The following is a 228419-nucleotide window of genomic DNA, read 5'->3' as shown; positions in this document are numbered from 1 at the left end:
AGCGCAGAGAAAGGCGTCTGCGGATCGGCATGGTGCACGACCGTGCAGCCCGCAGCGAGCGCCGCACCTACTCGCCGCGCGACCATCGACAAAGGGAAAGTCCAAGAGGTGATCGCGCCGCATACGCCGACGGGCTGATGCAGCACGCGAATACGTTGATTACGGCGTGGAGCGGCGATGTTGTCGCCGTAGATGCGGCGTGCTTCCTCGGCAAACCATTAAAGGTAATTCGCCGCCTGGGTGACTTCCCCCCGCGCTTCATGCAGCGGCTTGCCTTGCTCGCTGCACAGCAGGATGGCGAGGTCTTCGCGGTGGCTTTCGACAAGACGCGCCCACTCGCGTAACACCGATGCCCGCTCGCGGCTGCTCCAGCCGCGCCAGTCAGACAGCGCCCCGTGAGCGCAGTCGATCGCTTCGCTCACCTGTTGCGCCGTCACCTGCGGCACGGAGCCGATGATCTCCCCCGTCGACGGATTGGTCACCGGCACGCGTGGTAGCGATGTGCTGTCGACCCAGTTGCCGCCGATATACGCCGCCTGTTCAAAAAGACCCGGGCAGTGCAGTTGCATGACCCACCTCACTCTTTGTCGACGCATCGAGCGTGCGCCCTATAAATCAGTCGCCCTAGATTTGCGCAGTGTTCTCGTTTAAGGCTTCCGCGGTGACGGCCAAGCACCGCGCGCCGTGTCGTCTACTCCATCATGACCAGCTCAAAACTGTCTGACGTTGACGCCAGCGACACACGTCTGCTGCATATGCCCCTTGCCTTTCGCTTTCGATCAAGGGCTACAGCGCTGCGCGTAGAACGTCCGCCTGATTGGACGGCGTTACCACCTACCCTAATTCTTCAGAGAAGTAGGGTCGTGGTTTGATTACGCGCTAGCGCTTGCGGCGTCGACAATGCTCTGCGCGCGCAACACGACCGGGCGATCCACCATTTTGCCGTCTACGGACACGGCTGCGCCGACAGCCTCACGAGACGCCTCCAGTACCCGGTGCGCCCACTCGATGTCTTGCGCAGACGGTGCGTAAGACTGGTTCACCGTTGCCACTTGCTTCGGATGAATACAGAGCTTGCCGGAAAAGCCCCAGCGCTTGCCATTCAAGGTATCGCGCGCCAGTTGGCCAACGTCTTCAATGTTGGTGGTCACACCATCGATGGGCGGGCGGATACCCGCTACCCGCGACACCATGGCCAACTTCGCACGGTGGATGTTCAGGTCATCGTTGTCCAGTTCCATGTTCAGATCGACCATGAAATCCAGCGTCCCGAACATGAGTTGCTTCACGAACGGCGCCTTGGCAATTTGCAACGCGTTCCACATACCCTGAGCGCTCTCGATCAACGGGAACACGGGAATTCTCCGTTTGACCAGTGCCACAAGCGCAGTCACATCTTCGGCGCACTCCGCTTTAGGCAGAACGATGCCCGCCACGCCCGGCAATTTGCCAAGCAGCGCGTCCTGCTCGAACCACGGCGTGTATCTGGCGTTGATGCGAACCAGCACTTGGCGGTCGGCACGTGCCCACTCGGCAATTGAGCGACGCGCCTCACCCTTATGATCCAGCGCGACCGCGTCTTCCAGATCGATGATCACGGCATCCGCGCCGCTCGTGAGTGCTTTGTCGAATCGCTCCGGCTTGCTGCCCGGTACAAACAGAAAAGTACGGTGTGACGACATGGTAGTTCCTCGTCGAGTCTCGGTCATCGGGTTTCCAGACGGGCGCTCGCCTGCATGGCGAGCGCCCCGTGCGCATCGATCACGCGCATGCTTAAACGGGTTTTGGTCGCATCGGTCCATGCTTGCAACTCGAACGTTTCATCGACGAAGACCGGACTTACGCCTTTGAATTCAAACTCGATCAAGTGCCGCTCGGGCGAGCACGCGCGAGCGAAGTTCTGCAGTAAGGTGGCATTCAACGGACCATGCACAACGAGATTGCGATAGCCCTCAACATCGCACGCGTAAGGCTTGTCATAGTGAATGCGATGCCCGTTGAAGGTCAGTGCCGAATAGCGAAACAGCAAGGTGCTATCGGCGGTTACCCGTTTGCTGTATTCGACGGGCGCATCCGGCGCGGACGGGCTCGGCGACGCAGACGACGAACTCGCCTCGCGATACACGATGTCCTGCTCCTCGATGATGCAAACTTCACCGCTGACTTCGGTGCGATGCTCGACCGTCACGAAGCAGAGCTTGCCCGCGCGCCCTTTCTTGTTCGCAAGCTTCGCGATGTGGCTCGTGCGTGACGCTTCCTCACCGATGGGCACATCGCGCAAATACTGAATTCGACTGCCCGCCCACATGCGCCGGGGCAACGGCACAGGTGGCAGGAAACTGTCCGGCGTGTCGCGACGCGGATGTCCATCGGCCGCGAGCTGGGCGCGCGGCGCGACCGGATTGAAGAACAGCCATTGCCAGCCGGCGGGCAGCGATGTGCCGTCGGTGAATTCCGTCGGCAGATCGAGGGCTGCAGCGAGCGCTTGCACGCGCTGTCCATCGATGCGTTCTCGAAGCACTTCCGTGCGCCTGGTCCAGCCTGGGTAGAGACTGAGGTTGTCGATATCCATTGCTTTCTCGGGTCTGTTTTCAGTCGGCGCGTCGCTCATTTCTCGCCTGCCAATTCAGCGGCGGCCGACGAGTGCTTTTTTTGCTTGGCTCCCGAACGGGCGGCGAGCAGTAGCACCCCACCCAACATGCCCGCAACCCCCAGCGCGACGAAGGAAGGTCCGAAGCTCGGCGACAGCGACTTCGCATAACCCACGAGCAGGGGTCCAAGGAATTGCCCGAGGAAGCTACCGCCTCCAATCACGACACCCACTGCAGGCACTGCCTTCCGAAGCGGAAGAATTTCTGTCAGATACGACGAGATGAGCGGCGTGGGCATCTTGAGCATGAAACCCACCGCGAGAATCAGCGCAATCTGCAGATAGAGCAAATGCGTTGAAACACCCGCGAGCACACACAAGGACGCACCGGAGATGATCATCGGCACAGCGGCATGCCAGCGACGTTCCTGACCGTGCTTGTCGGAGCGGTTCGTGATGTAGTAGATGCCGAGCATCGACATCACAAACGGTGCGCCCGACAACACCCCGACCATCATCCCGCTGATGCGGTCATCGGACTTGAAAATGGTCGGGAGCCAAAGCGTCAAGCCGTAAAGAATGATCTGGCTGCACGCAAAGCCGACCAAAAGCATCCACACCGAAGGCTCTTTGAAGATGGTCAGCCACGAATCGACGTCCTTATCCTTGTGCGTCGCCTGTTCCTCGGCGAGATGCTGCTCAATCGTTGCGCGGTCAGGCGCAGACAACCAGCGCGCGGCTTCGAGATTGCGCGGGATCGCGAAGAACCAGACAGCGCAGAAGAGAATGGCAGGCAAACCTTCGACAATCATCATCACGCGCCAGTTGTAATGCGCGAGCACGGCCGCAGAGATCGGTCCAGCCAGAAAGCCACCGGCGGCAACGCTCAGATTCCACACGCCAAATGCACGGCCGCGCTCAGGCTTCAGGAACCACTGCGCAAGCAGCATCGAGGTAGCCGCGTAGATCGGCCCTTCAGCGAGGCCCAGCACAAAGCGGATAGCGAGCAACTCTTCGAAGGTCCGGGCGAAGCCGGTCGTCATTGCGATGGCGCCAAAAAGCACGAGACACACGCCGATCAGCTTACGCGGCCCGAACCGCAGAGCGAGCAAGCCGGCCAGCAGCTGCGTGATGATGTAGCCCCATGCAAAGGCGCCGCCAATCCACCCGCCTTGCACGGGCGTCAGATGCATTTCCTTAGTGATGTACGGTAGCGCCATGCCCACGTTGACGCGGTCGAAAAACGAAATCATGTACATGATGAAGGCCGCGGGCATAATAATTAGCCAGCGCTTCTTCAGTGTGTCTGGTACGGACATTCCGAGGTTCGCATTCATTTGCGTGTCTCCTGCCTTATCTCGTGGTAATGGTTTAGCCGATCGTCGGATCGCGGTCGGGCCCGGCGACAACGCCCGCGTCGTGCAGACGTCCGATTGCGCCGCTGTCGAGCCCGAGCAATTCGTGCAGTACTTCGTCCGTATGCGTGCCGAGGTAAGGCGCAGCTTTCATCGCTTCTCGCTGCAATGCTGGTGCCCGCACGGTGGCGCCCGCGCTCAGGTGTTCGCCGATGCCCGGTGTGTTCACACGTTCAAACACAGGGTTCGCGAGCGATGCACGGCGATCATTCGCCAGCAATTCCGTCACCGTCTGATATTGTCCCCAGCAGACCTTGTTTTCTTCGAGCGTGGCCTTCGCTTCATGCAACTTGCGCTGCGCAAACCACGGTTCGATCAGGGCCGCGATCTCATCGCGCGCTTCAAAACGCTGCGCTTCGTCGGCGAAGTCGAGGCCGAGGCGCGATTGCAGCGCGGATACTGCGTCAGCGATGCCGCAGCATTGGACAAGTGATTTCCACTGGCCCGCGGAAATCGCTACCACCATCACGCGTTGCCCGTCCTGTGTCGCAAAATCGCGGCCGAACGCGCCGTAGAGATGGTTGCCAATGGACGGCCGGTCTTGCTGCAACAATTCAGCTTCGCTCATTACACCCAGATGCGACAGCGCGCTAAACGCCACATCGGAAAGCGCGAGCTTCAGTTCGCTGCCCGAGCCAGTCGCGCGTCGATGATTCAGCGCCGCCAGCACTGCGAAGGAGGCCTGATAGGCGCACGCAATATCCCATGCCGGCAACACGTGATTCACCGGATGCTGTACCGAGCCACCGCCCGTCACCGCAGGGTAACCAGTCGCGCAATTGACGGTGTAATCGACGGCGGTGCTGCCATCGCCGTTGCCCTGGATCGTGCAGGTGATGACATCCTGACGACGCTTCTCGAGCACCTCATGCGCGAGCCACGGCGTACCGATGTTGGTGAGGAGCACGCCGGCATCTTCACCGGGCGCGGTCACGAGCGCCTGGATGAGCTCGCGGCCCTCGGGCTTGCGCAGATCGATTGCGATTGACCGTTTGCCCTTGTTGAGCGACGTCCAGTAAAGGCTGCGCCCACGACCATCGGGATGCGGCATGCGCGGCATGCGCCCGTAGTCGATGCCGCCACCGATCATGTCGATGCGAATTACGTCCGCGCCGTATTGAGCGAGTGTGAGTCCCGCGAGCGGCGCCGCGATGAACGCCGAACTCTCGATCACGCGCAGCTTGTTGATGAAGGGGTAAGTCATGGCGTTATCCGAAGTTGGGCGTGCGTTTGTCGAGGAACGCACTGACACCTTCTCTCGCATCGTCCGAGCAGAAGATGTGATCGCTTTCCATCAGCGATTGCGCGACGAGCGCGGCTTCTGGGGCATCGAAGCAGGCATTGATGAGGCGTTTCGCGGCGCGCATGGCGTGAGTCGGCTGCTTCGCAATCGTCGCCGCAAGCGCTTCGGCTTGCTGCAACGCCTCGCCGCTAGGCACAACCTCGTTGACGAGGCCCCAGTCAAGCGCGGTGCGCGCGTCGATCGGCTCGCCCGTGAGAACCATCCGCTTGGCGCGTGCCTCGCCGATCTTGCGCGCGATGCGATACGTTCCGCCGCTGCTTGGGAAGAGACCGAGCTTGATCTCCGGCAAGCACAGCCGCACCTGCTCTTCCGCGACAATCATGTCGCAACACGCGGCGATTTCCAGACCACCGCCGTAGGTGTAGCCGTTGAGTGCGGCGATCGTCGGCTTCGGAAAACTGCGTAGCAGTTCGAAGACCTTGTTCTGGAAAATGAGCTTTTTCTCGAGCACGGCGCCCGGCGTGAGCATCTCTTTGATTTCGGTGATGTCGGAGCCCGCGCAGAAGGCACGCTCACCCGCGCCGGTCAGCACGATGGCGCGCACTTCATTGTCACGTTCGAGTTCGCGCAACGCCGCGTACAGTTCACGCGTGAGGGGCGCCGAGACAACGTTCATCGGCGGGTTATCGAGTGTCACCACCGCGTAACGGCCGCTGCGTTGCACTCGGATCTTTGAAGACGTCGTCATCTTGCCTCTCCTACGCTAACGTCGAAATGGGTTAAACGTGAGTGAATATGGGTCGCTTGCATTGCGCGGTCGCGGCGAAGCCCACTCGCGCACGGCGACAACGCAATGTTTGGGTGTTGATCGGAGCTCATCGGGGGACGCCTTCAGACGGTGATGCCGTACTGTTTCAGCTCGGCCTCGGTGTAGCCCAGCTGCTCGATCAGGACTTCGCGGTTGTGCGCGCCAAGCGCCGGTCCCGCCGATTCGATACGACCCGGCGTTTCCGTCAGACGCCCAACCACGTTCTGCATCCCGATCGGGGCGCCAAGTTCCGCGTCGGGTATGTGGCAGATGTTCTCGCGTGCCTTGATCTGTTCATCTTCGAAGATCATCGACACGTCGTTCACGGGTGCAGCCGTCGCACCCAGTTCCTCAGAGCGGTGCATGACCGTGTCGAGGTCCATGCGACCGATGGAGAGCTGGATCTGCTCATCGAGCGCTTTGTCGTTATCGAGCCGCGCGCGGTTGGTGGCGAAGCGTGGATCTTCAATCAGGTCCGTCCGGTCAATCATTTCGCAAATGCGCTCGAACGCTGCCTGAGAGCTACCCGCAATCGCGAGCCACTTGCCGTCTTCCGTCTGGTAGGTGTTGCGGGGCGCGGTGAACGGCAAGCGACTGCCGTTGCGCTCCTGAATCATGCCAAGCTGGTCGTAGTTGACGACGTGCGGTCCGAGCAACGTCAGCAAGGTTTCATAGATCGCCAGGTCGACCACCTGACCGCGTCCCGTGCGGCGCTTTTCATTCAGCGCGACCATCGCCAGGAAGGCCGCCATCATGCCGGTGCTGGCGTCGCCCAGCGCGAAGCCAGGCAGAAGCGGCGGCTGATCCGGATTGCCGCTGATAAAGGCATAACCCGCATAGGCTTCGGCGAGCGTGCCAAAGCCGGGGCGGAAGCGATACGGTCCGGTTTGGCCAAAGCCGGTGATACGCACCATGATTAGACCCGGATTGATTTCCTTGAGCACGTCATAGCCGAGACCCCACTTCTCCAGCGTTCCGGTCCGGTAGTTCTCAATGACGATGTCCACGTCCTTCACCAGACGCTTGACCGCCTCGACACCGATCTGCGTCTTCAGATCCAACGTCACCGACCGCTTGCCACGGTTGAGCACCTTATAAAACAGGCCAACGCCGTCTTTCGTTTCGCCCCAGCGGCGAATTTCGTCACCCACTTGGGGACGTTCAACCTTGAGGACGTCCGCGCCATGATCGGCGAGGAACATGCCGCACATCGGCGCGGCGAGGAAATTGGAGATGTCGAGCACGCGCACGCCTTCGAGGGCGCGGGAGGGTTTGACGGTGAAATCAGCAGTGGTCATGGAAGTTGTCCGGTTGTTCCAATGTACGTACATTCTGACAGGCGTACCGATGCCCTGAAAGTCGGGGAAACCCGCGGCCAACCTTACCGTTTACTTCTGATTTTTGAGCAAGAGCAGCTCGGCGGCGAAACGCCTTGGCCGACGGGCCGATTTGGTAGGCTGTTTGGCGGTCATCCCTTATGCAAATCGCCGTTTAGCGAAATGTCCGCGCCGGCCGAGAATCCGGATTCTTCTGAGGCCAGCCAGGCGACCATCAAGCCGATCTCGCCGGGCATGCCCGGCGGCGCATCATCGGTCCGATGCGCCGATTGGATGCACGATCGCGATGACGCCGCCGTTCACGCTGATATTCGACCGATCCCAGCTCATCTGCTTGTGCACCGCCAGCGCCTGCGCCGCGAACGCACGTTGATTTCCATCAGGTCCAGAGTTCACGCGCCAGCCCGCGCGCTCCACCGACACGCAATGATTTTCTCAGCGTTATCATAAGTAATACGAACAATTTAGCGCGCTACTCTGCGGATTTCACAGAGTCATTTAACTATATGTAGCGTCGCTCAAGCACATGCAGCCAGGAACGAGGACCAGGCGTGATCGGCGCTGGTACCAACGTTCATTCGGCTAAGCGAGGTTTGACGAGCGGATGAGAGCCGCTGTGTGCATGCAGATCTTTGAAGACGTCGACATCTCATATCCCGTTCGATTAAGCCTGGTCGTCCGCTACTCTAAAGCGAGCCGACTGCGTGTAGCGGCTTCGAGGATAAAAGCTCACGGTAACCTGGATCAAAGACTGGTTTCCATCGTAGTAGAACCGTGTCATCTGCAATGCTGCCTCGCCTGGCGTCGCCTGCAGTACGGAGGCGAGCTCCCCGTCCAGGACGGTCGCAGTGACGTCCTGACGAATCTCCCGTACCCGTACGTTGAACATCTTCTCGATGTTCTGGTATACAGGGGTGTTCGAAACTGGCGGTTTGACTTGTGCGGCCGCATAACGGGGATGAACGTACACCCGAACATAGCTCATGGGTACATCGGAACCTGGCGTCTTCCGTAAAAATGTCGCCTCCGACATCAGAAGCCCTGGCTTACACTCAATTTGCTCGGCCAACGTCGCATCGACGACCACCTCGCGGATCGACAACGCGTGCATTTCCGTATTCCCGACGAACTGCAGCAGATCTTCTGTGGAATTAACGGCATTAAATTGTTGCTGCTTCTGCGCCGGACCGCGAACAATGGTTCCGATGCCCGGATGCGACGAGATTAATCCTTGGTCGCGCAACATTCGCAGCGCGAATCGCACAGTTTGCCGGCTTACCCCGTAGCGCTCTGTCAGTTCCTTCTCGGAAGGCAGAATGCTCGACGGGACGTACTTGCCGTCGTGGATTTCGCGCGAAAGAATTTCTGCGAGCGCAGCGTACATGGGTTGTTGGCCTGCACTGCGCGTGAGCCGCTCCTGAGCCGCAGTTTCTGTATTGATCGCCATGGCGTCCTTCTGTGAGGCGCGGCACCAGCCTGACCGACGGCCGATGAGCTTGGTGCGCGCCATATGAACGTATATTCGCTCATTTTCGGCGCACGGTGACGACAACGCAATGCTTGATTGATGATCGGAGCTCATCGGCGGGCGCTTTCAGACGGTGATGCCGTACTGTCTCAACTCGGCCTCGGTGTAGCCCAGCTGCTCAATCGGGGATACCCGCGGCGTTTAAATGGGCGGCACGCCCGAGCGACTCCCAACCCGCGGGCCGCGCGGGATCCGTTGGCGCGGTGTGGAAATAACGAGGCTGACCGTGTTGTTTGACGGCACGTTCGAAGCTGTTTTAAACGATCGACTTCAGCAGACGCGCCATTTCCGACGGGTTCTTCGTGACCTTGATGCCGCACGCGTCCATGATTTCCAGCTTCGCGTCCGCCGTGTCCGCGCCGCCCGAGATCAGCGCGCCGGCGTGGCCCATGCGCTTGCCCGGAGGCGCCGTCACGCCCGCGATGAAGCCGACGACCGGCTTCTTCATGTTGTCCTTGATCCAGTAGGCGGCGTTCGCTTCGTCCGGGCCGCCGATCTCGCCGATCATGATGACGGCGTCCGTTTCCGGATCGTCGTTGAACATCTTCATCACGTCGATGTGCTTGAGACCGTTGATCGGATCGCCGCCGATACCCGCCGCCGACGACTGGCCGAGGCCGAGCGCCGTCAACTGGCCGACTGCTTCGTACGTCAGCGTGCCCGAACGCGACACGACGCCGATGCGGCCCTTCTTGTGGATGTGGCCCGGCATGATGCCGATCTTCAGCTCGTCCGGCGTGATCGTGCCGGGGCAGTTCGGTCCGAGCAGCAGCGTCTTGCGGTTTTCGCGGCGCATGCGGTCCTTGATTTCGAGCATGTCGCGAACCGGAATGCCTTCCGTGATGCAGATCGCGAGATCGAGATCGGCCTCGACGGCTTCCCAGATCGCGGCGGCCGCGCCCGCGGGCGGCACGTAGATCACCGACACGGTCGCGCCGGTTTCAGCCTTCGCTTCCTTCACGGATGCGTAGATGGGGATGCCTTCGAAATCTTCGCCGGCCTTCTTCGGGTTCACGCCCGCGACGTACGCTTCACGGCCGTTCGCGTATTCGCGGCACGCGCGCGTGTGAAACTGGCCGGTCTTGCCGGTGATGCCCTGCGTGATGACCTTCGTGTCTTTGTTGATCAGAATCGACATGTAGTGACCTCTGTTCGTTTGGCGTCGCTATATGAGTACAGCGGCGCCATTCGTATCTGGTGGAACGCTCTCTTAAGGCAACAAGCGCACGCGCTTACTTGCCTTGGGCAGCCGAAACGACCTTCTGCGCGGCTTCTTCCATGCTGTCCGCCGAGATGATCGGCAGGCCCGAGTCCGCCAGCATCTTCTTGCCGAGGTCTTCGTTCGTGCCCTTCATGCGCACGACGAGCGGCACCTTCAGGTCCACCGCCTTCGACGCCGCGATCACGCCTTCCGCGATCACGTCGCAGCGCATGATGCCGCCGAAGATGTTCACCAGAATCGCCTTCAGGTTCGGATTCTTCAGCATCAGCTTGAACGCTTCCGTGACCTTCTCGGTCGTGGCTCCGCCGCCGACGTCGAGGAAGTTGGCCGGTTCGCCGCCGAACAGCTTGATGGTGTCCATCGTCGCCATCGCGAGACCCGCGCCGTTCACGAGACAGCCGATGTTGCCGTCGAGCGAGATGTACGCGAGGTCGAACTTCGAGGCTTCCACTTCAGCCGGATCTTCTTCGTCCAGATCGCGATACGCGACGATTTCCGGATGACGGAAGAGCGCGTTCGAATCGAAGTTGAACTTGGCGTCGAGCGCGATGACCTTGCCGTCGCCGGTCACGATCAGCGGGTTGATTTCCGCGAGCGATGCGTCGGTCTCGAAGAACGCCTTGTACAGACCTTGCAGGATCGCGCGCGCTTGCGGGATCGATGCGTCCGGAATGCCGATCTTGCGTGCGAGGTCATCGGCGTCCGCGTCCTGCAGACCCGTCGACGGCTCGACGGCGAACTTGTGCAGCAGTTCCGGCGTCTTTTCCGCGACCTCTTCGATGTCCATGCCGCCTTCGCTCGACGCCATCACGACGATCTTCTGCGAAACGCGATCGAGCACGAGGCCGACGTACAGTTCCTTCTTGATGTCCGCGCCTTCTTCGATCAGCAGGCGATTCACCTTCTGGCCTTCCGGGCCGGTCTGGTGCGTGACGAGCTGCATGCCGAGGATCTGGTTCGCGTACTCGCGAACCTGTTCGATCGACTTCGCGACCTTCACGCCGCCGCCCTTACCACGGCCGCCGGCATGAATTTGCGCCTTGACGACCCAGACCGGGCCGCCCAGCTCTTCCGCGGCCTTGACCGCATCGTCCACCGAGAACACGGATTTGCCGTGCGGGACCGCGACGCCGAACTTCCGCAGGATTTCTTTACCCTGGTATTCATGAATTTTCATATGTTTCCCTGTGCGAAGGAGTGCCCCTGGTTTCGCGAATGAAAAAATCGGAACACCACAGCATGTACGGCTATACGAATGTCCGTACCTTTAGATCAAATTATGGGTTGGTTTGCACCGTCTGAAAAACTGGGACAAACCCGAAAGGTGAAGCCCTGATCAACACGGCATTCCGGACGGTCGAGATTTGCAAACTTCCATGCGTGGCTTTGCTCCACGCTTCCCTTCAGACGCCGCCTAACGACGACCCCGGAAGCGTTTAGGCCAGGTGGGCGTCAGTGAGCGAGACATTGATGGGTGCCAGCGGTTCGTTCTGGTCGATCGGCAACTGGAAGCGGCGTATGGGAAGGCGCCCGATGCAGCGGTACTACCCGACACTGATCCGTGCCGGCGCTGTTTGGCGACAAGATGGAAAGTCGGTCTGCTTTTAATGACCTATGCCGGGCAGCCAGACATCGAGGCCACCAAAACAAAGCCCGCCATCGCAGGCGGGCAAATGAGAGGGCGGGCGCGATCCAAGCACCCGAAAGAAGTTTCCACCGCCGCGCGGCTCGCTACAAGCGCCGTGGTGAAACGGTGAATTTCACCTCGAGATCGGATGTCAAACTGCCGACGCGGCACTTCGGCCATAGCCGACGCTCGCCGTTAATCCTGTTTGCGGCTACAGCGCGCCGATTCGCTGTCACTCGCGATGCGCGCCGCCGACCAGCTGCCCCCAATCTTCAACACCGGATTAGTGAAGATCACCGACGCGTCGACAGCGAACGCATGACTCTGCGTATCGAGCAAGGCAAGGGCCGCCGCGACCGCTACGCGATGCTATCGCCGGTGTTGCTCAAGCGCCCGCGTGCGTGAGTGGCGCGTGGCCCGTGCGCAGGGCCAGATGCTCGATGGCGGGTGTGCATTTTACCTAGCGCAGCGGGACGAATGTGGGGGTCAGGGAGTGGTAGCGTCGCCGCGCGCCTGGCCCGGTGCCGGTCCTTGCAGGTCCACGTGACCGGGCCGACGGGTGATGCGACGCGCGACACGGAGGCGTTATGACAAAATATCGCCACCCATGACTGTCACGCGAGGAACGTGTTACTATTAATCGTGGAAATCTCATCAATTGAGTTCGCGATGAAAACCCTCGACGTGTCACAGGCCACCGCCGCCGCCCAGGCCGGTGGCGTCCTCAACGCCATCCTGCGAGCCGACGGCGGTCAGTTCTTTATTGAGCTGGAAACTCGCACCGCCGGCACGGTTGTGCTGGTCACCTCCAACAATCGCCGGCCGCGCGCCTTCCGCAATCCGATCAAGGCACTCGAAGTGATTCGGGATCTCGGTGTGGAAAACGGACGCTTCTCGCTTGAAGGGTGGCGCCCCGCCGAGGCTGAACGCGAGCGAGCAAGCCGACCCGACCGTGCGGAGGCGATGAAGCAGACGCACTCGAACGCGGCTGCCTACGAAAAGTGGTTCCGCGAGCAGGTCAAGGAATCGCTGGACGATCCGCGACCGAACGTGCCGCATGCCCAGGTCCAACAGGAAATGGCGGAGAAGAAGGCCGCTCTGCGCAAGCGACTCGCCGCGAGCGGGGCTGAGTCTTGATCGTCGAGTGGCGCGCTCGAGCGCATGAGGATCGCAGCAAGCACTTTGACTACATCGCCGAGGACAACCCTACGGCCGCTCTCGAGTTTGACGACAACATCGAAGCGAAGACCGACTCTCTGCCCGAACACCCCGAACTCTACCGCATCGGCCGAATGCGCGGAACGCGTGAGATGGTATTGGCGGCGAATTACATCCTGGTGTATCGAATACTCAAGCGTAAAGGCATCATCGAAATCGTGCGTATCGTCGGCGCGCGGCAGAATTATCGAAAACGCGTAAAAAATGATAAACCGCGTTGAGGCCATCGGCCAAGCGGCAAACAAGATCATCTCCGACATCAAAACGATCCGTAGGCCGCTCCTGGTGTCGCCGGGGCCGCCTTCGCGTCTCATACGGACTGCTTCTCAAATGCTCAACGATCGGCGCATTCCCGGTTTGGTGCACCGCCGTTGTATTGGACACTCCAGTTTTGAGCCTCTAACAACCGCACTTGCTTAGGTGCCGCTTGAACCCGCCGACGACGCGGGTTTGACGATCGACAGCGTAGAGGAATGGGCGGGAAGGGCAGCGGCGTGACCAGGGATAACATAAAGCCCCTTTAACATATGCTCGAGCACCTCGAATCCCGCAATCAATTGTGCCTCCGTATGAGCCGTCCTTTCATGTGCGGCACTGTTGCCCATTCGACGAATGCGATGGAGGATGTCGGCGCCATCCTGCGTAACGTGGCCATGATCTCTTAGTGCGTCGATCTGTTGAATCAACTTGCCGCTCAGCTCTTTTTCTGCGCAGACGGCTTCAACTACAGCTCGAATACCGAGAGCAGCGAGGATGTTGAGCCCAGCACCGAACGCTTTGTGGGCCTCCTCGTAGATTTGCATCACATCCTCGGGCAATTCATCGCTTTCGCGCAGCATGGTGCGCGCTGCAGAACGCTCCGGATAGATCATCTCGACTTCAGGATGAAATGGGTTACCCGCGCGATCATGATCCACATCCTCCGAGCAACTTTCGCCCTTACGAAAGCTGATGATGCCGCATCCGCCGCATTGAACAGTTTGGTGGCGCGTCCAAACGGACACACGGTGTTCGCCGTCGTCATCGGAGTACAACGATGCAACTTGCGTCAGTACGGTATGCCGAGTTTTGCTGGAGCAGATTGAACACGGAAGAAAGTGGAAGGCCCCGTTCGGCTGGGAAATGTTGATCGTATCAGGAAAGGACATAGCGGAGCGTCGATTGGTAGCTAAGCGGGATTTAGGAACGGTCAATAGGCCGAAAAACGCCCGTCGCAGAAAGGGCTTCGTTTTCAGCGACACAAAGGAATTTGCGCCCCTTTTCGCAGGCTATGGACTCACATTCGGCAGCGAAATCGATTAGGGTATCTTTCTGTTCTAGGACGCGACATTCGCCCGCGCGGAGCGGAACTGCGCGAGCGAGACGACACATTCCGCGTTAGCGCTAGCGTGAGCCTGTGCGGTCAGGGGCGCAATCTCCATTAGAAGCTCGGGTGTGATCTGCGCGATTGCAGCTATCTCGCTGACCTTACAGCCAAGCTTTTCACGAAGAACGTCCAGCGCATTCGTCAGCAACTCCGGCCTTTCATGCATGATCGATGCGTCCTCCACCTCGGTGTGCCGCTCACCTTTTGCATAAAGGTGACCGATCAACGCTCGCTTGTAGTGTTGCTCGCTGAGAATGCCAAGTTGCCGCGCACGGTAGAGCATCGCCGCCTTGCTCACGCGCCAGCGATACTTCAGCTCGGATAGCGCGATCCAATTAATTTGCGTGCCACCGCGCAGAGCTGGAAATTCCTTGACGAAAGAACTTCGGGGCATGAGGAAGGCACCAGCGAATCTGTTGGCGTCTGCCTCGGTAGCCTTATCGCCCGTTTTTTTCCCGACATGCCCAACGAAATGCCCGAGTTCATGCGCGTGCCCGAATCGGACACGGCATGCAGAAGTGTCACTCCGGCTGCTGACGACGATAGGGCGCGAAGAGGCGATGGAGAGAGCATCGATTTCGCGCGCGGTATTCTCAAACGTGGTGACAACCGCCCCGGCATTCTCCAGCACCCGCACCATATTGCCGATCGGACCTAGTCCCAATCCCCAATGGCTGCGACAACGCTCCGCAGCACGCTCAGCCGCCTCAGGCGAATCAATCGGATATTCGGGAAAGTCGAGCTTGGGCAGCTTCAACTTTGCATCGATCACGGCGACGAAACGTCGAAAGATCTCCCCTTTGGCGATGACCGTCGCCTTATCCGTTGCCTTTGCTCCGAGCAGTCCGCGAAAGTGAAACGCCTCCTCGTTCAGAGCCTGCGGTGCACCTGGATAGAAAAACTTACGATGAACCCGCAGGGCGAAGGCGAGCGCATCCACGAGTTCATCCGTCGGATTGGCCATGCCCGACTCAATGCGCTGAATAAATTGCTTCGACTTGCCAACGGCGACGCCGACGTCGGCAAGCGATAAACTTTGGGCACATCGAACGAGGCGCAGATTGGCCGCGTCAAATCCGGCTGTCATTTCGTACCAGTGTCGGATACGCCCGCATCGTCCGCTTCGCCCGCCGGCAATTCCACACGAGCAGCATCTTGATGAACCTCGGGCGCGAGTTCTTCGTCGGTTGACCGGAGCACACGCACATCGCCGTAGCGCCATTCACATACTGCTTCTTGCTGGGCGTTGAATCCAATGAAGTAGATTTCCAATTCATCGGTATCGCTCACCGGCCGCTCGACGATGAACCGGAAAATCACGGGCTCCATGTCATTCGAAGCAAACAAGCGATCCGTGTCGTTACGGCGCCAGAAGCCTTTCTTAGCAGGCTTATCGTGCTCATCACGGAAGACTCGGAAAGGAATGCCACCTATCTCAAGTGTGAAGTCCATAGCAGAATTCACGAGCTTCAGCCAAGGCAGCTCATCGGACATTCCTAGCCGGATAAAGCGCTGACGGGCACGACCGAAGAATAGTGAGCCTCGACCGTAGCTGCAGTCGTCCTCAGTTATCAACATCGACTCGACCCCGTAGAAGATCTCCTTTAGGTGGCTCGCAAGCAGGTTCAGCCGCTCCTCAGAGAGGTTTGAGTTGGACTTCCACGGCAGGATCATCGACATTGGCGTATTTTCGTTTTATGACAAAATCGTCAACCGGAATTTTGTCGGAAAATGGCGACTTCGTCAACTAAGGTCTTGCGAGTTCCGTCAGCAGTGCGGACGGGCCGATTGGGAGACTGCGCTGGATGGACCCGCGGTCCTTCAATGCTGAATGATGAGACGAACGCAGAGCGCCGTTATAAATAATTTGTTCGGCGACCACGCGGCAGACAACGAATATGGAATATTGACTGAAGTTCATCAGCTGCTACCTTCTAGCCATCGTAGTTGAACCTATAGCGCTCCAAGACGTGGGTCGGCCGATAATCGCCAAAATTCCCGCGCCGTCTGCCTACTTCAGAGATCAGATGGAGATGCAGCCTTGCGCGCGACGCCGTGACGTACAACAATTTTCGGGCACCGCTTTCGCCTTCAGGATCACTGAAATGCGGCACCATGCCTTCCAGAAGTCCACATGCGATCACAACATCAAACTCTCCACCTTTCACCCCATGGATTGTCGAAACAGTGATACCCGATCTTTGCGCAAATACCCGCTTGAAGAAAGCGAGATCCCGGCTGTCGCGGACGCCTGCCCTTTCAAGTTTTTCGACCTGCGCATGAGAACTCGAAAAAAACGCGTCATGATCGTTCGATAGTTGCGAATAGACGTGAAAATCTACACCAATCCGCTCGAATAACAATTCAAAGAACGCACGCAGGTAATCAAGTCCGTCTCGCTGCAACAATCGTATCGAATTGCAGTGCTTCAGCACGGCCTTATGATCAACCTGATTGAGACCGGCTCCCGCATCGTCCAGTGCAGAGAGGAATTCCTTTGCCCATCGCACGCGACGCACATACATTGAAGGGGTCGGTTCAGTCAGCGCGAGGCACGTCAATGGGTACCAGAAATTCTCGATATTTCTTGAGAAGGGGGCCATTCCCGGCCCATCAAATGCGATTTCCGGAACTTCCGTGACAAGTCTCCGCGTAAGCGCGGCGAGATGCACCCACTGCGGCGCGAGAACACAGATTTCACTCGGGGGCACCGCAAGATCATGAGCAGCATGTCTGATCAATCGAGCAATCTCAACGACAAGGTCGGTCCGAGTCACTTCAGCGTTGTACGTAATTCGACTCTCGAAATCCCGATCGCGGCCGAACGCTTCAATCTGCGTGCCATGTAGATTGAAATGCTCGAAGTACTCGATGATCCGCCTTGAAGACCGGTAGTTTCTTGAAAGTTCACTCTGCGCAATGGGAATCCCTGTCAGGGCACGGAGCTCTTCGATCGCAATGGCATGGCCGCCTAAAGAACCGTAAATTGCCTGGTTAGGATCACCGACCATGAATAAGCGACATCGCCCGCTTCCTGCCCTCAAGATCGCGCCGATGATCTCGTACTGAACTTGCTTGGTGTCCTGGTATTCGTCAACCAGGATCATCGAGAACACGTGGGATAGCGTTCGAGCAATAGCCGGATGCGCGCGCATCAGTCGATCGGCGATCCCCAGTATCATCTCGAAGTCAATCTGCCGATTGTCGCGAAGTGCCTGGAAGTACTGTCGATGCACTGCCTGAATACCATCACGCTTCGCGGCCTCCCGACAGCACAGCCGGATTCCAGCGGGCGTGACGAAGTATTCACAGTCATAGTGGCTGATTCGAGGACGATCGTGCACAGCGCAAAGACGCTCCAGTAGTCGCTCCCTGTCGTATGGATCGATGACGGTGAAGCCATTTGCTAGGCGAGGATGATAGATTGAATAAGGCTTCAGAATCCATTCAAGGCAGAACGCGTGGATGGTTCCTATCCACAATTGCTGTGTGTCGACGCCTAGAGCCTCGATGCGCGCAACGATTTCATCTGCGGCGCGATTCGTATAGGTAATCGCAACGACATATTGCCGTGAGGATATCAACAGCGACAATTCGCGCGCAATCTTGTACGTGAGCGTTCGCGTCTTTCCGCTTCCCGGGCACGCAACCAGGAAAACACTGCCCGGCTGGACAACAGCCGCACTCTGTTCATCGTTGAGTTCACGCTCGGTCCAGGCAAACATCAGGCGTGCACCGGAAAGAAATCGTGAATAGCGTCACCCGGCATCGCAGTCCTCATCTCGCCGCTTACGGTAGGAAGATCGAGCTCCCCGACGCGATAGCGTTGAAGAACCGCTTTTCCTGCTTCCACTTGCGCATCGGCGCCGGCATGGGTTCGAGCAAACATATCGAGTCGATAGCTGAAGATGTTGAAACAAAGCTCCGTCGACAGACGAGGCTGCGCGAAAAGCACAGCTTCTCGAATGTACCGCGGGATGACTGTCGTATGGCTGAGCGTATCAGCGAGCATGATCGCGAACCAACCCTTGCCATCTTTCGCGGCCATCGTGAGCATGCGTTTCCCATAGAGCGCTTTGTCACCTGATCGCAGCTCTTGCTCGGCCAACGTTCTTGTCGGCGGATCCACGTACACGCTGGAAATCACCGCGCATGCCGGCTCCACGTTCCCGGCGAGCACGAAATCCACCTCGAATGTATGAGTGGCGTAGTGTGCAGATAGCCAATCGTTCCCCTCAACAAAGCCGTCGAGCTCGACCTTGCGCCTCGCCCCCGCGTCATGGGAACCCTGGCATTTCCTCTTGTAGCTTTTCACTTCATCGGCGTCGCCGGGATTCACAGCGGCATCGATAAAGAGCCTGTCCAGATCCGTCACGACGCTGCAACGCTTCCGAATCCGCTCATTGTGAAAGAGCATGGCGACATTTTTGAACCCGGTGCTTCTAACATTGATTAAGCTGATGCCAAGCTCATCTAGACTGAGGCCTAACACTTTCTTGAACATCACCGGAATCAGGATCTCTTCGGCATCGCCCTCCACCAGGACGACACTCTTCGCAAACAGAAGATTGCTACGAACAGCATCCAGGTTACCGTTGGACATGGATAACCTCTGTCGGTGACAGACCTGTCGCAGGTTGAAACGCCTCACACGTCCCGCCATTCTTTCCCAGGATGTTGACGCTGCCGATCTTGCTGACCTCGGAGATGTGCGTGGAATGTGTCGAATAGATGATCTGCGTATCGGCGTAGGAGATGCGATCGAAAAGCGTCTTTTGGATATGGGTGTGAATGTGCGCCTCCGGTTCCTCGATCAAGAGGAAGTTCGCGACCGGTTCGCGGGCAGACTGATACTGAAACTCAAGCAGCTTGAGTGTCAGATAGATGAGGTTTGCGCCACCGAGACTCAGCTCGTGTATCGGGCCCTCGTAGGCGCCTTCGGATTCACCAACGAACAGACGAAGGGATTGAAATAGTTTCTCCGCCTCGTCGGGGAGGTCCGACTTGATCGACATTGCCGCGGGAGAATACGTCTCGCCTGCCGCGTCCTTCATGGTGTTTCGAATATCCGATCGCACCGTCTGAACGTCCTCGAGCGCCTCAATCGACTCGTTAAGCTCTTTGACTTTTTCGACAATCGGTTCCATGGTTGCTGGTGCGATCTCTCCACTCTTGTTCTTCAGCAACGTGAGCAACGGGTTCGTGCGATTGTTGTGAAATTCTGCCACGACATCGCGTAACGCCTGGATGAAGGTGAACGACACCTCTTTGGTTAGAGACAGCACTTGAGGGATTCGAGCGCCAATCGCGGGATCGTCGACCTCAACAGGCATGAGCGCTTGCTGGAAGTCTCCAACGATCCTCTTATAGATGGCGGGATCAGCAAAGTTCGCATCGCTCCTGCCGGTGAACACGGTTTCGTAATCAGCGAGCGAAATGCCATCCCGAACGAGCCGCAGCGATTCATGATCAAAGGCACCGACTGCCGACAGCTTCAGACGAACGTCCTTTTTCGGCCTGAAGATTAGGTTGTAGGTTGCACGACCGATCGGCTCTGCAGGTTCTCCTGCTGCCGCTGGAACGACACCCGTACCGTGGAGAAACAGCGCTTGCACCGCTTCGTCCGCACCGATATCGCTGAACTCGACACTAATGATGATCCAGTGGCCTTGCCACTGATCGAGTCCGCGATGGAAATCGGATTCGTCGAGCCGATAGGCCGCCCGAACCATGTTGTCGTCCAGCAAGAGGCGAATGGCGCGAAAGAGGTTAGATTTGCCCGATCCGTTCTCGCCGATGATCGTGTTCACGCCTTTCTTAAATTTCAGCGTTGTGCTCGCGAAGTTTCGATAGTTGACCAGCGTCAGTTTTGAGATATGCATTTTGTTTGTGATGCGGCCATCAAACGGCCGGCGTTATCCGTATTTGCGTCGCTGCCAAAGCGTCGTGGTCGACTGCGCGTCTTGATCGTCGAAACATCGCACGGCGTCCACGTCGTCTCTTACGCAACCGCATAGCGTCATACCGACTACGCGATGGTAATTACTTTTGCCTGCGTCCGGTCCGTCTAGGAATCGATCGCCAGCATCGGTTGGACTGCCTTTCGATATAGAACGGCTAGCCGCCGGAAGAGGGTCCGCCTTCCGTGCGGAAGAGCGGCAGTTGGGCTGACTCCGATGCTTGTTCATCAACCGACGTCACGGCCTCAAAATTAAGCGAAGCGAGACATCCGAGCGCGGCGGAGTGTTTAAGCTGTAAGTCTGCCGACTGCTTCGCGCATCGATCAATGTTGTTGATCGCGTAGTTTCTACCTTTGAGTCCCTTGATGTTGAGATTCACGATGAATAGCCCGGAGGTCACGGCGGCAATCGCCCCGCTAATTGCCGCGCCGGAGTCACCCCGCACCGCTTTCCATCCGTGTTCAAACACGGTTACACCGTGATTGACCAGCGGCAAGCAAAGGTCAATGATCTCAAAGGTATTGTCGGTCGCGGTCTCCAGTAATTCATTCGCACGACGCGCAAGGACACTGCGCTCGTCCGGGTTCTTCGCGGCATCGCGCTCCATTCGAAGTTGGACAATGTCGTGGAACTCACGCGCGTCCTTTTCGAAGAGGCTAACCAAGGCGGGCTCAGTGGCTTCCAACTGCTTCAGGATGTGACCAAGGCTGGCGACGATTTCACGATCGGTTATCTTTTCTAGGCTTTTCAAACACACCGTCCGAATGAGCTTGACCGCGAGAAGCCCATACATGGCTGCAGCACTCCCGGAACCCGGAGAGGCCTGCCCCGCGCCAAAGGCATCGAGCAGTTGGTTCGCCGGTTGGGCGAGCAATGCTGTGTCAGGCGGCAACAAATCATCCATCATTGCGTTCCTCGTTACCCATACTGGGTCAGTCTCTCTTCGTTATTGGGTGCACCGCAGGCAGGACCGTGTCTCATGGCCTGTCCTGCCCTCGCACATGAATACAGGCCGTTAGTTCGCCTCGCCTACCCGTCGCGCGTAGTAGCTCGCGACTTCTTCAAGCACTCGCTGTTTCTCAGCCTGGACATAGATCGTCGTCGTCTGCAGCGAGGCATGGCCCAAGACCTTCTGCACGACATCTACCGGAACGTCGTCCGCAACTGAACGAGTACCGAAAGTGTGCCGAAAGGCGTGCGCGTTCGCCCGACCGAGTCGCATTCGGTCATCCAGATCGAACGCATCCGCTGTTTCAACCAGTTCGGTCAGCATCCGCCCGATCAACCGATTCAATCCATCGGCGGTGTACCCGGCCTCGTTCCTCCGCGCCGTATCGATGTTCGCACCCGCGCGATGCCGTCGGCGCGACGCGTCGGTCCACGGAATGACGACAGGCGCGACGAGCGGTCCGCTGGGCGTTTCACTGGCCTCGGCCGCATCGAAGGCTTGCCGTCGATCTGCCCAATGCGCGCGAAGGGCGTCGAGCGTCGCCGCGCTGACCGGAACGGTCCGTTCCCATTGTCTCTTCCCGACAACCGTCAATTCCCAAACAGGGCGATCGAGGGTCCCGTAGAGCGACGGTCGCAGATTTTCACGGCAGGCGTTCGCGGCTTCTTCGCGACGGAGCCCCGAGTCCCCCATCAACAAGATCGCGGCGCGCACAGCCCGCCACTGCCGTGCGTCGCCGGGTGCCGAACGGACATCGAGCTCGTCACGCAGCTTGCGCCACAACTCGGCCGGCAACGCGCGCTCGACTTTCATCGCGCTCGCGCGCTTGACGACGACCGGATCGTTGACGGCTTTCCACGGGTTGCCGGCCAAATAACGCACGTCGACCCACCAGGCGAACGCCGTACGCAGTGCCCGAACGGTATAACGCTGCGATTCAGGTGAAAGCGTCGCAGACAGTGATGCCTGACCGTCGGCGGCCACAGTGGAGTTGGACAAGGCGAAGGGTCGCCAGCGCGGCGAGTGCCGCGGGAAGCGTTCACCCACAAACCGCGGATCCGGGCTTTTCAGGAAATCCTTGTAGGCCTCGCAGTCGTCCACGCGCAGATCGCTCAACGCCTTGCCGCGCAACACCACCGCCCACAGTAAAAACCGCTCGAGTTCCTTGGTGTAGGCGCGGAGAGTTTTCGGCTGGTCGCGAAAGCGGTTCAGATACGCGCGCACCGCATCGAGATCGTGGGTCGCCTGGATGTAGCAGAAGGCAGTAGACCGGTTTTCGCCGGCGGCGCCGGACAGTGCCTGTGGCACCGACAACCGTTCCAGCGGCGCGAGCCTCAGGCGCGGCAATGTTCCGCGTGCCCCTCGATCCGCGTAATACTCGGGGAGGACTTCGACGAGTTCGTCGGCCACCAGCGGCACGCCGTCTTTCTCATCCGAGTCGACGTCGATATCGACGGTGAGCTGAAGCGTCGCCTGCCGCTTCCGGAGCCAGCTGACGATCGCGCGCGCGCGTCCACGACCAATCCGCGGAATCGAGCGCCACCAGCTCGGCCCTCGCCGGTTGCAGAATGCGACGAGCTCGCCGAGCGTGGCGATCCCCTCCCCTTTCAACCGACGCGCGAGGCGCGGACGCAGCCACGCACCGATCGGATGGTCCGGGTGGGGCACGGCCGCGGCTAGTTGCGCCGCCTCGGTGACCATGCGGAACGTCACGGCCGTCAGCTTCGGCTGCCCATGCTGCCGAATCGACGCGCGCAGGTGTTCGGCCAGTGCGGTCGAGCCATGCGCGAGCGCGAGCTGCACCAGCGTGTCGAGCATGCCGGTCAGGTACCGCTCCATCGCGCCGGGCGTCGCGGCATGTGGATCCTCGTCCGGGTCGTAATAGGTGCGCGCGATGATCGCCGGTTGAATTCGCTGGACGTAGGCGCGCAGCGCCGTGAAATCCTTGGTCGTGAAGCCGCGCGGGATGTCGACCGTTTCGCCCGCGTACAATGGGGCGGCCTTGCTTGAAGCGGATCCGCGCTCAGCCATGACTGCCCTCCTCGTCTTCGTCGCGTTCGTCGTCATCGCGACCGTGTTGGTCGTCTTCGTCTCGACCGTTCGAAGCGGGCGGCGTCGGCTCCGGATCCGTGGGCCGCACCTGCACGCCGAGTCCGGCGAGCAGCGCGTGCGTTTCGGCGAGGAACACCTCGGGCCAGGTCGCGCACAGAAACTCGAAGGCCACGCGCGCCTCGCGCAGCACCTCCGCCAGACGCGTGTTTTCCGCGGTGCGGGCGGTGACGTCGAAATCGGCGCGGTTGTCCGATTCGGCGCGCGCGCCATACATCACCCGCTGCACCAGGGCGACCGCGCCGTCATCGGCGATGAAGTCGAGCACCGGCACGAAGCGCGCGTCTTGATATAGAGCGGCGCCGTAGGTCTCGGCGAGCGCGATCACCACCGCGAGCTCCATGCGCGTCGGCCTTATTGGCAAACGCGGCGGCAAGGCCGGCGTGGCGTGGTGATGCGCGGTGAGCCACGCGGCGGCCTCGGCCCGCTTCAGGGTGATCGACCCGTCGACTTTCAGGACCACGCGCGCGACCTCGACGCTCGGCGCCTCGGCCGGCCAACGATGGGAGTCGTCGTGATCGTGATGGTGAGGACGAGCGGGACCCCGGGCGTCGCGCCGGTCGCGCTCGCCACGCTCGTCGAACTTCCCGTCATCCCCCTGACTGCCTTGTGCCACGGGCGCCTGCCCTCTCGCGTAAATTGAATTTGGCCAATTCTACCCCTGAAACGCTATCCCGATAATAGACATTATCAGGATTGCCAATTAAAACTAGGGCGTCCGTGTTTAGATTGTCACCGCGACGAATGAATACTTAAAAGCAGCACCGTTGACCGCTGTCTCGGACGACTCATTCCCACAGTAGGCCGGTGCTCAACGACTGCAGAAGGAGGTGTAAGGCAGCGCCGCCTGACGGCGTGCGCCTTACGCGTCGCGCTTACGAGGTTCTTCTACAGCGCTTCTTTCGCCGAGCAGAGAGTCGAGGGCATCGCGAGCCGCTTGCAGTTCGTTCATTGCCGCGGTGAGACGCGCCAGTTGTAGCGTCGGCGCCGCTGCGTGGGTTGACTCTTTGAAGCGCTCCTCAAGGGCCATCGATGCGGCCTGTACTTCTCGAGCGGCGTCGGCGACGCGGGCGACGGCGGTGGCCTCTTTATCCTTCCGTTCGAGGTTTGCCATGGATTCCATTTGCAAGTGAGCGCGTACACGGAGTCGCTCGTTCTGATGTCGGGTACATCAACGCGCCCTGCCGCGAGTTGGGCAAGGCGCCGCTCCGCTCAAAAACGAGGTCATCCGCGTCAAACACGACGGGCGACGTGCTCTGCACCGAGCGCCCAGTATAGGCGCGCGCTCATAAGGAGGTCTTCTCTTTACAGGAGGGCTCACATGACCACCACACCTGAGCAGCGGTTCCCGAATGCAACGTGATGGCTGGGCCGGACGGCTCTTTGCCAGCTGAATGCGAGACCCAGGTTGGCCGACTTCCGCGGCTCACTCCGCCGAGAACGTGGAAGACGACGTTTCGCCGGACAAACCCCGAGGTGACGGAGCGCCGAAGAACCGAACAACGACCGGTCGTGGCGCGCAAAACAAAAAGCCCGCGATAGAGGCGGGCTGAATCCACATCGGTCGAGACGTGGAGGAGACAAAGCCTAGTATAAACCCTTAGTCGTTGTTTGCAAGTCTTATTTCCGGTCGCGCGCCCTTCGCGTCGCTCTGGACCGGAGGGCGTCAACATGAGAACGGCTGCATTCCTCAAACAAGCGGAGCACGAAGCTCAATTCGTCGATGCATTGCTGCGGGCGCGGTATGCGCTCACGGTTCACCACGGCATGACTGTGCTCAGCGACGACGAATGTTCGCCGCCGTGTGCGCTGGATTTGAGTTCGGCCTTGAAGCGCATCGACGCTCCACACCAGATGGCGGGCATCGACCGGTTGAATACGCCACACCATGCTGCCGCTGCGTCCGCCCATCGAAGGTTCGCAGGGCGACGATCGGCATAGGGGACGGTCATAAGACCGTACCCCTGCCACACCACCCGGCATGCGGGTCCGCACCGGGCGGTTCGAGCAGTTGAGGTTATGAGAGGCGAGGCACGCCAAGTCGGTCGAAGTACGCGATGGGCAGTGCTCGGTTCAGCCGCATGGCGCTATTGCGCCACCAGCGACGATTATTCACCGCCACCTTTGCCGCGTCTGCTTCCGAGGCGCCCAGCGCCCGCAACTCCCGGTACATGGTCGTTCCCCGCCGCCAGTGCTTTAGCTGCAGCGCGCGCAACCGGTGTCTGATCCACTCGTCAAGGTCACGGAACACCCTCGGCGTCTGCGCCAGTTGGAAGTACGCCTTCCAGCCTCGTACATACACCCGCAGCCGTTCCACAACCTCCGGTAGACTGCGCCCGCACGAACGGCGCGTCAGTTTCCGGATACGTTGCTTGAAGCTCGCCAATGCCTTCCTGGCTACCGCGCATTTGATCCGATCGCCCTGACTGCGCCACAGTTCGTAGCCCAGGAATTTGCGACCAGTCGCCGGCGCGACCGCCGTCTTGGCCTCGTTGACCTTCAGATGTAATCGCTCATAGAGCTTTCGCAAGCCTGCCAGCACCCGTTCGCCCGAGCTCCGACTGCGCACATACACGTTGCAGTCGTCGGCATAGCGTACGAAGCGGTGGCCCCGTTTCTCTAACGCCCGATCCACCTCGTCTAGCAGCACATTGGCCAGCAGCGGCGACAGCGGGCCGCCTTGCGGCGTGCCTTCGTACCGCTCTGTGACCACCCCGCCATCCATGATTCCGGCCACAAGGTAATGGCGCACCAGCCGCAGTACGGCCTTGTCCGCGATCCGCCTCGATAGCCTTTCCATCAGAATGTCGTGATTGACCCGGTCGAAGAACTTCTCCAGGTCCACATCGACCACCACCCGGTAGCCGTCCTGCACGTAATGCTGTGCCCTCAGCACCGCGTCACGCGCACGCCGTCCAGGCCGGAAGCCGTAGCTGTGTTCGGAGAAGCTCGGATCAATGATGGGCTGCAAGACTTGCAGCAGGGCTTGCTGGATTAGCCGATCCGTCACCGTCGGAATCCCCAGTTCACGCATCCCGCCTCCGGATTTCGGAATCTGGACGCGCCTTACCGGCTCAGGCCGGTAGCGACCTTCCAGTAACGCTTCCCGTATCCGGGGCCAGTGCGTTTTGAGTTCGTCCGCCGTCTCGGCAATCGACTTCCCATCCACCCCGGCACTGCCACGATTGGCTTTGACGCGTTTCCACGCCATCACCATATTCGCTTTCGCGAGAACCTGCGCTAGCAGGCCGTCTCGCCCCAGGCTTGCGGTTGCGTCGTGCGCCGTTCGTGCTTCATCACGTGACGCTTCCGGCTTGGCTTCACCTCGCCTGCTTTCGTCACGCTCCGCTCTCGCGAACTTCTGATGCGTTACACGTCCGAGCACCACGGCCTTCGGCCCTCCTACTCGTTCGGCCCTTCGCCCTCAACCGGCAGCTACTACGGCCTCTGCTGACTTCTCGCTCCGGCTCAGCACCGTCGCCCTTTCAGGCACGAGGCGAGATCTCCCCAGGTAAGAACGCACTCCTTCATCGCACAACCGCCGCATCTACGCCGCTTCGCCTTGGTCACGAGAGCTTTGCGGTTACATGCCCGCTCGCCCTGCTCGGCAGCGCCTTCTATGCGGTTCTTGTTCATCGGCTCACGATGTATGCTCCGCGCTTCCTCCCCACGATCAGTCGCCCTTTCGCAGTTGCGCTTCACTTCATTCGCTGTGACCAGCTTATGGCGGGACTTCCACCCGCAGGAGTGCGCCCATGCTGGGCGCACATGAGAAGGACGCGCCGCGGCCGGCGCGACCGGGCGGGTGAGATGGGTCGCTGGCGTGATGCACGAACCACGCGGGTTCAGACGCCAAAGACGGTGCCCTGCGGGTCAATGCGCCGTACCGCTCAGGGCGATCGACGATTGGATAAAAGCTCAAGTGGAACTTGCGACGCGAGTTCGTCGGCAGCTTCTCGCACCTCAACGGCGCGAAGTCTGGCGTTCCTTCGCTTCTCCCCGGCGTCTATGAAAAGCGAGTGTTCCATTGGCTGGCGCCCGACATCGTGGCCGAGATCTCGTTCCTCGAGTGGACACCTCCGGGTGAGGTGCGGTATCCGGCGTTCCAAGCGCTCCGCGAAGATAAAGCAGCGAGCGCGGTCACGGAGAAGAAGGTTGTCGACGCCCCGACTTCTGGCGTTCTCGGTTCTACCGCGAACGGCCGGCCCGCCTGCGCCCTCCCCGCTTCCGGCCGCATCTCACGACTCATTGCAGGACGGATAGCCGTGCGCGTCGAGCACTTTCTGCATCGTCGAAGCCTCCCAAGAGCCCGGTCGACTCTGCATCATCGCGGCGTCTTCCGCCAATAGGGTCAGCAGCTTCTTCACGTTCAGTTCGCCGTGCGTGTTCGCCCCGCCGCTGCTTTTTTGCGCCGCGTTGCAGCGCGCGACCACCGAGCGCAGGGCGGCATGCACGCTATCGTCCAGTTCCAACTCAATCCTGACCATCATGTCCTCAGGGTTTCACTTCGCAGCAAGCTACAGTCGAAGGCGCTCGAAAACGCTGCGCCAAGACGAGCCCCGTCTTTTTACGCACATCGAATAGGGCACGCGCCGCGACCATGATCCCCGACTGCATCTCGAATAGGAATCCGGCGGCCCCGTCTCCCGAGCGCCACAGTTCACACCCGGATTGGGGCTCGCCAAACAGGAATGACGGAATCCATTTCAAACCGAGGTCGTCGCCTGCCGGCGCGGGGAGAGCCACAGACGTCGCCTTGAAGCACTGTTAGGATTCGCAGAACTCCGCATCTCGCCGAACGCTCCTCATTTTTTGCCGCATGCCTTTTCGTCGCCCGCATTCTCAACCTTCCCGTACTTCCTCGCGCAAGCCCCTCACCAAAGCCATGTTGCTGCCGATGCCGGAGAACGCGGCGCGAGAAATCTCCCTGGTGAACCATCTGACCTTTGCCGCGTGTCGAAGTGGCGCCGGCTCTGCGTATCTGTTCAATGAACTGATCCGGATGATCTATCTCGCCTACTATGTTCAGGACGCGGGCTTTGGCGACGCCGACTTGATCATCTACGCGCGCGCCGAGGCGGCCATGGAACGCGTTCTGCAACGCGCCGAACGCTCGCGGGCTTGGACACTCGACGCCAACGACATCCCGCTTTTCGAGGCAGTGCTGCGCGAGTCGGATCGTCAGTTCGCAAACGCGCCCAGGCATGTTCATCTTGGCGCGCGCTACCGGCTCGACTGTTTCGTGACCAGCCAGCGAGCCTCCCCGCTGCGCGCGGCGGCAGCCGGCCACTGAACCGGCCGTCGGACGGTGCCTACCACGATGGGAGAACAATTTTTGCCGAACGTATCAATGGGCACATAATTCGTCTTGTTTGATACGCGCTCACGTCCGACACGCATAATGAGCCAGTACGGGCCGCAAAATGGTGGTGTGAGGTGCGTACCGACAGGTGGCAGCGTGAAACAACGCGCGATTTCGCCGCGTTCTCGCCTCAAATCTATTTTAAAACAATCGCTTAGGTTGGAGCGCCATTTCCGCGGCAATGTTTCACACCGAGTCATCCCCTTAGGAACGCGTGAAGCCGCAAGAAATGCAGGACTCCGTAGGATTGATCCACGGGCATCGAACTGTCGGTGGGGTAAAGCTTCTGGTTGCATCGGGCATACTGTCTCGCCGCGCGGCTCGACCGGTGAGGAACGCACGCGAACGAGAGCGCGATGTGCGGGTCCGGAGACGGCGCGATGGGCGGACATCGTCGGCGCCTGGCGGACGATGACTGCCCATATTTCCGTCGGTGCTTACGCCGGCTTGATATTCGCTGCCTGCTTGCCCTTCGGACCCATCTTCTCGTCGAAGGTCACCTTCTGCCCTTCCTTGAGCGTTTTGAAACCCTCGGTGCGGATTTCCGAGAAATGGGCGAACAAATCGTCACCCCCGCCGTCGGGCGTAATGAAGCCAAAACCCTTGTCGTCCTTGAACCACTTGACCGTACCAGTTGCCATTTTTGTTGACCTAAAAAGTTGAAGACAGCGCCGCCCTCGCGAGCGCCGGACACTATCTTGACGCGCTGCCACGCACTAGGCAACCGGGAAGATCAAGACGCGACCCCTTCCGAACAATCAGTCTGAATGCCTTTGCGTGCGCCTTTGGCGAACTCGCTCGGCGCGCCCCTACTTCGCCCCGTGGCGCGCGAAAAAGGTATGGACGGCTGCCGTGCGCGGTCTTCGCTCGACCACTCGATGCGCGCCCGGATCTTTTGGACCCACCGCGAGGCGCAGGCGACCTCCCCCGCCGGTCGGCGCGAATGAACCGAGCACGGAGCGCGCTGCTCGCGTGATCCGATCGGTCACTGGCCACGCCGTCGAGCATGGGCGCTTATCGTCAGCTCAGCAGATGTGCACCGCCGGCAGACATCAGCGGACGGACCCACTGCACATTCCACCGGGCCCAGTCTCGCGATTTCTGGCTCAGGCCGGCAAGGCTTCCGGATCGCCGCACCGGCACGCCCGCGCTTTGTCTGGAAGCGCGGATTCTCCGCACACGCGGCAGGCGATGTTGCATGGCGCGATCGCCGTAATGATTCTTCGACAGTGTGGCTTCTTGTGCGGCGCGTTGCACCGCTGTTGGTCGGCTGGGACGGCTGCAGAGGTCATGCGCATGTCGCCGCCATAGGAGTGAACATCGCGAAAAATTCGCGTAGTCGCTCTGGCCTGGACGAGGATCCACGTCGGGTTCGCTCGGCATTTCGCTCGTGCGACGCTAGGCAATTCACCGTCCGCCTGCCGACTCTAGCGTATGAGCACGCGGCGCGAATGATCGGCGCGGGGACGGCGGACATCTTGAGACCAACATGCGTACTCGCTCAGCGGTCATCGATGAGCATCGGCTTCTGGTCCTTAGCGTCGTTCGCCGCCCGACCTGGTGCTCCGCGTCGGCGACTTGCTTCGCCTCTCTTGCGCATGCGCTCGACGTTGGGGCCCCGTTCGGCTCACACCGACGTCTCGCTCAGATCGTTCCGTCCCGGCGCCTCGATCGCCATCTTGGGAGTGGGTTTTCGAGCACCCGTCGCACCTGCGCATGCCGGCAATGTGCGGAGTTTTGTGGACACGATCGGTAGTTGCATTTCGATTGGGGCAACGAGTCGGTTTGGTCCACGTGTCGTGCTCGTCCCAGCGTTCGTTGCTGTCGCGCGACCCCGGGGCGATTCATGCGGACCCCCTCAGAGGGCGGCCGCATGCGCCACCTCACGCGCCCGCTGCCCGCACTTTCAGGAGCTGACGCAGGCCGGCGATGTGCTCCCGCACGGCACCCGTCACCGGAGGCTTCGCGTGCGCCAACGGTGTGGCGCAAGGCTGGGATTTGCCCAACGCTTCCCGTTGCGCATGGGCGAAGCGTTCGAGATCCAGTGCAGTGGCGGGACGAAGTTTCCCGGACGCGAGCGCCGTCGCAAACGACGGCATCCATCCGGCGGCCTGGCGGCCAATGCGCTCCGTGAGGCTGAAGATCGTCAACGAGTCACCCCCGGCCCCGATCACGAACTGGCGTGCATCGTCCGCGTCGATGAACGTGCGGCCGGCATGCTGGAGGGCAAGGGCCTGGGCGTCCGCGCGCTGCTGCGCGCCCGCTTGCTCGGCATGGTGGTCGGCGGTCCGACGGCGCACCAGGAGGGCGAAATCCACCGGATTGCGGAGCAGGGCGCGCAGGTAGTTGATGGGCGCCTTGGCAAGCTTCAGGTGATCCCAGGTGGCTTCCACGACATCGGAGAGGCGCTTGCCGTGCTCACGCGCCTCGCGCATGAGTTTGAAAATCAAGAAATCAAAAAACCCCAGGGTGCGCAGGCGCTGAAGATCCGCAGGCAGTTGGCCCGGTTGTCTCTTTTGAAAAACAGACGGGCTTAGATCCTTATATATTCCACCGTCTGCCACATTGGCAGACGGTACAGACAAAGAAGGCTGGGCCGAGGCGGATGCGGCTGATGAGGGCGTCTGGGCGGGTTTGGTCTCGTGCGTGCGCGAAGGCTCAATGAGGCCGAGGAGGCTCGCGGCATGTTCAGTGAGGTGAAGGTAGGCGCGACCAAACAAGCCGGCTTCGACATAGCGGCCCTGCGGGCGACGCTCGATGAGTCCAGCGACCTCGAGATCGTCGAGACTGCGATAGAACGTGCGCATGGACTGCAGGGCGCGGCCCGTGAGCAGCTCACGGCGCGCAAAGATGGCACCGAACGGTTTGGCCGCGTCGACGGTCCGCGCGAGGGCAGCAAGGACGGCGCGAGCGCGAGGGGAAATCTGTTCGATGTGCGCGGCACGAAACGCGGCCCGGAAGATGATCCAGGGCAGGTTGGTCGAGTCGCAGCGAAAAGCGGTGAGGGCGGCCGAATCTTCGGGGTGTGCTTCACCCTCGCCAGCAACGAAGCGTTGCGCGATAGACATGTCTAGCGGTCCATTTCAGTGAATGGATGGGTTTCGCTTGACTGTCGATCTTGTTGCGCTACACTCCGGGTTGAGCGTTGTACCCTTTCCGGTTTCCAGCCGGGGAGTGTGGTGCTAGGATTTCCAGCCAAGCCCACTTACGCAAAGGCCCTCAGTTTCCAGCTGGGGGCCTTTGTCTTTCAGGCTTTAGGTTTGCATCGGTCTTAGTTTCGTCACGAAAGGTCAATAAAAACAGAGGCTTAGAAAATTGGGTTGCATCTAGAAAAACATAGCGGAAACTCTAAGTAACTGATTGCACACGAGTTTCGTGCCGAAAGTCATTTACTTCAATTTCGACTCGATTAGGGCTTGAATTTCCTTGGCCCATTCGTTTGCACGCTCTGCCTCCACCTTCAGTCGCACACCAATCACGCCGCCGCGGGTGGTGATCTCACAGTAGTTCTTCTTGCCTTGCTTAACGATTAGCGTCTCGGCGGGAGGGGGCCTCTTTGCAGGTTTAGCCTGCACACTCAAAACTGCCTCCTTCTGCGTGTAACGCTCTTCCTTAACCAAGCGCTCAACAGCCTCGACGACTTCGCTCGTTCGCCCCTCTGAGTGCGCGCGCGAAAGCTGGGCGGCGGCGTCTGCGCCCAGTCTTTCAGGACGCTCTTCGAGGGCGGCTTTTGCCTCGGCCGGCAATCCGTCAAACGCGAAGATCTTGCTGACGTGGGATTCCGACAATCCAACCGCAGTGGCCAGCTCCTGCTGGGTTAGGGCGTCTGCAGCTTCTTGAAGGCGCTGAAAGTGCCAGTATTTCTCGTAGTCGGAAAGCGAGGGAGCGAAGAGATTGGAAAAGAAGGCCAGCCGTTCGGCCTGATCGGGCTCCATTTCGGAGACGATTGAGTCGATCTCCTCGATACCCAAGTCTCGATAAATCGCAACGCGGTTGTTGCCAGCGTTGATATTCCATTCGCCGTCTTCGCGTGCCTCCAAGATTACGGGGTGCACAAGCGGATGCTTGGCCAAGTTTGCTTTAAGTTCGGCGTATTGCTCGGCGGTAAGCTTACGGCGGCGCCCAGGAACCTCGTGGAGCTTCGAGATAGGGCGCTTAGCTCGTGCACCCTTGTCCAACTGCATCTTGAGAGTGGCGATCTCTTTGCGTTGCCGTTCAGCGGTCGCTTGCAACTGCATCAATTGGCCCGGCGCTGTGCGAGCAGGTACGGGTTGGACGTCCAAGGCTTTTTCCTTGTCCTCGTCCGTCACCTGAATGTTCTTGGCCCGAGCAGCCTGTTCCTTCATCCATGAAGCCATTGTTACTCCTCCTGTGCCCAGATGGCGCACACCTTGTCATCTACGCGATCGACCAACTGATCTACTGGAGTGCGAATTCGGCGAAGCGTTTCGGCTCCGACATCATTTGGCCCGAGATCGTAGAAGGTCGAGAAGCGCATATTTGTATTGCGCGCCAAGTCCGATTCAGGAATCTCAATAGGCACGACGCGCGAACCATAGATCTGGGTAATCCAGCCTTGGAGGATCTGGGCGGCGGGCTTTGACGTCATGCGGGTAACAAGGACGTCGACGAAGTCAAATTCCTTGGCCCGACCATCGTCGAACGCTTGCATCCCGTTGATCAGATCGCCGAACAGGTGCCAAAACTGCACCATCGAGGCAAAGCTCAACATATCTGGCACGACCGGCACAATAACTCCGTCGGCCGCGAAGATCGCGTTGATCGTGAGGTAGCTAAGGGTCGGCGCGGTATCGACGATGATGTAGTCGTAGGTATCCTTCAGTTGCGCCAATCCGTCATGCAAGACCTGTTCAAAGCGAACCTCTCCGTCGCTGGCTGCTCGTGCGGGCAACATAAATTCCGCATTGAACAGCTCGGTAGAGGACGGGATAATGTCTACGTTGGGCCAGTAAGTCGGGACGGGGAGGGTGGTCATGTCGAACGGCCTGCCCTCGAGATAAGCCTCGATCAAGGGCATGACGGTTTGAGATGAATCGACCTCAGCATGCGGATTGATGCCATACAGCGTGCTTGCGCTTCCCTGTGGGTCAAGATCGATATGCAAGACGCGGCGACCTCGACGCATCGAAAGACCTTGGGCGAGAAGGGTCGAGGTCGTGGTTTTTGTCACGCCACCCTTAAAGTTCGCCACAACGATAACCTTCGCCGGACCGTTGCGGGGGAGGGGATTGCGCTCAGAGCGGATCCATGCAATCGTCTCTTCGACCGTGAACTGGCGCGGGGAGCCGGGCTTGGCTTGCGTGCCTGCGGGAAGCTCGCCTTTCTTGAGCACGTAGCCCATGCGCTGCTTATCGATACCACACATCTCCTGCAGTCGAGCAGACGAGATGATGGGCGGCACTTTACGAGGGAAGGGCTCGAGCATCTCATCGCGGATTTTCTGCAGCATGCCGTCCGACAGTTTCGCCAGGTGCATGAGATCAGCGCCCGTCGTTTTCCCCGCCTTGAGCTTTTTGATGGTGTCCATCGTTCTACCTGTAGCGTCCAGTGGACCGATTCAGAATGTTTCGACCTAACCGGTCGAATCGTTCGAAGATTAGTCGTTGTGAAAAGTAAACGCAAGTTAAACTTTGCAGGTTCTGACGCGTCGCAGCGTCCTAACTGCGGAGCTTTTGCGGGAATATCTCGAAAGAAGTTGAAGTTGTGGGTCGGCTTCCATGCGGAAGCCCAAGAAGGGTAGGTGAGGCGCCGCTAGACGGGCTGAAGCCCGCTGCATGCCATTCGATCTTGGCGGGTAACTTATCAAGCCTTTGCGATAGCTTGAAGTTGCGTTTTGGCACCCATGGATTTCTCAAGATCGGGGCAGTCCAGTGCCTCACGTCCCGGGGCCTTGCCGCTCGCCGCGTTCAACTAAAGCCAAAGAGTTGAGGGATCTGCTGATGGCGAGATTGGACACCACCTTAAGGTCGTCGTAATGTTCACGATGTCCACCGTAGTGCCTGCCGAAATCAGCGTGCCCATGCGAATGTTTGCCAGTTCGCCGTTTTCAGTTACAGGCATGAAAACCGATTACGCAACTAACCGTCTAGCGCCGATCACACCGTAGGCCGCTTACCTCCCGGCAATGGGCGAATCCGCGCACGCGGACCGGGCTCTACTCGCTTCGCTCCCCGGGCCTGTAGTCCCGGCCATTCGGTAACGATCCCTTTCGCAACACCCACTTAAAAGACTCATCCAGAACAACCCGCTAAGGGGCTCTGCCCCTAGCGCACTGCAAGGGAGATGGCTTCGCCCTGGCCGCGGGGTATCCCCAAAATTTTTTCGGTAACGCGCTGAAAAAATCCCGGGTGATCCCCCTCCCCGCGTCCAGCCCTTGCAGCTTGCCTCCCCGGTCGTCGCCCGACGGTCGTCGGGTGCATGTGCGCAACCCCAGCACATCCACCCCGAGACCTAAAGGAAAGACCATGAAAGCCCAAACGAAGACCCCGCTCCCCGACGTCTACGGCCGCGTGACGGACAAGATCATTGCCGACCTCGAGCAAGGCGTCAGGCCATGGGTCAAGCCCTGGAAAGGCGGCAACGCCGGCGGCCGGATCACGCTTCCCGTGCGTCACAACGGCCTCCCGTATCAAGGCATCAACATTCTGCTTCTCTGGGGCGAGCAGCTCGAGAAAGGCTTCCAATCCAACCGTTGGATGACGTTCAAGCAAGCACAGGCGCTCGGCGCGAACGTCCGTAAAGGCGAGCATGGCACCCTCGTGGTCTACGCCAACAAAGTCACCAAGACCGACACCGACGACAATGGCGACGAGATCGAACGCGAGATCCCTTTTATGAAGGGCTACACCGTGTTCAACGTCGACCAGATCGAGAACCTGACCGCGGAATACCGCACGGAACCGGTGCCCGCCGACAGCGAGCCCCTCGAGCTGATCGAACATGCAGAAGCCTTCTTCGCCAAGACCGGCGCTGTCATCCGTCACGGCGGCGACAAGGCTTACTACGCGCCCGCACAGGACATCGTGCAACTGCCCATCCCCGAGTCATTCGACACGGCGCAAAGCTACGCCGCCACCAAGGCGCACGAGATCACCCACTGGACCAGCCACAAGAACCGCCTCGACCGCCAGCTCGGCAAGCGTTTCGGCGACGACGCGTACAGCGCCGAAGAACTGATCGCCGAGATGGGCGCCGCTTTTCTATGTGCGCAACTGGGCCTCACCCCGGCAGTCCGTGAAGATCACGCCGCGTACCTCGACCACTGGCTCAAGGTCCTAAAGGCCGACAAAAAGGCGATTTTCACGGCGGCCAGCCAAGCGCAAAAAGCCTGCGAGTTCCTGTTCTCCCTGCAAGACGAGAACGAACAACAAGCAGCGTGAGGGCATCGCCGAGAGGCCTGGGCGCACCGGTCCAGGCCGAGGACCGCTTTCTCTAAATAAGGAGATGGACTCGTGAGCAACTTCACCGTTGTTTATGCCGTCAATGTTCCGCACTACGGCAGGACCCAGATCGAAGCGCCGACGGCAGCCGAAGCGATCGCCGTAGCTAAGCATCGAGACCCGGCGGAAATCTGCACCGAGCGCGACCGCAGCAGCGCCGCTTGCGCGCGCATCGTCTCAATCACTGACGATGACGGCCGGAGCATTGCCGAGGGTGTCACCCTCGACGGGGCTTTTATGCGTTACGGCGGACGCCCCGCCTGGCTCCTCTGCGAAGCCTCACCCGCAATGCTCGAAAGTCTGCAGAGAATGGTTTCGCGCACCGACGATCTCGTACGCGCGTTGGCCTGCCCGAACGGCCGGAACGAACATCTCGTGGAGCGGCTTTGCGCCGCGTGTCATGTCGCGAAAGCCGTAATTACCTCGGCGAACGGCGAGAACTGAACCTAACGGACGCTCGACATATGACGATAGGATGTTGCCGCCTGCGGTTCAGCCAAACGATTGAGCAGCGATCAATGCGTATAGACCGATAACGCAGCCGGAGCTTGACGAACAACGCCGCCGGATAAACTCTCGGACGCGGTCTCAACGCAAGGCAGTACCTGCAAATTCCGGCGGCGATTTAGAGAGGGCACAAGACGGAGCGTCCCTGTCCCTCACACGCCGGCCGCGAGCTTACCGCCGATGAAGCCACCCACGATGCCAGCAATGAATGCGAACACGGCCAGCAGAACGACGAACCGATGAGCCTTGCGTTCAAGCGCGGCATTCGCGGCGACAAGTTGCGCGGCGCCGCCGTTGAGCTGATTTCCGATCTGCGCGGCCGCTAAGCGGCCGGCCTCAATCAGCTTGTTACCGTTCTGCTCGATGACTGACTCGAAATTGAGCTTCGCGGCCAGGAACGCTTTGCCGGCCGCGTCGGTGGTCGCCCGCTCGATCTTGCCAGATAACGCTTCGTCGACCTGCTCAAAACGCCGCACGAGCGCGTCGGCATCTTGCAGTAGCTCCGCCATCAGCGCTTCGCGCGCGGTGGATACATTGCCGCTCATGACCTTCTCCGTTACTTGAACAGAACCTTGTACACGTCATCCAGATTCTTGTGCGCCGACTTCGCCAGTCGTTGCGCCGAGATCATGCTGACTGCGCGAGCCTTGGTGTCGTCGTCGGTCGCTTCGCGGAGCATGGCCCGATAGTCCGTCTTATCCGCGACGACATCAGAGACGGTCCTTTTGAGGACACGCAGCCGCTCGAAAATTTCGTTTCTGAAAACCGCTGCTTCCGGTTTTAGCGTAAAGCATCTGCGTTCCGCGTGAAGGCCAAAAACCGCGCTGAACAGGCGCGGCACATCATTCGCATCTTCAAGCTCGACCTTGTTGAACACCACGCGGATTTTCTTGGCCGGGACACCGAGGCCCGCCAGTGTCTCAATGGTGTTGACCGTGTCGATCTGCTGTTTCTTCTCACTCACCGCTGGCACGACAAAATAGTCGAACTCTTCATGCGAGCCGTCGAACTGGCTCATCTGCTTGATGAACTCTTCGACGTTTGATGCGCCGACATCGACGATGGCCGAATCGAGCGTCATCAAATCCTCTTGGAGCCCTCCGTAGTCCTTGCCCTTGAGGCGCTCTGCGCCAGTGCCGGACGATCCCGCATTAATCGTTTCGACCTCAAACTTCGGCGCGTTCATGCGCGGCGCGAGGAGATTATCGACCAGCGTCGTTTTGCCCGGATTTCCACTGAAGTTGATGACGGCGACTTTCATTTGCGGCTCCTTCGTTGCTGTTTGGCCAGGCGTTCGTAACGTGCCAACTTTTCGGCTTGTTCAGTCGGGTCGGGCTTCATCAGACGGTCAAGCTCTTGCATCGACATCGGCTCGTGTGGGGTTCCGTGTGAGGTCGCGTCCGTCGATAAATCTGAATGGCTTATCGAGGATGAGTCAGAGTAGTGCCGTTGTGACACTGGTTCGGTGGCGCTGGGTTGCTGGACATTAGCCGAAAGTTTTTGTCCCACAGTCTCTCGCTCGACGTGCTGCTTCTGCCTGTACCGGTAGAGGTAACTTTTCAATGTGGCTTCGGTCAGATCGAGTCCGCTCGCTCTCAGGGCTTTGAGAACATCCACGATCCGCACGCCCGCTGAGAGTCTCTGTTCTATCAGTGGCATCACTTCACGTACTTTCGCCGCCTTGGTTTTCGGCTCCAGCGCCGTCAAAGCCTGCACCACGTCACGTTGCGGCATTCAAGCATCCTCCAAGCTATTGATACGCACTCCTTCTGCATCTCTCACGCATTCTTCATACTACCAACTTGCATCTGTTTTGCAACCTCTGTGCTGCTTCATTGCATCCACTTCGCCTACGCCCTACGGGCTAGATGATTTTCACGCCCTTAACACTGAGAGATCCCTGTCCTTAACAGGCCAGAAATCTCGATACACATCACGCACCCCCTTCGGGAGTGCAAACCCTTGATATGACCGGACTCGTATAGAAAGTGACACTACTTTGGCTCTATAGCGTTGCTATAGGAATTCACAGGAGAGCTATGTGTTTGCTCATCTGATACCTATAGACAATACTCTAGGTTAGAAGATTGAGTTACTCTAAATTTAACAACAGGGGATGGCGACGCATGAGCACAGGCAAATCGATCCCAGTCTGGTTTTCTGAGGAGGATCGCCGCAGGGTCGAAGAAGCTGCGGCACTGGCAGGCTATAAGCATCTGTCGAAATATATTCGCGACAAAGCGATGAGTCGTGATAGTCAGCGCGAAGCGGCCCGCGACAGCATGGAAACGTGGGCTGAGCGGCAAGAGCTCATCGGCCGACTAGCGGAAATTGAACGTAGCCAAAAATCCGCGCATACGCTTTTGGCCGCGCTGCTTTTTTTGATGCGCAAGAAGGCGACGTCGGGCGATTTCAACGATCTCGTGCTTGCATGCGAGAACGCCGTGTCAGGTGCCGGGATGCCCAGAGAATTACTTGCCGCCTCCTCTCCAGAATTGGCCTCGCTGGTAACCCGATTGACGGAGGATTCGTGATGTCAGAACCGATTGAGCAGATCGACTCGGACATTCAGGCTGCGCTTGACGCGCCGAGCATGAGCGACTGGCTGCACGATGCACTGCTGAGCGCCTTGCAGCGCGACTGCACTGATGCGGCGTGTGATGCTCAAATACTGGCTGCGTGGCTCGCCCGGCGCCGTGACGCGGTGGTCGGGTCCAGCGCGGGTTAGGCCGATGCAGAAACATGAAGCGGAAAACGCGACCCTGCTCTTTGGCGTGAGCTTACCCATTGCCGGCTGGCTTGCCGGAACCTACGCCGCGAACGTACCGCTGCGCCCGTTCCCGGAAGCGCTCACGGCAGCCCTCCATACGACACCGCACAATCCGCTCGTCGCAAGTGGGGTCGTGCTCGGTCTTGGCCTTGCGGCGACCACCGCGTATCTACTGCACGAATACGGCGACGACGGATTCCGTGGTGCCCGGTACCACCGCTGGCTGCGCGGTGCGCGCATGGCCAACTGGCACGGCGTCAAACAACAGGTGAACGCCGCGAATCGTCGAGAGAACCGCCGTCTTCGCGCCGAACTGAAGCGCGCAGCAGACACCGGGGCCTCGAGTCTCGCAAGAGCAGACTTGCCTCCCATCATGATCGGCCGGATGCCGATGCCGTTGCACCTTGAAAACCGGAACACGCTGATTTGCGCGACCATCGGCGCTGGTAAGTCGGTCGCAATGGAAAGCATGATCGCGTCGGCCGTGAAGCGCCGCGACAAGATGGCGGTCGTTGATCCGAACGGCACGTTCTATTCGAAGTTCAGCTTTCCCGGCGACACCATTCTCAATCCGTTTGATCAACGTTCAGCGGGATGGACCATCTTCAACGAGATCCGGGGCATTCACGACTTCGACCGGATGGCGCGAAGCATCATTCCGCCGCAGATCGATCCGACCGACGAGCAATGGTGCGCGTACACGCGCGACGTACTCGCCGACACCATGCGCAAGTTGGTCGAGACCAATAACCCCGACCAGGATGCGCTGGTCAATCTCCTCGTGCGCGAGGATGGCGAGGTGATTCAGGCATTCCTGGCCAACACCGATTCTCAGGGCTATTTTCGCGAGAATGCGGAGAAGGCAGTCGCCTCCATTCAGTTCATGATGAACAAGTACGTGCGGCCGCTTCGGTTCATGTCCAAAGGCGAATTCTCGCTTTATAAATGGGTGCACGATCCGAACGCAGGCAACCTGTTCATCACGTGGCGCGAGGACATGCGCACGACGCAGCGCCCACTCGTGGCGACGTGGATCGACACGATCTGCGCCACCATCATGAGCATCCCCGATAGCTCGGCGCCGCTGGCGCGCCGGCTTTGGCTCTTCCTTGACGAGCTGGAATCGCTCGGCAAGCTAGAATCCTTCGTGCCGGCAGCAACGAAGGGTCGCAAGCACGGTCTGCGCATGGCCGCGTCCATTCAGGACTGGGCGCAGCTCGACGAAACCTATGGCAAGGACGCCGCGCGGACCTTGCTTGGATGTTTTCGCAATTACCTTATTTTTGGCGGCTCGAACGCGCTCAATACCGATAAGGCGAGCGAGATTCTGGGCAAGCATCAGGTTGAACGCATCCAGATCACTACAAACGCAGGCGGTGGAGCGGGTGGTGGGGGAGGGCGCAGCCGCAACATGGTGACGGGTCCGCCGGAACCGGTTGTGATGGATTCGGAGATCTCGTTCTTGAAAGACCTGGAGGGCTACGTCATGTTTGGCGAAGACTTCCCCATCGCGAAAATCAAACTGCCGTACGTCAAGTATCCGCATCGGGCGACTGCAATCGAGATCAAGTGAGGGAGGCACGGCCATGCTCAATGTGACGCCGATTCGCGGCAACAACCAGTATGCGGCCGCCCATTACTTCTCGTCGACCGATGACTACTACGCCAAGGAGAATCCCGGCGAGTGGCAGGGCGAAGGGGCGCGGCACCTCGGGCTCACAGGGCCAATCGAGCAGGCACAGCTCTCGCGCCTTTTGGACGGCCAGCTTCCTAACGGCGAGCGTATCCAGACGACGTTCGACCCCATCGACAGCAAAAAGCGCATGGGGCTCGACCTCACGTTCTCGGCGCCGAAGTCAGTGTCGATGCAAGCGCTCGTTGCCGGTGACCGCGAAGTGACCGCTGCGCACGATCGCGCCGTGACCCGCGCGCTCGAACAAGTCGAGCAACTGGCTGAGGCCCGCAAGAAGGTCAAGGGCAAGAGCTACCGTGAGCGCACGGGCAACATGACCATCGCCAAGTTCCGGCACGAGATGAGCCGGGCGAAAGATCCTCAGTTGCACACGCACTCGGTCGTGATGAACATGACGCGGCGCGCCGATGGTGCATGGCGCGCGCTCGCGAACGAGGATATTTTCCGCGTCCAGCATGAGGTCGATGCGATTTATAAGGCCGAGCTGGCAAAAGGCCTGCAGGCGGTCGGCTACTCGATCCGCCTGGTTGATGACAAAGGCAATTTTGAGTTAGCCCACATCAGCCGCGACCAGATCGAAGCGTTTTCAGCACGGAGCCGCGTGATTGAAGAGGCGTTGGCCAATGAGGGTAAGACGCGCGCGAGTGCGACCACGCTCGAAAAGCAGGTGATTGCACTCGCCACGCGCCCGCGCAAGGACGAGTCCGACCGTGAGATCGTGAAGCAATACTGGGTTGAGAAAAGCCGCGACCTCGGCATTGACTACGGTCCGAAATCACGGCTCGATGGACGCAGTTATGACGTGAACGGCGGGCGAGAGCACGCAGTACCTGGAGAGCCCAGCCATACGCGCGATGCAAAAGGCGACGGGGTGACCGGCAAGGTGAATGGGGAGGTGGCGAACTGGGCGAGCAGCGGGGCGAACGACGGCGTCGACGGTCACAGAGGACAGGTTTCTAAGGCCGGTGAGCGCGATCGTGTCGCCGCAACGAGTTTGCCGGCGAGCCTCACGCCTGCACAAGCGGTCGTGCAGTACGCTATCCACCATCTGACTGAACGTGAAGCCGTCGTGCGTGAGAGCGCGCTCATGGCGACTGCGCTGCGCCGAGCTGTCGGATTGGCAGGCCCCACCGACGTTCGCGCCGAAATCAAGCGATTGGTCCGACAGGGCGCGCTGATCGAGGCGGTGCCGGCCTATCGGATGGCCGAGCGCAAGGAGGGTCTCGCGCTCTCGGTTGCAGGCTGGAAGCGCTATCTGCAGGAGCTCAAGGGTTGGTCGAACAAGCAGGCGCAGCAGTATATTGCCAATGCGATCAAACTGGGCTCACTCGTGCCGGCCGAGAAGCGATACACGACGCAACAAGCGCTTGCTCGCGAAAAAGCTATTCTCGCGATCGAACGGACCGGACGTGGGGCCGTCGCACCGATTCTGGAAATTGCCGCCGTCAGATCGGCGCTTGAACATTCCACGCTGAATGCAGGGCAGCGTTCCGCTGTAGAAACGATCGTTGCCACGGGTAATCGCTTTGTGGGCATCCAGGGCGACGCCGGCACAGGGAAGACCTACACCATCAACCAGGCCGTTTCCCTCATCAAACAGGCGTCGGCCCAGACGATGCAACAAGGCTACCGTACCGTCGCGCTCGCGCCATATGGCAATCAGGTCAAGGCGCTTAAGAACGAAGGACTCGAAGCGCATACGCTCGCGAGTTTTCTTCGGTCGAAGGATAAGCCCGTTGACGGCAAGACGATCATCGTGTTGGACGAATCTGGCGTCGTCGGCGCTCGCCAAATGGAGCAGCTCATGCGATCGGTCGAGAGGGCCGGTGCGCGCATGGTGTTGATCGGAGACACTAAACAGACCGAGGCCATTGAGGCTGGCAAACCGTTTGCCCAGCTTCAACTCGATGGAATGCAGACCGCACGGATCAGTGAAATACAGCGACAGAAAGATCACGAGCTGAAGGTGGCGGTCGAGCACGCAGCAGAACAGCGTGTCGCCCAATCGCTCGCGCATCTCAAACACGTTGAGGAGCTGAAAGAGCCGACGGAGCGACACCGGGCGATTGTGAATGACTACATTGCCCTCACCGAAGCTGAGCGCCGCGACACACTGATTGTCGCCGGCACCAATGAAGCTCGACGCGAGATCAACAAGATGGTACGCGAGTCGCTGGCGCTCGCCGGCAACGGGCGGGAGTTTGAGACGCTGACTCGCGTAGACATGACGCAGGCGCAGCGTCGCTTTGCACCGAGCTATCAGCCCGGTATGGTGATTCAGCCCGAGAAGGACTACGTGAAAGCGAGGTTGGTGCGCGGCGAAACGTACCGCGTGACCGAAGCATTGCCCGGCAACGCATTGATTTTGTCTCGGCAAGATGGCACGACGGCGACGATCAATCCTCGTAAGGTGACGCAGCTGAGCGTCTATCGCCTTGAGCGGGCTGAGCTGTCGGTCGACGACACCGTGCGGATCAATCGGAACGATGCAGGTCGAGACCTCACCAATGGCGATCGCATGCGTGTGGCCGGCGTGATCGGCGGTGTGGTGACCCTCGAATCGGTCGAGCATCGAGACGGCCGCCCCGTGCGATCCATTGAGCTGCCGACCGGTCGACCGCTCCATCTTGAGCATGCGTATGCATCGACCGTCCATAGTTCACAGGGCTTGACCAACGACCGGACCTTGATCGCGCTCGACACCAAGAGCCGCACGACGTCCATGAATTTGTATTACGTCGCCATTAGTCGGGCGCGATACGAGGCGCGGGTCTACACGGACTCGGTCAAATCGCTGCCGGCGGCGATCGCACGTCGATTTGACAAGACGACGGCCTTGGCGATTCAGCGAGAGCGCGAACTGCAACGCCGCGGTGTGGGTACGCCGCCGGGAGGCGCGGCAGAGGGTAAGCAAGGGCTGCAACGTCAACTGCCCGAGGACCATCGCAGGCAGCCGACAAACGGTCGCAAGCCCTTGGATTACGGTCGATTCAGATAGGTCGCTTCGGTAACGAATGCGCGAAATGCGCGCTTATTTGTCGGTGTTGTCAGCGCTTTGGCGGCTACTCGTCACGCATCAGCCAGCATCCGCTAGCTTCAGCGGCTAGCCCTACGATCGGTCTGATGGCGTCCGTCCCAAATCGACCAACGCCCGCGAAATTGGCCCTATCATTCTCGCGCAGGCGATCGACATGGCGAAGATCACGAAAAACCCGATCCAACGTCCAGGGTCCGGCCAAGTGGCCAAGACAAGCACCAGGTTCGTTGCATACCACAGGAGAAAAAAGGCGACCGCCAAGTAGGCAATCAGATCAGCAAGACGGACAAGGGGTGGTCGGGTCATCGATCGTGCTCCGTTTGTAGATTGACGGTGCAACGGGAAGTTGAAGCAGCCCGGACTATTCTCGAACCAGCATCGCGCGCGGCACAGGCGGGCACACCGATGGGGCTCACCGACATGCGGGCTTACCGATATCCGAGCGGACACTGCTACCAACGCACGCGCTGTTGGTAGGTGTTGTCGATATAGACGTCGATGGCGCGCGGATTCTGCGGTGGTTGCCAGAGCACCTTGTCGAACACGTACACGGTGTAGATGTTGTCATAGCTGCCGGTCGTGTACGAGCCGATCGACTGACCGACACAGGCTCGCGCGCCCGCGGCATAGCCGTTACCGACCGATGACTCCGATAGTTCCGGTGGGGCACTCAGCGAGTATGTCCCGTCGCCGCCGAACCATCCTCCCTTGTTACCGCTCGATCTTCTTTGGCCCTCGACGACATAGGAGCCACGCTCGGCCGGCAGCAGCGGCGCCGGGCAAGGATCGTAGGGATCATTGACCTGACGGGCGTAGCTCGATCCGTCATTTCCATCAGCTTGATCGCATCTCGGAAACAGTCTTCCCTTGCTGAGGTCGTGGTAGAGCTGATTGATAGGAGGGACGCATTCGCCTACGCCTTTGGGGCCACCGTTCGATGCAGGATTGGCCAAGCACAGCAGCACCTTGCAACCGTACTCCGAGGCATGGGCCGGCACTGATGCGCCGAGGACGAGCAAGATAATCACGGCTCTTTTCATCGGTTTTCCTCCCGAAAGCGCTTCTCCCTTATGCGAGAGAAGCGTTAATTCACAAACTGCACGAACGGCGCAGCCTGCTGCGTAGTTGATGTCGCTGTACTAGTCGATGCCGATGTCGGTGATCGCTGGACGGAGACGGGCTGCGTCGCACGCGAAGCTGATGTAGTAGAGGGACGCGTCTGGCTGACTTTGTCCGCCGAGCCGTTGGCCGGCGTTGCCAACCGCACTCTGACCGCCGACTCGCTGTTGGCATTCTCGGCCGGTGAATCAGGGGGCTGGTCACGCTGCGACTGTCCGTCTGCAAACATCACCCATTGCGGCGTCACGGCCGTCCGCTTCGTTGGTTTCTGGGCTGCCGCGTGTTGCGGCGTAACGCGCGCATCGGCGCTGTCCGGCTTCACGGCCGGCACAACGGGAATGGGCTCGACTGTGTCTGTCGCGTTCGCCACCACCTTCTGCACGTAGCTGCGCTGACCCGCGCGATCTGGCCGAAAACCGCGCGTGAAGTTGCCGGAGTAATAGCAGCTGAAAGCAGCGCGCAGGGCTTGTTGTTCGTCTGGAACCCTTGCCCTCGCGCGCTGATAGCAATCTCGTAGAATCGCGCTGCCGGCCTTGAGATTGCGGCACGGCTCGAATATCGTCTCGTATCGCTCACCATATTTCGCGAGGTTGTAGCGATTGACCTGTCCGAGTCCCATCGAAAAATTGAAGCCCTGCCGCTCAAGCTCTCGCGCCGTCGCGACTGCTTCCGCCAGGTTGCGCGGCTGACGCTCAAGTCGGCCATCTACGACACCAATCACGAAGGGATTGCCAGCCGACTCGGTGCGCACCACACCCCTGAGTGTTGTCGGGTGAACACCCGGCGCGCATTCGGCTGCCAGCTTGTCGAACGGTAGAGAAGGGGCCGCTGTTTGGGCGCAGGCGAACCGGGCAAAAGCGAGCAACACCCCGGCCGCGGCGAGTACGGGTAGAGCGTCACGCGCCTGCATAAAGAATCTCCGATATATAGCGGCCGTTGCGCTCGGTGTATTTCCACTGCACGACGACGTCAATACGCCTTCTGACGCGCTCGATGATTTGCTCGCGGGTCATCGAGGTGTGCCCGTCCATCAGCTCGCCAAAGCGGTCATACATCTCGGCGGGTGAATCCGTGTGAATGGTCGTGAGCGAACCTTTGTGTCCCGTGTTGAGCATGTTCACGAATTCGACCGCCTCTTGTCCGCGGATCTCACCCATGATCACCCGATCAGGTGTGAGCCGCATGCACGAACGAAGCAGCGTGGTCGGCGTCACAGCCGCCTGCCCCGAGACTTGATGACGGGCATAGGACAGTCGCACGCAGTTCGGTTGGGCCGGCTCGATCTCGCGGGAGTCTTCAATGGTGACGATGCGTTCGTGCGCGGGTATCTCCTGTACCAGCGCGTTCAGGCATGTCGTCTTGCCGCAATACGTACCCGCGGAAATGACGATGTTTTTGTGGGCCAGCACCGCGCCGCGCAAGAACGCGTCCCACTGCCTCGCCCGATACATCTCCTGCAACCGTGCATCGGAATAGGGTTCATCGATCACATCGCCGTTCACGAATCGGAATGCACCCTGTTCCAGGTACTTCGGCAGACTCATCCGAACGAGCGACTGCTTGCGAATCGTCATCGCGATGGTCCCCTCCGGCACGACGGGCGGCAGGATCATTTCGGCCCGGTAGGTTCCTCGCTCGAAATCCGGAATCCCATCATCGAGATTAACCGGGATTTCGGCGGAGAGTATCGGGCTCTCTCGGTCGACTTCGAGGCTCTTGAAGGAAGCGGTGACATCGGCCAATGACGAAAGCAACTGATACGAGAGTCCCGGCACTTCGATCTTCTCGGCGTAGTAGGAGTCTTTCTTTCTCAGCCATAGCTCGCCCGGCTTGTTGACCTGAATCTCGGTGACTTCCTTGTCATCAAGATAGTCCGCCAGCAAAGAGAGCTTGGCCCGGAAGGAGGCAATCTGCGACATGTCTCCTCCTCACTGAATGAACGTCACGCCGTCAACGTGCTTCGCCGCGTCGATCTGGTCCTTGTAGATCGATGTGAAATCCAGATCCTTGTTCACATAGATACGTACGCGCGAGCCCGCTGGCACCGTGACGGTAGGTTGGATATTGATGTACGGAGAAAGCACTTGTTGCGATGACTGGGCTGCGGCTTGCTGCACCGACTGTCGGTATTGCGAGGCAGAGTTGTACTGATCGCCCGAACTCACACCGACATTCGACGCGCCGGCGCCGATGATCGACAGGAGCGCCGACATACCAAAAATCTCGGCAAAATGGGTGTCGACGATCCCGCCCATGCCGGCCGTACCGAGCTGATCGCTGCCCGCGCTGTCGATGGCAACCTGCACGCCGTCCGGCCGACGCAGCGTGTTCCACACGACGAAGAGACGATCCTGGCCCTTGCGCAGCTCGGCGTTATACGTGCCGCAAACTCGCGAGCCCCATGGAATCAGTTTGAGCCGACCCTGTGCGCCATACACATCGCGTTGCACAAGCGCGCACAGCTGACCCGGAAGATCGGAGATCGCCCGAGGTTCCAGGACCGCTTCGATAAACTCGCCCTGCAAAACCTTGTAGGGAAGATTGTCGATTTGGCTTGCCATGCTAACCGGCACAGCATTGCCGGTCACTGCACGGGCGAAGCGCGAATTGGCATCTTGCGGGCCTTGGTCGCCCGAGCCACCGCCGAGCATCCCGGCGCTTTGCCGCGCCTGACCGCCCGAATCGGGGCCAGCCTGTGTTTGAACGTCGGCAGGCTGATTCCCGCTGTTTGGGGGAATGATGGCCGACTTCATGCGAGCTTCGAGCAACCGTCGCGCTTGTTCGCGACGCTGCATCTCCATTTGCTCGCGCTGCGCCTTCATTGGATCGTCGGCCTGCACGGTGCTGGCCGGGGTTGCCGCGGGTGCGGCGGTGACGGCAGAGGCGCTGGCCGCCTCTTGATCCTTGAGCTTCGGGACAGGCTTCCGGTCCGGGATGGAAAGTTCGCTATTGGCTGCCGTCTTGGCCGAGTCATTGCCGCTATGCTTGACCAGCCACACCGCCACGATCGCGGCGGTCGCTATCGCTGCGATGGCAACACCGCCAAGTCGCTTCTTGCGGTTGTCGGCAACCATCGATGTGTTGGCCTGCTTTTCCCACTCCCGAACGGCTGCTTCGCGGTCCTCGGCGGGGTTAATGTTCGGATCCACCATATCAGTGCCCCTCGGCATTGAACGCTGAAGCGGTGCTCACGTCAGCACGGCGATAAGGATTCGCGTTGTTTTGTACGCAAAGATGGGCATTGCCGTTGCGGAGGGTAAAGAGGCTCGCTGTGCGCTTGACGACCATGTACGGGCCTTCCCGACGCAGACTCACTGCAGATTCGGTGCCGTCCGGACCCACCGTGTAGAACGACGGGATCTCAGCATTCTGGTCGAACAGGAAATAAGTGAACTGTCCATCGTCAAAAGCGCGTCTGAGGGGAATTGCAATCTTGTCTCCCGAAACACCATAGTCAATATTGAGCCGTGCAGGATCAATTCCATTGCTCGCACTACCGTCGGATCGAGCGGCGCCGGCAGAGCCGCCCATGCTCGCGTTCATGTTTGAGGTTGAATTCGGGTAAATGAAGCGCACGAGAAACGTCTGCGTCCTTCGCGCGTTTGAGCTCGTAAGCTTGAAGTAGTAGGTCCGCTTGTCGGTAACGACGGTCAGGTTGGTTGCCGCATTCGGCTCGACCGGCTTGATGAACAACCGATTTTGGTAAGGGACCGTTTGCCATGCGATCGAATCGCCCAGAGAGACCACCTTGACTACCTCGTCGTTGGCAAACTCAATGGAAGTCTGATATCCATACGTGCCCACCATCTCATAGACCTGATTTGGGTCATAGGGGACTTGCTTGACACGATCATCGGTCACAAGTGCGTGAGGCAACTTGGCTGCGAGTGACGGAACGGAGAACATCGGAGTCGTTGCGCTGATAAGGACTGCTACAGCGATAGGATCGAATTTGCGATTCATGGTCTGATTCCTTGCTCGAAGCGTGTTACTGGCGGCTCAACTCTTGATCTTTCCGATAACCCGTCGTGGCATAGCCAAGCGCGTTTTCCCAGCGGTCGCCCAATGCGAGCGGTTTGTACGTGAAGGTGTAGCGCACAAGCGCCGTGTAGTACTCGGTCTTCGTCGGGCTGCCGGGCTTTTCGATAATCGATTGGAACGAGACCTGATACGCATCCTTCCCGAGCGACGTGATGCCGGTGATCTTCGGATAGCGACGCCCGCCTTGGCCTAATTGGTAGTAGGGATTGTTTGCGTTGTCGGCGCTGGTCTCCGCGTCATATTGGGCGGCGACAGATTGTGTCGAATGCAGCCGACACAAATCGGCGAAGCGCTGCCGCCAGTCGGGGTCAAACGTATTGCAGTACATGATGAAGTCATATACCTGACTCTGGACGAAGCTCTCTTGCCCGGTGATCGTCTCCTTGTTGACCACCTGCTGTTTCACCACATGTCCGTTGGCGTCGAGCACCGATACGACAGGAACGACCGTGTGAATATTAGCGAGCACTGTGATCGCGCTCGCCATGCCGCCGACCACGAACAGAAGCAAGGCGATGAAAAGGTAAGCACGATTGCGCTCTTGTTTAAGCTTGTTTGAGCCACCAAGCTGCATACGTCGCGTTGACTCGTCGCCCGTGAAGGTCCCCTTTCCGAAGGGTTTCATTTCCCTACTCCTTTTGCAAGCGCCATTCGGGCTATCATCACCAAGGTGCCAGTAGATGAAGAGGCTCCTCCCGCTAGCGCTGACGCCCAGCTCCTAACCCCCAGCATGAACAGAATCAACACGCCCTCGACGATGACGAGCTGAGCAGTTTGCTCACTGGTTGCCAATCCATCTGATTGCGCCACCTTTCCCGCCGTGTCGATAGCGTCACCGAACGCGAGAAAGCCGAACCGAACTATCGCAATCACCAAGATGTACATCAAGCAGAACGTCAGCATCTTGCTCACCCAATTGATGAACCACTGCCGTGTCTCAGGAAACATCAGAAAGCCAATGAAAAGAGGGCATAGCACCATCGTGATCGCAAGTCCGAACTTGGCTATCGTCATGTAGACGAGAGCCAGCACGAACAGAACGCAATTCAACACGAATAAGAGAATGCCGTCGCATATCATCGCGAATTGATAGAAGTCCACGGAGCGAAGACGCTCCGACACTGCTTCCACGTTATTCCAAAGTGCGTCCAGCATTTGGGCTGTTGGTTTGCCGGCCATGACCGTAGCAGCAGCGCCCTCCATGAACGAAACAAACGCGGAATAGAGGGTCTGCGCAAATCCTCCCCAATTTAGCGTTCCGAACACAGCAACCGTCATCACGGCTTTTGCTAGGACGTCTTTCCACTGCATGGGCGCGTACCCTGCGTACACCTTGTAGCCAAACAGCGCCCAGTACAGCACGGCAGCGAAGTAGATCGGCGTTGATATGGCCGCCGAGATGGCTGGATACGTCTGCGCCAGGAATGACTCGGTAACGCCGTCCGCAGCACCAACCAAGCCTTGCAGAGACATGTCGGCCATGCTATTTAGCTCCCTTCACTTCGTGCCAGTGTGTCGCGACGCGCGAGTCGATGACTTCATCGCGACTCAATTGGTACCCTGTTGCCGTGGTAACACGCTTTCGTATCTCCGCGACGCAAAACGAAAAGTTGGATGCTTTAGGGTTAGCCTTCTCGAAGATAATTTCGCCACATCGAATTGGGTACGAAGGCACCCATCTTCCGAACTGATTTGAGTCGGCGGTCAGCAACGGATTGCCGGCTGGAACCACAAGCATGCGACCTTCTTTCGACGGTGGTGCAACTTCATTCGACATGCTCGCAGCTTGATCGGTTGGTTGCTTCGGAAAAAAGTAATAAACGGCTCCTCCGATGGCGATAACCAAGGTGGCCCCAGAAATCAGCATCCAGTGAAGATTGCGCATCAGTGTTACTCCTTCAGCTCCGCGTGTTGATCGACTCGAATTTGCACGCGCACGGTGACTTGTCGAGCTTGTTCGATGAGTTTGCGCATCCGTTCACGAAGGATATGGCGAGCAGTACGACGAACAAGCGCCATCCCCTCTTCGCAAGTTTCATCATTGGCCAGAAAAGAAGTAAAGCGGGAAGGAAAGCGAGGATTTTCATGACATTTCTCTCAGGGCTCTTGTCCTCTTGCGCGCGAGGACTGACTATTGGCCTGCGCGATGGAAATACTTCTGTGTCGCGGCTGTCGCTTGATTCTGCTGATTCACGAGGTTCGCTTGGAGATTCATGTTCATCGCGTTGAGCTTCGCCATAGCACTCGACAACATGCCGTTCTCGCTTGATATACGGTTCTGCAAATCTTGTGCGTCTTTGACGTTCGTTGTCGTATCGACCTGCTGACTCATCACGGATAGGTTGTTCAGGTGCGTCTGAACCTCTGAATACAACGAATCGCCGCCGGCCAACGCAGCACGGACGGAATCCGTGCTCATCTTGTACGACGTCGCATTTTGCGCATTGGGATTGGCAAATACGTCTTGCGGCATTGTGTTGATGAGCTTCTCGTAATAACTTTGCCTCGCGCCGAAGGTGCCACTCTGCTGTTGCGAGACGACCTCTTGCCAGGATCCCGGCACGACCGATGCTGCGTTGATCGACTGATTCAGGCCAATCGCACCACGACCGTAGCTTCCGGTCACCGCCGCGTATTGATCTTTGAGCGTTCTGTACTGGTCCTGCAGTTGCGAGAGCTGCTGCTCCAATTGCAGAAAGGTGGCAGCGTCAAACGTTGGAATACCCGTGGCGTAGATTGGCACCGAAACGCTGAGTGAGAAGCCTACAGCAATGGCAACAAGCGTAGTTTTCACGTTCACGCTCCTTCTTTCTTGAGGTTGTGCGTGTTTTCGGAGATCGCACGCTGCATAAAGACCGGCAACCACTTCTCCGGGTCGTCGGTTTCGAGCTCACTGATGATTTGCTCCATCAGCGCAACCCCCTTGTCGTTCGAGGAGAGCACCGGGATAAACTCGGGCATATCTGAGAGATCGAACTTGACTCGGATCGACTCATTACCACGTCGAATCAAAAACTTGAAGCTCTCGGGTGGTGTGTTGTGAACGAAATCGAACTCGCCGTCCGTGAGGCCAAGACGATCCACGAGATCGGTCTTGCTCGCCTCTCCGTTCGGGAGGTAGATCTTCGTTGCAGTCTGCTTCTGGATCGAATCGGTCTCGCTGTAAAGATATTTGGCGTCGGGCGTGACGAAGATGAGCAGCCCATTTTTGCGGCGGATCTGCATGATGTAGCTGTCAATCTTCTCTCGCCAATACGCGTGTTTGACGAGGTTCTGGCCTTCCTCCAGTACAAGGATGAACGGCTCGCCATTCATTGACTGTTCGATACGGTGAAACGGATAGCTCAAGACGACGGGCAGTTCGGGTCGAGCCACTCCGTCCTTGATGAGCTGCCGCATTTCGAAGCAGTAGTGCCGGCACTGCGTGACGTCGATGCTGTCGTGCTCGTTATCGAACACGCCCCAATTGGCGCCCGCTGAACCATTTGCGCCGTGCCAAATCCTCATGTCCTTCGCCAGTTCTCCCTGGCCGAAGCACCACGCCACATTACGCAAACGGCGATCTTGGAAAGGCAAGACGTCGTAGTTCTCACAGACAGCTCGTTTGAATCGCTCGATGTCGTCGGGCGTGAGCTTGCCGCCGTAGCACGTGCGCATCAGCGTCATCAGTTCAACGAGGTACGAACGGTTTTCGGGCGAGTCGGGTAGCTTGAAGGGGTTCCAGCCTGTGTTTCCCTGCACCGACAACGTGGTGTGAGGAGCGCCCATTGCGCGCATGAAAACCTTCGCGCCCTCGCGGTTGTCAAACCAGAAAACGCGCGGACGCGCCTTGTCAGCCATGGCGATCAGAGCCGACAGAAGGGTTGTTTTGCCTGCTCCGGTGTCCGCGGTCAAGGCCATGTGCCCCGCGACCATCCCTTCCATTTCTCGGTGGAAGTTGAAGTAATAGGCGGTACCACTCTCCGTCTCAAAGGGCATAATCGCCGGGCCCCACAGGTTGCCGTCGATCTTTCCAATCGCGTAGTTATGCAGTGATGCAAATCCCGCAAAGTTGCTGGACTTGATCTTGCCTCGCCGGCCGATGAAGTGCTGAGCTTGGCCTGGAAGCTGGGACCAGAAGAATGTCTCGACGGCGAACCATTCACGCACGGCCTTGACGCCAAGGTTCACGAACGATTTCTTCAGCAACGCGACCGCTTTATCGAGATCCGCAATCGTTTGCTTTTTGTTCTCAACAGGATCGGCGTGCTCTGTTGCGGCAGGCACATGGGCGAGAATCGTCAAGTGATGGAGGCCATTGACAGCTCGGCCGCTGGTTAGGTCGCGCAAGCCATCCGTGATTTCCTTCTTATCCTCCTCCGCACCACCTTCCCGGTCGTTGACCACGAGACGTCGTCGCTCCTGCTTCATATCGTGCTCGGCAGTGATACGGTCGCAGAAGAAAAACGACTGGGTGACGATGTATTCGACGGGTTGCTGCAAGAACTCGTCAAGCATGTGCGACGGCGTGCGTGCCGGCCATTCGGCCATGCTCAGCATTGCACCAGCGCGTGTTCCACTCAAGTTCTGCACGGACATCATGTTGCCGACCATCTTGAAATCGAGCCATGACACGGCAAGCGTACGGTCAAGCTGGATGTCTGTGACGGGTACGCGCTCGTCTTCCAGATTGATCAGGTAGTGGAAGAAGCCGGCAATCTCCGAATAGTCCTCACCGAGATGATCGTCGATGCGCTCGCGGTCGTAGACTTCACCCACGCCATATTGAGTCTGAAACGCTCCCCAGCTCAAATCGAATTGCTGGATGGCTGCTCGGGCGTCTGCCGCACTTATCTTCTCTGTCGTGAACGTTGGCCGACGCCGGATACGCAGTTTTCGCGCGCCATAGGCCGACAGGGTCTGCACAACAAGATTGGTGGCCTCGTTCAGAGCCTTTGCCTGTTCATCGAATGACTCGAGGTTTTCGGATGATAGCTTCGTACCAGACGCGAAGGAGAAGACTCGGTCGAGAATGCCCGGCGCGCCTTGTCGAAAGCGATTCTGAACGATGGTGATATAAATCTCGTTCACGTAGAAGGAACGCTTCTCATAGCGCTCGCGCCACGCGGCGTTAAAGCGCCGTGCGAACCACGTACCGCCATCTCCCGCCGGGTACTGATTGACCTTGCGGCGAATCAAGTGAACATAAATCCCGCGATCGCTGCTCGCGACCGAGCGCAGCACGGTATGGCGTACGCGCTCGTACTGCTTCTTCTGCGCCGCGTTGAGCGAGTCGTGGAACAGGCCGCCAAGCTTAATGACCTGCATAACCCCGCCATCTTTCGTGAGGACGCTGTAGTCGTCATAGTGCACAGTGATCGGGATCATGTCACTTGCCGCCATTTCTTTGGCGTCGACGGCTGCCCCGTTGGGCAACGGCATCGACAGCGACATGTCGAACATCTCTTTCAGAATGTCAGCGGGGCGCATAGCGTCGGCATCTCCAGAAGCGCTTGTTCGGACATACCTTTAGATGCGTTGCGGCAGCCAAAATGTCGAACAAGTAAACGTCTTTGAGGCAGATTAGATAACTAGCGAGCAGCAAGAAGGGGATGGCCATGGCCGGAAGCACTGACCGCACGATCATCGCGGCCATGCCAGGAATGTAGAAGCTCAACGCCAGACTCGCGAGCGTCAACCCGCCGACCATCGTTGGGCGGGTCATGGCTACAACCAGCGTTTCCCCCTCGTCGTCGTGGAGCCTTTCGCTCACACTCATACGATCGTTCCGGCCGAGCGCGCCTTGAGATCAGAGACGATGTTCGGCGCAAAGAAGACAAGTCCAATTCCGAGCCCCCAGCCGCCGAGCGTCATGAGGTCGATGCGTCCCGTCTTCCAGCGGTATCCTTGGATCGCCAAGGTGATGATGCCGATGTAGTAGCCCCACTCATAGATGAGCAGTTGTGTGACGGATCGTAAAAAGGCAGTGATCCCGCCAAATGTTCCGGATGCGTCTTGCGCGTGTGCGAGCTGCGGAAGGAGGAGGAGGGCGATGACGCAAGCGTTAGCCGTCAAGTCGAGAATCATGTCCAGTCGATCTGCCTTCTGGATACGAGATGATTGGTCGGAGTTCTGAACTTGCATCTTTCGCCCTCTCATGAGTTGAACCTTAGGGTTCGTTGGTTTTTAGGCACTCTCAGTCGCTGATATGCAGTACTAATATTAAAAATTTGATATTTCTATATCGGAAAATATGGTTAGTCGGGTTTTGTTAGATCGAGCGCGAGCTTTTCGTCGAGCTGCGAGTGAGATGTTTCCCGCATGCGGATTTTGAGCTCAACGACCAGTTGGGCGTTTCGAGACCGCTCTTCGGCTTTCGCGCGCGAACTGAGCCATTCGTTAAGCTCCTTGGGAATTCGATACTGCGATCGAATAGATTCGCCCATTCTTTCTCCTCTCAGTTTGTCACTATCAAGTGACTTGTAGTCACTATACGTTAGTGTCTGGGTAGTGTCAAATTTAACTATGGAAGATACCCATCGCTCTCAATATCGCTTGCCTTGGCCGCTGTACGAAGAGCTCAAGGCCGCGGCGGAAAAAAACCGCCGCCCGTTGAATGCCGAGCTCATCGCTCGGCTGGAATCAACGTTCCCGCAGTTGACGGTGAATGCTGGCGCAGATCTAACGGCCCTGCACCTCACTATTTCTCGAATGTCTCTGGCGGAACTCATGACGCCAGCCGAGATCACGATGTTTGCGCAACGGATGTTGGAAATTGCGCAGCAAAGAGGTGGCATCGATGAAGCACCTCAATAGTGCCTATAATCAGACAAAAGCTCGAAATTGTTCGTAATGTAGTGCCACTTTCTTTGTAAGAATTTGTGTCATTGGGATGTGTAGGGACCGTAGGCGCGCATCCGGCCGCTAGAGGGATGAGTGGAAGGATCTCAGAAGCGTGCTGAGCGTGCATAGCAGGGCACCTATGGACGCGTTGATGGTTACATGGGAACGCCGATGTCAGAGTTGTACCCGGTGGTTGCTAGCATGTTCAAGAGCTTGACTCTGCGCACGAAAACCACTAGGGGAACGGGCTGATGCAGTGGGAGCGATCTGCGACACTGCCTGCTAAATCTGTGATACGCCGCAATTGCAATGGACGGTACCGATGCCGTGGGTCTGATGCTAAACAGCGAGCAGAAATCTCTGACCAAAGTTGCGATGCCTACGTGTTTGCGTGAAGCAGCGTCATGCCGAACCTGCCATCGACTGTCACGGACGGCTGCCAGGTTTCGTGGCGCGCAGCGGGGATGCGCGCCCGCTGCGCGCGAAGCGTTCGAGTCTTTCGCGTGCGCCAATATGAATATGCCGCGGCGCGTGCACGAGTTGACGATCAGACTCACGCAGCACCGCCTCGAAAAGTGGAAGGTCCTCGGCATCCAGCATCCAGGCACGCCCGCTCTCGGCGCGTTCGAGACTGCGTTCAATGGCGGCCTCGACCCGCGCGTAAATCAACCATCCGTGTCGCCAAAGCCAGCGTCCTGAACGTAGAAGCTGAGGTAGACGAGCCGAATCAGTTCGTTGAAAAGGTACGCGGAGCCGGCGCCGCTTCTGCAGGCGACGAAGCCCAAATGGTTCGCCAGGGAGATTTCCCGCGCCGCGCACTCGGGCATCGGAAGCAGCATGGCTTTCGTGAGTGGCTTTCGCGACGGCGCGGGAGAACCGGAGGAGGGGCGGCGGCGAGACGGCATGCGGCGAAGGACATCGAGAGGGTTTCCGCGTCATGCGGTGGTCAAAGCATCGTATCGGTTGCTCAAGGGCAGGTCTGTGGCCCTTGCCGCGCTGGCGCCGGAGGATAAGACGGACAGGCTCGTTTGCTGCATCGCAGCAATTCATGCTATGATTTTAGGCAGCGCTCCCATTGCACCGTCTCTTGATTGCGCCATTTCATCCGGCCTGCTCGCGTAAGCGGGCCGCGTCCCCGCTCGTTGCGATACCCCAAAGTCGCGTCCGCCTTCAGCCCTTGAACGTTCGTGACGCGCCGGCCGTGATCCGTCAGCCGCCGGTCTCGCCATCGCCGAGCACACCTGCCAAGGAGAATGCATGACAAGTCTTGATCGTGAGGTTTCCGGGTCTGCTACAACTTCACTCGTGCCGAAGGCCCCAGGTCGGCGTGGGCCGAAGGCCAAGGCGGCTGCATTGCTGCTGCCGATGGACACGGTGTCCTCAGCGGTACAGGACGAAGAGCGGCAGCGCCAGATGCGCGCGTTGATCCAGTTGGGCAAGACGCGCGGCTACCTGACTCACGCGGAAATCAACGATCACTTGCCGGACAACTTCGCGCAGACCGCTGCGATTGAAACCATTGTCAGCACCTTCAACGATATGGGGGTGACGGTTTATGAGCAGACACCGGATGCCGAGACGCTGCTCCTGAACGACGCGACACCGGCCGCGATGTCGGACGATCAGACTGACGAGGAAGCAGAAGTCACGCTCGCCACGGTGGATTCTGAGTTCGGCCGCACCACCGATCCCGTGCGGATGTACATGCGGGAAATGGGCGGGACGGAGTTGCTAACGCGCGCGGGTGAAGTTGAGATTGCGAAACGCATCGAAGACGGCCTTCACGAGATGATTCACGCGATTGCCGCCTGTCCGGCGACCATCTCCACGATTCTTTCAAGTGTGGAGCAAATTGAGGCGGGTGAACTGCGCATCGACGAATTGGTTGACGGTCTCAATGAAGGCGCGGCCACGGCCCAAGCGCTGGTCTCCGACTCATCTGATTCGGCTGAGCTCGACGCGGACGACGCCGACAGCGACGATGGCAACGACGTCGAGGAGGGGGCCGGCGACGAGGAGGGCGGCGACGGTGAGGGCGGTGATACGGACGACGAACGCGGCGCGAAGGAGCAAGGGGATTCTGCCAAGGCAAACGAAGCACGTCTGAAAAAGTTGATGAGTGAGAGCCTTGCCATCTTTGCGCGCGTGCGCGAGTTGTTCGCTCAGCTTCCGCGCGCCGATGCGACGCAAGACTCGGACGGGGTGGTCTTCGCACAGGTATGTGAGGCGATGCAGCGCGAACTGGCGCCGATTCGCTTCACGGCGCGAACCATCGATCGGCTATGCGCGCAGGTGCAGCAGCAGGTCGCGCAGGTGCGCGCGATCGAGCGCCGTGTTTTGCAGATTGCCGTAGGCCGATGTGGGATGCCGCGCGAGAAGTTTGTCGAGTCCTTTCCGGGGCATGAAACCGACCTTGGCTGGACCGAACGCATGGCCACGGCATCGAACAAGTATGGCGCTGCGCTTGAGCGCAGTCTGCCGGCAATTCAGGCGGAGCAGGAAAAACTGATCGAGATCGAAGCGGCCGCCGCTCTGCCGTTGCAGCAGTTGAAGAGAATCAACCGGCAGATGATGGCGGCTGAATCGAAAATGCGGCAGGCAAAGGGCGAGATGATCGAAGCCAACCTGCGCCTGGTGATCTCCATCGCGAAGAAGTACGTGAACCGCGGCATGCATTTCCTGGATCTGATTCAGGAAGGCAATATTGGCCTGATGAAAGCCGTCGACAAATTCGAATATCGACGCGGCTGGAAGTTTTCCACCTACGCGACCTGGTGGGTGCGGCAAGCGGTGACGCGCTCGCTTGCGGACCAGGCGCGCACGATTCGTGTGCCGGTGCACATGATCGAATCGATCAACAAGCTCAATCGGATTTCGCGCGAGATTCTGCAGCACACGGGGCAGGAGGCGCATCCTGCAGTGCTAGCGGAGCGTATGGAACTGACCGAAGAGAAGGTTCGCGGCATGTTGAAGGTGGCCAAGCAACCGGTGTCACTCGAGATGCCGGTGGGCGAGGACGCGGACGCGACGCTTGGCGACATGATCGAAGATCCGATGGCGGCTTCCCCCGCTGATGCGGCCGTGCATGCGAACCTGCGCGCCGCGATCGACGAGGCGCTCGATGGGTTGTCGCCGCGTGAAGCGAAGGTACTACGGATGCGTTTTGGAATCGATACGCCGTCCGACTTCACGCTTGACGAGCTGGGCAAACAATTCGACGTGACGCGCGAACGAATCCGGCAGATCGAAAGCAAGGCGATGCGAAAGCTGATGCAGCCGAATCGCGCAGACAAGCTCCGACAGTTTCTTGACCATTGAGTCACGGGCTGGCGTGTCGATACCCAATCGATACGGCAGCTTGAACCGCGAGTCAGCGCGATGCGGCCAGCGGCGCGGGTCGGATGGGACAAGCACGCGCTCTTGCTGAATCGTCGCTCAAAAAACGCGGACGGGTCGCTGGGGGAAGGCCGCGCGCCAGGCGCGCCGCGTCTCCGCCCGATAGGGTTGGCAACGGGCCCCGGCGTTACAGCAGAATCGCTTGCTGCAAAAGCTCCAGCGCTTTCAACTCGTCCAATCGACCGGTGCGTGCTTTCCCTGCAAGCGTCTTGAGCAAGGCTTCCGCGATGGGTTCAATACCGTCAAGATTGTTCAGACTGGTCGAGGAAGCGGACGAGAGCGACACGGCTTTTACCTGGGTGAGGGTGGAGGCGGACGGCGGCTCAATCGTTGTCGGTGAGGCGGGTGGCAAATGCCGCTCGCTTCCGTCAAGTGAGTGGCCACCCAACTCGCTAGGAGCAGCACTGTCCTGATCCGGCCGCCCGACGGCGATGGTCTCTTCCTCTCGCGGAACATTTGCCAACGCAGTTAAGCTTTGCGTATCGCCCAAGTCGTTCAGATGAGGGCCTCCCGGGCGCGCCTTCGCTGCGGCGCGCTTTCTGGGTTCGTTGCTCTGAGCTGCGAGCGCAGGCGGCTCATCGTGTTGAACGGATGCGCGGCCACGCGCAGCAGGGGTGAGCAAACGTGACACCGACTCCGGAATCTCGACTTCCGAGCGCGGCGTGTCGAGCCAGCCGGCCGGCAAGCCAAGGCGCTCTGTAAAGCGGCTTGCTTCGACATCGTCCATGCGTTTCTTGCCATGTAGCCGATGGGCCATGTTGGACCCGCTCAGCGCCATGACCACGGCAAGTCTTACTTTAGATCCGTTTCGAGCCGTCAGAACGTGAAGATTCGCGCGTCGAATGGTTTCGAGATCGGCGCCGTCGGTCAAGGGCAGCGCGTGTTGCTGAGTCGATTTTTGGGATGTTTTGGATTTAAAAGGCGCACCCTTGACGGTAGCACCCCGACTCGGTTGCTTGGCCACCTCGCGCTCATTATTCTTGTGAGCCATGGGCGAGCCGCCCGCTGGTTTTTTTGGCATTTCGGCTTCCTCGGACCGTCGAATTTCAAGAGCGGGTTGCTGGCCGACGTTGGCGGCTGTAGCAGGCTTAGCGATGTCAGACTCCGCTTCCACCTCCTCGTCCGTTTGAACGAAGTCGAGCGGTGACTTCAGGCGAGTAATCGTCTCGGGCGTGAGCGCGGGATGCGGCTGATCAAAAAAGCCGTGTGGCAAGCCGAGCGTGGTTTCCATGTGAAAGGCAGTCTCGGGCGTGAACCTTTCACCCTTCAAGAGTTCGGCCACGCGCGTCATGCTGGAATCCAGCGCTAACGCGATATTCTCGGCGCCCACTGCATCGACCAGAAACTGGAATGAACGCGTTTTGAAGATTGAGGCTGTCTGAGCAGTGTCTCGAGCAGGCGCCTTCGCATACGACTGTCTCGGCCGGTTGGATGAAGACGATTTGTTCACATGGCCAGGCTGGCGCTGGCCGCCGTCTCGAGATCCCGCATATCGGCCGCGGGGTTGACTCATAGGGTAGGGCTCCCTGCAATCGTTGATATGCTGACTTCAAGATTATAGTCGAGGTGCTATCAGTGTTTGATTACAGGCAAACGCAAACGTGCACCTCCTGAAGTCGCCAGCCGCGTGGTCGGCTGCGGTGCACGGTAAGAGAAGGATCAATAGTTGGGAAATGGGCCACTCAAAGAATTCTTCAACATGGCGGAATATTTGTTTCGAATGACTAACCAAATAACGTGACCGGCTGCACGCCAGTATGGATGACTGCGCCCGAGGTCGTACTTAATCGGTATGACGCGAACAAGGCGGGACGGGCGTTTTCTGCACAAGAACGGTATGCGAGCGGCAACCGCAACGGCGAGAGCCTGACCAATGCGCAGGACGTCGTTTTCGAGCAGCATGGTCCCGATCAGCTTCTCAGAGACTGGCCGGACCTCTATATCGCGGGACCCGGCTACGAGTCCCCGGCGAAGAGAATCATGCACCTCAAGAAGGGCGGCGACTAAGGGTTGGTCGGAAACTTCTACGACATAGTCGCAAGCCGTTTCGCTCTTGCACCAGAATACGACGGCGACGGCGGGAAGAAGACCGGCCTACCCGCGCAACGTACAGAGACGATGGTGGAGGCGGCACACCAACGCCGTCGAAGTCACAGACGCAACTAATGGTCGTTCTGGCGATTTACCTTGAAGGTGAGAACGACCGACGCCTCAAACGTTGCCGCACCGATGGCCTTCACAGAGGCGGTCGCCATCGGACCTTCAAGACGTGTCCTGCTATTGGTCGAGAGTAAATTAGATTACCTAAACGAAGCTTCTGAGAAGTTGTCCCGATGCGACAAAAGCCGACGCTGAAAACCTTCAGCGTCCGAGCATCGTCAGCGCTCCGAGTGAGCCAAAAATTTACCCGATGTCGGGCGGCCGCGAGCACGGCGACGTGAAGTCGAGCGGCATCGCCCGTCCGGAGCAACGCTGCGAGGCGTACTGCAGGCTCGCGGACCGCTCCCAGCCCCTGAATGGTAGACAGCGCATCACTAGGTCGCGGTCGCGCTCGACCGACAACGAGCCGTGTACGTTCTGAAGCTCGTTAGGAGATCGACAGTTCTCAGAACGCAAGCACCGTGGGCTGGAATTCGCCAGGATTCATTCGCTGGTCACAATCCCCGTATCAGCAGATGTGAAGGATTGAACGGCACACAAGGCCACGGCACTGGTCTTACGAAGAGCAACGTTTCACGATCCTAGTCGCAAAACAAGAAGAACCGACAAGAGAAGCTTGAGGAGGCCGTATCCCGTCATGCCGATTAGACACGCGCCGACGAGCGTAAAGCCAAGGCCTATGAACCGTTCGGTCATGGAGATTTTCATAACCCGCCTTCCTACGCTGGACGCGAGTACCAAGCTTAGTACTAAAACAAGAGTCGAGTTCTAGCGCTACTGGTTCGTGGCGATCGCAAGGCGGGCCGAGTTCGTCGCAAGCGGCGGCGTAAGGGCTTGGAACGACGAGAAGTTGAATGCGTGATGATGTAAATATATGTATAAACGCGCCGCGCTCGTGTCGTTGACCTCCTGCTTCGCCGACACGATCTTCAGCAGCGTGCTCGGCATGAGTGCGGACATCAGGCGGCGCCTCTGGGTCTAACTCGACGAGCTGGAATCTCTCGCGCGCCTGCCGACCTTAGGCGACGCGTTGATCAAAGCCCGCAAAAAGGGGCTGCGAGTCGTATCGCGCTACCAGACCTACACGCAACTGGTGGACGTCTATGGCGAGAATCTTGCTGAAACCATGCTCGGCAACCATCGCACGATGGTGGCGCTCGGCGTCGGCCGCATGGGTGAAAAAACCGCCGAGAAAATGTCGCGCGCCCTGGGTCAGCACGAGATCATGCGCCAGCGTTCGGGACGCAGTCGCCGGGCGTTCGGCGGCCTCGGGACGAACAGTCAGAACGAGGAGATCAAGCCGGAATCGGTCGTGCTCGCCTCGGAACTGATGCGCTTGCCGAACCTGGAAGGGTATCTCGCGTTCCCCGGTGACCTGCCGATCACGAAATTCAAGACTGAATCGGTCACCTGCACCCGAAGGAGTCGAGTGCCCGGCATCGTGTCGCCCGATGGCGAAATCCGGGGGCGTCCTGATGCTGAACATCACGACAATCAAGCGCCAGAACGTAGGCAAGGTGGTGAGCCACTACGCCGACGGCGCGGACGACTACTATGCGAAGGACGGCAGCGCCATGCAGTGGCATGGCCAGGGCGCCGAACCGCTGGGCCTGGTCGGCGCGGTCGAACAAAGCCGCTTCGCGGAGTTGCTGGACGGCCGGATCGTTGAACACACGCACCTGCGCCGGACGAAGCCGTCGGAGGCTCGCAAGGAGCGGCTCGGCTAGCTTCGCTACGCTCGCATCGTTTGCGGCGTCCTGCTTATTCGCGTCAGCTTTCGTCCAGACCACCTGCATCACTTTATCGGTCTCGTTCTGGGCCTTCTTTACATTATTTCGGACGCCGGACGCCGGACGCCGGACGCCGGACGCCGGACGCCTCCGCAGCCGTGGTCGCCTTTCCCTCCCGTCGCGCCCTTGGCGGGCTTCGTTGGCGTCGGTCTGGGCGGGGCGTTGTCCTCGTCGGCTGAGGCCGGCGCCCTTAGAGTAGTCGCCAAGCATGCGAATGCGGCAGCTGATATGAACCTTCGATGGTGCCGATATCGTGGCCCGTGAACGTTCCCAACTGGCTCCCCGAAACTGGCCGAAGCGGTTCAAGTATTAATATGCTTACCTGGAATGCTGCGCACGAGCGAAAGACTCGGCCTTGTAGGCCAGGATGCGTAGAATGACTGACAATTCCTGATCTTGATCTCCGTGCAACGGGACATCTCATGCTGCAGCCATTTGCGTCCTCGGAATCCTTTACGATCGGAGTCGAACTTGAGGTTCAAGTCGTCAATACGCATGACTACAACCTGACGAAGGCGACAACGGAGTTGCTGAGTCGAGTGAAAGCAAATAACTTTGCAGGCGCGATCAACCCAGAGACAACGGAGGGAATGATCGAGTTGTCCACTGGCGTCTGCAGGAGCTTCGATCAGGCAACCAGTGAGCTGAAAATTCTTCGCGACACGTTAGTGCGGGCCGCCGACTTCCTCAACGTGGGGGTCTGCGGAGGTGGGACAAATTTCTTCCAGAATTGGTTCGATCAACGTTCCGATGGACGCGAACGCTCCGAATACCTTATGGGGCTGTACGGGGCGCTCTATCAGCAATTCACGATTTTTGGTCAGCACGTGCATGTAGGTTGCCCCGACGCTGACTCGGCGCTCGTTCTACTGCATTCGCTCTCGCGTTATGTTCCACACTTCATCGCCCTGGCTGCGTCTTCCCCTTTTGTACAGGGCAGCGACACGCAATTTCAGTGCGCCCGGCTCAATTCCGTCGCGCCATTTCCATTGGCCGGGCAAGCACCTTTCGTAACGAAATGGTCGGAATTCGAAGAGTACTTTGATCGCATGACGAACACGGGACTCGTCAAAAGTCTGAAAGACTTCTACTGGGACATTCGCCCAAGCCCGGGTTTTGGCACGGTCGAAGTTCGTGTCATGGATACGCCGCTACGGGTTGAGTGGGCCGCCGCAATCGCGGCTTACATCCAGGTGCTTTCACGCTATCTGCTGATCGACAAGCCCGTGCGCCTTAGCGAGCGCGATTATGAAGTCTACCGGACGAACCGGTTCATGGCTTGTCGCTTTGGCCTGGATGGAACGTGCGTGAATCCGGAGACTGGCCATCGCGGTCTGATTCGAGATGAGATTCTCTCTACGCTAGACGCGGTCGCACATCACGCCCAAGTCCTGGGTGCAGAAGAGGGCCTCCATATCATCAGGCGCACAGTCACCGCTGGACTTAGCGATGCTGCGTGGTTGCGCCGCGTGTACAGTGCGCATGAGTCGTTGCATGAGGTTGTGAGACAGCAATGCCAGGTTTGGCGCGGAGCGCAGACGCCTGATCGGGTGGGTGCATGACAACATAGTTTCGAAGCGACGACGCGCGCTGTCGTCGGATCATGCCGCCCTCGGAGAGCCCGACTCCGCGGGAGTTCGATATGCGGCAAATTTCGACAGGGATATACAGATGCCCGAGTCGCCGTACAGGGATGAGGTCGACGTGTTGATCATCGGTGCCGGCGTTTCGGGCATCGGCATGGCTTGCACGCTGACGACCGAGTGCCCGGCCAAGACCTGGACGATCCTGGAGCGTCGGCAAAGGTTGGGCGGCACGTGGGATCTTTTTGCTTATCCCGGCGTCCGATCGGATTCCGACATGTTGGCCTATGGCTACGGGTTTCGCCCGTGGCTCGATGCCAAGGTGCTCGCAGACGGTGCATTAATTCGTGATTACCTTGCCGACACCGCGCGCGAATACGGCGTCGACAGACATATCCGCTACGGGATGAAGGTCACGATAGCCAGTTGGTCGTCGTCGCCGCGGCGCTGGACCGTGACGGCGTGCGCCGAGGAGGACGGAAAGACTATCATCCTCACCTGCGCGCATCTGGTCATGTGCACGGGCTACTACGATTACGATGCCGGCTACATGCCAGACTTTCCCGGTATCGACCAGTACACGGGTGACGTGCTGCATCCGCAGCACTGGCCGGAAGGCGTCGGGATGGAAGGCCGGCGCGTCGTTGTAGTCGGCAGCGGCGCCTCGGCAGTGACGATCGTTCCGGCCGTTGCCCGGGAGGCCGCGCACGTCACGATGCTGCAACGCACGCCTTCTTACATTCTTTCTTTGCCGTCGAGGGATGCGCTGACTGAAGCACTAAGCCGCGTGGTGTCGCGACCATGGGCCTTTCGGCTCGCACGCAGACGCAACATCATGCTCGCGCACTGGATTTATCAGGCTTCGAGGAGGTGGCCGGCAATGATGCGCGCCGCACTTCTATGGCAAGTGCGCAGACAGCTTGCCGGAAGCCCCGACATGGCACACTTCACGCCGCCCTACATGCCATGGGACCAGCGTCTGTGCATCGTACCCGATGGTGACTTCTTCGTAGCCCTACGGAGCGGCAAGGCTTCCATCGTGACGGACCGGATCGAAGGTTTCGAGGGCAACAAAATCCTGCTCGCCTCGGGCGGGGTGCTCGAAGCCGACATCCTGGTTACCGCCACCGGGTTCAACGTGCAGACCTTTGGCGGCATCCGGATCCTCGTCGATGGCCGCGGCTATGCCCCGCAGCGTCACATGCTCTACAAAAGCGTCCTGATGGAGAACCTGCCGAACTTCGCGTGGATCGTCGGCTACACGAACCAGACCTGGACCTTGAAAGCGGACATCGCGGCCGCGTACATCTGCCGGCTGATCAAACATCTCGATGCGCACGGACTTGGCACATTTTGCCCGAGGGACACAGAAGGGTGCGCGGTGGACGAGTCGGTGTTCGGCAATCTCACCTCGGGATATGTCATGCGCGCGAAAGACGTCGCACCTCGGCAGGGAAGTCGCGCTCCCTGGCGCGTCACGCACCACTATCCGACCGACAAAGCGACGCTGCTGGAACAGCCTGTCGATGACGGGGTTCTATGCTTCGAGATCGACGGTCGTCGTCCGCGAGAATGAGGGACGCTGACAGACAGAGGATGGGCGCGGCGTCCCATGCATGCTTAATTCTAGTCGTCTCGGAGGCAACCGGACGCGCGCATTGGTGAATGTGCCGATGAATCTGCCATGATGTTTCGCGCCTGAAGTCGTGGGCTTCGGCAGCATGACCGCAATTCGCGCGTCTGCGCACTCGTTGATCTGAAGCCCGCTATAACAGCCACGATCCGCAATTGCCCGCAGACCTGACCTGCCCATCGTATCGCGCGCAGCGTTCGCAATAGGACTGAGCTGCGCGAGGTCACTTCCAGAGTTTGTAACCTCGTGAGCCACGATGAGGTGCTGTCTGGCGTCAACGGCCACTTGTACGTTGTAGCCCACCATTCCCGATCCTTTAATGCGCGTCGGCATGGAATGCGCGTCGGGATCTCGCCCGGAGCATTCGAGCTCAAGCACGACACCATTAGGCAGTGTCGCCGACAAGCGCGCCAGCGGTGCAGCTCGCGGCGACGGACGGTGCGACTCTCGTTGCAGCGACGGCTTCGGGGATGGCAGTGCTGATTCCGCAGGAGTCGACACCGGTGACTCGTCGATCAAGCCGACCGGCACGAAGGTTGACGGTGCTTGCGCGATAGCATTACGTGAAACGCCGGTAACGTCCCGTCGTTCTTGCAGCTGTACCCATTTGCGTAACTGGTTCGCATTGACCCCAGCCTTCAGTGCCAGAGCAGCCAATGACGCGCCCGGTTGGCGGCATGCTTCGATCAACTTACGCTTGCCCTCCGGATCGTATCGATGCTTGCCATCCGCGCACGTCCTGGTCACTGGCAGAGGGAGAAAGTCAAAGTCAGTGTCGGTCATCATTTGCGTCCGCAATTCAAGTCTGCGAACGCAATCGTGGATTGATTCGGCCGCGCCGGCTGTGTGCGGAGAATTTCGCGCTTACGTCTTTATTGAATATCGGCTTTTTGTCGAGGGCTGCCAGAGCGCGGCGTCGAAGCAGCTTTATGCCTGTCGCTGCAAGCCTGCGCAATGCCGTGGGACCATGCTGGCACCGCGTTGCTGATCACGTCGTCCTGTTTTATTGACCGATGATCGGATTTTTCACGCTCGGATTCGGTTCCGACGCGAGTGACGTGCGCATGATCATCGAGTTGATCTCGCAGGGCGGCACGACCTTCCGCTGAAAGGTGAATCGACTAATCTGGACTATCTTCACGATCAAGTCCTCTGAGCGCGATGACGGTACCGCAGACGATGCAGCAACGGGATATCTTCGTCGACAGCCGTGACGTGATGTTGCACTGGAGCAGCTGCAGCGGCACGCCGCGGAGGCGGCGCACGCGGCACTGGAACTCTTGACGAAGGAATATCCGCGTGACGGCGCGTTGCCCTCGACGACCGTCCTGGTCGGCCAACTGGAGTCCGGAGCGACCGCACCCTTCGCTGACCATGAAGCCCTGGGCGTTGCGCGCCGCCACCTCGAGGGCGTGGTGATACCCGCGGCCCGGCGCGTTCTTCCCGCCCAGACTGTTCAGGCCTGGATGGCTCCGTTCTGGCGAATGCTCGCCCACCGAGCCAGGCCTTGCCTATTATGGCGGTGAAGCGGAGCACCCAGCCGCGCCGCTTTGGCTTCTCGCGGGCGACTGGCGCAGCGCGCGCGAATCGGTTGAGGTGATCGCGTCTTGCTGGCGGATTCCGCCACCGCTTGGATGGATGACCGAGGCGCAGTACCGCACGGGTGGACTGGATGCCGCGTGGCCGTAGCTCGCGGAGCTAGCATGGCTTGCGCCGCAGCGGTTCAAGGGGTTGTTGTCTGGACTAGGTGATGCATCACTTGACTTGCTCTGCCGGCGCTTCGATGCGGAATTTCCCGGTACGGGCGAGTTGGACGATTACGCGTGGTTCCCGACCTAGTTGTTGATGGTCAAGCCGGTACTGGCCGCCCGATTCGAAACGGCGCGTGTGCGGCGAGATCAGGCACCATCGCGCGCGACGGGCACTGCTGGGAGAAATCCTGCGCCGGGAGCACGAAGGCGACCAATACGAACTCGTCAGACTGCGTCGGGAGTTCAGTCAGCTGCACGGGGTGCTCTTTGAAGCGTACATGGCCTCCCGAAAGGTTCATCGCCGTTGACCCTGACGATCGGCGATGGTGACCGTCGCTGAGATTGTCGTCGCAAGGAGTCGGAGGGGCAGTTTTACAAGCTGCGACTCCTCAACGGCTCTTCAGAAACGACACTGGTTGCGCGTCGGTCGTCTGTCTTAGACTCGATTCGTCTCCAAGAGCAAACCCTTTGCGCTGCACCTGACGATGCGCTTGATTATCAATTCGGCACTCGCTGCGTTTGCATTCGCCTCGTTCGAAAAATCGCGACTCGTGAAATCATTTTCATGATGCCCATTGCAAGACCTAGCGCTATAAAGATCCTGATCTCTCGGGTCTGGTCTATCTGCCCCTCGGATGGGCCAGCACCTTTAAAGCCGACGCGGGCCCCGCGTCGGCTTCTTTTCTAGCGTTCGTTTTTCATTGAACATAAGCTAAACATGTTTCGTCTTTCGTCTTGGCAAAGCCGCGCGAGCATTCATCTCAAGCTATGACTAAAATGGCAGCTTTCTTAAGCTCTTATATGTTGGGTGAAGCTCGTAGCGGTGACACAGGAACGATTCGCGTAGCGCGTGAGCGAGTTCACTATCGTCTAACCCGGACAACTCGATCGTGGGTATTTTCCCGGTGCAGATGGTTGGGTATCATCGTGCGTTCGATCCTCACTCATATTCGACGCTGCGCATGAACGCCATCAGTCTCGCTGACGCCCTTCGTTTGGCGATCAATATTCTGCGCGAGGCAGCCGAAAGCCGGGCAACGCCCTCAGGTCTTGAAATGGACCCCGGTCTCGCCCAGCTTCATGCGGATGCCGCTGAGATACTCGGCATTTCCCTTGGCGACCTCGTTGACTTTGAGTGAGCACCAGCGCCGAGACGTTGACTTGCTACACCGCAATCTTCCTGCTTGTAGCAATGTCCACTCCGCCAACGTTTGTTAGATTCATGGTTCTGGCCGCTTTGAGGCGTCAGCTTCCTCACTGCAGATGACTCCTCCTGCGAGCCCGCAGCGACCCAGATGACTGCTCCGGTTCGTGACCACTCGTTCGGACTTCTCCGATGTCGACGTTAACCTCGACAGGATTGCCTGCAGCCGAGCTGAAACGCCGAATGGGCCTGATTTCGAGGCTGCGCGATATTCCAATGTGCCACTTGGTCGAGGTCGCTGTTACGCCGGTGGTCAATCAACTGTTTGTGGACCTGGAGCGCGACTTTGGCTGACTCGACTGAATGACGCAGCGCGCGGTGGACGTTCCCAACAATACCAGTTGCAGGCGAAGGGTTCCCTCCCGCTCTTGCCGCTGTTGCGTTCACCCCGCTGGGCTGACGCTAAAGTTTGTCTATAGCGACGACCTGTCTCATCATGTTGAACAGCGGCGGCTCCGCCTATCTTAAGGGAAAGCTGCGCGCCTCTGCGCCTCGCTGCGTTCATCTGCGGTTTAGGTCGCGAAGCGTCGTTATATCACTTTTCAAACATTTGAAGAGGTTTGGCGATGAATCAGCAACTTATCCTTCATCCAGTCATTGTCATGTTTATCCTGACCGGCGCGGTTTGGCTGTTCATGTACATCAGACGCCTCGTCTATATTCTGGGCAACAAGATAGACCCGCAGAGCGTGGCCACGCCCGAGCTTTTGAATTCAAGAATTCCCGCCAATATCAACAGCCCGTCCAACAATCTGAAAAACCTTTTCGAACTTCCAGTACTTTTCTATGCACTTTGTCTCGTTTTGATACTTACCCAAAGGGTCGATGAGGCCTACCTTTATGCCGCCTGGACATACGTCGGTTTGCGTATCGTCCATAGCGCCGTTCATTGCACGGTCAACATCGTCATGTGGAGATTCATCGTCTGCGCCTTGTCGAGCTTTGTTCTGTGGCTGATGGTCATCAGGCTCGCACTGCAGATGCGTTGAGACCTAATCCGTTCGTGCGCTCGACAGCGATGCCGCCTGTTCGTTTTTCCACGCTACGCTCGAGCGCTTGTCGCGAACGTTCGTCGCTGAAGACCACTAACTGAAGCGCTGCGTGGATTGCACTCAGGCGCATCGTCGGCGCATCCGGCGGGCATGGTGCCGATATTTCACGCCCCGACGGCGAATGCCACGTCCTAATGCCTCGTTGCCGCGACGCATGTGCGCGCGGTCGTTCTACAAATCCGCAAGTTGGGCGGAAGAAGCGACATTGGGCTAATGTGGAAGAGATTCGGACGCTGCCCGACGCGCTGCCGCGACCCATCGGTGAGCGCGAGCGCGCACCAAACCGCAAACCATGCGCCCCGGACCTGATCCCATGCACAGCTTCCATCAACAGGGCGTAGCCTTCTTGCTTTGATGCTGCCCTCACCTGTACGGTATCCGACGAGCAATACCTATCGGGAGCATCTCAATCCTAGTGAAGCGGCGCGTGGTGACAAACGCAACTGTCGTCAGCATTGGAAGCACTGGATCCAGCGCGAGTGCCTCTCACTTGGTGAACGAACTTGGCCGCCACCATCCATGCGCTACGCAGCCGATGCCGGCGTGACAGCGACGGGCGGTAGTGGGTCGACCCCTGTCTGCGGCGATCTATGGCCGACCACGGCCGCCGGATCTGCGTAGGGCCGGCGTCGGCCACGCTCTGCCACTATCGCGAGGTTGCTGACGGGCACTCGAACGTCGCCTACGCACCTCAAAGCCCGCAGCGATAGGTCGCGTCGACGCGACCTTCGGGGCGACCGCTATCGAAATATTTGATTGGCATTGCGAAAGAAAGGTCGACTAGGAAAGGGCGTGAACCGTGCAGCCCCTTCTGAGTCTGTGAGCGCTTTATACATAACCTTTGCAGTTTTCCTTACGTTTTAATGTCGAAAAACTATACTTAGATCGGTTCCTCTGTGCGCTGCGCGTGGGCCGAGTGCCGCCACCGCCGGCTTTGCGTTGCGACCGCGCTGATCTGAGCATCGCGGCCAAAAAACAAAGGTGAACATGATCGAGCGAATGTCATGAACACGAAAAACTCGACGTGTCACGTGCTATTTCTCAAGGTTGCGTTTGCTGGCCTTTCGGTTTGCACGGCACAACTTTCCAGCGGCGCAGGTGTAACCATCGCTACTCTCAACGGCCCGGCCATGCTGGAACTCAAGAAGCTGTCCGCGAGCTTTGAGAAGGCGAACCCCGATATCAAGCTGAACTGGGTGATCCTTGAGGAAAACGTGCTTCGTCAGCGCGCGACGACTGATATCACGACGAACAGCGGCCAGTTCGACGTAGTTGCAATTGGTACGTACGAAGCGCCGCTGTGGGGTAAGCGCGGCTGGCTGGTGCCGATGACCGACCTGCCGGCCGATTACGATCTCGACGACGTCGTGAAAACGGCGCGAGATGGCCTATCGTACAACGGCCAGCTCTACGCACTGCCGTTCTATGTTGAGAGCTCGATGACCTATTATCGAAAGGATTTGTTTCAGGCAGCTGGGCTTGCGATGCCGGATCAGCCGACCTACGACGAGATCAAGCAATTCGCCGATACGCTCACCAATAAGTCGAAGGGCGAGTATGGAATCTGTTTGCGCGGCAAGGCGGGTTGGGGCGAAAACATGGCGTACGTGTCGACAGTGGTGAACACCTACGGTGGACGCTGGTTCGATGAGAACTGGAACGCCCAGATCGATACGCCGGAGTGGCACAAGGCGATCAGCTTCTATGCGGATCTCTTGAAGAACGACGGGCCGCCCGGAGCGAGTTCGAACGGCTTCAACGAGAACCTGACGCTGATGTCATCCGGCAAGTGCGCGATGTGGATCGATTCGACGGCCGCCGCGGGCACGCTCTACAACAAGGCGCAGTCGAAAGTGGCGGACAAAATAGGCTTCGCTGCGGCTCCGGTTGCGGTGACGCCGAAGGGGGCGCATTGGCTGTGGTCTTGGTCGCTCGCGATCCCCAAGACCTCGAAGTCGCAGGATGCCGCGAAGAAATTTGTTACTTGGGCAACGTCGAAAAAGTACATCGAAATGGTTGGAAGGGACGAGGGTTGGGCATCCATTCCTCCGAGCAGAAGGTCGACCTTCGCACGTCCCGAGTACAAGCAGGCTGTTCCGTTCGGAGAATTTGTATTGAAAGCAATCGAATCGGCCGACCCGAACGATTCTTCGCTCAAGAAGGTGCCGTACAGCGGGATTCAATTTGTAGGGATCCCCGAGTTCCCGTCTTTCGGGACCGTAGTGGGACAAGCAATTGCGGGCGTCGTCGCTGGACAAATCAGTGTCGACGCAGCGTTGAAGGCGGGCAACGCTGCCGCAAATCGCGTTGTTATGCAGGCAGGTTATCAGAAGTGATGCCCTGAAACCGGCCTTCGCGGTATCAATGGGCAGCTCCGTCGCTGGTCAAAGCTATTCCCCAACGCGTCGAGAGGTGTCCCGACTACTCGTTGGGCCGCCTAGAAGGCTAGCTGCGCGCATCGCCGTCGTTGGGCGAGTTGCGTAACGGCTCCCGCATGACTGGAGTCCGTCTGAATGGCCGCAATGTCTCTGGGAACCGCCGTGGAGGCCGCGCTCGACCGAACGGCGCCGATGGGTCGTTTATACCCTTCGAATGAGAAGCTGATGGGTCACTTCGGCGTGACATGAATGTTCAGCGTAAGGTTTTTATACAACGGTGCTTGAGACGCCTTCCCCGTCCCATACAACTTTATCGTGCCGCTGAAGGTGACCCCAGGCCATGGTCCACTGGGCTGCCTTGTACGATACGGCCCCGCGAAACTAGCCGGGCATACTTGGCGGTCGTAGTCCTGCGGCCGTGTGGCATCCTTGGGCTGGTTGAAGTCCACCCACACCTCGGCATTCTGACTCACCTGCCCGCCGACGAATCCATCGCCCACAGGTAGAATCCCGCGATTCACGGGCGGCCCGACGAGCACTGACGAAACTGTCGGGCGAGGAGGCTTTCCTCCGACAGTGACCAAGTCGTAACCGCACTGAACGTCGATCAAACCGCCAGTCACGGCGATCGTTCCGATTCCTCCCGAGGCATGCGCCAACAGCGCGGCATAAAAGGCGTGTGCACCCGGCAGGGTCGTCGAAAACTCGTTGGGATTCTGCGGATTTGCTGTCAGCCCTGGCATTTCGTTACCGGTGAGATCGTACACCGACCAAGTGGCCTCCGGGAGAACCGCAGACGTAGTTGGAGGAACCGGGATCCGGCTACGCTGCCGACGATGGCTTCGCCATGGGATCAGGCTCGGCCTCCGTATCGGTGCCGGTCTTGCTGGTGCCGCGATGGACGGTTGCGCCGGTTTCATCGAGCAGATCGTCGAGGACGGCGGGAAGATCGTGGATATCGAAATGACTGGTCATGGCGGTCAGAGCGTTGAATGAATCGTTCGTAAAACTCAGCAAACGTCATTCCGCTATCCCGCGCGCGCCGTAGGTCCTCGACCTGCCGAATGCATGCGAACAGTAGGCGGAGAACGGCTCATTCATCCATTGCGATAACCGTGCAGCGGGAAGACCCGGCCTCGATCGACGGGCGAATCCTGCTCGATGAACTTAGCGCCATGCTCGCGATATTCGGGTCCGGCCGATCGAACGATATAGCGCCTATTTCTGCCAGACGGATGCGCGCTGCTTTGAAAAAATGCTGGTCGAGGTATGACGTCCGCTCCCACTGCGCCGCATCAACTGTCGATAAGCGTTTGACGGCATGCAAATTGCGCTAACCGCGTCGACGCCCGGCGGGCCGACTTTCACCGGCTCGATACCGCCGAACACCCAAGGAGACGTTCATAGCTAACACGTTTCAAGGTTCCGACCCGGTCGATTCCCTCATAACGGAAAAGGCTGAGACTGCATATGAATTCGCGACCAGCGCAAACCGGCCTTCTTCGAATGAGAACGGGGAGTCATCTGCGTCCGGCAATGATATGCGTTAGGTCGTTAAAGACAGGCTCTCCGATGTCCGGGACGGAATGGCGACGAGATATCGAGCGGCAATCGAAACAACCGACGACTTCGTGCACGACAATCCGTGGAAGGCTATCGCGCTGGCCGCAGTCGGCGGTTTGGTGATCGGGATGCTTGCTTCGCGTTGAACTAGTCGACTGCGTCATTGATTTGGCACCTGGCGGATTCGACGCGAAGGATCGTCATACTTCCACTTGATCGGCTTCGGATTTTTGTTGTGCTCGCGGATGTAGCGCATGAGTTTGCGATTCAGATCCTTTACTGAAGTGAAGATGCCCCGGGCGATCACATCACGCTGGATGCGCGAGAACCAGTTTTCCACTTGGTTAAGCCACGACGAGTAGGTCGGCGTGAAGTGCAGACGTACGTTGCGATGCGCGTTGAGGAAGGTGGCCACCCGCTCCGTCTTATGGCTACTCACGTTGTCACAGATGACATGGATTTCTCTGCGTTTGGGCTGGCTGGCCACGACGTCGGTCAGGAAGGCCACAAACTGTTCGCTGGTGTGGCGCGGCGCTGTTCTGCCCAGCACCTCGCCGGTCGCAGTATTGAACGCCGCGAACAGGCTGAGCGTGCCGTTGCGCTTGTACTCGAAGCCGTGACTCTCGGCGCGCCCCGGCGACAGCGGCAGCATCCGGTCCTTGCGGTCGAGTGCCTGAATCGCGGTCTTCTCGTCCACACAGAACACCGCTGCGTGCGCCGGCGGGTTCAGGTAAAGCCCGATCACGTCGGCTGCTTTGGCCTCGAAGTCCGGGTCGTTGGAGACCATGTGCCGCTCCAACTGCTGCGGCTTGACCCCATGCTTGCGCCAGATGCGCTGCACGGTCGAGACCGACACGTCGCCGAGCTCTGCCGCAAGCTTATAGCTGCTCCAGTGTGTCGAGCCGTCGGTGGGTTTGTGCTTGAGAGTACGGTTGAGCACACGCGCCTCAAGTCTGGCTGGCGGCTGCTTGGGAGCGCGCCCGGGATGTCGGGCGTACATGCCAGACAGTCGCTCGCTAAGAAAGCGCCCCGACCAGCGCGCGATGAAGCGCGAGTCGCAACCCAGTGTGCGCATGATGCTGTCGCGCGATTCGCCGTCCTCGAGCATCAGGATCAACTTCGCGCGTCGTACGTCCGCCGCACGCACCGTTCGGCTGCGCGCCGCCGACAGCAGTTGCTCGCGTTCGGTATCGGTCAGATTCATTTTGCCCATGACCCGCATCTGAACACACTTGGGGTGCCAATTCAATGATGCAATGCACTAGATTGAGCGACCATCGGCGACCACCTTTTCAGTATCGCCGATCGTCGCGTTTAATTGAATCCTTTGCAAATCACTCGTTCGTCGGATCGCCCGAGTGTTCGACACCCTTCTCGATGTTGTCCTTCTGATCGCCGTAATCCTTGCGATTGGCACCGTTGGTGATCTCCACGTCGCCCTTGACCTTGCGGTCCTCGTCGCCCGTCACCTTGCCGATCGCGGTGTCAGTCCAGCCCTTGACCTGTTCCTTGAAGCCTTCCTTCTGGTCCTTGTTCATGATTTTCTCCGTTCGGTGCAGGCGTGCGGCGCCGCACGCGCTGTCAGATCTCGACCTATGCAGCATGTCGTGTGCCGGCTATCATCGACGCGCGAGGAACACGCAATGCTTGACCGCCTGCATTCCTTACCCGCAGCGAGTGCCACCATGCGAATCCGGCTCAAACCTCTCGACCAACAGGTCATCGTCATTACGGGCGCAACGAGTGGAATCGGGCTCGTCACCGCGCGCACCGCTGCGAGACGCGGCGCCAGGCTAATGCTCGTATCGCGCGACGAGAAGGCGCTTTCCTCACTCGCCGACGAGTTGTCGGGAGATCGAAGCGATAGCGTCGCGTATGCTGTCGCCGATGTCGGCGACCGAGAACAGTTGCAAGCCGCCGCGGATCAAGCGATTTCGCGCTTCGGCGGCTTCGACACCTGGATCAACAATGCAGGCGCCTCGTTGTACGGGCGCTGCGTCGATGTGCCGCTGGAGGATCAGCGCAAGCTCTTCGATACGAACTACTGGGGTGTGGTCAACGGCTCGGTCGTCGCCGTGCAGCATTTGCGGGAACGGGGCGGCGCGCTGATCAATCTCGGTAGCGAACTATCGGATGTCGCCATTCCGTTGCAAGGCGCGTACGTTGCATCGAAGCATGCCGTGAAGGGCTTCACCGACGCGTTACGCATCGAACTCGCCGACGAGCACGCACCGGTCTCGGTGACCCTCGTCAAGCCCGCGGGCATCGACACACTCTTCGTCGAGCATGCGAAAAACTACCTGGATCATGAGCCGAAATTGCCACAGCCGGTGTATGCGCCCGAGGTGGTCGCGGAGGCCATACTGCACGCCGCGGCTCATCCGCGGCGCGACATCTATGCGGGTGGCGCGTCGCGCGGCATGGCCTGGTTCGGGCAATCGGCGCCGCGCGTGTATGACGCCGTAACGAGCCGGCTCGGTGTGAAGGCCCAGCTCACGAGCGCGCCCCGGCGCGACGGCGATAGCCTGTATGAGAGCGGCACCGGCCTGAGCGAGCGGTCCGGACGACACGGCCGGGTCCGCGAACGCAGCTTCTACACCGATGCGCATACGCATCCCGCGAGTGCGCGTGCGGCGCTCATGGGCATCGCGGGTGTGCTGCTGGTCGCGGCGGCGCGACGCTATGTACGCGAGACACAGGGACGTCGGCTTACCCGCTCCCTGCGCTGAAAGTGCGGGTCATGACAGGCCGTGTGCGAATCGGCATCTCCGGCTGGCGCTATGCTGGCTGGCGCGGCGTATTCTATCCGCCGAAACTTGCGCAGGCGCGTGAACTCGAATTCGCGTCGCGCCGGGTGCAGAGCATTGAGATCAACGGTTCGCATTACTCGCTGCAACGTACATCCAGTTGGCGTGCATGGCGCGATGCGACACCCGACGAATTCGTTTTCAGCGTAAAGGGTCCTCGCTATCTCACCCACATGCTGCGGTTTCGCGACGAAACGGCTATCCCTGCGATGGCAAACTTCTTCGCGTCAGGCTTACTGGGTCTTGGCGAAAAGCTCGGCCCGTTTCTCTGGCAGTTCCCGCCGAGCTTCGCTTTTCATGCTGAAGATTTCGAGCGCTTCCTCACACTCCTGCCACAGGATACGGCCTCCGCAGCGGCATTTGCCCAGCAGCACGACGCGCGAGTCAAGGAACCGTGGTTCGATGCGCCGGGGAAAAAGCGAGCGTTGAGGCACGCCGTGGAAATCCGGCATCCGAGCTTTCTGGACGAGACATTCGTAGGCTTGCTGCGCAGACACGGCGTTGCGCTGGTGGTATCGGACTCCACGGCTGGCTGGCCGTACGCAGAGGACGTGACCGCCGATTTCGTTTATATGCGTTTGCACGGCACCGAAACTCTTTACAGCGGCGCATACACCGACGAGGCGCTCAACGCATGGACGCATCGCATCATGGCCTGGGCAAAGGGAACGCAGGCCGGGGACGCACGGCTTATCACGACGCGTAAGCCGCGAAGTCGCGCATCGCGCGATGTATTCTGTTACTTCGACAACGATCAGAAAGTACAGGCGCCGTTCGATGCCGAACGGCTGCGAGAACTTCTCGAAAGAAGCTCCTTCAGCGTTTCATCGCGCTAATGAAATCCTCAATGAAGCCGTCAATTGGCCAACGCCTCGCGTTCGAGTTCGTCCAGCGGAAGGTGACGCACGTCGCGGCCCTTGACGACAAACACAAGAAACTCAGCGATGTTCTTGGCGTGATCTCCGATGCGCTCCAAAGCTTTGGCTATGAACAGGTATTCGAGCGCCACCGCGATGGTTCCGGGCGCTGCGTTCATCTGCATGGCGAGCCTGCGGGAAAACAAGCGGAACAGTTCGTCAATGGCTTTGTCGTCGCGCACGATCCGCGCGGCGTCCACCGTGTCCATTCGTGCGAATGCGTCGAGCACACGACGCAGGACGGAGTGAACCATCTCGCCGCATTTCTTCAGCTCGGCCACGTGGAACGATGCCGCTTCACCACTTTCGGAAATGCGCCGCATCCGTTTGGAGATCTTTCGTGCTTCGTCGCCCATGCGTTCGAGGTTCGTCACGCACTTGGACATCGCCATTAGTAACCGGAGATCGCAGGCGGCCGGCTGCCGCCGGGCGATCACATGTTGTATTTCATCGTCGATTTCGATTTCACGCGAGTTGAGAAGCCGCTCGCTGTCGCGGATTTCCAGTGCGAGCGCCGCATCGTACGCGCTCAACAGTCGCAGGCAGCGTTCGATCTGAATTACGACGAGACCACCCATCTCCAGGAGATGGGTCGAGAGCGCATCGAGCGAGGCGTCGAATGCGCGTGAGAGATGCTTGTCTGGCATGGCGAATACCCGGTTCACGCCCCTTATGGTGAGCGCTGAAGTCGCGTCGTCCCGAGGTGGGACTTCACGTCTATCGTGCTGGCAATAACGGTATATACCGTTTCATGGTAACCGCGCAAGCAGATAATCGCTCGAAGAAGCGTTCAATTCGCTAAGCAGATAGAGATTCGGCGCGACGCGCGTCGAGCAGGTTAATGCCTCGTCGTGAGTGTCCGGAGGACGCTCCTTTCGGACGCGAATGGCTCGTGAGGCACGCACGATGTGGTACGTCGAGTGCTCGAATGAAAGCATTCTCCTATGCCGAAAGACCCGCCTAATGCGGGTCCTCCGGCACTGTGCCTGTCGAGGTTTATTCCGTGAGAGTCGAGTTCCATGCCCCGCCCACAGCGGTCATGTCGAAGAGACCGAGAGTTCTGGGCTCGACGTCGTTGATCATCGCGTTCGCGCTTTTCATTTGCATCGACCGGTACTACAAACGAGCGGCGACTCATCCGGTCGACCTGGTCGTCCTTTGGCTCGCTGCTCAATACTGCATTGCGGCGGTTCTCTTCTGTTTCTGGCCCACTTCATCTACGAGGACGCTGAAGGAGAAGCTACTCGTCGCCTTGCTGATTGGCGGCTTCATGGGCGGCGCAACCTTGCCGAAGGTCGTCGCCTTATTCAATAACCTCGGTGGCCCGCAGGCGCCATGGTGGTTCTATCGCATTCCGTTTCCGGCGATTTCCGTCACGGCCTGCACTCAGACGGTCATGGTCGCCGCGGTCGAGGCAACCATGTGGGTCGTCGCTTGCGCGATTGTGTTCAAGCGGAAGCCGTGACCTTGGCCCATCGGGTCTGCACAAGCAGCGGGCCGCGAAAGCTTTGGCACCACGATTGCTGGTATCGCGCAATGCCACCCTCGGAGACGATCATGGCGTCCATCTCGAAGCCGCTGTCCCGAATCCTTTTCCTCACACTTAGCCTCGCCGCGTTCACTCAGGCAGGCGTCACGCAGGAGAGCGCGGACAGGCGCGGCGATCATGCCCGAGGCGGCGGTCCCCAGCTTCAGCTCGTCGCCACGTTCGAACATCAGGTCACTGGCGTGACGGTCACGCCGGATGGCCGAACCTTCGTCAACTTCCCCCGCTGGACGGAGGATGCGCCCATCTCCGTTGCGGAGCTCGGCGCGTCCGGCGATCTGCGTCCTTATCCCGATCCCGAATGGAATAGCTGGCGCAACGCGCGTCGCGACGAAGTCACGCCGCACGATCATTGGGTATGCGTGCAGTCCGTCGTGGCGGACAAGCATGGCAACCTCTGGGTGATCGATCCGGGCGCGCCGGCGCAATCGCTCGTCGTGCCCGGCGCGCCGAAGCTCGTGCGGATCGATCTCGCGTCGAACCACGTCGCGCAAGTCTATGCGTTCGATGAAACCATCGCGCCACAAGGAAGCTATCTCAACGACGTGCGTATCAGTCCGGACGGGCATTTCGTCTACATCACCGATTCCGGCGTGCGCGGAGCGATCGTCGTGCTCGACACGGCGTCGGGCAGCGCACGACGCGTTCTTGACGGCGATCCGAGCACGCAGGCCGACAAGACCGTCACCGTGAAGGTCGATGGCAAGCCGCTGCAACAGACGGATGGCAGGCGTGTGAGCTTTTCCGCGGACGGTATCGCGCTGACGCCGGACGGGCGTTACCTCTATTGGCAGGCGGTCAAGGGCAAAACGCTTTATCGCATCGCAACCGATGCGCTGCAGAATGCGCAGCTCAGTCCGCAGCAGGTCTCGGCGCGCGTGGAGACGGTAGGCATCGACGGACCCGCGGACGGGCTCTGGTTCGACGGGCGTGGACGTCTCTATGTTTCATCGGTCGAGCATCATGCGATTCGCGTGCGTGACGGCGAGCGCATCGACACGCTGCTACGGAATCGCGCTTTGATCTGGCCCGACACGTTCTCGGAAGGCGCCGACGGCACGATCTATATCACCGATTCGCGCATTCCCGAGATGAGCTGGTTCGATCCGCAGAGTCCGAGCGCGCTGCCGACGCGGCTGTATGCGATTCGAGGACGCTAGCGCCGGCGACGCCGGACTGGGCGTTACTCGTTCACCGTGGATATTGACGCAGAAAGAGGAAAGCAGCGTATGGAACAGCATCTCGATGGCCGGCGCGTCCACGTCTTCTGCTCGGGTCTGGCAGCGGGACTGGCATCGGCCTCGGCGGCCTGCACCGGTGCGCAGCGCGCGGGTCATGCGCCCTACGCCGCGCTGAATGCCGTGACGCATTGCGTGTGGCCCGACGCATCGTCGCACGAAAGGCCGAGCATCCGCTACACGGCGCTCGGCGCGACGATCCACATGGGCAGCGCGGTGTTCTGGGGCGTGCTGTTCGAAGCGCTGTGCGGAAGACGGAGCCGTCCCGCGGGAATCGTAAGCGCTGCCGCGGCGACCGCGCTCGTTGCTTATGTGGTCGACTACCACGTCGTGCCGAAACGCTTCACACCGGGATTCGAGACGCATTTGCCGAAGCGCTCGCTCGCCATGACCTATGTCGCGTTAGCCGCGGGATTCGCAATCGCCGCGCTGGCGCGACGCGCGTCCGGCTGAGGTCACTCGCCGCGCGACGCTTCGTGCTTCACTCCGCGAGCGGCGCATCGAGCACGTGATGCGCGGCGATGACCGAGCGTTCGTTGATCGCGGGCGGTCGCGTCTTTCTCGGCCGGAAGACGGGATCGCCTCGCTTGATGTGCTCGCCGCTGATGGAGCAGACCTCTTCCACGCGTGCTCTGCCAAGCGACCAGACTTGTTCGGCGAGGCAACCCAGTTGCGAGTCCGACCACGACACGCTCGCCGTGCGGGACGTCAGACGCTCTCGTATCGTGATCGACACATGACCGTTTGCGGCCGGGCGCATCGCTGCTGAACGGCGCAACGATTCATGGGATGGTACGAGGCAGTCGAACCAGGTTACGCGCGATTCGAATGCCGTCTGAGTATTGTCGATGGTCGCCATGGGCTGCTCACTTGTTTGCGAGTGTCTGTCGATCGCGGCATGCGCCGGCTCTGTTTTCATAAGACGCATTCGTCATGCCGAAACAGCGCACGGCGCGACGCATGGTCGTGTCCGGAAGCTTTCGGTATCAAACGGGGGGGGTTTGCGCGACGCGACCGGACTCCGAACCGCGATCCACGCGCAGTTGCGCGGTCTCGTCGGAAATGGAGCGGCCACGCTTGTAATGGTTGTCCAGAGAAGCGTTACCTCGAACGGCGATTCGCGAAGTACCGGTGCAGGAGCGAGGTCGCGCTTGCGCCATGCAGGACGACGGAAAGGACAATCGTCGCGAGCACGATCGGCGCAATCGGCCGGACGTGTTCCCTGCCGGCCTGTTCGAGAGCGAAGAGCAGGTAGTAGAAGGCGCCGACGCCCCGTATGCCGAGCCATCCGGCAAGCAGGCGCTGCGGCCGGTCCATGCAGGAACCGGCGAGCGATATCGTCGCGCTGAGCGGACGGGCGACGAAGAACAGAAAGAGCGCGGGCCATATGACCTGCCAGTGGAGAAGCGCCTGCCAATGCGCCGACACGACGCTCCCGATCAATAGCATCAACGCGAATTCGACCAGCCGTTCGAACTCGAGCGCGAACGCCATCATCGTCTCGGCCATGTAGGCGTGCGCGAGCTCGGGATCGCGGGCGGCTTCCTCGCGCTCGCCGCGTTCGACCGATTCGAGCGCCTTGCTGGGCGGAGTCTTGCCGGTTGCGGCGAGCTCCTGCCGGCGCAAGGCCGCGCCGGCCGCGAATACCGCGATGAATGCGTAGCCGTGCACGAGCAGCGCCGCGCCATAGGCAAGCGCCATGAGCCCGAGTGCGATGAAGCCTTCGAGCCCGAGCGCCTGCCGGTAGCGCGTTCGCAGGCGAATCACGAGGCGCACGACGCCCGATCCGATTCCCCAACCGATGACGAGCGCACTGACGATGCCCCAGGCGATCGCCGCAGCGAAGGTCCACGGATTGCCGCTGCCGGGGCTTGCGCTTCCGCACAGCGCGAGCGCGATCAGTGCGAACGGGTACGCGGCGCCGTCGTTGCAGCCGCCCTCGGACGAAAGCGCGAAGCGCAACGGCTCATCGTCGCCGGCCTTGCGCACGCGCAATTCGTTGGCGAGCACGGGATCGGTCGGGGCGAGTATCGCGGCGAGCAGCAGCGCGGGTCCCGACGCGAGGCCGAGGCCGAAGCGCGCGGCGACATACACGAGGCCGATCGTCAGGATCATCGCCGGGCCTGCGAGCCGCAGCGTGAGCCGCCAGAGTTCGTTCGAAAGCGGCACGCGCAAATGCATGCCGATCGCAAAAAGCGAGACGACGAGACCGGCTTCCGTCAGCACGCGCAACAGGCGCAGATTCCCTTCGATGTCGGGCTCGAGCAGGCCGGCGCCGGCCCGGCCCAGCGCGAATCCCGCGACGAGATAGACCATGGCGCCGGTCATTGGCAGGCGCGAGATCACGCCGCGCATGACGGCCATGAGAATCAGCAGCGCGCCTACCACCATGAACCAGACCGCCTCGATAACCACCGCTGACTCCTTGACTTCGTTGAGCGCGCTTGCCGGCGATTCACGCTCGTCGGCAACGCGGTCGAGCAATCGACATTCCAAATCGCGCCCGTCTGGACGTGTGAACGTCGATTGAATCGTCGCTCTTCGATGGCGGCCGCGACGACCTACTCGTGCAGGTTGCTGCGCATCGACGCCACATCGTTCGTGGTGATCGGACGCGCATCGTTGCCCCAGGACGCGCGCACGTACGTCAGCACTTGTGCGATCTGGACATCGGTCAGGCGCCCGGCGAACGGCGGCATCGCCTGACGCGGCGGACCGTGGATCGTCCCGGGACTGTTGCCGCCTTCCACGAGCAGCCGTATCAGCGAAGTCGTGTCCTCGCCGATGACGGACGGATTGCCGGCCAGCGCCGGAAATACCTTCGGCACGCCTTTGCCGTCGTCGCGATGGCACTGCGCGCAAAAGCCTGCATACACCGCCGCGCCCTGTGCGGGCGGAATATCGGGCGCGCGCGTTTTCAGGCGTCCGGGCTGCGCATGCGCGGGATCGAAGACACCGTCGGCGGCGCCGGTCGCGGGCAGGCTCTTCAGGTACACGGCGATCGCGCGCAGGTCGTCATCGGTCAGATATTGCAGGCTGTCTTCGATCGTTTCGACCATGCTTCCATACGCGGCCATGCCCGCGCCGTGACCGGTCTTCATGAACGCGGCGAGGTCTTCCGCGGTGACGCGGCCGAGCCCTGAGCCGGGGTCGGCTCGCAGATTCGGCGCGAACCAGTTGTCGTTGATGCCGCCGGAAAGAAACGCTTTCGATGATTCGTCGTAGCCGCGCTCCTGATAGCCGATGCCGCGCGGCGTATGACACGAGCCGCAGTGCCCGAGCGACTGCACGAGGTACGCGCCGCGATTCCAGTCGGCATCGTGGCCCGGTCGCGGCGCGAAGCGGTCCTTCGGTGCAAGCGCCGCGCGCCACAGACGCAGCGCCCATCGCTGGTTGAACGGAAAGGGCACCTTCGTTTCAGGCGGCCGATGGTTCACGGCCGGCACGCCTTGCATCATGTAGGCGTAGAGGGCGCGCATGTCGTCGTCGCTGATCTTGACGAAGGCGGGATAGGGCATCGCCGGATACAGGCCCTTGCCATCGCGTCGCACGCCTTCGCGCAACGCCTTCGCGAAGTCCTCGAAGCTGTATTGGCCGATGCCCGTCTCGCGGTCCGGCGTGATGTTGCTGCTGACGATGGTGCCGAACGGCGAAGTCATTTCGAGCCCGCCGGCATACGGCGCTCCGTTCGATGACGCGGTATGGCAACCCGCGCAGTCCGCGGCTTTTGCAAGGTACGCACCCCGCGCGAGCAGGTCGGGCGAGGGCGCTGCGTCGTCCGCCATGGCGGCGAGGGGCCACAGAAGCAGGACGAGGAAAATGCGTGGGACGTTCATGTCATTGGTGATACAGATACGCGGCGATGTCGCGGGCGTCGATCTCGCTCACGGCGAGGTCGGGCATCGCGTTACCGGGTGCGATGCGTTGCGGGAAGCGAATCCACGTCTGGAGATTTTCCGGCGTGTTGAGCAACTTGCCCGCCACGTAAGCGCGCTCGCCGATGTTCTGCAACGTCGGGCCGACCTTGCCGTATGCGCCCGGCACGTCGTCGATCCGGTGACACGCGCCGCAGCCGTAGCGCTGAATCGCCTCGAGGCCGCGTTGCGGATTGCCTCCCGTGATCGAGTCGGAAGACGGCAGCTGGCCCTTGCACGCAGCGAGCGCGACGACCGGCAACAGCGCGACGATAACTTTGCGCATGCTTTCATCCCTCGCGGGCGATGCGCTCGCCTAAGCGCGGCGGCGGGCGTCGCATTAGCCAGCGCGCACCGACGATCAATCCGCCGATCAGATAAGCGAGTCCGCCCGGCACCCACATCACGAGGCCGCCGAGTTGCTGATCCTGCAACGGATCGAAGCCGAGTGCGCGCGTGGTCTCGATGCACGACGGATACCAGATGCCCGGCGCCAGCGTCAGCAATGCGCCGAGCGCGCCGGTGTGAACCATCGTCGTGAAGAGGGAAAGCATCGCGTGCGCGTTCGACGCGCCTTCCGACGCACCTGCCGATACGCGGCCGAACACGGCCCACCAGAAGAGCAATGCGCTTGCGAGGAAACTCGCATGCTGCAACGTATGGATGCCGGGCCGGGCGAGCGCCGCCTCGAAGAAGCGCGGCGCATGCCAGACCCAGAGCGCGGCGGCGTGCAGCGTCCACGCGACGAGTGGCAATGTGAGCCAGCGCCACGGCAACCTGATCCAGCGCGAGCGCGTCGCCGCGCCGATGCGTACTCTCGCGTTCGCGGGAAACGCCCAGAGCCACACGCCGAGCGGCCGGCCGATGACGAGCAGCGGCGCCGCGACCAGCATGAAGAGTTCGTGCTGAAGCATGTGCGCGGAAAACAGCCAGTCGCTCAGTGTGTGCACGGGCGACACCAGCGCGACTACGAGCGTGAGCCATCCTGCGATGAATGCGGCAAGCCTCGCAGCGCGCTTTCCGCGGCCTTGCGCGCCGCGCCTGCGCAGCTTCACATATCCGACGACATAAAGGACCACGCTCACCGTCAGCACGATGACGACCCACGGCTCGAATGTCCACGCGAGAGGCGAAGCCTCGGGCGTGTCGGCGAGGACGTGCGCGTTTGCATCGGCACATGCGAGCAGCGCACAGAGCGGTGCGAGTTTCAACACGCGGACAGGAACCATTGCGGTATCGATATGGCGATGACGGACAAGAACGACAGCGCGCCCACGCCTGCCGCGACCGCGGCGATGAACGCCGGGCGCGCGGGACGCGCGGCGGTATCGGGTGTCGGCAGGGCGAGCGCACGCCGCGCGTCGCGCCAGCGCTGCCAGGCGAGCAGCGTCGCGGCCACGCACACGATCGCGCTCGCGCCGCTCACACCGTGCAGCAACGCCTGGCCTCCGAGCCGGCATGCCGGCGTCACCAGCGCATAGTTCAAGCTGAGGCAGCCGAGCACGACGGATGGAGCGCCGAGCAGCGCAAGCCAGGTCTTCATAGCCGCGCCGCCCAGTAGATCACGCAGTAGATCGGCAGCCAGCTCAGCACCACGAAGTACCAGTAGAGCGCGTTCTCGCTGACATCGACGAACCGCTTGCTCTCGAACGGTCCGGTGAACAGGAGCACGGTGAGCACGGCGGTATCGACGGTATCGGTGATCAGGTGCGTGGTGTGCAGGCCGAGCAGCAGCCAGACGACCGATCCATACGCGTTCGTGTACCAGCTCACGTTCAGCGAAGCGAATTCCAGTCCGCGTAGCACGAGAAACGCCAGAGAGGCGACGAGGCAGACGGCGAGCCAGATGGCGGCTTTCGTGCGCTCGCCGCGTTCGGCCGCTTTCTTCGCAAGCTGGTTGGGCCACAGGCTCACGAGCAGCACGGCGGTGTTGAGCGTGCCCCACAACAGGCGCGGCGCGTCGGCGGCCATCGGCCACGCGGGCGCGCGCGAGCGCAGATAGAAGTACATCATCACCGCGATGGCGAACACGGTGCCTTCGATCAGCATCAGGCCGGCCGTGCTCCACCACATCAGACTGCGGTGACTGAAGGCGAAGGTGGGCAGCGCGCGCACGTCGAGCGAGAACTCGCCTGTATTGCGCCGGTCGGGCCGCGGCGTCGCGGTGCGGGTATTGGCGCTCATGGCTGACGCTCCCGCGCGACGGCGAGCCGGTTATCAGCGCGGTTCGGCCAGAACCACCCGATCATCGCGACCGCAACGGGCAGCGATGCCCATACGATCGCCCACGGCGTATAAATGGAGCCGATGAAAAGCACGGTCGTCGCCACTGCGCTCACGAATGGCCAGAGTGATGGCTTTGGAAACAGCGGACGGTGATCGGGCTGCGCATCGAGGACGCTCGTGACCAGAACCTCGCGTGCATCCGCAGCAAGCCCCGCGACAAATGCGGGCTGCGCGGCGGGTTCCCACAGCGGATCTCGGCCGTGCACGACCGGAATGGCATCGAAGTTATGCGGCGGCGGCGGCGACGGCACGCTCCATTCGAGCGTTCCCGCGCCCCACGGATCGGCGGGAGCGCGTTCGTCGCTCCTCACGCTTCTGACGACATTGACGATGAAGAGCAGCACGGAGAGCGCGATCATGTACGCGCCGACCGTCGCGGTGAGATTCATGCCGTCCCAGCCGAGCCCGTGCGGATAAGTCCACACGCGTCGCGGCATGCCTTCGAGACCGAGCAGGTGCATCGGGAAGAAGGTCACGTTGAAGCCGATGAAAAACAGCCAGAACTGCCACTTGCCGAGACGCTCGTCGAGCATGCGCCCCGCGAACTTTGGGAACCAGTAGAAGAACGCGCCGAAGAGCGGAAACACGCCGCCGCCGAACAGCACGTAATGCAAATGCGCGACGACGAAGTAAGTATCGTGAACCTGCAGATCGAGCGGCACGGACGCGACCATGATGCCGGTCATGCCGCCCATCACGAGTATGAAGAAGAACGCGAGCACGAAGAGCAGCGGCACGCGCAGATTCAGTTTGCCGGTCCAGAGCGTGCCGATCCAGCAGAAGATCTGGATCGCAGACGGAATCGCGATCATCAGACTGGCGGCGGTGAAGAAGCTCTTGCCGAGCTCGGGGATGTTCGTCGCGAACATGTGATGCACCCACAGGCCGAACGCGAGGAACGCGGTGGCAATCAGCGACAGCACCATCGCCGGATAGCCGAACACCGGACGGCGCGCGAAGGTCGGAATGATCGACGAAATGAAGCCGAGCGGCGGGATGAAGACCAGATACACCTCCGGATGACCGAAGAACCAGAAGAGGTGCTGCCACAGCAAGACATCGCCGCCTTTCGCCGGGTTATAGAAATGCGTGCCGACGAGCCGGTCAAGAATCAGCGCGGTGCTGCACAGCATGACGGCGGGCATCGCGAAGATCACCATGAACTGCGTGACGAGCGTGGCCCAGGCGAACAGCGGCATACGGTTGAGCGACATGCCGGGCGCGCGCATCTTGAAGATCGTCGTGATGAGCACGACTGCTTCGAGCAAGCCGGACAGTTCGGTGAAGGTGATCATCTGCGCCCAGATATCCGCGCCCTTGTTGGGCGAGTAGTCGGGACCGGCGAGCGGCACGTAGCTGAACCAGCCGGCGTTGGGCGCGGTGTTGACGGCGAGCGCGCCGAACAACAGCAATCCACCGAATAAAAAGACCCAGTATGCGTAGGCGTTCATGCGCGGAAACGCGATGCTGCGTGCGCCGATCATGAGCGGCACGAGATACGCCGCGACGGCCTGCATCACCGGCACGGCGAAGAGGAACATCATCGTGGTGCCGTGCATCGTGAAGAGTTCGTTGTAGAGGTTTGGTCCGATCAGGCGCTGATCCGGACGCGCGAGTTGCGTGCGCATGATGAGCGCGAGCAAGCCGGCGAGCAGGAAGAACACGAAGGTCGTGACGATGAAACGCCGTGCGATCGTCTTGTGGTTGATCGCGCTCAACATGCCGATGAAGCCGGGCGGATCGCTCCAGGTTCTCGCGAGCGCCTCGCGCACTTCGGGCGCGGCGTGCGGACCGTCGGTCAGCGGCGTGTACGTCATTTCAAGGTCTCCAACCACGTTAGGAGCGCCCGCAGGTCGTCGGGCGGCAGGCGTGTGGGCGGCATCGCGGTGCCTGGCTTGAGTGTTTGAGGATCGAGAATCCAGCCGGCGAGATTGCCGCGATTGTTCGCGAGCGTGCCGGCGGCGATGAACTGACGGCTTGCGACGTGCGTCAGGTCCGGACCGATGGTTCCCTGCGCCGGTGTGCCCCGGATGCTGTGGCAGCGAGCGCAATCCTGCGTCAGGAACACGTCGCGGCCGCGCGTGGCGATGCTGTCCGACGTGTCCATCGCCGGCTCGCGCTGTCGCGCGGCCCAGGTTTCGTACTGCGCGGGCGGATCGGCGGTGACCGAGAAGGCCATCAGCGCGTGTTCATAGCCGCAGAACTCGGCGCACTGACCGCGATAGACGCCCGGCTTGTCCGCACGGAACTCGATGGTCGCGTCGCGTCCGGGAATCATGTCCTTCTTGCCGTGCAGGTTCGGCACCCAGAACGTATGAATGACATCGGCCGCTTTCAGCGAGACGACGACAGGACGACCTACGGGTACATGAAGTTCGTTGGCGAGCGTGAATTCGGGGGCGCCGCCATCGGATAAATAGCGCGCCTGCCACCACCACTGATAACCGGTCATCTCGATGCGCAGCGCGTGGTCGACCGGCAAACGGGACAACGCACGATCGGTGAGCACGTCCGCGAGTACGAGGCCGAACAGAAGCAGCGCGGAGAGCACGGTCGCCGCCGTCACCCAGAGGCGCGTGCGCGGTTGCGGGCGATTCACTGTAGAGACATCAGCCGGCGTCGCGCGGTTAGCGCGCGGGGCGCGCAGCAGCGAGATCAGACACGCCAGCAGGATCGCCGCGAAGACTGCGCAGCAGACCGCGAGTGTCAGATGCCAGAGATCGAGAATCCGGCTGGCCTGAACGCCGGCGGGGATCAGGGCGCTTTGCATGGTACGTCGGCCAACTTCTCAAGCGTGTTGCGATTGGTCGGAAATGGACAGAAACCAGACAGCCACGCTCGATCAAGCAATCGCTGTTCCAGACAGAAACGCGAGTATCGTGCAGGACCGCGGTCGCTCTGACGAAGGCCCTCGAAAGGGAACGCCATTTGCTCACGCGTGGTGCAAACACATCGAACACGTGCGAGGCAAAGGACATGGCCGAATCAGACAACGGCGTTCGCAAGAGCGCCGCATACCCGTATTCGTCGGGTGGATGGGGATCGCTGAAAGCGGTCACGGGCGCGCTCATTCAGGAGAAGGTGCCGCTGAAGGAAATCACGGTCCTGCTGAAGCAGAACAAGCCCGATGGCTTCGCCTGCGTGAGTTGCTCGTGGGCCAAGCCGGCGGACCCGCATACCTTCGAGTTCTGCGAGAGCGGCGCGAAAGCGACCGCGTGGGACCTGACCGCGAAGCGCATGACGCCGCAGTTCTTCGAGCTGCACACGGTGACGGAGCTATGCGCATGGCACGACCACGATCTCGAAGACGCGGGGCGTCTCACCGCGCCGCTGCGCTACGACGCCGCCACCGACAAGTACGTGAGCGTTACCTGGGACGAAGCATTCGAGGATATCGGTCGCGAGTTGCGGGCGCTCGATCCGAAGCGCGTGTCGTTCTATGCGTCGGGAAGGGCATCGCTGGAAACGTCGTACATGTACCAGCTTTTCGCGCGCATGTACGGCACCAACAATCTTCCCGACAGCTCGAACATGTGTCACGAGAGCACGAGCGTCGGGTTGAAGGCCGCGATCGGCGTGGGCGTCGGCACGATCAGGCTCGAGGACTTCGAGAAGACCGATCTCATGTTTTTCTTCGGGCAGAACGTCGGGACCAATAGTCCGCGCATGCTGCATCAGCTCCAAGACGCAAGAAAGCGCGGCGTGCCGATCATCACCTTCAATCCCTTGCGCGAGCCTGGGCTGATCAAGTTCGCCAATCCGCAATCGCCGCTGGAGATGATGACGCCGGCGCATACGTTGATCAGCACGCAGTATCATCAGGTGAAGTCGGGCGGCGACACGGCCGCGATGCTCGGCCTCTGCAAGGCCGTCATTCATGTCGACGACGACGCGAAGACACGCGGCGAGCCGCGCGTGCTGGATGTCGATTTCATCGAAACGCATACGACCGGCTTCGAAGCCTTCGCAGATTACGTGCGCGCCGCGTCCTGGGACGAAATCGAACGCGTGGCAGGACTGCCGCGCACCGATCTCGAAGGCGCTGCCGCGGAATACATGCGCGCCAACGCGGTGATGGCGCACTACGGGATGGGCATGACGCAGCACAGGCAAGGCGTGCAGAACGTGCGCATGCTGTGCAATCTACTCTTCCTGCGCGGGAACATCGGCAAGCCGGGCGCGGGGCCGTCGCCCGTGCGCGGACATTCGAACGTGCAGGGGCAGCGCACGGTGGGCATCACGGAGAAGCCGGAGCTCGCGCCGCTCGACAAGCTCGCGAGCCAGTTCGGCTTCGAGCCGCCGCGCGAGAAAGGCATGAACATCGTCGAGACCTTCGAGGCGATGCTCGATGGCAAAGTAAGCGCGGTCGTCAATCTCGGTGGTAATCTCGTGCGCTCGGTGCCGGACCGCATGCGCATCGAACCGGCGTGGCGGAACCTGAAGCTCACGGTCAATGTCGCGACGAAGCTCAATCGTAGTCACCTCGTGCATGGGGAGAAGTCGTACATTCTGCCGTGCCTGAGCCGTATCGAGATCGATACGCAGGCAAGCGGCGCGCAGGCGGTGTCGATGGAAGACAGCACGGGCTGCATTCACGGCTCGCGCGGCGTGGCCGAGCCCGCTTCGGCCGATGCGCGCTCGGAGCCGTATATCGTCGCGGCGCTGGCGAAGCATACGCTCGGCGAGCGCTCGACCGTCGACTGGGAACGTTGGCGCGACGACTATGCGCTTGTGCGCGATGAAATCGCGAAGACATATCCCGAGACCTTTCACGACTTCAACGAAAGAATGTGGACGCCGGGCGGCTTCCCGCGCGATCTGCCCGCACGCGAGCGCAAGTGGAAGACGAAAAGCGGCAAGGCGGAGTTCTTCGTGCCCGAGACCATCGGTGAAGACCCGGACATGCCCGAGCGCGAACCGCAATCGCTGCGGCTCATGACGCTGCGCAGCGACAGCCAGTTCAACACGACGATCTACAGCCACGACGATCGCTTTCGCGGCATCGGCGGCGGCCGCATGGTGATCCTGATGTGCGAGGCGGACATGACGCGCCACGGTCTCAGGAAGGATGACCGTGTGACTTTGCGCACGATCGCCGACGATGGCTTCGAGCGGCGCGTCGCGGGTCTGCGCATCGAGCCGTACGACATACCGCAGGGATGCATCGCTGGTTATTACCCGGAATGCAATCCGTTGCTGCCTCTATGGCACTACGCGAAGGAAAGCAAGGTGCCCGGCGCGAAGTCGATCCCGGTTCATATCGTCGAGGTGAACGGCACGCCGCGCGAACCTTGAGCGCCATTACGCGCGGTATCCGCGGCGCCCGGCAGCGGGCCGCAGACAGTGCGCCAGCGCGAGCGCGCCGATCGACATCAACGCAAACGATGCGAGCGGAAACGTGCCCACGGTATTCGCCGCGATCGCGCCGGGCCGGTGTTGCGCGACGAGCTGCATGCGGCGCTTCGTCATGCGCATGCCGAGCTCGGACAACTGTGAGGCGAGCGCGCGTTCGGCCGTCGGAAGCAGCACCGTTTCCTCATCCGCGACGTGATGCATCACTTCGCGCATGAGCTGCATGAAACGGGCGTCGTAGGCGGCATCCTCCGGCCCCATCGAACGCAGCTTCGCGATATCTTCGCGCATCTTGTCGTGCTCGGGCTTGCTCTTCGTGAATCGCTCGTCTCCGGCCATCGCTTCGCTGAGCACCGGATAGAAGATCTCTTCTTCGAGTTGCGCGTGTATTTCCAGCGCCGTGCAGGCGAGTTCGACGATAGCGCGCTTTCTCCACCACGCTGTTTCCACGTGATAGCGATGAAAGGCCGCCATCACATGCGCGTGATCCATGCGGATCATCGTCGTGATGGAAGGCGAGCAGAATGGCATGTCCACGATGACTCCTCAGTCGCGTTTCAGAGTGATGATGACGCGGATTCCCGCGCTACCGCTCGGCTTTTCCTGAACATGGTAGGCTGCGGTCCCCTCGAGCGCGTCGCGTACGATTCCATGCCGACCGCATCAATGCACTTCTCCGGACCTTTGCCCTGCGTCAGGTCCCGCAAGCGATCCAGTACGCTGTCCTCTTTGAAGTCGATCGTGATGGCGCCCGCCGCGCGCGCCATCGCGAGACGCTCGGGCACGCGATCGATCACGATGACCTGTCTCGCGCCGAGCAGCAAGGCGCGCGCACTGCCATTTGCCCAACGGGACCGGCGCCCCAGATCGCGACGGTATCGGTCGGCTTGATCTCACACTGAACTGCCGCCTGCCAGCCGGTCGGGAAAATATCGCCGAGCAAGAGCACCTGCTCGTCGCTCAGTCCGTCGGGAATTCTTACATGCGTCCTGTCAGCGAAAGGCACGCGCACGTATTCGGCCTGCCCGCCGGGATAGCCGCCGGTCAAGTGCGTGTAGCCGAAGAAACCCGCCGTGGCGTGGCCGAACAGCTTGTCGGCGGCGTCCTTGTTTCGGTTGGAGCGTTCGCAGACCGAGAAATTGCCGCGCTTGCACTGGTCGCATTCGCCACAGATGATCGTGAATGGGACGACGACGCGATCGCCAATCTTGAGCGCGGAATTGTCGCGGCCGACCTCGACCACTTCCCCCATGAATTCGTGACCCATCACGTCGCCGGATTTCATGCCGGGCATGAAGCCGTCAAACAGATGGAGGTCAGAGCCGCAGATTGCGCAGGTCGACACCTTGATGATCGCGTCGCGGCCATGCTCAATGAGCGGGTCGGGAACCGTGTCGTATCGGATATCCTTCTTGCCGTGCCAGATGAGTGCTTTCATGGACGCCCCGGGCGATTTCTCTGCAATGGCGGGTACGCTGTCGTGAACCTAGGCCTCGCTGTCGGCCTTTCCGGGTCTGCCGCTGCGGCTCGAGGGCTCGAGGTCGGGATCGACATGATCGTGCTCGGGGACATACGGACCTTTTTCCGGATGATCCTTTCCCTTGGGCACCAGAGTCGGGTCGATGTTGCCGTGCTCACGCTGTTCGATGGTGCCGTCGCCCTTTACCCTTACATCGCCTTCGCCGAGCGCTTCGCGGCGCTCGTCCGCACGCTCGACGGGATCAGATGGTTCGTTTTGCATCGCCTGCTCCTTCAGCACTCTTGAGGGTGTTGCGGTCCATCCGAGCAATCGGTATGCCTCGATCACCGAGCGTGCAGGCCGTGGGTGCACGCTTTATCGCGAAGCAAAACGCATTTCGATGGAGCGCCCGGGTGTTGACGCGATTGCCGGGCGGAACGGAGCGTTGCGCACTTGCATGGCCTCAATCACCCCGCGTACACGCTGCGCCGTGCGCAGCAATCCGTTGTCGAGCGAGGTCGTCGGCGACCAGCCGTGCGCCTCGAGTAGCGCCATATCCGGCTGTCGATGCCACGGATCATCCATCGGCAGAGGTTTGAACACGATCTCCGACGACAACCCTGTCAGCTCGATGATGCGCCGCGCGATATCGAGCATCGAAAGCTCGTGGCAACCTCATCGGCGTGAAGTCGAATCGATAGGTTGTACGTATTGCATGTGCTACACGGAATCACATGCCCCGGCGCTTTTCAGCGGTTGGCGGTCGCAGGCATCGTCGAGCGCTTGCGCGACGCGCGGATGCACGCCCCGCGAGTTCGGTGGCGTACGGCGCGACGACGAACGCGGCGCACGAGACCAGCTACGGCGGCGACCGTCGCCGCGGACATGGGCGGTTCGCGCAGCGCGAGAACGAAGCGGCCGCCGCCGTTGACCAGGGACACGAATGCATCCCGACGCGCGAGACGGACGATGGCGAAGCCCATTACCGGCGCCATCTCCAGGACGCTATGCACTATTTGTTCGACGGACACGATGACGCGTGCCGCGGACGCGTAACGGAGATCGGCAGAAACGGTCAGCTCGTGAAGCACGATGAGCGCCGCGATCGCGCAGATCGCGGATGCGTTGATGTCAAGAAAGAGCGCGCAGAGCACGATGCCCGCGCCTTCGGTCAGCTGCGCGATATGCATCAGCGATTCCTGCACGCTCGCGTTGTCAGGAAGGTTGGCTCACCCGTGACAGAGCGCGTCGGCGGTGCCGCCGGCAAGCCGAGAACGCAATAGAGCAGGAACTGTTGCGCGACTTTCGGGGTTCATCTGTACAAGCCCTTGGGACAACTTTCGCCAGAGCAAGAGCGATACCATGCTTCGATTTGGCGTCGGGCTCGTTGCAACGGTGCATCGAAACGCGCCAAATAAGCGACATTCGCAGAAAAATGCCCGCCATGCTGCGGGGCGGGCAAATCCCACTTGGAGATGAACATGCGCCGTCGAAAGGCGCATCTTCAGTATGCTACGTTCGGCGGCGTCCGTCGCTGTACGGAAAGCGTGCCGCTGTGCAGTGCCGACGTAATGGTAGCCGGATGAGTCGGCGGTCGATCCGCTCGTTGGCAAGGCGGCCGCACGCTCGGATGCATCCCGCGCGCGGTACACGGTCTAGGCAGGAATGATGCGCTCGCTTCAGGCGTTGGAACAGATCGGTAAAGGCCTCGGGCGTACTTTGATAATCGAGAAACCCGAGCTTGCGGATTTTCGACTTGTCCGTCAACACATCCATCGGGCGGCCGAGGTCGGCGTCCGTGTGCCACCACGAGACGAGTTTGCCGATGTCCTGCTCGGCGAGCGCATTGCGCGCCGCGATGTCCGTCCACGTCTTTGCATCTTGATCCATGCGGCCTTCGAGCGGGCGGATCTTCCCATCGAAAGGCGCGGGCTCGATGCCGAAGTATTCCGCAATGCGCGCCCACATCCATTTCCAGCGAAACACGTCTCCGTTCACGACGGGACGGACTCACTGACATGACAGACGCGCGCCTGCTCGCGCGCCATCTCGAATGGGCGGCTGCGTCCGCCCCGGCGCGCAACGAGGCCTTCAACGAAGGTGGGGTGCGTCACCTGGCATTCAGTACCGTGAGCAAGCGATACGGCGATGGTTGGCGGCTCACGAAAGTCCGGCGGTGGTAGAAACCGCTCACCTTTCATGGATCGCAGCACAGCTCGCGGGTGAGAAAGGTTGGATATTCTAAACTCAAGTCGGCCGCCTGGAACTGGAGCTCGTTGTGGCGATCGGGGTCATCGACTACGAGCGGCCCGTGATGCGGGCGTTTTATCTGAAATGCGATGAAAACGCGGCGGCCCGCAGATGGATGAGCGCGGAAAAGAGGGCTCGAAAATTTTGGTGGACCGTGCTTCGCTCGGAGGCACAGCGAAGCGCTGCAGGCTCGCGCGTCTTGTCATGTCCTTTCGGCACGGATGCTCAGCGATCTACGCTCGCATTCCCGTATCGCTAGCTGCCGATCCGCCAGCTCTTTGGCCCCCTTCCTCCAGTTGCAGCTTTCGTACGATATCCGCAAGCGCCTGTAAGTTAAACGGCTTTACAAGGCAAGCGTCACATCCGGATTCGCGTGCGACGATCTCGTCCTGGGCTAGCGGACGTCCGGTGACTGCCACGATAGGTATGGTCGAGCAGGATTCAAGCTGCCGTAAACGCCTCACCAACTCGTAACCATCAAGATCGGGCAAATGCACGTCGGTAATAACGAGGTCAAACTGCGACTGCTGTGCCGACTCCAGGGCTTGTTGCGCATTCGGTGACGTACTGACCTCTGCTTTATAAAGAGCAAAGAGCTCCGCCATAGCCTGCAACGAATCTTCAGAATCTTCGACGACGAGTACACGGACGCCTTTGAAGATCGACGGGTCTGCGTGCGGGCCGCTGGCTTGTCGATGTGCGAGCGAGGCATCAGTTGGCAGCCAAACCACGAAACGCGATCCTCGGTCCTCGCCTTCGGACGATGCTTCTACCGCGCCACCATGAAGCTGGGCCAGTTGGCGTACAAGGGACAGCCCGATTCCCAGCCCGGCGGATCGAACACGAGACGGAACATTGGGTGCCTGCTGAAAGATCTCGAAGATCGAGTCAAGCAAATCAGGTCCGATGCCGACCCCGGTATCGGATACTTCCAGGCGCAGCTTGTTTTGCTCCGGGCGAAGCTTGACAGTGACCGTTCCGCCGGCAGGCGTGAATTTCAAGGCGTTGCTCACGAGATTCCAGATGATCTGTTCAATCCGAACGGCGTCGGCACGAATTACGCGAGGCTCAGGAGGCACGTCCATCTCGAGCCGGATTTCGCTCGCGGCAAAATCATGGCGTATTGCTTCAGCTATCGACCGTGCAATCTTCGCGACGTCAGGCGGTGCAAAGCGCAGCGAGAGCTTGCCGGTTTGAATCCGTGAGAAGTCCAGCAAGTCGTCGATGATTTGTGCCTGGCTCAGGACCGATTTTTGAATCGCATCGGCGATCTCCTGAATGCGGCTGACGTGCTGCGCTTCGGGCATTCGAGCGAGAATCTCTGCTTTCACGTGAATCAGGTTGAGAGGATTCTTGAGTTCGTGAGACAGCACCGCAATGAATTCGTCTTTCAGGCGGCTTAATTTCCGAATCTCGGTGTGTCTGCGCGCTCCCGAGCGAGGGCCATGTCTTTGCGACCTTCGATGAGCTTTCGGTTGGTGGCGTCGTGCACGATCTTGGCGAAGCCTGAAAACCCCGGCACGTCGATGCGGCTTAGGAAGCCACTGCAGAAGACGCGCTCGCCGCTTTTTGTGACGTGCCAGCGCTCGTCCTCCGCGCGCCCCGTGCTCCGCGCCTTGCTGCATTCTTGGGCAGGCATGCCGGCCGCAACGTCTTCACTAGTAAAGATCGCATCGAGCGGACGACCCAGCATCTCTTCGGTCTGGTACTCGAAGATTCGGCTCGCGCCGACGTTCCAACTTACGACCACGCCGTCATCGCTCAGCACAATGATCGCGAAGTCGTGGGTTTACTGCGCGGCGAGCTTTAGCTTTTCCTCGCTCGCCCGTGCCTCGCTTTGAGCGGCTTTCTGTTCAGAAATATCGATGAGCGCGAGCACGGCCCCGTCAATCCTGTCGTCGTCGGTGCGATAGGGGATGACGCGTGCAAGGAAGGTTCTGCCATCGTTGCTCCGCACTTCTTTCTCGACTGTCTTGAGAGACAGGAACGCGGCGGGCAGATCGTCGATCATCTCCGGATATTCGAGTCTGTGCGTCAGATGCTCCAACGGTCGGCCGGTGTCGCTTGGCAAAATGTTGAATAGGGTTTCCGCAGGCGAAGTATGTCGCTTGATGCTGAGGTTGCGGTCGACAAATACTGTAGCCACGCCCACCAGAGCAATCAGGTTCCGCAGATCGTCGCCGGCCCTTGCCGCCTCCTGAACCTTCGCGAGAAGTTCGGAGTTGACCGTGACCAGTTCCTCATTGAGCGACTGCAACTCTTCGCGACTCGCTTCCAACTCTTCGGAGGCGGAACGCAACTCTTCGTTCATGGCCTGTAGTTCTTCGTTGGATGCGCGAAGTTCTTCGGTCGAACTTCGTGCGTCTTCCAGTGAACTGCGCAGGCGATCTTCGCTTCCAGCAAGCGCTTGCCTCAGAGAATCGAGCGTATCCTCAACAGGCTCGCGGCTCACGGTGACGTCGGCCGTGGGAAGGGGCGTGGGCAGATCGCATGTAAGCGAAACAAGATCCTCGTCCCGTGCGAGGTCGCGATATGGCCGGAACGAAAGGTTCACCGCGATCTCGCCCGACGCCGTCGCAAATGGAACAGCTTCCTCTTCGACGCGATGTCCGGAACCGATGCAACGCTGAATCGCCTGGCGCACTCGAGCGTGGGCGTCGTTACGAGCGACATCGAAAAGATTCGATGCACGCGTGCGCCTCAAATCTTCCGTCAGCCTGTTTGCATTCGCAGAACGATAGACGATCGCCCCGTCCGTGCGTACAACAATCACCGGCGGTCCAAACAAGTCAAGCGATTGCGCCTGCGTCGGCGCGGTTGAAGGATTTGGCTTGTCGGGCGGCAAGTGGAAAAACGTCTGACCCAAACCGATAAATGGTTGAACCTGAAAGTTCGGATAGGTGGCCACACCGTTGGATGCCGCTCTCGGTATTGCCCGATAGATCTTCTTCTGCTTGTTCAGCGGCGTGAAGAATTCTAGGGCGAAGTCGGCCGATTCTGCTGTGCCGAGGAAGAGCAGCCCCCCTGGGTGCAGCGCGAAATGAAAGGCTTCGACAACCCGCGCTTGAGCCGGACGGTCGAGATAGATGAGCAGATTCCGGCAAGATATTAGGTTTATCCGAGAAAACGGCGGATCGCGCAGGAGATTATGGGCGGCGAAAATGACTGTATCGCGCAAGGATTTGGCCAGCCGATAGCGGTTCCCGTCCTTGTGGAAATAGTTGGCCAGCTGAACCGGGGAGACGTCGTTCGCGATCGCCGCCGGATAGCTCGCGGCCCTTGCGATTGCGATGGCACGTTCGTCGATGTCGCTCGCGAAGACCGAGACACGAGGCCGGTTAGGCAGTCGACGGGCCACTTCATCGAGCACGATCGCAACAGAGAAAGCCTCTTCCCCGGTCGCGCACGCCGGTACCCACGCGCGCAGCTCCTCGAGCCCGTATTTGCCGTTGATGAGCTGATTACGCAACGCCTCTTCAAGCGCCTCGAAGGCCGTCGGGTCGCGAAAGAAATTAGTTACGCCGATCAGCATGTCCGCTAACAGTCTGGGTGTCTCATCAACGCTCCCGGTCAGAAAGGCTTTGTAGTCGGCCAAAGTCTTGAGCCCGTTGACTTGCATGCGGCGCTCGATGCGACGCACGATCGTCCCGCGCTTGTAATTCGAAAAGTCATGCTGGGTCCGTGCACGCAACATTTCCAGCACTTCGTCGATGGCGTTGGAATCTGGAATGAGCGAATCCGTGCCACCGGACGCTTCGTCGGGGTCCGACGGAGCCGGCAGTTCGATCTGTGCGGCGTTTCTCACTAAGCCAAGGAGTCGCGGAACGATTTCGGCCACCGGAAGCACGAGATCGACGTCCCCGGTTGCAATGGCGCTGCGGGGCATTTCGCCATACTCGGCTTCTTCCGGTCGCTGCGCGATCGTGATGCCACCCTGTTCGCGAACGCGGGCAATGCCGACCGAGCCGTCTGTTCCGGCACCGGAAAGTACGACGGCGACCGCGCGTGCCCCGTGGGCATCGGCCAGGCTACGAAAAAATACATCGATGCTGGTAGGCGGCGAGCGCGGAGGTTCGGCGTCGCTCAGGCGAAGGTATCCGTCGACCATCGACAGCAGCTTGCCGGGAGGAATGACATAGACGTTGTTCGTCTCAGGCGGCACTGGACCACTTACTTGCTGGACGCGCAGGCCAGTCACGCCCTGAATGACATCGTGAGCATGGCTTGTATGATCTGGTGATAGATGCAACACCACAACGAACGCTACGTCCGCAGACGAGGGCGCGGTTTAAAAGAGCTTGTACACCGCCTGCCTAGGCGCCGATCCTGACGACGGCGAAATCCGGTCCCACCCGCTTGCTATGTCCCTTATTTGTCATGCCGCATGGTTCCTTGCCCAACAAGCGAAGCGCGCCGATGCCCGGACGACCGTCCCGCGTTCAAACACAGATAACCCGGCCCCTTGCAGGAAGGTCGTGTTTTTTGCCCCAACTACAGCGGTGCAACAAGCGCAATCATAGCGAGTAACGGTGCGACGCCTTTGCCTTTTTGGCAGAACCCGTCAAAACCGACTTTTATTCCCATCGGCTTTACAACGCCTTCGTCCATCGAGGTGTACGCTATCAAAACCGCATCGCCGGCGTGGCTGGTAGCGCGAAGACGCGCCGCGAGTTCGAAGCCGTCTGGCCACGGCATATTGATATCGAGCACAGCGACGTCTGGCGTCCAAGACTGGATGCGCTCGAACGCCATGTCGGCGCTGGAAGCGAAACGCGCTTCGTGACCTGCATGCGACAGCGCAAGAGCGATCGCCTCGGCTCCGAGGGCGTAGTCGTCAACGACTAGGATGCGCAAGGGGCGGCGTGGAAGCGCTTTCCTGTCAGTCCAAGGAAGGGATTTCATGCCCGTCGCTCGAGAGAAAAGTTCGATTTTGTCCCCGCGATGCAACTAGCGTACCAAAAAGCTCGGTCGCCAAAGAAGCTTAAACATCCTCAGCAACGGGACTGACTTGGACGCGCATTCATGCACGTCAAACATCGGGCGAAAGATCGTGTTGTCGCTGTCGGAACGTCATTAGGCGGCCTGGAGGCGCTTCGGACGGTTTTATCCCCGCGTCCTCCGATACTGTCGCGCCGCTGTTGGTCGTCATGCACAACCATGCTTATCGCAGCGTTCCTCCCGAGTTACTTGCACCGATTTGCCGGTTGCCGGTCGCTCATGCCATAGACGATACGCTGCGAGAGCCGTCCAGGATTTACATTGCGCCGCCCGACAGACATCTTCTGGTTCACGATGGGAAGATACGCCTGAGCGCAAGGACCGAAAGAGAACTTTGCGCGTGCCGCGATCGACCCGTTGTTTCGGTCGGTCGCGGTGGAATACGGTCCGCGCGCAGTTGCGGTGGTATTGACGGGCGATCTCGACGATGGCGCGGCAGGCGCGAAGGCGGTTCACGCGTGTGGCGGCCAGGTCATCGTGCAGGCTCCAGACAGCAGCGCCGCTGCGTCAATGCCAGCCTCCGCACTGCGTGCGGCCCCGACGGCGATCGTTGAGCCGCTCGAAAGCATTGGACAGGCCATTGTTGATGCGTTGCGTCAGCCCATGAAAGGAGTTCATATGGGAGTCTACAAGAAACCGATAGAGGCAGAGGCGCGGATTAATCTGACAGGCGTCGCCTCACCCGCCGAGCTCGATCGTCTGGGCAAGCGCAGCACGCTGACCTGTCCCGACTGCGGTGGCGTTGTATGGGAAATCGGTGATGCCGCGCCCTTACGATACCGGCGTCATACTGGACATGCGTTTTCCGTGGCCTCGCTAGACGCAGCCCAGAAAGCCGATCTCGAGGATGCGCTATGGACTTCGGTGCGTCGAATCGAGGAGCGCGCCGAGTGGCCGCAAGTCGCGCGCGTATGGCCGACATGCTCGGCGATGAGCCGAGAGCCCAGTTGGAGCGCGAGCTATCTCAAAGACTGCAGGCGCTCCAACAATAGCTCCGCGAATTTGTGATGGACAGCACCGGAGATGGAAAATAGAGGGAAATATCGTTCATGCGCTTACCGTGCGCACGTCGCGAGGACTACTCGCTCTGCGCATGTAGCAGTCGAGAGGCCGTTGTCGCCAAGTGGTCGATAGCTCACAGACCTTGTGGATCGCATTCGTGCTTTCGATGCATGTCTGCCTTGAGTGCTTATCTGCGTCAGTTGAAAATTACGACCTTCCGGCAGGCTGGCCACAAGGCCGGTCATCACGGGATTAGCGAGCAGCTTTCTCAGCGACGCAAGGCGGCTATCGAGCTTCGCGGCCAGGCCGTGAAATTCCTCTGCATCCGCCGGTCTCGTCTTTTGGGCGATCACCGCCATATGACGCAGCAGCAGCAATCGTTCTTCAACCGCGCGCAGGCTATTCGATAGTCCTTCGTCTATGGATTCCAGCATCCCGGCTTCGAGAGACTGAAGCGAGTAAGCATGACCGGTGTGACAGCGAAACCGCGGGACCGCTCCTTCCTCGACCTGCAAAAGGACGCCGTGACACTCTGGACAAGCATATTTGGAAGGACGGTCCAGCTCCATGACGCCAGCCTCCAAAGGATTTTCCCCGGCCGCGATCTCATTTTCGACGATCAATGACTCTCGCGCATTTGAAACGCTTTTCCCGGGTGCGTAGCTACCGACCAGATCGAGGATTCTTCGCGCTAGTGCGAATGTGGGGCCGACGAAGTTCACGTCGACGTGCTCAATCGCATTCTCCGGCATGGAACGATGCATTGCTTCGTCCGGATCCTGTACCAGTGCCATTGCCGCCGCCGTCCTTGATGGCCCACAAACCTGCAGCGCCGTCGTCCAGCGCGCCGCTCATGTGCCGCGCTCGAGGAGAGCGGCTACGCGAACGCGAGCGCATGGCGACGGGCGATGCGGACGGCACGGTCAACGCGCAGATATCGGCCGTTTGCGGCCTTCGGCGTTCCGCAGCCGTCCGGCCGCTGCAGGGTTGTAGTGTTGTTGCTGTGCGACCGCACTGTGTTGGCGGCGTGGTCCTTCGTCGTGGTCGATCTCTTCGCAACCAACCCGGCTAGCCGCTTCTAGTAGTCGATAGCTCGCTCCCTGGATGCCTACAACGTGAGCGTGATGCAACAGCAGGTCGAGCGTGGGGCGGTGAGCGTTGCGTCATTGGCGAACTTTGTCGAGTGTCCAGAACTCGACTAGCGCCGTATGAACATCGTCGTGCCATCGTAGCCCAGAAAACAAGTCATAGTGGTCGCAGTCGTCAATGATCAATTGCCGTCGAGGGGCGTGAGTCGTGGTACATAGCGTTAGAGCTGCGTGCGTTTGGCCCTTACCGGTGATCTCATCCCGATCCCCTTCGATGGTGCAGAGCGGCGTTGCGCCCAACCTCGCTGACCGCACGGTCCGGGATTTGACGCGCCAGCGCCCACGTAGAAGCAGCGAGTCCTGCAAGATGACGCGAATCTTGTCGAGAAAATAGGCCTCTGGCATATCCGCTAGGCTGCAGGCCTATTCACGACTCAGTAATTGGCGGCAAGCGTTTCATCCGCTGCCGCGCTCGCGGCGTCCTTCTCGACCTCTGTCTCTGCCATCGCCGACGTGACCGCGCAGCAGAAAGGGAGTGCCGGAAGTTAATGCGAGGTTGTGTCACTTTTCCGTCTCGGGCACTGGTCACGTCTTTTTCATGCCCGTTGACGGAGGCAATCGGAAGGCCCTGAACAGGCGCAACGATTCGGCAAAAATTGCGCCGATCCGCAAGCACCTGGTTTTGCCGCCCTCAATGGCACGAAATTCCGCGAGTTAGGGTCGCTATCGCGTTGTGCCCAAAAACTGGCGGATTTGTTTACCGGACCAATCAGTCCCGGCTGCCGTGGGTTGCGCCTTGTGAGCTTCGACGCTCGCTTTCCCATCACGGTGACGACGCCCATGGCCGGACAAAGCAATCTCACACCATAGCCGCTGGTGACCGTACCGCGGACCGACGAGGCGAAGCACCGACAGCGCACTGTACGATGAGCCAAGCCGTTTCCTCTCCATTCTCACCTCGCTGGATTGGAACGTCAGCTGTTTCCCAGGCGAATCAACAGCCTCCCCGAATGTCAGCGACGCCCGGCGCAATAATGTTAATTGCCATCTGGCGTATGGCCTCCTGCGTCGCTGCTTGAGTGGACGTAGAGGAAAGCAGTTCAATGAGGTCTTGAGCAATGTCGCTCATGATTTTCTCCCGGTCAGCGTTTCGAACGCCAGTCTGCCAATCGCCGCCCGGAGGCTGTTATCGTGTGCCTCCTCCAGGAGAGAGTCTCCCGTTTCGATATGGCCGAAGTCCATTATCAATGTGCATTACCTATGCCTGATAGCACGGCGCGCAGGAATGTAAGCTCGTGTGGCGACGCGCAAATGTCGAGTCAATACGTGTGATGAGTCCATCTGCTCGCATTTACGATCGCTACGATTCAGCCGGATGCGTTCAAATGGCCCGCAATTTAGCGTTAGCAGAGATTAGCCAATGCAATTGGGCAGAGTCAGCCAAGTCGGCTTAATGAAAAGTGAGAAATGAAAGGTTTTCGGTCATGCCGATGGATGTTCGCGGGCACACGCATCGCTGGCTTGATTGGCATGACAGAATAGCGGAGGAGATTGTCGTGAACGACTGCATCGAGGTCAGTTTTAAGGGCTATTTGCTTACGGCGATGGCCGTGCCGGAGGGTGATCGGTTCGCCGCTCTGTTAGTCATCAAGCTTCCCGTCGGGGACCAGTTAGCAACTGGGCTGCTCGATCGCTTCGAAAATCCGTATGTGGCGAAGCAGTTTGGGATTGAATACGGGATCGACCAGATTAATTCGTACGTTGAAGTAGCTGGCTACTGATCCTGACTCACGCCGGATGCTTCGCGCGCTGAAACTTTTCTTGAATCGACTGCGTCGAGCGTGCGGGGGGCGCGGCCGTCAACGACGCGCTGACTTTTGCAAGCGAAAAGCGTCTCGGCGGCCTAGCCGACATTCATCAAATGAGTAACTACCATGCCACGAGAACAATGAGGCCGTCACCGGGAAAGCGGCTCAGCCACAGGTGATCCGCTGTATGGCATCCAGCGAAGAGGTGGAACTGGAAGGTCATCCCCTTCGATGAAGGCCGATGCGTACGAGATTGCGAACTTCAGTGCGCTTTCCTCATTAGCAAAAAAGCCTAGGTCTCCCAGCGACGTCGACTGCCCGTCTTCTTCAAGGATCGACGCGCTGGAGACGAATGCCGCGCCCCTACGAGTGATTAGTGGCTCGAATGCCGCTCCCATGTGGTAGATGATCATTGCGTCTCCCTTGATTGGCCGTTTCAGCAACGTGCCCAAGTTCTGCGCTGTAGCGCCTGGCACGTTGTTGCGGACGCGACGCTACTCCATTTATTAGCCACGACTCTTTATCTTAGGCGGCGAATACGCTTTTGCAAGCGTTCGGATTACCCAGCTTTTGGACGCGGGCTCATGATGAGTGAATGCACTATCAAATGTGCTTGACAAACTAGTCATCGAAACCATTACCCGGTGATTCCCGTGAATCAACCGACCGGGAAGCTCCCCAAGCTCGTTCTCGTTCCGACGCGCCACGTCGCGCCTACGCCCGGCGCGACCAAGGACGACTACCAGATTTATGCCTCATATCGCGGCAGCAGCGCGAGTAGTTTCTTCGGCACCCTGAAGGTCGTCCGAAAAACCGATGGCAAGTTGCTGTTCCCGTTCGACGGCGCGGACACCATCAGCCCGTATCGACTAAGGTGAGTGCCGTGGCGGCGGCGCTCGAACGCGGCGACGAACTAGTCAGAAAGGAGCTAGCCCGTCCCGAAATCTGACGGTTTCAAAGGCCACAAGGCAGCGATTTCGGACGGCGCGGGATGCTCGTCTCCCCAATCACCGGCTTGTTCTTCATCGAGCAGGTGAAGAAAGACGCCTGACCGCGTGGCGGCTCGTTCGCCGTCCGCCTCGATATGTGAAAGCGGAAATACACTCGCGCATGCGCGCGGTGACGAGCGCGTTCCCGCCGAGCGGGCAGGCCGCGCGCACCCTTCGCCGATACCGGCGCAATAGCGCGGCGCGGACGTTATGGGCGAAGCGCTGCAGCGCATCCGTCGACCCGCTCACGCTCGTGTACGCCTGCTGTCCGATCCGACCGTCGAGCAGGATCGTCATTCCGGATTTCCGGGCCATCTTCAATACGTCGGGTTGCATGATCTTGAGTGCCTGCTTCGGCTTCCATCGTGTGGCGCTCCGGCGCGGCTGCGCACGGAGCCTTCCTGCTTGCGTGCAGCATTCGGTATGCCATTCGCCGCTAAATGATGGGCTTCGCCGGGTGACCGCACGGTCGCGCGCGATATGTAGCTCGATTCGCCCGACGCGAGCATCACGTGTAGCGCGTTTTTGCTCCTGAGAAGCAGTGTTGGAGTGCAGTCTTTTCGTTAGGGTTCAACGGCGACCGGGACGGGACTGCGTGCTAAACCGCGTACATCTGGCTCCGCTTCACCGGAGCGTGAGGATTGCATGTCATGCCTTGCGATGGCGATGGGGTGCGCGAGCAGCTTCCGCTGCGCAGTGGCTTCGTTCGAGCAAATCCGTCGCTGAAAACTTTCAACATCCGGCCATCGTCGGCGTTCGGCGCGAGCCAGAAATAAGCCTCGAGGGCTTCCCGTGTGATGAGGCACGTCACGGATTCGCCCCGGCACGAGTGGATGAAGCTCACGCTTCGACTGTCTGCGCCGATCCGTGGGTCGGGACCAAGTACTTTCATGATGGAAAAAGTTGCGGTTGCTGGGCGGCTTGATACCCGTGGAGATCACTGGCCGGTGGCATGACCCATTGCTATCGGTGTGTCGATCGGGTCACCAATCGATTCGATGTTTGTCTTCAGTTTCCCGATGACGTCGGTCGTCATCGATGTGCAGGTACAAGCTCGTGGTCGTGAGCGACGCGTGCCCGAGATTGTCCCGGACCAGTCGCAGATCGACCTGCTGATCGGCCATGTGAGAGCCCGCAGTGTGCCTCAGCCAATGCGCAGACGCCTTCTCGAGCATGTCGGCTCGTTGGACCGCCGACGCGTCTCCTTCGCGCAGTCTCGCGGCAGCGCCTGCGAATACCCCTTTGACGATGGCGTGCAGCGCGGCGCGCGTGAGCGGCGCACAGGTTTCGGTGCCGCGGTTTGAAGCCGTTGCGCCGATCGGTAGCACGAGCGGCGTGTCCTCGTTCGGCGCGGGAAGGGCGCTGAGGCCTAGATGCTGTCGATAGCGCGAAAGCTCCATCATCATTTCGCGCGTAGCGGGCACGAGGCGTTCCTTGTCTCCTTTGCCCCGAATCGTCAACCACCATCGGATCTCCGCCTGCGCATCGCGGCGGATGAAGAATTGGCCCATGGTGTTACCACCCACCTCCGCGATGCGCAGCCCGCCCAGATAGAGGAGCGTGAACAGCCATCTCACGCGGTGAGCATGGGCCGTCGCTCGCTCGGTGTCGCGCGGCATCGTCGCGATGTAGTCCTTGACGGTCTGCCAAACGTCCGGCTCCAGGTAGCGTGTGATGCGTGGTGCCGCGCGCGTTGTCGAGACAGCGAGAGCGGATTGCCCGCGAGATAGCCCGCTTGAATAAGCCACGAAAACAACGCATTCAGGATGACGGTCGCCTGGCGCTGGCTGGCGGATGGGAGGGGCCCGTGGAACGGGCGCCAGCGCGCGTCGGTGCGCGCGTGCTTACGACCGCCGCCCGCGACCCAGGTGCGCAGGCCAACCAGCACAACCAATGGGACGAACTCGGGTGCGACGAAAAGCTTGAACTCGTCGCCCGCACTGCACTAGAAATGTCGACGGGGCAGCCAACGGTGGCGTGGATGACCGAAGATAGCGAGCGGGTCATCACGGACACGACGAAGCGCGGTTTGCCGCGTGCTGTGCGAGCCCCTTACAGGGTGCCTTTAGCACGGGTATCGAGCGTAAGTCCCGTGGAGTGCGAAGAGTGAAGCGCGTTGGATTAGCAAGGGGATCGCTGGTTCTTGTCGCATCGAATGTGAGCGCTGCGGAAGGGTTGACCGTGACGTTGATGCGGCGGAGTCCAGAAGTCCGGCGGTTGCCATGACCCTGCGCGACGGAAAATACATGGCAAGATGTAAGGAACGCAATGCGCTGGCAGCTGCGCTCAATGGGCACAGTCTTGTGTATCCTGAGGCCGTTTGCAAAGTAGCGAAGGGCGTGGCGGTCTTTTTTCGAGAAGGGAAAGAGGTATGGCGCTGCAACGCCGCATACGCGGAACTACATTTCAAACTGGAGCCGATTGATTGAAAGACCGTCGGTACACGTTCGAAATCGCGGCTCAAGGGCGTCGTGACGGATCGCGATATCGTGGTTCGCGCGGTATCGGCGGGCAAGGAAGCTTCGTGCGCCGTGCAGGAAGTGGCGAGCGAGCCGGTGGAATGGTGCTTCGAGAGCGACGACATTGAAGACGCCATGCGCCAGATGGAACGGTTGCGGATACGGCGCATGCCCGTCGTGAACGGCGAAAAGCAACTGGTCGGGATGCTTGCACTGGGGCATATCGCGACATGGTCGGACGGCGAAGTTGCGTCGACGGACGGCGCGATATCGACGCCGTCCGTGGCGAGCCGCGAACCGAGATAGCGGCGTTGCGGAGTCCGTCCGAGAGGTACGGGATTTGCTCATGTTGCCGCTGGATGCGCGCCTTTTCAAACACCGGGGGGCTGGCCGCAATTGGCCGGAATCGACCATGCTGTTTCTGTTCGTCGAAGATGATGCAAACGTCGCAGCGGCGTTCGCCGAACTGGCCGCCTCGCTCGGCCATCATGCGCACGTCGCGCGTACCGGCGGCGAGGCGCTGCGCATGACAGGCCAGACTCGCTACGACTCCGTGTTCATGGATATCGGCTTGCCGGATATCGACGGACGCAAGCTTTGCGAATTCGTGCGCTGCGCGGGCGCATCGACGGCGGCGTGCATCGTTGCGGTGACAGGCACGCGTGGATTCGACATGGATTCATCGCGTCAATTCGACGGCTATCTGCGCAAGCCCGTTACCGCATCGGAACTCACGGAAGTCATCCGAAGCTGCTGAGGCGTCGGTGTATGAAGCATTGCGCGGATCGCGCGGCAACGTATCCTGCAAAACATTCGCTTAAGGTGAGCCACGCTACGATCGCAGCACGACAACGCGTGCTGCCTTCATGAACCGATACTTCACCAACAAGCAGGGCGCCATCCGCCGCATCATCGACCTGAAGCGCAACGTGCCCGAGGCGAGCCGCGCGACTGTCGTCGGCCAGCAGAAGGACGAAGTCCACGGACTCGAGCAAGTGCTTCTTCACTTGCGGATCGGACGGATCGCTCATTTCAGTTGCAGCGGTTCATACGTCCAGGAGATCGTCTTCGTCAGCTAATGATGCAGACAATCGTTAGCGTCCCCTGGTCGCATAGAGCCGCGTCGGTAACGCGACGGGGCTTTGCGGGTCGAACCAGGTCATGTCGGGAATGCGCGAATTGGTGACGTAGATTGTGCCGTCGGCGCCTTCCGAGAACGTGTCGGGCCAGACCAGACGCTTGTCGCGCAGCAGCGTGGTTGAGCGATCGCCTTCGCGCACGCGGATCGCGTGATGCTCGACCGACGACACGTAAAGCCGTCCGCGCTCGTCGAACCAGAGACCGTCTGCGGGACCATCGATGCCGACAGCTTCGACACGCGCCGAAAGCTGCTGCGCGGTAAGCGTCGCGTGAGGGCCGTTGCGAATTTTCTGGACAAACGTTGAGACGCGCAGCAGCTGTGAAGTGGCGTGTGGCAGGAGCGGTCAAAGGGGGACGGTTGCAGAGCCGCGCAGATGCTTCGCGACGTTCCAGGGCAACTGTTCGTCGATGCGGTTGGCCTGATGATCAGCAATGCGCGTGAGCGCGTGGATTGAGGTCGTTCAATTTGCACGAGTCGCTGAGGCTGTACATCGCGGCGGCTCGTTCCCCACCGCTGTCGGAGCCAGCGAACATAAAATTGCGCCGGCCAAGGGCTACACATCTCAAGGCGTTTTCAGCGAGCACGTTGCTTATCTCGACGCGGCCATCATCACAGAATAGCGTGAGTCCGTCCCAGCGATTCAGAGAGTAGTTAATCGCTTCGACTAATGGCGCCTTCGGCCATAGCTTCGCTAGCTTCTCCCTCATCGACAACTCATGGCGCCGAGCAGCGGTTTGCTCTTTTTTTGCCTGACACGTTGTCGCTCATCGGGTGGTTTGCCGCGGATGGCCGCCTCGATTTCGTAGAGATCGCCGATCGTCTCAAGCCATCGCTTCGTGGTGTCCGACGGGGTTGCATCGAGCGGGGACATCACGTCTTCGCTCGCGCCGTTACTGCGCGCAGTTTCGACGAGCGTCTGCTTGGCGGCGGGTTAGTCGACGCCCTTCAAGGCTTTCTGCATGTCGAAGAACGCGCTGCTAGAACCGCCGGAGGATTGGTTGCGCGCCATGATTCGCTCCCTTGATCGATGAATCATGGGCTTCGACAGCAGCAGTTGTGCCTTTCGAGCGCGGGGCACGGCATCGCAATTGCTGGCATATGCCGCGAATCGACCATTTACTCAGGAGGCTTCCATGAAGGCGCATTCGGCTCTCGTTACAATCGTCGCGGCTAGCTTTATCGGCGCGGCGCCTATCAGCGTGCTGGCACAGACGCAGGCAGCGAGCACCACGGAGGCCAACGACTTGCCTGCGGTCGACAAGGCTTTCGTACAGGCCGCCAGCGAATCGAGCTCGACCGAGATCGACACGGCCAAGCTGGCGACCAGCCAGTCGCAGGACAAGGACGTGAAAAGCTTCGCGCATCACATGATGCTCGATCATACGAAGCTGACGATGCAACTGAAGATGGCGGCGCCGCATGGCGTCGAAGTGCCGAAGGACAATTCGGACACGACGGTGATCGATGCGCTCAGGCCGCTCAAAGGCAAGGAATTCGACACCATGTACATTCAGAAGGTCGGCGTCGAAGGGCATCAGAAGGCCGTCGTAGCGTTCCAGAAGGAAGCTCAAGATGGCCAGAACGCCGACCTCAAGAAGGCGGCGCAGAAGGCGCTTCCGACCATCCAGAAGCACCTTAAGATGGCGCAAGATCTCGCTGCTAAGAAGGGCGTGCAATAGGCCCGGCCGACGGCTTTGGAGGGCCGAAGCCAAAGCGATAGAAGACGCCCCGCGCGCAACCACGCGGGGCTGCTTTTTCTTGCGGACTCGCCTGGCGCGTCTACGAGTAAGCGCGCGGGTTCGCCGCGTTCATCAAACTCAAAGGAGCATTTCTCGATAGCATGCTTGGACAGCCGCGGTGGCATACGAACTGCTCGGCAACATCGCACACAAGATCAGCCCTACGGAGGGCCGAATCATGGACATTCCCCGTCAGGCCGTGTCATTTCTCAGCTCGCGCGGACTCATGCTCGCGACGGCCGAATCTTGTACCGGCGGATTCATCGCCTCGCTGGTGTCGTCGGTGCCCGGAAGCGGAAGCTGTCTCGACGTGGGCTTCGTTACGTACTCACCGACGGGCAAGGCGGGCTTCCTCGGGGTGCGCGAGCACACAATGCAACAGCATGGACTGACGAGCGAAGCCGTGGCGCGCGAGATGTCGGAGGGCGCGCTGCGGCAGGAAGCATGTTGCGCGCAGATCGCCGTGTCGAATACGGGCGTCGCCGATGCGGTGCCCGACGGACCGCCACCGGGTACGCAGTGCTTCGCGTGGTCATATCGCGCGCGCGATGGCACCATCATCACCTTCAGCGAGTCGAAGAAATTCGGAGGCGAACGCAACGATATCCGGCGCGACGCGGCGCTTTATGCGCTGTCGCGCATCGAGCACTACTTCGGTCAGCAGCAGGCACAGCGAGTCAGAGAGAAACGATGAACGAGCACGCTACCGATTGGCGCATCTGGCAGGCAGCCTTCAGCGCCGACATCGGTGAAAAGCTTTGGGAAGCGCGTTTGCCCGGCGGCGGATAGGCGACCCCGATGACCTACGAAGGGAACGGCAAGCAATACGTGCTGATCGCCGCGGGCACGGCTCGTTCCTGACGAAGCTCGGCGATTACGTGATCGCGTATGCGCTGCCGGCAAGCATTGACCGCGACTCGCCCCGCTCGATCAAAGCCGTCGGGCAGGGCGGCGAAGCCCGGCTAGTCGTTTTGCTCGTCGAGGTTCTTGCTCGATGAATTTGATCCTTCCGTGTCTGGTTTCGACGACTGGTCTTTTCCGGACTCGGTTGTCGACACGTCCAGTTCGTCGAGCTTCTTATCGATTTTCTCCTTGTCGCCGCGATTGAGCGCTTCGCGAGCCGCTTCTTCATTTTTGCGCTCGTGATCTGCATTTGATGCGTTGCTTTTTGGCTGGTTCATGCTGTTGTCTCGGTTGTCGAAATCGGGGATGATTTCATCGGACGCGTCATCGCGATTCAGCCGCACGAAAGCGTCGATCCAGTTGCGGGCCCAGATCGTTGCGTACTCGATCGCGTCTTCACGCGTGTCGAATCCGGCAAGATCGCCACTCATGAAGATTTGGCCTTTGCTTTCATTTTCCGCGGGCTTGGTGATTCGCGCGTGAGCCATGAACTCGCCGTCTGCCCGGCGCGGGGTGGGATCGATGTCGAAGGTGAGGGAAGTGAGGCCCATGCTGTTGCTCCGGATGACATCTGATCTGACGCGGCGACGTCGCGCTTCCTTATATCAGCATTGATCGGACCTGGCAGGATCGGTTTCGGTATGCTCATCCTCGATTCGGCGACGATATTCAGCGCGACTCGTCACGCGAAGCCGTTCTTCAGATGCATTGGCGATGGCCTGCTCGCGGCCCGATCACCAGCGCAGCAGCCTGGACCCGAGGCAAGCGCCGATGCCCGCGGGCAGCATCATGCCGTTCGCGTACCAAATGCTCCAGAACGCCGGGCTCATCTCCGAACAATGCAGACAAAGGCGACGGTGGCGATTGCGCTCGCGAGCGGACCGGCGACCGCGCCCACGAGGCGCAGCGTGCGGGCGCGAGGCTCTTCATCGCCCAGAACACGGAGGGAAAAGTCGGCACCGACAGCAGCAGAATGTTGAGCGGACAGGTACTCCACGAATGGCCGAGCACGATGGGCAGACGTTTTGCCGTGCGCGATCAGCGCGGCGTACGGCGAGATGCGTTAGTCCGCATTGCGCGCTTTGCGCGAAAGCAAGACTTCGTTGAAACTTTGTTGGCGATGATCACGTCGGCGAACTGCATAGTGCCAATTTGCCATCGGTCGGGAACGCTTCGATCGTCGTCAGGTGTAGCGTGCCGTCGGTGCCGTTCGTCACGTGATCTGCCTCGCGCTTCCTCACGCCGCCTGCTCGGCGTTCAAATGTTCCTTTAGCCGTTCGAGGAAGTCTGGCCGTTGCGTGCAATCCGAGAGATGATATGCGAAGTAATTTCGTTCAGCCGATCCTCGGTCACACCTCGCTTCAGACCACGTCAATCTGTCAAGGTCGAGAAACGTCGGACGCCGAGAGCCGTAGCGCGGTACACGCCGCCGACGTCCGATCGACACGAGAACAGTTGGATTGACGCCCCACTACATCCGCCTCGCGCCGGCTTACGTATCGGTGTAGCGAGTGCCCACCAGGGTGTCACAGCCGGCGGCAGGCGCGGCGGCGGTGGCGCGCATCATCGCGTCCAGCGCGGTGCGCTCGGCGAACTCCTGTGCCAATACCCGCGCGGTGCGCACGCTCACCGACCGGCCACCCTCGTGCACGCGGAAGGTAAAGCTGTGTTGATCGGCGTCACTGCTTGCTGCGGGGTGGTGTGCTGTGATAGTAACGTTCACGGTGGCGGGAAAGGGACGCTTTTCGTCCTTTCAGCATTGCCCGGACCGGAGCCGCGCGTCGCTAGAATAAGGATATGCGTGATGGAGCATGAACGAACTTCAACTGAAAAGCTTCTTGTGACACAGGCGGCCGGTGGCTGTCCGGGCGTTCAGCATGTGCTCTGCCTGAGTTTTTACGTAATTGTCTGATGGGGCGGTTCGCTCGCATGCTGACATCAGAAGGCCCAGATGATGCCGAGATCAATCATTTCGACCATCCGCAGATGGACGCTGGCAAATTGAACTGCCAATTCCAGGCGGCGTGTCCATCACGACCGTCGACAACGAGCAAGCGGCGCTTGCACGCGCCCGCTTGCTTGCTCCTACTGTCGCCATTCGGATTTTTCCGGCGGCCGAATCGTTTGAGACATTGCACGACGACTCCCTCATGACGGTTGGTCAGATGCGCACAATCTGAGCCGGCTGGCGATCGAGCAATGCAATCGGAGCGTTGCAAGCGAGCTGTCCTCGCCATCTCCATAGTGTCTCTTCACTAAAATCGCCGCCGTCGTCGGGCGCCATTCGCTGTACGGCCGAGCGAAGCTTCGTACAAATCGTCGGGCACGCAATAAGCGTGTTATTTGCGAAAACTCAGAAAGCGTCGGTGATGGTCATGAAGACGTCCCGCCCCTGCGCTCCCGGAGCATCAGGCCGGCCGGGTTCCACCACATGAGACTGCGATGACTGAAGGCGAAGGCGGGCAGCGGGCGCACGTCGAGCACGAACTCGCCGGTATCGCGCCTGTCGGGCCGCGGCGTTGCCGTGCGGGCATCGATGTTCATGGCTGACGCTCACGCGCGACGGCGAGCCGGTTATCGGCGCGGTTCGGCAAGAACCACCCGATCATCGCGACCGCAACGGGCAGCGATGCCCATACGATCGCCCACGGAATATAGATGGAGCCGATGAAAAGCACGGGGTCGCCACTGCGCTGACGAATGGCCAGATGGATGGCTTCGGAAACAGCGGACGGTATCGGGCTGCGCATCGAGCACGGTGGTGACGAGCACCTCGCGGGCATCGGCGGCGAGTCCCGCGACGAACGCCGGTTGCTCCCGACCCTCCACTCCATCTTTACGCGCTTCGCTCTTCGCAGCGCCGTCGCGGTTCGTGTGTCATGTCTGGCGGCGGTTCTCCGGCGCATCGCGTTAAACGCGCATGGGCCAAATGGGGCTCGACCGCTCATTTTCATTGTGTTGAATCCGGCGTGCGCCGGATCTCATCGTCACTGGCGGCTTTGTGCCAAAACGCATCGCCGCGTCAACGCGCCGTTTCTTTTCCGGTAACGAACCGGGGCTCTCATCTCGCGCTCATATTTCTTCCACATGCCCATGACGGAATCAACTGTCTTCAATGCGTTTTGCGTAGTTTCTGTTCTTGCGTGTCTCTTCAACGCGCGACGATTCGTTTTGCCGTGAGGCGCTTCGCTTTTCATGGCGGGCGCATGTGCCGTTCTGCTTGCAGCATGCGGTGGCGGAGGAGGAGGCGACGGCGGCTCGACCGCTGGCGCGGGAAGCGATTCGCGGACGTCATCGGGCTACCTCCAGCTCCAAAGCGCAGCGCGCGCAACTGAAGGGATCTCAACGGCAAGCTCCATCGGAACGACGTGTCCAGTCAGGCTTAGGCGGTGAAGCTCGCGAATGTCGCGCAGATGATGGCAGCGTCCGGAATCACGGCTTATCCCGTGCTTCTGCAGACGGTGAGCAGCTTCAGCGACGAAGCGAGCGCCTTTTAGGCTTCCTATACGCTCGCTCAGCAGATCGTCGCCGTCCGGAAGTACGCGTTTTACGAAGTGACCAACGAGCTGGCGCCGCAGTGCGTCACCGGCTGCGTCGATGGCGTGCACAGCACCGACTATGACAACCAGCGCTTTCAGATCGCGCGCGGCATCATTCGCGGCATGATCGCGGGTATCAAGTCGGTGGATCCGGTGGGCAAGATCAGCATCGGCGGGAATACGTGGATGCACTACGGCTTTGACCAGAGGCTCGCCAACGGCACGCGGCCGGACGGCACGAGCGGACATCCGGACGTCACATGGGGACATCACGGCATGGCACTGTACTCGGAGCAGGGCGACATCCGCAACGCATGCGGAGGAACGAGCTGCTACAACGCGATCGGCGCGCTGCAGGCATTCGGCAAGCCGATCTGGATCAATGAGGTAGGCTTCCGTCCGGACTTCCCCGGAACGCCGGATCAGGCCGCGCGACCTTCCGCTATAACGACTTGCTCAAGGCGCTGCTCTCGATCGCACCGAAGCACGACATCGAATCGCTGCAGGTGTTCGAGCTCTACGACGATCCTCCGACCGGGCAGGGTGCGTACGGCATCATTCTGAATGATGGCGTGACCTTCAGGCCCGACTAAGGCGCGGTAAAGAACTTCATCGCCGCGAAATCGAAATAAATCCGGCGAGCCGAGCTTCAACCCGTGAAGCCCGGCAGGCCCGCCGCCGCCTTGCTGCGCGCGAGGCCGAGCGCGGGCGCGATCAGGGCGTCGAATTCCGCGTCGCTTTGCGGCGGTGCGAAGTGCGCATGAAGGAAATCGGCCCAACGAAAATCCGCGAGCGGCACGTCGGTTTTTGCGTAGCCTCCGGCATCGCGCACGAAGGCCGCGAGGCTGCGGAACTCGTCGTCCACGGCATCCCCCATGTGCCGCGGCATGTCCCTGAACGGCACGCGGCGGCGCGCGGCGTCGTACGGATAGACCCATGAACGGTTCTCGAGCGTCACCCAGAAGTCCGCGACCGACAGCGCGGACAGATCCCTGACCAGGACAAACGGCACGCGCGTCACGCCGATCCGCGACAGCGCGCACGCGACATGATGATGGTCGATCACGAACGGCTCGCTGCCCGGCCCGAGCACCACCGCAATCGGCTTCTCCGCGATGGCCATCTGGAGGTCGTGGCCGCTCATCGCCTTGTATTCGGCGGTCTTCCGCCTGACCTGGCGCTCACCGTGCGTCATCTGGGTCGGGCGCAGACGATCGATTTCGAGCGTGTTCATGGCCCGTTCTCCTCTGAAGAAAGACTAGGCTTTGCCTGCGTCAGGCAAGCCGCGTTCCCGGTGTGGAATTGCGCTTGCTACCTGCGCAATGCAGGAACGAAAAAATGAACACCGAAGGCGGTCACCGAGGTCGTACCAAGCACGAGCCGACACCCAGGCACGCGATGACGAACCCGCTACGCTGGATCAACGGGCTGGCCGTGCTGCGCGCGTACGAGCCGCGCTGGCTCGTGCACGACTTCATCGCCGGGCTCTCGCTGAGCGCGGTGCTCGTGGCCGCCGGCATGGCGTAGCGGAAGCCGCGGGGCTGCCGGCGGTGAACGGCCTGTACGCGTCCTTCGCCGCGATGCTCGCGTACGTGCTCTTCGGTCCGAGCCCTCGCAATCGGTCGGACTCGGCTCTCGTCGCGCTCCTCGCGGCGAGCATCGTGCCGCTGAGTCATGGCGACGCGCATCGCGCGCTGCTCGCGGCCGGCGAGCTCGCGGTGATGGCGGGCGTGATCTAACATCGTCGGACATCTGCCGAAGCTGCTCGGCTACAAGGGCAAGGGCGAGTCGTACTTCGAGCAGGTGCGCGATCTGATCGGCGGCATCGCGGCGTCGAAAGTGAAACTGACGTCGTTCGGCATCGCCATGGGCGCACTCGCGCTGCTCCTGCTGTTCAAACGCTTCTGGCCGAGGATTCCCGGCGTGCTGATCGCGGCGAGCGCGGCGACGGCGCTCGTTACGTTCATGGACCTGGGCGCGGGCGTCGCGACTGTCGGCAATGTGCCGCGTGGGCTGCCACGGTTCGAATTGCCGCTGATTCCGCCCGATCAGTGGTGGCAGTCGGGGGTCCCGCGGCGGCGATCGCGCTGGTGTCGTTCACGGACGTCAGCGTGTTGTCGCGCACCTACGAGCTGCGCAATCAGCAAAAGGTCGACCGCAGTCAGGAATGCGTCGCGCTCGGCTTGTCGAACATCGCGGCCCCATGCAAGGCTTCGCGGTCAGCGCGAGCGGTTCGCGCACGCCGGTCGCGGAAGCGGCGGGCGCGAAGACGCAGGTCACCGGCGTCATCGCGGCGGGCGAGGTCGCGTTGCTGCTCGTGCTCGTGCTCGTGCTCGTGCTCGTGCCGCACGCGCTCTCGCATACGCCGCAGTCGGCGCTCGCGGCGGTCGTCATTGGCGCGTGCCTGGGCATGCTGGAGATTCGCGGCGTCGTGGGGCTCTACCGGCTGCGCAAGAGCGAATTCGTTCAGGCGCTCGTGTATTTCGTGGGGGTGGTGGCGCTCGGCGTGGTCGACGGCATCGCGCTGGCGCTCGCGCTGACCGTGCTGTCGTTCCTGTGCCGCGCATGACGGCCTTACGACGCGGTGCTCGGGCGCATCGACGGGCGCGACGTATCCTGTGGTGCGGGGGCGACTGACGCTGCATTGAGAAACGCTTTGCGGCATGTTGGGGCCGGCCTTTGGCCGGTCCACAACGTGGCCCCGTTCAGCAACCGCTCTACGTCACGATGCTACCTAGAGCCAGACAAGTACCGAGTGGCGGAAGAGGGTCCGATAGTGACGGAACGGGGCGCGACGCATCAAGCCATTCGTAGATGCTTTGAAGAAACTAATGTCACCCCCCAACTTGCCCTGAAACTGAAAACGGGCGGGCACCTCGCGCAGCATCAGCGAACAGAACCGATGCGACTGCGCCGCCTCCGTCATGCTCGTATGCCCACCGTCATGTCGAGTTGCCGGGTGGCATCTTGCAGCGGATAGTCAAGGCGATGACGACCGATTGTCGATATGTCGAAGCAGTCGTCGAAGCCGGTCTCGTTGTGCTGGTATCAAGCCCGGAGTCTCTAGCGCTTGCAGCACACGCTCCCGCCAATAAGTTCGTGCAAACGTGGAATGCGCGCCTTCACCCGCCAGAATCCGCTCCAGGTGTTCAATCTCTCCATCGAGGGTGAGGGTATGACAGCCCCATATGCCTCGGATTTGGGTCGACGTTCTTCTCATCTGCTCCCCCGGTCTGCCGACAATAGGCCAACTCATTCGCCTCTCAATAGGTCCATAAACAAGCATTGAGTCTACATATTTTTAGGCGAGTGCTAACCCCGGATTAATAGGGGTTTTACCGGCTACCAGCGGCGACCACGGCCCGCTGCGGTTGCAGGACCATATGTCCGCGCGACGTAACGTTGATGATGGTCGTAATCTCCGCTTCGCTGTCATCGTGTATGGGCGCAACGTCTGTCGTGGACGTCTTCAACTGCGTTGAGCCTGTCACGTTGAAGCGATTCGAGCGAAAGCGAACTGCTGAGGGCTTTAGCGGGTGGGAACGCGACAGCGAGTGTCCTATGCCTCGTCGGTTTGGAAGTAGAGACGAGTCTCACTTCGTCGCCCTGCTTGCCCATCGTCCACTGCATCGGATGGTCAGCCACGAGGAGCCACATTAAGCCATGAGCACCCAAACGCCTGACACATTGATCTCAAGCAGCCAGCTGGACACTCCTCTCCCTTGAGAGGCTGCGACCAGCGGTGGCCGGCAAGGGCATGACGTACCAGCGAGTAAATCTCGACGCGGCGTCTTCCCGCTTGGTTGGCTCATACGCTTTTTCAGTACAATGGAGACCCGCGTCAACGTCGTTGTGATGAAAAGCGCGCCGAGGATCGAGCCGCAGCCGTCGGAAATCAACGGTACGATGCATGTCCAAGCAACGACGCTGATACGTTCAATCATAGGCCCTGCGACGGCGCCCGCCTCAAGATGAGTTAATCGATATGGCCCAGTTCGTCGGACTCTTCGCTTAGAGGGGTTTGCAAAATGACGTTCACAGTTTTCTCCAGCATATGATGCAGCAGGCGATTTTCATGAAGGCCTCGTGGATGAAAGCGAGCCGTTCGAAGCGGGTGCGAAGTCGGCGGAAGTTGTGAAGCCACGAGATGGTCCGCTCCGCGACCCAGCGTGTTTTGCCCAATCCGCTACCGTGAGGCTGACCGCGCCGAGCAATTTCTGTCGCAATGCCGGCTGCATGCAACGGACGGCGATATTTGTCGTGGTCGTAGCCTCTGTCGCCCTGGACGACCCGAGGCTTCGATAGTGGTCTGCCAGGCTTCCCGATGATGGGCGGGATAGCCTCGACGAACGCTTGAAGTTGAGTGACGTCGTTGCGGTTGGCGCCGGTCAGTATCACCGCGAGCGGCATGCCCTGCGCTTCGGTGATGAGGTGGTGCTTTGAACCGGGTCGCGCGCGGTCTGTGGGATTCGGTCCGGTTTTTGACCTGAGCCCACAGCACGGATTGAAGAGGAGTCGACGATGACGCGAGACCAGTCGATTTTGTCGGCAACGCGTAGCCGCGCAAGCAGCAACTCGTGCAACTGGTCCCATACGCCCGCCTCCTGCCAGTCGCGCAGACTGCGCCAGCAACTCATGCCGCTGCCGCAACCCATCTCGCGGGGAAGTAGGTCCCAACGCAGACCGGTCTGCAAGACGAAGAGGATGCCTGTGAGCACCGCACGATTGTCGAGCGGCTTTCGTCCTGGGTAACGGTGGCGTCGTGATTTTGGAGGGGGCAACAACGGTTCGATGAGTGCCCACAGTTCGTCGTCGAGTATAGGTTTAGCCATGTCCCTTTCGTCGTCGAAACAATGAACACGTTAACAGGATTCATCGGCAGTAAACAGCCCCCTTGTTCATTTTGTTAAAGCTTCTAAGGGCAATAAGACTGACTTCGCTGACGTAGATGCGATCTGTCAAGCTGTTTATTAGCATAGCGTAATAACATGCGCGACACGAGCACTGGTCCAAGTCAAATCCAACGGAAAACGAGATTCTCCAGCGCGACCTGCAGCCTTCGATGCAGTCGCCCGAACTTTACCGCTTACGACGAACAGGTTCCAGTCGCCGTGAGACTCAGAACCCCGATACCGGCCCATTGCATCCGACGTTCGGTCCAAGCAAGGTGCTGAAGCACCTGTGTATTTACTCTAAAAGCACGCGCCCCGTGCGCGGCGAGATCGATTAGTACATTGTGTTTGGACGGTAGTCGTCATCCTGAAGCCGAAGCGATGAATCTCGACGGGCGACGCTTCGGACGGCTTCTCATGCAAAGGAATGATCGCCCGCGTGGATGCTTTGGGTCCGTTCTTCGTTGTCCGCTGACAGATCGTTGCGCATCAGGTTAGTCCGCCGGCTCCGGAGCCTGCACTGGCTCGCTTATCTGACAGCTGTTACGCGATGCGCCCTGACGCCGTGCCACGGACTGAACACCATGCCTTCGTCAATCGTCGCGACGCGCGCCGCGCCCCAGCTCGATTGCGGCGCAACGCGAATGCGTGCCACAGTCACATACGGACTCTCCTCCACTGGCCATCGCACTCAGGCGTCTTCGATCGGCATCGTGTCGATGTCGGTGGCGAGCTGCACGCGAACCTCCCATTCGCCGCCGTGAGCGCCGAAGAAACGATAAACCGCGTCGCGCATGCCGTTGCGTCTGTCGTCGTGATCAAAGGGCGCGTCGGCCAGCACCGCAAGTTCCGTCTTTCGGCGCGCTGAAGGAGACAGCCGAGAGACATGGCAGCATGATCGCGGTCAACTACCGAGGCTGCGTCATTGTGCCCGGGGCAATGTTCGACTGCGCCCGTACGCAGCGATTGTGACCATCATTTGCGACAGCATCGGCCTTCAGCGCGTAAGCGACGTGCTGGGCCATTTTCCTTCGGCCGATGACGCTTGCGCCTGCGCGCTGACGGCCGGCAATTACGAAGTCAATCTCCGTTGCTGGCTTCGCCGGCCGCTGCGTGAAACTTTTTCGTTCGGACCGCACCGCGATTCGTCCGGAAATCATGGGGTTTCGCGCATTGGTGCGGGTTTATCGCTGCAAGGCTCTACAGGGACGTGGTTGCGGCGGCGTCCACGCGCATTCCCAAGCGAGCGAAAAAGGGCAACCGATGCCAATGGTCGCCTATATTTTCGAGGAAAGCCAAGTGTTCCGATGCACGAACGCGATCTCTTCGACTGGGCGCGGCAGACTATTTCGTGGATATCAGCTCGTGCTTGTCACGATGTAGTTGCACCGCGTCCATGTGGTCGCGTATCGCCTTTCAGCGGGTGCTTAGGTGTCGGCAATCCGGCGATCCGCTCGTTCCGACCCGGCGCGCGAGCGTCGGCGACAGCGTCGCCGATGTCATGTCGACGCTCGATATGCTCGAGCGCCGCAGCATGGTCACGATATGCCTTGCGTTCGGTAAGGACGATCGACTGGCCGCGCGTTCACATGGGTTGCGGCTCGCCGACGATCCCGAGCGCGTAACTCCTCGCGGCCTGCGCGCCGTGCGACCAGTGCGGCGGCGGAGTGCGGCGTACTACAGGCCCGCGTGAGTTGACTCGCGCCTACACGGCAGCGTCAGGCGGTGATCGCACAGGAGGCCGGTCTCGCCGCGACCGAAATGGCTCGCTCAATCCTTCAGGTTAGACCATCATGGGCTTGCGCACGTATGAACACGGCCCTCCGACGAACGGATCAAGCCGCTCGTCGCCGACGGGGCCGCATCGACCGGTCGGGAACGTGAGTCCAGCCCACAATAGACCGTAAGTCGCCGCATTACATACAATACAACGCGGTCCGTCAAAACCCTCAGCAGCGAATGTGCATGGACGTGGTCGGCGCGCTGCTCGCCAGCCGGTCCAGAAAATACAAGCGAACCCGTGGTGGGTAGAACCCGAAGGAACTTCAAACATGACGAACGGTCGTTCGAAGGCGGCGCCGTCCAAAGACTTTGAGCCTCTGGCCTTTGCCGTGGTCGGCATGGGCGCGTCGGCGGGAGGCATCGAAGCCTTGCTCAATTTCTTCGAGAACCCGCCGTCCGACATGGACATGGCGTTCGTCGTGATCGTCCATTTGCCGTCGAATCATATGAGCCGCGCGGACGAAGTGCTGCAGCGCGTAACGGACATGCCCGTCAAGCAGGTCTCCAGCACGTCCGCGATCGAGAAGAACCACATCTATATCAATGCGCCGGGCAAGCATCTGGAGATGTCGCAGGGGCAGCTGGAAGCACTGGACCGTGCGGGCGCCACCGGCTCGGCCACGACGATCGATCACTTCTTCGCGACGCTCGCGACCGCGCACGGCCCGCGCTCGATCGGCATCGTGATGTCGGGTTCGGGGTCGGACGGCGCGGCGGGTCTGCTGCGCATCAAGGAGATGGGCGGCATCACGGTCGCGCAGAAGCCCGAAGACGCGCATTTCGCCGAAATGCCGCAACACGCGATCACCACGCGCCAGGTCGATTTCATTCTGCCCGCGGCGGAAATGCCGGAAAAGCTGCTCGACCTCTGGAACAACGCGAAGAACATCCATCTGCCGATTTCCGAAGGCAACGAGGCCGCCGAGAAAGATCTCGCGCCCGCGGCGGGCGGCGCCGAGCGCGCGCTCTCCGACGTGCTCATGCAATTGCGCGTGCGTACCGGCCACGACTTCCGCCACTACAAGCGCGCAACCGTGCTGCGGCGCATCGAGCGGCGCATGCAGGTGAACGGGCTGCGCGACATCGGCGCGTACCGCGACTATCTGCGCGCCAATCCCGACGAAACCACCTCGCTGCTCGCCGACATGCTGATCGGCGTGACGCAGTTTTTCCGCGATCGCGAGGCGTTCGACGCGCTACGGCACGATGTCGTGCCCACCTTGCTCGATGCAACGAAAGGCGAAGCGCAACTGCGCGTCTGGGTGCCCGGCTGCTCCACCGGCGAGGAAGCCTATTCGCTTGCGATCCTGCTCGCGCAGGCGCGCGAAGCCGCGGGATTCGAGACGACCTATCAGATTTTCGCGACCGATATCGACGAGCCGGCCATTGCTCAAGCGCGCGCCGGTTCCTACCTCGGTTCGATCTCGGCCGACGTGCCCGGCGATCTCCTGCGCCGCTATTTCAAGCAGGAAGGCGGCCGCTATCAGATCGTCAAATCGGTGCGCGAGCGTATTCTGTTTGCCGCGCACAGCCTGCTGCGCGATCCGCCGTTCTCGCATCTGGACCTGATCTCGTGCCGCAACGTGCTGATCTATCTCGATCGCGCCGTGCAGCGGCAAGTGCTCGAACTCTTCCATTTCGCATTGCGCGCGGGCGGCTATCTCTTTCTCGGCACGGCCGAATCCGCCGATACGGCCGACGACCTCTTCACCATCGTCGATAAGAAAAGCCGCCTCTACCGGGCGCGCACGGTGCTGAACCGCGTGAAGCCGCCGGTCGCGTTTCCGTCGCTTGGACCGTCGAACATCGGACCGCGCGAGGACATTTCTGCGTCGACGGTGCAGGCGAATATCGCGAGCGGGCCGGAGGCCCCGGAGCGGCGCAATTTCTCGTTCGCAGCGCTGCATCAGCGCGTGCTGGAGGAATATGCGCCACCGAGCGTCGTCGTCGATCGCGATTCGAACATTGTTCATCTCTCCGCCACGGCGGGCCGCTTCCTGCGACACGGCGGCGGCGAGCTCTCCTCGAACATCATGGCGCTCGTGCTGCCCGAGCTCAGGCTCGATCTGCGCACGACGCTGTTTCGCGCGCATCAAACGGGCAGCAGTGTCGAGGCGCGGCGCGTCAAGCTCAATCAGGACGGCCGCGCCGTGTGGGTCAACATGACAGTGCGCCCCTTCCACGACGCGGGCGTGAGCGCGGATTTTTTCCTGGTTCTGTTCGACGAAGTGCAAGAGCATATGGCCGATGAAGGACTGCCCGAAGGCAAGGGGCAGGACCCCCTTCTGGTGCAACTCGAACGCGAATTGCAGCACACCCGCGAGCAACTCGCGACGACTATCGAGCAGCATGAGACGACGGTCGAAGAGCTGAAGGCGTCCAACGAAGAATTGCAGGCGATTAACGAAGAACTGCGCTCCGCGACTGAAGAGCTCGAAAGCAGCAAGGAAGAACTGCAGTCGGTCAACGAGGAGCTGACCACGGTCAACGCCGAACTGCAGGGGCGCGTCGAAGATACCGCCAAGGCGAACGACGACCTGCAGAACATCATCGCGTCGACGGAAATCGCTACCGTGTTCGTCGACAAGCAGATTCGCGTCAAGCGCTTCACCACGAGCGCGACGCGCGTGTTCAAACTGATCGATGTCGATATCGGCCGCTCGCTGTTCGACATCACGCATTCGCTGCTGTACTCCTCGCTCGCGGACGACGTGAAGCAGGCGTTCGAGACGCTCAAGCTGATCGACCGCGAAGTCGAAAGCTCCGACGGCCGGTGGTATCTCATGCGCCTCTTGCCGTATCGCACGGCCGACGACCGCATCGACGGCGCGGTGCTCACGCTCATCGACATCACGGCGCGGCATAAGGCCGAGGAATCGGCGCGCATCGGCGAGCAGCGTCTGCGGCTCGTCGCGCAATCGACCAACGACTACGCGATCATCGTGCAGGACCCGGCCGGCGTGATCGTCACATGGAACGCGGGCGCGGAGCGCATCTTCGGTTTCTCCGAGAAGGAAGTGGTCGGCAAGAACATCGCGCTGATCTATCCGCCGGAAGATCGCGCCGCGAAGGTGCCCGCGCTGGAGCGCGAGATCGCCGCGCGCGAGGGACGCGCCGACGACGAACGCTGGCACGTCACGCGCGACGAGCGCCGCGTGTATTGCAGCGGCGTGGTCACGCCGATCTCGGACCCGTCGTTTACGGGCTTCGCGAAGATCGCGCGCGATCTGACCGAACGCAAGCTGCGCGAGGATGCGAACCGCGAGGCGCTCGCGCACGAGCACGCCGAGCGCGAGAAGGAAACGCTGTCGAACCAGCTCAAGGACGACTTCATCGCGATGCTGTCGCACGAGCTCAAGCATCCGCTGAATCTGATCGGCATGAAGGCCGAGATCCTGCCGCGCCTGCCGGAAACACGCGGCATCGGCGCGGTGCGCGAAACCGCCGATTCGATCCGCCGCGCGGTGCGTGGACAGGCGCAGATCATCGACGACCTGCTCGATCTTTCGCGCGTGCGCACCGGCAAGCTCGCGCTCAGCATCGTTCCGGTGGATGTCGCCGCGGTGCTCGCGCGTATCGTCGACGTGAGCGAGATCGAAGCGGCGCAACGCGAAATCCGCCTGCGCGCGAGCAATCTCGGCGAACCCATCTACGCGTTCGCCGATGCCGTGCGCTGCGAGCAGATTCTCTGGAATCTCGTGTCGAACGCGCTCAAGTTCACGGATCGCGGCGGCTCGGTCGATCTGAAGATCGCGCGCGACGGCGGCATGGTGCGCATCGATATCGCCGATACGGGGCAGGGCATCGAAGCGTCCGCGCTGCCGCATATCTTCGACATGTACCGGCAAAGCACGCGCAATCGCACTTCGGGAGGACTCGGCATCGGGCTTGCGCTCGCGAAGCAGCTCGTGGAGATGCACGGCGGGCGTATCGAGGCGCGCTCGGAAGGCCTCGGGCGCGGCGCGACGCTGTCGGTCTGGCTGCCCGCGGCGGCCACGCGCGAAACCATGCCCGCACTGCGTGCAGGACGCACGCGGCCCGTCGCGGGCGCGCGCATTCTGCTCGTCGACAACGACTCCGAGGCGACCGCTTCCTTCGCCGCGCTGCTCGGGCTGGAACAGGCGGCGGTGCAGATCGCATCGAGCGGGGAACAGGCGCTCGACCTGCTTTCGAAGAATCCCGTCGATGCGTTGATCTCGGACATTCAGTTGCCCGGCATCGACGGATACGAGCTCATCGGGCGCGTGCGCGCCACGCCCTTGCTCGCGGGCATGAAGGCGATCGCGGTGACGGCATTCGGCAGGGACGAAGACAAGCGCGCGGCCCGGCATGCCGGCTTCGACGCGCATCTGAACAAGCCGGTGGATTTCCCGGAACTGCTACATACGCTCGATTTGCTGCTCGGTCCGGACCGGCACGAAGAAGAAAGCGCGTAACGGCGCCGCGCGGCCCGCGAATTGCTTGCCTTACACGGTAAGGAGGGCGTATGGCGGAACGGGTCGCGGACCTGCCGCGCGAGGCGATGCAGGTCACGACGCCGTCGCCGGAATGAGCGCGGTTCGTCGTGCGGTGGGGGGCTAGATGATGGGCTTGCCGCCCGTCACCGCGACAGTCGCGCCCGAAATATAACTCGCTTCGTCCGATGCCAGCATCACATAGACGGCGGCGAGTTCGGCGGGCTGGCCGGGGCGTTTCATCGGCGTTTGCATGCCGAAGTTTTCGACGCTCGACGGCGGCATCGTCGAGGGAATCAGCGGCGTCCAGATCGGACCCGGCGCGACGCAGTTCACGCGAATGCCGCGCTCCGCAAGCAGTTGCGCGAGGCCGCCCGTGAAGTTCTGGATCGCGCCTTTCGTGCTCGCATAGGCGATGAGTCCGGGGTTCGGCGCATCGGCGTTGACCGACGTCGTGTTGATGATCGCACCGCCCGCCTTCATGTGCGCGAGCGCGGCCTTCGTGATGCGGAACATCGCGCCGATATTGGTCGAATAGGTCTTGTCCCATTCGTCGTCGCTGATGTCTTCGAGCTTGTCGTAAGTTGCCTGATACGCCGCGTTGTTCACGAGCACGTCGATGCGGCCGAACGCTTCCGCGGTCTTCGCGACGAGTTCCCTGCAATGCGCGCGGTCGGTGATGTCGCCGGGCAAGAGCAGCGCGCGGCGTCCGGCCTTCTCCACCCAGCGGCCGGTGTCCTGCGCGTCCTCGTGCTCGTTCAGATACGAGATGGCGACATCCGCACCTTCGCGCGCATACGCGATCGCCACCGCGCGGCCGATGCCGCTGTCCGCGCCCGTGATGAGCGCCGTCTTGCCTTCGAGCCGGTTATTGCCCTTGTAGCTCGATTCGCCGTGATCGGGCGGCGGGTCCATCGGCGCGGTCAGTCCGGGACGACTGTCCTGCTGCTGCGACGGAAGCGGCGGGCGGGGATAGGCCTGAGTGTCGGTCATGATGATGAGCCTCCTTGAGTTCATCATCGCTACAGCATCGAGCGTTCCAGTTCTTTTCGAAAGTACGAAATGTTAAGGATGACTACGTGTGTGCGTCTTCCGCGAGCTGCAGGGACACTTCCAGCACCTCGCCGCTGTGTTCGACCAACTCGCGCGCCCATGAGACGATCGCCGATTCCGCCGCCGCCATCGTCGGCATGAAGATGTGGCTGGGCAGCGTCACTTTCGTCACGCTCGCGTGCCGCCGGTAGTCGTTGCGGCGCGAAAAGCGTGCGGAACCCGTCCAGCCGTCGCCGGGCAGCGGCTCGGGAAGGATTTCGATGAAATAGTTGCCCATCGCATACATGGACATCACCGCGGAGTGTGTGCGCTTCTTTCGTGAGCATAGAACGATCCACGGCCGCAATAGAGTTCCTTGCATGAGCGGGCGGGCATAGGGGTTGCGGCGCAGAGTCGGGTCGGCAGTCGAGGGAATGATCCATGAATCGCATTAATCGATCGGCGCTCGCGCTCGCGCTCGCTGGCGCGTGCCTGTGCGGCGCGACAGGCGCCGGGGCGCAGCAGAACGGCGCGCCGCCCGGCAACAAGTCGCCCGAGGACGGCGCATCGGGCAAATCCGCTGGCGTTGCCGGCGGCGCGGGTGCGGCAGGGCAATCCGGCACCGATCCGGCAACGCTCAAACGCGCCGAGGAAGCCCGCGTGCAGCAGAAGCACGCGCCCGGCGCATCCGCTCCCGGCGCGGCGGCGAAGCGCAAGGACTGGAAGGAGTGATGCCTAACGCTGCATCCGGGGCGTCCGAAGCGCAGCGCGGCCAGGTGCGCCGCCGTATCGCCGCCGATCTGTGGCGCGCGGTCTGGGCGTGGCGCTATCAGACGGCCGCGGCGATCGTCTTGATGGTCGGCGCTCGGCTCGCGGTCGTCTCCGTGCCGCTGATGCTCAAGCGGGTCATAGACGAGTTCAGCCATCCCGCGACGAGCGCCGTGTTTCCCGTGTTTCTTGTGCTCGCCTACGTGCTGCTGCGCTATCTCGGCGACGTGCTGAACGAGGCGCGCGACATCGTCTTCAGCATCGTCACGCAGCGCACGGTGGCGTCGTTCACCGAGCGAACGTTCGCACATCTTCATGCGCTCGGCGCGCGCTTTCATGCGCAGCGGGAGACGGGCGCGGTCGTGCGCGACGTGCAAAAGGGCGCGGACGGCATCGGCTTTCTTCTCGGCACCGCGTTCTTCACCGTCGTGCCGGTGATGATCGAGATCGGGACGGTCGTCGCGGTGATGGTGAGCAGCTACGCAATCGAATTCATGGTGATCATCGCCGTGACGTTCGTGCTGTATTCCGTGTGGACGCTCATCTTCACGCGCTATCGCATGCGCTTTCAGCGCGCCGTGAACAAGTTCGAAGCACAATCCGACAGCCGTCTCGTCGATAGCCTGCTCAACTATGAGACCGTGAAGTTCTTCGCGAGCGAGCGCATCGAAACGAACCGACTTTCCACCGTGCTGGAAGCGTGGGTGCATGCGCGCGTCGCCAATCAGCGCGCGCTTACGCTGCTGCATGTTGGGCAAAGCACCATTATCGCGGCGGGCATCGCGGCGGTGATGCTGCGCGCGGCGCAACACGTGGTTGCGGGCACGATGAGCGTCGGTGATCTCGTGCTCGTCAACGCGTATATCGTGCAGGTCTGCAATCCGCTCAACACACTCGGCTTCGTGTTTCGCGAAACCAACGATGCGATCGTGAACGTGGAGCGCATGTTCACGATTCTGCTGTCGCGCGGCCGCGTGCGCGAAGACGTGGACGAAAAAGCGGCAGCGCCGCTCGTCGTAACGGCGGGCGAGATCGAGTTCGATCATGTCGAGTTCGGCTACGACCCGGCGCGGCAGATTCTGCGCGATGTCGATTTTCGCGCGCATCCGGGCAAGAAGCTCGCGGTCGTGGGCGGCAGTGGATCGGGCAAGTCCACGCTCGTGAAGCTGCTGTTCAGGCTGTACGAACCGACCGCCGGCGCGATTCGCATCGACGGGCAGGACATCGCGCAGGTCACGCAGAATAGTCTGCGCGCGATGGTCGGCATCGTGCCGCAGGACACCGTGCTCTTCAACGATACGATCGCCTATAACATCGGCTATGGCCGTCCCGATGCGACGCGCGCCGATATCGTGCAGGCCGCGCGCGCCGCACAACTGGATGGGTTCATCGAGCGGTTGCCGGATCATTACGACACGCGCGTCGGCGAACGCGGCGTGCGGCTTTCGGGCGGCGAGCGGCAGCGCATCGCTATCGCTCGCGCCATCTTGAAGAACCCGCGCATCATCGTGTTCGACGAAGCGACCTCCGCACTCGATACGCGCTCGGAACGCGCGATTCAGAACGAGCTCGATCGTCTTGCGAAGGGACGCACGTCGATCGTGATCGCGCACCGGCTTTCGACGGTCGCCGATGCCGACTGGATTCTCGTGATGGAGCATGGCCGCATCGTCGAGCAGGGACAGCATGACGAATTGCTCGCGCGCGACGGCGTCTATGCGCGCATGTGGTCGCTGCAATGGCAGCAAGGCGAACTGGAGCATGCGCAGCGCAAGGTCTCAGCGCAGGCTGTCGGTCTTGATGCGCTCGTGGCCGGCGTGGTCGATGCGCTGCATGAAGAGATCGCGGAGCGCGGCGTGAATCTGTACACCGTCATCACCGAGCCAGGCTTGCGCGTGTCGGGCGACGCGAGCGTGTTGCAGCAGATCGTCGCCGAATTGTGCCGAGCGCAGATGAGCGCCGCGACGCGCGGGGAGCGTATCGAGTTACGCGTATTCCGTGAAGGCAATCACGCGAGCCTCACGGTGATGGGGCAGCGCCCGAATCCCGCCGAACTCACGCCGCAGCAAGTGCGCCGGCTCGAAAGCGCGTTGACGGAGACGGGCGGCAGTCTCGCGCCGCGCTATATCGACAAGCATGTCGCCTATGTTGCCACGATGCCTCTTCGCCCCGTACTCGACGATACGAGGCCGCACGAAGCCGCGCATGACGAAGCGTTGCGGGGCGTCACGGTGATGGTGCTCGACGATCAGGAAGAAGCGCGCGACGCGCTGGAAGCAGTGCTCGAATCCGTGGGCGCGTATGTGGTGCCATGCGCGTCGGGCAGCGAGGCGCTCGATCACTTGCGCGGCTCGCGGACGGCGCAATGGCCCGACGTGCTCTTATGCGACATCGTGCTCGGCGGCGAACTGGACGGGTATGAGGTCTTACGCCTTATACGCGAGGAAGAGGCGAGCCGCGGCGCATCGCTTGCCGAGCGCATGCCCGCGATCGCGCTGACCGGGCATACGCAGGCGGAAGCGCGCTCGCGCGCGCAGGCGGCGGGCTTTCAGGCCCATCTGACGAAGCCCGTGCCCGCGCCGACGTTGATCGGGACGATAGGAGGGGTAACGGCGAGGCCGTGTTAAGCGTTCTGCATCGCTCGCGCCCGCGCCGCCTCGATCACCCCGCGAAAATGCTGCGCCGTGCGCGTGAGCCCTTCATTGAGCGCCGTGGTCGGTTGCCATCCGAGCAGCTTGCGCGCGAGCGAGATATCCGGCTGGCGATGCCAGGGATCATCCATCGGCAATGGCTTGAACACGATCTCCGACGATGATCCCGTCAACGCGATGATGCGGCGCGCGATATCGAGCATCGAGAGTTCATGCGGGTTCCCGAGATTCAACGGACCGGTGAAGTCGTCGGGCGTGTCCATGAGGCGAACGAAAGCGTCGATCATATCTTCGACGTAGCAGAACGAGCGCGTCTGCGTGCCTTCGCCGTACACGGTGATCGGCTCGCCGCACAGCGCCTGCATCATGAAGTTAGAAACCACTCGGCCGTCGGATGGATGCATCCGCGGTCCATACGTATTGAAGATGCGCGCGATCTTGATCGACAGGCCATGCTGCCGCCGGTAATCCATGAAAAGCGTTTCGGCGCAGCGCTTGCCTTCGTCGTAACACGAGCGCGGACCGATCGGGTTCACGTTGCCCCAATACGCCTCCTGCTGCGGATGGACATGCGCATCTCCATACACTTCGCTCGTCGATGCCTGGAAGATGCGCGCATGAACGCGCTTGGCCAGCCCCAGCATGTTGATGGCCCCATGCACGCTCGTTTTCGTCGTCTGCACGGGATCGTGCTGATAATGGATCGGCGATGCGGGACAGGCGAGGTTATAGATCTCGTCCACTTCCACATAGAGCGGGAAGGTAACATCGTGACGCATCAACTCGAAGTTCGGGCTGTCGAGCAGATGCGCGATATTGTCCTTCGTGCCCGTGTAAAAGTTATCGACGCATAGCACATCGTGACCTAGCGCCAGCAGCCGCTCGCATAAATGCGAGCCGAGAAAGCCTGCGCCGCCCGTCACCAGAATCCGCTTTCTATGCGCTTCTTTCATCTCGTCATGTCCTCTCAGGATGTTTCGTTAGCTGCACACGTAGCGCAACGCCTCGTCCCAGTCGCGGGCGAAGCGGTCGATGTGAAAGCGTTCGAACGCCGTGCGCCGCGCACCTTCGCCGAGCCGCCGCGCGTGCGCCGGATCGCGCAGAAGCTGCTGCATTGCGTCGATGAGCGCGTGCGTGTCGGTATGGATAAAGCCGCTCTCGCCGTTGCGGATGACGGTGGATAGCTCCGTCGTCGCCAGTCCGACGATCGGCATGCCGATCGTCATCGCCTCGACGATGGCAAGCCCGAGGCTCGTCCAGCGAATCGGATTGAAGAAGAAGCGATAGCGCGCGCTAAAGGCCGCCAGCTCGAGATTGCCGATCTCGCCGATGCCGCCCGCCGACTGCGCACTCATGCCGACGAGGTCGAGCGGCACGCGCGCGGCGGCTTCTTCGTAGATATCGTTGCCGAGCCGCCTGCCGCGCTGGCGCAAGTGATTGATCACCGCGATGCCGCGCTCCAGTTCGCCGCTGTAACGCACGTGGTCCGGCACGATCACGCCATGCTCGATGACGCGCGTGGGCGTCTCGCCGCTGTCCCACATCAGCCGGTTGAAGTGCGTGACATGCACGAGCAGCGTGTCGCGCTCCCGCACCCAGTGCTTCTGTTCGAAGGGGTTTTCCTGCGGCGGATCATGCTCGACATACACGCGCGGCAGACGCCGTTGCGCATCGTTGAGCAGGTTGAGACGGTCATCGTCCCATTGCTGCCTGTGCTGAAAAAGCACGACATCGAAGGATTGCGAAGGTACTTCGCTGGCCGGAATCTCGTGCACGTTCGCGCCAAAAGGCAATGCCCCGGCCGTGCCCGCATAGCCCGGCGGGTAGCCGGGACGCGTGACGAGATAGAAGTCGTGCGGCGCCTGACTCAGGTAATAGAGGTAATTCCCGTGGATATGCCATGTGAGCACGCGCAAGCGCCGGGAACTAGTCGTGGGCATAGTGAAGCGTCTCCTCTAGAACGATGTTTTCAAGCTGCGCGCATGCCGCATCGAGCACGGCTTGCACGCTTATGTTGAGTGCGCATTCGTGGCCATAGGGACAGTCGCGAAAGGCACAAGGACGGCACGCAGGCCAATCCGCGAGCACGCAATGCCGCGCACGATCGAGCGGCGCCCAGCGGCGCGTATCGCTGCCCGACGCGATTACGACACTGGGCGTGCGCATCGCCGCCGCCACATGGGAAAGCCCCGTGTCGTTGCAGACGATGAGCCGCGCCCGCGCGACGAGCGCAGCCAGCGCGCCGAGCGACGTGCGCCCGGCGAGATCGATCGCCCGAGCGCCCGCATCGCTCGCGACGCGCGCAGTGAGCGGCGATTCGCCCGCGCCGCCCGTGACGGCGATCTGCCAGCCCGCGTTCGATAACGCCCGCGCCACGTCGCCGAAGCGCTCGACGGGCCATCGGCGGGAAGGCAATTGCGCGCCAGGATGAACCAACACGAGCTTGCCGCGATCGATAGCGCACGCGTCGATGAGCGCATCGCATTCGCGCGTGTCGTCATCGGTCAGGGGAATGTCGAGATCGAGCGCGTCGGCGTCGATGCCGAGCCGTTGCATCAAGGCGGTATAGCGCGCAGGTTCGGGCAGTTCGTCGGGCCACGGCATGAATGTGCCTTCGCGCATGGGTTCGTCCGGCTTGAGAAAGCCTGCGTTCATGCGCGCACCTATGCCTTCGACGATATTGTTCGCCACGCCGCCGCTGCCATGCAACTGGATCGCGAGATCGAAGCGGCGCTCGCTCAGCGTGCTGAAAAAGGCCGGCAGATGAGCATCGGTTTCTTCCTGCTCGGGAAAGCCGATCGCGCCTGGAAACACGATTAGTTCATCGAGCAGATGCGCATATCGTTCGACGAAACTTGCAGCCCACGGCAAGCCGGCAAGCGCGATATGCGCATGCGGATGCGCACGCCGCAAGGCACGCAACGCGGGCACGGCGCATAGCATGTCGCCGAGTTGCAGCGCGCGAAAAATAACGATGCGTTCGATCATAGAAAGAACACCCTGAACTTGAGCGCGCCGCGAATGCGCCAATAGATCGACAGGTACGGAATGATCGCGGATGTCCATATCATCTCGGCGACATGCGCGGGCGTGCGCGACGTCGTCTTGAGCCGTTGCGCGGCGAACCATAGTGTCATCGCGGTCCATGCGAGCGCTGCGAACGCCGCGATGCGGCTTCCGCCCGCGATCAGCGAGACGACCGCCACGACGAGCACGGCGAGCATCGCGTAGTAAAGCAGCGGCGGACCGTGACGAATGCGCTCGCGAAAGAGCGCGCGATGCTTCTTGTAAAGTAGGGCGTCGAACTGGCTCTTCTTCTGCTGCGAGATGCATACACCCCAGCGCGCCGGGCGCACGGGATGCAGCACCATCGCGTCCTCGGCGCGGGCGATCCTGAGTCCCGCGCGCATCAACGCGAATTGCAGGTCGGAGTCTTCGCGCCATGCGGCGGTGAAGCGCGCATCGAAACCGCCGGTGCGTTCGAGTGCCGCGCGTGTCGCAAAGGTATTCGCGGTAGCGAACTCGGCGCTCGCAAGTCCCGCCGCGTCCAACTCATAGTCGCTCGGATGCTCCGGCAGCGGCACGACGATGCGTCCCGAAACCGCGTCCGCACCCGCGTCGAGCGCGCGCACGCCGTTCGCGAGCCAATTCGCATCGGGGATGGTGTCGTCGTCGGTGAAAGCGATGCGTCTCGCGAGCGATGCATGCCAGCCCGCATTGCGCGCGCCCGCCGGACCTTGTGTGCCCGTCACCGGCACATAACGAATCTTCGGGCCGCGCGGCGCGTGCGCCGCGGCAAGACGCTGCACGCATGCTCGGGTAGCATCGTCGGGATCGTCGTCGCACACGATGATCTCGTAACGCGACGCGTCGTATGCTTGCGTGGCGAGCGCGCGGACGCAGCGTTCGAGCATCGCGGGCCGGCGATACGTCGGCACGACGACGGACACGTCCGGAATGAAATCGTCGCGTGCGGCAGAGCGCGTATCGCTAGCGTGCATCTCGCCGCTTTCGAAATGGCCCGCATACGTGCTCATGCGCGCGCACCCGGCTTTTCGACGAGGAACGAACCGATCACGAGCGCATCGAGCGGGGACGTCCAGAACGATTCGAGCGCATCGCGCGGTGTATTGACCATCGGTTCGCCGCGCGTGTTGAACGAAGTATTCACGAGCACCGGCACGCCCGTGCATTGCTTGAACGCGGCGAGAAGATCGTAGTAAAGAGAATGCTGCGCGCGATTGACGGTCTGCACTCGCGCGGTGCCGTCGATATGCGTGACTGCCGGAATGCGCGCTTTCATCTCATCGCGCACATCGAACACGAAGAGCATGAAGGGCGCGACGCGCGCATCCACGAACCAGTCGACGGCGTGCTCTTCCATCACGACAGGTGCGACCGGACGAAAGTCCTCGCGATCCTTGATCTCGTTCAGACGCGCCTGCATGTCCGCATGAATCGGCGACGCGAGAATCGAACGCGCGCCGAGCGCACGCGGACCGAATTCGGTGCGGCCCTGATACCAGCCGATGACGCGGTTCTGCGCGAGAATCTCCGCCGTTTCTGCGGCGATATCCGTGAGCTTGCGATACGGCGCGCGCGTCCATTTGAGGAACGCTTCGATTTCATCGTCCGCGAACTGGGGGCCGAGATACGCGTGATCCATGCGCCATTTACGGCCACCATCGCCCGCCTTGGCGCGTTCCCGATAATCCGTCCACAATGCCGCGCCCAGCGCGGTGCCGGCGTCCCCTGCGGCGGGCTGTACCCAAACTTCATCGAACGGACCGCGGTCGCGAAGGCGTGCGTTCATTACGCAATTGAGCGCCACGCCGCCGGCCATCGCGAGATTGTGCAGCCCCGTTTGTTCATGTAGCCACTGCGCGAGCTTGAGGGCGGTTTCCTCGAGCACGGCTTGCAGTGAATGCGCGATATCGAAGTGATGCTGCGTGAGCGGGCCGCCGCGTTCGCGCGCGGGACCGAAGCGTTCGACGAGACGCGGCGCATCGACGGTGTAGCTGCCATCGTGCCGGTACTTCACGACCTCGCGGAAATGATCGACGTACACGGGCTTGCCGAACGAAGCCAGCGCCATCACCTTGTACTCGTCCGACGAATGCAGAAAGCCCAGATAACCCGTCACGGCTTCATACAGCAAGCCGAGCGAATGCGGCAGCTCCACCTGCTTCAGCCGCTTGTATTCGCCGCCTTTGAATTGCCCGAGGCTCGTCGTCACGCCTTCGCCGCGTCCGTCCATCGTGAGCACGGCGGTGTCGTCGAACGGCGCGGCGAGAAACGCGCTCGCTTCATGGCACAGATGATGATCGACGTTATGCCACGCGAAGCGCATCGCACGCCCGCCGCTCGCAAAGCGCTGCTTCAGATGATGCGGCGCGCCGTCGAGCAATTGCGCCCTTGCATTGACGATATAGCTCAGAAATAGCGGGTCCCACGGCGATTCCGACGGATCGTTCAACGCCTGCGCGGACGGCATCATCGGCAGCGCGATGCTCGCCTTCGCGTCCTTCGGCATGCCGGAGAAGAGTTGCGGATCGTATGAGTACGCGATGTGATCGATGTCGGCCAGCTCGATGCCCGCTTCCTTCAGGCAATAGTCGATCGCATCGAACGGAAGCTGCCAGGTCGAGAACGGCACGGGGCGCTTCGCGTGCTTGACGTGCGTGAAGCGTTCGTCCTCTGCCGCCGCGATGACGACGCCATCCTTGACGAGCGCTGCCGCGCTGTCGTGATAAACCGCGTTGATTCCCAATGTGTACATGTCTAGCTGGCCTGTAGGGTCGGGTTGATTTTCGATGGGTTTGCTTCGATCAGTTCCAGCACGGCAGATACGACCTGATCAACGGCCACACCTGTGAGGCACGCATGATGTCCTTCGGGACACACGCTGCGATAACACCAGCGGCACGGCACGTCGTTGTAGAGCACGCGATGCGGCGTTTGCCACGGCATGTGCTGCGGATTCGTGAGCGCATACAGATCGACGACGGGCGTGCCGAGCGCGGATGCGAGATGCACCGGTCCGCTGTTGTTCGACAGAAGCACGCGTGCACGGTCGATCAGCGCCGCGAGTTCGCCGAGTTCAAGCGCGCCCGAAAGGTCGATCGCGCGAGCGTTTGATCCGCATGCTTCGCGGCATAACGGGCTTTCTCCTCGTGAGCCGGTTACCAGTATCGGCCATTGCAGGTGCGCGGCAAGACGCTGGATGACCTGCGCAAAGCGTTCGACCGGATAGCGGCGCGAGGTGGCGCTCGCACCCGGATGCACGACGATGAACGGCGCATGCGGATCGACGCCGCGTTCGCGAAGCTTTATCGAGAGCGACTCGGCATCGTGGTCATGCACGGCGAAGCGCATGCGCGTATCGCCGGTGCGCGCGCCGACTCGCGCGACGAGCGCGAGTTGCCGCTCCACCTCATGCCGCGTGCCATGCTGCGGCTCGGTTTCCTGTGCCCAATCAGTGAGGAGGCGGTATGGGTTCTCGCGACAATGCGCGAGCCGTAGCGGAATGCCCGCGAGATGACACAGCATCGCGGCAGGCAGCGGATTTTGACTGTAGACGCTGAAGATCACGGCCGCGTCGAATTGCGAGGCTGCGAGGCGCGCGCGCATCGCGAGATCGGCGAGGGCGTCGATGGGCGCATCCTGCTTGACCCACGGCGCGTCGTATTCGATAACGTCGTCGATTGCATCGATGAAGGGCGCCGCCGCCTTGCCCGCGCGCGATGCGAGCAAGGTGAGATGTCTTCCCGGTTGCGCTTCGCGCAATGCGTGCAGCGCGGGCGTGGTCATCAGCACGTCGCCGAGATTGTCGAGACGGATGCACAGAATGCGCTTCACGTGCGCGCCCCAGTCGCGCGCTTCGCTTACCGCGCTTTTGCGCGCGTGCGCCTCGACAACCGGTGGCAGCGTCGATGGATTCGCCGGATCGCGCTTCATGCGGGACACTCCGCCGCGACGATCGCAAGCGCCGCTTCACGCATGTCCGTAACGACGATATCCGGTTGGCGTCCTTCGCCGCGCAACCATTCGGTTTCGTTGCCGTTGTCGATGAGCACGCAGCGACATCCCGCGCGATGGCCCGCTTCGACATCGTCGAGGATGTCGCCGATGAACCAGCTTCGCGAAAGATCGATGGCATGCTCGCGCGCCGCGCGCAACAGCATGCCAGGCGCGGGCTTGCGGCAGTCGCAGACGCATGCGTATTCCGGCACGACGCCTTGTGGATGGTGGGGGCACCAGTAAATCGTGGTGAATCTTGCTCCCGCTTGTGCCGCGAGCGCTTGCAGACGCGCTTCGACGGGATCGAGCGCAGACCGAGGAAACTTGCCGAGCGCGACGCCGCTTTGATTGCTGATAACGAATAGCGGCATGCCGAGCGCCGCGAACACGCGCAGCGCATCGAGCGCGCCGGGCGCGAGGCGCATGCGGTCCGGATCGACGTTCCAGGGAACGTCGTCTAGAAGCGTGCCGTCTTTGTCGATGAAAGCGGCGGCGCGTGTCATCGCGATCCTCCACCCATTGCGATGCGGGTTGCGTCCTGCGATTCGGCGCCGCTCACGCGAGCATAGACCTGCGCGAGCGCTTGCGCGACGTTTGACCACGTGAACATCGCGTTGGCGCGCGCGAGACCTGCGTCGCCCAGGCGTCGTGCGAGTGCGGCATCGCGCTTGAGCATGGCGATCGCTTGCGCGAGCGCGGCCGGATGCTTCGGCGGCACGAGCAGGCCGGTCTCGCCATGCGCAACCGAATAGCGAATGCCGCCCACATTCGCGCCGATGACAGGCGTGCCGCACGCCATCGCTTCGAGCGGCGTGATGCCGAAGGGCTCGTACCACGGCGTCGTGACGAACACATCGGCGGCGTTATAGAAGTGCTTCAGCTCGCTTCGTCCATGACGTCCGACGAAATGCACGTGCGCTTCAATGCCGCATTCGCGTGCGATGCCGAACAGCCTGCCGATCTCCGGCGTCGCAATCTCGTTGGCTTCGTCGGAGTTGCCGCCGACCACGTACAGGTCCGCGCTTTCCCCGTGTTCCGCGTGGCACACGCCGAGCGCACGCACGACGTTGTCGATGCCCTTGCGCGGTACCATGCGCCCGAGTTGCAGCACGATGAAGCGGTCCTGCGGCCAGCCGAGCCTGTCGCGAGCCTCGCGTCGGTCGAGCGGATGAAACTCCGCGCGGTCGAAACCACATGGCACGAGATCGATGCGCGCGGCATCGCCATCGTAGAGATGAATCAAGTCGCTCTCGTCCTGCGGGCATTCGGCGATTACCGAGTCGGATCGCCTGACGAGTTCGTCTTCGATATCGAAGCGCGCATCGGGAAACCCGTCCGCTTCGCCCTGATGCAAGCGCCGCACGCGCCCTAGCGCATGAAACGTGGTGACGAGCGGAACGCCGAGCGCATCTTTAATGCGCAAGCCGACGAGGCCCGACATGAAGAAGTTCGCATGCACGACATCATAAGGCTGCGCTTCCTGCTGCATGAAGTCGATCATGAAATTCGCGAACGCATCCATATGCGGCAGAAGCTGTTCCTTCGGCAACTGCACGGGCGGCCCGGCCGGCACGTTGATCACGCGGATGGTCTCGAAGCGCGAAAAGAGCGGCAGCAGCGAGCGATCGCAGCGCGTGAAGACATCGACGTCATGGCCGAGGCGCACGAGCTGGCGCGCGACATTCGCCACGTAAATGTTCTGTCCGCCGCTATCGACGCCGCCCGCTATCGCCAGTGGCGATGCATGGTCACTGATCAAACCGATCTTCACGAATGCCTCCCTGTTATGCGATTCCCTTCCGACGTGTACGCGCGGCGCGCAATCGCGTGGATCAGTCACAGGGGTTCAGCATTCGCTGTGCCACTCGTTGTGAGTGTCGGAAGAAGTGCGAAACGATTTGCGGTTCGTTGCGCAGTGAACGAAATTTCGTTTGGTGCGTTGCGCCCGCACGCGCTTTTACGTGGCGCGTGTAGAACCGACAGGGCCTCTATCAGCCGTCTGCGCCTCGCGGCGCGCGTTGTCTTCATGGACGAGCTCACGCATCTGCCGCACACGTTCGTCGATCACGCGCCGCCTGCCGACCGCCCAGGCGACGCCCTTGAGCAGCGCCATCACATCGGATCGCGGCCATGGTTCCGCGCGCATGAGCCTGAACGCATCGTAGGTGGCGTGCAGCGCTTCAGCCAAAGGCAGACGCATCCACGCGACCCACGCGGCGTTGCGCGCGAGCAGCCTGCGCCGTTGCGCGCTGTCGCGCAGCGGTGACGGATGATGATGCAGCACGAGTTCATCCATATATACGATCTCGTGACCTGCACCAAGCACATCGAGCGAGACGAGCGTCTCTTCGCCGCCGATGAAAAGCCTCGGCTCGTAGCCGCCCGCTTGCCTGAAGACTTCGGTGCGAAACACGCATGCACCCGCCATGAAGCCGATGAGGGCGGGGCCGGGCAGCCCATCGCGCGGCAGTGGGCTGTCGCGCATGCGCTCGCAGGTTTCATCGGCCGCGCCGTGCTCGCCTACGACCACACGCGCATTCAGCACGCCGACGCGCGGCGCGGAATCGAGCACTTCGACCGCGCGTGTCAGCGCGCCGGGACTCCACCACGTATCGTCATCGCAGAATGCGAGGTATTCCGTGTGCACGCGTGCGACGCCGAGATTGCGCCCCGCCGCGCCGAGATTGCGCGGCGCGACAACGAGCTGCACGAACGGAAAGTTCTCCGCAATGCGCGCGGCGGCGCCATCGGTGGAGGCATTATCGACCGCGACGATATCGATGCGGTCGGGCAGCGCGGCAAGTCGTGCAAGCGTGTCGAGCACCTGATCGGCACGGTTGTAAGTCAGCACGACGACAGAAAGCCGCGCGCAATTCTCGTCGGCATTAACGGCTCGTTCAGCGGTCATGCCTTGGGAGCTGAAGCGTCCAGAAGCGCTCGGGCGCGAAGACATCGTCGTAGCCGCTAGGGCCGAACGCTTTCAGTTGGCTGTGGTAGCAGTTCACCGCGCGCTGCTTCGCTTCGTGATGACGTGCGAGCGATGCCGTATCGATGCGGCACGAAGCAGGCGTCGCGACGATGCCGTCATTGGCGAGAGCGGCGAGGCGCGCTTGCACAAGGCCGTCCATGCGCCGGTATAACGCGTCTTCGTACGCGATGCAGCGAAGCGCCGGATCGGCTAACCATGCCATACGGGATGCGCGATGCGCAAGATCGTGGTCCGAATGGAAGAGGCCGAGCGGAATATAGATCGCGCGACAGGCCGTCGTGCAGATCACATCGACCAGCGCCGCGACAATGGCATCGGGTATTGCAACGTCGTCGCCCGCATATTGCGAGTCGAGAAAGTGGAGGTGAACGGGGCGCGCGCCGAGCGCGTCGAGCGCGGCGGCGTCTTCCTCGCGGCGCACCCGCATGGCCCAATGCGCGTTCGTGAAGCCACATTGCGTGTCCCATCCGGTAACGTGCGCTTCGCGCGGCGCGCCCGCGAATACTGTGCAGACAATTGCGCCCGGCGCGCCAGCAATGGCCTCGCCGCAACTGAAGACGGCGTCGTCGAGATGGGGGGAGATGATGAGCAAGGGGTCATCGGTGCGCGCCATGGCGATCGCATTCCTGGTCGATATGCGTGGCAGTGCGCAAGGCCTGTGCCGCTCGGCTTGCCACTTTCACGGTCTGAGCACAACCTTTACGCAGCCGTCTTCTTTGTCGCGGAATGTCTTGTACATATCGGGTCCATCGGCGAGCGACACGCGATGCGTGATGACGAACGACGGATCGATCTGCCCTTCCTGGATGCGCCGCAAGAGATCGTCGGTCCAGCGGTTGACGTGCGTCTGGCCCATGCGCCAAGTCAGGCCTTTGTTCATCGCCGCGCCGAACGGAATCTTGTCGATGAGGCCGCCATACACGCCCGGCACCGAGAGCGTTCCCGCGGGCCGGCATACGTAGATCATTTCGCGCAGCACGTGCGGCCGGTCCGATTCGAGCATCACGGCCTGTTTGGCGCGATCGTAGAGCGCGTCGAGGGAGCGCGGTGCGTGCGACTCCATGCCGACCGCATCGATGCATTTCTCCGGGCCTTTGCCTTGCGTCAGTTCCTTGAGGCGGTCCAGCACGCTCTCTTCCTTGAAGTCGATGACGACCGCGCCCGCGGCACGCGCCATCGCGAGGCGCTCGGGGACGTGATCGATCACGACGACCTGCTTCGCGCCGAGCAGGATCGCGCAGCGCAGCGCCATCTGTCCGACTGGCCCCGCGCCCCAGATCGCGACGGTGTCGGTCGGCTCGATCTCGCATTGCACGGCCGCCTGCCAGCCGGTCGGGAAGATATCGCCGAGAAAGAGCACTTGTTCGTCGGTCAGGCCGTCCGGAATCTTGACGTGGGTCTTATCGGCGAACGGCACGCGCACGTATTCGGCCTGCCCGCCGGGATAGCCGCCCGTCAAATGGGTATAGCCGAAAAGGCCAGCAGTAGCGTGACCGAAAACCTTGTCAGCATCTTCCTTGTTACGGTTACTGCGCTCGCAGACGGAGAAGTTGCCGCGCCTGCATTGATCGCATTCGCCGCAGACGATCGTGAAAGGAATCACGACGCGCTCGCCGATTCTAAGCGCCGCATTCTCGCTGCCCACTTCGACGACTTCGCCCATGAACTCGTGGCCCATGATGTCGCCGGACTTCATGCCGGGCATGAAGCCATCGAACAGATGCAGGTCCGAGCCGCAGATCGCGCACGTCGAGACCTTGATGATCGCGTCGCGCGGATGTTCGATGAGCGGGTCCGGCACAGTCTCATAGCGAATGTCTTTTTTGCCTTGCCATACGAGCGCTTTCATGACGTGCATCCTCCGAGTGTGAGCAGTAGCAGCTTGAGCAATGAGCGTACCGATCGCGCCCGGCGCGCTATTACGAAAGCCGTGCCTTTCCAACGCATCGCGTTGCTGGCGTGCATGGCGCAGGTTGCTACCTCGCGCATCGCAATGCGCGGCGCATCGTTGCCCTCTGTCGAGGCAACGAAACGCGAGGCGGTTGCGTAAGCGCCGCCTCTCTCACGCCACGCATGGAACACGCACAGAGTGCGTTGCAAAAGAGCACACTGGAGATGCGCGGCTCGACGGGTCCCATTTCACCGTCCCAGCAAGACGAGACAGCCAGCCACGCGTGATCGGTGTGGCGGCGCGGACAGGGAACTCCAAGAGGGCTCGCGCGAGCGAGCAGCACCATCGCCGCTGCTCCGAGCGTCTCGCCTCCTATCAGGGTCGTAGACTACACCGCGGCGGCCTCGGCACAAAATGGGCTCTCGATCAGCCGCAATCAACAGTACGCGCTGTGCCCGCCTTCAGGCGCCTCGTTGCGAACGGGAGATCGGTTCGGAATCCGGTTCGAGAGCCGGGTCCTTGTGATCGTGTTCGGGCGTATAAGCGCCTTCTTCGGGATGATCCTTGCCTTTCGTAACCAGGCTTGCGTCCATGCTGCCGTGTGCGCGCTGGCGGATGGAACCGTCGGGCTTCTGCTCGACATCGCCGGCGCCGAGTTCCTCGCGCCGCTTGTCGGCCCGTTCGACCGGATCGGAGCTTTCGTTTGTCATGTTTGTCATTCCTGATGGTTGAACGAAGAACGTCTGAGACGTTCAGGGCGTCAGGCGTTTCACCACTTCGCCTTGCGCATCGAGAATCACGCTCGGGCGCGGTGCGACGGCGTCCGGAACGGTCACAACGCTGTCGTCGCCGACGAGGCGCGCAGGCCGGCCGGATGGCGCGCAGAGCGTCTCCACGACGTCCGCCGCCGCGGCATGCACGGTCGCTAATGCTTCGGCCGCGTAATTCAGCGCATAGCTCGGCCAGCGCGCCAGCAATGCGGGCTGATAGGCACCGCCGGTGCGGTACTGAATGCTCTCGCCGGCCAGCGCAGTGTCGATCGTCTTCCGGTTGAGTTCGCTGAATTGCCTGAACGCGTCGTTGATGGTCAGCGTAAGGCGAAGACACGTTTCGACATTGGCGCGTGCGAGGTCGAGGCCCGGCAGGGCAAGCGTGAGTAAAAGCATGATTGCTCCTAGATGAGTTTCAGTGGATCGGCCGGTTTTCGACGTTTCAGCGATGCGAGAGCCCGTGGGGACGGATCGTGACGAAAGCGCGGATCAACATGACGATGCCGGCCAGTCCCACCAGCACGTAGACGATGCGTGCGCCCGCCGTGCCCGCGCCAAAGAGGGCCGCGACGAGATCGACATTCGCGAGGCCGACAAGCCCCCAATTCAGCGCGCCGATGATGACAAGCGCGCCTGAGATCCAGTCGATCGGGCTTCGATGCACGACGACGGTCCCCTTGGATGTCACGGTATTCATGTTTCGTTTCCTTGCGTAATGGGCGGGGGCAGCAGTCGCCGCCCCCGCACTGCGAGTTTCAATTCAGAGCGACATCAGACCTGATTCGCTTTGCCCGCGCCCAGTTCCGCGCCGGTGGTCGGATCCGCAGCCGGGTCCGACGCGGTGCGCGACGCCATCGCTTGCAGTGTCTGGATGTCCTGCTCGGAGACGTTCACGGTGGCCGTGCCGTCGCCGCCGTCGACCGCAGGCTGCGGGTCCTCGATGAACTGCCAGTCGGCTCCTTCGTTCCACGGGCCGCGCGCGTCGTCGCCCTTGGACATGTTGAAGTACACGCTCGTGAACTCCGGATTGCCGGGCAACTTGCCTTGCGGGAAGTTCGGCTGGATCGAATGCAAGGCCTTCTCGAACGACTTCTGATGCGCGATTTCACGGGTCATCAGAAAGCCCAGTGCCTCCTTGATGCCCGGGTCGTCGGTCACGTTGATGAGGCGTTCGTAGACGATCTTCGCGCGTGCTTCGGCGGCAATGTTGGAGCGCAGGTCGGCAGTCGGCTCACCGATGGTGTCGATATACGCCGAGGTCCACGGCACGCCCGCCGAGTTCGTCAGCGGTGCACCGCCGCCATAGAGAATCGAGGTGATGTGCGAGTCATTGCCCGCGCCGGTCAGCGAGCGATACATCTCCGCTTCGGACTGGACGCCCTCGGCCAACTGGCCCTTGGCGCCCTTGTTCAGCATGGCGACGATCGAACCGATCACTTCGAGGTGGCTGAGTTCTTCGGTGGCGATGTCGAAGAGCAGGTCCTTGCGGCCCGGGTCGTCTTCGGCGACAGCCTGAGTGAAGTAACGGCAAGCAGCGGCGAGTTCGCCTTGCGGCCCGCCAAATTGCTCGAGTAGCAGGTTGGCAAGTCCGGGATTCGGAGACGCAACGCGAACGGTGTATTGCAAGCGCTTGTTGTGCACGAACATGGAGAAGCTCCTTTTCGTAGGGACGAGCGAAGTCCTTGCGTGGACCGCGCAAGCGTCGATTCATGAAATGTGGGTGCTCAAAACGACTGGGAGGAGCGCCGTGGCGTCACTTGCAGTCTTGCTGTTTCGAGCCTCAGCGCAACGAATGCGCGCTGGCGTGATGCGGCAAAGCCGCCGGTGTACAAGGCGAACCAAGCGTTGGCTACGATGGCTCGGTTACGGGGTCATTCGAGCAAAGGGTATGCCCATGCATGGAGCGGCCCACGCGCTCGTGGGGCTAGCGGCCCGGCATGGGCGTTGGGCTGTGTATCACGAGGCGGGTCCGCTTCCTTCCCCGCCGGCACACGCCTGGTCACGTGTGTTGTTGCCCATGCCCGGTTCGTTCGCCAGTTGCTCCTGTGCCATCGCCCAGAAATCGCCAGAGCGCTCACCCGGGCTGCCGGCTTGTTCCCAAAGCCGATAGGCGAGTGTACGGACCTGCTCTTCGGTAGCGGGGACATTCATTCTCTTCTCCTGTGGATGGATGTTGATCGGCCGGGAAACGTCACGCTCAGCGCGAAACCAGCATGCCCACGACCACGCCAGCCAGTGCGGCCACCGTGATGGCTTTCCACGGGTTCTCATGCACGAAATCGTCAGTCGTGTCGGAGGCGATCCGGTACTTTTGGCTGATAGCGGCCTGCACGTTGGCTAATCTGTCTTTCGCACTCGCGCGTAAATTGTTCGACGACGAACCGCCGCCGCTCGCGTCCCACGACTTGGATGCTTCACGAAAATTGCGATCGTCGTTTTTCGCAGAGGCTTGATTGTCTTCGCCAGAAGCCATGCTTGCGCTCGTTGGAAAATTGTAGGTACTGCCGGCTCGTTCGGTCTTCAGAGCGTCGACGGGGTCGTTGTCGGTCATGCCTGCCTCCCATGTGCAAAGTGGAATACGGTGAGGCGCGGACCACTTCGACTAGTACGTATCGAATATTGAACGCGATCCGCGCATAGGGCATGCGCACCGGCGCAATCGGCGTGCCGCCGCCCCGGTTTGGCGCCGGAATGCAACGCCGCTTATCTTTAACGATCGAGACATGGAAGACGCGCAGTTGACCGTAGGTCCATCACTGCCGCCGACAAGCGTGATTCGCGCGAGCGGCTTCGTACCGCTGTGGACGGCCGCGCGGTGTCGACTTCGATGATGTGGCTGGAAATGCTGGCCGCTGCGCTGTTCACTTTCAATGCGACACATTCCGTCGTGGAGGTTGCAGTGGTCTCCGCCTGCCGTAGTTTGCCGCTTCTTTTGAGCGGCGCGGTCATGGGGGTCGTCGCCGAAGCGGTGGACCGAAAGAAAATCGTGCTTCTCGGTCTTTTGTTGACTGGCGCTTCATCGACGACAGTCGCGGTCCTGTCTTGGCTCGGGGTGCTGTCTACATGGCACCTATGCGCTGCCGCGTTGGTGAGCGGTGTCTTCTATGCCACCGAGATGCCGGCACGACGGCGCATGATCGCCGAGACGGCAGGCGCGTCGATGGCCGCTCGCGCGGTCGCCATTGACAGCATGACCAACTACGCGACGCGATGCATCGGTCCTCTGCTGGGTGGCTGGGTCTACGGAGCGCTTGCAATCGCAATGTCGTATTGTCTCTCTGGGACGGCGTCTCTTTGCGCCGCTGTGCTCGTGTCCAGGCTCACGACCGGGCAGGCGTCGACGGCGCGACTCTCCTTGCCTCGAATGCGCCGAGACCTCATCGAAGCATGGCAATATGCCCGAGACAGCAAAACGATTACGGCGCTTTTGATCGTAACGGTCGTCACAAACTTGTGCGGTTACAGCTACAACGTCCTACTTACACCTCTCGGACGGGATACCTTCAACTTGTCGGCCTTGATGATCGGCGTGCTTTCCTCGGCAGAGCCGGCCGGGTCTTTTGTCGCCGCAGCGGTGATCGGAAGCGCTCGCATGCGTGGGCGATCTCTTCCCTGGTTACTCAGCGGGTCGATCCTGCTTTTTCTCGTGATCGCGATTGCCGGGGTCGCGAGCGCGCATCGGTGTTCGCTGGTCTTGGTGCTTGCCGTTTTCTTCATCGGCGGGCTGGGAAGCGCCGCGTACAATATCCATCAGACGACCGTCGTGATCGAGTCGGTTCCCGATGGCATGCGCAGCCGTGTCTTCGGGCTGGTGACCGTCGGAATCGGATGTTGGCCAGTCGGAACGTTGTTTGCGGGCGGGCTTGCTAGCGGACTTGGACCGAGTGGAGCGTTAATGGTGCTGGGCTTGGTCGGCATCGCCGGTAATTGCCTTCTGGCAGTTAGCGTCGCGCGGGCAGGAATGCCTCGGTAGGACGGCTTTGGCGACGCAAATGCCTAGCCGCGCACTGCATGCTTCAGAGCCAGCGCTGCGCGACTCGATTACCGGCGAGGGACATGTCTTTATGCTTCGCTGCGACTCGCGGAGGGAATTGCAAGAGCGGTTCTGTCCGCGCTGTTCGTTCGTGCGCGGCATAGGGATTGCGAACAAGCGGCTGCGCGGTCTTGCGCCTTACATCAACGGAGAATCCCATGCCGGCCAAAACTCTCAATGATCTGTTCATTCATTCGCTCTCGGACGTCTACAGCGCAGAAAAGCAACTGACGAAAGCATTGCCGCGGCTCGCTCGCGCCGCAACCAACGAAGACCTGGCCGCCGCTTTCAGAACGCACCTCGAAGAAACGCAAGGGCAGATCGAGCGGATCGATCAGGTGGTGGAAAGCGCGGGGATCAAGCTGAAGCGGATCAAGTGCGTCGCGATGGAAGGACTGGTGGAAGAAGGACAGGAGCAGATCGAAGAAATCGAGAAGGGCCCCATCCTGGACGCCGCGCTTATCGCAGCCGCGCAGAAGGTCGAGCACTATGAAATTGCGACCTACGGGACGTTGGCCACGCTCGCGAAGAAGCTTGGCTACAACGACGGAATGAAGCTGCTTCTGGAGACGCTCCAGGAAGAGAAGGCAACCGATGAAAAGTTGACGCTGTTGGCCAAGCAGGAGTTGACCGAGCAGGAAGTCGGAAAGTAAGCCAATGGCACTCGCCGACGACGCCACGCGGAGTGTACGCGGAGACGTCGTCGAGCAGTGTAATTGGGAGGGTGGCAATTGGCGCGAGAGGCTGATTTCACAAAGCGGATCGGATTCCGTAACTACAAAGCCGCGTGCCAACGTGGATCACCTACGGTAGCTGCCTTTCGTTGCCTACGAAGCGACTGTGGCAAGAGCCGCGGGCGACAGTTCGCGGGGCGATCGTGGCTGGTCCTCGCCGCTCCCATCTCCATCTTCGGCAACCGGCTGAAAGCTGACGTTCGCAACCATCGCCGTTTCGGCATTCAGATGGCCGGATATGCCCGCATTCAGATTCGATTGGACAGATCTTCGGTGCTCCACCCCTATTGGATCCGAGAGGCGCGCCAATATATGGCGCCTTAGCGCTGATCGCACGAACTCGCGGCGGACCCTTCCCAACGGCTGCAGCATCGGTCAGTATTAGAGGAGCGGGCTATGGCTGACTTACAAACGCTGGACGAACTAATGACCGGTGTGCCAATCGTCGGATAGCTCGCATGGACACGAATAGCGCTTTGATAGGTCCAGCCAAGGAGCTACTGGAGACCATGAACGCAACGCTTGCAATATTTAGGGCGGACTTGGCACGTTTGCAGAAAACGTCGCATGAAGGTCCGGCTGGCCTGACCCGCATGAAGGCCATGACATGATGGCGTCGTGCGCACGTGAACCGCGCGACGCGCCCACAGGGCTGACGTCATGAATTCAACGGACGCTGAGCCGACCTCCGACTCCCTGAAACCTCTTCGCGCTCGCGACATCGTCGTGGTCGGTTCCTCTCTGGGTGGCGTCGAGTCGCTGCCGGAACTCTTCTCTCACTTTGATGCGAAGATTCCCGCCGCGTTCTTTGTCGTCCAACACCTAGGAGCGGGGTACCCTGGGGAGCTTGACCGCCTGATCGGGCGACGCAGTCGCTTGCCGGTGAGCTTCGCGGCAGACGGCGAGTTGGTCGATACCAGCCGGGTCTACGTCGCGCCGCCCGACGCGAACATGACACTGGAGCGGGGCCGCGTCGTCGTTCAGCCAAGCCCGCGCGAAAGTTACCACCGTCCCTCGATTAACGCTCTGTTTCGATCGGCGGCGGTGGCCTACGGACGGCGCGTCGTCGGCATCGTGCTCACTGGCACGATGGAGGACGGTGTGGCGGGGTCGTGGGAGATCTGGCGTCGAGGCGGCGTTGTCGTCGTCCAGGACCCGGCCGAGGCCCGCTCGCCGGATCTGCCAACGCGTGTCCGCGAGGCAGTCCGCGTCGACTACACGGCGCGGTTGGCCGACATTGCTGAGTTGGTGCTGAACTTTGCCACCCGCCCGCGCCGCGCGCCTCCGGTGGCCGGCGATTTCCAGGCGCGGGTGATGATCGTCGAAGACGAGCGCATCGTCGCGAAGAGCCTCGAGAACGATCTCCATGCGCTGCACTACGACGTCTGCGCGTCGGCCATGACGGGCGAGGCGGCGGTCGAAGCGGCCAGGCGAACCCTTCCCGACGTGATCTTGATGGACATTCGCCTTTCCGGTGTGATGGACGGGACGCAGGCTGCGTCGTTGATCTGGGAGCGGTTGCAGATTCCCGTCGTCTACCTGACCGCCTACGCGGATGCCGAAACGCTCGCGAGCATCAAGCGCACTAACGCCTACGGATACGTGATGAAGCCTTATGAGGCTGCTGAGGTGCACGTCGCGCTGCAACTGGCGCTCGAACGGCGCGACCGGGAACAGATCACGTAGCGGCGCGTGTCACGATGACCCGCGTCCCGCGCTCCGACTCCACATGAACTCGTGCTCCGATCTGTTCCGCCAGTAGGTGCACGAGTTGCATGCCCAAGGTGCCCTTCGCCGGTTCCCCGCCAAGGCCGACGCCGTCGTCGGAGACGCTCAGCAACTCCGCGTGCTCGTCGAGCGTTGCAACGACGGTGCCTCTGCGGCCGACCGGAAAGGCGTGCTTCAGGGCATTGCTGATCAGCTCGTTCAGTATCAGCCCGCACGGCACCGCCAGCCCGATGTCCAGGCTCGACGATGCAATCTCCAGTTGCAGGCGCACCCGCTCTCGCTCGACCCCGTACACGGCCAGGAGGTTCTTCGCGAGCTGGGTGGCGAACTCCGACATGTCGACACGCGCGAGATCAAAGGAGCTATAGAGCGTCTGGTGGATGTCGGCAATGGCGCGGATGCGCCCGCCCATCTCCGAGAGCGCGTTCTGCGCGGCCTCGTCCATAACGTGCTGGGCCTGCAATCGGAGCAACGCGGCGATGACTTGCAGGTTGTTCTTCACGCGATGATGGATCTCGCGCAGCAGAGTCTCCTTTTGCAGGAGCGATTCGCGCAGCAGCCCATTGCCGTGCTCGATCTCTCGTGCGCGCAAGTACAGGTCGCGCTCTAGGCGTTCTTGGACGTCCCGGCTCGAATACTTCAGTCGTTGGAGCTCGGTCACGTCGACGACGCGATGGATGATATAGCGCACGCGTGCACGATCGTCGAGCACCGGGAAATTGGCCGGCTGCCAATAACGCTCCGCGAACATGCTCCCCGACCCGGTGTCGTTCGGCTCGCGGATATCGTACTTCTGCACGGCCATGAAGTGGGCCACGCCGCTGCGCAGCACTTGTGCAAACGAGGCCCTGAGATTGCTCACTCCGGTCGCCTGGATCTCGTCCGGGTTGTCCGGAAAGACGTCGAACATGTGACGACCCAGGACGTCCTGCCGACGCGTCATTGTCGCCTTTAGGTACGCATCGGCGACCGCAACGATGCGAAAGTCGCGATCCACGACGAGGTACGGATCGGGGCCTGCCTGAAAAAGTGCTTGAAAGTCCGGCAGAGAGCCATCGGTGCTTTCCATTCGTTTTCCCAATCAATGTCGCATCACTGGATCACTGCTACGCAGTTCATTCAGATCGCCAAGAGGCGTGTCCACCTCTGCCATAGGGTCGGTGCAAGGGAGACGCTCAGTCGAATGTTGCGCCGATGTCTGCTCCAGGGCAACCAGCCAGAGAAAGACAACGTCCGCGCAGGGTCGGGTGCCGAAGTTCGCGCAGCGTGCGCGAGTTCCTTCTCGCTCATCCGCCGGCGCGCCGTCGTGATGAAGAGGGTGTCGAGGTCCGGACCGCCGAAGCACAAGCTGCTCACGCGTCGCACCGGCAGGTTGACGACCATGTCGATTCGTCCGCGCGGGTCATAGCGCGTCAAGCACCAGCCGTCCATGTTTGCGCTCCAGAAGCAGCCGTCGGCATCGACGGTCGAGCCGTCGCAGATGCCGCGCCCGAGCGGCACTTCCGCGATTTGCGGCGGTTGTAGATGGCGCCATCGACTGAATCGTAGTCGAGGGCACTGGTCGGCGCAATGATGTGCGTAGGCGGGAGCCTGACCGTTTCCGCCGTCCTGTCTATCGTCGCTTCACGATCGAGCATTCATGCCACTGCAAGCACCGCGCCTCGTTGAGTCCAGCCCCCCATCATTCACGGCAAGGAGAACGTCGATGCTCATTTCCCACGGCGTGCACGACGAGGCGCACAGGGCGCCCTTGCCTTACGATGATGGTGCTGTCCGCCGGCACCCGAAGCGGATCGCCAGATCGATACTGTCCCGCAGTCGATGTGAAAGCGAATCGGACAGAACCAGCGCGACACTGACATTCGGATATTGATATTGAACGCATCTAGCCACGGTCTTAACACGTTCCGACCGAAGTGAGAAGTTGCGCACACGCGCAGGTCGCCGCTGAGGATCTCGCGGCATGCAAGCAGTGCAGCGTGTGCGTCGTCCAGAGTCTGCAACGCGGGCTGTCGGCGCGCTAGATAGGTCCGACCTTTATCGGTGAGGCGCAGCTGCAACTGCCATTTGAACGGCTTCTCCGCCTCCCCAAGCTGCCAAGGTGCTGCCCAAATCCGGTTGGACCAGTTCGCGTTCCCATGGTCTCGATGACTGATTCACTCGAACTCTCACGCGGCTACGCTCGCAGCTTCGCTTCGCTAGCCTCCGGGGTGCAAGACCACCTTCGTCCAGCCGTGTTCGCGCACGTCGAAGTGTTGATAGGCGTGAGGCGCGTCGTCGAGTTTCAACTCATGCGACACGATGAACGATGGCTTCGCGCGGCCGGCGTGTATCAGGTCGCGTAACTGCCGGTTGTATGCCTTGACGTTGCACTGGCCAGTGGCGATGTGCTGGCCTTTGAACCAGCACTTGCCCCAATCGAATGCAATCTTTCCCTCCTTTGCCAGTTCGTCTTGCGCGCCCGGATCCTCCGGAACGAACACGCCGACCACTCCGATCCCGCCAGTGAACTTAACCGACGACACCAGGTTGTTCATCGTGAGGTTTGGGCGCTCGTGGCGTTGCGGAGCCGGATCGTGGCACTGATAGCCGACGCATTCGCATCCTACGTCCGCGCCCATGCCTTGCGTCAGGTCCATAACCCGCTCCACCGGATCTTCCTTCGAATAATTGATCGCAATCGCGCCGATCGACTCTGCGAGCTTGAGCCGGTCGGGATGGCAATCGACCACCATGACGCTGCGGGCGCCCTTGATCATGGCCGAGTGCGCTGCCATCAAACCCACCGGTCCCGAACCATAGATCACCACAGCGTCGCCAGGCCTCATGCCCGCGAGTTCGGTCGCGTGCCAGCCGGTCGGGAAGATGTCGGCGCACATCACGTAGTCGGTCTGCTTCTGCTCTGCGTCCTGCGGCAGTTTCAAGGACATGAAGTCCGCCCAAGGTACCCGAAGATATTCGGCCTGTCCGCCAGGCCAGGGGCCCATGTCCGCAAACCCGAAAGCGCCGCCAGCGATTCCTGGCTGGTTCGCGCTCAGGCAAAATGCGGTGAGGCCGCGCTCGCAGTTCACGCAGTGGCCACAGCTTATATTGAATGGCAGGCACACCCAGTCACCGGGCTTGATCCGCTCCACAGCAAACCCGACCTCCTGAACGACGCCAAGATTTTCGTGACCGAAGATGCGACCTTGCTCGAAGTCCGTTCGACCCTCGTACATATGCAGGTCGGAACCGCAGATGTTGGTGCTGGTGATCCTGACGATGGCGTCGGTCGGCCGCTCGATTTTGGGATCCGGAACATTCTCAACCGTGACCTGGCGAGGACCGCGATAGACAACCGCTTTCATATTGTTCTCCTGAGAGAAAATTGCAAGAAGCCTTGAGCCGCGTCCAACCTTCGGCGGCTGACGGCGTCGACAACTCCGCAGGCCCGCCTGCGGGACGTCCCTCTCTCAACCTGACCGGCTCTTTGCAAACAGCGGCTGCTATGAATAGTTGAACCCCGAAAGGCTGTAGCTATCCTAAATAGCAAAGGGCCGGACGCACCGATTTTCGTTACGGTGCCTCACAGTATCGGCAGCTATCTGCGTGCCCGATTGATGTCGAGAGAGCCAGTCGCGGAGCGTCGTTGACCCGAGGTTCCGTGCGAATGAATAGGGCGCCTCATCGGGCGTGATCGGCGACGGATATCGCGAGTCGCAGGAAATCCTTGCACCAAGCTGTAGATTCTGCAAGAGCGGCTCACGTTCGCGAAGCAGAGATGCCGCGGACGGGCCAGCCGGCTCGCTGGCGAAGTCTGCATCGCCGAGCGTTTCCGGAAGCAATTGTCTAGGACGATACAGCGCAATGATCGGGTGGGTCGGCCGCAGGTTAAACCTGACCCCAGAGGGGTCAGCAACGGCTTATGTCGCGCAATACATGAGATGCTTTCTTGCCATGGACACCAAATGCGCAGCCACCGACTGCCCGACCGCTGCCCGGCTGCTGAAGCGTCGGTCCGAGGACCTGTTAAGTCGCGAGATTTGGGCCGAATGCCCGGATCTCATCGGGTCGAGCTACGAAGCAGCCTAACGGCAGGCGGCGGAGACCGGTGTACCCAGCACCGCGACCGACTTCTACGCGCCGCTCGGAACCTGGTTTGAAGCGCGAGCGTTCCCATGCGACGACGGTGTCATCGTGTTGGTTCGCGATGTCACCGAAGCGCGGGCCATCTCCGAACGCTTGTTGCGCCAAGCCACCCATGATGAACTGACCGGCCTGATCAACCGGCGCGAGCTGCTACTGGGCCTTAACTGCCTCGTCGATGAAGGGGCGGCTGAATCCGTCGACCTGCTCTTCATCGACCTCGACCGGTTCAAGGATATAAACGATTCATTCGGCCACGCGGCGGGCGATGAGGTGCTGCGTGTCATCGGCCAGCGTTTTGCTGAATTGCTCGGCGAACGCGGCCATGTATCGCGCATCGGCGGTGACGAATTTGTGATTTTCCTCGTGGACGCGCCCCCGGGCGAGGCCGAGCGCGTTGCGCGCGACGTCATAGTACGCATGCGCGATTTAATCCAGACTTCGTATGTGCGGGCCTCGGTGGGCGCGAGCATCGGCGTGGCGCGCTCCCCCATGTCGGCATCGAATGCGGGTGAACTGTTGCGTAACGCGGACACCGCGATGTATCACGCCAAACGCGCGGGCGGTTCGCATGTATGGTCGTTTCGCAAGGAGGATGCGCAGCGCCTCTCGCATCGCCTGCGGCTACGCGCGGATCTGGCAAGCGCGAGCGCCGCACGCCAGTTTGAACTGTATTACCAGCCGCAAATGAACCTGCACACGGGCTGCATATACGGAGCGGAGGCGCTCCTGCGATGGAACCATCCGCGGCTCGGGCTCCTCACGCCGGCCGACTTCCTCGACGTGCTGCTCGAGTCGCCGGCCTACGAGGCGACGGGAGAATGGCTCATTCGCGGCGCATTTCGCCAGGCGGCGCAATGGCAGGCGACGGGACGCATGCCGTTCAAGGTTGCCGTCAATCTGCCGCCCACGACGATCCAAACTGCGATCTCGCCGCAGTGGTTTCGGAGGGGGCCGAGGCGTCCGGCGTATGCGCTTCCGTACTCGACATCGAGGTGACGGAGACTGCCATCATGAGTGACTTCGCTGCCGCGTCGCGCGCGCTTTCGGCCGCACGAAGGCTTGGCGTGACAGTCTCGCTCGACGATTTCGGCACCGGATACTCCGGCCTCGCATACCTCATGCGGCTGCCCGTTGGTCGCGTCAAGATTGACAAATCGTTTATACAAGAGCTCACCGCCAGGGAGACAGGCCGCCAGGCACGCGCGATGGTCGAAGCAATGGTGGCGCTTGCACGCGCGTTGGGCATGCGAACGGTCGCGGAAGTCATCGAAACGCGAACGCAACTTGGTCTCGTCAAGGGGCTCGGGTGCGACGCCGCGCAGGGATACTTCATTGGCAAGCCGGTATCAGCAGCGCGCATCGAACCTTGCGTCGAGACAAGGTTCTGACCCGCGGCCGATGCGGGTCGCTCTTGCAGGACGCAAGAAGCGGATCACATTAAGGACCGGCTAGTACACAGCCTCTTTGTGTCAAGGACTGCCGGCGTCCGTGCCACGAGTGTCGAATCCTGCCGCTTCGCGCAGCGTTTGCAGCATCGCTCGCGCACCGGGTGAGAGCCTGTCGCCGCGCCGTATAACGATGCCCGCCGGTCCAAGTTTCAGATCGAGTGCGAACGGTAGCGGTGCGAGCGTGCCGGCAATGCAGTATGGCCGCACAGGCTCTCGCGCAAGAGGCGCGATCATATCGCTCATTTGCAACACACTCGTTATGACAGGCAACGATGAGGTCTCGACCACGTCCGTCGGCAACGCGAGGTCACGTTCGAGAAAAAGCTGCGTGAACTGATTGCGCATCACGTTGCCTTTTGGCGGCAGGATCCACGTTTGTGGCGCCAGTTCGTTCCACGTCAAAGTCTTGCGCTTGATGAGCGGATGGCCGACTCGCGCGAATAGCGCATGCTGTGCTTCTGCGAGCGGGGTGTAGTGCAGTTCCACAAGGTCATCCGGATTGCGGATCCTTGCGACGATCATATCTAGCTTGCCTTCCTGCAGACGCTGCACCAGCACCTCGCTGAACTCCATCTCGATGCTTACGCGGATTTGCGGAAAGCGCTTCTTGAGCAGCGCCACGGCTTGCGGCACGAGGTTGGTGGCCGCCGTGACCTCGGTGCCAATTAACGCCTGCCCGGTCAGACCCGCCTTGAGCGCAGACACTTCATCGTACGCGTGCTGCAACTCGGCCAGCACGCTGCGCGCATGGCGGATCAGCACCTCGCCGTACCACGTGGGCTCGACGCCGCGCGGATGCCGTTCGAACAACTGCACGCCCATTGTCTCTTCCAACTCCCGCAGCAGTTTGGTCGCTCCGGGCTGCGTCATGTGCGTGGCGTCCGCCGCGCGCAATATTGAGCGGTGAGTATCAAGCTGAACGATCAAGGTCAATTGCCGTGTCTTCAACCGCGTAGGATCAAAGCGGCCCGTCACAATGTCCCCGCGCCGTGGGTGCTGTAAATAGACAAGGTCACGATGTCGTCTCCACGTATTCCGTAACGATATAGATTGTGAGTTATTTTTCATTATTAAAGCATATCGCTCGCTCCTACCATGCAAAAGACGTCCCGTATTTAAGGGCGAAATCCCATCCCGGGCATCGAGACCGGCTGCATCCGCCACCCCCGCTTGCAGCCGCACAGGAGACGAACAAGCAATGAACATCCGTACCGCAGACATCCCGCCGGAAGGGATCACCACCGGCGAGTTTCTTGGCCGCTTCGCCAAAGTTCGAAGCGCGCTCGACAAGGCGGGCCTGGTCGGCCTTCTCGCCTTCGGGGATTGCTGGCGTGGCGCGAACATTGGCTACTTCACCGAGTTCCGCCCGCTCGACGGCGTATCGGACATTGCCAACGCGATCCTGCTGCTGCCTGCGGACGGCGACCCGGTTTTGTTCGTGTCCGACCAGTGCTTCGACTACGCGACCAGCGTGACCGCCTTCGAGGTGCGCAGCCTGCGTGAAGTCACTCAACAGGTGCAGGCATTCGCGGCGCGGCGTCGCAATGGCACCGTCGGCCTCGCGGGCGCCGCCTATATCCCGGCGGACCTGTTGGCGCGCCTGAACGCCGGTCTCGGCGAATTGAAGCTCGAACCGACGATGGTGCTGGCCGAAATCAAGGCGATCAAAAGCGACGCCGAAGTCGCTCTGATGCGCAAGGCCGCCGCCTTGACCGATTCGGCGATGGCCGCGATTCGCGATGCGCTCGTCGACGGCCGTTCCTACACCGAGCGCGAACTTGCGCTGATCGCCGATCGCGCGATGCTCGCGGGGGGAGCAGACCGGACTGCGTTCGATTCGATGGTGCAATCTGGTCCGCGCTCGGCCTATAACCTGGCGCGCCCCACCGACCGCATCCTGCAACCGGGCGACCTGATCATGACCGACATCGGTGCGCGTTATCGTGGTTACGTGGCCGATGGCGGACGGGGATTCACCTACGGTCAGGCCAGTCCCGAGAAGATGGCCATCGTCGCGGCAGCGGCACGGGCGGTCGAGGCGGGACTCGCCGCCGCGCGTCCCGGCATGGCGGCCATGGAACTGAATGCGGTGATCCAGCAGGCACTTGTGAAATCGAACTACGAGCAATACTCGAGCGAAGCGCGCGGCCATGGCACCGGTCACGGCACCGGCATGGACCCGGAAGAAGAAGCGCCGTGGATCGGACCGGGCAACAGGACCGTGCTACAGGAAAACATGGTCTTCACGTTGAAGGCGACGATCACGGTGCCAAACGTCGGCGGCTTGCGTACGGAACGTATCGTCCGTTTGACTTCGGGCGGCGTCGAAACGCTCGACAAGTTCCCGATGGAACTGCACTGGTAAGCGCAGTGAATTCATCGTGAAGCGCGGGCGGATGCGCGCCGCCGCCTCGCAGCAGTTCAAAACATAGAATCTCGGAGAAGGGAGGAGACGTGAATACATCGCCCGTTTCAGCCGGCAATGCGCCGGTCATCAGCCGTTCGGCAGTCACCCGTGTGCTGGTCGCTTCGGTGGTCGGGACGGCCATCGAGTGGTACGACTTTTTTCTCTATGCCACCGCTTCGGCGCTCGTCTTCGCGAGGCTGTTCTTCCCCTCGTTCGATCCGGTGGTCGGTACTATCGCGGCGTTCGGCAGTTTTGCGGTCGGCTATATCGCCCGCCCTTTCGGCGCTGTGTTTTTTGGGCACTTCGGCGACCGCATCGGACGCAAAGCGACGCTCGTCGCGACGCTGACAATCATGGGCGTCAGCACCTTTGTGATCGGCCTGCTGCCGACTTACGCCTCGATCGGCATCTGGGCGCCGATCCTGCTGGTGGCGATGCGTTTCTTGCAAGGGCTGGGCGTTGGCGGTGAATGGGGCGGCGCTGTGTTGATGGTGGTCGAAACGGCACCGGCCAAGACGCGTGGCTTCTTCGGCGCGTTCCCGCAACTGGGCGTGCCACTCGGGCTGATGCTCTCGACCGCGGTGTTTAAAACCGTGTCGAATCTGCCGTCCGACGCGTTCTACTCCTGGGGATGGCGCCTGCCGTTCTTGCTAAGCGTCGCGCTAATCGCGATCGGCTTGTTTATCCGGCTGCGCGTGATGGAGTCGCCGGTATTTGAACAGATAAAGGCGAGCAAGCGGGTCGTCAAGGCGCCGCTGATCGAATTGCTGCGCCGGCATCCGAAAGACCTCGTGCTGACAATCGGCACGCGCTTCGCGGTTGACATTACCTTCAACGTGATCAACGTGTTCGTGCTGGTATATGGAACGACCCGGCTCGGCTTGTCGCGTGGACTACTACTGAACGCCATCATCGTGGGCTGCGCGTTCGCGCTGATCACGCTGCCGCTGTTCGGCAAACTGTCGGACGCGATCGGACGCCGGACCGTCTTCATGCTCGGCGCAGTGTTCGTGGCGATCTACGGATTCGCGTTCTTTCCATTGCTTGAGACACGCAATCCGACCTTGATTTTCGTGGCGTACGTTTGTGGTATCGCGTTGAGCCAAGCCTCGGTATACGGCGTGCAATCGACGTGGTTTGCGGAACTGTTCGGCACGCGGGTCCGCTATACAGGTGCTTCGCTGCCATATCAGGTCGCCGGCATCATCACGTCAGGACCAACACCATTGATCGCCACCTTTTTGTTTGCCACGTATGGTCGGACGCTGCCCATTTCAATCTATATCGCGGCGACGGGGTTGCTGAGCCTGGTGTGTGCGTTTTTCCTCGCCGAGACTTTCAAGCGCGATCTGTCCGCGGAGCTAGAAGATGAAGCCCCCGCAGCGCTCGGTGCCCATGCCCGCGGGCACTCTCCGCATTCTCTGTCGCGCTAAGCGCAATTTGGTCCGGCGCGGCGTCAGGTATGACTCGGCCACTTGCGGGACGGCGCAAGCGGCCGTTGAATCGCGAACTCGGATGAACTGTGGCAATTGCGCCGCACCCGTTTGGAGTCAAGCACAGTAGGTTACAAGGCAGACGGCTCCCGAACGATTCGAGCGGATGAACGACCGTTGCGCATGCGAAAGGTGCCGATGACAAGGCATCGTGATGTTTTCGCGCCCGACGAGCTGCCCAACGCCCGGAACGGGTCGAACGCGCCAGTTGCCTGCTGCCGGAATCGACCGTGCTGCGAGACGCTGCCCTCATCGAAGAACCCCGCCACACTGCGGGCCTTCCGCGCCCCCGGAACTCGGCAGAACTTTCTGCAGCAGCTCGCTATGTGGACTGTGCGCTGAACCGCGTTCATCTGACTCAGTTTTACCGGAGCATGAATATTGCTATTCCATGTGTTGAGATGAAGATGGTTGGGTGGTTGCTCAGTGGGACTCGCTGACTTTTAGGAATGGACGTGCATACGATCACCAAAAACCTCGCAGATTGTCACCGGATGATCGAAGCTCAATGCGAGCGACTTGCGCGGCAGACGGCCAGCGGTTGGGCCACTGACCAATCTCGATATGTCTTACTTTGTTTGTGCCGGAGGCGTGGGCGACGCATCAGCGCTCTGATCTCGCTATGTCCGAGAAGCGACGGCAGGAGAGCAACCGTCGAACGATCGAGACGGATCGACATATTGATGAGACGGGGCGCGCAACAAACAGTTATTGGGAGATCTAGACGCCACTAATGGTCATTGCTGCAATCGCCTTCAGATTCGAAGGCCGACAGTCTTCAAAATGCCAACGAATTTCGTCTTCACATCTGGGCCTGTCAGTTACCGACCTCTTGAGAAATCTGCGGCGGTAAGCTCAAGCTGCACGCTTGGGTGCGCTAGCAGCTTCCGCTGCGCAGTGGCTTCGATTCGAGAAAATCCGTCGCTGAAAACTTTTAACATCCGGCCATCGTCGGCGTTTGGCGCGAGCCAGAAATAAGCCTCGAGGGCTTCCCGTGTGATGAGGCACGTCACGGATTCGCCCCGGAACGAGAGGATGAAGCGCACGCTTCGACTATCTGCGCCGATCTGTGGGTCGGGACCAAGTACTTTCATGATTGAAAAGGTTGCGGTTGCTGGCGGCTTGATACCCGTGGAGATCACTGGCCGGTGGCATGACCCATTGCAATCGTTGTGCCGATCGTGTCACCAATCAATTCGATGTTTGTCTTCGGTTTCGCGATGACGTCGGTCGTCATCGATGTGCAGGTACAAGCTCGTGGTCGTGAGCGACGCGTGCCCGAGATTGTCCCGGACCAGTCGCAGATCGACCTGCTGATCGGCCATGTGAGAGCCCGCAGTGTGCCTCAGCCAATGCGCGGACGCCTTCTCAAGCATGTCGGCTCGTTGGACAGACGACGCGTCTCCTTCGCGAAGTCTCGCGGCAGCGCCTGCGAATACCCCTTTGACGATGGCGTGCAGCGCGGCGCGCGTCAGCGGCGCACAGGTTTCGGTGCCGCGATTTGAAGCCGTTGCGCCGATCGGTAGCACGAGCGGCGTGTCCTCGCTCGGCGCGGGAAGGGCGCTGAGACCTAGATGCTGTCGATAGCGCGAAAGCTCCATCATCATTTCGCGCGTAGCGGGCACGAGGCGTTCCTTGTCTCCTTTGCCCCGGATCGTCAACCACCATCGGATCTCCGCCTGCGCATCGCGGCGGATGAAGAATTGGCCCATGGTGTTACCACCCACCTCCGCGATGCGCAGCCCGCCCAGATAGAGGAGCGTGAACAGCCATCTCACGCGGTGAGCGTGGGCCGTCGCTCGCTCGGTGTCGCGCGGCATCGTCGCGATGTAGTCCTTGACGGCCTGCCAAACATGCGGCTCCAGGTAGCGTGTGATGCGTGGCGCCGCGTGCCGCGCACGTTGCCGAGACAGCGAAAGCGGATTGCCCGCGAGATAACCGGCTTGCACCAGCCACGAAAACAACGCATTCAGAATGACGATGGCTTGTCGCTGGCTGGCGGGTGAGAGCGGCCCATAGAACGGCCGCCAGCGCGCGTCGGTGCGCGCGTGTTTCCGGCCGCCGCCTGCGACCCACGTGGCGGCCGGTTGCGGGTCGGCAAGGAAATGTTGATACCGCAGGCAGTCTTCGTGGGTGAGCGAAGAGAGCGGCTTGCCGAGTGCGGTGAGCGACCAGAGCAAGAGCCGCTCGGCTTCCTTGCGGTAGTTCTCGAAGGTCGTCTTGGTGTCGACAAAGCGGGACAGCCACGCCCGGATCGCGTCGAGATCATTGGTCGCTGCGATCTGGGCTCGACCGGCGGTCGCGCGGTTCATGCCGGCGCCGCCATCAAGTTCAGGCGGAATCAGCAGCAATTCGAGGGGCACAGGCCGCAGGGCAAGCGGTAGCGGCAGGGATGGCGTGCGGCTCAAGGTGGGGTGCTTTCGTACAAGGCGTTCGAGTAAATTTATCAACATTATAGGATTAATGTCAAATTAACTATGTCGTGACGTTGGATAACGAACGAAATACGTTGTAGTATGCATGCATTGTTTATCCCTTCGCGTCAATGTCCGACGTTCTCTCCGACGAAACCCGCCTGGCGGCCGATATCGAGCGCCTCAAGGTCGAATTCCCCAAGACGCGCGAGCTCTATCGCGAGGTGTGCGCGCTGCTATTCTTCCGCTTCGGCGTCGCGCCAACCGCCAATCGCCTCTATAACCTGGTCCGCCGCGGCACGATGAGCACGCCGGCGTCGGTACTGAGCGAGTTTTGGGCGGAGCTGCGCGAGAAGAGCCGCGTGCGTATCGAGCATCCGGACCTACCCACGGATCTGAGCGACGCCGCAGGCGAACTGATCGGGACCCTGTGGACGCGCGCAACGACGTCCGCCCACGCCGAGTTGACCGCGCTGCGCGACGAGGTGGAAGCTCAGCGCGCCGAGTCCCAGCAAAAACTGGTCGCAATGCGCGAGGAGTTGGGCCGGACCGAGACGGCGCTCGAGCAACGCACCGCGGCGTTGCTGACGGCCCAGGTCGAGATCCGCGAACAGGAGCGTCAGCAGGCGGAAGAGGCCGCCACGCGCAAAGCGCTGGAGGCAGAGATCAAGCGTCTCGGCGAAGAGGCCGTTGCGCGCGAGCGAGAACTGGAGAAGGTACGCGACACGTTCTCGCGTGATTTGGAAAAACTTCGGGAGACGGCGAACCGCGCCGAGGAGCGCTTACGTGCAACGGAAAAGCGAGCGCTGTTGGAGATCGATCGGGAACGCAGCGCGGTGGCCAAGACTCAGAAAGAGCTGGTTGAGGCCGCCAAACGCGCCGACAAGCGAGAGGCCGAACAGCGTCGCACCGTCGAGGCGCTGCAGGAGCAGCACGGCGATGCCCGTCATCAAAACGGCGTCCTGCAAGGCAAACTCGCCGCGCTCGAAGCGGCCCACAAGTCACTTCAAGAGCAGTTGAAGTCGCTGCGCGGAACGACGAGACCCTCGGCGCGACGCGCGCCCACGGCAGAATCCAGTCCGCCAGTCAGGCGAGCCGCCCGAAAGGCCGTCGTTGGCAAAACGGCGAAAGCGAAAGCTCGCACGTAGATAATGACCGGGTGGCGCCGGTGAGTGGCGCAGCCCACGGCCGGCTGGTGCTCCAGTCGCGCCGATGGTCAAAGGAGCAAACAGATGAGAAGATCAGCAGAGAACAAGTTAAGGGTCGTGGCGGTGCGCATTGACCCGGTCATTGAACAGCGATTACGTGTGCTGGCAGAGGCCACGGGGCGCAAACAGTCGTACTTCTTGCAGCGGATGATCGAAGACGGCATCGAAGCGATGGAAGAGACCTGGCTGTCGCCAGAGACGCTGGCCAAGGTTCGAAAGGGTGACTTACCCGAACTGCTCGCTGCACACAGCACGACCTCGGATCTGTTCGACCTGGATGCAACCGAGGCGGTCTCGTAGCAGCGCGGTCGTTTGTTTTTCGTAGCGGTTCGGCAAGATCGCGTTCGTTTTCAATAGAGAGGAAGAGACGCCAATGAACAAGCAGGAACTGATTGACGCGGTCGCATCGCAGTCGGGGACGAGCAAGACCGCGGCCGAAGAGGCGATCAATGCGGTGTTTGAGACGATTTCGAAAACGGTGGCCGCGGGCGACACCGTTCAGCTGATCGGTTTTGGATCGTTCGGGACCGGCGAACGCGCCGCGCGGACCGGCCGGAATCCGCAGACCGGTGAGGCGATCGAGATCGCAGCGGCCAAGACGGTGAAGTTCACCGCCGGGAAGAGTTTTAAGGACGCCGTCAACCAAGCCTGAGCGCAACGGTGACCGGGTGACGCGCGACGGCCGCAGGCGGCCAGCTTGCCGTCGCATCACCGTTCGACGGTCACGCCTCGGTCAGTCAGAAAAGTTGAGTCTCGAGCGGTGTGAGGTTCACCCATTTCACCGCGGTGCGGCGCTCCTGTCCGTCCGGGTGAATGGAGCGAATCATGACGCGTTGTCCGCGCGCTTCTCCCAGAACTTCCGCGATCCGGTCTTCATAGCGCACCAGGGTGCCGCGCGCCGGCTTGCGTTTGAGTTTCGTGCGACGAGGCGGAGCGGACATTTCTTGACAGGCTGACATGCGATGATGCGATTATGCCTGTCGTCACAAAGCGCAGGTTTTTTGTCACCTTCTCACGCCAGAGTCTCAACCATGCGCCGCATTGCAGTCCGTCACTCGCCCATTCATGGTCGCGGTGTGTTCGCCGTAGCAACTATCTCCGTTGGTGATCCGATTCTCGAATACAAAGGCGAGATCATCTCGGCGAGAGAGGCGCAGCGTCGGTATGAGCGGTCCACCGCGGAAGACGGACATACTTTTTTCTTCGGGCTCGACGACGGCCGCATGATCGATGGCGCACAAGGCGGTAACTCCGCACGTTGGATTAATCACAGTTGCGCGCCTAACTGTGAAGCCGAACAGGACGGCGACCGGATCTTCATCCGGGCGACACGCAAGATTGAGGAAGGCGCAGAGATCTTCATCGACTACGCGCTGGATATCGAAGGGCGCCGAACGGCGGCGCTCAAGCGCCTCTACGCATGTCGGTGCGGCGCTCGCCGCTGTCGAGGCACGATGCTGGATGCGCGTCGGTAGGCTATTTGCTGTGAGGCGCACCCGGCACGAGGTGATTCATGAAGAGAACGACGAAAGCACCGGCGACCGCTTCCTTGACGCGTGGAAATGGATTAGCCTGATCGCTCCTCATCGACGACATTCCTGAGCGCGACGACGATGCAGCAAAGCATGCAACAGCTCGACATATTCGCCGACAGTCGCGACGTGGTACTGCGCAATGACGTCGTGGAGCGATTGCAGAGTCGCCATGCGGCGGACGCACGAGCCTCACTGACTCAGCTCGCCAATGAATATCCTGACGACAGCGCGCTGCCTGCGATAACGGTGCTTGTTCGCGAACTCGAGAACGAGTCAAGCCTTCCGCTGACCGACCACGCGGAATTGGCCTCGGTACGTCGACACCTCGAGGATGAGGTGATGCCTGCGGCTCTTCGGGTGCTACCAACACGAGATGTGCTTGCGTGGTCGACACCTTGCTGGCACTCGCTCGCCCAGCGTGCTGCACCGCTAGTATTTTGCGGGACAGACGCAGAAAGTCACGCCGCGCCATTATGGCTTCGTGCAGGGGACTGGTTGGCGGCGACTGACGCCGTCAACACGATCGAATCGTGGTGGCGCATCTCGTCGCCACTCGCCTGGATGGCCGAAGCGCGCTATCAAGCGGCTGGCCTCGATGCGGCGTGGCCGCTGTTTGCAGAGTTGGCGTGGCTGGCACCGTCAAGGTTCGCCGCATTGATCGCCGGGCTTCGGGACGCTTCGCTGGATGCGCTGCGTCGGCGCTTCGATGCTGATTTTTCCGGTACTGGCGAAATAGACGACTACGTGTGGTTCCCAGCCTGGCTCCTGATCGTCAAGCCAGCGCTCGCGAGTCGGCTGGGCGAGGCGCGCGTGCAGCGAGATCTGCCGGCGTCGCGTGCCACGGCTTTACTCGGGGAGATTTTGCGCCGCGAACATGAAGGCGACCAGCGCGAGCTGGTCGCTTTACGCGAAGAACTGAGCCGGCTGCATACGGGCCTGTTTGACGCCTACATGGCAACACGGAAAGTGCAGCATCGATGACCGGGTCCGGTTTTGTCACCGGCTTTACTTTCGAGTTGCCGCTCGAGATTTTTTGTTGGAGGGAAACACAAACACGCGCTGCGATGTTGCCGGCAGCGTTGCCTCTGCCTGCTCGGGCACTTGCGAGACCAGCGGATCCTTCGCACCAAGCGAATCACTTGAATCCGATACGGCGTGGCCTTCGGCAGGATCCTGATGCTTCTGCGTCAACGACTCGATCAGGTGCGCGAACCCTCGTAGTCCATGCGGTGAAGTCAAAGGTTCCAATGCGGTCGTCCCTGGATGTCGAAGGTCCATAGTAATACGCCATGGGGATGGTTGCTCTCTCGGCCAGCCGTTGCTTCGCTGACACGGGAGAATTCCGTGCGCACGGGTCCATCGTCAATCAATCACGGCTGTGCGCCAAATGCCGAGGCGGGGCAGGATGGAGCGGCGTTTCAACCCGAAGTCCTCACTCAAGCAACATGTGTGTGCCGGTGCGGATCGAAGGCGGCCGAACTCTGATTGGTTTCGGCATCGCGCTTGTTGATTTTTCTTTGGGCGGCTTTCATGCTTCGCCCGGTTCCTTGTCCACGTCCTTGAAGTCGTCCCTCGGGTCATCGCCGATCAGGTCTTCGATTTCAAGTTCGTCGATGAACTCGTCAAGCGAGACTTCGACGATGTTCTCAGGGAACGATTCGAGTGTGTCGAGCCATTCTTTCACCGCCGTGCCCTTTTCGCCGTCTTTCCAGTCGTCCGAACGCTCGGCGTAGGCTTTTTCGAGTGCCCGGTGCACATTCTCGAAATCCGCGCGCACATCTCTGCCCTTCTGATTGTAGTCATCGACCGCAGCCTGGAGCGTCGCGCGCGCGGAGACGAGTGCTTCATTGAACACCCCCACCGCCTGTCCCAGTCGGATGCGCTGCGCGCTTAGGATATCGAGCCCCTCTTCCATGCGCTTGAGGTCCGCTGCTTTGATCTTGAATGTCATGGTTGTTTGATGGTGGCGTAGACTGATTTCCAACGCTGTCGGACTGCGGTGTGTCCTGCATAACATTAGCTTAAGGGAGGCCGAGCTACCATCGTGTGGGCAAAAACGACGCGAACGTTCATGAATCGATACTTCACCACCCGGCAAGGCGCGATTCGTCGCCTCATGGCGATCAAGCGCGAGGGAGCCGAGGCGTTTCGTGCGAATGTAGTCGGCAGGCAGAGCAATGGCAGCGAAGTCTTCGGGCTCGAACAAGTGCTGCTGCATCTGCGGGTAGGGCGCATCGCGTATTTCTCGTGCGGAGATTCGTGCGACCACGACATCGTCTTCGTCAGCTAGACGACGGCGGTGCGCCGCCGGATGTCACGCCGTCTCTTTCGCGTCGGGCCGTGTTACCTGCGCCTTCAGCACCGACACCGGTGAAAAGCTCTGGGGAAGCGCGGTTGCCCGCTAGCGGACAGGCGACCCAGATCACCTACGAAGCGAACGGCAAGTATTACGGGCTAATCCCGGCGGGCGGCCGCGGCTCCTTCCTGGGGTGTGCGCTGCCGGACAAGCATCGACCGCGACTCGTCCCCTTGTTTAGTCGATCGGTGGAACAATAAAACCTGGATGGTCGTTGTGCACGTCTCAAATCCGTCGCGACCTCGATGGCCAGACCATCAATGCAAGGCCCCACGCGTGGGAATAGTCGAACTTGACGGCCCGGCGAGAATGCTACGGATGGCAGCGAGAGACTCTTCGGCTATTGGACTCGGTGTTTGGCGAGACAGGGGCGGGAACGCTGGGGCTCTCACGCCCAAGTATCTGCAGAGGGCAGAAAGATATGGTTTTCCCGATCTGCCGCATTTCTCCGCAGCGACAGTAATGGCCGCATCGCCGACTTTGCGCCGAAGCCACTCGAGCGTTCGGCGGTCCTTTTCGTTGTAGACCCTGACCAGGTGCTCCATCATCGCCTCCGATGTGCCTGTATATAAATACAGTACTGTTACTATATACAGGGTCCTTGAGCAGGGCAAGGGTCACTCTGGCCATGAGAGGTGTGCGCAGGAAAATTCTCCGCAGTGCGGAGAGTCTCGGACGTCGTCAGGGTTTCGTGCTTGAACGGTTTCGGGTAACGTGGCCGCTCTCCTCAGCCGCTTCGCTGCCACACTGACTGCATCGATTTATGACTCAATTGGTTCCCGACTCTCTAGTCGACGACGTACGGCGGCTGATCGATAGCGCACGTTCTCGCGTCGCCGTTACGGTGAACGCCGAACTCACGCTTCTGTACTGGCAGATCGGTCGTCGCATCAGCGAAGGTGTGCTCGGGGGCGCTCGCGCCGATTACGGACAGCAGGTCCTCGACGGGCTGGCGCGGCAACTGACGGCGGCCTACGGCCGTGGATGGAGCGAGAAGCAGTTGCGACATTGCATGAGGGCGGCGGAGGTCTTTTCGGACGAGGGAATTCTCTCCGCGCTGCGGAGAGAATTGAGCTGGACCCATCTCAAGACGCTGATGTATATCGATGATCCGCTCAAGCGCGACTACTACATCGAGTTATGCCGACTCGAGCGGTGGTCGTCGAGACAGTTACACGAACGCATCCAGTCGATGCTGTTCGAGCGCAGTGCGCTTTCGCGAAAGCCGGCCGATGTGATCCGGAACGAACTTTCGCAGTTGAAGGAAACGCGGGAGCTCACGCCCGAAGTCGTCCTCAAAGATCCGTACGTGCTCGATTTTCTCGGGCTGAACGACCGCTACCTGGAGCGGGATCTGGAAGACGCCATCCTGCGAGAGATGGAGCAGTTTCTGCTCGAGCTGGGGGCGGGATTTTCCTTCGTCGCGCGGCAGAAGCGCCTGCAGATCGACGACGACGATTTTTATCTGGATCTGCTGTTCTATAACCGAAAGCTTCGGCGCCTTGTTGCGATCGAACTCAAGCTGGGTGCATTCAAGGCTGAGTACAAGAGTCAAATGGAGCTCTATCTCCGCTGGCTCGCGAAGCACGAGCAGGAACCAGGAGAACAGTCGCCCATCGGCATCATCTTATGTGCTGGCAAAAAGCAGGAGCAGATCGAACTGCTGGAACTGGGAAATAGCGGAATACACGTCGCCGAATACCTGACGGTGTTGCCGCCACGCGAGACGCTTAAGGCGAAGCTCCACCAATCGATTGCGGCGGCACGCTCGCGACTGCGTGACGCACCGTGAGTGCACGACTTTTCGTCGCGTCGATCTCTGCGGACCAGATCACCCCTGTCGCACTGCAGTTAGGAATTCGCCAACGCATTGTCGGAGAGGTTTGATGTCGAGCGGCCATGCCGTAAATCCCTGGTAGAAATCGTTCGCGCCCGTCCTCCGAAGTGCAGTAGGTGCCGTCAACGAAGGCAAGGACGACGGTTGATTTTCCGTAGCCAAACCAATGTGCGCGTCACCTACGGTGCGGCCGTGCCTCGCTGCGCCAAACGCCGACCGAGGACGGGCTCGGCTTGCATCGTGACGATACAGCGCATCAGCCTACTTCGGCGGCGCTCGCCTTGACTTCGAATCCGCGCACATATGCTCGAGAAGTTGAATCACAGAGTCCTCGTGCATGAAAGCGATTGCCAAAAAACGAAGTCGTAAAGCCAGCGAAGCACCGCCGTTCCGTATGCAACATCGCTCTTCGCATGAAGCTGATCGCGAGCTGGATCATCTAAGAAAAATTGTAGGAATTCTAACCGCATCGAAGGATAACTCCTTTCCGCTTGGCCCCGCTTATTGGATCGCACGTCTTCGAGAAATGCGCGTTGGCTATTTTTTGCTACCCACGCAATTGGCTCAGATTTCAGCACTTGAACGCTGTATTGAGGGGCTTGCAGAACGAGAAAATCGGGATGTCACGCGATCCAAGTGTCGCGTTGCTTAAAAAGGTGCGAAAGGCTATAAATCGACCGCCTAAAAAAGCGAAGGTAGGGCAACGCTCTGACGTTCGCGTCATTAAAACCATGCGTAATAATACGGTTTATCACCATTGAGGCGACTTCGTCGCGCGAAAAGAACCGGCGGACGCGCCGGAGGCCAGCCATGAGGCGCTACGCGCATAATCCCCGTGTATCTCGCATCGTCGGAGGCGACGACCATGAACGAGCCGAAAACCAGAAGAGACCCCGAGGGTGAACCTCATCAACAACGAAAATCTTCATGAAGGCCGGTACCTCGAGCGCTCGCAAAAACTGACCGAGGCGATTTCGCCCGTGATTGACTTGGCGCGCGGGGCCGCCAAAGGTGATTTCCGCGCCGATGTGGACGCCCTCGATTTCTACGTTACGCTGGCCGCAATGGGGTCAGGCTGTGCCGAAACTCCAGGCTATGGTTCGGACTCGCTATAGGCGTCCCCAGCAGTGGTTTCTCTTCCAATTCCAAAATGGATCCCGCTACTCCTCTCGAACCGCGCAGGTTCGGTAATCAGAGGAAATTGAGCGGCGCTACATGACTGGTAAAGGAGCTTAGAACTGCCTCGGAGAAGCGAAAGGTGTCTTGTTGTGCGTTTCACTGTGTCCGCGCTTTCGCACGGACACCGGCGATGTGAGCAGCTTCATGACGAGCGACAGCGACACGGCCGCAATCAATGCACCGCCCAGTCCCGGCACGGCCCTGATTTGTGGTCAATCGCGCCGCGAGGTGGACCCCGTCAGCAGTGCTGGAAGACGCGCGATCTGGGCGTGGAGCCTCAGCAACTGCCCCTTATGGGAGGAAGACTCGGCAGGAGGGCGCGGCAGTCGAGCCGTCGATTGTACGTGTGAATAGATTCACCGACTCGTATGAAGTCTTTGACGTTCAAGCTGAGTGCGGATTCGGCCGGCGATGAACGCACTGACGATCAGTGTTAGGTAAAGAGCGATGAGATTGTGACGCCACGCGTCCAAGGCAACGTGATGGGTAAGCAACTTCGGATCGGCGGCCGAGGATAACAAGTGCTTCGTCTCGGCTACTCGCATCATCCGGATAAAACCTCCGGCGGAGAGTAGTGGCAGCAGGACTGCGAATGCAAGCAGGACGGGCTTCATCGTCGACGCCGGCGAATAGTGGCGTAGCCGGAACCATAGTCCGAGGCACCCGTGGACCCACCCAGGGGCTAGCAGTGCAAGTTGAAGGCCCTGCGTGCCGCTCGTGAGGAGCATGATGACCACGTGTTCATAGTTGGGCTCGAAGCCATAGAGCGCGGATGCCAGTCGGGTTGTCACTGCGTGACGGATAAGCAGCAGCGGCAAGCTAAGGCCTGCCCAGAGTCGGATCCATTCAGCGGCAGGCAGCGCCCAATGTCGGCGCCCGTATATTGTGTGCAACGCTAATGCGAAATGTGCGAAAGCGGCACAGTACAGCACGATCGTTCCGGGCCCGCTGCGCCAGAGCCGAAGCGACACGTCGAGACCCCGTCCGGCGAGCTCCAATGACCAGAGTCCGAGTGCGTGATTGACGAGGTGCAGAAGGAGGTAGGTCAACAGCACCACCCCAGACGCGAACTGCAAGCGGCGTAGAGCGGATTGCACACAAAGCCTCAATTCGCGCGTATGGCGTACGTCTGGCCGGAGCTTCCCAATTCAGACTCCGGTGATGGCTGTGCGACGCGCGTTGAAGCAGCACCGCGGTTGGATCGGTTACCTCCGCAAATGTTACTGCTCCAGCTTGACTGACGTGGCTTCTTGGCTCCGGATGTGGGATGCGCAGCGCAGACAGTTTGACTCGCGGTGTACTGTCGCAGATTCTCGGCGAATCGCTCCAACGCCGACACCGACCCGCATACGCTTTGGTATTTTTCGTGGCCGATTCTGCCATCGAGAATGACCGTCAGTCCCGATGCGCGGGCCATGTCGATGATGTCCATTTCGATCACCCATTCAGTGTGCCTCATCTACTAGATCGTGTGCATGCGCCGGTTATTCCCTAGCTCGTATGCTTGTTCGTATGGCCCCGCTTGTGTGAGTGGTCAAATCCGTGGTTGTGCTTGACTTCAACCGAATCTTCGGCAGACGCCGTCGGCTTCGACGTTCTGTCTCGCATGCTCGACGCCATCGCAGAGCGGGGGGCGAAGGAAGAACTACGGCAAGCGTTCCTCGACGAGGGGAACGCGCGCGTCGCGAAGCTGGTGCAGACAGGCGCGGGGCTCGACTGGAGCGAGATGCATCATTATCTGCGTGAGCGTGCGGCAGCTGCTTCGTCGGGCGTACCCAAGGTCAAGCGATGGCGCGAGTAGTCCCTGCTTTCGTACACGCTTAAGCCGGGTGCCCTCTGATAAGCCGAGGGCGTGCTTACGCGATCACGGTGAGGCGGGCGATTTCCCGGAGTCGACCAACAGCGGTCCTCGAAGAATCTCTGAAAGCTGACATCATAGGGCTGAAAGTTTATTCAGAGCGGCCGGTTGCGCCGTTGGAGCGACCACAGCGGCACTGTTGTCAACCTTTGCCAAAAGCGAGGCGGTAGGAAGACGAGATCACCCTGTGGTTTAGCATGTCGCAGATCTCGGGGAATCTACGCGCGGGGAAGATTCTCAAACTAATGTGCAGACGAAATCCCACGGTTTTCGAAGTTTGTCATTCCGAAATCCGTTGGCAAGTGGACCAGCACCCCGTCCCTCCGCTAAATGCGTAATTAGTCCATCAGCCCGAGTCGAAGCCCGTGAATCTGACTCTGGGAGCGAAAAATGGATGTCTTCCGTCGTTGCGGGAATTGCAAAAGGCGATTCAAAGTTCGGCCGCAATCCCCCAATCAGCGGTATTGCTCCAGTCACGAATGTCAGCTCACGCGACGAAGGCTCTGGCAGAAAGAGCGCCTGCGGTCTGACAGCGACTATCGGGAAAATCAGCTTCGAGCCAGTGCCGATTGGCGAGCGCGGAATTCCGATTACTGGAAGTCTTATCGGGAGAAACATCCGTTATACGTGGTTCGCAACCGTGAGCAACAGAAGAAGCGGACATCAGATCGACGTGACGGCGCAAAGATGGACGTCTGGGCGCTCGACTCCTACCTGCGATCAGGGACCTATGTATTGACGGCCGTGTCGAGCTCGTTGCGCGCAAAGATGCACGCGTGGATCGTTCATCTCACAGTGCTGAAAGCTACGGAGGGCGTTCCTGCGGAAAGATTGTAAATAGATGACTCGTGCCACCTAAGGTTACGCGCTGTTACTCTGATTCCGACGCGTAGCGCTCCGGTCCGTAGGGCCTCAATAGGCAGTTCGCTTGGACGAACTCCACGGTACACATGAAGCGGGTCATCGGATGGTGGCAAGAATGGCAGGCGATTCTGAACCCACGGTGTGCGAAGGCGGCCCCTATATGAGAGCTGCCGAGTATGTTCGCATGTCGACCGAACACCAGCAGTATTCCACAGAGAACCAGCGATCAAAGATTCGAGACTATGCCAATCAGCATCGGCTCAAGATCGTTGCGACCTATGCAGACGAAGGCAAGAGCGGCCTTAGGTTAGACGGGCGCGCAGCACTGCAGCGGCTCATCCACGACGTCGAAGCAAGCACGGTGGACTTCCAAGTGATACTGGTATATGACGTCAGCCGCTGGGGACGATTTCAGGATGCAGATGAGAGTGCGTATTACGAGTACGTGTGCAGGCGCGCTGGCATCAATGTTGTTTATTGTGCTGAACAATTTGAGAACGACGGATCTCCTGTCTCGACCATCGTCAAAGGTGTCAAAAGGGCAATGGCCGGAGAGTACAGCCGGGAGTTGTCAACGAAGGTCTTCGCCGGTCAATGCCGTTTGATCGAGCTCGGCTTCCGACAAGGAGGGCCGGCCGGCTTCGGCCTAAGAAGAGTTCTCCTCGACCAGGGTGGGCTGGTTAAGTCGGAACTTGCACGGGGCGAACGTAAAAGCTTGCAAACAGACCGTGTAGTCTTAATGCCAGGCCCCGAAAGCGAGACTGGAATCGTTCGCCTGATCTATCAATGGTTCATCGAGGAATCTTTATCCGAAGCCCAAATCGCGGCGAGATTGAACTCCATGAATGTCCGAACTGATCTCGATCGTGTGTGGAGCAGAGCGACGGTACATGAAGTTCTCACCAATGAAAAATATATCGGTAACAATATCTACAACAAGGTTTCATTCAAACTCAAAAAGCTAAGGGTGGCCAATCCGCCCGAAATGTGGATCAGGAAAGACAGAGCGTTTAAGCCCGTCCTGTCACCAGACATATTCTACATAGCTCAAGGGATCATGCGAGCCCGTGCGCATCGATACTCTAGCGATGAATTGTTGGAGCGTCTAAGGGAGCTCTATCAATCACGCGGCTTTCTTTCTGGAATTGTAATTGATGAAACCGAGGGGATGCCGTCTTCTTCTGTCTACTCCTACCGCTTTGGCAGTCTGGTTAAAGCGTATCAGGCCGTAGGATTCACGCCGGACCGAGACTATCAATACATCGAGATAAACCGACTTCTTCGCAGACTGCATCCGGAGATCGTAAATAATACGGAGCGATTAATCGCCGAGATTGGTGGCGAATCTGTGAGAGATCCTGCCACGGATGTGCTGTATATCAATCGAGAATTCACGGTTTCGATCGTCTTGGCGCGTTGTCAGCACGTAGGCTTGGCGACACGCAGATGGAAAGTTCGATTTGATGCCAGCTTGCTCCCCGACATAACGGTTGCCGTAAGAATGAAGGACGGAAACGAATTACCACACGACTATTATTTGCTGCCGCGTGTCGACTTTGGACAACGTGACATCCAACTGGCCGAACGAAACTCCATAGAGCTCGAAACGTATCGCTTCGACACTCTTGACTACCTTTATCGTATGGCTGAACGCGCGCGGCTTCGGAGGGTAGCATGAATACATGCCTGAATTCACTCGTAATCCGGAGTGTTCCGATCGACCGCATCGAGATAATCAATCACCGCGACCGTAACAGTCGGATATTTGAGGAGATCGTCGGAAACATTCAGGCAATTGGACTCAAAAAGCCGATCGTCGTTACTTCGCGGATAGCAGCAGACGGCACTGAGCGCTTCATCCTCATTTGTGGGGAGGGACGTTTGACCGCGTTCACCTCTTTGGGAGAGCGCGAGATTCCCGCTCTAGTGGTCGACGTCGACGACGAGGACGCGCTTATCATGAGTCTCGCGGAGAACATCGCGCGTCGCCAATACCGTCCGCTCGAACTTCTTTTCGGTATCCGGCAATTGGCTGAAAGAGGATATGCCGCAAAAGCAATCTCTGAAAAAACGGGTTTAACTGCATCCTACATTCAAGGAATTTTGACATTGCTTAAATACGGTGAGGAGCGCCTACTCGTTTCGGTTGAGAGTGGCGCGATTCCGTTGAATGCTGCGCTGTCGATCGTTCGTGCGGGCGACGATGATAACGCTGTCCAAAGCGCGCTCCAGGAAGCATACGAGAACGGGCAGCTTCGAGGAAGGCAGCTAGTCCGAGCTCGTCATGTGATCGAGAAGCGGCAATTACTTGGCAGGTCAATCATTCACAAACCTCCAGGGAAAAGGTCCGCGCTCACGGCGAGCGGACTGGTCAGAACATATCAAAACGAGGCCAAACGCCAGAAGGCGCTCGTGAGAAAGGCAGACTTCACGCAACAGCGATTGCTTTTCATTGTCGGAGCGCTGCGTCAACTGTTCGCCGAAGAGAGTTTCGTGAATCTGTTACGCGCTGAAGCAATCAGCTCATTACCCAAATACTTGGCAGACCGCGTATGGCCCGGGAGCGCAGCATGAGCCGAATTCAACTGGGTTTCATTCCAGAGCCGATTAGTGTTCCGTTAGACTCGGTCCTGCCGTCAAGGCAGCCAAGTGCTGGACTAGCAAGTTCAAGGAAGTTCAAGCAGATTGTCTCATCAATCCAAGAGGTCGGCCTCATTGAGCCGCTGTCAGTCATGCCCGAGGACAAGAACCTCGGTGGCTTCGTCCTTTTGGACGGACATCTGCGACTCATAGCGTTAAAATCGCTTGGTATTTCTCATGCGGCGTGTCTGGTATCAACTGATGACGAAGGTTACACATACAACAATCGGGTGAATCGACTATCGGCCCTACAAGAGCATTACATGATTCGACGCGCGATGGAAAGAGGTGCGTCGCCCGAGCGCCTAGCTAAGGCACTTGGTGTCAATCTCTCTCACATCATCAGTAAGGCGACCTTGTTGGACGGAATCTGTCCGGAGGCGATTGACCTTCTTAAGGACCAGCAATTTTCCCCAAGCCTTTCTCGCGTGATTCGGAGAATGAGGCCAACGCGGCAGGTAGAATGTATTGAGCTCATGCTAGCGGCGAACAACGTTACTGCTGCCTATGCGGAAGCCCTGCTGGCTGCAACTCCGACCGATCGGCTAGTCGAAGGGAAGCGACGCCCTCGCCGCGTCGTTGCGAGCCAGGAGCAGATCGCGAAGATGGAGCGCGAGATGAGCAATCTGCAAAGCAGGTATAAGCTTGCAGAACAGAGTTTCGGTCAGGACGTCTTGAACCTAGTGCTGGCTCGCGGTTACCTGTCAAAATTGCTCGAGAACGAAGAAATAATGCGGTATCTCTTAGCTCATCATCCAGACTTGGTAAAGGAATTCGAGTTGATCCTAGCATCGGTATCGCTTGAGCAGGCGTAAGTGTTGCGTGGCCCGCGAGCGGATCAGGCATTGTTCTTTACGCGTGCCCTCATCATTATCATTGCGGTCCGATCGCTTCTCGACAGCGTGCCCACAATTCGATCACGTCGGCACTTGTTAAATCCAACTCAAGTGTCGATGTGAAAAAATTTTCGACTTGGGGGTAGCGTCGCCGTTGTTTGACATGTTCTCTGCAGAGTTTCAATGCGAGTTGGCCGAGCTGAATGCGCGTCATCCAGGAAAAGGATATTGTCGATCGTGCCTGCCACAGGCGCGTAGATTCGACTAAGTGAGAAAGTGACCATGTTTGCGTAAGTCCGTACGACACTAGCGTTGCACAAACTAGGTAGCAGACGTAATGGACCCGGATGTCGTCGGTGTCGAGTTGAACGTCGGATTCGCGCATAGACCATCATCCAAGAACTGACATTGAGGTACGGTGCGTCAGCAGTCAGAAGACGCGCTGGCTTCGCCGCGTTAGCAGAGAGGTTACGGCATTCTGCAAACTCCATCTACGTTTGGCTTGAAATGCAGCGTTTCGCGGACGACGATACGCGCATCGCGGGAAATTCCAGCGGTCCTGAGGGTCAGGAAGCCGTCGGTCAGAATTCGAAGCAAATGCGGATTCTATGTAGCGTCGAGAAACGGGCCGATCTTTCGCGCGGAAAGCGCTCGCGTACGAACGTGAATCTCGTCGCGGGCCGCCTCAACTTCCTGATCGCTCGGGATGCGCTGCTGGCTAACGGAGTTTGACGGGGGCGGATCTCGTACTGAAGCATCAATGCATCGTGTCTTCGAACGTCTGCTCCGCTTACAATGCCGGCCAACAAGGCGTCCGATTGGCGAACGGCGGCAGTGGGTCGCGAAGACTCATTCGGATTTCGCGGAAGCCGACGGTCAAGTGCGCCGCGTCGCCAATGACGGCAGAGCGACCTGCAGCGGTCGGTCGGCGGCTGAACGCTGAACGTCAGCAAAGGCCGATTGTCTGGGCTTCGCTCGGGCAAGGCTTCAGGGCTCACTCATCGCACGACACTGTTTCTCAATGTCAGAAGTGGTCCCTGAGGCCGCTGGACGTCGAGACATCCAGCGGCAAGGCGCAGCGGCGAGTCGGTAAGAAATCGATGTCTCCGGGCGCAGAGCCAACGGCTAGCCAAAGTGACTTTCGCGGTGGCAGTTTGGACAGAGCGCGATGGCGTTCGCGACGGTGTCCTCGCCGCCGTCGGCGAGTCTTATGCGATGGTGAACCTCCAAGTATGGCGTCCCGTCCGCCTTCTTGGTGAATGGCGCTGGCTTCCTGCATCTCTCGCACTTTCCGCTGGCACGATGGAGAGCCTCTGCAACGACATCGGGATTGCGCATAAAGGCCCAAGTCGTAACCGTAATCCGCTTGGGGATCTTGCTTGCGACAGCCAGTCTCCGCTTCCGCTCGTCAGAACTGCTTTGACGGGCTTGCTCCACGGCCCTCTCGAAATCTGCGAGTTCAAACGGCGGCTTGGGTCGACGGACAACCTGATCAATGTCGAGCTTGCGGGTCTCGATAGGATTCGAGAAGAGCGGCTTCAATTCGAGCCATAAAGCATCATCGGTCAAAGACGGGAGAAATTGAACTCCAGCGAACTGATGCGCCAGAGAGCAACGACGGGTCTTGACGTCTTTAAGAACGCCTTTCACCTGGAGGCCATGCTGAATTGCCAACTGAAGCCTGTTCCAATGGGCTACCCAGGTCTTGCGCTGCGCTCCAGCAGGTGGTTTGCTGAACTTGTACCAAAGCGTCCCATCATTAAGATCTTCACAAATTGCCAAGTCTGTCGGGATGCGCTTGCCTTTTTCGTCCTTGATGCTGTGGTAGTTCCAGATCGAGGTGGCGAAGATCGAGGCGTGGCCTTCTATAGCCTCATCGCGACTCGCGTCGAATGACGACCATTGTTGCCCAGGAGGGAGGGCGCCCAAACGGACGAACGCTTCATCGTGAGCTACATCGAACAGAATTGACGGCACGAGATATCCTTAAGCGCGCGGAGAATTTAACCGAATCAAAAGGGCAGCGCTTTAGTTATCGCCCACTCGTGATAAATCTTTATGGTTCGTGCAGGATATTTTTTCCGAGAGCGATCGACAGCAGTGGGTGAAGCGTCGACGAGAGTTTGCTGGGAACGTTGTCCACGTCTTTGGAGCAGCCGATGCATCGCTACGTTCGCAGAGACCGTTGAGCGTCGGGAACTGACCGTTGACCTCCGATCGTCCGAGCTTTCAACGACCGGAACAGGAACTGAAGCCGCCTCATGACAAACGATTCGTGAATGTCGGCAAAGGCCGACCCGCCAGCAGTCGTCGCAGTAGGGCCTTGGCTCGCAAGAAATGTTTGGTATGCGTTCTGCTCGGACATTCAGCCGGCCGCTTGTGTTTCCAAAGCATTCCATTCAGACACTTCCCGCAAGAAGCCTTCGCCGAGCGAAGCAAATAAAGGCCACTGCGCACATTCATTCGAAAAAGGCTATGGGGGCGTCCCCAAGTTTTCAGTCGGAAATGAGGCCGACCAGCGTTCTAGGCTGTGCTTTTTCTTGCGTGGGTTTGCTGTTGTGAAACCAAAGCAGGAATTCGGCGAGTTTGCAATCGAGTTCATTCAGCGCGATAAGCTGCTTGTCCGAGAACGGATTTTTGCCGAACCGAAGGTAGATTCTCTGCTTGATTAAGCTCAGGATGCCCCATGGACGAATAGCCTTGATCAGTCGCGAGACATTCGCCGCGAATGCCTGACATTCGACGTTGGTCTCGCCTCCCCGTGCTTCCACTGCCGCAATTAAGTTGGGCATCGCGTCAAGTTGTTCTCTCAGCGTGGTCGTGGCCGCTTCCACTTTCGCGATTTCGTCTTCAATCTCTTTCGCTTTCTTGTGCGTGCCTTTTGCAGCGATGAATACGAGCGGAATCGCCACGATTCCGCCCAGCACGAGCGCGCCGCCGCTCATTCCGGCGCCTCCCGCAGCCAATGCGCCGCCTCCGAACCAAGCGAGTGTCGCGTTGGTCGCGGCCGCACCCGACAAGCCGGCGATGGCCGTTCCGGTCGAGGCCGTTCCCAGCGCAGATACCAGCGCCCACGAACCGACCGCAAGCGTGCCGCCGGTAACCGTACCAGCTCCGACAGCAGAGACGGCCTCGTAGTCGCTCTTGAATTTGGCGACTTTCGTCAACGTGGTCGTGGTCGTCACAATGCCGGTGTCTAGAGTCGTCGTGTTCCGGACGCTTTTGTTCAGCACGGATTCGGCTTTGTCGATCTTTGCTTTCGCTTTGGCCAGAGCAGCTCCCATCGAGCGCACCTGCTCCTGAATCCGCTTTTCGTAGGTCTTCGCATCAGTATGCAAGGTCTGGTAAGTGTCGTAGCGTTCGTGGTATGTCTGCTTCGCCTCTTCTAGTCGCGCTGCGCCGCCCAGCGTCACCACGTTACTCACTACCTTGAACGACCCCTTGATCAATCCCATGCTTCACCGTTTTTTGGTTGTTAATTTCTTTGCTTTGGACCTGACGATAGCCCACACCGGTCGTTTACGACCGATGGCCGGCGATCTTGACCCCTGACGGAGGAGGTGCGGACACCATTGGGTCGAAGCTACGAGTTGACGGATTCCGGTGGCGGTCACCGGTACACGCCGCCCCCATCGGCAAGACTTGATCGGCAAGGCGGGACATTGCACCCGATGGGCACGGCCATGTGCGCGAGTAATTGGCGCCAGACCCGACAGACAGTTGTCTGCACTGCACGTTACAGAAGTGCATAACGGCGGCCCGTGGAAGCGACCGTTGTCCTTCCGCATCTGGCTTTTAGAAAGCCGTGAAAACAGATGACCGAGAAGGGTCGCGAAGACTCATTCGGACTTCGTGGAAGCCGGCATACAAGTGCGCCGCGTCTCAAATGACGGTAGAGCGACCTGCAGCGGCCGGTCGGCGGCTGAACGCTGAACGTCAGCAAAGGCCGACGCGCCAGCATTCGTCGTCAGGCAGGGCTTGGCAACTAGAAGGCAGAAGCCGCCGTCTATCTCCTTGCTCTGCCGGATAGGTCCAATTCGTGATGGTGCCGTCCGCGGCTATCATCAGCGGCGCGACGTCCTCGTTGATACCGCCGCCGAACACATAAAGGCCGGCATCTTTCGCCTCGCGTGGACCGCGTGGGCCGCTTCGCCGACCGCAGGCATGTCCGCGTCTGGGAGCCTTTCGATTACCGTTTCTTTTCTTGCAATTTTCTTCATATGAATGTGGTGCCGGCAACATAGACGTTACAACTTATTACGGACAATCCATCCCGTCGTACAAATAAAAAGAAACGTTTAAAACAAAAGCCTGAAGGCAGCACCATAGCGGCCAGGGCATACGGGGAAGTCATGCAGCGAGTGAAGGGCAACAAGCCCGTAAAAGGGTGCGTCATCGCAGTGTGCATCGGGGTTTCGGCGGTCGTCGCGAATGCTCTCGCGCAGGATGCGGAACCGCAGCCGCCGATTCACGTGAACGCTTCGTCGCAGGCACAACCACTTCTGTCGCTGCCGAGCACGCCGACGCCCGGCGCGATCGGCAACACGACCGCACAGCCCGCCGCAAATGGCGCGCCTCTCACGCCGCGCCCAACGGTAAACGCAGCATCGTCGCTGGATACGAGCGCCACGCTCTCCGGCACGCCACGCGCCCGCACCGCGGACATCGAAGGCAAGCAGCCGCTCGGCGACGAGCTCGGCGGCGTCGTGACGACCGACACGGTGACGCTCGCGGGCCAGGACTTCTACACGTGGTTCGCGCAGGCGTGGGGCACGATTCCGCTGTCCGACCGTTACATCGTCTCGGTGCACGAGCGCCCTTCAGCGCGCTACGGCAGTCTCGTGTGGGTCGAGTACAACCAGCGCCGCGTGTTCCAGGCGTTTCTGCCCATCGCCCGCTCGAACGTGAAGCCGGTGGCCGAAGGCGCGGCGCAGATCGCTTTCCAGAATGTCATGCAGGCGGATCTGACCCGTCTGCTGTTCCGTGACGCCGACATGGCGACGGACGAGCTCTAAATAAAAGCAGTTAAAAAAAGAAACGACGCAGCAAGGCCAAAAACATACGGGAAATCACGATGAAAACGAATGCGCTCCTGCAACGCGCGCTGCTCGCCTGCGCGCTGACGATGCCGCTCGCCGCGAACGCCACGGCACTCGTGTACGAGCCGGTGAATCCGAATTTCGGCGGCAATCCGCTGAACGGCACCAACCTGCTCAACGAAGCGAACGCGCAGAACAAGTACAAGGACCCGTCGACCGAGAATCTCGGCATGGGCAGCCAGTCGACGCTCGATCAGTTCAACACGCAACTTCAGCAGGCGATTCTGTCGCGCGTGGCGTCATCGATTTCGAGCTCGATCGTCGGCACGGACGGCACGCTGCACCCGGGCACGATCAACACGGGCAACTTCTCGATCGCGATCACGCAAGTCACGGGCGGCAATCTGCAAGTGACGACGACCGACAAGACCACGGGCGCATCCACGACGTTCATCGTCGGCAACGGCCAGTAATACGAGAGCACACACGAAATGAACAAGAATGCTTTCAGAACCACCGCGATGGGCGCCGTCGTCATCGCGTCGGCGCTGCTCACGGGTTGCGTGACGACGCCGATGCCTTCCGCCGGCAACGCCACGCTCACGCCGCCGACGCGCGTGACACGCGATCTCACGCATCTGCCCTCGCCCAAGGGCAGGATCGTCGCCGCAGTGTACGGCTTTCGCGATCTGACCGGCCAGTACAAGCCGTCGCCGGACAGCTCGTTCTCGTCGCAGGTGACGCAGGGCGGCGCATCGTTTCTCGTGAAGGCAATGCGCGATTCCGGCTGGTTCACGCCGGTCGAGCGCGAGAACCTTCAGGACCTGCTGACCGAGCGCAAGATCATGCGCGCTCTGGAAACGCCCGAAGACAAGAAGAACGGGATTCCGCAGATCGGCGCACTGGCGCCCGCGAGCATCGTGCTCGAAGGCGGCATCGTCGGGTATGACACGAACATCCGCACGGGCGGCGCAGGCGTCGCGTATCTGGGGATATCGGCATCCCAGCAGTATCGCGTCGACCAGGTGACGGTGAATCTGCGCGCGGTCGATATCCGCAACGGCACGATCCTGAACAGCGTCTCGACGACCAAGACCATCTACTCGATTCAGATCGATACGGGCGTGTACCGCTTCATCGGCTTCAAGGATCTGTTGCAGGCCGAGGCCGGCATGACGCGCAATGAGCCGCAGCAGCTTTGCGTGAACGAGGCGATCGAGTCGGCGCTGGTGCATCTGATCGTGCAGGGCGTGGCGAATCAGACGTGGTCGCTCAAGGACATGAAGGACTGGTACGACCCGACGATGCAGCGCTACTTGCAGGAAAACCAGGGCTACGCGCAGACGATGGAAAGCGTGAATCCGCCGTATAGCGCGGAGAGAATCGATCCGCCGAAGACTATCGGCAGTTGAACGCATATTTTTGGAGGAGACCATGAAATCACTGCGCGCATCGAAAGCCGCGCTGTGTGCAGCGCTCGGCGCGGCCGTGTCGCTCGCGGTGTATGCCGCGGATCTGTCGTCGGTGTCGGACTTCGGTCCGCCCGAGCCGGGCTTCGGCGGTGCGACGCAGGTGGCGAGGGTATCGCAGCAAGGCACAGGAAACCGTCTGAACGCGGCACAAGCCGGTCAGAACGGCTTGATGGCGAATCAGATGGGCATCGCCAATGCGGCCGCGACGGCGCAGGCGGGCAACGACAACTGGACGGTGCTGCAGCAAAGCGGCGTCGCGAACCAGTACACGGGCTATCAGGCGGGTCAGTACAACCGTTCGATCGCGGTGCAGAACGGCAGCGGTAACGAAGCAACGGTCACGCAGATTGGAAACTCGATGTCGTCGCAGGTGACGCAGCTCGGCGCCAACAACGAGATTTCCATCCTGCAGAACCGGAACGGCTCGGGACTGTCGGTCACGCAGACCGGTGGCGCGAGAGCGGCAGTTCTTATGAAGTAAGCAATATCCTTCCCGGCGATGCCGGGGCGAGGAGACCGGAAAGCTGTGGTGGGGTGTGTGGATCGGTCGGCAGCGGGGGCTGTCGTCCATTAGGGTAACGAAATTGTTGTAGCCATAAAACTTCAATCGACGAGGCATAAAAATGAAAGTCAAGGCAATCATCATCGCTATGGGTCTGGCAGCACTGGCATCGACGTCGGCATTCGCTGATTCGAGCTTCGGAAGCGCGACGGTCAACCAGGTCGGCAATGGCAACACGGCCGACGTGACGCAGGCGAATTCGCACAACGACCGCGTCAACGTAAATCAGTTCGCCAACGGCGCGAAGGCCACCGTAGACTCGGACGGCGGCAGCTACAACGTGACCGACATCAAGCAGACCGCGACCAGCACCGCGACGTCGGATCTGAACGCGACCGTCACGGAAAAGCAGACGATCGGCGAAAGGACGACGATCACGCAGACCGGCAGCAAGCTCACCGCGAAGGTTTCGCAGACGTCTTCGATGTACGACACCGACATGATCAACCAAACCGGCAAGAATGCAGCGGCGACCATCACGCGCAGCGGCTCGAGCTACAACACGGTCAACATCGACCAGGGCACCACGGGCAAGACCTCAGGCTCGACCGACGGCGCCACGGCGACGGTCACGCAGACCAACACGGTTGCCAACACCGTCGACATCCTGCAAGGCAAGAACGGCGGCATCGCGACGGTCGAGCAACGTGACGGCGGCTACAACCGCGCGCGTATCGAGCAGACGGGCGGCGGCACGGACGGCAAGATCGAGCAATGGGCGGAAGTCGGCGACAATGCGTCGATCAAGCAAAGCGATGCAGCGCGTTCGCAGATCCATTCGGAAAACGGCGGCTACAACACTAACACGGTCGTGCAAAGCGGCGGCAGCGCACCGCACTACGCTCAGATCAACCAGAGCCGCGCCAGCAACGACACGACGACGATCATCCAGACCGGCCCGCGATACAACGAAGGCTATGTCGACCAGATCCGTTCGTCGAACGACACGGCTTTCATGGTCCAGATCGGCGACACCAACAAGGCAGCGGCGCGTCAGAACTACGGCAGCGACAACCTCGTCGTTGCAGCGCAAGTCGGCGGCCACAACAAGATGGACCTGACGCAGCAGGCCGCGTTCGAATCCACGCTTCTGGCAGGCCAGCTCGGCGGCTACAACGACATCAAGGCGTCGCAGTCGGGAACGAAGGAAGAGCTGACCATCGCGCAGATCGGCGACGGGAACATTGCCAACGGTTCGCAAGCCGGTTCGTACAACACTGCATCGATCACGCAAGTTGGCTTCCTGAACACGGGCACGACGAACCAGACCGGTGTGGGCAACGCGGCGGTCATCAACCAGGGCGGCGCGCTCAACAAGGCGACCATCGTTCAGAAGTAAGAACGACGAGAGTTTGAAGGTTTGCGGGCGGGAGCGGCTTTCGAGGCTGCTGACCGCCCGCTTTGTTTTGAGCTCCTCCAAACGCTTGTTTTTACGTCGTTCGCGGGAAATCGCCACCTCACTGCAATCGACAGGTTCGACGGTCAGCCTTATGAAGTCACCTTAGCGCAAGATAGGCAGCCTATGGTTGGTGTGGGACAGGCCATGCACCCAAGCGCACTAACCATGGGGTCCTACGGCTTCGGCGGATTCGGGCGGGTGCCGCCGGCATAGACTCGTTTTCGTGAAGCGCAGATTGACGGGACAAAAGTGCTATCAAGAGAAGGGTAGTTATCTCAATAGCCGTCTGCAAAGCTCAATTTTTTGATCGACGCCGCTGTTCTCTACCGGTCGAGTCGCCCCACGTGTCGCGAAGCGTGCGTCAACGACCTAATGAGTGCTGTCGGCCACTAAGCGTCATTCGAAGATGAATCTATCCGGCCAACGGAACGTCGGCTTTTCATCGATCATCGGCCGGTCACAGCATATGCGAAGAAGACAGAGTCGGCATATCTTTGCCGACGGAAAAGGGTACTGGACTTCGGCTGGAGACGTTGCACCACTCAGCACTCCAAATAGACCGTGGGATAAGCGTTGCGCACGTAACCGAGCCTGTCCATCAGCCTCATTACCGCATGATCAATGAACACTCGGAGTCTGAGCGGTATCGAAGCTCGCGCTGCTTACATGGCTGGCATTCTTATGAAAGCGACTGTTGACACGCGCGCGTGAACGCTGCAACGGGGCGATGAGCGTTATTGATGTCTGAGGTTGCATAGTCTTCACGCCGCACTCAAGTCGTTTGGGCTGTCACAAATTGATGTATTCGTCGTCGCCCGACTATGGCATCCTCTAGTTGCTTACGCCTACGCAACGGAGGCCAAATGGGGCTCATACGCGAGGATCAATCGGAGTTAACGGCGATCAGTCGGCAGATCAACGATTGCCATAGACAAATCGAAGCGCAGTGCGAGCGGCTGGCGAGACAAATGCAGACGGGGCTTGAGCCAAAAGAGTCTCGAGCGGTGCTTCTCTGCCTGCATAGGACGCTTGTTGCCTTGAAACGCGCACGAGACGCAATGGAAGGCTAGGCACGGTACCCGACGCGTTCGTCTGGGCGTAAGTTGGCGGCCGACGACAAGCTGCCATAAATGGACCTTCGTCTAGATCCATGTCGGACAGTGAGACGGCCACTTTGCTTCAGCATTAAAGTTGACGACTGGTATCGAATCGCAAGCCGTTTTCAAGCCGAACTTAATGAACAGGCGAGGCGACGAGGCGGATTCTGTCGCTGCGCGGCCCGGCCTGTGCAGCGGGATCGATGAGATTGTTCGCAGCGCTTGCGCTCATCCCACACGTGCCCATGAGTCGCGGAACAGCGCCATGCGAGCATTGCCCGAATCGCGATGGCCGGTTCGCGTTCCCAAGGAGAGCTCGATGAGCGATTGGCTCGAGCCCGCGTGCGCCTACGATCGTCGCTTCACTTCGCTACCCTCCGGGGTGCAAGACCACCTTGGTCCAGCCGTGCTCCCGCACGTCAAAGTGTTGATAGGCGTCAGGCGCCTCGTCGAGTTTCAATTCATGCGACACGATGAACGATGGCTTCGCTCGGCCCGCGTGTATCAGGTCGCGCAACTGTCGGTTGTATGCCTTGACGTTGCACTGGCCAGTGGCGATGTGCTGGCCTTTGAACCAGCACTTGCCCCAATCGAACGCGATCCTTCCTTGCTTGGCCAGTTCGTCCTGCGCGCCCGGATCCTCTGGCACGAACACGCCGACCACGCCGATCCCGCCGGTGAACTTCACCGACGACACCAGGTTGTTCATCGTCAGATTGGGGTTTTCGTGGCGGTGCGGAGTCGGATCGTGGCATTGGTAGCCGACGCATTCGCAACCCACGTCCGCGCCCATGCCTTGCGTTAGGTCCATGATTCGTTGCACCGGATCTTCCTTCGAATAATCGATTCCAATCGCGCCGATCGACTCCGCAAGCTTGAGCCGGTCGGGATGGCAGTCCACCACCATAACGCTGCGGGCTCCCTTGATCATCGCGGAGTGAGCAGCCATCAGACCCACCGGTCCCGAGCCGTAGATCACCACCGCGTCGCCGGGCCGCATGCCGGCTAGTTCGGTGGCGTGCCAACCGGTCGGGAAGATGTCGGCGCACATCACGTAGTCGGTCTGCTTCTGCTCTGCGTCCGGCGGCAACTTCAAAGACATGAAGTCAGCCCAGGGCACCCGAAGATATTCGGCCTGTCCGCCGGGCCATGGCCCCATGTCCGCAAATCCGAAGGCGCCGCCCGCGATCCCCGGCTGGTTTGCGCTCAGGCAGAACGCGGTGAGGCCGCGCTCGCAGTTGACGCAGTGGCCGCAACTTACATTGAATGGCAGGCACACCCAGTCTCCGGGTTTGATCCGCTCTACCGCCGGGCCTACCTCTTGAACCACGCCCAGGTTTTCGTGACCGAAGATGCGACCTTGCTCGAAGTCTGTTCGACCCTCGTACATGTGTAGGTCGGACCCGCAGATGTTGGTACTGGTGATTCTGACGATAGCGTCGGTCGGACGCTCGATCCTGGGATCACGCACATCTTCTATGGCGACTTGGCGAGGACCGCGATATACAACCGCTTTCATATTCATCTCATGACGAGGCGACTGCAAGACGGCTGAGCCGCAGAAACAGCCTGGCGGCTGACGGCGTCGATAAACCCGCAGGCGTACCTGTGGGACGGCTGGTCTCCCGATTTATCAGCGCCTTCTTTCTGACGCTAACGTCCTGTCCTGCTCGTTGCGCCTGTCGGTCCGGCGATCGACGGTAAGCTATGGACGCATCCCAGCGACTTGTGCAATATGGTTTTAGCCCGAGTGCTAGTGCTGGGCCAGGTCTGCGGCTGCTCCGCCGAGCAGGAGTCGTCAGCGCGCCCGAAATCTGGAACGATAGATCTGCTGCATCTGCATGGCTTCCCTTGATCGTTCTAGCGCGGCTAGGCTAGAGTGATAAATACGAAGCAGAGTTCGGGAATGGGATGAGTCGATCCCGGCCTTTGTTTGTCGTACCAACCGATCCGTTTGCAATTCAATTTGCCGATCGCATTCTTGTATCGCCTTCGCGATAGCGCTGAGCTCCAGCACTTCGACACGCCGCACAGTCAGCACGCGAGAATTGTCGCATCCAGTGTTCTCTTTGAGGCCCTTGCACGTCGAGCGCACCTCGTCATGTACGCGCATCACATTTACTCCGATGCCCCTCTGCCGTGGCAGTCGATCATGGCGATCTCTCAAGTATGCACGGACTAGCGCTCGCAGGCACCGGTCTCGTTTGTGTCGGAAAGCCATCGCCGCCGCGCACGAAGGACCGCAGGAAGGTTGGATTACCTCCAGCGTCCATCGGTGACGGTCCGGGGGGCTTCGCCGCGCTCCTGCGCGAGCGACGGATAGTCGGTATATCCGCGCTCGCCGCCCCCGTAGAACGTGGACGGGTCCGGCGAATTGAGCGGAGCAAGTGACCGGAGACGCTCCGGCAGGTCGGGATTTGCGATGAACAAACGCCCGAACGCGATCAGGTCCGCGTTGCCGTCCTCAAGCCATTTTTCCGCGCTGCCGCCGTCGAACCCGCCGGCGACCATCAGCACACCGCGATAAGTGCGGCGTATCATCTGGCTCATGCGTTTCGCGCGCTCGATGAAAGCAACATCCTCACCGGTCGCCGCGAGCATGGGATTGACGATGTGCAAATAAGCCAGCCCGTATTGATTGAGCTTTTCGATGACGTACGAAAAGGTCGCTTCGGGATCGTCGTCGTGCATGTCGTTGAAGGTGCCAAGAGGGGAGAGCCGCACGCCGACCTTTTCCGGCCCCCACACTTCGCAAACCGTCTCGATCACCTCGAACAGCAGCTTGGCCCGTCGCTCGCTCGATCCGCCGTATTCGTCCGTGCGGCGGTTCGTGCCGGACAAAAGGAACTGGTCGAGCAGATATCCGTTCGCGCCATGTACTTCGACGCCGTCCATACCGGCAGCCTTGGCGTTGCGCGCACCTCTGAAGTATTGGCGCACGAGATACGGCAGCTCTTCGGCCTGTAGCGCGCGAGGCTTGACGCATGGCGCGACGACACCTTCGCCCCGCTCGTTCTCAATGAATGCCTCCGCTTTCGGCTGGACCGCAGAGGGTGCAACCGGCAGCATTTCATCGGGCTGCAATGAGGGGTGTGATATGCGTCCTACGTGCCATAACTGCATGAACATCAACCCGCCCGCCTCGTGCACGGCGTCCGCCACGTGCCGCCATCCTTCGACCTGACCCGGGTTATGTATCCCAGGCGTCCATGCGTAGCCTTGTCCCTGCATCGACACCTGGGTCGCCTCGCTGATGATGAGCGAGGCCGTTGCGCGCTGCGCGTAATAGCAGGCGTTGAGCTGCGACGGAGTGTTGCCTGGTCGGTTCGCGCGCGAACGCGTCAGCGGCGCCATGATGACACGATGACGAAGGTTGTACGGTCCCACCTTTACGGGTTCGAACAGCTTGCGCCGGGAAATTTGCTCGTCATGCTGCCGGGCTTTTCGAGGTGCGATTTCCGTATCAGGCATGTTTGCTCCTTGTGTCTTTGACTCGAGCCGAGAAGCGCTGCCATAGACGCGTGGAAGCGTCGGCGTCAGATCATATCGACAGGATCAACTCTACTGGCAGTCTAGCCATGACCCCGCGCGCGCTTCTTTCCGGTTTCTGCTCATATGTGTCACGATCCTGCGGTCACCCGTTCCATCGCCGCTGCCGGCCAGTCGCTTACGGTCCGGAAGAACGGACCGCCTTTTTACTGCGTCTCTCATCAGCGGGCAGGTCGGTCATTGCTCTAGTCGGCGCCTGTCCCAATTAGCGACTAGACTCAAAACATCGCTGGCAGATGCTCATACAAGAGGAACGTATGCGCCCATTCAGTCACGATCACGAAGTGCGACCAATGGAGGAGGCAGACCATGCCGAAAACCGTTCGAACCGCTGAGCAAATTCGCGAGGAACTGCAAAACCGCATCGCGAAAATCGCCGCTGACGCGCCGGGAGCTTTGCACGTGCGTATACCGCTACCCGAGCGGCATCCACCCGACGCATCCGGCCGTAACTGGAACATCGTGCCGCTCAATGACCTCGGTGCGGATTGCGTACATTACGTCCAGAAGGCGATCGAAAACATGCGTACCGAGTTCGTGCTTCCAGATTGACGCCGTGATACGGAACCGGAGCCGACGGATGGTCAGTAAGCGTCGGCAGAAAGACGACAAAACCCGGCAGAATTGCGAAAGACACATGCTTACACTGCGTCTAACGTGTCGAGGTATTTACCGCTGTTATCGAGCGCGGGTTGCTAGCTAGTGAAGGGTATGAAGCGAAAGAAACTCCGCAAAGTCCTCAAAGGACGGACAAGTTCATGGTCAGGATCTATGGACGCATGCGCAGCGCTAATGGCTACGCTATACGCGACTTCCTCCATCGCTGCGACATACCGTTCGAATGGATCGAACTCGGCAGCGATGAAGAAGCTGAGAAGCTCGCGCATGTGCAGCATCTTTCCGACTCCCGCTTGCCAGTCTGCGTCTTCCACGACGGCACCCGGCTCGAATGTCCCACCGTGCGGCAAATCACTGAGAAGCTTGGCTGGTTCGCGAGTCCATCCCGGGACGCCTACGATCTGGCGATTTACGGCGCGGGTCCAGCGGGATTGAGCGCGGCCGTATACGGAGCATCGGAAGGATTGCATACCGTACTGGTGGAGCGCTGGGCACTGGGGGGTCAGGCAGGCAGTACTTCAAAAATCGAGAACTATCTGGGCTTCCCGGACGGCGTGTCCGGCGCCGAGCTGGCTGAACGGGCGCGCGACCAGGCCATCAAGTTCGGCGCGGACATCCTGATAGCGCGCGCCGGCGTGCGCGCGGAGTTTCCGCCCGGCCAGGGCATCGTGTATCTGGAGGACGGCACACGTATTACGGCGCGCACGTCGATCTGCGCGACCGGCGTGGCATATCGCACGCTCGGCCTCGAAGGTGAAGCGCGCTTTCTCGGCGCTGGCCTTTACTACGGTGCCGGCGCGAGCGATGCAGCGCTGATCCATGGCGAAGACGTCTATGTGGTGGGAGGCGGCAATTCGGCGGGACAAGCCGCTATGCACTTTTCGCAATCGGCCAATCGCGTCTATATGCTCGTGCGTGACACCTCGCTCAAGAACACGTTGTCCCAGTACTTGGTGGATCGCATCACGGCGGCGCCGAACATTGAAGTTCGGACCAGCACCGAAGTGACCGCGCTCGCAGGTAGTGACACGCTGCAGGAAATTACGCTGACCGATGTGCGCACGGGACGGCAAATCTCGGTAAAGACAAATTGGCTATTCGTCTGTATAGGCGGCGTGCCCCAGACTGAATGGGCACAGGAGGTTGGCATTGTCCGAGATGAAGCCGGTTATCTAGTGACGGGTCCCGACTTGCAGGAATATCGGTCGAGTCTGAAATGGCCGCTCGAGCGCGCGCCGCTACATTTGGAGACCTGTATGCCTGGCGTTTTCGCAGCGGGCGACGTGCGTCACGGGTCGATCAAACGTGTCGCGTCGGCAGTCGGCGAAGGGGCGATGGCTGTCGCGCTGGTGCATCGCTATTTAAATAGCGCGTGAGCGTCGGCGCAACTTGTTTCGCATGCCTGCGCGCGCCTGTCCGAGGAGTACAATCATGACCCCTGGTTGCACGCATCTAAACGAGGCCCGCATCCTCCACACGTCCACCGACTATTGCGAGGAGTGCATCAAGCTTCGCCAGCCGTGGGTACATTTGCGGCTGTGTCTTTCATGCGGACACGTTGGCTGTTGCGATTCGTCGCCCAACCGGCACGCAAGCAAGCATTTTCACGCGACCGGCCATCCGCTGGTGCGCTCAATCGAGCCCGGCGAAACCTGGATCTGGTGCTATCGCGACGAGATTGTCGTAGGTGAACTTGAATCGTGAACGGGACGCCGCCCGTGAGGGCGGCGTCCCGTTCACGCAATGCCGGACTCACGTATGCGCCGGTTCTTCCTTCGCCCCTTCCTTCGTCGCTTCTGCGGGTGCTGAGCCCTTTTGTACACGTACAGAGTGGGAACCTGAGTCGTAGGTCATTGTGACCTTGTCGCCGTCGCGAACGTCCCCCCGCAGCAGCGCATCGGCGAGTTGCGATTCCACTTCAGCCCGGATCTTACGCTTGAGCATCCGTGCGCCGAACTCGGGGTCATAGCCGATCTCCGCGAGATGATTACGCAGCGAATTGTCGAACGACAACTCAATGTTCTGCCCGGCCGCAGTGCGTTGCACACGCGCGAGTTGCAGATCCACAATGCTACGGATTTGCTCCTTGCCGAGCGCATGGAACACGACGACTTCATCGACCCGGTTCAGGAACTCGGGCCTGAAGTGATGCCGCAGTATTTCCATCAGACGGTCGCGCAGCGCGGGGTAGTCGAGTTGCTTCTTGTCCGAGCGCAGGTTGTCCTGGATCACCTGCGAACCGATATTGCTCGTCGCGATAATGATCGTGTTCGTGAAATCGACGAGACGGCCCTTGCCGTCGGTGAGGCGGCCTTCGTCGAAGAGCTGCAACAGGATGTTGTGCACCTCCGAATGCGCCTTTTCAATCTCGTCGAGCAACACCACGCTATACGGGCGGCGTCGCACACGCTCAGTCAGCTGGCCGCCTTCCTCATAGCCGACATAACCCGGAGGCGCGCCCACCAGCCGGGCTACGGTATGCCGCTCGGCGTACTCGCTCATGTCGATGCGCACGAGCGCGTTCTCGTCGCCGAACACCGTTGCGGCGAGCGCTTTGGCGAGCTCGGTCTTGCCCACGCCAGTCGGTCCGAGAAAGAGAAAGCTCGCGGTCGGCTTGCCGCCTTCGGTGAGACCGGCGCGTGAGAGTCGGACTGCCTTCGCGACGGCGCTGACGGCCTCGTCCTGACCGATCACGCGTTCCTTCAGGCGGTCTTCGAGACGCAGGAGCTTCTCGCGGTCCTCGGCGGTGAGTTCAGACACCGGCACGCCGGTGAGCGACGCCACGATCTGTGCGATGTCCTCCGCTGTGACCTCTTGCGAACTGGTGCCGCGTTCCTTCTTCCAAGCTTCGGTCGCATTGTCAAGCCGCTTCTGTTCGGAGACGAGCTTGTCTTCAAGTTCCTTTGCCTTGTCGAACTGCTTGGCGGCGCTTGCCGCGTCCTGTTCCTGACGTGTGCGGCGGATGGTTGCCTCGATGTCATGCAGTTGCCCGGGCCGGGAATTCGACGAAATGCGCACGCGAGCGGCCGCTTGGTCGAGCAGGTCGATGGCCTTGTCAGGCAAGAAGCGCGCTGCGATATACCGGTCCGACAGCTTCGCAGCGGCGGCGATAGCCTCCTCGGTGATCTTCACCTTGTGATGCGCCTCAAGGCGGTCACGCAGTCCTCGCAGGATTTCGATCGTCTCCGCGACGCTCGGCTCGGGCACGTTCACCGGCTGGAAGCGCCGTTCGAGCGCCGAATCTTTCTCGATGTACTTTTGATATTCGTTGAGCGTCGTCGCGCCCACAAGATGCAATTCGCCGCGCGCGAGCGCCGGCTTGAAGACGTTGCCGATATCGAGCCCGCCTTCGCCGCCGCCCTGGCCAGCACCGACGATAGTATGCAGTTCGTCGATAAAGATGATCAGCCGGTCCTGGTTCTCGACGACTTCGTCGAGAACCTGCTTCACGCGCTCTTCGAACTCGCCACGATACTTTGCCCCCGCCACCACGCTGTTGATATTCAACTCAACGACGCGCTTGCCACGCAGCACCTCTGGCACTTGGTCCTGGGCGATGCGCTGCGCGAGTCCTTCGACGATCGCCGTCTTGCCGACGCCCGGTTCGCCGATCAGCACCGGGTTGTTCTTGCGCCGACGCGCAAGGACTTCGATAGTCGTTTCGATTTCCTTGTCGCGGCCGATCACCGGATCGAGCTTCCCTCGCCGAGCGAGATCGCTGAGATCTCGCGCGTACTTGTCGAGCGTCGGCGTGGTGGAGCGGCCCTCGACGGTGCCTTCCTCGGCGCCCTTGCCAACTACCTTGACCGTCCTCTGCCTGAGCGCATGCGACGATAGCCCGTACTTGCGCAGCAGCTCGCCCGCGAAGCCGTCTTCCTCTTCCACGAGCCCGATCAGGATATGCTCCGGTCCAACGTAGCTGTGACCCAGTTCTCGTGACGCGGTCAGCGCGTTTTCAAGCGCACTCTTCGCGCGCGGCGATACGCCGATGCGTTCTTCGTCCGTCTTTTGCGCGCGGTTGCCGCGTGGTGCGTTCTGATCGATGTTCTTCCTGATCTCCTCGGGATCGAGCTTGAACTCGCGCAAAATCTCCTGCACCACGTTATTGCTGACGAGTGCGAGCAACAGGTGCTCGGTATCGACTTCGGTCTTGCCGAACTCGACCGCCGTTTGCGCGGCCGCCTGCAAGCGGTCCAGGCCGCTTTCGCTCAGGAACGTCTGCAGGTCGACGGCTTCGCGCGCACGGCGATGCCGGCGCGGCCGGCCGCCTGCGTGTCCGCCGGCGGACTCGCCCGTTTGCCCGCTACCGGCGTCTGAACCCTGATCCGAGCCGCCGGATTGTCCGGGCGAGCGTCCGATACGTGACCGGTTACCCTGGCCGTTTTCGATCTGCGGCCACATGTCTTCGAACAAACTGTCGAACAGTCCGCCGTGAAAGAGGGACTCAAGCGGCGACAGACGGCGCTGATTGCGCGCCATGAACTCCATGTAATGCTCATTGCACAGCATCAGCTGACGACGTTGGCCGTTTTCGGTGATCGTGATCTGCGAAGTTGCCGGTTTGCCGCAAACGCTGCAAGTAGGCATGATGTTCTCCGTAGTGTTGACAGGGGATTGTCCCTGTCGTTATGCGCGCACAGCCTGACGAGTTCCGTCGCGAAGGCGGGGTATCGTCGAGGGCCATGGAAGCTGTCGAGCTGTCGGATGTCGCCGTGTGCACACCGCGCTATTTGATCTCGAGGCGCCGCTTGGCCGCGGGTTCATTCGCGGCTTTGGCACCCGCACGGTGAGCACGCCATTCTCGAAATTCGCCTCAGCGCGTTCGAGATCAACGCCAGAGGGCAGCGGAATGCGCGCTGGAACTGTCCGAACGCCCGCTCCACTCGGTAGCAGCCCTTCTCGTCGCTCTTCGATTCGATGCGCTTCTCGCCGGTCAGCACGAGCATGTCCTCAACGACTTCCAGCTCCACGTCCTCGCGCGTAAGTCCTGGCAATTCGGCCACGATGCGAAGCGCGTCGCCGTCGTCGACCACGTCGAGTCGCGGCTGAAAGCGGCTGGGACTGAAGTCGCCGAACCAGTTGCCAATCGGTCCCATCCCGCCGAACGGATCGCGTATGAGGTCGGTGAGAAGATGCAGCGGATCGGGCAGCGGCCAACGCGCCGCATCGAACGACGCCGGCCATGCGGACGCGGCCGCTTCTGAGGTAGCCGGCGCGGGGGCCTGCTGCGAGGGCGGGGCGTTCAGCTTCGCGCTTGCGCCCTTTTCCTCGGGACTCTTGCGCAGGAAGCGAAAGGGGTTCCACTTATCGAGGTCCAATAGCATCGCTATGCTCCTTGTTCCGATGAGCCGTAGGAGCGGCCCGAATCTTCAGTGACTGCCGCCTTAGCGCTCGCAGCCAATGTCAGCCCTTGGCATATTCGAACTCCGGCAGTTTCTTGAGGGCGTCCTTGTTGGCGCCAACCAGGATTGCCTTCGGCGCTATCTGCTTGAACTGCTGAACGGGAATGGCGACACGGTGCGCTGCGACGCCGAGAAAGCCGCCGACGTCGATAATCGCGGCCGAAAGCGAGCCATCGGGCGCGATAATCAGGTCGTCGACGCGGCCGATTTTTTCGTTCTTTTCGTTGTAGACATCGGTGTGAATCATCTTGGATGCGCGCCAACCTGTTGCGACGACTTGCTCTTCGGTGACGGTCACCCCGAGCGTCGCCTTGCCGGCAATGGGCGCATCCTGCGCAGTTGCGCCGCTGGCCGCAAAGCCACAGGCGGACAGCGCGAGGATGAATGACGACAGCCTTGCGGCCGATGCGAGGTTACTCTTCATGACGTTCTCCAAATGCGCAACGGACTACGTAGACGCCGGGCGCGGGATGCGCTCATGAGTGCAGCGGCGTGTTTTGCTGGTCACGAAGGACGGCGCTGCGCCAATTCCGTGCGCCGAGGCCAAGGACGAACAGAAGCGCACCCGTAATGAACGCGTAGGTGCCGATCATCCAGACGAGGGCAAGCGCTCCAGCACCCGGGACGGCCAGCACGAAGATGCCAAACAGAACCGAGAGGCTACCGATGAACAACAGCAGCCACTGCGTGCGGCCGCGTCTTTTCAGCCGAACCCAGGCGATGATGTCGAGCACTCCGGTGACGATGGCGTTTGCGCCCATCACGGTGATCAGCACGAGCGCCGTGATACCCGGCGCCACCACGGCGATCAGGCCCGAAGCGATCATGCACAGCCCGAGCAGCAAGGGAAGCCACCAGTCGGTGTGAATAGAACGATGTCCTATCGCTGCGCTGACCGCAGCGACGCCTCCGATGAGTGCATACGCCGCGAACATCGCGACCAAAAACAGCAGCGTGAGACCAGGCCAGCAGAGCGCGAGGAGGGCAAACAGGATTCCCGCGGCGCCACGCAGCGCGAGCATCCACCATGTGCGCGCGAGCAGTTCGTCCATCGTTTGGGCTCCTCAGCCGGATCGCGGAGATTCGGCTAACACGGTGCGTCCAATCAAGCCTACGTCCGCGAAGCGCACTGTTCTTTCGAGTTCCTGCCCAAAGGTGTCGGATTTCTGCGCTTGTTGGTTGCTCACCGATCCAGTCGAAGGCCCATCGCCGCATCGTCGGGGTATTGATGCGCAAGGCGGAAAGCGCGGGGCGTACACCCCACATATCGATGAAACACAGCGGTGAAATGCTGCTGCGTTTGAAAGCCGACGTGTGCTGCGATATCGATCAGCGGGAGGCTCCCTTCCGAAAGCATCGACTGCGCTAATCTCAATCTTTCGGTTGTCAGGTAGAAGTGCGGCGGATGCCCTGTCGCGTTCTTAAAAGCCCGCGCGAAATGCGACGGGCTCATGTGCAGAAGCGCGGCGAGGTCCTCGATCTGGATATTGTCCGCGATGTGCTCGTGTATGAAATGTTCCACGACGCTTAGCTTTGACTGGGTGAGGCTCGTACCCGCATCGCGCGTATTGGCGGTGTACCCATACCGGTGCACGAGATGAAGTGCGAATACGTTGGCGAACGCGGCGAGGCATCTAGGGTCCGGGCTACTGCCGGCATGTAACGCGGTAAGCGTGTCACCCGCTTCACGCAGAAAAGGGTCCCACGCCTTGAACCAGGAAGGGATCTCGCACGCCGTAGTGCCGAGCGCGTTTCGAGCGGTCTCTCTCAGCCTGGCCCAATGGAGCGCGATGACAAGGCCGCGCGGATCGTCATCATTGACGAGCTTGACACGAGCCCAGGCCGGCACGATCGCGATGAACGGCGCGCTGACGCTTAGATGCTGATAGGAGCGCGCGCTGCTGCGGACGGTGTTCGCGTGCGCGGTGGTCCGGTCCGCCGGGATGATACACAGGATCCATTGCGCCGAATTCAGGGCGCTGTCCGTGCACGGCGCACCGATCGAGTGGCAGCTAAGGTATTGCAACTGTGGAGGACGGTGTAGTTGTTCCATTGCGTGCGTCCTCTGAGAGGAGGCCTCACAGAATATGGAGGTTGAATGGTAGTGTTCAGCTTCCGTCTATGCCAGCTTGTTTCGTATGGTGTAAGGCATGCCTTTCGTACAAATGGTGGCAGAAATTCCACCGGGTTTGACCGGTCGCGCGCGGAACGCAGAGCCCGCAAAATAGGGTTTCGCCCGGTTTGTCCAGGTCTGTGCGAAGACCGTAAAACTTCAAGGTACTCGACGATCTCGACAGGAAGCGGGTGAATCAATCGCGCTTCTCGCGATCCCGCATGGCGCGCTCCGCAACCGCCGCATCGACGGGATCGTCGCGTTGCCGCATTAGCCAGTAGACGCTGCCAAGCGCGATCAGCGCGGCCGCGAGTGCGGCAATGCGACTTGGATCCGTGGCTGGGTCAAGGACGATGAACTTGCGTGCTATCGCGAGCATCGCCACAAGGATCACTGTCTTTACCTGCACGATGTGATCGCGTCTTAACATGACGCGGGTGATCGAATGTTTGAATTCCATCGCGATCAACAACGTCATCACCATCCCGAAAACCGCTTGAAAGATCGCATGATCCAGCGGATTGAGCGCACCCGACAGCAATAGCGCCACGACCGCCCGAATCAACTGCCACAGCGATACGACGATGATCACCGAGATCACGACGCTCAGGATGTGGGTGACGATCTGCTCGAAGCGCTCGTAGAAGGTCAGCACGCTCCATTGCAGCCGAAATTCGTTGAGCCTGACGCGAATTTGCGCTGGTTTGCTCATGGATCGGTCTGGAGGAAGACTTGGGTACTGGTGACGCCGATCATGGCGTGGATGGGAGTGACGGCGGCAGAGAAAGCCGACCCGGGCCCTTGATGTTGACCCATGCGAGCGGACGTTTCTTTCGCCTTCCTGCTGATTTTTTTCCCTTCCCTGCTGTGCATAAGGCGCCTCTTCGCGCAATGGAGCAATTGCTGCGGGAGGTCCATGCGGGCCGCAGGCGTGAACTCGCCGAGCAGGACGGCCTCTTCTCCAACGCCACGCGCACCTTGCCCATCACGCGTTGTCCAGCGTTGCTGCTGACGTTCGCGGGTTCGCCTTTTCGCAGGCGCTGAGCGCTAAAGGGGAAATTTCAGCAGCCTGCTAAAGATCCCGCCAGAGCGGTCGTTAACCTTGAAAAATTAACCTTTGATCTATATCGAGCGCTGCAAAGATTGCCGAAAGGGTGCATGGGCTTCGCGAACTTGCGATGAACAAGTTGCATTTCCGATCAAGAAAGACTCCGTGAAGAATCTCGAACCTCCCGTTCCGCTGGCACTACTGCGCGAGTCTTTCAACTGGCTCGCAGGCCTCTGCCGCGCGCGACACGCGTTCAGTGTCATGTTCATTATCGGGCTATGGTTGGCGCTTGGCGCGTTCGTGATCTGGGATGCGCGCATCGAGCTCTGCAGGGCGAGAAACCAGACCGACATATTGGCCGATGCCTTAGCAGCGCATACGAGTCGCGTGCTGCGCGAAGCAGACGAGATGGCAGCCGTCGTCGCATGGGAAGTTCAGAAACGCGGCCTGGGGCTCCCGCTATCCGATTACACGCCACCCGGATTATTGAAGCTCGACCCGTTCGAACAAATCTCAGTCGTCGACAGTCAGGGAGCGGTGCGATCATCAACCGCGCCTCGGTTTGACGGCGTCAATATTGCCGACCGCGAACACTTTGCAATTCATATCGACAATCCCGGCATCGGCCTCTTCATCGGTAACACAGTCGTAGGGCGCGTCAGCGGCAAGCCGTCAGTACAGCTTTCAAGCAGAATCGATGATTCCTCGGGCCGTTTTCTCGGGGTCGTGGTGGTTTCGATTGCCCAGTCGTATCTGACCGAATTCTACGAAGCCCTGCGCGTCGGCAATCGAGGGATGATTTCGGTCATAGGTACCGGGTGACTATGTCGTCCGTGCCCGACGAAGCGGTCCTTCGAACGCCGGCGATCTACAACTGCTCGAGGACGACCCACTGCGCAAGGCCTTGACTGCCACAAAGAGCGGGCACCTTTCGGGCGCCAGTCCGGTGGACGGCGTGTACCGAACGATGAGTTACAAACGACTGGCCGACTATCCGGTCGCCGTGGTCGTGGGATTTTCGGTCACGGATTTTCTGCGCGCGTTCAAGGGCCGCGCCCTGGCGCTGCTGCTGGCGGGGATCGTGCTGACGGTTCTCATCCTCGCTGCCGAAAAATACCGGGCTATCCTTCTCACGAAGATGAAGGTCGCCGACGCACGCGAGCGCGAGGCAGACAGCATCCGAGCGCTCAAGGCGCAACGGATCGAATCACTCTTCATGGCAGTACCGGACGCGACCGTAGGATTCTCGCCCGAAGGTGAGATCGACGGTTATAACCCCAATCTGCTCACGCTGCTTGGGTGGTCGGCGGACGATCTCCCACATGCCACCGCCGCAGTGCTGGCCGCCGCATTCTTCCGCGAAGACGAAAGCGCGGCACGCGATGAAAAGGCGTCGCGTATGGCATCGATGCTGTGCGATGTATCCGCCGATGGCGCCACGAGCGCTGTGTTCCAGCTCGATTCGTCGACACCTGCCGTCTATGAGCTTCGCGTGGAAAGACGATGCGGTTCTTCGATGGGGACCGTTGCGCTCTTTAGGGATATCACTGCGCAATCGCGAATCGCTGATAGCGAGCGCGATCTCGAAAGCACGCTCCAGGCAATCGGCGATGCAGTCGTGTCGGTCGACGAACGGGGGCGCGTCAAGCGCATGAATCTCGTGGCCGAAATCTTTTCCGGCTGGAAGAGTGCCGACGCCGTCGGCCGCCACCACACAGACGTCTTTTCGCTTATCAGTGCGGCAACTGGCGCTAGCGCTGCCGCTCCGATAGACGACGTGCTCATGACCCAGCAGGTGGTGCGCCTCGCGGATCGCCATACGCTCCTTTCTCTGAGCGGGGAAAGGAGAAACGTAACGCTTAGCGCGAGTCCGATTCGTGGGCACGGCGTTCGTGTCAACGGTGTGGTCCTGGTACTTCGCGATGTCAGCCGCGAATATGCCAACGAGAAAGCACTGATGGAAAGCGAAGCTCGCTATCGTCAACTCATTGCATTGTCGCCATACGCGGTGTTTCTGGGTCAGAATCGCATTATTAAATTCGCCAACCCCAAGGCGCTCGAGATGCTACGCGCGCACACGCCGCAAGAGGTGGTGGGGCGCTCTATCCTTGACTTTCTACATCCAGACAGCATTCCCGCCGTCGAAAAGCGCATGGCCCGATTGAACGATGAGCGGGCCGCGGTGCCGCCCATGGAAGAGAAATGGTTGCGCGTGGATGGGACAACGTTCATTGGCGAGGCGATGGCCGTCCCCTACGAAATGGATGGTGCACCCGCCGTGCTCGCCATGCTTCACGATATCAGCGGCCGCAAGGAAGCTGAAGCGCAACGCGACCGCCTCTTCAGTTTGTCTCGAGATCTGACCTGTGTCGTAGAACCGACCGGATATTTCAAGAGAGTCAATCCCGCCTTTTCCCGGGTGCTCGGCTTGAGTGCGGACGAACTGCTCGCCCGGCCTTTTATCGAGTTCGTCCACCCGGAAGACCGGGAAAGGACAGCAAGCAGAGTATGCGAGCTTTGCTTTGGTCCGCCGATGGATCACTTCGAGAATCGCTATCTGTGCAAGGACGGATCGTCTCGATGGCTATCCTGGAGCGCCGCCGAACTCGATGGCGTCGTCTACGCGACAGCACGCGACGTCACTGAGATCTATGAAGCAACCCGGCAGTTGGAACAGGCAACCGCGAATGCAGAGGCTGCATCACGAGCCAAGAGCGCGTTCCTGGCCATGATGAGCCACGAGATACGCACGCCCATGAACGGCGTCATCGGCATGACAGAGGTGCTTGCGCGTACTCAACTAGCGTGTGATCAGCACGATATGGTCTCGACGATTCGAGATTCGGGCCACTCGCTGCTCGCGATCATCGACGACATTCTGGACTTCTCTAAAATCGAAGCGGGCAAACTCGATGTCGAGCACGCCCCGGTTCCCATTGTGGAACTCGCAGAGAACGTGTGCGCCTCCCTCCTGCCAGTGGCTCAGCGGGCCGGCGTGAGCCTTTCAATAACTGTCGAGCCAGAAATGCCGGACATTGTACTGTGCGACGACACACGGCTCAGGCAGGTCCTTTACAATCTTGTCGGCAACGCGGTCAAGTTCTCGGGCAGACGTTCAGGACGAGTCGGGAACGTATCGGTTCGACTGGACGTCGATTCAAATACGCCGGGCGGAGTACGGATTCACGTCGCTGACGATGGCATCGGCATGTCCGAACACACGATAGCCGGCCTTTTCACGCCATTCAGCCAGGCAGAAGTCTCCACCACACGCAAGTTCGGTGGGACTGGGCTTGGTCTTGCCATTTGCCACCGGCTCGTCAGCCTCATGGGGGGGAAGATAACGGTGTCGAGCAATCCGGGGGTCGGTTCGACCTTCGTGGTTACGCTTCCTTGCCACGCGCCAGTATCCGGGCAGATAGACCGGCAACCGGACCTGGAAGGCATCACCTGCCTTGTGCTGCAGTCCATTCAGTACGACGCCGAAGCCATTCGTGCCTGGCTCACGCGCGCGCGCAGAGGTTTTCGTTGTCGACAGTTTAAACGGCTGCCAGCAAGCCTTCGAACTATCGTGCGACTCAATTCTGATCGTCAGAGACGACGGTCCGGCGCTGCAGCCGTTTGAACTGCTAGATCTGGGTGACGACGCGCCATCGGCCGTCGCTGAAGTGAGAATTGTTCAGGCAGCACACCGGGCCATGGACCTCGAAGGTCGCGGGATCGTTGTCATCGGAGCGGACGGATTGCGACGGCAGTCGTTCAGGCGTGCGGCAATGGTAGCGGTTGGCCGGGCGATGCCGGAGACGGCAGCACCGACTGCAAATGCGGCGTTGCTGGTCAAGGACGAGTCGTATCCAATGACAGTCGCAGGGGCGCGCGAGCAGGGACGGTTAATCCTCGTCGCGGAAGACGATGAAATCAACCAGAAGGTCATCCTTCGCCAACTTGCCCTGCTCGGTCACGTTGCCGAAGTGGCGAGTGATGGGGCCGAGGCGCTCGATCTATGGCGTCGTTCAACCTATGCACTCCTTTTAACCGACCTGCATATGCCGGAACTGGACGGCTACGAGTTGGCAGAGGCCATCAGGCGAGAAGAGGCGAGGAGAGGTGCGCGAATGCCGATCATCGCTTTGACGGCAAATGCAATACAAGGCGTGGCTGCCCGGTCAGTGGCTTGCGGCATGGACGGATACCTGACCAAGCCGTTGCAACTTGCGCGGCTTCAGGCCGTGCTCGAAAGGCATTTCCCCGATGTGAAGCATGCGCCCGAGCAGGAGATTCAGCCCCCGCGGCCAGGTGATGCGCGAACGCTCGGCGTAGACGCGAATGTGCTCAAGGGCATCGTGGGTGATGATCCCGAGGTCCTGCGCGAATTGCTCGGCGATTACCTTAAATCCGTACAGCATCTTGCTGTTGAACTGCGCGCCCATTGCCTGCAGGGCCGCGGCCGCGAGGCGGGGTCAGTCGCGCACAAGTTGAAGTCGTCGTCCCGCTCGATCGGCGCTACCTCGCTGGCCGATTTGTGCGCGGAGCTAGAGAACGCCGGTAAGACCGGCGACCTCGCTACATTGGTCCGATGGGTTGAACACTTCGATGTAGCGCTCGCCGTCGTCGAGCGCGAGATTGCATCGATGCTGCAATAGATATTCATTCATTAAGCGTTGCCATGTTGAAAACAGACTTCTCCCCGCAGAAAGCATCGATCCTCGTTGCGACGGATGCAGTCGCGGATGCCGAACTTGTCTTGTCACTCCTCAACGAGGAATTTGGCAACGTGCAAACATCCACGAAGCCAGAATGCTCGATTAGTGATTTCGAAGCGTACCGTCCTAGCGTGCTGATTCTCGCCTTCGACTCGCTCGAGGCGGCAAATCAGTACTGTCTCGACATTCACCGAGATAGCAAACACGCCCACGTCATACCCCATCGGACGCTGGTTCTGTGTTCGAAGCATGACCTCTGGCGAGCTTACGAGCTGTGCAAGAAAGAGCAGTTTGACGACTACGTGTTGTTCTGGCCGATAACAAACGACGCGCCACGTCTGCGCATGGCCGTGCACCATGCGTTGCGCCGGCTGAGCGCAACGCTCCATAACGAAGTGCCCGCGCATCAGCTCGCGAATCAGATTCATCCTCTGGCAGCGCTCGAACCGGAGCTGGCGCAGTTCATCTCGTCGGTCGGACAACAAATCGAGATCGCCGCCGCAACGCTGACGCAAGCAGTGCAGGCACAGGGCGATATGTCGAGCGAGCCTCGAACGAACAATGCGATGGAATCCGGCCGCCGTGCCGGTGCCGATCCAGATGTCGGCGAGCTGGCCAGCCTTAGAATGCAGCTTGGCGCGATGTGGGAAACGGTCGCGAGCTTGCGTGGCCTCGTCACTCGTGCTAGCCGCGAAATGAGCGCGCGTCTTGCGCCCGTGAATACGCTACTCGAGCTGTCCCGCCGCGTTCGACCGGTCATACTGATGGTGGACGACGATACGTTCCAGCACAAGCTCGTCGCGCGCGCGCTTTCCGAATATCGCGTCGATCTCGTTTTTGCGCATTCGGGCTCGGAAGTCATGAGTCTGCTCTGGCAGCATCGTCCAAATCTGGTTTTGATGGATATCGGATTGCCCGATGTGGACGGCATTGAGTTGACGCGCCGAATCCGCGATGTCGCCAACTTCTCGGGCATGCAGATTGTCATGCTAACGGGGCACAGCGAACGCAGCATGGTGCTGAACAGCCTCAAGGCGGGCGCCGCGGATTTCCTCGTGAAGCCGCTCGAGAAGGTCAAGCTCATTGAGAAGCTCGACAGCTTCGTTCCGATGACACGCTCGACGTGAAGGGCGGATTCATGATGCATGTGATGGTCGGCGCCAATGGGTCTGCGCAATGAGAGACTTCAATAAGAAAAGTCGGATTTTGGTCGTCGACGACGAGCCTTTCGCACTCAAGTTGCTAGAGACTCAGTTGACCCAACTCGGCCACGAGGTGATTCCTCACTGCAGTGCCGCCGACGCACTCCGTTCGTTGGAGCAAGAAAGCATCGCCGTCGATGTCGTGTTTTCGGATCTTCAGATGTCGACCATAGATGGTGTCGAATTCGTGCGTCGGCTGGTGACAATGGGATGGGACGGCAAATTGGTGCTCGTGAGTGGCGAAGACCCGCGAATTCTCAAGAGCGCCGCAAGGTTGGCCTCGGCCCATGGGCTGCGCGTACTGGGATCCCTGATGAAGCCTGCGACGCGTGAGCAGTTGCAGCAACGCCTTCAATCGCCGGCCGCCGTCGAGCGTCGGCCCGCGGTCCAGCAAAGGGCGCGCTACCAGCCTGACAAACTGCGTCGCGCGATTGCCGAAAACGAACTGACCGCGTACTATCAGCCGCAGGTGGCGATTTCCTCCGGAGCGTTGCACGGCGTCGAAGCGTTGGTGCGATGGCGACATCCGCGGGATGGAATCGTTACGGCAGAGCACTTTGTCGGCTTGGCCGAGCAATATGGTCTTGTCGACGACCTCATGCGAGCCATCTTGCCGTCCATACTGGTTCAAGGCGCGCACTGGCAGGCGCAAGGACTGGATATGCGCCTTGCTGTCAATTTGTCGATGGACAACCTGACAGCGCTCGATTTCCCGGACTTTGTGGTCGGCGCCGCAGATGCCGCGGGCTTTCCGCTCTCGAGACTGGCGCTTGAGATAACAGAGACGCGATTGATGCAGGACCGCCTCATATCGCTCGACATCATCACGCGGCTGCGCCTGAAGCGAATCAGTTTGTCCATAGACGATTTTGGAACCGGTCACGCATCGCTTGCGCACCTTCGCGACATCCCGTTCGATGAGCTCAAGATAGACCGAACATTCATCCACGGCGCATGGCACGATGAGTCACTCAAAGCGATCGTCAACGCCAGTCTTTCACTTGCTCAACAGATGAACATGTGTGCGGTTGCCGAAGGAGTGGAAGATTCCAGCGACTGGCAATTTTTGAAGGGGACCTCCTGCGACGTCGCACAAGGTTATTTTATCGGACGTCCCATGCCTCCTGAACGACTGGCATCATGGTATATCGAATGGATGTGTCATCAGCGGGTCTGAGGGGCCGTGCTGGAACACTTACCTCTATGGACCTGCTGCACCTCAGGGTACGCAAATTGAGCTTGAGGCCGGTACACCGCATCATGCGGGCGCACTCAGTGCCGAGCGGACCACGCGTGAAAGCTCGTCGAGCTGAAATGGCTTGCGCAGCGCCGTAAAGCGCTGATCAGTGATTGTCGAAATATCGACATCTGCGTAGCCCGTGGCCAGGATTACCGGCAAATTCTCTCGAAATTCGCGGGCCTTCTCTATGACCTGCAATCCGTTCATACCTGGCATGGCATAGTCGACCATCAGCAGGTCAGGGTCGTCGACGCGAAGGCGCTCGAGACCGCCGGCGCCGTCACGAGCTTGAGAAACGGTGTACCCGAAAGCCTGCAGGCATTCGACAAGCATGCTTCGGACTTCCTCGTCGTCCTCGATGACAAGGATATGGCGCCCCTCCACAGCGCGGTTGTCCAGGTTTGAACCCGCGGCGATTTCCTGCGCTTCCTTCTCCACGCGCGGCAACCACATCTCTACAGTGGTGCCTTTTCCCACGTCGCTCTCAATGCGCGCAATACCGCCCGCCTGCCGTGCGATTCCGTACACTTGGCTTAGCCCCAGTCCGGTACCCTTGCCGACCGGCTTTGTCGTGAAGAACGGGTCGAACACGCGAGAGAGGACACCTGGCTCGATGCCGGTCCCGGAATCGCTCACACTGACGACAACGTAGCGCCCGGCGGCAAGTGTTTCGTCCGACGCGGCTCGCTCGCCTGCGTGGATGGAAAGGCGTCCGCCGCCCGGCATGGCGTCACGCGCGTTAATGGCGAGGTTGAGCACGGCGAGCTCCAACTGATTGGCGTCCGCCAGCGTCCAGAGATCTTCCGCGTCTGCATGTGTTGAGAACGCGATGGCCGGTCCCAGCGAGATCGAGATGATGTCACGCATGCCCTGGAGCAGCGAAGTGACGTTCACGGCCTTCAGGTCGAGGTTGCTCGTGCGTGAGAACGTGAGCAACTGGGCGGTGAGCTTGCCTCCACGCTCAGTGGCGCGTTTGATCGTCGCAGCCATCTTGCGCACCCGCTCGTCATCGCTCAGGCGAGCAAGCAACTCGGCGTTGGCCATGATGACATTGAGAAGATTGTTGAAGTCGTGAGCAATGCCGCCCGTCAGTTGGCCCAGCGCTTCCATCTTCTGCGACTGCACGAGCACGGCTTGCACCTTGGCGCGCTCGTGAATCTCTTTCATGAGCCGATCATTCGCCGATGCAAGCTCACGCGTGCGTTCGCTGATACGACTTTCGAGCGATTCATTCAGGTGCTCGAGCGCTTCTTGCGCTTTTACGCGTTCGATCAGATGTTGCTCGGATTCCGCCAGATGCTTGCGCGACTCATACTGCCGGGCGCGGGCGCGCAGGGACGATGTCACCGCGCGACGCAAAGTCTCGGAGTTCAAGGGCCGTTCGAGAACCAGTACGTTCCCCAGCCGTTCGAGCAGGTGCAGGCTCGCCGCGGAACGACGTTCGGCGAGACGCCCTGAGAGCAGGATGACGGGGAGATCGGACCAGGCAGCTTGATGTTCGAGCCACTCTCCGAGTGCTCGGGCGCTATCGTCCTTGATGGCCTCTTCCGTAATGATCGCAACGCCCGCGCCCCTTTCGAATTCCTTTAACAGATATCCTGGGTCAAGACAGGAGACGCAGATTCGGCTGTCGCTCGCAAGAACGTCGGCGATGACATCAGCGTCGCGGCCGAAGGGAGCCATGATGAGAACGCGAAATTCCATGGTGCTAGTCGGCTGACGGATCCTGCTTGCTTGACGAAGGAGGCAGCATAGCCGTCTCCCCCTGGTATCTGGGTAGCCCGCCCAAAATGCCGTCAAAGTCGCGCAATGCCTCGCCGACGATCAGGCCGCCACTGCCAAGCTGGAACTGGCGAATCGAGCGCTCGTGTCCACTCGCGCGACTTTTGACCGCGGTGACCGCAGTGAGCACTTCACCCCGACGCTCGAAGTAGCGGAACAGTACGACGACATCGCTGAGATAGCTGATATCGACGTCGCTTTGAATTTCGCCGATGACACCGTGCTGTCCCAGGACAAGCATGGTGATCACGCCGCGCTGGTTCAAATAGGTGAGTAATTCATGCATCTGCAATAGCAAGAAGCGCTCTCCAGGCATGGCTTGCAAGAACGCGTTGAGGCTATCAATGGCGACGAAGCGCGCATTGTCCTGCTCAACGTTGCGACGCACATCGCTGGCGAATTCACCGGGCGAGATCTCGGCGGGATCGACCTGGCGCAGAGTCAGCAACCCACTTTCCAGGTGGCGCCCGAGATCGATGCCGAGGTTGGTTAATCGCCTTAGCAGCGTGGTTCGCGTCTCGTCAAAGAGATAGTAGACGCAGGCTTCTCCGCGCTCGAGTGCGGCCAGCAGACACGAGGCGACGGTGGTTGTTTTACCGACTCCCGATGGCCCGACGAATAGCGTGTTTGTGCCCGGAACGAGGCCGCCGCCGAGGAGTGCATCGAGCCCTGATGTCCCAGTGCTCAAAGCGTTCGCCGAATAGTCGCTGTGATGCTCCGCGGCGACGAGACGGGGATAGACCTTGATGCCCCCCGTTTCGAGCGTCATGTCGTGATAACCCTCGCGAAACTTGATACCGCGCATCTTGGCAATGCGCAGCCGTCTGCGTTCGCCGCCATAATCGTGCACCAAGTTATCGAGGCAGATGACGCCATGCGCGATGCTATGCAATTGGAGATCGCCGGGTTCCGAGGTGTTGTCATCGAGCAGCATCACCGTGCAGGCTCGGGTGGCGAAATAGCGCTTCAGGGCGAGGATCTGACGACGGTATCGCAGCGGGCTCTGCGATAACATTCGGAGCTCGGACAGGCTGTCAAAGACGAGGCGGGCTGGCTGCAAGTCGTCGACCCGTGCGATGACGTCCCGGACGGTTTCGCCCAGTTCGACTTCCGCGGGATGCAAGATCGTTTGTTCGTAACGAGGATCGAGGCCCTCATCCGTGAGCAGTTCGATAATCGTGATGTGAGCGGTGTCCCAGCCGTGGCTTTCAGCGACGGCCACGAGTTCGGCCTTAGTCTCCGACAGAGTCACGTACAAGCCTGGTTCGCCGACCTCAGCACCCCTGAGTAAGAACTGCATGGCCAACGTGGTTTTTCCCGCGCCCGGTGCGCCTTCAATGAGGTACATGCGGTGGGCCGTCAACCCGCCGCCCAGGATATCGTCCAGGCCGTCGATGCCCGATGAGATACGGCCAGGATCTGGTTGATTGATCGTCGCTAGCATAGGTTTCAAGCGTGTTGTGTGTTCCGTTGGCCGCTGTGGAATGCAAAAAATGGGCCAAGTTTGCGCCAGCACGCACGAGCAAACATCGGGACAAGCTCAGACGCTCGCACGGAGCGCGACCGCACGCGGTGTTGCCGCACTTTCGGACAAGCTGGATAGCCCGCTACACTGCAAAGTCACCGCCGGTCTTGCTCTTGCCGCACCGGATACGATGGCCTGACATCACTGTATCGGTGGCACGGCACCGATCTTTTCCGCAAGCATGCGTTCATACACCCCGAAGTGCAGGTCGACTTCTTCCTGGGCCACGATCCGGACAAAAATATTGATCTGGTCCGGCACAAGGCCCATCACCGTTGCGATCGCGGCCTCCAGTTGCGGCGCGCAGATTCGATCCTCCGCCAAGGTAGAGCCGACCGTGATGTCGTAGGTCTTCTCTTGTCGGAAGACGATGTCGACGATGCGCGCCCGCGCACTCATATTGTTGTCGACCGCGGTCCGCGTCACTTCAGCGAGTTGGTGCATGACTTCGGTCGGGAAGCCTTTGGCCGAGCGCAGCCGGATGCGGTGCTTGCCCAGCGTGCGCCAATCAGTATCGAATTCCACGATGTCCTCCGAATCAATCTGTTTGCGCGGACGATATGGGCAAAGCGACGATTTTCAAGCCGTACCAGCGGTGGCGCGTCTAATGTCATCGCTCGCCCTTGAAATTCCTGCTTCGTAACCTATCTTAGATTTCGCTCAGGCAGTCGCGCCGGCAGTCCGGCGCGCTGCGTGTTTCGATTTGTTTGTCCGTGGCACGGCAGACGAACTGGAGCGCGTAGGCCGGTTCGTCTTCCTGCTCGTTTAAAGGAGGAATTGACCATGAGCGAACTCAACTTTGGGACCGACCTCTTTAGCGAGTTCGACCGTCTGCAACGGCAGATGGCGGGCCTCTTCGGCGGTTTCCCGTCCAGCATCCGTTCCGGGCCCTCTGGCGCCTTCCCGCAGATCAACATCGGTTCAACCGACGACTCGATCGAGATCGTGGCGTTCGCCCCGGGTGTCGACCCGCAGAAACTCGACGTATCCATCGACAAGGGGCTGCTGACCATCAGCGGCGAGCGCGAGCCTTCGCAGCCGGAAGCAACTGGCGACGACATGCGCACCTACGCGCAGGAGCGGTTCGTCGGTACTTTCCGGCGCGTCATTGAACTCCCGCAGCACGCTGACCCCGACAAGGTCTCGGCGCAATACACCAATGGCTGCCTGAGCGTGAGCATCGGCAAGCGGGAGACGTCCAAGCCGCGGGCCATCACGGTGCAATGAAATCGTTATCGGATTGAGGAGAACATCATGAATGACACGATGCAGCTTGCGAAGAAGGATGAAACGGAAGTGGCCAGGCGTGAAGGCGACCCGTCGCAACGTCGCATCACGCTGACGCCGCCCGTGGACATCTTCGAGAACAGCCACGGCGTGACCCTGTGGGCCGATTTGCCCGGCGTGACAAAGGACCGACTAGAGGTAAAGGTACACGACGGCACCCTATACATCGAGGCGGAAGCGGTGGTACCTACGCCGGCAGGGCTGCGCTTGCAGCATGCGGAGATTCGTCGGCCTCACTTCGCGCGGGCGTTCTCTCTTGGGGCTGACCTGGACGCTTCGAAAATCGATGCGAACCTCAAAGATGGCGTGTTGAAGCTAGCGATACCACGCCGCGACGAAGCCCGGCCGCGCCGAATCGAAGTACGGACGGACTGAGCCCGCGGGCCGGCAACAACGGTAGGGCAAGGAACCGGTGGTGGCCGTCTGGCCGCCACCCGCACGATTGATATCGGCTAAAGTGTTCTGCTTGCACTGCGCGAGGAGTTATTGCCTTCCGCAAGCTCGTATCAAGTCATCGATCCCGGTTCGGAGTCAGATCGCCGAGCCCGAATCTTAGCAGCCGCAAAAACTCGGGCCCCAGTTCGTCGAGGCGGTTGACACCGAGTAGCCCCATATCGGCATGAATCTCGGCCTTGACGAGACCGATGGCATGCTCCACGCCCACCTGACCGCCCACGCTCGCCGCGTAGTTCATCGGTCGCCCGATAAAAGCGCACTTTGCGCCGAGAGCAACTGCCTTCAGTACGTCGGTGCCGCGGCGAAAGCCGCTGTCGATCATGAGCGGCATGTTCGGGCAGGCTTCCACGATGTCACCGAGCATGCGTATCGGTGAGACTGAACCGTCGAGCTGTCGGCCACCATGGTTGGACACGATGATGCCGTCTGCCCCGAGATTGCGCGCAGCCACGGCATCATCCGGATGCAGGATGCCTTTGATCACGAGCGGGCCCTTCCAGCGTGCGCGGATTTCGCCGATCGCATCCCAGTCCAGGTGCTCACGCCCGCTGAAATCCCGGTTGGCCCGACGCGAGAGCAACGGCTCGCCTCGTTGTGCCGAAGCATTCTCGAAATGCGGCATGCCGTGACGAAGCCTCGTGCGCAGGAGCGTGAAGAGAGACCAGGCCGGATGTGTCAGGCCGTCGAGTAACAGCTGAAAGTTTGGCCTGAGCGGAGTTCTGAAGCCGTTGCGCAAATTGTTCTCCCGATTGGGCACCACCGACGAGTCCACGGTGACGACCAGCGTTGATACGTTGGCGGCGCTGACTCTGTCCACCAGCGCGCGCATCTCCTCAAGCGTTTTTGGCATATACACCTGAAACCATGTTCCCGGCGCGGCATCGACGACTTCTTCGAGCCGGACGAGCGACGCTGCACTGAGTATCATGGGTACGCCGCATGCGCGTGCCGCCTGCGCCTGTGCGAGGTCGCCCCGGTAGCCCGTCAACGAACTGATGCCCATTGGGGCGATGCCGATTGGGGACTCGTAGCGTACGCCGAAGAGTTCAATCGACTGGCTTCGCTGCGACACGTTGCGCAATACGCGCGGAACGAAGCCGAGTTCGTTGAACGCCGCGCGGTTGTCCGCGAGGGACGCATTGTCTTCCGTCGCGCCCGCGACGTAGCCGAAAAGAGGGCGCGGCAGCTTGCGTCTGGCCGCTGCTTCGAAATCGGCGAGCGACAGGAAGCCGCTCATTCGCCGGGAGACGCTTTTGGATTGCCTATTCATGATCATGCCGCGCAACGACCTTCAGTTTTCCAGTAGCCCCGCGCTTATCCGTCTTGCTCGCGTAGGGCGAGACGAGCGCGGGGACCGTTCGAATATGCCTGGGAGTGAGAACAGGCTTCTGCGCGCATCAGCGCGTGGCCGTGACTGGATTGCTTCCGTCGCGTCCCGCAAGACCCAGTCGGAACCACACGACGAGCGCCCCAATCCCGAGCAACAGCAAGCTGATCGCGGGCACGAGCATCGGCGCTGACGTACTATGCATCGTCTTGCCGACCCACGGCATGATGTTCTGCGCCAGGAAGCCGCCGACGCTGGAGCCCGCGGCGATGACCGCGAGCGCCGCGGCGCCGCCCGCGCCTTTCATGAACGATGCGGGCAAGAGCCGCGGCGGCAGTGCCCAGAAGCACGGGATCATCAGATACAGGCACGGCGCGCCGAGAGAAAGCGCCGCGAAACGCACCGCATTCGAAAACGGCCCGACGCTTGCGACGAAGCACAGAATGCCGAGAAACGCGGCAGCGAACGCTGCCATCAGCACGGTTCTAGGCGTGCGCAAGCGGCGGGGGAGCCAGAGCAGCATGAGTGAAGTCAGGAACCACGGAATCATGTTGAGCATACCGTTGACGCTGCTCGAGACGCCAAAGCCGCGGACAAGTGTAGGGAGCCAGTAGGCGATACCGTAGATCGCAATGGAGATCGTGCCATAGCCGACCGAAAACAGCGCCACGGTCACGAGCGAGTTGAATGACCAGGCGCCGCCGGTTGCCTGGACCGGCGCAGGATCACGGCGCAGATTGTCCTCGATGATTTCCTTCTCGCGCTCGGAGAGAAAGCGCGCCGAGCGCGGATTGTCCGGCAGGAAGTACAGGGAGACGAACGTCAGCAGCACGGCGGGCGTGCCCGTCGTAAGAAACACCCACTGCCAGCCTTCAAGTCCAAGCGAACCATGCAATTCGAGCGAGAAGCCTCCGATCAGCGAGCCGAGCATATTGCCCATGCTGCTGCCGAGCGTGAGCAGTCCGATGATGCCGGTGCGCTGGCGCTCCGGAAACCACATGCCGAGATAAAGAATGATGCCGGGATAAAGTCCCGCTTCGGCCGCGCCCAACAAGAAGCGCAGCACTTGGAACGCTGTTTCGGACGGCGTCCACGCCAGCAGCAGCGTCGCGACGCCCCACGTGAACATGATGCGCGAAATCCAGCGGCGCGCGCCATACCGATGCATCGCCAGATTGCTCGGCACCTCGCACAACAGGTAGCCGATGAAGAACAGTGAAGATGCGAACCCGTACGACGCCTCGCTCATATGCAGGCTCGTGAGCATCTGCAACTTGGCGAATCCGATGTTCGCGCGGTCAATATAGGCGGTGAGAAAGATCGCGATGAGAAGCGGGACGAGCCGCCACGCCACGCGCGTGAAAAGTTGAGCTTCCAGACTACGGTTTGTCACTATGGTCTCCATGCCCGGCGGCTTTCACCGCTCGCCGTGGCGCTTGACGTTATTGTGGCTGCGCGGCGCAGTGAAGTCGTCGCGTCACTGTTCCGGCAAAATGGGGCTGGCGCGCGTCGTGGCGCCCCAGCCCGGCCTACTTGCTGCGGTTTGCTTGCCAGGCCTCGAATTCCGCGCGCGTCGATTCGTCGGGCGGATAGAGGCCGAACGTGCAACGGCCTTCGCGCACTCGCGCATCGACCCAGTCCTCGAAAAGCGTCATCGCGGCCGCTTCCTCGGCGATGTCGTTCGCGAGGTGCGCGGGAATGACGACCACGCCTTCGGCATCGCCGACGATGATGTCGCCGGGATACACGGCGACATCGCCGCACGCGATCGGCACGTTCAGATCGACCGCATGGTGATGGATCAGGTTCGTCGGTGCGGACGGACGGGCCGCATAGCACGGGAAATCGAGCGCGCGCAGATCCGGCGTATCGCGAAATCCGCCGTCGGTGACGATTCCGGCGACGCCGCGCATCTTCATCCGCGTGATAAGGATGCCGCCCGCAGAAGCGGCGCGCGGATCCTTGCGGGAATCGACGACCATCACATGACCTGCCGGAATTTCTTCGATGCCGCGCCGCTGCGGGTGACTGCGATCGGTGAAGACGGACATGGTGTCGAGGTCCTCGCGCGCCGGAATATAACGAAGCGTGAACGCCTCGCCGACCATCCGGGCCGCCGCTGGATTGACGGGTAGCACGCCCTGAACGCAGACGTTGCGCAGGCCCCGCTTGAAGAGTGCAGTGGTCAAGGTCGCCGTGCTGACGCCACGAAGGCGCGCGCGGTTCTCGTCGGTGAGCGAACGGGTGATATTCACTGGAACATCCTGTTGGAGGTGAGGCGAGGTGGGCGACTCGTCAGAACTTGTGGCGCACGGCGAAACGAATGGCCGCCTGCTGGTCCGACGCCGATGGAGTGAGGCCGTTGAGCGCAGCGCGTGCCGCGTGGCCAGTCGAGTCGGTACCTGATGCGTGTTGCAAGACGCCGATCAGATAGAAGTCGGTTCGCTTGGAGACCGCGTAGTCGGCAGCGAGCGCGCCTTGGTGATACCTGGCGTCATGTGCGCCGCTGTTTTTCGTGTAGCTGTAGGCTGCGCCGAGCGACAGCGCCGGCGTCAATTGATACTGGAAGTCAAGTTCGGCGCTGTTGAAGGTTGCTGTGCCGCTCGCTCCCGCGGCGTTCAAGGCGGATACCGTGCCGCTCAGGTTCTTGAACTTGGTGTTGGAGTAAATGGCCCCCAGCGTCGCATGGCCGATCGCGTAGGTCACGCCGGCTCCAATGATCTGCTCGGTTTGCGCCGACGCATAGCCGTTGATTACGGGCGAACTGCCGAAGTTGTTGCTCGCCGCCGTGGCGCCGACCGCCGTGCCGAAAAACGAAGCATTCGGGTTGCGCGCGTTGAGATATCCCGCGCCCACGTTGAGCGGACCGCTCGAATAGCCCACGCCCATGGACCAGATCTGATTCGCGCCGACGCTACCGGGAACGCCGCCGAAGCTATAAAGCGCTTCAGCCGAAAAACCGTTCGACGTGACGGTGCGGTACTTGATCGCATTGTTCACGCGGTTCGCGTTGTTCAGATTGTCGACGTCAGCCGGATGTGCGCCGATGCTCCCCGAGAACATCGCGCTAGGCATCAGTGCATGCACATAATCGACGACCGGATCGTACTGGCGGCCGAGGGTAATCGATCCGAATTTCGTGGAGAGTCCGACATAAGCCTGGCGACCAAATTCCAGTGAGCCTTGGCCCATCCTGCCGTTGTTCACGTCAAAACCGTTCTCCAGCACGAAGATCGCTTTGAACCCGCCACCGATGTCCTCCACGCCGCGCAACCCCCAGCGACTGCCGCTGAGTATGCCGCTGGAGAGGCTGAGCAGGTTATGCCCGTTGCCCACGCTCGTTTGCACATTGCTCGTGTAGTTCACGCCTTCGTCGACGACGCCGTATAACGTGACGCTGCCTTGAGCGTGCGCCTTGCCGGCGGCCATCAATGCGCATGCGGCGGCGACCCCTGCCAGCGGAAGGTGTTTGAAGTAGGTTCGGACTTGGACTTGCTCTTTCACTGAATGTCTCCGGTTTGTAATTGGTTCGTATCGAAAGCGAGACGTGTAACGCTCATTGGTCGGAAAATCAGGTTGTCAGACAAAGTAGAGAAAAGAACGGTGGCACCCACACTGGGCATAGGTGCCGCCGTGTTAGTCGTTGCGAGGCAGGTCGATGCCTTGGCGCTTTGCCGCCGCGCGCAGATGGCGCTCGGCCGAGGCGGCTGCCTCGTTGCAATCGCCGCGTTCGATGGCGTCGAAAAGTTCACCGTGCTCGCGCCAAGCGAAGTCGCCCGCGTGGTGCGCCGTCTTTTCCCACTGCGCGCGCCGCGCTATCGCGAGCTGGCTATGCAGGAAGTCGTGGAACGCGACAAAGTACTCGTTTTTCGTCGCCGCCGCGATGGCGCGATGAAAGGCGACATCCGCCGCCGATGCCGCTTTGGAATCGTTGCGGTTCTTTTCCATTTCGCGGATCGCGTCACTCATGTGCTTGAGGTCCGCGCGTGTACGACGTCGCGCGGCCGCGGTGGCTGCCTGCGTTTCCATCCACAGACGAAGCTCGAACAATTGCGGGAGATTGATGCGATTGCCGTCGTGGCTGGGAAGGCGGAAAACCGTGCCCGAAGGCGTGTCCGAAATAAACGATCCGGCGCCCCGGCGCGCGGTCAGCACCCCGTCGGACTTCAACTGAGCGATCGCCTCGCGGACAACCGAGCGGCTGACATTGAGCCGCTCCGAGAGTTGCTGCTCGGTCGGCAAGCGAGATTCCGCGGGGAAGTTGCCCGCCTGAATCTCAGCGCGGATCGCTCCTACTACCCGCTGCACCAGCGAGTCAGGTCTTTCAAGCTCGAGCATTGCGTAGACGATTGATCAGGTTGTCGGACAATACCGCGTTACACGCGCCGTGTCAACGCCGATGGGCTCGGGGAACTACGGCGCTCGGAAAGCTCGACCGTCGTCACCGTTGCCATTGCCCGAGCGCTGGCGTTTGCCTGGCGGCCTCGTATACCGTTCACAAACGTGGCGAAACTGTCCTACGATATCGGCTTGTGGCTATTAGACATATGGCAGACTTCGATAGTCTGTCAACGGAGGGCAGGCGTGGAAGACTTTCAAGTGCTCGATCACATCACGGACGGCGTAATGTTGCTCGACCGGCAGTGGAAGTTTCGACACGTCAACCGCACCGCTGCGCGGCTGTTCAAACGTCCGTCGACGGAGTTGATCGGTCGCGAAATCTGGGCTGAGTATCCCGACCTTGTCGGATCGAGCTACGAGAAAGCTTATCGGCAGGCTGCCGAGACCGGATTGCCTAGCACCACGACTGAGTTCTACGCGCCGCTCGATACCTGGTTCGAAGCGCGGGCATTCCCCTGCGAATCCGGCATCACCGTGCTGGTGCGCGATGTTACCGAGGCGCGCGCGATGTCGGCGCGTTTGTCGGAGCAAGCCACGCATGATGCGCTCACCGGCCTCATTAACCGCCGGGAACTGCTTACCCGCCTTCACCGTCTCGTCGATGATTGCACCGCCGATTCCGTCGATGTGCTCTTCATCGACCTCGACCGCTTCAAAGAAATCAACGATTCGTTTGGCCATGCGGCTGGGGATGAAGTCATCCGCGTGATCGGCGAGCGTCTTTCTGGCTTGCTCGGTGAACGAGCCTATGCGTCGCGGATCGGCGGTGACGAGTTCGTGGTATTCCTCGTTGACGCGCCCGAAGACGACGCCGCGCGCGTTGCTCGCAACATCATAGGTCGGTTGCGGGAGCGCATTGAGACGCCGTCCGTGCGCGCGTCGGTAAGCGCAAGCATCGGGTTGGCGCGGTACCCCATGTCGGCGGCGAGTGCCGACCTGTTGCTGCGCAATGCAGACACCGCCATGTATCAGGCGAAGCGCCTGGGCGGTTCGCATGTGTGGTCGTTTAGCAAGGAGGACGCGCAGCGTCTCTCGCATCGCCTTCGGCTACGCGCGGATCTGGAGAGTGCTAGCGCGGCGCGCCAGTTCGAATTGCATTATCAGCCGCAACTGAACTTGGACACCGGCTGTATCTATGGTGCAGAAGCGCTCTTGCGATGGAACCATCCCCAACTAGGGCTCCTTGCGCCTGCCGCTTTCCTCGATGTCCTGCTCGATTCGCCAGCCTACGAGGCGACGGCCGAGTGGCTGATCCAACACGCATTACGCCAGGCGGCGGAATGGCAGGTCGCCGACCGTATGCGGTTCAAGGTCGCCGTGAACCTGTCGGCTGAGATGATTCAGAGCTCCGATCTTGCTGCATTGGTCTCGAAGGCAACCGAGGCGGCCGGCGTATGCGCTTCAGTACTCGACATCGAAGTGACTGAGACGGTCATCGTGAGTGACTTCGTGGCCGTTTCGCGCTCGCTCGCAGCCGTCCGGGAACTGGGCGCGACCGTCTCGCTCGACGATTTTGGCACCGGCTACTCGAGCCTTTCGTACCTGACCAAGTTGCCCGTCGACCGCATCAAGATCGATAAGTCGTTCGTGCAGCAACTCTCCGTCGATGAGACTCGCCGGCAGGCTCGTGCGACGATTGAAGCGATGGTGGCGCTCGCTCGCGCCCTTGTTATGGAAACGGTAGCGGAAGGCGTGGAGAATGAGGAGCAACTCGCGTTCGTCAGTAAGCTTGGGTGCGATGCCGCGCAAGGATACTTCATCGGCAAGCCAGTGCCCGCTGCCGGCATCGATCCTTATGCAAAGATCCAGTTGGCTGCACGGGCCACGTCGTCGTCACATAGAGCGGTTGCTGCTCGTAAAAGTCGATAGCCGTCGAAGCTTGCACTTCCGTTGAACGTGGGCTGCGGCTGGCGACGCGCCGTCGGAGATGGCGAGCGACTGGCCGTTGCACCTCGTCAAGAAACGCTCGGGGTACCCAGAGTTGAACGGCCGAGTTGGGTCGACTGCTGGCCGACGAGGCCAATCTATGGCCGACCTCGCGCGCCGTCCACGTCTGGCCGGGCTCGGCCATGTGCAATCGTTGGTTTCGACGGCATGAAAGGACAGTCGAACGGCGGCTTTCCACCGTATAGCTGTCCGTCACCCAGCTATTGTGATCAAGACATCTCCGTGCGCTGACTAAATCCCCCGATAATTTGGCCGCTGTCCTCGGTGATGCGGATCGTGCCAAACCGAGACCTGACGTTGAATGAGCTGCTTCAGCGGCTTCACACTGCCTTCTAACGCGACCGGACAAGCAGTCAAATCAACGCTACATACGGCGGCCGTAAATCAAAGTAGTTGTGCTGACAGTTCAACCGGAAAAACTAACCTGTTCATCGCAATTGAAGTCGTACCGCTTGCCTTACTCGACCTTCGCTTTGTCCGGTGCGCGCGCGGCTATTTCGCACGCGAGTTGAACAAAAGCGCCTGGCGCAGCGGGCGGGTTGGGTTCCTTCCACGCGAGGTACAGTTCGCTTTTCGCGTGTTGCTCGCGCAGCGGACGATAAACGACGTTGTCCATGTGCGTTCGTTGAACCGACGCAGGTACGAGCGTCACACCAAACCCGGCGCTTACGAGGCCAAGGGACGCGTAGATCTGTCCCATTTCGAAGCTCGTGGAAGGAGAGAAGCCGGCCAGTGCGCACAACTGGTTGATGGTGGCATGATAGTCCGGCGCGACGTCTTTCCGGTAATTGATGACGCGCAGGTGCATACAGTCCTTGATGGAAATCTGCCGTCTCGCTGCGAGAGGGTTGTCCTTCGCGATGGCAACGTAAAACGGCTCCTGAAGCAACAAGACGCTGTTTAGTTGGGTATCCGGCGGCAAAGAGCGAACGAAGGCCAGATCGACGTCCCCTCGATCCAGCGCATTGATCTGTTCCGCAGAGGAAAACCATCGAAGTTCGACTGTCACGGCGGGGTAACGCTGCTGGAATTCACGCAAGAGCGGCGGCAGCAGCGTGTACGCGATGTGCTCAAAGAATCCGACCGCCACCCGGCCGATTTCCCCTCTTGCTGCGCGTTGTGAATCCACGATCGCGGAGTTCGTGTCCGCCAGAATTCGCCTAGCCCGCTCTTCGAAAACCTGGCCCGCCGATGAAAGGAACACGCGTTTGCCCCGGCGCTCGAAAAGCGAGACGCCGAGTTCCTCTTCCAGTTCCCGTATCTGCCGGCTCAACGGTGGCTGGGCCATGTGAAGTTCCTCCGCCGCCTTCGTGAAGTTGAGTGTACGTGCCACCGTCAGAAAGTAGCGAAGATGACGCAGCTCCATTTGGAACCTTTTAGGTATCGATACGCAACTTATTATATCTTTTACATTGGACTCTACGGGTCTTAGGATCGTGACATCACACCAACAAGTAGGAGATGCCTCATGAAACTTACCGCGTCGCAATTGGAAGCGTACGAGCGCGATGGATTCGTTGTTCTGACGGAGCTTTTCTCGGCAGACGAAGTCGAGCATATGAAGAGCGAGTTGCGCCGGATTCAGAAGATTGACACCGACCATCTCGTCCGTGAAAAAACGGGCGGCATCGCGAAGACGATCTACAAAGTTCACGAAGCAGAGAGTCCGACGGCATCGGCGGTCTTTCACTCCGCAGTGCGCTCCCCCAGATTACTCGAGCCGGCACAACAACTGATCGACGATCCCGAACTCTACGTCTATCACACGAAGTGCAATCTGAAGACGGCTATCGACGGCTCCGTCTGGCAATGGCATCAGGACTTCGGAACCTGGCATATCGACGGCGTGAAAGAACCGCAGATGACAACCGCGTTGGTCATGCTCGACGAGCCGACCGAAATGGGAGGATGTCTCTACTTCATCCCGGGAAGCCACAAGCTTGGTTCACTCGATCCGACGTTCGATGAGGCAACCGGTTACCGCTTCTACGTTGTACCCAAGCCGACGATGCTCGATATTTTATCCAGCCATCCCAAGGCCGTGCCTATCATCGGCCGCCCGGGAACAGTCGTGTTCTTCGACGCCAACATCGTGCATTCCTCGGGTCACAACCTGTCCGGTGACGATCGATGGCAGGCCTATGTCGTCTACAACCAGGTGAAGAACAAGCCTGAACAGGTCGAGCAACCGCGACCGGATTATGTGCGCTCGACCAATTTCGTTCCTCTCGAGGTTGGCTCAGACGAGATTCTCGACAGAGTTCAGATCGGTTGAACTCGCGCGCGCGTCGCTCGCCGGGACGCATGTACCTGGCGAGCAGCGGCAAGTCATATCAACAGGGCAAGCCTTATCTCCTAAATGTCGGGCAGCCGACGCGTAACCTTGCGTCTTCTCTCCGAATGCGGCCATCACGACGACGCGTCAGGCCTGTTGCTCTGATGGACGCAGGTGAAGCAATACGTACGCAGAGTGCCGCGCAAGGACGCATGAAAGGTAAGCGACATGAAGGTCATAAAGATAAAACCAGAAGAAGCACGAGACACTACTTCCGAAGCAGCGTTTCTCGAAGCGCTGCGGGTTGCGGGACTGGAGGGCGAGATCGACGTCAGCCATGCGACGCGCACGGTACTCGCAACGGACAATTCGATCTATCAGCGCAGACCCACGGCTGCGATTTTCCCTCGCAACGCCGCTGACGTTGAGCGCATCGCGCGGCTGCTCGCCGAGGAGCGTTTTCGACGTGTCGTGGTATCGCCCCGAGGCGGTGGCACCGGCACCAACGGCCAGTCATTGACCGACGGTATCGTCGTCGACCTGTCCCGCCACATGAACCGCATCATTGAAATCGATCCGATTAAACGCACGGCAAGGGTTCAGGCAGGCGTCGTCAAGGATCAATTGAATGCGGCTCTCAAACCGCACGGATTATTCTTTGCTCCGGAACTGTCCACGTCGAACCGCGCCACGATTGGCGGAATGATCAGCACGGACGCCAGCGGACAAGGCAGCTGCACGTATGGAAAAACGCGCGACCACGTCATCGCTCTGAAGAGCGTGTTGCTTGGAGGCGTTCCGCTCGTCTCCGAGCCGGTCGACGATTCAGCACTGGAACAGCTTTGCGCACGGACGGATATTGTCGGACGGGCCTACAAAACTGCCCGCGAGATTTCCGACCACCAGGCTGACCTCATACGAGACACTTTCCCGCCGCTTAATCGCTGCCTGACGGGCTACGATCTCGCGCATCTTCGCGAACGTGACGGAAGGCTGAACCTGAATAGCCTGATTTGCGGCGCGGAGGGTACGCTCGCCTTCGTTGTAGAGGCGACATTGAACGTGTTGCCGATACCGCTTCATTCGGCGCTCGTGAACATCCAGTATGAAGGATTCATGGATGCGCTGAGGGATGCGCGCGCTCTGATGGAAAATCGACCGCTGTCCATCGAGACGGTGGACTCCACGGTACTCGCGCTAGCACGCGATGACGTTGTCTGGACTTCGATATCCGAGTTCTTCCCGGACTATAACGACGAGCGAAGCGCGCAAGGTATCAACCTCGTTGAATTCAGCGCCGATGAGCTCGGTCAGCTGCAAAGCCGTGTCGCTGAATTTGTCGAGCACATCAGCACGGATCAGAGCGTTCGGCGTCTCGGCCACACGATCGCCTGGGGACATGTGGCGGTCAACCGTGTTTATGCAATGCGAAAGCGCGCAGTCGGTCTTCTTGGCAACGTACGCGGTAGAAGGCGGCCGCAGCCGTTTGTCGAGGACACGGCTGTCCCTCCGGAGCAGCTTGCGGAGTACATCGAAGAGTTTCGCGCGTTGCTCGATTCCTATGGTTTGAAGTATGGGATGTTCGGCCATGTCGACGCCGGCGTGTTGCACGTTCGTCCTGCGCTCGATCTGAGAGACCCCGATGATGCTGCCCTGATCAGGCCCATCTCGGATGCCGTGTCGGAGCTCACCACGAAGTACGGCGGACTTCTTTGGGGCGAGCACGGGAAGGGCGTGCGCTCGGAGTATGCACCGGCCTTCTTCGGGCGCCTCTACCCCTCCTTGCAGCGAATCAAGGCAGCGTTTGACCCGTTTAACCAGCTCAATCCGGGAAAGATCGCCATACCTGAAGGCGTCGATAGCCCGCTTCTCGAGATTGATGCCATCACCTTGTCAGGTGAGCTCAATCGTGAGATCAACGACGCCGTGTGGGAAGCGAACAGTGACGCCGTCCAATGTAACGGAAATGGCGCTTGCTTCAATTTCGATCCGGACGATTCGATGTGTCCGTCATGGAAAGCGACACGTCAACGCATTCATTCGCCGAAGGGCCGTGCATCGTTGATGCGTGAGTGGTTACGTCTGCAGGTAGCGGAAGGTACCGACCTGATCGCACGACCGCGTGCAATGCGCTTGCCGGTACGTTTCATCAATTCGTTGCGTCGCCGTCGACACGAAGATGATTTTTCGCACGAGGTGTATGAGGCGATGAGCGGCTGCCTCGCCTGCAAATCTTGCGTCGCTCAGTGTCCTGTCAAGGTGAACGTGCCCGAGTTCCGATCACGATTTCTGGAGCATTACCACACGCGATATCTTCGCCCGGCTCGCGACTACATGATTGCTTCTCTCGAATACACGATTCCGCGGCTGGTCTCCGTGCCCGGGGGGCGACAGTTTTACAACGGCGTTGTGGAAAGCCGGTTCGCGCGACTATTGCTCAAGCACGTTGTCGGACTGGTCGACACACCGAGTATCGCCCAGAGCGAGGCCAGCAAGTCGAACCGATGCGCTATTGCGACGCCTGAGATTCTGATGCGGATGAACGCAAGGGAACGGGAACGTTGCGTGGTCATGGTCCGCGACACTTTCACGCGTTTCTTTAGTGGCGGCGTCGAAACTGCTCTTGTCGACCTCGCGGAATCTTTGGGATTTTACGTCCTTTTTGCACCCTTTCATCCGAATGGTAAGCCGCTTCACGTTCTGGGCTTTCTGACACGATTTGCACGGGCCGCACTTAAGAACGCCCAGACGCTCCTCGATATTGCTAATACGGGTGTCGCGTTGGTTGGAGTCGACCCGGCCATGACGCTGACGTATCGCCAGGAATATTCAAAGGTACTCGGAAGCGAAAACGTCCCGAATGTGTTGCTGCCACAAGAGTGGCTCGCGGCTGCGATCACTTCGTCACACAAGCCTAACGAGATACGCAAGTCGTTCAAGTTACTAGCTCATTGCACGGAGAAGACCAATGCCGCGCAAGCTACAGCGCTTTGGAAAGCGGTCTTTGCCGCGGCAGGTCTGGACTTGACGATGCCATCGACGGGGTGTTGCGGGATGTCCGGCACTTACGGTCATGAAGCGAGGAACGTGACTACATCGACCGACATCTTCGCGCTGTCTTGGGCGCGCCAGATTCCCGAATCCGATTGCCCGGCCATGAACGAGGAAAGCCCAGAGGTACTCGCGACAGGCTATTCCTGTCGCTGTCAGGTCAAACGTCTGCGAGGCAAGACGCTTCGTCACCCGGTGCAAGTGCTTGCGGATATCTATCGCCGATAGTCATTAGATGTAGCTCTGGACGTAGCGCTATCCACTGTGAAAGCAGACACCTATTTTTCGAAAGTATAAGGAGACGGAATGATCGAAAAGTCCAAGAAATTAAAGCGCATACAGGTAGCATCAATAGCGCTTCTGACGCTGGCCGGGATTGTCAACTATCTCGATCGGAGCACGTTATCTATCGCGAACCATTCCGTTAGCAGTGAACTCGGGTTGTCGGCATCTCAGATGGGAATATTGCTGTCTGCCTTTTCGTTCGCTTACGCCTTCGCGCAACTGCCGGTCGGGGTGCTTCTCGACAAATTTGGCTCGCGAGTGATGCTCGGACTTGGAATGTTCGTCTGGTCAGCCGCCCAGTTTAGCGGAGGGCTCATAACAAGCCTTCATCAGTTCATCATTGCGCGTATCGCGCTCGGTGTAGGTGAATCGCCGAACTTTCCGGCCGGCGCAAAAGTAGTCAGCGATTGGTTTGGCATTCGAGAGCGAGGTCGACCGACGGGCATCTTCATTACTTCCTCGACGATTGGGCCGGCTCTCGCGCCCCCGATTTTGACTGTGATGATGCTGTCGTTCGGTTGGCGGCAAATGTTCATGATCATGGGTGGCTTCGGAATTGCGGTGTCGATCGGCTGGTACTTGATCTATCGTGACCGGAAAAGCGTAAAGCTCTCGGATGGAGAAACTTCCTATCTGAACGAAGGTGCGAATGATGCTAAGGTCGAGCGCAAGATGACCATGTCGGAATGGCGCAATTTGTTTTTGACGCGTACCACTTGGGGCATGATTCTTGGCAATGCGGGCATCATCTATATGCTGTGGCTCTATCTGACATGGCTGCCTGCGTATCTCGAGCGCGAGCGTCATTTGTCGCTCGCCAGCACCGGATGGTTGGTGTCGATCCCCTATCTTTTCGGCACGATCGGCATGCTATCGAGCGGCTTCGTCGCCGACGCGTTGCAGGCCCGCGGTGTCGCGCCGATTCGCAGTCGAAAATGGCCTATTTGTGTTGGTCTAATCGGCGGGGCTGTATTTACGGTTCCCGCCGCGTTCACCCCGAATCTGACACTTGCCATATTTTATCTCAGCGTAGCGATGTTCTTTGTCCAGATGGCATGTGGTGCGAGTTGGGCGCTCGTGTCTGTGGCTGCGCCCCGGCACATGGCGGCATCCCTTGCGAGTATTCAGAACTTCGGCGGTTATTTCGGCGGCTCGTTCGCGCCTTTCGTCACCGGTGTTGTCGTGGATCGGACGCATTCATTTGTCGACGCATTCCTTATCAGTGCCGGAATCGCGCTTCTGGCTGCGCTCGTCTATGCATTTGTGGTGGGAAAGCGCGTCGATGAGCACAAGGTCGTCGTGTCGACGCCGCCGCTCGCGACGTGAGGGATGTCGCAACGGTATAACTGTTCATAAGATCTCCAACACACGGAAAGAATTCTTTTATTTGGCGAAGTTAAATGAATCAATATAGAAACCTGATCAACGGTGAGTGGGTGACCGGCGATCAGTGGCGACCCAATGTGAGTCCTTCAGACAGCAACGATGTAATCGGTGAGTACGCCGACGCCGATGCGCTGCAGGCTGAGACGGCAGCCGCTGCGGCACGTGAGGCCTTTCGCTCATGGTCAAAGAGTGGTCCCCAGGAACGCTTTGAATTACTGGACCAGACGGCCTCGATCATCCTGTCTCAGAAGGCGGATCTTGCAAGACTGCTATCTCGAGAAGAGGGCAAAACGCTTTCGGAAGCCGCCGCCGAAGTGCAGCGAGCGGGGCAGATCTTCAAGTTCTTCGCCGGAGAAGCGTTGCGAGTCAATGGCGAGCTACTTCCATCGATTAGATCAGGTCTGACGGTCGAGGTCACGCGGGAACCGATAGGCGTGGTTGGTCTCATTACACCGTGGAACTTCCCAATCGCAATACCGGCCTGGAAGATCGCACCGGCTCTTGCGTACGGGAATTGTGTCGTAATCAAGCCAGCAGAACTGGTGCCGGGATGTGCGTGGGAACTCGTGAAAATCCTGTCTGACGTCGGGGCGCCGCCTGGTGTCGTCAACCTGTTGATGGGACCCGGCGCGGCCGTGGGTGAAACGCTCGTGCGGTCTTCCAACGTCGATGCAATCAGCTTCACGGGTTCAGCGATGACGGGTCTGACTGTCGCCGAAAAATGCGTGTCGAGCGGAAAAAAGGTCCAGCTAGAGATGGGGGGAAAGAATCCGATGGTCGTGCTCGACGACGCCGATATGGACGTCGCGGTCGATGCCTGTATCAACGGATCTTTCTATTCGACTGGCCAGCGTTGCACTGCATCGAGTCGTCTGATCGTCGGTCGCGGCATTCATGACTCGTTTGTCGAAGCAATGCATGCACGCATGAGAGTGCTGAAGGTAGGCAACCCGCTGGATTCGCAGACGCAAATAGGGCCGGTCGTCGATGCGAGGCAACTTGCGCAGGACGAACGTTATATTCGACTCGCAGGGCGTGAAGGCGGAAGCGTGTTCGGCGGTGCTCGTGTAGATGCCGACACGGAAGGATTTTTTCTCGCGCCTGCGTTGGTGACCGGTACGCACCCATCCATGACGATCAATCAGGACGAAGTGTTCGGCCCCGTTGCGTCGGTCATTCAGGTCGATGATTATGACGAGGCGCTTGCCGTGGCCAACGATACGCGCTTTGGATTGTCCGCAGGAATCTGCACGACGTCGCTCAAGTACGCAAGCCATTTCAAGCGAAACGTCGAGGCCGGTATGGTGATGATCAACGCGCCGACGGCCGGGGTCGACTACCATGTGCCGTTCGGCGGTCGCAAAAAGTCCAGCTACGGAGCGAGAGAACAGGGCAGATATGCGCAAGAGTTCTTCACGACGGTGAAGACTGCTTACATCGCGGCGGGTATCGTGTGACCTGGGTTCTCTCGCCCTACTTGTTTGATGCGCACGATTTAATGCGAACAGCCGAGGCTCATCGAAGTTGAAACGTTCGGATCATTGACGAGTATTGCAGTGTCGAAAATGAATAGTCTCGATCTTCCCCAGCACTCGGAAGGCCGGTCCAACAGTTGGAGCGACGTGATCAGTCTTTCGACGCCCGGATCTGAACGTGTCGATCGATGCGCCGAGCAGTATGACCGTAGTGACCCAAGAAGGGACGGCGAAAACAGCGGCAGTTGAACGGCCGATTCGGGTCGAACCGTGCCGGTCGCTCGCGCCGCGACGCCATCTGAAAAGTCGGGCGGATATGATGTCAGCCCGATCCGCAAACCCGCTCACGGACCTCGGATAGCAACGCGCTCCAACAAGGCGTCCGGTGTCTGCGATCTGCAGCTTCACGCCCGGGAGAAAGCACTGCCATAGACATCCTTCGACCAGACGCGAACTGACGCCGGCACCACGGATCGAAACGTGGCCTGGAAGTTCGCGTGTTTCCGCCCGCCGTCGTAACAGCAAGACGCAGGCAAGAACGACTCACAGCATGCGCAGACCGCGTGTGCGCAATCGTCAGTGCAGAATCCAGACCGACCGCGTATGAGCCACACAGCGCGCTGCAGAAGCGGCAACCCCGCCGGAGCGGGCAACTTTCGCCGAAGACAGACTCATCTCCCGGGGCACAGTTTTCAGACGATCG

The 228419-nt window shown here is 60.3% G+C and carries 212 protein-coding genes and 15 pseudogenes (1 of these 227 only partly in view); 90 read left to right on the top strand and 137 right to left on the bottom strand.

Annotation, left to right across the window (positions count from 1 at the left end; all coding sequences use genetic code 11):
• The 12 genes and pseudogenes from AC1Z32_RS40090 to sucC all read right to left on the bottom strand — a co-directional run.
• Positions 1-569: pseudogene (locus AC1Z32_RS40090) on the bottom strand (NAD-dependent succinate-semialdehyde dehydrogenase) (it extends 883 nt beyond the left edge of the window).
• A gap of 303 nt (positions 570-872) precedes the next feature.
• Positions 873-1682 (bottom strand): HpcH/HpaI aldolase/citrate lyase family protein, encoded by an 810-nt coding sequence (locus tag AC1Z32_RS40085; protein ID WP_483484399.1) that lies wholly within the window; start codon positions 1680-1682, stop codon positions 873-875.
• Between the two features lie 23 nt (positions 1683-1705).
• Positions 1706-2572, bottom strand: coding sequence for an HTD2 family dehydratase (locus tag AC1Z32_RS40080; RefSeq protein WP_483484398.1), 867 nt, complete (start codon positions 2570-2572; stop codon positions 1706-1708).
• Positions 2573-2607: 35 nt separating this feature from the next.
• Positions 2608-3927, bottom strand: coding sequence for an MFS transporter (locus AC1Z32_RS40075; protein WP_483484397.1), 1320 nt, complete (start codon positions 3925-3927; stop codon positions 2608-2610).
• Positions 3928-3961: 34 nt separating this feature from the next.
• Positions 3962-5209, bottom strand: coding sequence for a CoA transferase (locus AC1Z32_RS40070; RefSeq protein ID WP_483484396.1), 1248 nt, complete (start codon positions 5207-5209; stop codon positions 3962-3964).
• Between the two features lie 4 nt (positions 5210-5213).
• Positions 5214-5996 (bottom strand): enoyl-CoA hydratase/isomerase family protein, encoded by a 783-nt coding sequence (locus AC1Z32_RS40065; protein ID WP_483484395.1) that lies wholly within the window; start codon positions 5994-5996, stop codon positions 5214-5216.
• Between the two features lie 143 nt (positions 5997-6139).
• On the bottom strand, positions 6140-7354 hold the full coding sequence (locus AC1Z32_RS40060) for a CaiB/BaiF CoA transferase family protein (RefSeq protein WP_483484394.1): 1215 nt from the start codon (positions 7352-7354) through the stop codon (positions 6140-6142).
• Between the two features lie 170 nt (positions 7355-7524).
• Positions 7525-7632: pseudogene (locus AC1Z32_RS40055) on the bottom strand (beta-ketoacyl-ACP reductase); the annotation flags it as partial.
• Between the two features lie 19 nt (positions 7633-7651).
• Positions 7652-7810, bottom strand: a pseudogene (locus AC1Z32_RS40050) (acetyl-CoA C-acetyltransferase); the annotation flags it as partial.
• A gap of 247 nt (positions 7811-8057) precedes the next feature.
• A complete protein-coding gene (locus AC1Z32_RS40045) occupies positions 8058-8840 on the bottom strand; it encodes a GntR family transcriptional regulator (RefSeq protein ID WP_483484393.1) in 783 nt (260 codons plus the stop codon).
• A 337-nt stretch (positions 8841-9177) separates the two neighbouring features.
• The gene (gene sucD / locus AC1Z32_RS40040) at positions 9178-10059 is read right to left on the bottom strand and encodes a succinate--CoA ligase subunit alpha (protein WP_483484392.1); all 882 of its coding nucleotides are present in this window, start codon (positions 10057-10059) and stop codon (positions 9178-9180) included.
• 94 nt (positions 10060-10153) lie between these two features.
• Complete coding sequence (sucC, locus tag AC1Z32_RS40035) at positions 10154-11320, bottom strand: ADP-forming succinate--CoA ligase subunit beta (RefSeq protein WP_483484391.1); 1167 nt, start codon at positions 11318-11320, stop codon at positions 10154-10156.
• 753 nt (positions 11321-12073) lie between these two features.
• Here sucC and AC1Z32_RS40030 point away from each other — a divergent pair.
• From AC1Z32_RS40030 to AC1Z32_RS40020, 3 genes and pseudogenes are all read left to right on the top strand, one after another.
• Positions 12074-12227, top strand: a pseudogene (locus AC1Z32_RS40030) (integrase); the annotation flags it as partial.
• Between the two features lie 212 nt (positions 12228-12439).
• Positions 12440-12907, top strand: a complete 468-nt coding sequence (locus AC1Z32_RS40025; RefSeq protein WP_483484390.1) for an antitoxin PaaA2 family protein — start codon at positions 12440-12442, stop codon at positions 12905-12907.
• Positions 12904-13209 (top strand): type II toxin-antitoxin system RelE/ParE family toxin, encoded by a 306-nt coding sequence (locus tag AC1Z32_RS40020; RefSeq protein ID WP_483484389.1) that lies wholly within the window; start codon positions 12904-12906, stop codon positions 13207-13209. The genes AC1Z32_RS40025 and AC1Z32_RS40020 overlap by 4 nt, the downstream gene beginning before the upstream one ends.
• A 195-nt stretch (positions 13210-13404) precedes the next feature.
• On the opposite strand, the gene AC1Z32_RS40015 is transcribed toward AC1Z32_RS40020, so the two are convergent.
• The 10 genes from AC1Z32_RS40015 to AC1Z32_RS39970 form a co-directional block, all read right to left on the bottom strand.
• Positions 13405-14136, bottom strand: coding sequence for a DUF4145 domain-containing protein (locus AC1Z32_RS40015; protein WP_483484388.1), 732 nt, complete (start codon positions 14134-14136; stop codon positions 13405-13407).
• A 168-nt stretch (positions 14137-14304) separates the two neighbouring features.
• Complete coding sequence (locus AC1Z32_RS40010; protein WP_483484387.1) at positions 14305-15441, bottom strand: helix-turn-helix domain-containing protein; 1137 nt, start codon at positions 15439-15441, stop codon at positions 14305-14307.
• Positions 15438-16034, bottom strand: a complete 597-nt coding sequence (locus AC1Z32_RS40005) for a hypothetical protein (protein WP_483484386.1) — start codon at positions 16032-16034, stop codon at positions 15438-15440. The genes AC1Z32_RS40010 and AC1Z32_RS40005 overlap by 4 nt, the downstream gene beginning before the upstream one ends.
• A gap of 254 nt (positions 16035-16288) precedes the next feature.
• Positions 16289-18079, bottom strand: a complete 1791-nt coding sequence (locus tag AC1Z32_RS40000) for a UvrD-helicase domain-containing protein (protein WP_483484385.1) — start codon at positions 18077-18079, stop codon at positions 16289-16291.
• The gene (locus AC1Z32_RS39995; protein ID WP_483484384.1) at positions 18079-18957 is read right to left on the bottom strand and encodes an ATP-dependent endonuclease; all 879 of its coding nucleotides are present in this window, start codon (positions 18955-18957) and stop codon (positions 18079-18081) included. The genes AC1Z32_RS40000 and AC1Z32_RS39995 overlap by 1 nt, the downstream gene beginning before the upstream one ends.
• Positions 18944-20236 (bottom strand): ATP-dependent nuclease, encoded by a 1293-nt coding sequence (locus tag AC1Z32_RS39990; protein WP_483484383.1) that lies wholly within the window; start codon positions 20234-20236, stop codon positions 18944-18946. The genes AC1Z32_RS39995 and AC1Z32_RS39990 overlap by 14 nt, the downstream gene beginning before the upstream one ends.
• Before the next feature lie 235 nt (positions 20237-20471).
• Entirely contained in the window at positions 20472-21221 is a 750-nt protein-coding gene (locus AC1Z32_RS39985; protein ID WP_483484382.1) for a cyclodeaminase/cyclohydrolase family protein, read from the bottom strand.
• Between the two features lie 108 nt (positions 21222-21329).
• The gene (locus AC1Z32_RS39980) at positions 21330-23294 is read right to left on the bottom strand and encodes a phage integrase family protein (protein ID WP_483484381.1); all 1965 of its coding nucleotides are present in this window, start codon (positions 23292-23294) and stop codon (positions 21330-21332) included.
• Positions 23287-23988, bottom strand: coding sequence for a hypothetical protein (locus AC1Z32_RS39975; protein WP_483484380.1), 702 nt, complete (start codon positions 23986-23988; stop codon positions 23287-23289). The genes AC1Z32_RS39980 and AC1Z32_RS39975 overlap by 8 nt, the downstream gene beginning before the upstream one ends.
• A gap of 246 nt (positions 23989-24234) precedes the next feature.
• On the bottom strand, positions 24235-24486 hold the full coding sequence (locus tag AC1Z32_RS39970) for a hypothetical protein (RefSeq protein ID WP_483484379.1): 252 nt from the start codon (positions 24484-24486) through the stop codon (positions 24235-24237).
• Between the two features lie 557 nt (positions 24487-25043).
• On the opposite strand from AC1Z32_RS39970, the gene AC1Z32_RS39965 reads away from it, so the two are divergent.
• A complete protein-coding gene (locus tag AC1Z32_RS39965; protein WP_483484378.1) occupies positions 25044-25313 on the top strand; it encodes a hypothetical protein in 270 nt (89 codons plus the stop codon).
• Between the two features lie 76 nt (positions 25314-25389).
• Here the strand turns inward: AC1Z32_RS39965 and ltrA are convergent, their stop codons facing one another.
• Positions 25390-26760 (bottom strand): group II intron reverse transcriptase/maturase, encoded by a 1371-nt coding sequence (gene ltrA / locus AC1Z32_RS39960; protein ID WP_483484377.1) that lies wholly within the window; start codon positions 26758-26760, stop codon positions 25390-25392.
• 631 nt (positions 26761-27391) lie between these two features.
• On the opposite strand from ltrA, the gene AC1Z32_RS39955 reads away from it, so the two are divergent.
• Entirely contained in the window at positions 27392-27721 is a 330-nt protein-coding gene (locus tag AC1Z32_RS39955) for an ATP dependent DNA ligase (protein ID WP_483484515.1), read from the top strand.
• On the opposite strand, the gene AC1Z32_RS39950 is transcribed toward AC1Z32_RS39955, so the two are convergent.
• The gene (locus tag AC1Z32_RS39950) at positions 27611-27862 is read right to left on the bottom strand and encodes a hypothetical protein (RefSeq protein ID WP_483484526.1); all 252 of its coding nucleotides are present in this window, start codon (positions 27860-27862) and stop codon (positions 27611-27613) included. The two genes, AC1Z32_RS39955 and AC1Z32_RS39950, sit on opposite strands and share 111 nt — an antisense overlap.
• Positions 27863-28257: 395 nt before the next feature.
• Between AC1Z32_RS39950 and AC1Z32_RS39945 the strand changes: the two genes are divergently transcribed.
• Positions 28258-28665, top strand: a complete 408-nt coding sequence (locus AC1Z32_RS39945) for a hypothetical protein (protein ID WP_483484376.1) — start codon at positions 28258-28260, stop codon at positions 28663-28665.
• Between the two features lie 506 nt (positions 28666-29171).
• On the opposite strand, the gene AC1Z32_RS39940 is transcribed toward AC1Z32_RS39945, so the two are convergent.
• The 4 genes from AC1Z32_RS39940 to AC1Z32_RS39925 all read right to left on the bottom strand — a co-directional run bounded on the left by AC1Z32_RS39940 (position 29172) and on the right by AC1Z32_RS39925 (position 34282).
• The gene (locus tag AC1Z32_RS39940) at positions 29172-29375 is read right to left on the bottom strand and encodes a cold-shock protein (RefSeq protein WP_483484375.1); all 204 of its coding nucleotides are present in this window, start codon (positions 29373-29375) and stop codon (positions 29172-29174) included.
• A 1242-nt stretch (positions 29376-30617) separates the two neighbouring features.
• A complete protein-coding gene (locus AC1Z32_RS39935; protein WP_483484374.1) occupies positions 30618-31802 on the bottom strand; it encodes a Replication protein O in 1185 nt (394 codons plus the stop codon).
• 321 nt (positions 31803-32123) lie between these two features.
• Positions 32124-33092, bottom strand: a complete 969-nt coding sequence (locus tag AC1Z32_RS39930; RefSeq protein ID WP_483484373.1) for a ParB/RepB/Spo0J family partition protein — start codon at positions 33090-33092, stop codon at positions 32124-32126.
• A gap of 2 nt (positions 33093-33094) precedes the next feature.
• Complete coding sequence (locus AC1Z32_RS39925) at positions 33095-34282, bottom strand: ParA family protein (RefSeq protein WP_483484372.1); 1188 nt, start codon at positions 34280-34282, stop codon at positions 33095-33097.
• A gap of 937 nt (positions 34283-35219) precedes the next feature.
• Between AC1Z32_RS39925 and AC1Z32_RS39920 the strand changes: the two genes are divergently transcribed.
• Positions 35220-36134: an ArdC family protein gene (locus tag AC1Z32_RS39920; RefSeq protein WP_483484371.1), complete on the top strand. Its 915-nt coding sequence runs from the start codon at positions 35220-35222 to the stop codon at positions 36132-36134.
• Between the two features lie 72 nt (positions 36135-36206).
• Complete coding sequence (locus tag AC1Z32_RS39915) at positions 36207-36638, top strand: hypothetical protein (RefSeq protein WP_483484370.1); 432 nt, start codon at positions 36207-36209, stop codon at positions 36636-36638.
• Positions 36639-36853: 215 nt separating this feature from the next.
• On the opposite strand, the gene AC1Z32_RS39910 is transcribed toward AC1Z32_RS39915, so the two are convergent.
• Genes AC1Z32_RS39910 through AC1Z32_RS39900 form a run of 3 tightly spaced genes read right to left on the bottom strand, consistent with a single transcriptional unit; the run spans position 36854 to position 38435 of the window.
• Complete coding sequence (locus AC1Z32_RS39910) at positions 36854-37246, bottom strand: hypothetical protein (RefSeq protein WP_483484369.1); 393 nt, start codon at positions 37244-37246, stop codon at positions 36854-36856.
• A gap of 11 nt (positions 37247-37257) precedes the next feature.
• Positions 37258-37962: a StbB family protein gene (gene stbB, locus AC1Z32_RS39905; RefSeq protein WP_483484368.1), complete on the bottom strand. Its 705-nt coding sequence runs from the start codon at positions 37960-37962 to the stop codon at positions 37258-37260.
• Entirely contained in the window at positions 37959-38435 is a 477-nt protein-coding gene (locus AC1Z32_RS39900; protein WP_483484367.1) for a conjugal transfer protein TraD, read from the bottom strand. Before AC1Z32_RS39900 ends, stbB begins: the two co-directional genes overlap by 4 nt.
• Before the next feature lie 392 nt (positions 38436-38827).
• On the opposite strand from AC1Z32_RS39900, the gene AC1Z32_RS39895 reads away from it, so the two are divergent.
• The 4 genes from AC1Z32_RS39895 to mobF are packed head-to-tail and all read left to right on the top strand — an operon-like array spanning position 38828 to position 44162.
• Positions 38828-39235, top strand: a complete 408-nt coding sequence (locus AC1Z32_RS39895) for a hypothetical protein (protein ID WP_483484366.1) — start codon at positions 38828-38830, stop codon at positions 39233-39235.
• Positions 39235-39429, top strand: coding sequence for a hypothetical protein (locus tag AC1Z32_RS39890; RefSeq protein ID WP_483484365.1), 195 nt, complete (start codon positions 39235-39237; stop codon positions 39427-39429). The genes AC1Z32_RS39895 and AC1Z32_RS39890 overlap by 1 nt, the downstream gene beginning before the upstream one ends.
• 4 nt (positions 39430-39433) lie before the next feature.
• Positions 39434-41044 (top strand): type IV secretion system DNA-binding domain-containing protein, encoded by a 1611-nt coding sequence (locus AC1Z32_RS39885; RefSeq protein ID WP_483484364.1) that lies wholly within the window; start codon positions 39434-39436, stop codon positions 41042-41044.
• A 13-nt stretch (positions 41045-41057) separates the two neighbouring features.
• Positions 41058-44162, top strand: a complete 3105-nt coding sequence (gene mobF / locus AC1Z32_RS39880) for a MobF family relaxase (RefSeq protein ID WP_483484363.1) — start codon at positions 41058-41060, stop codon at positions 44160-44162.
• Positions 44163-44653: 491 nt separating this feature from the next.
• On the opposite strand, the gene AC1Z32_RS39875 is transcribed toward mobF, so the two are convergent.
• The 13 genes from AC1Z32_RS39875 to AC1Z32_RS39815 form a co-directional block, all read right to left on the bottom strand.
• Entirely contained in the window at positions 44654-45241 is a 588-nt protein-coding gene (locus AC1Z32_RS39875; RefSeq protein WP_483484362.1) for a hypothetical protein, read from the bottom strand.
• A gap of 44 nt (positions 45242-45285) precedes the next feature.
• Positions 45286-46230 carry a lytic transglycosylase domain-containing protein gene (locus tag AC1Z32_RS39870; RefSeq protein ID WP_483484361.1) on the bottom strand — a complete coding sequence of 315 codons (945 nt, stop codon included), beginning with the start codon at positions 46228-46230 and terminating at the stop codon, positions 45286-45288.
• On the bottom strand, positions 46217-47239 hold the full coding sequence (gene virB11, locus AC1Z32_RS39865) for a P-type DNA transfer ATPase VirB11 (protein WP_483484360.1): 1023 nt from the start codon (positions 47237-47239) through the stop codon (positions 46217-46219). Before virB11 ends, AC1Z32_RS39870 begins: the two co-directional genes overlap by 14 nt.
• A gap of 9 nt (positions 47240-47248) precedes the next feature.
• Positions 47249-48472 carry a TrbI/VirB10 family protein gene (locus tag AC1Z32_RS39860; protein WP_483484359.1) on the bottom strand — a complete coding sequence of 408 codons (1224 nt, stop codon included), beginning with the start codon at positions 48470-48472 and terminating at the stop codon, positions 47249-47251.
• Position 48473: 1 nt separating this feature from the next.
• Positions 48474-49283 (bottom strand): P-type conjugative transfer protein VirB9, encoded by an 810-nt coding sequence (gene virB9 / locus AC1Z32_RS39855; RefSeq protein ID WP_483484358.1) that lies wholly within the window; start codon positions 49281-49283, stop codon positions 48474-48476.
• A gap of 25 nt (positions 49284-49308) precedes the next feature.
• Positions 49309-49986: a VirB8/TrbF family protein gene (locus AC1Z32_RS39850; RefSeq protein WP_483484357.1), complete on the bottom strand. Its 678-nt coding sequence runs from the start codon at positions 49984-49986 to the stop codon at positions 49309-49311.
• On the bottom strand, positions 49983-50843 hold the full coding sequence (locus AC1Z32_RS39845) for a TrbL/VirB6 family protein (RefSeq protein WP_483484356.1): 861 nt from the start codon (positions 50841-50843) through the stop codon (positions 49983-49985). The genes AC1Z32_RS39850 and AC1Z32_RS39845 overlap by 4 nt, the downstream gene beginning before the upstream one ends.
• Before the next feature lies 1 nt (position 50844).
• Positions 50845-51246 (bottom strand): hypothetical protein, encoded by a 402-nt coding sequence (locus AC1Z32_RS39840; RefSeq protein WP_483484355.1) that lies wholly within the window; start codon positions 51244-51246, stop codon positions 50845-50847.
• A 246-nt stretch (positions 51247-51492) separates the two neighbouring features.
• Entirely contained in the window at positions 51493-52161 is a 669-nt protein-coding gene (locus tag AC1Z32_RS39835) for a TrbJ/VirB5 family protein (RefSeq protein ID WP_483484353.1), read from the bottom strand.
• Entirely contained in the window at positions 52158-54830 is a 2673-nt protein-coding gene (locus AC1Z32_RS39830) for a VirB4 family type IV secretion/conjugal transfer ATPase (protein WP_483484352.1), read from the bottom strand. The genes AC1Z32_RS39835 and AC1Z32_RS39830 overlap by 4 nt, the downstream gene beginning before the upstream one ends.
• Positions 54817-55119, bottom strand: coding sequence for a VirB3 family type IV secretion system protein (locus AC1Z32_RS39825; RefSeq protein WP_250469963.1), 303 nt, complete (start codon positions 55117-55119; stop codon positions 54817-54819). The genes AC1Z32_RS39830 and AC1Z32_RS39825 overlap by 14 nt, the downstream gene beginning before the upstream one ends.
• Positions 55116-55484 (bottom strand): TrbC/VirB2 family protein, encoded by a 369-nt coding sequence (locus tag AC1Z32_RS39820; RefSeq protein WP_483484351.1) that lies wholly within the window; start codon positions 55482-55484, stop codon positions 55116-55118. The genes AC1Z32_RS39825 and AC1Z32_RS39820 overlap by 4 nt, the downstream gene beginning before the upstream one ends.
• Positions 55485-55597: 113 nt before the next feature.
• Entirely contained in the window at positions 55598-55786 is a 189-nt protein-coding gene (locus AC1Z32_RS39815; RefSeq protein WP_483484350.1) for a hypothetical protein, read from the bottom strand.
• A 79-nt stretch (positions 55787-55865) separates the two neighbouring features.
• Here AC1Z32_RS39815 and AC1Z32_RS39810 point away from each other — a divergent pair, with 79 nt between their 5' ends.
• The gene (locus AC1Z32_RS39810; RefSeq protein WP_483484349.1) at positions 55866-56156 is read left to right on the top strand and encodes an Arc family DNA-binding protein; all 291 of its coding nucleotides are present in this window, start codon (positions 55866-55868) and stop codon (positions 56154-56156) included.
• A 453-nt stretch (positions 56157-56609) separates the two neighbouring features.
• On the opposite strand, the gene AC1Z32_RS39805 is transcribed toward AC1Z32_RS39810, so the two are convergent.
• Positions 56610-56852 carry a hypothetical protein gene (locus AC1Z32_RS39805; RefSeq protein WP_483484348.1) on the bottom strand — a complete coding sequence of 81 codons (243 nt, stop codon included), beginning with the start codon at positions 56850-56852 and terminating at the stop codon, positions 56610-56612.
• Positions 56849-57022, bottom strand: a complete 174-nt coding sequence (locus AC1Z32_RS39800) for a hypothetical protein (protein WP_483484347.1) — start codon at positions 57020-57022, stop codon at positions 56849-56851. The genes AC1Z32_RS39805 and AC1Z32_RS39800 overlap by 4 nt, the downstream gene beginning before the upstream one ends.
• Positions 57023-57440: 418 nt before the next feature.
• Here AC1Z32_RS39800 and rpoD point away from each other — a divergent pair, with 418 nt between their 5' ends.
• On the top strand, positions 57441-59501 hold the full coding sequence (gene rpoD / locus AC1Z32_RS39795) for an RNA polymerase sigma factor RpoD (protein ID WP_483484346.1): 2061 nt from the start codon (positions 57441-57443) through the stop codon (positions 59499-59501).
• 205 nt (positions 59502-59706) lie between these two features.
• Here the strand turns inward: rpoD and AC1Z32_RS39790 are convergent, their stop codons facing one another.
• Complete coding sequence (locus tag AC1Z32_RS39790) at positions 59707-61092, bottom strand: hypothetical protein (RefSeq protein ID WP_483484345.1); 1386 nt, start codon at positions 61090-61092, stop codon at positions 59707-59709.
• 248 nt (positions 61093-61340) lie between these two features.
• On the opposite strand from AC1Z32_RS39790, the gene AC1Z32_RS39785 reads away from it, so the two are divergent.
• Complete coding sequence (locus tag AC1Z32_RS39785) at positions 61341-61586, top strand: hypothetical protein (RefSeq protein ID WP_483484344.1); 246 nt, start codon at positions 61341-61343, stop codon at positions 61584-61586.
• A gap of 927 nt (positions 61587-62513) precedes the next feature.
• Here the strand turns inward: AC1Z32_RS39785 and AC1Z32_RS39780 are convergent.
• Complete coding sequence (locus AC1Z32_RS39780) at positions 62514-62699, bottom strand: hypothetical protein (RefSeq protein ID WP_483484343.1); 186 nt, start codon at positions 62697-62699, stop codon at positions 62514-62516.
• Between the two features lie 70 nt (positions 62700-62769).
• Here AC1Z32_RS39780 and AC1Z32_RS39775 point away from each other — a divergent pair.
• The 4 genes and pseudogenes from AC1Z32_RS39775 to AC1Z32_RS39760 form a co-directional block, all read left to right on the top strand.
• A pseudogene (locus AC1Z32_RS39775) lies at positions 62770-63075 on the top strand (TraM recognition domain-containing protein); the annotation flags it as partial.
• A 139-nt stretch (positions 63076-63214) separates the two neighbouring features.
• On the top strand, positions 63215-63466 hold the full coding sequence (locus AC1Z32_RS39770) for a relaxase domain-containing protein (RefSeq protein ID WP_483484342.1): 252 nt from the start codon (positions 63215-63217) through the stop codon (positions 63464-63466).
• A gap of 485 nt (positions 63467-63951) precedes the next feature.
• Positions 63952-65091 (top strand): YbdK family carboxylate-amine ligase, encoded by a 1140-nt coding sequence (locus tag AC1Z32_RS39765; RefSeq protein WP_483484341.1) that lies wholly within the window; start codon positions 63952-63954, stop codon positions 65089-65091.
• Positions 65092-65200: 109 nt separating this feature from the next.
• The gene (locus tag AC1Z32_RS39760; RefSeq protein ID WP_483484340.1) at positions 65201-66688 is read left to right on the top strand and encodes a flavin-containing monooxygenase; all 1488 of its coding nucleotides are present in this window, start codon (positions 65201-65203) and stop codon (positions 66686-66688) included.
• Between the two features lie 99 nt (positions 66689-66787).
• On the opposite strand, the pseudogene tnpA reads toward AC1Z32_RS39760, so the two are convergent.
• Positions 66788-67528: pseudogene (tnpA, locus tag AC1Z32_RS39755) on the bottom strand (IS66-like element accessory protein TnpA); the annotation flags it as partial.
• Between the two features lie 1858 nt (positions 67529-69386).
• Between tnpA and AC1Z32_RS39750 the strand changes: the two are divergent.
• The 4 genes from AC1Z32_RS39750 to AC1Z32_RS39735 all read left to right on the top strand — a co-directional run bounded on the left by AC1Z32_RS39750 (position 69387) and on the right by AC1Z32_RS39735 (position 73088).
• Positions 69387-69635, top strand: coding sequence for a hypothetical protein (locus AC1Z32_RS39750; RefSeq protein ID WP_483484339.1), 249 nt, complete (start codon positions 69387-69389; stop codon positions 69633-69635).
• 197 nt (positions 69636-69832) lie between these two features.
• Positions 69833-69994, top strand: coding sequence for a hypothetical protein (locus tag AC1Z32_RS39745; RefSeq protein WP_483484338.1), 162 nt, complete (start codon positions 69833-69835; stop codon positions 69992-69994).
• 272 nt (positions 69995-70266) lie between these two features.
• Positions 70267-70689 (top strand): MAPEG family protein, encoded by a 423-nt coding sequence (locus AC1Z32_RS39740; RefSeq protein WP_483484337.1) that lies wholly within the window; start codon positions 70267-70269, stop codon positions 70687-70689.
• Positions 70690-71756: 1067 nt separating this feature from the next.
• Entirely contained in the window at positions 71757-73088 is a 1332-nt protein-coding gene (locus AC1Z32_RS39735; protein WP_483484336.1) for an ABC transporter substrate-binding protein, read from the top strand.
• Between the two features lie 272 nt (positions 73089-73360).
• Here the strand turns inward: AC1Z32_RS39735 and AC1Z32_RS39730 are convergent, their stop codons facing one another.
• Together AC1Z32_RS39730 and AC1Z32_RS39725 are read right to left on the bottom strand one after the other, a co-directional pair.
• Complete coding sequence (locus tag AC1Z32_RS39730; protein WP_483484335.1) at positions 73361-73897, bottom strand: hypothetical protein; 537 nt, start codon at positions 73895-73897, stop codon at positions 73361-73363.
• A 55-nt stretch (positions 73898-73952) separates the two neighbouring features.
• Positions 73953-74105, bottom strand: coding sequence for a hypothetical protein (locus AC1Z32_RS39725; RefSeq protein WP_483484334.1), 153 nt, complete (start codon positions 74103-74105; stop codon positions 73953-73955).
• 611 nt (positions 74106-74716) lie between these two features.
• Between AC1Z32_RS39725 and AC1Z32_RS39720 the strand changes: the two genes are divergently transcribed.
• A complete protein-coding gene (locus AC1Z32_RS39720) occupies positions 74717-74839 on the top strand; it encodes an ElaB/YgaM/YqjD family protein (RefSeq protein WP_483484333.1) in 123 nt (40 codons plus the stop codon).
• A 14-nt stretch (positions 74840-74853) separates the two neighbouring features.
• Here AC1Z32_RS39720 and AC1Z32_RS39715 read toward each other — a convergent pair whose 3' ends face one another.
• Both AC1Z32_RS39715 and AC1Z32_RS39710 read right to left on the bottom strand, forming a co-directional pair.
• Positions 74854-75915, bottom strand: a complete 1062-nt coding sequence (locus AC1Z32_RS39715; protein ID WP_483476817.1) for an IS630 family transposase — start codon at positions 75913-75915, stop codon at positions 74854-74856.
• Between the two features lie 112 nt (positions 75916-76027).
• Entirely contained in the window at positions 76028-76231 is a 204-nt protein-coding gene (locus tag AC1Z32_RS39710) for a CsbD family protein (protein ID WP_483484332.1), read from the bottom strand.
• Positions 76232-76378: 147 nt separating this feature from the next.
• On the opposite strand from AC1Z32_RS39710, the gene AC1Z32_RS39705 reads away from it, so the two are divergent.
• Entirely contained in the window at positions 76379-77422 is a 1044-nt protein-coding gene (locus AC1Z32_RS39705; protein WP_483484331.1) for an SDR family oxidoreductase, read from the top strand.
• A gap of 11 nt (positions 77423-77433) precedes the next feature.
• A complete protein-coding gene (locus AC1Z32_RS39700) occupies positions 77434-78336 on the top strand; it encodes a DUF72 domain-containing protein (RefSeq protein ID WP_483484330.1) in 903 nt (300 codons plus the stop codon).
• Positions 78337-78356: 20 nt separating this feature from the next.
• Here the strand turns inward: AC1Z32_RS39700 and phoU are convergent, their stop codons facing one another.
• Positions 78357-79064: a phosphate signaling complex protein PhoU gene (gene phoU / locus AC1Z32_RS39695; protein WP_483484329.1), complete on the bottom strand. Its 708-nt coding sequence runs from the start codon at positions 79062-79064 to the stop codon at positions 78357-78359.
• Between the two features lie 356 nt (positions 79065-79420).
• Between phoU and AC1Z32_RS39690 the strand changes: the two genes are divergently transcribed.
• The 3 genes from AC1Z32_RS39690 (at position 79421) to AC1Z32_RS39680 (ending at position 81654) form a co-directional block, all read left to right on the top strand.
• On the top strand, positions 79421-79882 hold the full coding sequence (locus AC1Z32_RS39690; protein WP_483484328.1) for a hypothetical protein: 462 nt from the start codon (positions 79421-79423) through the stop codon (positions 79880-79882).
• A gap of 92 nt (positions 79883-79974) precedes the next feature.
• Positions 79975-81123, top strand: coding sequence for an SMP-30/gluconolactonase/LRE family protein (locus AC1Z32_RS39685; RefSeq protein WP_483484327.1), 1149 nt, complete (start codon positions 79975-79977; stop codon positions 81121-81123).
• 69 nt (positions 81124-81192) lie between these two features.
• Positions 81193-81654: a hypothetical protein gene (locus AC1Z32_RS39680; protein WP_483484326.1), complete on the top strand. Its 462-nt coding sequence runs from the start codon at positions 81193-81195 to the stop codon at positions 81652-81654.
• Between the two features lie 28 nt (positions 81655-81682).
• Here AC1Z32_RS39680 and AC1Z32_RS39675 read toward each other — a convergent pair whose 3' ends face one another.
• The 9 genes from AC1Z32_RS39675 to AC1Z32_RS39635 form a co-directional block, all read right to left on the bottom strand.
• A complete protein-coding gene (locus tag AC1Z32_RS39675; protein WP_483484325.1) occupies positions 81683-81961 on the bottom strand; it encodes a DUF3331 domain-containing protein in 279 nt (92 codons plus the stop codon).
• A 341-nt stretch (positions 81962-82302) separates the two neighbouring features.
• Positions 82303-83685 carry a cation:proton antiporter gene (locus tag AC1Z32_RS39670; RefSeq protein ID WP_483484324.1) on the bottom strand — a complete coding sequence of 461 codons (1383 nt, stop codon included), beginning with the start codon at positions 83683-83685 and terminating at the stop codon, positions 82303-82305.
• Positions 83686-83762: 77 nt separating this feature from the next.
• Entirely contained in the window at positions 83763-85037 is a 1275-nt protein-coding gene (locus AC1Z32_RS39665; protein ID WP_483484323.1) for a c-type cytochrome, read from the bottom strand.
• Position 85038: 1 nt separating this feature from the next.
• On the bottom strand, positions 85039-85401 hold the full coding sequence (locus tag AC1Z32_RS39660; protein WP_483484322.1) for a c-type cytochrome: 363 nt from the start codon (positions 85399-85401) through the stop codon (positions 85039-85041).
• A 4-nt stretch (positions 85402-85405) separates the two neighbouring features.
• Positions 85406-86344 (bottom strand): cytochrome c oxidase assembly protein, encoded by a 939-nt coding sequence (locus tag AC1Z32_RS39655; RefSeq protein ID WP_483484321.1) that lies wholly within the window; start codon positions 86342-86344, stop codon positions 85406-85408.
• Complete coding sequence (locus tag AC1Z32_RS39650; RefSeq protein WP_483484320.1) at positions 86323-86658, bottom strand: hypothetical protein; 336 nt, start codon at positions 86656-86658, stop codon at positions 86323-86325. The genes AC1Z32_RS39655 and AC1Z32_RS39650 overlap by 22 nt, the downstream gene beginning before the upstream one ends.
• Positions 86655-87299 carry a cytochrome c oxidase subunit 3 gene (locus tag AC1Z32_RS39645; RefSeq protein WP_483484319.1) on the bottom strand — a complete coding sequence of 215 codons (645 nt, stop codon included), beginning with the start codon at positions 87297-87299 and terminating at the stop codon, positions 86655-86657. The genes AC1Z32_RS39650 and AC1Z32_RS39645 overlap by 4 nt, the downstream gene beginning before the upstream one ends.
• The gene (gene ctaD, locus AC1Z32_RS39640; RefSeq protein WP_483484318.1) at positions 87296-89218 is read right to left on the bottom strand and encodes a cytochrome c oxidase subunit I; all 1923 of its coding nucleotides are present in this window, start codon (positions 89216-89218) and stop codon (positions 87296-87298) included. Before ctaD ends, AC1Z32_RS39645 begins: the two co-directional genes overlap by 4 nt.
• The gene (locus tag AC1Z32_RS39635) at positions 89215-90171 is read right to left on the bottom strand and encodes a cytochrome c oxidase subunit II (protein WP_483484317.1); all 957 of its coding nucleotides are present in this window, start codon (positions 90169-90171) and stop codon (positions 89215-89217) included. Before AC1Z32_RS39635 ends, ctaD begins: the two co-directional genes overlap by 4 nt.
• A gap of 206 nt (positions 90172-90377) precedes the next feature.
• Here AC1Z32_RS39635 and AC1Z32_RS39630 point away from each other — a divergent pair, with 206 nt between their 5' ends.
• On the top strand, positions 90378-92696 hold the full coding sequence (locus AC1Z32_RS39630) for an FdhF/YdeP family oxidoreductase (RefSeq protein WP_483484316.1): 2319 nt from the start codon (positions 90378-90380) through the stop codon (positions 92694-92696).
• Positions 92697-92702: 6 nt separating this feature from the next.
• On the opposite strand, the gene AC1Z32_RS39625 is transcribed toward AC1Z32_RS39630, so the two are convergent.
• The 10 genes and pseudogenes from AC1Z32_RS39625 to AC1Z32_RS39580 all read right to left on the bottom strand — a co-directional run bounded on the left by AC1Z32_RS39625 (position 92703) and on the right by AC1Z32_RS39580 (position 101364).
• Positions 92703-93284, bottom strand: coding sequence for a hemerythrin domain-containing protein (locus AC1Z32_RS39625; protein ID WP_483484514.1), 582 nt, complete (start codon positions 93282-93284; stop codon positions 92703-92705).
• A 98-nt stretch (positions 93285-93382) separates the two neighbouring features.
• Positions 93383-94191 (bottom strand): annotated as a pseudogene (locus AC1Z32_RS39620) (alcohol dehydrogenase catalytic domain-containing protein); the annotation flags it as partial.
• Between the two features lie 48 nt (positions 94192-94239).
• Entirely contained in the window at positions 94240-94494 is a 255-nt protein-coding gene (locus AC1Z32_RS39615; protein WP_483484315.1) for a hypothetical protein, read from the bottom strand.
• Between the two features lie 93 nt (positions 94495-94587).
• Positions 94588-94869, bottom strand: a complete 282-nt coding sequence (locus AC1Z32_RS39610) for a hypothetical protein (RefSeq protein ID WP_483484314.1) — start codon at positions 94867-94869, stop codon at positions 94588-94590.
• A gap of 92 nt (positions 94870-94961) precedes the next feature.
• On the bottom strand, positions 94962-95402 hold the full coding sequence (locus tag AC1Z32_RS39605; RefSeq protein WP_483484313.1) for a hypothetical protein: 441 nt from the start codon (positions 95400-95402) through the stop codon (positions 94962-94964).
• A gap of 465 nt (positions 95403-95867) precedes the next feature.
• Positions 95868-96213, bottom strand: a pseudogene (locus AC1Z32_RS39600) (NAD-dependent dehydratase); the annotation flags it as partial.
• A 482-nt stretch (positions 96214-96695) separates the two neighbouring features.
• Positions 96696-97841 (bottom strand): hybrid sensor histidine kinase/response regulator, encoded by a 1146-nt coding sequence (locus AC1Z32_RS39595; protein ID WP_483484513.1) that lies wholly within the window; start codon positions 97839-97841, stop codon positions 96696-96698.
• 20 nt (positions 97842-97861) lie between these two features.
• Positions 97862-98230, bottom strand: a complete 369-nt coding sequence (locus tag AC1Z32_RS39590) for a PAS domain S-box protein (protein WP_483484312.1) — start codon at positions 98228-98230, stop codon at positions 97862-97864.
• 21 nt (positions 98231-98251) lie between these two features.
• Positions 98252-100714 (bottom strand): CheR family methyltransferase, encoded by a 2463-nt coding sequence (locus AC1Z32_RS39585; protein ID WP_483484311.1) that lies wholly within the window; start codon positions 100712-100714, stop codon positions 98252-98254.
• Positions 100715-100953: 239 nt separating this feature from the next.
• The gene (locus AC1Z32_RS39580; RefSeq protein WP_483484310.1) at positions 100954-101364 is read right to left on the bottom strand and encodes a response regulator; all 411 of its coding nucleotides are present in this window, start codon (positions 101362-101364) and stop codon (positions 100954-100956) included.
• 245 nt (positions 101365-101609) lie between these two features.
• On the opposite strand from AC1Z32_RS39580, the pseudogene AC1Z32_RS39575 reads away from it, so the two are divergent.
• Positions 101610-102468 (top strand): annotated as a pseudogene (locus AC1Z32_RS39575) (chemotaxis protein CheB).
• Between the two features lie 47 nt (positions 102469-102515).
• Here AC1Z32_RS39575 and AC1Z32_RS39570 read toward each other — a convergent pair.
• From AC1Z32_RS39570 to AC1Z32_RS39560, 3 genes are all read right to left on the bottom strand, one after another.
• On the bottom strand, positions 102516-103256 hold the full coding sequence (locus tag AC1Z32_RS39570; protein WP_483484309.1) for a hypothetical protein: 741 nt from the start codon (positions 103254-103256) through the stop codon (positions 102516-102518).
• Positions 103257-103625: 369 nt separating this feature from the next.
• Positions 103626-103955, bottom strand: coding sequence for a hypothetical protein (locus tag AC1Z32_RS39565; protein ID WP_483484308.1), 330 nt, complete (start codon positions 103953-103955; stop codon positions 103626-103628).
• Positions 103956-104544: 589 nt separating this feature from the next.
• On the bottom strand, positions 104545-104679 hold the full coding sequence (locus AC1Z32_RS39560) for a hypothetical protein (protein WP_483484307.1): 135 nt from the start codon (positions 104677-104679) through the stop codon (positions 104545-104547).
• 427 nt (positions 104680-105106) lie between these two features.
• Here AC1Z32_RS39560 and AC1Z32_RS39555 point away from each other — a divergent pair, with 427 nt between their 5' ends.
• On the top strand, positions 105107-105331 hold the full coding sequence (locus AC1Z32_RS39555) for a hypothetical protein (RefSeq protein ID WP_483484306.1): 225 nt from the start codon (positions 105107-105109) through the stop codon (positions 105329-105331).
• A gap of 176 nt (positions 105332-105507) precedes the next feature.
• Here the strand turns inward: AC1Z32_RS39555 and AC1Z32_RS39550 are convergent, their stop codons facing one another.
• Positions 105508-105771 (bottom strand): hypothetical protein, encoded by a 264-nt coding sequence (locus AC1Z32_RS39550; protein WP_483484305.1) that lies wholly within the window; start codon positions 105769-105771, stop codon positions 105508-105510.
• A 240-nt stretch (positions 105772-106011) separates the two neighbouring features.
• On the opposite strand from AC1Z32_RS39550, the gene AC1Z32_RS39545 reads away from it, so the two are divergent.
• Entirely contained in the window at positions 106012-106236 is a 225-nt protein-coding gene (locus AC1Z32_RS39545; RefSeq protein ID WP_483484304.1) for a DUF6723 family protein, read from the top strand.
• Between the two features lie 144 nt (positions 106237-106380).
• Here AC1Z32_RS39545 and AC1Z32_RS39540 read toward each other — a convergent pair whose 3' ends face one another.
• On the bottom strand, positions 106381-106644 hold the full coding sequence (locus AC1Z32_RS39540) for a hypothetical protein (protein WP_483484303.1): 264 nt from the start codon (positions 106642-106644) through the stop codon (positions 106381-106383).
• Between the two features lie 686 nt (positions 106645-107330).
• Positions 107331-108214 (bottom strand): annotated as a pseudogene (locus tag AC1Z32_RS39535) (tyrosine-type recombinase/integrase); the annotation flags it as partial.
• A 355-nt stretch (positions 108215-108569) separates the two neighbouring features.
• On the opposite strand from AC1Z32_RS39535, the gene AC1Z32_RS39530 reads away from it, so the two are divergent.
• From AC1Z32_RS39530 to AC1Z32_RS39515, 4 genes are all read left to right on the top strand, one after another.
• Positions 108570-108776, top strand: coding sequence for a hypothetical protein (locus AC1Z32_RS39530; protein WP_483484302.1), 207 nt, complete (start codon positions 108570-108572; stop codon positions 108774-108776).
• A gap of 42 nt (positions 108777-108818) precedes the next feature.
• Positions 108819-109112: a CBS domain-containing protein gene (locus tag AC1Z32_RS39525; RefSeq protein ID WP_483484301.1), complete on the top strand. Its 294-nt coding sequence runs from the start codon at positions 108819-108821 to the stop codon at positions 109110-109112.
• A gap of 106 nt (positions 109113-109218) precedes the next feature.
• Positions 109219-109563 carry a response regulator gene (locus tag AC1Z32_RS39520; protein ID WP_483484300.1) on the top strand — a complete coding sequence of 115 codons (345 nt, stop codon included), beginning with the start codon at positions 109219-109221 and terminating at the stop codon, positions 109561-109563.
• Between the two features lie 109 nt (positions 109564-109672).
• On the top strand, positions 109673-109885 hold the full coding sequence (locus AC1Z32_RS39515; protein WP_483484299.1) for a hypothetical protein: 213 nt from the start codon (positions 109673-109675) through the stop codon (positions 109883-109885).
• A gap of 15 nt (positions 109886-109900) precedes the next feature.
• Here the strand turns inward: AC1Z32_RS39515 and AC1Z32_RS39510 are convergent, their stop codons facing one another.
• Complete coding sequence (locus AC1Z32_RS39510) at positions 109901-110116, bottom strand: hypothetical protein (RefSeq protein ID WP_483484298.1); 216 nt, start codon at positions 110114-110116, stop codon at positions 109901-109903.
• Between the two features lie 256 nt (positions 110117-110372).
• Positions 110373-110866: pseudogene (locus tag AC1Z32_RS39505) on the bottom strand (IS66 family transposase); the annotation flags it as partial.
• Between the two features lie 214 nt (positions 110867-111080).
• Between AC1Z32_RS39505 and AC1Z32_RS39500 the strand changes: the two are divergent.
• Both AC1Z32_RS39500 and AC1Z32_RS39495 read left to right on the top strand, forming a co-directional pair.
• The gene (locus AC1Z32_RS39500) at positions 111081-111626 is read left to right on the top strand and encodes a DUF4142 domain-containing protein (RefSeq protein WP_483484512.1); all 546 of its coding nucleotides are present in this window, start codon (positions 111081-111083) and stop codon (positions 111624-111626) included.
• Positions 111627-111864: 238 nt separating this feature from the next.
• Complete coding sequence (locus AC1Z32_RS39495) at positions 111865-112380, top strand: CinA family protein (RefSeq protein WP_483484297.1); 516 nt, start codon at positions 111865-111867, stop codon at positions 112378-112380.
• A 556-nt stretch (positions 112381-112936) separates the two neighbouring features.
• Here AC1Z32_RS39495 and AC1Z32_RS39490 read toward each other — a convergent pair.
• The 3 genes and pseudogenes from AC1Z32_RS39490 to AC1Z32_RS39480 form a co-directional block, all read right to left on the bottom strand.
• A pseudogene (locus tag AC1Z32_RS39490) lies at positions 112937-113140 on the bottom strand (hypothetical protein); the annotation flags it as partial.
• A 183-nt stretch (positions 113141-113323) separates the two neighbouring features.
• A pseudogene (locus tag AC1Z32_RS39485) lies at positions 113324-113612 on the bottom strand (DUF1109 domain-containing protein); the annotation flags it as partial.
• A 469-nt stretch (positions 113613-114081) separates the two neighbouring features.
• Positions 114082-114219 (bottom strand): hypothetical protein, encoded by a 138-nt coding sequence (locus AC1Z32_RS39480; protein WP_483484296.1) that lies wholly within the window; start codon positions 114217-114219, stop codon positions 114082-114084.
• A gap of 394 nt (positions 114220-114613) precedes the next feature.
• Here AC1Z32_RS39480 and AC1Z32_RS39475 point away from each other — a divergent pair, with 394 nt between their 5' ends.
• Positions 114614-114769 (top strand): hypothetical protein, encoded by a 156-nt coding sequence (locus AC1Z32_RS39475; protein ID WP_483484295.1) that lies wholly within the window; start codon positions 114614-114616, stop codon positions 114767-114769.
• A 193-nt stretch (positions 114770-114962) separates the two neighbouring features.
• On the opposite strand, the gene AC1Z32_RS39470 is transcribed toward AC1Z32_RS39475, so the two are convergent.
• Together AC1Z32_RS39470 and AC1Z32_RS39465 are read right to left on the bottom strand one after the other, a co-directional pair.
• Positions 114963-115133 (bottom strand): hypothetical protein, encoded by a 171-nt coding sequence (locus AC1Z32_RS39470; protein WP_483484294.1) that lies wholly within the window; start codon positions 115131-115133, stop codon positions 114963-114965.
• Positions 115130-115267 carry a hypothetical protein gene (locus AC1Z32_RS39465; RefSeq protein ID WP_483484293.1) on the bottom strand — a complete coding sequence of 46 codons (138 nt, stop codon included), beginning with the start codon at positions 115265-115267 and terminating at the stop codon, positions 115130-115132. The genes AC1Z32_RS39470 and AC1Z32_RS39465 overlap by 4 nt, the downstream gene beginning before the upstream one ends.
• A 34-nt stretch (positions 115268-115301) precedes the next feature.
• Here AC1Z32_RS39465 and AC1Z32_RS39460 point away from each other — a divergent pair, with 34 nt between their 5' ends.
• Together AC1Z32_RS39460 and AC1Z32_RS39455 are read left to right on the top strand one after the other, a co-directional pair.
• Positions 115302-115637, top strand: a complete 336-nt coding sequence (locus AC1Z32_RS39460) for a hypothetical protein (protein ID WP_483484292.1) — start codon at positions 115302-115304, stop codon at positions 115635-115637.
• A gap of 506 nt (positions 115638-116143) precedes the next feature.
• The gene (locus AC1Z32_RS39455) at positions 116144-116692 is read left to right on the top strand and encodes a hypothetical protein (RefSeq protein WP_483484291.1); all 549 of its coding nucleotides are present in this window, start codon (positions 116144-116146) and stop codon (positions 116690-116692) included.
• A gap of 85 nt (positions 116693-116777) precedes the next feature.
• Here the strand turns inward: AC1Z32_RS39455 and AC1Z32_RS39450 are convergent, their stop codons facing one another.
• Positions 116778-117362, bottom strand: coding sequence for a ParB-like protein (locus tag AC1Z32_RS39450; RefSeq protein WP_483484290.1), 585 nt, complete (start codon positions 117360-117362; stop codon positions 116778-116780).
• 164 nt (positions 117363-117526) lie between these two features.
• On the opposite strand from AC1Z32_RS39450, the gene AC1Z32_RS39445 reads away from it, so the two are divergent.
• The 4 genes and pseudogenes from AC1Z32_RS39445 to AC1Z32_RS39430 all read left to right on the top strand — a co-directional run bounded on the left by AC1Z32_RS39445 (position 117527) and on the right by AC1Z32_RS39430 (position 118697).
• Positions 117527-117655 (top strand): hypothetical protein, encoded by a 129-nt coding sequence (locus AC1Z32_RS39445; RefSeq protein WP_483484289.1) that lies wholly within the window; start codon positions 117527-117529, stop codon positions 117653-117655.
• Between the two features lie 23 nt (positions 117656-117678).
• Complete coding sequence (locus AC1Z32_RS39440) at positions 117679-117867, top strand: hypothetical protein (RefSeq protein WP_483484288.1); 189 nt, start codon at positions 117679-117681, stop codon at positions 117865-117867.
• Positions 117868-117931: 64 nt separating this feature from the next.
• Positions 117932-118120: pseudogene (locus AC1Z32_RS39435) on the top strand (sodium-independent anion transporter); the annotation flags it as partial.
• Between the two features lie 211 nt (positions 118121-118331).
• Positions 118332-118697 (top strand): SulP family inorganic anion transporter, encoded by a 366-nt coding sequence (locus AC1Z32_RS39430; RefSeq protein ID WP_483484287.1) that lies wholly within the window; start codon positions 118332-118334, stop codon positions 118695-118697.
• A 1466-nt stretch (positions 118698-120163) separates the two neighbouring features.
• Here the strand turns inward: AC1Z32_RS39430 and AC1Z32_RS39425 are convergent.
• Positions 120164-120960, bottom strand: a protein-coding gene (locus AC1Z32_RS39425; RefSeq protein ID WP_483484286.1) for an IS5 family transposase whose coding sequence is annotated in 2 segments (ribosomal slippage) — positions 120164-120612 and positions 120612-120960 — 798 coding nt in all. Because the reading frame shifts where the segments join, the coding sequence is not laid out codon by codon here.
• Positions 120961-121711: 751 nt separating this feature from the next.
• A complete protein-coding gene (locus AC1Z32_RS39420) occupies positions 121712-121861 on the bottom strand; it encodes a hypothetical protein (protein WP_483484285.1) in 150 nt (49 codons plus the stop codon).
• A gap of 555 nt (positions 121862-122416) precedes the next feature.
• Between AC1Z32_RS39420 and AC1Z32_RS39415 the strand changes: the two genes are divergently transcribed.
• A complete protein-coding gene (locus tag AC1Z32_RS39415) occupies positions 122417-122713 on the top strand; it encodes a hypothetical protein (protein ID WP_483484284.1) in 297 nt (98 codons plus the stop codon).
• 358 nt (positions 122714-123071) lie between these two features.
• Positions 123072-127238, top strand: coding sequence for a CheR family methyltransferase (locus AC1Z32_RS39410; RefSeq protein WP_483484283.1), 4167 nt, complete (start codon positions 123072-123074; stop codon positions 127236-127238).
• Between the two features lie 141 nt (positions 127239-127379).
• Here AC1Z32_RS39410 and AC1Z32_RS39405 read toward each other — a convergent pair whose 3' ends face one another.
• Entirely contained in the window at positions 127380-128249 is an 870-nt protein-coding gene (locus tag AC1Z32_RS39405) for a glucose 1-dehydrogenase (protein ID WP_483484282.1), read from the bottom strand.
• Positions 128250-128331: 82 nt separating this feature from the next.
• On the bottom strand, positions 128332-128595 hold the full coding sequence (locus AC1Z32_RS39400; RefSeq protein ID WP_483484281.1) for a hypothetical protein: 264 nt from the start codon (positions 128593-128595) through the stop codon (positions 128332-128334).
• A gap of 134 nt (positions 128596-128729) precedes the next feature.
• Between AC1Z32_RS39400 and AC1Z32_RS39395 the strand changes: the two genes are divergently transcribed.
• Together AC1Z32_RS39395 and AC1Z32_RS39390 are read left to right on the top strand one after the other, a co-directional pair.
• Complete coding sequence (locus AC1Z32_RS39395) at positions 128730-129020, top strand: hypothetical protein (RefSeq protein ID WP_483484280.1); 291 nt, start codon at positions 128730-128732, stop codon at positions 129018-129020.
• Positions 129020-131683 (top strand): ATP-binding cassette domain-containing protein, encoded by a 2664-nt coding sequence (locus tag AC1Z32_RS39390; RefSeq protein WP_483484279.1) that lies wholly within the window; start codon positions 129020-129022, stop codon positions 131681-131683. Before AC1Z32_RS39395 ends, AC1Z32_RS39390 begins: the two co-directional genes overlap by 1 nt.
• On the opposite strand, the gene AC1Z32_RS39385 is transcribed toward AC1Z32_RS39390, so the two are convergent.
• The 17 genes from AC1Z32_RS39385 to AC1Z32_RS39305 form a co-directional block, all read right to left on the bottom strand.
• The gene (locus AC1Z32_RS39385; RefSeq protein ID WP_483484278.1) at positions 131680-132660 is read right to left on the bottom strand and encodes a UDP-glucuronic acid decarboxylase family protein; all 981 of its coding nucleotides are present in this window, start codon (positions 132658-132660) and stop codon (positions 131680-131682) included. The two genes, AC1Z32_RS39390 and AC1Z32_RS39385, sit on opposite strands and share 4 nt — an antisense overlap.
• A gap of 27 nt (positions 132661-132687) precedes the next feature.
• Complete coding sequence (locus tag AC1Z32_RS39380; protein WP_483484277.1) at positions 132688-133647, bottom strand: glycosyltransferase; 960 nt, start codon at positions 133645-133647, stop codon at positions 132688-132690.
• The gene (locus AC1Z32_RS39375; protein ID WP_483484276.1) at positions 133634-134695 is read right to left on the bottom strand and encodes a glycosyltransferase family 9 protein; all 1062 of its coding nucleotides are present in this window, start codon (positions 134693-134695) and stop codon (positions 133634-133636) included. The genes AC1Z32_RS39380 and AC1Z32_RS39375 overlap by 14 nt, the downstream gene beginning before the upstream one ends.
• Complete coding sequence (locus tag AC1Z32_RS39370; protein WP_483484510.1) at positions 134692-135708, bottom strand: glycosyltransferase family 2 protein; 1017 nt, start codon at positions 135706-135708, stop codon at positions 134692-134694. Before AC1Z32_RS39370 ends, AC1Z32_RS39375 begins: the two co-directional genes overlap by 4 nt.
• Before the next feature lie 32 nt (positions 135709-135740).
• A complete protein-coding gene (locus AC1Z32_RS39365; protein WP_483484275.1) occupies positions 135741-137486 on the bottom strand; it encodes a carbamoyltransferase family protein in 1746 nt (581 codons plus the stop codon).
• Between the two features lie 2 nt (positions 137487-137488).
• Positions 137489-138664, bottom strand: a complete 1176-nt coding sequence (locus AC1Z32_RS39360; RefSeq protein WP_483484274.1) for a glycosyltransferase family 9 protein — start codon at positions 138662-138664, stop codon at positions 137489-137491.
• Positions 138661-139230, bottom strand: coding sequence for a D-glycero-alpha-D-manno-heptose-1,7-bisphosphate 7-phosphatase (locus AC1Z32_RS39355; protein ID WP_483484273.1), 570 nt, complete (start codon positions 139228-139230; stop codon positions 138661-138663). The genes AC1Z32_RS39360 and AC1Z32_RS39355 overlap by 4 nt, the downstream gene beginning before the upstream one ends.
• Complete coding sequence (locus AC1Z32_RS39350; protein ID WP_483484272.1) at positions 139227-140498, bottom strand: glycosyltransferase family 4 protein; 1272 nt, start codon at positions 140496-140498, stop codon at positions 139227-139229. The genes AC1Z32_RS39355 and AC1Z32_RS39350 overlap by 4 nt, the downstream gene beginning before the upstream one ends.
• Before the next feature lie 186 nt (positions 140499-140684).
• Positions 140685-141635, bottom strand: a complete 951-nt coding sequence (locus AC1Z32_RS39345) for a glycosyltransferase family 2 protein (RefSeq protein ID WP_483484271.1) — start codon at positions 141633-141635, stop codon at positions 140685-140687.
• Entirely contained in the window at positions 141625-142329 is a 705-nt protein-coding gene (locus AC1Z32_RS39340; RefSeq protein ID WP_483484270.1) for a PIG-L deacetylase family protein, read from the bottom strand. The genes AC1Z32_RS39345 and AC1Z32_RS39340 overlap by 11 nt, the downstream gene beginning before the upstream one ends.
• A 66-nt stretch (positions 142330-142395) precedes the next feature.
• The gene (locus AC1Z32_RS39335) at positions 142396-143565 is read right to left on the bottom strand and encodes a zinc-dependent alcohol dehydrogenase (protein WP_483484269.1); all 1170 of its coding nucleotides are present in this window, start codon (positions 143563-143565) and stop codon (positions 142396-142398) included.
• A 503-nt stretch (positions 143566-144068) separates the two neighbouring features.
• A complete protein-coding gene (locus tag AC1Z32_RS39330) occupies positions 144069-144317 on the bottom strand; it encodes a hypothetical protein (RefSeq protein WP_483484268.1) in 249 nt (82 codons plus the stop codon).
• Between the two features lie 42 nt (positions 144318-144359).
• On the bottom strand, positions 144360-144773 hold the full coding sequence (locus tag AC1Z32_RS39325) for a hypothetical protein (protein ID WP_483484267.1): 414 nt from the start codon (positions 144771-144773) through the stop codon (positions 144360-144362).
• A 46-nt stretch (positions 144774-144819) separates the two neighbouring features.
• The gene (locus tag AC1Z32_RS39320) at positions 144820-145074 is read right to left on the bottom strand and encodes a DUF378 domain-containing protein (protein WP_483484266.1); all 255 of its coding nucleotides are present in this window, start codon (positions 145072-145074) and stop codon (positions 144820-144822) included.
• Between the two features lie 74 nt (positions 145075-145148).
• Entirely contained in the window at positions 145149-146024 is an 876-nt protein-coding gene (locus AC1Z32_RS39315) for a manganese catalase family protein (RefSeq protein ID WP_045462740.1), read from the bottom strand.
• Between the two features lie 309 nt (positions 146025-146333).
• Positions 146334-146528: a DUF2934 domain-containing protein gene (locus tag AC1Z32_RS39310; protein ID WP_483484265.1), complete on the bottom strand. Its 195-nt coding sequence runs from the start codon at positions 146526-146528 to the stop codon at positions 146334-146336.
• Between the two features lie 46 nt (positions 146529-146574).
• Positions 146575-146928: an ElaB/YgaM/YqjD family protein gene (locus AC1Z32_RS39305; protein WP_483484264.1), complete on the bottom strand. Its 354-nt coding sequence runs from the start codon at positions 146926-146928 to the stop codon at positions 146575-146577.
• Positions 146929-147204: 276 nt separating this feature from the next.
• Here AC1Z32_RS39305 and AC1Z32_RS39300 point away from each other — a divergent pair, with 276 nt between their 5' ends.
• The 3 genes from AC1Z32_RS39300 (at position 147205) to AC1Z32_RS39290 (ending at position 150830) form a co-directional block, all read left to right on the top strand.
• Positions 147205-148350, top strand: coding sequence for an MFS transporter (locus tag AC1Z32_RS39300; RefSeq protein ID WP_483484263.1), 1146 nt, complete (start codon positions 147205-147207; stop codon positions 148348-148350).
• Positions 148351-148568: 218 nt separating this feature from the next.
• On the top strand, positions 148569-149063 hold the full coding sequence (locus AC1Z32_RS39295; RefSeq protein WP_483484509.1) for a YciE/YciF ferroxidase family protein: 495 nt from the start codon (positions 148569-148571) through the stop codon (positions 149061-149063).
• Positions 149064-149804: 741 nt separating this feature from the next.
• Positions 149805-150830 carry a chemotaxis protein CheB gene (locus tag AC1Z32_RS39290; RefSeq protein ID WP_483484262.1) on the top strand — a complete coding sequence of 342 codons (1026 nt, stop codon included), beginning with the start codon at positions 149805-149807 and terminating at the stop codon, positions 150828-150830.
• Here AC1Z32_RS39290 and AC1Z32_RS39285 read toward each other — a convergent pair.
• The 3 genes from AC1Z32_RS39285 to AC1Z32_RS39275 form a co-directional block, all read right to left on the bottom strand.
• The gene (locus AC1Z32_RS39285; protein ID WP_483484261.1) at positions 150823-151941 is read right to left on the bottom strand and encodes a sensor histidine kinase; all 1119 of its coding nucleotides are present in this window, start codon (positions 151939-151941) and stop codon (positions 150823-150825) included. The genes AC1Z32_RS39290 and AC1Z32_RS39285 overlap by 8 nt on opposite strands.
• A 50-nt stretch (positions 151942-151991) precedes the next feature.
• On the bottom strand, positions 151992-152372 hold the full coding sequence (locus tag AC1Z32_RS39280; protein ID WP_483484260.1) for an SMP-30/gluconolactonase/LRE family protein: 381 nt from the start codon (positions 152370-152372) through the stop codon (positions 151992-151994).
• Positions 152373-153070: 698 nt separating this feature from the next.
• Positions 153071-154219: a glutathione-independent formaldehyde dehydrogenase gene (locus AC1Z32_RS39275; protein WP_483484259.1), complete on the bottom strand. Its 1149-nt coding sequence runs from the start codon at positions 154217-154219 to the stop codon at positions 153071-153073.
• A gap of 829 nt (positions 154220-155048) precedes the next feature.
• On the opposite strand from AC1Z32_RS39275, the gene AC1Z32_RS39270 reads away from it, so the two are divergent.
• Positions 155049-155996, top strand: a complete 948-nt coding sequence (locus AC1Z32_RS39270) for a diguanylate cyclase domain-containing protein (protein WP_483484258.1) — start codon at positions 155049-155051, stop codon at positions 155994-155996.
• Positions 155997-156010: 14 nt separating this feature from the next.
• Complete coding sequence (locus tag AC1Z32_RS39265; protein WP_483484257.1) at positions 156011-156388, top strand: EAL domain-containing protein; 378 nt, start codon at positions 156011-156013, stop codon at positions 156386-156388.
• Positions 156389-156469: 81 nt separating this feature from the next.
• Here AC1Z32_RS39265 and AC1Z32_RS39260 read toward each other — a convergent pair whose 3' ends face one another.
• Positions 156470-157423 carry a LysR substrate-binding domain-containing protein gene (locus AC1Z32_RS39260; protein WP_483484256.1) on the bottom strand — a complete coding sequence of 318 codons (954 nt, stop codon included), beginning with the start codon at positions 157421-157423 and terminating at the stop codon, positions 156470-156472.
• 223 nt (positions 157424-157646) lie between these two features.
• Here AC1Z32_RS39260 and AC1Z32_RS39255 point away from each other — a divergent pair, with 223 nt between their 5' ends.
• Both AC1Z32_RS39255 and AC1Z32_RS39250 read left to right on the top strand, forming a co-directional pair.
• Positions 157647-158813 carry a M24 family metallopeptidase gene (locus AC1Z32_RS39255; protein WP_483484255.1) on the top strand — a complete coding sequence of 389 codons (1167 nt, stop codon included), beginning with the start codon at positions 157647-157649 and terminating at the stop codon, positions 158811-158813.
• An 89-nt stretch (positions 158814-158902) separates the two neighbouring features.
• A complete protein-coding gene (locus AC1Z32_RS39250) occupies positions 158903-160288 on the top strand; it encodes an MFS transporter (protein ID WP_483484254.1) in 1386 nt (461 codons plus the stop codon).
• Between the two features lie 881 nt (positions 160289-161169).
• On the opposite strand, the gene AC1Z32_RS39245 is transcribed toward AC1Z32_RS39250, so the two are convergent.
• Both AC1Z32_RS39245 and AC1Z32_RS39240 read right to left on the bottom strand, forming a co-directional pair.
• Positions 161170-161442: a DUF1488 family protein gene (locus AC1Z32_RS39245; protein ID WP_483484253.1), complete on the bottom strand. Its 273-nt coding sequence runs from the start codon at positions 161440-161442 to the stop codon at positions 161170-161172.
• A 90-nt stretch (positions 161443-161532) separates the two neighbouring features.
• Positions 161533-162801, bottom strand: a complete 1269-nt coding sequence (locus tag AC1Z32_RS39240) for a tyrosine-type recombinase/integrase (RefSeq protein WP_483484252.1) — start codon at positions 162799-162801, stop codon at positions 161533-161535.
• A 92-nt stretch (positions 162802-162893) separates the two neighbouring features.
• Between AC1Z32_RS39240 and AC1Z32_RS39235 the strand changes: the two genes are divergently transcribed.
• From AC1Z32_RS39235 to AC1Z32_RS39225, 3 genes are all read left to right on the top strand, one after another.
• A complete protein-coding gene (locus AC1Z32_RS39235) occupies positions 162894-163910 on the top strand; it encodes a DNA-binding protein (protein ID WP_483484251.1) in 1017 nt (338 codons plus the stop codon).
• A gap of 84 nt (positions 163911-163994) precedes the next feature.
• A complete protein-coding gene (locus AC1Z32_RS39230; RefSeq protein WP_483484250.1) occupies positions 163995-164270 on the top strand; it encodes a hypothetical protein in 276 nt (91 codons plus the stop codon).
• 73 nt (positions 164271-164343) lie between these two features.
• Positions 164344-164622, top strand: coding sequence for an HU family DNA-binding protein (locus tag AC1Z32_RS39225; RefSeq protein ID WP_483484249.1), 279 nt, complete (start codon positions 164344-164346; stop codon positions 164620-164622).
• Positions 164623-164707: 85 nt separating this feature from the next.
• Here the strand turns inward: AC1Z32_RS39225 and AC1Z32_RS39220 are convergent, their stop codons facing one another.
• Positions 164708-164911, bottom strand: coding sequence for a hypothetical protein (locus AC1Z32_RS39220; protein ID WP_483484248.1), 204 nt, complete (start codon positions 164909-164911; stop codon positions 164708-164710).
• Positions 164912-165001: 90 nt separating this feature from the next.
• On the opposite strand from AC1Z32_RS39220, the gene AC1Z32_RS39215 reads away from it, so the two are divergent.
• Together AC1Z32_RS39215 and AC1Z32_RS39210 are read left to right on the top strand one after the other, a co-directional pair.
• On the top strand, positions 165002-165445 hold the full coding sequence (locus AC1Z32_RS39215; RefSeq protein WP_483484247.1) for an SET domain-containing protein: 444 nt from the start codon (positions 165002-165004) through the stop codon (positions 165443-165445).
• Positions 165446-165595: 150 nt separating this feature from the next.
• Positions 165596-166486, top strand: a complete 891-nt coding sequence (locus AC1Z32_RS39210; protein WP_483484246.1) for a hypothetical protein — start codon at positions 165596-165598, stop codon at positions 166484-166486.
• A gap of 547 nt (positions 166487-167033) precedes the next feature.
• On the opposite strand, the gene AC1Z32_RS39205 is transcribed toward AC1Z32_RS39210, so the two are convergent.
• A complete protein-coding gene (locus tag AC1Z32_RS39205; protein WP_483484245.1) occupies positions 167034-167774 on the bottom strand; it encodes a hypothetical protein in 741 nt (246 codons plus the stop codon).
• Positions 167775-168118: 344 nt separating this feature from the next.
• Positions 168119-168406 (bottom strand): CppA family protein, encoded by a 288-nt coding sequence (locus AC1Z32_RS39200; protein WP_483484244.1) that lies wholly within the window; start codon positions 168404-168406, stop codon positions 168119-168121.
• Positions 168407-168624: 218 nt separating this feature from the next.
• On the opposite strand from AC1Z32_RS39200, the gene AC1Z32_RS39195 reads away from it, so the two are divergent.
• The 3 genes from AC1Z32_RS39195 (at position 168625) to AC1Z32_RS39185 (ending at position 170813) form a co-directional block, all read left to right on the top strand.
• A complete protein-coding gene (locus AC1Z32_RS39195; protein ID WP_483484243.1) occupies positions 168625-169653 on the top strand; it encodes a PDDEXK nuclease domain-containing protein in 1029 nt (342 codons plus the stop codon).
• A 382-nt stretch (positions 169654-170035) separates the two neighbouring features.
• The gene (locus AC1Z32_RS39190) at positions 170036-170350 is read left to right on the top strand and encodes a hypothetical protein (RefSeq protein ID WP_483484242.1); all 315 of its coding nucleotides are present in this window, start codon (positions 170036-170038) and stop codon (positions 170348-170350) included.
• A gap of 247 nt (positions 170351-170597) precedes the next feature.
• Positions 170598-170813: a hypothetical protein gene (locus AC1Z32_RS39185; protein ID WP_483484241.1), complete on the top strand. Its 216-nt coding sequence runs from the start codon at positions 170598-170600 to the stop codon at positions 170811-170813.
• A 420-nt stretch (positions 170814-171233) separates the two neighbouring features.
• Here the strand turns inward: AC1Z32_RS39185 and AC1Z32_RS39180 are convergent, their stop codons facing one another.
• The gene (locus tag AC1Z32_RS39180; RefSeq protein WP_483484240.1) at positions 171234-171974 is read right to left on the bottom strand and encodes a hypothetical protein; all 741 of its coding nucleotides are present in this window, start codon (positions 171972-171974) and stop codon (positions 171234-171236) included.
• Between the two features lie 509 nt (positions 171975-172483).
• On the opposite strand from AC1Z32_RS39180, the gene AC1Z32_RS39175 reads away from it, so the two are divergent.
• From AC1Z32_RS39175 to AC1Z32_RS39160, 4 genes are all read left to right on the top strand, one after another.
• A complete protein-coding gene (locus tag AC1Z32_RS39175) occupies positions 172484-172678 on the top strand; it encodes a hypothetical protein (RefSeq protein ID WP_483484239.1) in 195 nt (64 codons plus the stop codon).
• Positions 172679-173714: 1036 nt separating this feature from the next.
• Positions 173715-175277, top strand: coding sequence for a recombinase family protein (locus AC1Z32_RS39170; protein WP_483484508.1), 1563 nt, complete (start codon positions 173715-173717; stop codon positions 175275-175277).
• Complete coding sequence (locus AC1Z32_RS39165) at positions 175274-176173, top strand: plasmid partitioning protein RepB C-terminal domain-containing protein (RefSeq protein WP_483484238.1); 900 nt, start codon at positions 175274-175276, stop codon at positions 176171-176173. Before AC1Z32_RS39170 ends, AC1Z32_RS39165 begins: the two co-directional genes overlap by 4 nt.
• Positions 176170-177054 (top strand): plasmid partitioning protein RepB C-terminal domain-containing protein, encoded by an 885-nt coding sequence (locus tag AC1Z32_RS39160; protein ID WP_483484237.1) that lies wholly within the window; start codon positions 176170-176172, stop codon positions 177052-177054. The genes AC1Z32_RS39165 and AC1Z32_RS39160 overlap by 4 nt, the downstream gene beginning before the upstream one ends.
• 1146 nt (positions 177055-178200) lie before the next feature.
• Here AC1Z32_RS39160 and AC1Z32_RS39155 read toward each other — a convergent pair.
• Together AC1Z32_RS39155 and AC1Z32_RS39150 are read right to left on the bottom strand one after the other, a co-directional pair.
• A complete protein-coding gene (locus AC1Z32_RS39155) occupies positions 178201-179052 on the bottom strand; it encodes an HNH endonuclease (protein WP_483484236.1) in 852 nt (283 codons plus the stop codon).
• Between the two features lie 518 nt (positions 179053-179570).
• The gene (locus AC1Z32_RS39150) at positions 179571-180530 is read right to left on the bottom strand and encodes a hypothetical protein (RefSeq protein ID WP_483484235.1); all 960 of its coding nucleotides are present in this window, start codon (positions 180528-180530) and stop codon (positions 179571-179573) included.
• 897 nt (positions 180531-181427) lie between these two features.
• Here AC1Z32_RS39150 and AC1Z32_RS39145 point away from each other — a divergent pair.
• The 5 genes from AC1Z32_RS39145 to AC1Z32_RS39125 all read left to right on the top strand — a co-directional run bounded on the left by AC1Z32_RS39145 (position 181428) and on the right by AC1Z32_RS39125 (position 185487).
• Positions 181428-182090 carry a CsgE family curli-type amyloid fiber assembly protein gene (locus tag AC1Z32_RS39145; RefSeq protein WP_483484234.1) on the top strand — a complete coding sequence of 221 codons (663 nt, stop codon included), beginning with the start codon at positions 181428-181430 and terminating at the stop codon, positions 182088-182090.
• A gap of 59 nt (positions 182091-182149) precedes the next feature.
• Positions 182150-182587 (top strand): curli assembly protein CsgF, encoded by a 438-nt coding sequence (locus AC1Z32_RS39140; protein WP_483484233.1) that lies wholly within the window; start codon positions 182150-182152, stop codon positions 182585-182587.
• A gap of 18 nt (positions 182588-182605) precedes the next feature.
• Positions 182606-183526: a CsgG/HfaB family protein gene (locus tag AC1Z32_RS39135; RefSeq protein WP_483484232.1), complete on the top strand. Its 921-nt coding sequence runs from the start codon at positions 182606-182608 to the stop codon at positions 183524-183526.
• A 22-nt stretch (positions 183527-183548) separates the two neighbouring features.
• Positions 183549-184067, top strand: a complete 519-nt coding sequence (locus tag AC1Z32_RS39130) for a hypothetical protein (RefSeq protein ID WP_483484231.1) — start codon at positions 183549-183551, stop codon at positions 184065-184067.
• A gap of 142 nt (positions 184068-184209) precedes the next feature.
• Entirely contained in the window at positions 184210-185487 is a 1278-nt protein-coding gene (locus tag AC1Z32_RS39125) for a hypothetical protein (RefSeq protein WP_483484230.1), read from the top strand.
• Between the two features lie 1527 nt (positions 185488-187014).
• On the opposite strand, the gene AC1Z32_RS39120 is transcribed toward AC1Z32_RS39125, so the two are convergent.
• Positions 187015-188163 (bottom strand): glutathione-independent formaldehyde dehydrogenase, encoded by a 1149-nt coding sequence (locus AC1Z32_RS39120; protein WP_483484229.1) that lies wholly within the window; start codon positions 188161-188163, stop codon positions 187015-187017.
• 737 nt (positions 188164-188900) lie between these two features.
• Positions 188901-190115 (bottom strand): alkene reductase, encoded by a 1215-nt coding sequence (locus AC1Z32_RS39115; protein ID WP_483484228.1) that lies wholly within the window; start codon positions 190113-190115, stop codon positions 188901-188903.
• Positions 190116-190502: 387 nt separating this feature from the next.
• On the opposite strand from AC1Z32_RS39115, the gene AC1Z32_RS39110 reads away from it, so the two are divergent.
• The 3 genes from AC1Z32_RS39110 to AC1Z32_RS39100 all read left to right on the top strand — a co-directional run bounded on the left by AC1Z32_RS39110 (position 190503) and on the right by AC1Z32_RS39100 (position 192515).
• Positions 190503-190745, top strand: a complete 243-nt coding sequence (locus tag AC1Z32_RS39110) for a BTB/POZ domain-containing protein (protein ID WP_483484227.1) — start codon at positions 190503-190505, stop codon at positions 190743-190745.
• Between the two features lie 206 nt (positions 190746-190951).
• Entirely contained in the window at positions 190952-192187 is a 1236-nt protein-coding gene (locus tag AC1Z32_RS39105; protein ID WP_483484226.1) for an NAD(P)/FAD-dependent oxidoreductase, read from the top strand.
• A 55-nt stretch (positions 192188-192242) separates the two neighbouring features.
• Positions 192243-192515 carry a UBP-type zinc finger domain-containing protein gene (locus AC1Z32_RS39100; protein ID WP_483484225.1) on the top strand — a complete coding sequence of 91 codons (273 nt, stop codon included), beginning with the start codon at positions 192243-192245 and terminating at the stop codon, positions 192513-192515.
• A gap of 48 nt (positions 192516-192563) precedes the next feature.
• Here AC1Z32_RS39100 and AC1Z32_RS39095 read toward each other — a convergent pair whose 3' ends face one another.
• From AC1Z32_RS39095 to AC1Z32_RS39070, 6 genes and pseudogenes are all read right to left on the bottom strand, one after another.
• Positions 192564-195398, bottom strand: coding sequence for an ATP-dependent Clp protease ATP-binding subunit (locus AC1Z32_RS39095; protein ID WP_483484224.1), 2835 nt, complete (start codon positions 195396-195398; stop codon positions 192564-192566).
• Positions 195399-195437: 39 nt separating this feature from the next.
• Positions 195438-195907, bottom strand: a pseudogene (locus AC1Z32_RS39090) (Hsp20/alpha crystallin family protein).
• A 307-nt stretch (positions 195908-196214) separates the two neighbouring features.
• The gene (locus AC1Z32_RS39085) at positions 196215-196637 is read right to left on the bottom strand and encodes a PRC-barrel domain-containing protein (RefSeq protein WP_483484223.1); all 423 of its coding nucleotides are present in this window, start codon (positions 196635-196637) and stop codon (positions 196215-196217) included.
• Positions 196638-196689: 52 nt separating this feature from the next.
• Positions 196690-197265, bottom strand: a complete 576-nt coding sequence (locus AC1Z32_RS39080) for an HdeD family acid-resistance protein (protein ID WP_483484222.1) — start codon at positions 197263-197265, stop codon at positions 196690-196692.
• A gap of 131 nt (positions 197266-197396) precedes the next feature.
• Positions 197397-198266 (bottom strand): helix-turn-helix transcriptional regulator, encoded by an 870-nt coding sequence (locus AC1Z32_RS39075; RefSeq protein WP_483484221.1) that lies wholly within the window; start codon positions 198264-198266, stop codon positions 197397-197399.
• A 256-nt stretch (positions 198267-198522) separates the two neighbouring features.
• On the bottom strand, positions 198523-199038 hold the full coding sequence (locus AC1Z32_RS39070) for a phosphate-starvation-inducible PsiE family protein (RefSeq protein ID WP_483484220.1): 516 nt from the start codon (positions 199036-199038) through the stop codon (positions 198523-198525).
• A 20-nt stretch (positions 199039-199058) separates the two neighbouring features.
• Between AC1Z32_RS39070 and AC1Z32_RS39065 the strand changes: the two genes are divergently transcribed.
• The 6 genes from AC1Z32_RS39065 to AC1Z32_RS39040 all read left to right on the top strand — a co-directional run bounded on the left by AC1Z32_RS39065 (position 199059) and on the right by AC1Z32_RS39040 (position 206456).
• The gene (locus AC1Z32_RS39065; RefSeq protein WP_483484219.1) at positions 199059-199370 is read left to right on the top strand and encodes a hypothetical protein; all 312 of its coding nucleotides are present in this window, start codon (positions 199059-199061) and stop codon (positions 199368-199370) included.
• Between the two features lie 169 nt (positions 199371-199539).
• A complete protein-coding gene (locus tag AC1Z32_RS39060) occupies positions 199540-200196 on the top strand; it encodes a PDC sensor domain-containing protein (RefSeq protein WP_483484218.1) in 657 nt (218 codons plus the stop codon).
• Between the two features lie 145 nt (positions 200197-200341).
• Positions 200342-202999, top strand: a complete 2658-nt coding sequence (locus AC1Z32_RS39055) for a PAS domain-containing protein (RefSeq protein ID WP_483484217.1) — start codon at positions 200342-200344, stop codon at positions 202997-202999.
• Positions 203000-203072: 73 nt separating this feature from the next.
• On the top strand, positions 203073-204017 hold the full coding sequence (locus tag AC1Z32_RS39050; RefSeq protein WP_483484216.1) for a response regulator: 945 nt from the start codon (positions 203073-203075) through the stop codon (positions 204015-204017).
• Between the two features lie 23 nt (positions 204018-204040).
• Entirely contained in the window at positions 204041-205204 is a 1164-nt protein-coding gene (locus AC1Z32_RS39045) for a response regulator (protein WP_483484215.1), read from the top strand.
• Positions 205205-205253: 49 nt separating this feature from the next.
• Positions 205254-206456, top strand: coding sequence for an EAL domain-containing response regulator (locus tag AC1Z32_RS39040; RefSeq protein ID WP_483484214.1), 1203 nt, complete (start codon positions 205254-205256; stop codon positions 206454-206456).
• Positions 206457-206537: 81 nt separating this feature from the next.
• On the opposite strand, the gene AC1Z32_RS39035 is transcribed toward AC1Z32_RS39040, so the two are convergent.
• The 3 genes from AC1Z32_RS39035 to AC1Z32_RS39025 all read right to left on the bottom strand — a co-directional run bounded on the left by AC1Z32_RS39035 (position 206538) and on the right by AC1Z32_RS39025 (position 210351).
• On the bottom strand, positions 206538-208223 hold the full coding sequence (locus AC1Z32_RS39035) for a response regulator (RefSeq protein WP_483484213.1): 1686 nt from the start codon (positions 208221-208223) through the stop codon (positions 206538-206540).
• A gap of 4 nt (positions 208224-208227) precedes the next feature.
• Positions 208228-209745 (bottom strand): ATPase domain-containing protein, encoded by a 1518-nt coding sequence (locus AC1Z32_RS39030; protein ID WP_483484212.1) that lies wholly within the window; start codon positions 209743-209745, stop codon positions 208228-208230.
• Between the two features lie 222 nt (positions 209746-209967).
• Positions 209968-210351 carry a hypothetical protein gene (locus AC1Z32_RS39025; protein WP_483484211.1) on the bottom strand — a complete coding sequence of 128 codons (384 nt, stop codon included), beginning with the start codon at positions 210349-210351 and terminating at the stop codon, positions 209968-209970.
• A 258-nt stretch (positions 210352-210609) separates the two neighbouring features.
• Here AC1Z32_RS39025 and AC1Z32_RS39020 point away from each other — a divergent pair, with 258 nt between their 5' ends.
• Together AC1Z32_RS39020 and AC1Z32_RS39015 are read left to right on the top strand one after the other, a co-directional pair.
• Entirely contained in the window at positions 210610-211053 is a 444-nt protein-coding gene (locus AC1Z32_RS39020; RefSeq protein ID WP_483484210.1) for an Hsp20/alpha crystallin family protein, read from the top strand.
• Between the two features lie 27 nt (positions 211054-211080).
• Complete coding sequence (locus tag AC1Z32_RS39015) at positions 211081-211488, top strand: Hsp20/alpha crystallin family protein (protein ID WP_483484209.1); 408 nt, start codon at positions 211081-211083, stop codon at positions 211486-211488.
• A 136-nt stretch (positions 211489-211624) separates the two neighbouring features.
• Here AC1Z32_RS39015 and AC1Z32_RS39010 read toward each other — a convergent pair whose 3' ends face one another.
• From AC1Z32_RS39010 to AC1Z32_RS38990, 5 genes are all read right to left on the bottom strand, one after another.
• Positions 211625-212839, bottom strand: a complete 1215-nt coding sequence (locus AC1Z32_RS39010; RefSeq protein ID WP_483484208.1) for an alpha-hydroxy acid oxidase — start codon at positions 212837-212839, stop codon at positions 211625-211627.
• Positions 212840-212966: 127 nt separating this feature from the next.
• Positions 212967-214289: an MFS transporter gene (locus AC1Z32_RS39005; RefSeq protein WP_483484207.1), complete on the bottom strand. Its 1323-nt coding sequence runs from the start codon at positions 214287-214289 to the stop codon at positions 212967-212969.
• A gap of 136 nt (positions 214290-214425) precedes the next feature.
• On the bottom strand, positions 214426-215145 hold the full coding sequence (locus tag AC1Z32_RS39000) for a ribonuclease activity regulator RraA (protein ID WP_483484507.1): 720 nt from the start codon (positions 215143-215145) through the stop codon (positions 214426-214428).
• 46 nt (positions 215146-215191) lie between these two features.
• Positions 215192-216355 (bottom strand): porin, encoded by a 1164-nt coding sequence (locus AC1Z32_RS38995; RefSeq protein ID WP_483484506.1) that lies wholly within the window; start codon positions 216353-216355, stop codon positions 215192-215194.
• 177 nt (positions 216356-216532) lie between these two features.
• Positions 216533-217234 carry a FadR/GntR family transcriptional regulator gene (locus AC1Z32_RS38990; protein WP_483484206.1) on the bottom strand — a complete coding sequence of 234 codons (702 nt, stop codon included), beginning with the start codon at positions 217232-217234 and terminating at the stop codon, positions 216533-216535.
• Positions 217235-217480: 246 nt separating this feature from the next.
• Here AC1Z32_RS38990 and AC1Z32_RS38985 point away from each other — a divergent pair, with 246 nt between their 5' ends.
• Entirely contained in the window at positions 217481-219166 is a 1686-nt protein-coding gene (locus AC1Z32_RS38985; RefSeq protein ID WP_483484205.1) for a putative bifunctional diguanylate cyclase/phosphodiesterase, read from the top strand.
• A gap of 535 nt (positions 219167-219701) precedes the next feature.
• On the opposite strand, the gene AC1Z32_RS38980 is transcribed toward AC1Z32_RS38985, so the two are convergent.
• Positions 219702-220610, bottom strand: coding sequence for a LysR family transcriptional regulator (locus AC1Z32_RS38980; protein WP_483484204.1), 909 nt, complete (start codon positions 220608-220610; stop codon positions 219702-219704).
• Positions 220611-220712: 102 nt separating this feature from the next.
• Here AC1Z32_RS38980 and AC1Z32_RS38975 point away from each other — a divergent pair, with 102 nt between their 5' ends.
• The 4 genes from AC1Z32_RS38975 (at position 220713) to AC1Z32_RS38960 (ending at position 227698) form a co-directional block, all read left to right on the top strand.
• On the top strand, positions 220713-221519 hold the full coding sequence (locus AC1Z32_RS38975; RefSeq protein WP_483484203.1) for a phytanoyl-CoA dioxygenase family protein: 807 nt from the start codon (positions 220713-220715) through the stop codon (positions 221517-221519).
• A 228-nt stretch (positions 221520-221747) separates the two neighbouring features.
• Positions 221748-224798 (top strand): D-2-hydroxyglutarate dehydrogenase YdiJ, encoded by a 3051-nt coding sequence (ydiJ, locus tag AC1Z32_RS38970; RefSeq protein ID WP_483484202.1) that lies wholly within the window; start codon positions 221748-221750, stop codon positions 224796-224798.
• Between the two features lie 78 nt (positions 224799-224876).
• Positions 224877-226181 (top strand): MFS transporter, encoded by a 1305-nt coding sequence (locus tag AC1Z32_RS38965; protein WP_483484201.1) that lies wholly within the window; start codon positions 224877-224879, stop codon positions 226179-226181.
• Between the two features lie 74 nt (positions 226182-226255).
• On the top strand, positions 226256-227698 hold the full coding sequence (locus AC1Z32_RS38960) for an aldehyde dehydrogenase family protein (RefSeq protein ID WP_483484200.1): 1443 nt from the start codon (positions 226256-226258) through the stop codon (positions 227696-227698).
• Positions 227699-228419 lie beyond the last annotated feature (721 nt).

Source organism: Caballeronia sp. 11_S32, from assembly GCF_056930355.1.
This window is presented reverse-complemented; position numbering and strand designations above follow the sequence as displayed.

Excerpts from the sequence above, each read along its gene's own strand:
- AC1Z32_RS39125 (WP_483484230.1), top strand. The coding sequence starts at position 184,210 with ATGAAAGTCAAGGCAATCATCATCGCTATGGGTCTGGCAGCACTGGCA.
- AC1Z32_RS39580 (WP_483484310.1), bottom strand. The coding sequence starts at position 101,364 with ATGAAATCCCTTCCTTGGACTGACAGGAAAGCGCTTCCACGCCGCCCC.
- AC1Z32_RS39330 (WP_483484268.1), bottom strand. The coding sequence starts at position 144,317 with ATGACAAACGAAAGCTCCGATCCGGTCGAACGGGCCGACAAGCGGCGC.
- AC1Z32_RS39320 (WP_483484266.1), bottom strand. The coding sequence starts at position 145,074 with ATGAATACCGTGACATCCAAGGGGACCGTCGTCGTGCATCGAAGCCCG.
- AC1Z32_RS39305 (WP_483484264.1), bottom strand. The coding sequence starts at position 146,928 with ATGACCGACAACGACCCCGTCGACGCTCTGAAGACCGAACGAGCCGGC.
- AC1Z32_RS39495 (WP_483484297.1), top strand. The coding sequence starts at position 111,865 with ATGGACATTCCCCGTCAGGCCGTGTCATTTCTCAGCTCGCGCGGACTC.
- AC1Z32_RS39645 (WP_483484319.1), bottom strand. The coding sequence starts at position 87,299 with ATGAGCGCCAATACCCGCACCGCGACGCCGCGGCCCGACCGGCGCAAT.
- AC1Z32_RS39895 (WP_483484366.1), top strand. The coding sequence starts at position 38,828 with ATGAGCACAGGCAAATCGATCCCAGTCTGGTTTTCTGAGGAGGATCGC.
- AC1Z32_RS39720 (WP_483484333.1), top strand. The coding sequence starts at position 74,717 with ATGGCGACGAGATATCGAGCGGCAATCGAAACAACCGACGACTTCGTG.
- AC1Z32_RS40015 (WP_483484388.1), bottom strand. The coding sequence starts at position 14,136 with ATGTCCTTTCCTGATACGATCAACATTTCCCAGCCGAACGGGGCCTTC.
- AC1Z32_RS39565 (WP_483484308.1), bottom strand. The coding sequence starts at position 103,955 with ATGCCAGAGGCCTATTTTCTCGACAAGATTCGCGTCATCTTGCAGGAC.
- AC1Z32_RS39015 (WP_483484209.1), top strand. The coding sequence starts at position 211,081 with ATGAATGACACGATGCAGCTTGCGAAGAAGGATGAAACGGAAGTGGCC.
- AC1Z32_RS39990 (WP_483484383.1), bottom strand. The coding sequence starts at position 20,236 with ATGCATATCTCAAAACTGACGCTGGTCAACTATCGAAACTTCGCGAGC.
- AC1Z32_RS39405 (WP_483484282.1), bottom strand. The coding sequence starts at position 128,249 with ATGACCGACACTCAGGCCTATCCCCGCCCGCCGCTTCCGTCGCAGCAG.
- phoU (WP_483484329.1), bottom strand. The coding sequence starts at position 79,064 with ATGCCAGACAAGCATCTCTCACGCGCATTCGACGCCTCGCTCGATGCG.
- AC1Z32_RS39215 (WP_483484247.1), top strand. The coding sequence starts at position 165,002 with ATGCGCCGCATTGCAGTCCGTCACTCGCCCATTCATGGTCGCGGTGTG.
- AC1Z32_RS39170 (WP_483484508.1), top strand. The coding sequence starts at position 173,715 with ATGGCAGGCGATTCTGAACCCACGGTGTGCGAAGGCGGCCCCTATATG.
- AC1Z32_RS39935 (WP_483484374.1), bottom strand. The coding sequence starts at position 31,802 with ATGTCTATCGCGCAACGCTTCGTTGCTGGCGAGGGTGAAGCACACCCC.
- AC1Z32_RS39820 (WP_483484351.1), bottom strand. The coding sequence starts at position 55,484 with ATGCAAGTTCAGAACTCCGACCAATCATCTCGTATCCAGAAGGCAGAT.
- stbB (WP_483484368.1), bottom strand. The coding sequence starts at position 37,962 with ATGAAAGTCGCCGTCATCAACTTCAGTGGAAATCCGGGCAAAACGACG.
- AC1Z32_RS39450 (WP_483484290.1), bottom strand. The coding sequence starts at position 117,362 with ATGAACACGCTCGAAATCGATCGTCTGCGCCCGACCCAGATGACGCAC.
- AC1Z32_RS39315 (WP_045462740.1), bottom strand. The coding sequence starts at position 146,024 with ATGTTCGTGCACAACAAGCGCTTGCAATACACCGTTCGCGTTGCGTCT.
- AC1Z32_RS38990 (WP_483484206.1), bottom strand. The coding sequence starts at position 217,234 with ATGCTCGAGCTTGAAAGACCTGACTCGCTGGTGCAGCGGGTAGTAGGA.
- AC1Z32_RS39745 (WP_483484338.1), top strand. The coding sequence starts at position 69,833 with ATGTCGACGTTAACCTCGACAGGATTGCCTGCAGCCGAGCTGAAACGC.
- AC1Z32_RS39225 (WP_483484249.1), top strand. The coding sequence starts at position 164,344 with ATGAACAAGCAGGAACTGATTGACGCGGTCGCATCGCAGTCGGGGACG.
- AC1Z32_RS39335 (WP_483484269.1), bottom strand. The coding sequence starts at position 143,565 with ATGAAAGCGCTCGTATGGCAAGGCAAAAAAGACATTCGCTATGAGACT.
- AC1Z32_RS39900 (WP_483484367.1), bottom strand. The coding sequence starts at position 38,435 with ATGCCGCAACGTGACGTGGTGCAGGCTTTGACGGCGCTGGAGCCGAAA.
- AC1Z32_RS39740 (WP_483484337.1), top strand. The coding sequence starts at position 70,267 with ATGAATCAGCAACTTATCCTTCATCCAGTCATTGTCATGTTTATCCTG.
- AC1Z32_RS39550 (WP_483484305.1), bottom strand. The coding sequence starts at position 105,771 with ATGATCATCTACCACATGGGAGCGGCATTCGAGCCACTAATCACTCGT.
- AC1Z32_RS39700 (WP_483484330.1), top strand. The coding sequence starts at position 77,434 with ATGACAGGCCGTGTGCGAATCGGCATCTCCGGCTGGCGCTATGCTGGC.
- AC1Z32_RS39255 (WP_483484255.1), top strand. The coding sequence starts at position 157,647 with ATGAACATCCGTACCGCAGACATCCCGCCGGAAGGGATCACCACCGGC.
- AC1Z32_RS39810 (WP_483484349.1), top strand. The coding sequence starts at position 55,866 with ATGGAAGATACCCATCGCTCTCAATATCGCTTGCCTTGGCCGCTGTAC.
- AC1Z32_RS40075 (WP_483484397.1), bottom strand. The coding sequence starts at position 3,927 with ATGAATGCGAACCTCGGAATGTCCGTACCAGACACACTGAAGAAGCGC.
- AC1Z32_RS39340 (WP_483484270.1), bottom strand. The coding sequence starts at position 142,329 with ATGGCGCGCACCGATGACCCCTTGCTCATCATCTCCCCCCATCTCGAC.
- AC1Z32_RS39780 (WP_483484343.1), bottom strand. The coding sequence starts at position 62,699 with ATGTCCGCACTCATGCCGAGCACGCTGCTGAAGATCGTGTCGGCGAAG.
- AC1Z32_RS39400 (WP_483484281.1), bottom strand. The coding sequence starts at position 128,595 with ATGTATGCGATGGGCAACTATTTCATCGAAATCCTTCCCGAGCCGCTG.
- AC1Z32_RS39365 (WP_483484275.1), bottom strand. The coding sequence starts at position 137,486 with ATGTACACATTGGGAATCAACGCGGTTTATCACGACAGCGCGGCAGCG.
- AC1Z32_RS39430 (WP_483484287.1), top strand. The coding sequence starts at position 118,332 with ATGCAAGGCTTCGCGGTCAGCGCGAGCGGTTCGCGCACGCCGGTCGCG.
- AC1Z32_RS39345 (WP_483484271.1), bottom strand. The coding sequence starts at position 141,635 with ATGACCGCTGAACGAGCCGTTAATGCCGACGAGAATTGCGCGCGGCTT.
- AC1Z32_RS39385 (WP_483484278.1), bottom strand. The coding sequence starts at position 132,660 with ATGAAAGAAGCGCATAGAAAGCGGATTCTGGTGACGGGCGGCGCAGGC.
- AC1Z32_RS40070 (WP_483484396.1), bottom strand. The coding sequence starts at position 5,209 with ATGACTTACCCCTTCATCAACAAGCTGCGCGTGATCGAGAGTTCGGCG.
- AC1Z32_RS39325 (WP_483484267.1), bottom strand. The coding sequence starts at position 144,773 with ATGCTTTTACTCACGCTTGCCCTGCCGGGCCTCGACCTCGCACGCGCC.
- AC1Z32_RS39825 (WP_250469963.1), bottom strand. The coding sequence starts at position 55,119 with ATGAGTGTGAGCGAAAGGCTCCACGACGACGAGGGGGAAACGCTGGTT.
- AC1Z32_RS39070 (WP_483484220.1), bottom strand. The coding sequence starts at position 199,038 with ATGAGCAAACCAGCGCAAATTCGCGTCAGGCTCAACGAATTTCGGCTG.
- AC1Z32_RS39725 (WP_483484334.1), bottom strand. The coding sequence starts at position 74,105 with ATGACCAGTCATTTCGATATCCACGATCTTCCCGCCGTCCTCGACGAT.
- AC1Z32_RS40085 (WP_483484399.1), bottom strand. The coding sequence starts at position 1,682 with ATGTCGTCACACCGTACTTTTCTGTTTGTACCGGGCAGCAAGCCGGAG.
- AC1Z32_RS39930 (WP_483484373.1), bottom strand. The coding sequence starts at position 33,092 with ATGGCTTCATGGATGAAGGAACAGGCTGCTCGGGCCAAGAACATTCAG.
- AC1Z32_RS39095 (WP_483484224.1), bottom strand. The coding sequence starts at position 195,398 with ATGCCTACTTGCAGCGTTTGCGGCAAACCGGCAACTTCGCAGATCACG.
- AC1Z32_RS39665 (WP_483484323.1), bottom strand. The coding sequence starts at position 85,037 with ATGAACGTCCCACGCATTTTCCTCGTCCTGCTTCTGTGGCCCCTCGCC.
- AC1Z32_RS39240 (WP_483484252.1), bottom strand. The coding sequence starts at position 162,801 with ATGTTGATAAATTTACTCGAACGCCTTGTACGAAAGCACCCCACCTTG.
- AC1Z32_RS39995 (WP_483484384.1), bottom strand. The coding sequence starts at position 18,957 with ATGTCCAACGGTAACCTGGATGCTGTTCGTAGCAATCTTCTGTTTGCG.
- AC1Z32_RS39540 (WP_483484303.1), bottom strand. The coding sequence starts at position 106,644 with ATGACGATCCTGCTCGACGGTCGGATCGGACAGCAGGCGTACACGAGC.
- AC1Z32_RS39460 (WP_483484292.1), top strand. The coding sequence starts at position 115,302 with ATGGCTTCGGAAACAGCGGACGGTATCGGGCTGCGCATCGAGCACGGT.
- virB9 (WP_483484358.1), bottom strand. The coding sequence starts at position 49,283 with ATGAATCGCAAATTCGATCCTATCGCTGTAGCAGTCCTTATCAGCGCA.
- AC1Z32_RS39830 (WP_483484352.1), bottom strand. The coding sequence starts at position 54,830 with ATGCGCCCCGCTGACATTCTGAAAGAGATGTTCGACATGTCGCTGTCG.
- AC1Z32_RS39850 (WP_483484357.1), bottom strand. The coding sequence starts at position 49,986 with ATGAAACCCTTCGGAAAGGGGACCTTCACGGGCGACGAGTCAACGCGA.
- AC1Z32_RS38965 (WP_483484201.1), top strand. The coding sequence starts at position 224,877 with ATGATCGAAAAGTCCAAGAAATTAAAGCGCATACAGGTAGCATCAATA.
- AC1Z32_RS38975 (WP_483484203.1), top strand. The coding sequence starts at position 220,713 with ATGAAACTTACCGCGTCGCAATTGGAAGCGTACGAGCGCGATGGATTC.
- AC1Z32_RS39770 (WP_483484342.1), top strand. The coding sequence starts at position 63,215 with ATGCTGAACATCACGACAATCAAGCGCCAGAACGTAGGCAAGGTGGTG.
- AC1Z32_RS39980 (WP_483484381.1), bottom strand. The coding sequence starts at position 23,294 with ATGGCTGAGCGCGGATCCGCTTCAAGCAAGGCCGCCCCATTGTACGCG.
- AC1Z32_RS39285 (WP_483484261.1), bottom strand. The coding sequence starts at position 151,941 with ATGGAAAGCACCGATGGCTCTCTGCCGGACTTTCAAGCACTTTTTCAG.
- mobF (WP_483484363.1), top strand. The coding sequence starts at position 41,058 with ATGCTCAATGTGACGCCGATTCGCGGCAACAACCAGTATGCGGCCGCC.
- AC1Z32_RS39110 (WP_483484227.1), top strand. The coding sequence starts at position 190,503 with ATGCCGAAAACCGTTCGAACCGCTGAGCAAATTCGCGAGGAACTGCAA.
- sucC (WP_483484391.1), bottom strand. The coding sequence starts at position 11,320 with ATGAAAATTCATGAATACCAGGGTAAAGAAATCCTGCGGAAGTTCGGC.
- AC1Z32_RS39625 (WP_483484514.1), bottom strand. The coding sequence starts at position 93,284 with ATGCCATTCTGCTCGCCTTCCATCACGACGATGATCCGCATGGATCAC.
- AC1Z32_RS40060 (WP_483484394.1), bottom strand. The coding sequence starts at position 7,354 with ATGACCACTGCTGATTTCACCGTCAAACCCTCCCGCGCCCTCGAAGGC.
- AC1Z32_RS38980 (WP_483484204.1), bottom strand. The coding sequence starts at position 220,610 with ATGGAGCTGCGTCATCTTCGCTACTTTCTGACGGTGGCACGTACACTC.
- AC1Z32_RS39715 (WP_483476817.1), bottom strand. The coding sequence starts at position 75,915 with ATGCGGGTCATGGGCAAAATGAATCTGACCGATACCGAACGCGAGCAA.
- AC1Z32_RS39050 (WP_483484216.1), top strand. The coding sequence starts at position 203,073 with ATGGACCTCGAAGGTCGCGGGATCGTTGTCATCGGAGCGGACGGATTG.
- AC1Z32_RS40045 (WP_483484393.1), bottom strand. The coding sequence starts at position 8,840 with ATGGCGATCAATACAGAAACTGCGGCTCAGGAGCGGCTCACGCGCAGT.
- AC1Z32_RS39610 (WP_483484314.1), bottom strand. The coding sequence starts at position 94,869 with ATGCTCGATATCGCGCGGCGCATCATCGAGCTGACAGGGTTGTCGTCG.
- AC1Z32_RS40080 (WP_483484398.1), bottom strand. The coding sequence starts at position 2,572 with ATGGATATCGACAACCTCAGTCTCTACCCAGGCTGGACCAGGCGCACG.
- AC1Z32_RS39355 (WP_483484273.1), bottom strand. The coding sequence starts at position 139,230 with ATGACACGCGCCGCCGCTTTCATCGACAAAGACGGCACGCTTCTAGAC.
- AC1Z32_RS39910 (WP_483484369.1), bottom strand. The coding sequence starts at position 37,246 with ATGAGCGGCAATGTATCCACCGCGCGCGAAGCGCTGATGGCGGAGCTA.
- AC1Z32_RS39660 (WP_483484322.1), bottom strand. The coding sequence starts at position 85,401 with ATGCGCAAAGTTATCGTCGCGCTGTTGCCGGTCGTCGCGCTCGCTGCG.
- AC1Z32_RS39030 (WP_483484212.1), bottom strand. The coding sequence starts at position 209,745 with ATGCTAGCGACGATCAATCAACCAGATCCTGGCCGTATCTCATCGGGC.
- AC1Z32_RS39375 (WP_483484276.1), bottom strand. The coding sequence starts at position 134,695 with ATGATCGAACGCATCGTTATTTTTCGCGCGCTGCAACTCGGCGACATG.
- AC1Z32_RS39035 (WP_483484213.1), bottom strand. The coding sequence starts at position 208,223 with ATGGAATTTCGCGTTCTCATCATGGCTCCCTTCGGCCGCGACGCTGAT.
- AC1Z32_RS39790 (WP_483484345.1), bottom strand. The coding sequence starts at position 61,092 with ATGAGTCAACCCCGCGGCCGATATGCGGGATCTCGAGACGGCGGCCAG.
- AC1Z32_RS39920 (WP_483484371.1), top strand. The coding sequence starts at position 35,220 with ATGAAAGCCCAAACGAAGACCCCGCTCCCCGACGTCTACGGCCGCGTG.
- AC1Z32_RS39925 (WP_483484372.1), bottom strand. The coding sequence starts at position 34,282 with ATGGACACCATCAAAAAGCTCAAGGCGGGGAAAACGACGGGCGCTGAT.
- AC1Z32_RS39245 (WP_483484253.1), bottom strand. The coding sequence starts at position 161,442 with ATGAAAGTACTTGGTCCCGACCCACAGATCGGCGCAGATAGTCGAAGC.
- AC1Z32_RS39140 (WP_483484233.1), top strand. The coding sequence starts at position 182,150 with ATGAAAACGAATGCGCTCCTGCAACGCGCGCTGCTCGCCTGCGCGCTG.
- ctaD (WP_483484318.1), bottom strand. The coding sequence starts at position 89,218 with ATGACGTACACGCCGCTGACCGACGGTCCGCACGCCGCGCCCGAAGTG.
- AC1Z32_RS39145 (WP_483484234.1), top strand. The coding sequence starts at position 181,428 with ATGCAGCGAGTGAAGGGCAACAAGCCCGTAAAAGGGTGCGTCATCGCA.
- sucD (WP_483484392.1), bottom strand. The coding sequence starts at position 10,059 with ATGTCGATTCTGATCAACAAAGACACGAAGGTCATCACGCAGGGCATC.
- AC1Z32_RS39290 (WP_483484262.1), top strand. The coding sequence starts at position 149,805 with ATGAATTCAACGGACGCTGAGCCGACCTCCGACTCCCTGAAACCTCTT.
- AC1Z32_RS39295 (WP_483484509.1), top strand. The coding sequence starts at position 148,569 with ATGCCGGCCAAAACTCTCAATGATCTGTTCATTCATTCGCTCTCGGAC.
- AC1Z32_RS39890 (WP_483484365.1), top strand. The coding sequence starts at position 39,235 with ATGTCAGAACCGATTGAGCAGATCGACTCGGACATTCAGGCTGCGCTT.
- AC1Z32_RS39785 (WP_483484344.1), top strand. The coding sequence starts at position 61,341 with ATGACTGCGCCCGAGGTCGTACTTAATCGGTATGACGCGAACAAGGCG.
- AC1Z32_RS39570 (WP_483484309.1), bottom strand. The coding sequence starts at position 103,256 with ATGGCACTGGTACAGGATCCGGACGAAGCAATGCATCGTTCCATGCCG.
- AC1Z32_RS39800 (WP_483484347.1), bottom strand. The coding sequence starts at position 57,022 with ATGCTGCTTCCGATGCCCGAGTGCGCGGCGCGGGAAATCTCCCTGGCG.
- AC1Z32_RS39195 (WP_483484243.1), top strand. The coding sequence starts at position 168,625 with ATGACTCAATTGGTTCCCGACTCTCTAGTCGACGACGTACGGCGGCTG.
- AC1Z32_RS39615 (WP_483484315.1), bottom strand. The coding sequence starts at position 94,494 with ATGCAAAACGAACCATCTGATCCCGTCGAGCGTGCGGACGAGCGCCGC.
- AC1Z32_RS39950 (WP_483484526.1), bottom strand. The coding sequence starts at position 27,862 with ATGATGGTCAGGATTGAGTTGGAACTGGACGATAGCGTGCATGCCGCC.
- AC1Z32_RS40025 (WP_483484390.1), top strand. The coding sequence starts at position 12,440 with ATGAAAACCCTCGACGTGTCACAGGCCACCGCCGCCGCCCAGGCCGGT.
- AC1Z32_RS40000 (WP_483484385.1), bottom strand. The coding sequence starts at position 18,079 with ATGTTTGCCTGGACCGAGCGTGAACTCAACGATGAACAGAGTGCGGCT.
- AC1Z32_RS39875 (WP_483484362.1), bottom strand. The coding sequence starts at position 45,241 with ATGAAAAGAGCCGTGATTATCTTGCTCGTCCTCGGCGCATCAGTGCCG.
- AC1Z32_RS39265 (WP_483484257.1), top strand. The coding sequence starts at position 156,011 with ATGAGTGACTTCGCTGCCGCGTCGCGCGCGCTTTCGGCCGCACGAAGG.
- AC1Z32_RS39635 (WP_483484317.1), bottom strand. The coding sequence starts at position 90,171 with ATGCAAAGCGCCCTGATCCCCGCCGGCGTTCAGGCCAGCCGGATTCTC.
- AC1Z32_RS39650 (WP_483484320.1), bottom strand. The coding sequence starts at position 86,658 with ATGAAGACCTGGCTTGCGCTGCTCGGCGCTCCATCCGTCGTGCTCGGC.
- AC1Z32_RS39655 (WP_483484321.1), bottom strand. The coding sequence starts at position 86,344 with ATGGTTCCTGTCCGCGTGTTGAAACTCGCACCGCTCTGTGCGCTGCTC.
- AC1Z32_RS39360 (WP_483484274.1), bottom strand. The coding sequence starts at position 138,664 with ATGAAGCGCGATCCGGCGAATCCATCGACGCTGCCACCGGTTGTCGAG.
- AC1Z32_RS40005 (WP_483484386.1), bottom strand. The coding sequence starts at position 16,034 with ATGTCGATGATCCTGCCGTGGAAGTCCAACTCAAACCTCTCTGAGGAG.
- ydiJ (WP_483484202.1), top strand. The coding sequence starts at position 221,748 with ATGAAGGTCATAAAGATAAAACCAGAAGAAGCACGAGACACTACTTCC.
- AC1Z32_RS39390 (WP_483484279.1), top strand. The coding sequence starts at position 129,020 with ATGCCTAACGCTGCATCCGGGGCGTCCGAAGCGCAGCGCGGCCAGGTG.
- AC1Z32_RS39150 (WP_483484235.1), bottom strand. The coding sequence starts at position 180,530 with ATGGGATTGATCAAGGGGTCGTTCAAGGTAGTGAGTAACGTGGTGACG.
- AC1Z32_RS39380 (WP_483484277.1), bottom strand. The coding sequence starts at position 133,647 with ATGCCCACGACTAGTTCCCGGCGCTTGCGCGTGCTCACATGGCATATC.
- AC1Z32_RS39165 (WP_483484238.1), top strand. The coding sequence starts at position 175,274 with ATGAATACATGCCTGAATTCACTCGTAATCCGGAGTGTTCCGATCGAC.
- AC1Z32_RS39115 (WP_483484228.1), bottom strand. The coding sequence starts at position 190,115 with ATGCCTGATACGGAAATCGCACCTCGAAAAGCCCGGCAGCATGACGAG.
- AC1Z32_RS39085 (WP_483484223.1), bottom strand. The coding sequence starts at position 196,637 with ATGAAGAGTAACCTCGCATCGGCCGCAAGGCTGTCGTCATTCATCCTC.
- AC1Z32_RS39395 (WP_483484280.1), top strand. The coding sequence starts at position 128,730 with ATGAATCGCATTAATCGATCGGCGCTCGCGCTCGCGCTCGCTGGCGCG.
- AC1Z32_RS39685 (WP_483484327.1), top strand. The coding sequence starts at position 79,975 with ATGGCGTCCATCTCGAAGCCGCTGTCCCGAATCCTTTTCCTCACACTT.
- AC1Z32_RS39760 (WP_483484340.1), top strand. The coding sequence starts at position 65,201 with ATGCCCGAGTCGCCGTACAGGGATGAGGTCGACGTGTTGATCATCGGT.
- AC1Z32_RS39520 (WP_483484300.1), top strand. The coding sequence starts at position 109,219 with ATGCTGTTTCTGTTCGTCGAAGATGATGCAAACGTCGCAGCGGCGTTC.
- AC1Z32_RS38960 (WP_483484200.1), top strand. The coding sequence starts at position 226,256 with ATGAATCAATATAGAAACCTGATCAACGGTGAGTGGGTGACCGGCGAT.
- AC1Z32_RS39130 (WP_483484231.1), top strand. The coding sequence starts at position 183,549 with ATGAAATCACTGCGCGCATCGAAAGCCGCGCTGTGTGCAGCGCTCGGC.
- AC1Z32_RS39080 (WP_483484222.1), bottom strand. The coding sequence starts at position 197,265 with ATGGACGAACTGCTCGCGCGCACATGGTGGATGCTCGCGCTGCGTGGC.
- AC1Z32_RS39045 (WP_483484215.1), top strand. The coding sequence starts at position 204,041 with ATGTTGAAAACAGACTTCTCCCCGCAGAAAGCATCGATCCTCGTTGCG.
- AC1Z32_RS39860 (WP_483484359.1), bottom strand. The coding sequence starts at position 48,472 with ATGGTGGATCCGAACATTAACCCCGCCGAGGACCGCGAAGCAGCCGTT.
- AC1Z32_RS39075 (WP_483484221.1), bottom strand. The coding sequence starts at position 198,266 with ATGGAACAACTACACCGTCCTCCACAGTTGCAATACCTTAGCTGCCAC.
- AC1Z32_RS39300 (WP_483484263.1), top strand. The coding sequence starts at position 147,205 with ATGATGTGGCTGGAAATGCTGGCCGCTGCGCTGTTCACTTTCAATGCG.
- AC1Z32_RS40065 (WP_483484395.1), bottom strand. The coding sequence starts at position 5,996 with ATGACGACGTCTTCAAAGATCCGAGTGCAACGCAGCGGCCGTTACGCG.
- AC1Z32_RS39870 (WP_483484361.1), bottom strand. The coding sequence starts at position 46,230 with ATGCAGGCGCGTGACGCTCTACCCGTACTCGCCGCGGCCGGGGTGTTG.
- AC1Z32_RS39100 (WP_483484225.1), top strand. The coding sequence starts at position 192,243 with ATGACCCCTGGTTGCACGCATCTAAACGAGGCCCGCATCCTCCACACG.
- AC1Z32_RS40010 (WP_483484387.1), bottom strand. The coding sequence starts at position 15,441 with ATGACAGCCGGATTTGACGCGGCCAATCTGCGCCTCGTTCGATGTGCC.
- AC1Z32_RS39175 (WP_483484239.1), top strand. The coding sequence starts at position 172,484 with ATGCTCGACGCCATCGCAGAGCGGGGGGCGAAGGAAGAACTACGGCAA.
- AC1Z32_RS39530 (WP_483484302.1), top strand. The coding sequence starts at position 108,570 with ATGACCCTGCGCGACGGAAAATACATGGCAAGATGTAAGGAACGCAAT.
- AC1Z32_RS39135 (WP_483484232.1), top strand. The coding sequence starts at position 182,606 with ATGAACAAGAATGCTTTCAGAACCACCGCGATGGGCGCCGTCGTCATC.
- AC1Z32_RS39675 (WP_483484325.1), bottom strand. The coding sequence starts at position 81,961 with ATGCGCCCGGCCGCAAACGGTCATGTGTCGATCACGATACGAGAGCGT.
- AC1Z32_RS39210 (WP_483484246.1), top strand. The coding sequence starts at position 165,596 with ATGCAACAGCTCGACATATTCGCCGACAGTCGCGACGTGGTACTGCGC.
- AC1Z32_RS39160 (WP_483484237.1), top strand. The coding sequence starts at position 176,170 with ATGAGCCGAATTCAACTGGGTTTCATTCCAGAGCCGATTAGTGTTCCG.
- rpoD (WP_483484346.1), top strand. The coding sequence starts at position 57,441 with ATGACAAGTCTTGATCGTGAGGTTTCCGGGTCTGCTACAACTTCACTC.
- AC1Z32_RS39470 (WP_483484294.1), bottom strand. The coding sequence starts at position 115,133 with ATGAACATCGATGCCCGCACGGCAACGCCGCGGCCCGACAGGCGCGAT.
- AC1Z32_RS39605 (WP_483484313.1), bottom strand. The coding sequence starts at position 95,402 with ATGCATATCGCGCAGCTGACCGAAGGCGCGGGCATCGTGCTCTGCGCG.
- AC1Z32_RS39735 (WP_483484336.1), top strand. The coding sequence starts at position 71,757 with ATGAACACGAAAAACTCGACGTGTCACGTGCTATTTCTCAAGGTTGCG.
- AC1Z32_RS39710 (WP_483484332.1), bottom strand. The coding sequence starts at position 76,231 with ATGAACAAGGACCAGAAGGAAGGCTTCAAGGAACAGGTCAAGGGCTGG.
- AC1Z32_RS39840 (WP_483484355.1), bottom strand. The coding sequence starts at position 51,246 with ATGCGCAATCTTCACTGGATGCTGATTTCTGGGGCCACCTTGGTTATC.
- AC1Z32_RS39010 (WP_483484208.1), bottom strand. The coding sequence starts at position 212,839 with ATGAATAGGCAATCCAAAAGCGTCTCCCGGCGAATGAGCGGCTTCCTG.
- AC1Z32_RS39630 (WP_483484316.1), top strand. The coding sequence starts at position 90,378 with ATGGCCGAATCAGACAACGGCGTTCGCAAGAGCGCCGCATACCCGTAT.
- AC1Z32_RS39845 (WP_483484356.1), bottom strand. The coding sequence starts at position 50,843 with ATGGCCGACATGTCTCTGCAAGGCTTGGTTGGTGCTGCGGACGGCGTT.
- AC1Z32_RS39055 (WP_483484217.1), top strand. The coding sequence starts at position 200,342 with ATGAGTTACAAACGACTGGCCGACTATCCGGTCGCCGTGGTCGTGGGA.
- AC1Z32_RS39945 (WP_483484376.1), top strand. The coding sequence starts at position 28,258 with ATGTTGCTGCCGATGCCGGAGAACGCGGCGCGAGAAATCTCCCTGGTG.
- AC1Z32_RS39500 (WP_483484512.1), top strand. The coding sequence starts at position 111,081 with ATGAAGGCGCATTCGGCTCTCGTTACAATCGTCGCGGCTAGCTTTATC.
- AC1Z32_RS39020 (WP_483484210.1), top strand. The coding sequence starts at position 210,610 with ATGAGCGAACTCAACTTTGGGACCGACCTCTTTAGCGAGTTCGACCGT.
- AC1Z32_RS39940 (WP_483484375.1), bottom strand. The coding sequence starts at position 29,375 with ATGGCAACTGGTACGGTCAAGTGGTTCAAGGACGACAAGGGTTTTGGC.
- AC1Z32_RS39815 (WP_483484350.1), bottom strand. The coding sequence starts at position 55,786 with ATGGGCGAATCTATTCGATCGCAGTATCGAATTCCCAAGGAGCTTAAC.
- AC1Z32_RS39885 (WP_483484364.1), top strand. The coding sequence starts at position 39,434 with ATGCAGAAACATGAAGCGGAAAACGCGACCCTGCTCTTTGGCGTGAGC.
- AC1Z32_RS39275 (WP_483484259.1), bottom strand. The coding sequence starts at position 154,219 with ATGAAAGCGGTTGTCTATCGCGGTCCTCGCCAGGTCACGGTTGAGAAT.
- AC1Z32_RS39410 (WP_483484283.1), top strand. The coding sequence starts at position 123,072 with ATGACGAACGGTCGTTCGAAGGCGGCGCCGTCCAAAGACTTTGAGCCT.
- AC1Z32_RS39235 (WP_483484251.1), top strand. The coding sequence starts at position 162,894 with ATGTCCGACGTTCTCTCCGACGAAACCCGCCTGGCGGCCGATATCGAG.
- AC1Z32_RS39040 (WP_483484214.1), top strand. The coding sequence starts at position 205,254 with ATGAGAGACTTCAATAAGAAAAGTCGGATTTTGGTCGTCGACGACGAG.
- AC1Z32_RS39705 (WP_483484331.1), top strand. The coding sequence starts at position 76,379 with ATGCGAATCCGGCTCAAACCTCTCGACCAACAGGTCATCGTCATTACG.
- AC1Z32_RS39415 (WP_483484284.1), top strand. The coding sequence starts at position 122,417 with ATGTGGTCGCGTATCGCCTTTCAGCGGGTGCTTAGGTGTCGGCAATCC.
- AC1Z32_RS39105 (WP_483484226.1), top strand. The coding sequence starts at position 190,952 with ATGGTCAGGATCTATGGACGCATGCGCAGCGCTAATGGCTACGCTATA.
- AC1Z32_RS39445 (WP_483484289.1), top strand. The coding sequence starts at position 117,527 with ATGACGAACCCGCTACGCTGGATCAACGGGCTGGCCGTGCTGCGCGCG.
- virB11 (WP_483484360.1), bottom strand. The coding sequence starts at position 47,239 with ATGTCGCAGATTGCCTCCTTCCGGGCCAAGCTCTCTTTGCTGGCGGAC.
- AC1Z32_RS39985 (WP_483484382.1), bottom strand. The coding sequence starts at position 21,221 with ATGATGGATGATTTGTTGCCGCCTGACACAGCATTGCTCGCCCAACCG.
- AC1Z32_RS39120 (WP_483484229.1), bottom strand. The coding sequence starts at position 188,163 with ATGAAAGCGGTTGTATATCGCGGTCCTCGCCAAGTCGCCATAGAAGAT.
- AC1Z32_RS39965 (WP_483484378.1), top strand. The coding sequence starts at position 25,044 with ATGAGAACGGCTGCATTCCTCAAACAAGCGGAGCACGAAGCTCAATTC.
- AC1Z32_RS39310 (WP_483484265.1), bottom strand. The coding sequence starts at position 146,528 with ATGAATGTCCCCGCTACCGAAGAGCAGGTCCGTACACTCGCCTATCGG.
- AC1Z32_RS39680 (WP_483484326.1), top strand. The coding sequence starts at position 81,193 with ATGGAACAGCATCTCGATGGCCGGCGCGTCCACGTCTTCTGCTCGGGT.
- AC1Z32_RS39560 (WP_483484307.1), bottom strand. The coding sequence starts at position 104,679 with ATGAGCGACATTGCTCAAGACCTCATTGAACTGCTTTCCTCTACGTCC.
- AC1Z32_RS39515 (WP_483484299.1), top strand. The coding sequence starts at position 109,673 with ATGAACCGATACTTCACCAACAAGCAGGGCGCCATCCGCCGCATCATC.
- AC1Z32_RS39370 (WP_483484510.1), bottom strand. The coding sequence starts at position 135,708 with ATGCACGCTAGCGATACGCGCTCTGCCGCACGCGACGATTTCATTCCG.
- AC1Z32_RS39970 (WP_483484379.1), bottom strand. The coding sequence starts at position 24,486 with ATGGCAAACCTCGAACGGAAGGATAAAGAGGCCACCGCCGTCGCCCGC.
- AC1Z32_RS39220 (WP_483484248.1), bottom strand. The coding sequence starts at position 164,911 with ATGTCCGCTCCGCCTCGTCGCACGAAACTCAAACGCAAGCCGGCGCGC.
- AC1Z32_RS39230 (WP_483484250.1), top strand. The coding sequence starts at position 163,995 with ATGAGAAGATCAGCAGAGAACAAGTTAAGGGTCGTGGCGGTGCGCATT.
- AC1Z32_RS39200 (WP_483484244.1), bottom strand. The coding sequence starts at position 168,406 with ATGGAGCACCTGGTCAGGGTCTACAACGAAAAGGACCGCCGAACGCTC.
- AC1Z32_RS39765 (WP_483484341.1), top strand. The coding sequence starts at position 63,952 with ATGCTGCAGCCATTTGCGTCCTCGGAATCCTTTACGATCGGAGTCGAA.
- AC1Z32_RS39190 (WP_483484242.1), top strand. The coding sequence starts at position 170,036 with ATGAAAGCGATTGCCAAAAAACGAAGTCGTAAAGCCAGCGAAGCACCG.